Origin of the sequence: Cryobacterium sp. Hb1 (genome assembly GCF_004403585.1) — a bacterium.
Classification (GTDB): domain Bacteria; phylum Actinomycetota; class Actinomycetes; order Actinomycetales; family Microbacteriaceae; genus Cryobacterium; species Cryobacterium lyxosi.
On record NZ_SOHI01000007.1, the window covers coordinates 1 to 184,055 of the forward strand.

A 184,055-nucleotide genomic window follows, 5' to 3' on the forward strand; every position below is an offset into this window, starting at 1 on the left:
CAAATCAGCCCCGTCGACTTCGAACTGCAATACTCGTTAAAGACCGCGGAAGTTCAACTCGCCGCTTAACCCGTGTCCACTAACCGGGGGCAAGGCCAGTGGGCGCCTCAACGAAGCAGGGGGCAGCGTGGCTGACAATTTCGATCCGACGACGTCACCCGTCTACCAAGAAGGTGCCGCCATGTCTGGCATTCCGATCACGACGACGGCGCCCATTCGCGAACGAACCCACGAGGAGATTGTCCGCAGCCGACTCGGCTGGATAGTTGCAGGCGTTTGGGTAATTGCCAGTGCCGCCATACTGAACTTCATCGCGGGATTCCTTATAGGTTTCGCGGCAACGTATCGCTGACTCTTCCACTGACGCAAGCGAGGTCTCGTGGCCGACAGTACCGCTTCGAGCTTGTCTAGACGCAGCTCAGGTCGCTTTGTACCGAAGCGTCCCTCGAAGCTTCTGCACGTCACGACGACGCTGGTCGTGCTCAGCGACAGAGCGTCGACGCATGCTTGCGGGTCATCTAGAAGGGCACCATCGACGCGGTTCGCTGCGGTTGTGCTAGTGCTAGAGACCTGTTCCTGATCGGAATGGCTATTGTGCTCGGCGCCGCGGTAGCGACTGCGCTAACGTTCGTCACCCTGCTCGGGAGCATCGCCATGTGTGGCGCAGAGATGGGGTAAACTTGGTCCTCTGGTACACCAGCCAAGGAACGGCGGACATCGACTGGTCAGGTTCGCCGCTGATTCTCGCCTCGTAAGTAGGCGTGAGGGTGGCGGTCGGAATTCACGGGCTGTTGAGGTTCTAGTGGGTATCGGTGGCGATAATCGCTGTGGGGCCTAGGCGGTCTGTACGCACTGCAGCGACCAGCCGGAGATCGCAACAGGTGCCGTGCTCCGCAGAACGGCCCTGATACTCGTCGTTTCGGTCGGTGTCGCCTCTCAGCTCGCTAGACCCCTGCGAGACATGAACACCTGAACCGCTGCGCAGAGGAAGGTCCATTCCCTCGGGTCAGCGGACGCCTCAGGCCCAATACCAACATACAAAGCTGAAATGCTCTCGCTGAGCAGGCCCTCCGCCAACTATGGTTATCCCCGATGGAGTCATCGCGACCTGTTTCATCGGGACTTTAAGGAGCACTTGTGAACAGTTGGGAATCGCCGGAAGAAGTGCTTTTCCGGGCAGAGTCTAATCCGGAACTACAACGAATTCGCGAGGATATCGTCCGTCGCGCCAACCGTGGAGTAGTTGACTCCGTAGTGGGTGTGGATTCGAGCATTGCGTCGCTGCAGCACAGTCATGATGCTCACTTCGCTGCACTCTCGGTGCTCTTTAGCGGCGGCTTCGATGCAATGATCTCGATTACCTCGCAGGCCGCGCTGTCCAATATGTCGATTCAGAGGGCGCTCGAAAACCCTCGAACCGCCGCTGCCGCTGAGAACTTCCGACGAGGAATCCGCGCCGCCGGTCGGGGCTGGCTCGAAGACGCAATCCATGACTTGAAAGCGAGCATCGCGGAAGACCGGTACTTCGCACCGGCCCATATGCACCTCGCATTTGTGTACCTAAAGCTCGACGATCGCCCAATGGCGCTTGCGTCGTTACAAGACGCTGCGCGATACGGGGAGCTAGATTTCCCTGCGGAGGCTGCGGGCAGCGTCCTGCTTGCAGCACGTATCCAGATTGAATCTGGCGACCTCGATGGAGCCGAAAAGACGCTTGGATCCATTCCGAAATTGGAGCCACACCTGCCCGAAGCTGCGTTTTTGCGGATCGAGATGAAAAGGGCCGCTCCGCTACTCTCATCTGCTTTGAATGCTGCGCCTGGTCTGGCTGTTTTCCTACCGGTTGACATTCCCTTGAGCTATGTTTCCTCCATTCGGATGGCCGCTACCGCACCAGACGGGCCGCCGGCGCGAGCGCAAAAAATCACATCGTTACTAAAACAGGCAGAGGAAATCTTCGTCTATCGTGGTCAGCCCGGGCCTTATTCCTCGGACGAATTTGACGATAACCACGCTGCTATCCCGATCGATGCCAATAGCTCGTACGTCGAGCAGCTACGACAATCGGCCTTGATTTTTGACGTGTTTGGCGCAGTAGCGAAAAAGACAATTCAGCGGCTCGCCGCCATCTCGCTCGAAGCGGACTCCCAACTCAGCTCGTTGCTGTCAGAGAAGCAAGAAGTTCTAAAGGGCCTCACGTCGCTGGACACTTTTGTGTGGGACGACCCCAAGGTGCGGGAACTCAAAGCGTCCTTCGCAAGGCTGACCAAAGCCATCGACGAAGCAAGTCACGACAAGAACTCTCCCGAGATCGCAACGCTCATCGCCGAGCTGCGAGAGGCGCGTTCCGCAGCCCCGGCGCGCGTTATGCCGTGGAGCACAAATGGAAATCTATGACCTTGAATCTACCGGTCCGCCCTGATGGATGGACCGCAGGCGATGAGTGGACCGCAGGCTGAATCTTGCGCCGTCCTGTCGCAACTTCCTCGTCGGTGAGACACACCTAACACCGAGCGGGCTGCCGTTGATGTTGCGTGTGCAGCGGCACAGAATGGCGAGGAGACTACTCGGCGCGGTCTTGGAACAGAGGTGGAAGCTCAGGTGGTCGGTTGATGGTGAGCTGCGCTATCAGCGGCTGAGGGCATCGGCGATCTCGTACTGTAATGGTCGAGGAAGGCCGTCCATGTAGAGCGTCCCGTCTACCAAACCGACGACGTTACCCCTATATTCGTTGCCAGGCCTCACCGTGGCTGACACGGACACCGGGGTTACATATCTGACGAAATCGACAGCGTTGTGCTGTCGACGCCCTCGTACGACTGCTCGGTCGTAGCCTCGTTGAAGGGGAGGAATGAGACTGGTCTGAATCTGAGTCGAGCCGGTGTAGAAGAGACCGTCCTCACCAAGGAGTGCCGGTCCAACAGACCACAGTCGCCGGCCGATATTGCGAACTCTCCAGTGTTCCATGAACCCCATGTCAACGATTGCTTCAACGTACTGTGGACGGTTTTGGGTGCGGCAAATTTCCGCGACCTCAGCTCCGAGTTCGTTGAGTAAGCGCTGCACATCGTGAATGCGCGCGCCGATTTCATTGGCTGTCTCACGCTCGGCGTTTTCTCTTCGAGCTCGAGCGGCAGCTGACTGGCGCATATCTTCTTCAAGGCTCATGGCGACAACGTAGCAGCGACGTTCTAGTCTTGTACATGGGGCCGTCGATGGTTCGGTCGGCGATTTGTCCGGCCGTCAAAGCCCAACCTCGACCGTGGCGTCCCTCAGCGGTGGCGATGCAGTTCGTAGCCGGTGGGTACACCCGGAACATTGTAAGAACGCTCGGCTGCTACGCGCCCTGAAATTACGTCCATACCTTCTCGATAATCCCGGCAGGACCGCGGAACCCACGGACACGAGCCCTAGAAGGCTAAATGCAACTATTCCGAGCGGCAGGCCGGTCGGACGGGCTTGCTCTCCTCCGTTCCGATGGTGTCCTCGGCCTTCTTGAGTCGAGGCGGTCAACCATCGTCAACAACGGTCCGCTCCCCCTCCCTCGAACACAATGAGCTTGGATTCCAGCAGTCGAGCATGGGGGCGACTATGCCGCTAGACCCATTGACCCCGCTTCAACTTGAGCGGCTTGTTGAAAGGTATATCCAACCACGGGTTGTCATAGCCGACGAACGGAACGGAACCCCAGTTGATTATTAGCGTGCGTCCATCAACCGTTTGATTCTCAGTAGTTGTCTCTTTGGAAATGTAGCTAGACAATTTCATCCACGGAACCTTCCCGTGTAAACCCCAGGATTCGAGTTCGATGTCGCTCAGCCCGACCACCACACTCTCCTTGCCTCCTGCTGTTGAGAGATGGGCTATGAAGGACGTCGGTACTGCAGCAGTCATGACTTCTCCTTGTTTATCAGTAGATTTTGCCCCGAGTATAGCGATTTTACGGAGAAAATGAGTCCCCCCAGTTCTGTCTGGGCATCCAGGTCACCGCGCCCACCGGTACTGTCGAATTGGTCCCTGCTCGCGAGTAGCGCTTCACGATTGCGACAGCTCGTAACGACTCCCAGAGGTTTGCAACTATGGCGTTCGAAGATGCAGTCGCGGATGCGGACAGGCAGACTAAAGAAAAGCGGCTGAGCGACTTGCGCTCCGCCAGCGCAGTGCGGAGCTCCGCACAGAGGCCGAGAAATACGCTGCATTATGCCGCTCCCACCTTCAGGGGTGGACTGCAGAATAAATTGAAATTCTTCGCTCCCGATCAATCGAACCGACTCAACTGCACTAAGCGTTTGTTGCGGATAGCCTCATCACTGGACGCCACTGCGGTAAATCAAACTGTCCTTTCGGGAATGGGAGATTCGCGAGCGGATGATCGTCGCCAATGAGAATGTACCCCGCTACTTCGACGTGACGACAGCACAGCTGCACGACAACGACTTGGTGCCGAGGCGACCACGGCGACACGAATCGTGGTGCCTATGCCTTGCCTGGGCTGGTGAAAGCAGGCCAGCGCCGTTGAATCCGCCCCACCTCACCAAAGAGGACTTCGCGGCCGCGATCCGAAAGCACTTGACCCGGGATCGGTAGCTACCAGCTTGCCGCATCGGCGCGCGATACGCGAAGGGCGGCCCTCGAAGCTGGCGATCGAGGAGCCCCACGGGCGCTCTTGGCGCCGGTTACGGCCTCGGAAGGGAGAGAATCGCCTCAGCGATGTTTCTCGAGATTGTGTTTTCACCGCTTACTGTAGTTGCACCTTCGTACAGCGCGATCATCGCGGCTAGCATTTGGCTGTTTTCGGTAGTGAACGAGAGACCCCCGCTGGCCGAGGGCAATACCGGTAACGCAACAACCTTGCCGGCGGTGGTTATGAGCGTTCTAACCCAGCGTGAGTCTTCATCGTTCCACTCGACTAACCAACCGACCACGCTTCCAGACCGTAGAACGCTCTTGGTCGGCCTCCCACGGGAACACCAGGTTTGTCTCGAAGTTTCTTCCGGTCCGACCTGCTCCCATGGCACGGTCGTAAGTTTCGCTCGCGAGGCCAGGCGGGAGTAAGCCAACGCCATGGACGCCGTTGCATCTGGCGTCGCCCAGTCCGGAAGAACTCCGCCGGCGGCAGTCAACGTAATTAGCTGCCCGAAGGGAAGGTGTGGGTCTCTGCCAAAACCAAACTTGCCGTGCCACAGTCCACTTGCTGCCACTTTAGCGGCGGCAAGCTCCGGGGTTGATAGACCCCGAGCTTTCATACTGGCGACAACCTCTTCCGCACGGTTCTCCATTGCTTTCCATGCGCATGGCTCGCAAACCTGCGGACGTCCGATGGGATCTGTCAGTCGGTCGAGCATGAGTGTTATCGCATACGGGTATACGAGCAGGTGCGTGCGGCAGAGCCGAGCGGCGCACCGGGTGCATCGACCAGCGGACTGCGTCCCGCAGTGGCAATATTCGTCGGCCATCGCCATAATGTAGCGGCAGTCTCCTCTTACCAGGCGAATCTGCTGACGGGTGGACGAAGAGCGGAGACTTTGTGATCCATGGCGTGAATCTCTACTAGAACGCTACGGCGCGCGTCGGTAGACACTTTTGCAAGACAGCGGAACTAGTACGGCGGCTTAGTCCTTGTTCTGGTTTCAGGCGCCTAAAGAAGGACTGAAGCGCTGCGTCCCTGGGCAGCCACGGTGACAAGCTTGAAATTGTTTGGAGGGCATGGTGGGCACCTCAAGTCGGTTTGTCGTGAGCTCATGCGCAGCTGGCCATACCTGCCCCATTCAGGGGTGGGAGAAGTCTTGCGCAGTGAGTAAGCTGCGGCTGCACCGACTACCCCGAATCCCGAGCAGAGGCGGCATCTTGGACAGCTTGGGCACTCGAGGGCGTACACACAAGAGACACAGCATCAGGTCGGTGATTGCTGCTGTCGTCATCATCGCTACCGTGACGGGTCTGACAGCCTGCGACACGGCGGATGAACCAGCTGGGCGGCAGCCAACCGGCGGGGCCACGAACACGCCGGACGAACCAGCAGCCCGGCATTCGATCACAGCGACGGTCCAAGGAGCCACTGCGGAGGTAACCGCCGGCAACCTTGACTCCGTCGCTCTCCCCGGACTGCGGGACGTCGCCCTTATCGGTGCGGTCGTGGGAGTGCCGGTCAGGATCGAGCTAGACGCCGAGATCCCCGAACACGGGGTGAAACTTCAGCGTACGTACTTGACCCCCGTGCCTGACGATGCGGCTGCCACTTTCATCTTCTTCAACGAGGAGTTCGGCGCTTGGGAAGCAGTCGCGTCGGAACTATCCCCGGATCGGCGTACCCTGACCGCAACTGTTCATCACCTGTCGCTATGGGACGATATCGTGGCCGGCGGCCAACAGTCGCTGCAGATCTTCACCGCAGCAGCCGCGGCCGCAGGGCACAAGGTGTCGGATGCCAGCACCATATTTGGGAAGGCTCTGAAAGTGGTGAACGCGAATATCAAGACGGCGTTCACCAACGGCTCTGAAGCGCTCTACTACGGCATCGGGAAGGTATTCGACACTCGGGTGGACGACCCTGTGTGTGACGACGCCACCCCATCATGGGTCACCTCTACCGAGATGATCGGGTACAACGCAAACAACCCGATCCTGTTCTGTGTCGGCCGTGACAGGAAAAATCCGGACCTGCTCGTCGTGAAAGCCCGAGTCAACCGCGGGTTCGGGTACACGGTCAGCACGGCAACGGAACCATCCTGGATGTACAACTCGACCGGCAACCAAGGTGCATGGGACGCCACCCTTGATCTGGTCGGCGACACGGACCAAGTGATTCGTGAGGGTGTCGAAAAGCTTTACAGTTCCGGCGACCTCGTGGGCGCCGGGCAAGAGGTCAGCTACGGCTTCGCCCAGGGTCCCACATCAGAAGTTCCCGCCGGGACACCCCTCGTCACCCTCTCTCCACCAAATATCCCCGTCTTCGTTAGGTCCTCTATCGAGCAGGCATTGGTTAGCTGGGGAACCGAGAAGGCGAAAGGCGGGCTCGCTGCGACCATCGTTGTCGCTGCTTGCTTCGACGAGATCAATGCGGCCGAGGACGGTTACGGCGGTGTCAAGGTAGCACTCACCTGCCTGTCCAAAGCCGACACCCCCATCGCCAAGCAGCTCGCGCTCAGCATGTTGAAGCTCGGAGGTGAGCCCAAAGCTGCCGGCTTGGCCGCAGGTCAGCTCATCGCCCGGGCCAGCCTCGGCCTGGCGGTAATCGCGCCAGCAACAAACGTCTTGAATTACGTCGCGGAGCTCGGAGTGCCAGCCTCCGCGCGCACCGTAACCGTATTCACTAGAACGTCGCAAACGGAGGACATTTCGTCATGGGTTATCGGCTACGGAACTCTGGGGCCTCTCTCTGGGGGGATGACCATGGCTGAGATGGCTGTGGTCATGGACGTGCCCATGAACGGAAACCAGTGGGGTTTGGGCATGGACGATTTCAGCGGGTATTGCGCTCTGGGTTCGCTCGCTGCGACCGGCCCTGCCGCCCACATCGGTTTTCTTGCCGAGTCAGGAGGCTCCTACGGGCCCGTTGACCGATTCTTCATATCCGGATCGGACGACAACCTAACCGCCCTTCCACGCACTCTGGGCGGGACCGGTGTTGGCTCCACGGAAACTGATGTTCGAAACGAGTTCGGGTCTGTCGTCAAAGAGGACCAGAACATCTACGTCGAAGGAGGAAAAATTCTCAGCGTGCTTGACGACAACGCCGGCATCGTCTTCGTCACCGACGAAACTGGAAGTGTCACGGCTGTAATCACTGGCAATACACCGCAGATCTTTTACCCCGAAGGATGCGCCTAAACCAAGCGCATCGGGTCCCGCCGATAGTAGGGATAAGTGCGATTATCGGGGGTAAAAAACCACCCCCCTTGAAGTGAGATGAGGCTGAGCCGAAAATGGGTCGGGGCGACACGTTGCGTGGCAACTCGTACTTCTGTTCGGACTGGCCGGACTGGCCGGCTACCAGGAGCCAGCCCTCGTGGCAAGGCTCACGTCGGCCTGGCCGCTCCCGGCGGGCCACTCGGCAAGCCACTGCGACCGGCCACCTTGTTAGGCGTTCAGCGCGACGCTCAGCCGTGCGAGTCCCTCGCCAGCGCTACGTTCTCGAAGCTCATTTTCACGCCATCGCGGCCTGGATGCGTCGGTCAAGATCATCCAGCTCGGCCAGCGCCTCGGACGCAGCCCACACGCGGTTCTTTTTACGCCCGGTGATTTCCTGGATGTACCCGGCTCGGGTGAGCTGGTCGATGGCCCGGTATGCTTGGGAAGCCACAGATCCAGACCGTGCCTCGATCTCGGCTGCACTCATCACTGGGTAGTCATAGAACGCCTGGATCAGTGCAGCGGCCGCAGATCCGGCGCGAGGGCGCAGCTCTGCTACCCAAGCATCGGGCATTGCCTTCAGGCGCGCAATGGTGCCGCGCGAGCACTCGGCGGCAGCACGCGCTGAGCGCGCGAACAAGCTAATTAGCGGCCCGGGATCGCCCAGGCGGTACGCGCCGAGCGCTGCGAAATAGTCGTCGCGGCGGGCGAGGAGACCACTGGCCAGAGGCACAACGGCGTTACGGGTGACACCACGGCGACGCAGCACAGCGGATACCAGCGCACGTCCGATGCGACCGTTGCCGTCGGTGAAGGCGTGGATCGACTCGAACTGGGCGTGGCCGATCGCGGCCTGCACCATCACTGGAACGTCGTCGCGGTTGAGGTACGCCACCAGGTCCGTCATCAGCTCAGCGACTCGCGCAGGCGCCGGTGGCACGTGAAGAGCATCTCGGGGTGAGTAGTCGCTTCCGCCGATCCAGTTCTGCATGTCCCGTAGACGTCCTGCGTAGCTCGCTTCGTCGGGATCGTCCAGCATTAGCGCGCGGTGCGCGCTCTCGATGTGCTCCAGCTCAAAACGGCCGTGCTGCTCGACGGTGGTGATGAGTTCGTGCAGCGCAGCCGAGGCGGCGACCATGCTCATCGCCGAGGCATTGCCGCGGTTGCCTGCAACAGCTTGGGCGTAGTCCAGCGCCGAGGCAGAGATGTGCTCGATCTTCGAGGAAGCCACAGATTCCGAACGCACCATGAAACGGCTCAGCGCCGCTGAATGGCCTTCCGCGTCGGTGTCAGCCTGCGCGACGGCGAGAAGGGCTTTCTCGGTTTCCAGTAACACTGCCAGGGGCGGCATGTAGTCGAGCGTCTGGATCAGTGGCGGGATTGTCGCGTCGACCGAACTCAGCATCCGGTCTTCACGCGTGCCACTGCGTACCTGCTGACGCCAAGGCAGAGTCTCAACCTCGTGTGGAGGCCAGGCGGTGTTGGTGATTTCAGCGCTCATAACCACAACTTTACCGCGCCTAGATGGTGCTTGTCATTGCTAAACACGAATTCATGTCTGAACAGTGGTGGTTAGCCCCGTCAGCGCCTAAACGTAGTCAATCAGGGCCTGCGCCGGCTGATGGGGCCGGAGAGCGCGTTGGATTGCCACGGAAGTGTCGCCTGCCAAAGCGGCTTGCTCGGGGCGACAAGTTATTTGGACAACGACGGCGACACTTTATTCGGCAGCCCGCTCAAACGGTGGAGCACCGGCGACACCTTCCTCGGCGGTTCACAGCGCCTACTCGAGGCGATTGCCCTCTTCAATCACGCTTTAGCGTCCGTTTACGATTGGGAAAATGTCTTTTCTTGGCAGCGGTGTCGGGAGTTGCTGACAGGCTGAGCAAGACAGTCGTATCCGAGAGCGAGGTCACCGACCCCCTCAAACAAAGATGGAAGGAGCAATCATGAAAACTTGCTCATCATGCAGTGGGACTTACGCGGCTGACGATTCGGTAGCTAGTCGCCACCATAACGAGAGCATCACCGATTGCGGCGGTTGCAATCGGTGCGATGGAAAGCCAGGCTGCTACATGTGCGGCGGCTCTTTTTGCAGGTGCGGGGATCACTGATTTCCGCTGTCACGGATGGAGGCATGGGGTGAGCGCTGCGGACCTCTCGGTCACAACGCGCACCCCAGCCGCACGACCGCGCGCTGGGGTGCCATACGTGGTATTTTCAGGCACCCGCGCGCATAATGAGTACAGGAAACAGGAGGCACACCATGACGATCAACGAGATTCAGCAACGTCAGAGCGACAGCCGACCCAGCCCGAAAGCTCAGGCCGTAGCCGCGCGTGTTCGCGTAAATGCAGACCGCCGGGCCGGCGTGGCGACGCCGCAGTGGATCGTCAAGCTGTCTCAGACACCTGCCGCTAAGTAGTTTCTGTCTACCGACAAGCTAGAGCAGGTTGAACCGGACTACGGGAACGAGTTCGTGCCGCGGCCTTTCAGTCTCATGCCAGACGAGCTGGGTGAGCTCCCCGTTACTTTGTCGAAGGAGCCCACGCCGGTGCTGGCCTGGGTTCGATACCCGGCGGTTGCTGTCCGTATTACTGGCGTGGTTGTCGCCTGGACACAGCGCGCTGTGTATATCGAGTGGGACGATCGCGGGACTCATCGGGCGTGGGTGTGGGCGTCTGCTGTTGAGCGCTCGATTATCGGTACGAATAGTAGGAGTAGTACTACTCCTACTACTCCCAGTGGCCCCGCTCGTTCTGAGGCACCTCGAGAAAACGCGGTGACGGTCCTCGGCACGGAGACACTGGTGCAGCTCGTCAACGACGAGTTGGCCCTTATCGGCGCCGAGTTCGCGTCGGCCATGGCTAAACCAACGGGCCCGTTCAGCTCGGTCGTGTTCGGCATCATCGACGGCCATCACGTGCAGCTGCACTTCCTTACCGAGCCCGCGACCGACATGTCCAGTGTGCTTCTGGCGAGCAAGGCGGCAGAAGTTCTACCTGATCGAAGCGCAGCCCCTACATTCGAGGAAGCGATTCAGGAGTACCCGTGGGCCGAGGCGGTCGATGCACTCGAGCTGGACTAGTCGGTGCGGGTGCTGAGAGCGTGCGTTGTGTGGGATTTTCGTTGTCTGAGCGTGTTCTCTGCGATGTAGCAAATCGCTGCATTGTTGAGATGTCGTCGAAGGCCAGTCCCACAGTGGGCGCCGGCTCGAACATTAGATGTGGCACAGCGAAGATAGGGTCGCTGTCGAAGTCAAACGAACTGCGACCAATAGCGATTTCTTCGTCATCAGTCCAGATCCACGGCTGCCGGGTCTTTTCGACACGTGCGCGTAACGCGGTGCGCTCCTATTCGGCACTCATAGCTGTTCGGCGTGGTCATTACGCCTCATCGCTGATGAGCACACGCAGAGTTACTCAGTCCGCGTGGTGAGTGCGTCGTATCCGATGCGCGCGGCCGCCTGATCTATCGACCAGGTCTGCACGGCGAGCGTTCGTGTGTCGAGCACCCCAACAGCACCTTCGTCCCACTCGGCGCTCAATATCTCGCTGCGGAGCCAGATGGGAGCGCCAGTTTTTCCGGGGCGGGTGAACATCTCGTTAGCTGTGTGTCTGAAGTGATAATGCCCAGACAGCACGAGCCCACCGTCAGACAGCACAGCTGTTGCACGTGCTGTAAACACGTCGCTCGCGGCCTCGGCGTACGCAAGATCGTTGGCATTCCAGAGGTTTCGGCTACTGGCCAGCCTGTTCTTCAGGGCCGGTCCACGTAGCGCGTCGTGAGCAAGAAGAATGTTCACGCGTGGAGCCAGATCATCTACGAGATCCTGGGGTTCCTCTTCGGTAGGGAGCTCGTCAGGCCACCAAGATCGTCTCGGTCGTCTGGAGCTGCGGTCGACGGATCCGGCGCCGGAGAGAAATCCGACGGATTTCTTCCCTGCACGGAGTCTTCCAGCACGAGGCAAGATGACTACTCGCCCGATGGTACGAGATTTGTCTGCTGCGGGCTCAACGGTATTGACCATCGTGTAATTTTCGTGGTTTCCCAGGATGACGACGAGATCTTTATCCATGGCCCGAAGCACCTTGTTGAGAGTAGAAAGCCCTGCGCGTTCGTGGGCAGATCCATCCCAGAGCATTCCGAAATCTCCGAGCTGAACGAGGCTCGCTGCGCCCCGGGCTTCTAATTGAAATATCGCCTCTATGAGAAACGGCAGATTGCCGTGAACGTCCCCAATGAGACCGACTTCTTCTCCGAGGTCGATGTTGAGAGTGTTCATGTCTTGGTCCCTGTTTCGAGTTTTTGTGGGGGCGTGAGTGATATTTCACACACAGTATCTAGAACGGATGCACAAGCCCCTGCTCAACGAACAGATCCGGCTGCGCGAGGTGCAGCTGTGTGAAGAGTGCGCTCGAGGCGTCGTTGGGACATTCGACATCCCAGACGCGACCGGGAAAGGTCGCGGCGAGTGCAAGACACACCGCTGTGCCGAGGCCCGTGCGCTGCTGGGCAGGCTCGACGGAGATGTGGGTGACGAGGCCCTTCAGGGGCATCTCGGGAAAAGCAGCCAACTTGAAGCGGACCATCGTGTCGCAATCAAGCGGGTTCTCGCTGGGCACTGGGGCGTTTGGTTCTGGCTCTGCGGGTGCAGCCGGCTCTGCGGGCAGCAGGAAATATGTCGTGCTGTACGCCTAGATAATTTCAACGTGAACGGTGAAGTCACGGGCGGCGACGGTTATGTGGCGTGGGCCGGTCATGGATGGTTCCTCTCTGTGCTGCTGGTGGGCGTTGCCGATGAGCGTTGCCGATGGGCAGTCGTCAGTGACGGGTGTGGTTCAGTAATGCAGCAGTCTTCCCAGTCACTGGTTAGGCGCGGCTACTCCACGATAAATGTCACCCAGTCTCCAGGGATCCACCCTTTCCTATCGGCACGCACGTCGACGGTATCGAGCATGAGATCCAGAGCGCTCCCATATCCGACACCACACGTTGGCCCAGGTATGCCGGGCAGCGCACCAGTGATGCCCCATGACATGGCACCACCGTTGTTTTTGGGCGGGCAGGGGTAATACGCCACGAGTACTACGGGCTTCCCAAACCTGGCTTCCAGGTCCGCGAATCCGCTATCGAAGAACCCGGCTGTGTCGCCGCCAGACAGCGCAAGTGAGTTGTACTCCGCGGCCAGAACGTTGAGCACGTCCTGGCCCGCCTGGTATTCCTCGATACTCAGGCCGGAATCGCGCTGGGCAGTTTCGGTAGCAGAGAGTTCTGGAACAGCAGCCTTTTCAGACTCAACGCTGCTCGCGCTTGTGCTTGACGGAAAGGTCGGCACCATATCGTTCACGGCGGCATCGATCTGGGCGCAGCCCGAGATTGTGATCGCCGTAATGGCGACCATGATGCATAACCCGATCTTGCGCTGTGACGTGTTCATAGTTGTTCCCCCATTAAATATTTTGTTGTTAGACATAGGCAAGCTCGAGTTTCACAGAGTAAAAGCTGCGCTCAACGTGCTCGGTACCCAAGCGCTTATTCAGTTCACGTCAGGCCAGTCACCGGTCAAGTACCCATTGCAGCCCCGCCAACGCATCTAGCCCCGCACGCGCACGGGGAACGCGGCTAGATGATGGGAGCTGTTACCAGCCGGTGTCGCACGTCCAGTGGATGCCCCAGCCGTAACCGGGAACCTCATACGTTTCATAGCTGTAGTTGTCGACAGGTGGCATGAGCGTGCTGCCGTAGGTGACTTCTTGGCCGCCGCCGATCCCCTTGCACACGCTTCCTCCGGGCTTCACCTGGAGAGGGCGCCACGGCTGGTCACCGGTGAGGGAGCTGCCTCCACCGTTGCCCGTAGACGTTTGGACATCAGGCGCAGTTGATCCGCCGCCCGAGCTGCTTCCGCCGCCGGCGCCCTTGCCTGAGCTGCCGCCGCCGCCGCCGGAGCTGCGGGGTGCGGCTGCTCGTGCTGCTGCGTCGGCTGCCGCCTGTGCTGCTGCCGCTGCTTCGGCGGCACGCTCTGCTTCGACGGCGACGTGTGAGGCGCTGGTCGCTGCGGCTGCGGTGGCATAGGTACTGAGAACAGCGAGTGCGTCAGCGTCGCTGTTCTCAGTACCCGCAGAAGTGACTGCGGCTATAGCGGCCGCGAGAGCATCGCGTTCTGGTGCGCCAGCAGAGGGGGTGCCGTCGAGCCGTGCCTGTCCTGCGACAGCGACGGACTCCGTGAGGGCTGGGAACGTGTCGGTCACATCTGCCACAGCGGCCTCGAGATCACCGGAGAGGGCAGTGACGCTCTTCAGCTCAGTGCCGGACGCGCTGGTCAGCGTCTCGACCGCAACCGTGGACTCGACGATGCTGGCTGTGCTGGCTGACTTCTTGACAGCCGGTGACTTCGGGACAGTGACCGTTTCGATGACAGCACCCGTTGCCAGGTCGAGGCCCTGGGTCGTAGCGATGCTGGTAGCTGCGACCAGCAGCTCAGCGCGCGCTGCTTCGAGGTCGGCACGCGCGTCACCGTCGACCAGGCCATCCGTGCCGGCGACAAGGGCAACAACCTGGGCGTCGAGCAGAGATGCTTCAGCAAGATCACTCGTCAGGTCGGTGTCGGCCTGCGCGTCGAGCTCCCAAGCTGCCTGGAGCGTGACTGTTGCTTCTTTGTGATCAGCGAGAGCACTGGTGTGCGCTGCTTCCTGGACGGCCGCTACAGCAGCGAAGGTGCCAAACGTGCCGCCTGTTGCGAGCACGACAGCCAGAGCGCTGGCGAGGAAGATCTTGCGAGGCTTGCTGATGGTGCGCAGCCGGGCGACGAGGCGGCTGCGTTTCGGCTGTGTCTGATCTGGGATCTCATCAGAGGTATCTGTGTGCATGGTGTGTTCCTTCTCGATTCAGCGATTCAGCGATTCTGGGATTCAGCTCAGCGATCGCTGGGGAGAAGTGGGTGGTGGGTACGGGGATGAGCTCGCAGGATGCGGGATTATTTGACCCTGCGGCTGGCCAACCTTGTGCTCTGCACACAACGCGGCCGCCTCTGAGTCAGCTCGTGGATTTCGAACGGACAACTGCACCTACTGGGCGGATTACCCGACCACGATGATGACGTAATAGTTACTCTTACCGGCCGCCCACGCGGTTGCACTGGCCACTGCGGCCACGGCGGATTCAAACCCACCATCCGACGACGGTGCCGGAGAGCCGATGACCCATCCCCGAGTTCCATCATGGTCTACTGCCCCGTACGAAATGGGGATTATTTTCTTGCCTGTTCTTGCTTCTTGAATGTCGATTTCTGCGTAGATACTGTCGCTAAATCTTGCTCCATCGCCCATACCGCTAAAGGGCGGAATCTGGGTTAGCTTGTCTGTGACTTCTGCCAATACAACGTCGGGCAACGGCTGATCCCGAGCTAGGAACAGCTCTAGTCCGTCGATAGTTATATACGACGGTCCTAGCTGATCTGTCTCCCAGGCGCTGAGCTTCCCGTCACCGTCGAGGTCTCCGGCGATTGGTTCGGTGGTTGCTGCTGGACTCGCAGTGATCTCGTGGTCAGAATCTTCGGGAGCAGCATCGGACGTCGAAGAGGTAAGTCCGGGCAGCAAAGAATTTGCTGAAGTCTCAGACGCGCAACCGGCGAGTCCCCCGGTCAGCAGGAGCGCTACGACCGCGCCCACGATCGTGTGTTTGGTGGTGGTGTGCATGGTGGTGCCCTTCTCGATTCAGCGATTCCGCCCCAAGCGAAGATCCGAGTGTTAGGTCAGAGTAGCGGCTGCGGTGTTGTGGGTGTTTGGGGGTCGTGACTAACCAGGTCGGCCCAGCGTGCGTAGAACGAGTTACTCTGCTCCCGTGAACCGACAGCGCCCTGCCCAGACGTTCGTGCTTGCGTGCTGAAGATGGCCTATCGACCATGGACAAGCTTGTGTGAACCGCGACAATAGATATGGCGACTCATCGAAGGCTCAGAAGTCAGAATCCAATCGGATTGGAGAACCGAGTGTCCAGCGCATCAATCGAGGAGATCGAATTCGCACTCATCAGCTGGGGTTTAGATGCGGCTACTTACATTGACTCTCACCGCGGGAACATCAGTGTGCGCAACTTTGCGGCAGGTTGGGAAGTGACCAAAAAGACGAAGGACACGGCCACTATTGAGTACATCCCGTTCCGAGCGGGCATCGAGTGGCGCGAAAATCTCGGTGTCGCGCGCGAACTTGGTAAACTCGTCAGCTGGTCCGCCGCCCAGTTGGCACTCAGCGACCTGCTACGCGCCCACGGTCCCTCGCCCGTTTGGGTCGAAGAGTTGCCAACCGAGATGACCATCGCACTCGTGCTTCTTTTGCCGTTTGTTGGCGGTTTTGATGGGACCCGACCCACGGTATCCGTCGATCGCGAGCGACTTCCTTCGCGGGTGACAGAGTGCGTGACCCTGCTGAGTTCCGCTGAGCGGTATTCAACTCGATGGGTTATCCCCCTGGCACCTGAAATTGACAGCCCCATTGAGTTGGAAGCGAACGTGTTCCTAACGACGCAGTCGCCCGAGGATCTCGTTTGGTCCCTCAACCTCGACATTCTGAGACCACCAAACCACGCCGGATTCACTGTCGCACCTTCTCAGTACCGCTATGCGGTTCTAGAAGTTCTGCACGGGGATAATCCGGAAGGCGAATTGACGGAGCGCTACGGGCGGCTGCTTGACAGTGCACTCGCGCTAACTATGGCACAGCCTGTGTTACCGGCTGGGTATTTCTCCGCGTTACGGCTGCCGCCTCCGCCCACGGGTTCCCTGAGTGAGTCCCGTCATGTGGCTCTATCGCCCTCCAGCCAGCAATGGTCCCGAACCTTAATTGACGAATTCACAAGAGCATGGCACGCGGTCCAGAATGCGCCGAATCCGATCAAACTCGCTCTCCGACGACTCGCGCGGACGGTAGAGAGGAGCGTACCCGAAGACACAACCATTGACCTAATGATCGCGGCCGAGGCTCTGTACCTATCCAAAGATGAGGGTGAGTTGTCATATCGACTTTCCTTGCGTGCCGCACTGTGGCTCGACGCCTCTTCACCAGAAGAGTGCCTGAAGACGATGAAGCTGTTCCAGTCGGCCTATTCGATGAGGAGCAAGGTCGCTCACGGGAACACTCTGAAGCCAGACGACGAGATACAGCTCCGAGAAACTAACGATCAAGTGCTGCGTGTGCTTAAAGTGGCTTGCTGGAAAGCCCTCGAGGCGTCGGCCCAGGGTAAGTGGCCGCCAAAGTGGGATGAATTAGTCTTCCAGAAAGATGCTTCGGCCGACCGGCCGAGTTGTCTATAGCGCGGTGCAGCTGAATTGGCGATTTCAATTCAACGCGCGACCGGCCTGCAGACGCACTGCAGATTTAGCGGACCGGCTCGATCGCCGGATCGTGTGCCCCACAAGTGACCATATCTATGCAGCGCTGATTAGACGATAAGCTGCCCCGAGGAAGCTTTGGGGTGGAAAGTATGACTGACGTTGCTCAGCCAGGGGGGCCTCGTGCTCACATTGTTCGAGAAGCACATGCACGCGCCGTGGAACTCGGAATCATCGAAATTATCGTGGCGCTGCAGGCTCGGCTCGGGCAGGCCCTTCTCGGAGCTATCGTGATGAAGAGTCCGCGAACCATTAAACGATGGGCCAATAAGACCGTGCGCGTGCCGCAGACGATCGAGCAGCTACTCCGAGACACGTTTCAAATCATGGAGCTGCTTTCATCGGCGGGATCACCGGAGGTTGCTCGAGGATGGCTGATGGGGATGAATCCACAGTTAGATGACCAGGCCCCCGCGTTCGTTCTAGCTAATGGCCACGCACGGGATGTCATGGTCGCAGCACGCGATTTCGTAAACGCTGGATAGGCACTAAGCCAGGCGCACCCGCCAAGCCAACTCTGGCACGAGTCGACCATTGGAATGCTGCTCAATTCCGATATGAGCGAGAGCGTCGCCATGCAGGCAGGCAGGCCGACGCGACGCATCCGATCGCCGTGTCTCGGTGAGGGCTATCGCCTGACCGGGATAGGCACCCCACTAAGGAGCGTGGGCTCGTGCGAGGTCCTGCCCTCTGCGCCCGCCGCACCGAGCCGAGTGAGAACGAGAGGCACATAAGGCTGACGTTCGTGCCTGTGTCCCACTAAAGCGCCGGACTTGCACTTCCACTATCGCCGATCTGGCCCGCACATCAAGTGATAGCCCCGTGCAACGAACATGGCGGCCAGAGGACGGGCGCAATCACGGCACAGTGCGACACCCGGGCGAATGGGATCGACCAAAAGCGGCATAGGAGCAACATACGAACGGTGCTCAGAACGACGCACACTTTCCGTGAGGTTTCCTGATGCGGACCGCACGGATGCTGCTAGCGCTGCATTTTCCCTGACCGCCCTTGAATGCGCATCGGAGGCACGTTGAGCCTTCGGCGTTCCCTTACTCGCGGTTGTGTAGCGCACCCGGCCCCCGCCTATTGAGTAACGCTTCTTCTTGACCTTCACGCAGAGCAGATACCCCTTAGCCACGAGTTCATCCATCCACTCACGAATTATGGCTTTAATCTCGGACTCGTGTAGACCTTGAGCTGCCAAATGCGTAGCGCATTCGCCAGATGACAGCCCAGAGAGAATGGGCCGACCCTCGATGAATTGCGCAAACAATGTCGCTTGCCACTGCTGCCGCGGGAACGGGAGCCCCGGCTCTCCTGTCGTGACTACGTCCAGGATGCCTGGCCAGTGACCATCGAACTCGTCGAGGATCCGCGCCCGGAGATCCGAGGTGAACCACGCCGGCTCAAGCAGGAGCGCCTGGGCGTCCATGGCCGCCCGACGAGATAGCACTCGATCCACGGCCGCCTGCTTGTCCGCAGCGATGACCGCATCCGCAGCCATCATGACTCGCCGCGCCGCAGCACGGGATGCTTCCTCTTCGGCTTGAGAGAGTCTCTGTGCGGCGTGTAGTTCCAGCCTTTGCGCTTCCATCTCGGCCCGATTCTTCTCCAACAGCTGAAGCCGATCGCTGGTCACGCCCGCTAGGCATAACTTCAGGCGCGACAGATCCTCGACGTTGAACTGACCCGGTGTGCCTGTGGCGGGTATCTCAAACTGACGCTCGTCTAGAACGACCTGCTCGACGGCGGTGCCGATCTGCGCGGTCACAGGATTGAACCAGAGCAGAGGCAGACCGGCATCGATGACCGCGGTATGAGTCGGGTTGATGATCACGAGGTTGTCACTCGCAAGACGATCAGCCGCTCTGCCGACCACGGTGCGTGCGTGAACCTGTCGCAGCTGTGCACCTCGCAGCTGTGCACCGTGGTGACCGAACAGCCACACATCGACGATGCCCATGGACCGATACGAGTCGTGGCGCTCCTGCCACTGGGCCGGAGTAAGCGCTGAGTATTGAATCTCAAAGGCCATGCGGCTTCCGTCCGACGCTGTGATCATCACGTCAGCTCGGCGATCGCCGGCGATCTCTTCCTTCTGCACCGTGAAGCTTGGATACAGCCCACGCAACCAAACAGCGATGCGCTCGCACGCCTGCATATGGAACAGACTCTCGGACGCATGGCTGCCGACGTCGTCACCGCCGCCGTAGTGTTTGAAGCCATCTCGACCCCGGCTCCGGCTGACTGTGGTGATCGCCGGACTAGGGCAATCGCGAACAGGGCAACAAAGTTCCTCCTTCGCCCAGGCCCGCAACTCTTTCGCTTCACCATCAGGGAGCAGAAAGAGGTCGTCAGCAACAAGACGGCGCCCGTAGACGAGACGCGTCTCACCGTTCTGGAAATCCGCAAGAACGCCTGATATGTGGGCCATACGTGCAGGCTACCGAAGTGCACCGACATCACAACTGCGCTGCCAGCAAAAAAATGCTGGCCGGAAACTGACCAGCGGCTATTCAGGGATTGGTCACATAGCGCCTACGCCAAAGAGCCTCGGAACAGCGCGACGCCGAATTGACCACTGTTTAGTCAGGAACTGATCCATCCCTGTTCACTCCACGCCCACAGATTCTGCAGCTCGGTCTCTCGCCAGGGGACTGGCTAGCAAATGGCTAGAATATGGTCGGCAGCTGGTCACTTCGCGCGCCCAGATGCATTTCCGGGTCGACGCCCGTCAGGGGTAGCAACGTCAACAAAATCGCGGAAACGCCAGAGACGACCCGCACGGCCGCTGCCAAGCAAGCGGGCGTCAACCGAGCGGCTCGTGCGCCGCCAGGTACAAACGCTTCCCCGAGCTGGCGCCCGATGTTTCAGGCCAGACAACTCGAACGACAGTGTGCTCGCCCAGACGAATACGAACAGCTGCCAGCTCTAGGTCTGTCCTGACTGGCTAGCTAGACCGATACGCGCCCCTGGTGCAGCATCTGCTGCGTCGGGGGCGCTTCTTTTTCTCCCGTGTGCAGTAGTTCGCGTGATCTCACAGGAACACACGTTCAGACACATACGAAACGCCCGCCCAGATGGGCGGGCGTTTCATTCTTTCAGGCTGAGAGAGGCTAAACCTGAAGCCGCTGAATCTCGACGCGCACATCGTCCAAAAGCTCGGCCATCGTGGTGGCGGGCTCTCGGAAACTGGCGCGAATCTCATTGAGAAGATAGCGCCCGCACGCCCGTCCAAGCGTGAGGTCCTTGCCGCCCATGTACACCGTCGTCTTCTCGACCTCGAGCTGATCTTCTTCACTGAGACAAGTCCGGTACCAATACATCTGACCGGTGCGAGCAACGCGCCGGGCAAACGACGGGTCTATCTCCTTGGGGGTGTCTCCCCACCACTCAGTCATATGGGCTTCGTACGCCACAGCGCGAGCCGCATCAGCGATCGCTTCACGGCGTGGGTTCTTGTGATGAAGCTCGAGGGCGTTCTTGGCGTCGTAGGTCTGACCCCACGAAACACCGGTGGCGATTGACCGCTTCCGTAACAGCTCAGCACGTGCGGCCGATATGTTCGCCAAGACCCCATCAGAAATGGGCACGGTGTTCCAGAATTGCAAATAAGCCGCCGCGTCGGGGTATTCCTCCGGCGGAAAAAGAAACGTTCCCTCAGCAAATGAATCAAAAGTCATGCGCACCCCGAACTGTCGTGCTCGTAGGTGTTTCCCGGAGCGTTGGCTTAAGTTAATCACGAATATCGTGCCTGTGGCGCAGCATTAGCTGCATCGAGGGTGATTCTTTTTCTATTGCCTATCTCACAGAAGCTCGTGCAGCGCTTCGCTTATAGCACTCGCTTCGATATTGCACTGAACAATGCTCTAATTAGCCACAGATTCAGCGCCCCCTAAACGGGTCGCTGAGCGTGACCAAGAAATACCACCTACTATCCAAGAACAGAATGCACCGCTTCGCGCTGCTGCTCTTATGCCGAGCGCACTCTGTTCGATCAGCCATAAGAAACCGAGAATCTGCCTTACAATCAGCGCAGTGCCGCGCCAAACTAATCGCGGAGCGACTACTATGGGGCTTATAGCGATGGATTTATGCGAGACGCAGAATAAGGTGAAGAAATGACGGACGACATGGTCTATCCGCGAGATGCGAGCTGGCACAGTCGGCCCGGCCATTCTGCCTACGCTCTGCATCGACCCAGCTCAGTAGACGTTGCATTGGCTGCATGCTCGTCGCACATCGTGCTCAACGATGACATCCCCGTCCGTCGCTCGGATGCTGGGACCGCTTTGTGTAAGCGGCCGGCCTGTGCGCGAGAACTCACCCAGGTCTCCACGGACTAATCACCTGCTGGTGACCGCGGCGCCGAGCTCTGATGGTCTCTGACCACCACGCGCTCACAAATACACCACAGAGTCCCGGCTGTAACCAGCCGGATCACGCAGGAATGATCACGATGTGACAGTGGGCGGGAGCAAGGTGCGTAATTACGCGATCGGGATCCTTATGCAAACCACCCGAGGACGCTTACCAGCGTCCCCCGTCGCCTCGGCTTTCGTCTCTTCGTGCCTCCGTTCCTCTGCCGGGCGCTCCCCCCGCTGGAACGCACCTCGGGTGGTTTGCTCAGCGCAGATACACCTATCGGTGAGCAGGACCCCCAGCCACAGAGATCGCCAAAACTGACGGGCCGCGCCTCGCCCCCTTCGAAGAGACTTCTTGAACGATGTGAGCTTCTTCTTCTCAGTCCGAAGGAAACAGGCACAGAAAAACACGAGCCGGCATAAAACACGGCGTCAACGTGCCGACCAGCAACTGACCAGCAACTGGTCAGTTGCTGGTCGCTACGCGCTCACGCTGAAGAGCGCTGAATAAGCGCGCCGCCGCCCCGGCCGCTATGTGGTCAAAGACTGGCCAGGCTATGGCCCGTGCGCGCCCATTGTGTTTCCAAGTCGACGGTACCAGACAGACCGTGGCCAGCAACAGACCAGAATGTGGTCAGAAGCTGGTCAGTACTTGCCCGCAGCAGCTCATTCCGGTCGTCACCGGGCTGGATTTCTCGAACTGGAGCTCGTGCGTGACCTCATGGCCCGATAGTGACCATATATCGGGCCATAAGCGGTCAAGCCCCGGTCACTACGCGCCCAAAGCACAACTGGCCAAGCCAGAAGCAGGGCGATAAGTGGTCATGAGCTGGTCATTATGTGGCCAGAGAAAACCCACAGATGAGCCACAAATTCCCGGCTGTTGCCCGCCGGATCACGCAGGAGTTATCACGAAGCAACAGTGGGCGGGAGCAAGGCGCGTACTTAAGCGATCGGGGCCCTCGGGCAGTATCGCTTACGCTACTTCTTGGTCCGTCGCTGGCCGGCTGCCGTCTCTGCGTTCCAGCATGCATGTGCTTTCAGCCCGGCCTACTCCGACCAAGAAAACGCTACATCGATACGGCCTGGCAGTGAATATCAGGACCCCCAGGCACAGAGATCGCCAAAACTGACGGGCCGCGCCTCGCCCCCTTCGAAGAGACTTCTTGAACGACGACGGTCTTTCCCCAGGTGACCGTCGGAATGAGCCGGTGTAGATACACGTGCTGAATCAGGTCAGGATGCAGCTCAGCAGTCAGCAGGAGCTGAGTGGGCTGAACTGATGAGCTGCAAGCCGTCCCGGGGCTACGCCCCGTCGGCATGGACGCGCAATCCAGATTCGACGCATGCGCCGATTCTGGAGCCTCTGAAGGTCCGAGAGGGCATAAGCGGATGACTGGAATTCCTAAGTTCAGTCAGTTTTGCAAAAGCGGCAAAACTGCCTGAACTTACCAATCCCACTGGGCAGAGAACCGGGCCAGCGACTGTGCTGGCAGCAAGGGTTGGCGAAGTGACAGCGCCTTCCGGAGCGGATCCTGGACTGGCTCTGAAACGGTGTTGAAGCTGTATTGGGACAGCGTTGAAGCTGGCTCTGAAACAGCCCTGTGGCCGCTGCGGGAGCAGCTCTCTTTTTACTCAGCGCAGCAGGCACAGGTGGCAAGCCTGCGCTGAATCTGGTGACGAGGTCTGGTGACTGGTGTTGTTGCTGAGGTCGTTGCTGAGAAGCAGCAGCAGCTCCTCTACGAGGCCAGTAGCGAGCACAAGAGAAGCAGCAACAGGGTGCCCGAGACGAGCTCGGATACGGGCGTAAGAAGCCACACGAGAGGCGACCGTCTCCGCTGCGCTGCGTCGATCCCCTGCGCCGGTAATGAGGCAAAGGTAGCCGCGTGCCCGCGGCCACGGCAGGGTGAAACGCGCATGGTGACAAAGGGTGAAACGCGCTCTGCATCGCTACGCTCAATGGCTGTCACCCTGGTGCCAAGGCCCCAGAAAAGCCGGTGACAGCCAAACCCCGCCTTTCCAACGCAACATGATGTCACTGTCTCCATCCCCTAGTGCTGTCTCCTACGTCGACGGGGATGGAGACAGAGGGTGTGGAACCATCATGTTTCGCTGATATACGTGCAGATATGACCACGATTCTCCGCTGAAGCTCCGAATGCGTGAGGAGAAGGGAAAGAGCATAAGGTCAAATAGCACCACGCTTCGTTTTCCATTCCGCTACGCTCCATGAAAATCTCGCATGGTGGTCGGCACAGCCGACAGTTACTGCGCCCTCCGCTTCGCTCCGGTCTTGCCCGATTTCGCTACGCTCATCGGGTCCTTATCTGCGTCGCTGCGCTCCTTGCCCTCCCAACCCCCACAGGGGATTGGCGGGTGCCTGCTGCCGACACCGATCCTCCGCTGCACTCCCCCTCGGATGCCGGCGAGATCCACGGTTTCTAACCGTGACGAGAAGCGGAAAAGCTGCTTCCTCGGCCACAAGTAGATGCAGACTCTACGCGAGTGGACTCGCAGGACCCGGAGTTGGAAGCGGGCGCAGCACTAGGCTCCGCCCTAAGTGCACCGCGAGGCCAAGCCGCCCTACCCATGCACTCGCCGAAAACGTCACCACCGTCGACGCGTCGCAGGAATGCGAATAGCACCTCGCGATCGAACCGCGTAGCGCGAGACGGCACCCATCTCCTCCTGTGCGCCGCCAAGGTCTATACCGACCGGGTTTCAGCAAATCGAGAAAATCCTGATCGGTACTAGGGCGACAGCAAGACCAGGCGATGAAACCTAAGGAGGATCAGAGATATAGGGTGAATTCACAATGCCACGATCAACCTTGACTTCGGTTGTCAGTTGTCATGAAGAAATGCTCACACGCGGCCACGGCTAAGCCCGTATATGGCCAACAGAAGGTGGCCGTCTGCGGGCAGGTGCTTCACTTCTGCCCAGCCGTCGACTGTTCCGCCCAAACGCACGTCGGACAGTGCCGGACAGGCGAAAAGGCCGGCTCTTTCAGCCGGCCCGCTTTACTACCGAGGGGCCATGCTCCGAATCGTAAGGCGGCATTCAGAGGTGCGTCAGCAGTGCCATAGTGTGTCCTGGCCTGGCTGTGATGAGCTTGTTTAGTTCGGTCCACACCCGTGAGGTCAACGCCGTCTCCGCTGTCTCATCGCTGGTAGATCTCCGTGATTTGGCTGGCCACCAGCGGGCAGCCCTCATGGCCATACAAAGCAAACAAGCTGACGTCCTGTTGGCCGCGTGTGGGCACTTTTTCGTGGCCGTCGACATTCGGTGCTGGTGCGTTGTGGCCTCGCGTTCGCATGAACATAGCTGCGGAAGCGTGTCGTGGTCCGACCCTGGTGCGTCGCCCTCAACGAGCTCTTCACCGCGTTGAGCGGCGAAGATTACGACAATGGACGCCCACGATTTCGGCGACCGCGTCGACGAAATCATTTCCGAAACCGTCGGCAGCAAAGATTTTTTCAGACGCCAATCTCAGGGGCCGCACGCTGAGAGCGGAAATGATTCGAGCACGACGTAGTCTCCTCTGGCACGAACCAGGCGTCCGCGATGAATGGCTCAACCTTGTGCTTGAGCAAGTCCCACGCCGCCCGCGGCGTCGCTTGTTCAAGGGCCTGATGCGGTCGGCGTTTGTTGTAGTGCTCCCGGAATCGCTGGACCCGGCCACGGAGATGCTCCAGTGGCCGGCCGGTCGGCGTCGAGGAAACGGATCAGCGTCTGGTGAGAGCGCTCGTTCTTGCCCTGGGTGGTCGGCTTGCCCGGCAGCCCACTGATCGGCCTGGTCCCTTTCGAAGCCAGAAAGATCTCCACGGACCCGATCGTGCCGGCCCGCAACTGATTGAACGCCAGCGAGTAATCCGAGAGCACTTCCCGGGGTGCCCCGCATGCGGCAATAGCCCGTTCGAGCACGTCCTTGGCGTCCGTGCTGTTCTCATGACATGAATACGCGTCGGAGCCCACGTCGTAACGGCTGGCATCGTCGAGCAGTTGATACACCGTGACGGTCTGCTCGCCGGCCAGGCGGTACTCGAACGCGTCCATTTGCCACAGCGACATCACCGTCGCGCGCACGAACGGGATATAGGACGACTTCGGCCGCTTTTTCGGTGACGCGTCCACCTGCCCCACGCTGGCCAGAAGACGCGCAATCGTCGCCACCGACGGGACCTTCCCTCCGGGGAACCCGTCGTCCAGGGCCGCTTCGTAGTAGATCGAACGCAGGCCATAGTCCCAGCCATCAGCCTTGAGCTGTTTGCGGATCTTCACCACTTCATTCACGACCACCTGCCCATAGCGTCGGGCCGGGACGTTCGGGGCGCGGGATCGGGGGTGCAGCGCAGCAGCCGCTTCGTGGACAGCTCGATCACGGATCTTGTAGAAAGCGCTCCGAGAAATCTTCAGGGAACGGCAGAACGTGATAATCGATAGCGCGTGAGGCTGGGTCGGGTCGTAGTTCATGATCGCGGCACGAGTCTGGGGTGAAAGAGAATTCGACATCCTTGACTATCCCCGTCATACGTGTCTCCGATGCTGTGAGACAGGGTGTCCACGATGTCATGAGATCGTGTGTCCACGATGCACTGAGACAGGACACACGAAGCCATGAGACCCAACGTCCGCGAAATGATGGAAGTTAGTGTCCACGATGTCACGAGATAACACACCAACTCGCCGGACCGGCGCTACCATCAAGCGCTACTCGCCGAGCGCTTTCCCTCTTGGCCCGCTCGCGCTCATTGCAATCAAAGTCCAAGGTGCCAGGGTGCACGGGTTCGCTGCGATTCTCCGAGCGGGCGCCAGAGCATGGGTGGCGCGTCGGTTGCACGCCTGGCGGGTTCGCTGAGTCCAATGCCATAGGACCTCGCAGCACCTGGGCTCCGGACACCGAAGGGGCAAGAGAGTGGAAAAGGCTTCCGATCTCGGCCGGCGGGCAGAAGATGCGGATGGCGGTGCGCCTTGCTGGTAACAAGACGCGCCCGACAGCGCTCGTGTCGATGGACACCAGACCTGGTCAGGTCACGCCACCTGCTTCATGCGCACCAGCGGGACCTGAAGCTGCTTGCCGCCCACGATGACAATGTGCTCCGACTTCTCGGGGGCCTCGACGATCTCCCATTCGGTGCCAGGGGGGAAGATGACTTGCGCATTTGCGATTTTGATTACTTCGATGTCGTAGACGCTCTGGAACAAGTTCCGACTCCGGGCCGAGGCCTTCGGAATACACAGGCCCCGGTCTGCCTCCAGCTCGAACAGCACCTGAAGAGTCGCCGACGATCCTTGCTGGGCACGACCGAAGCGCAGCGCTTCCTTCGGGTTTGTGCAGGCGAAGCCGAATCCGAGATCTCGGAGCACCGGGTCCCATGGTGTGCCGTGATGCAGGTACGCGCTCAGTCCAGCCACGTCAGGGTCGAACTGGTTCGGACTGACGAACAGGCCGAGCCCTCGGTACAGCCGAATCGGCTCGTCCAGGTCGAGTGCGGTGTCGAGGCGAAAGAAGAGGTCGACTGCGGCATCCACTAAGGTTTGCTGAGTCTCGTACGGGTAGCCGTCGAGCAACAAGCCGCCATCGTCATTGAGGCTCATGCCGTTGCGCAGCAGCTTGTTTGCCGGGAAGACGTCAAGGGAGGTGAGGACTCCCACGACGTCGAGTTCCTTCGGGAAGAGAGAGAAGAGCTGGCGTTCGCCATTCCGATCTACGACCATCTCCTCGTGGATCGTTGATGGCACACCAACGTGGGCAGCAATTGCTGCGGCTCGGCGCCTCTCCTTCCATTTACGTTCTTCGCGCCTGTATGCAGGCTCACGGGGGACGCTCTGCTGCTTCGTCTTCCTTTCGATGTCCGCTTGCCGTTTGTCGAGATGCGCCTGACGGCAGGCCTCGCGATCACGGGCAGTCCAATGACGCTGGCCATGGAGCCGGCAACGTCGGGGTAAGAGGCGGAGCATGGCGTCCAATCATCGAGCTGAGCATCGGTGCAGAGAACACCTACTTTAGGGCCGATGCGAGGATCCCCTGACGACGCAAAAATCCACACCATAATGTCCGTTATGGTGTGGGTCAGAGGCTAGTCCACCAACGTCAGCGGCCTCGCCACCGGCCGGGTTGAATCGGGTCAATACCATTTCCGCACCGATCTTCCACGGACCAGGTGACGATAGGTTGGTGGCCATGAGCACCGAAAACAGCGACGGAGATTACTGGGCATCTGCCAGTCTGACCGATGTGCCCGAGATCGCCGCTCTCGCAAGGGTTGAACTGCCCTCGATGACCGCATTACATGCGGAGGCAGGGTGGACGAAATTCAACCGGTTCGGTCGCGGTGAGCAGGTGCGGGGCAATTGCACACTCGTGCTTCGTGACGGTGGCCCCAATGGGCCGCTGATCGGATTCATTTGGGCAGATGACGCGATGTACACCGACCATGGAATAGCGGAGCCGTGGTGGTGCATCAATGCACTGGCGATCGCTCCACAGTTCCGGGGTGAAGGCCGAGGGACTGCCTTGGTTTCCGAAGTCGCAGCAGTCGGGGCACTTGCCGGCGTCGCACTCCTGTACGGCCAGAGCGTTCCAAACTCGGTTTCCTTCTGGAACAGGCTGGGCTGTGTTCTTGCCGACGACGGAGAGAGCATTGGCACTCACAGCCCTGCGCGGCGCGTCACGGGCGAAAAAGTGATGCTCACGTTCGAGCCTGGACCAGGTGACCGCTTCTTTGTGAAGTACCTCACCAGCGCCCCAGGGTCTGTGCGGTCCGGGCTACTTCCTGCTTCTAGGCTGAAGTCGCTGTAAGAGCTTCGCCTACTCTGCTCGATCTTTCTGCATTCTGGTCGATTCGGGATCCTGATCTATGGTCCCGGACACTAGACATGCTGACGGCCTGCACCTGCAACCGGTGCGTGCCGACTCCCTTGAACAGGTTGAACCTCAGAGCGCCGGTGAGTTCACCGTTCGCCCAATCAGCCTTACTCGCCCTGAACTCGGCGACCAAACCGTAAAGGTGCCCGCTGAGCCGCGTGCCGTGCGGGCCTGGGTGCGATACCCCGCAATCGCAGCTCAGGTGCACGGCCGAGCACGCTTCAGCTGCCCGCAGGCCCATGGGCACCGAGGATCCGCCACCTCAGACGAAGTTGCGATCACGAGCATTGACGAGGCTTGGCACGCAGCCGCTCGTGGATCTGATTATCGCTCAGCTGGCACAGATCGGCGCCGAGTTCGTCTTGTCCTTGTCGCAGCCCGCCGGCCCCTTCAGCGCTATCGCGCTCGGGTCGATCGACGGCCACCACTTGCGTCTGGACTTCCTGATAGAACCGGCGACTTCCTTGTGTGCCGTACGCCTGTTTGACGCGCGCAAGAACGACAGCCCTGCCCCGCAAGTCGCCGCTCCAACCTTCGAGGAAGCGATCGAGAAGGACGCCTGGGCTGAGGCCATCGAAGCTCTCACCCTAGAAGCTCCCTGACGCTCAGCGGGCACCGCGACACGGGGTCATCGGAGCTATCAACCAGGTCCGCCACGACCGCTACCAGCTCCGTCTCGACGAGAGGCTCGCTGAGTCCGCCGAGGTCGACGTCGTCATTACGAACGGCGAACTTCGCTCACCGAAGCGGTCGGACGGCTCCTAAAGCCTCGCCGAGAACGCCCTGCCGGGTCACGCCGGTTGCGCTTTCTTTTCCGGCCAGGACTGAGCCGATCGCGCAAACTGTTGATCGATTTGCAATAAGTGTGCGCATTTATCACTAGTGTGCACTACTGTTGGGATATCAGCTGACGCCGGTTCAACCACACCACTCAAGGAGCACAACATGCCCGCGAATTACCAGATGACCAAGACCCCCATCTACGCGAAGATCGAAATCTGGCTGCGAGAAGAAGCTACGCATCGCGGCCCCGGTGCCCTCATGCCGACCGTCGCTGAAGTCTGTGACGTCTTCAACGTCAGTGGTGTCCAGACCGTCCGCAGCGGCTACGCACCTCTCATCGCAGATGGAACCGTCGAGCGCCTGAACGCGCCTCGTCGCTGGGCCGTCACCAACACCGTCGAGCAGAAAGCACGAGACGCCGTGGATCCGCGTGCCAGTCTCGCCGAGATCCAGGAGAAGGTCAGCGAGCTGCAAACCCTGCTGGACGCTCTTCGTCGCCAGCTGTAGGAGTCCCGCACACCATCGACAAAGCCCCGCCGAGCCATAGCTCAGGCGGGGCTTTGTCGTGCCCGATCAATCCTGGGTGGCGATCTCCAACGGATACGGGGCACTGATTCGTAGTTCAAATGCAACTCGGAAAGTCGCCGTCCTGCGTCACAGAAGACGATGAAGGACTCTGAGTTCATCAGCTTCGGAATTCGCGGCAACATCTTCTTCAAGTCTGAGTTGTAGTCAGCTCACGCGCGCCGCACCTGTTCGCCACGCAGCGGTGCCACTCCTCGCGGTCCGTTGCCGGCGTATGGACGATATGCCGTGCGCGGTCGCGCTGCCGCTAGACCAAGGTCACGAGGTTGCAGGACGGGCAACGCCAGTACGGCGTACCAGCGGTGCCGGCGATGTGCATAGGAATTAGGCAGTGCTCGCAGTTGGGTGGTGCTCCGAGGTCGTCCGTGGGCATAGCGGCACCGTACCCCTGCTGCGCGGGTGGCGCTCTGGGAAATGCCTGCACATTTCGTTTCGCAACAGAATTTCGTATTTCGTTTGCGTACTGCGTACTGCGTACTGCGTACTGCGTACTGCGTACTGCGTACTGATGTTGCGTTACGACCTTGAGCACCCCTGAGATCACCGACGCGCGCACCTGCGGGTTCCTCGGCTGCGAGGGGCCCATCGAGACAACGCCTGGTGCCGGGAGGCCCGCCAGCTATTGCACCGACCCCGCGCACAACCGCGCCGCCGCATGGCGCGCTCGTCGCGCGGAGGCCGACATGGCGGACCAAACAGTCGAAGAGGCCAAGCTGCCCGTCGATGCCGCACGTCAGCGTGCCAGCGCATTGCATGCTCAGGTCCCTGGGATGTTCGAGCACATGCAACAGCAGCTCGCTGCCCGAGTCGGCGAAATGCGCACGGTGGCGGATCCCGATGCAGCCGAAGCGCAGATCGAAGCCATCACCTCCGACGCTGCCGAGCAGGTCACGTCCGCCGCAGCCCGAGCCAACCGGGCCGAGGTCGCCACACGCAAGGCCGAGGCCGAGCGCGCTGAAGCAGACGCAGCAGGTGAGGAATCCGCTGCTCTGGCTGACGAACTCCGCGCCGTCATCGCTGAACTGAAGCAGCGCGCGGGAACTCTGGAGGGCGACCTCGCGGTCGCGAGTGAAACCTACGAGCGAGCCGCTGCGGAGATCGCTGTCCTGGCGGACCAGGTCGCCGCCCTGAGCGACAAGAACGTCAGTTTGAACACTCAGCTCACTGAAGCTCGAGATCTCGTCACAGAGGCCGCCGCAGCCAGGGAAGAGGCTCTGGCAACCGCGCGGAACGCGCGAGTTCACGCGGACGCCGAGTCGACACGAGCCGAGCGAGCCGAGACGGATGCAGCTCGCATCCGCGACGTGCTCGAAGGTGTTCGCATGGAGCGCGAGGCGGCGCGGACAGAAGCGCTGGTCCTCAGCGGACGCTTGGCCACCGCCATCAGCGAACGTGACGGCGCCATGGCAGAGGCCGTGCGCGAACATTCATACGCCGACCAGCGTGTCACCGACGTCCGGGACTCTCTTGAGCAGCAGCTCACCCAAGTGCGCGCAGACCTGGACTTGTCACGCGCTAGGGAACGCTAACGGCGCACCGGCACTGACGACACCTGGACCCACTAACCCGCACGGGTCCTGGGCGGATGTACTCGTTATCCTGTATCGGGTGAACAGCATGCGTGACCTATCAACAATCTCGCTCGGCGATTTGCTCGCGCTGCGCGGTGCCATCAGTGCGGAACTCAAAGCACGCGGCCACACAAGGACTGCAACCTCCACAGAGGGCGAGTTGATGGAGCGGATCGTTGCTGACGCCTACGAGGGAGTGTTGGCTCCCCCGACGAGCAAGTCGGTTGATGTTCTACTGCCGGACGAACGAACGATTCAGGTGAAGGTGCGATCGCTGCCACGTGGAGACACTCGCTTCTGGCAGTTCGCGGACTTCGAGTTTGACCTCGCGGTCGTTGTGTCAATGGACCGGGACACCGCCGAAATTCTATTCGCTCGAGAACTGACACGAGCCGAATTAGAGGCGAACGCTGTCATCGCTGCCAGCGGTGGGTATCGGCTACGGATGGGGAAGGCTCGTTCGCTCGGCATAGACGCCACAGATCGACTGAAAACGGCCTACGCGGCGCTTCGATGAGGGCACGAGGAGTGTTGAATCCAGAGAAATCTGTTTGACGCCCGCTGAGCTCAGGCAGTTTGCGTGCTGCGCCAGCAGCAGGGCTGGGCATGAGTAAGCCACCCAAGGCCGCCGCTGTCAGATTCAAAGAGAATTTCACGCAGAGCTAAGCTGAGGAATCGGTCACGATCGTCGGATTGCGACCCGAGCTTCAAAAACGGATGGGGTTTCGTCGATGTCGACTTGCAACAATTGTGGCGCACACGGAACTATCCGATCCCACCTCATCCCGCGGGCGTTCTGCGTAGAGGTCCAAGATGGTCCTACGCACGCAGCGGGGGTTACCAACGCGCACACGTTCGAGAAGACTCAATCCGGGCTCATCGATAGAACCATTCTTTGCCACAAATGTGACGGGGTTCTCGGAGACTACGAAAACTATGCCCTGAAGTTCTTTCGCAAGTTTCGTGAGGAAACGCCGCGCAAGGTCGGTGAGCTGGTCCCGGTTCCAGATGCAGATATCCCAAAACTGTTGCGTTTCTGCGCTGGCATTCTCTACAAGTATTCGCTCACTACACCCGAACACGGTCGCATTCGGCTCGGAGCTTACCAACATGCACTTCGGGAATTTTTATACAACGAGCAAAGAGGTATTCCGCTTGGCTTAGGGCTCTTCGTCTTGCGACCGATGCGGTTCGACGGCGATCAAGGGGTGTGGGCTTATCGCGCCCCCAAAGACGATCGCCAGGAGGGCCTGAACCTGTACCGCATGATGATGGGAGGGGTCATTCTTTTTGTTTATCTGGACAAGCAGATCGCGCAGCGAAAACCAGAGGCGCCCAATTTCGTCTCTGCTGATTCCAGTCTCTTCTCAATTGCCACGGTAAGCGCTTTCGACTTCGAGGAGTACACAAAACCTCAGGAGTTAGCGTTTGAGGAGGGAAAACTCTCAGATTATCTTGACGCTTTGGAAGACAAAAAACTCAAAACGAATCAGTAACCGCACGACTTTTCGGCGCGGAGTTTACAGGAATTTCGAGCTGCCAACGCGTCTTACACTCCCTTCGCAAGACTTGTCGGTTCACGGCTGTGGAACGAGATAGCACTCTCATGGAACAGTGCAGCGGGAAGCGCACCATAAAACAAGCGGAATGTTGAGTAAGCGCAGCAGTTCCGGGAACTGACAGCCGGCAATCCGGTACGCCGAGGGCGTGCCCTTTAGTGCCGACGGTCTGGGGTCACGACTTCGCTGCAAGAGCCGCAAGGTGTCGAGCCGAATCGACGAAAGTGCACTGCGAGAGGCGATAGCTTGCTTGCAAGAGCCCCTTGAAGAGCCAATCCTCCGACGTGTGGAAAGAGGAAAATGACGTGCGTTCAACATTCTCCGAAATTCAACTTCGCGAAGCGCTGTCGGCAGCGCACATGCACCCAGACGACACCGCACTACTACTTCGCTACGCCCCAGCAGCGCTAACCCACCGCTGTTGGCGCAATAGCGTGATTGAAGACTGGCACGCGGGTCCCCAGTCGCGGATTAGCGACGCCGACATGATGCGCGCGGCCGTTGCGACAACCCGCATCTTCCATCAGGCGCTCACAGACGCGTTGAGCCCCACTCTGGCCCAAACAGGGCCGTACTCAGCTGACAGCTTCGACCCCGAGGATCTGTCGCAAGCGTTTTCCGACGCGTTCGACATAGCAGGCAAGGGCCAAGCACGGTTGGTGACAAAACGAATTAGGTGATCACGCAGTGGTTTCACGGCCGACGATTGCCCGCATTGAACGTGGCGACGATGTCTCCACGGCAACGCTAGCCAAGGTGACTACCGCGCTGGGTCTGGTGATTTCTATCGAAGAGGCTTAGCGATCGTCGTCGAGAGTGCGCCGTACTGTGTCTGCCGCGCACTCGCTCGCGTGAGGGGTGGCCTATTGAAAAGCCCCTGTGTCTTTGAGCGACTTTCAGCAAGTCGGATCTGTCCTGCCTGACCGAGTGGCATAGCAGAGCGCCCCGGCTGCACCCTTTGACTTCTGTCACTTCGGGTAGGCGCCCACGCTGCCGGTGTCTGCGTTCACCCAGAAGTCGTCCAACGACCTCGGATTTCGAACCCAGTCTCGTCGGTAGGCTTCCGTAACCTCAATCTCACCGATGTGCACAAGCAACCCAGCAATCAGTTCTGCCCCTGCCCAGCGAAACTCGATGCCAAGCGTCTGATTTTCTCGGCTTCGGAAGCCTTCGGGATTACGTGCTTTCTCAATGTAGAAAGCCACCCACTGTAAGCAATCTGCCTCAAAGATGTGCATGAAGTGCAGGAGGTCGACGTCGCCCTCGGCTTCAGAAAGCTATTGCAAGTGTGATTTCAACGCAGCAGTTTTTCGGGCGAGGGCTTCCACCGTTTGCGGCTTGGAGCTCATTTCTGGAGATCCGCTGTTGCCGTCTTTCCACACGGATAAAGGAAACGGCACCCATCCATCGGGCAATGCCAGCGGAAGCTCCTTCGACGTCACCTGCTGCCGGACATCGAACGCAATTGACTCAACAAAGGCGTGCCGAATGCCGGACATCATCGTTTCGAACCGGTCTCCGGATCCTACCTTGCGAGGGGCGAGGTAGCTGAGGACAGATACTGCATCGTGGATAACGGCGGCCCGGAGAAACTTGATCAACGGTTCTCGCCGGGAGGATTCGGCGCGTTCGACAAAATAGTCAACAAGGAAGAGCGCGATCAGCGTGGTTAGCGGTAGCCCGATCGTTCCCGAGATAACGCCAGCGGTAAGCGGGTGGGCCGACATCCATTCCGGTAAGAGGTAGTCAAGGAATACCGCGCCAGCCACACCGGTCACTGAAAGTGCCATGAGACAAACGACAAGCCAAACGCCTAGTTTCTTGATACCTACCCCTTTTGAGAAAAATGAAAATCTGACAATTGTTCGGCAGCGTCTCTCTCGGCCGTGAGCACCGATCACAGCTGAAATCGGAGGCTCTACCTGAATGACTCTTAGAGAACCCGAAGACGTGAACTGATTCTCGGCGTGAGGCATTGACAATGAGACTGGTTCCGGACAAGAAGCTGTAAAAACACCTCTACCGCCCCATTGTAGGGATAGATGCGCTAAAGCTCGTCGAACTCCAGACCAGTAGCAGAAGGGCGCGATCACCGCGCTTGACTGCGTGTCATGACCCTTCCCCGCAGGCTGACCGGGTGACCGACAAACAACCGAACGAGCGAGTCATCGCCCAGCGTCTGCTCTCATTCGGCAAGCGTGTCGATCAGCAGGCTGGTCGCTGGGGCGATCAGCAGATCGCCCCTCCGCGAGCCGATTCGGTGGAGTTGAGCGCAGGTGCAGGTGCAGGTGCAGGCGCGTAACGTTCCAAGACAGACACCGCACCCCACACGTGAACCGCGACCCAATCTCACACGCAGCACCTTGACGAACATCCTTGGGCAAATGCCATCGGTAGCGCGTCCGCACTACCGCGATCTCGGTTGGGCATCCCCCCGCCAAAAAAGGTTTCCCTTGCGAGGTGAGCCGCTGAGTGCATGCGTTCGTTAACACACCGCTATCCGTGCGATTCTGCCGTCGGAGTCTTCGAAGCGACCGTTCAACAAACGGTCGTTTCTAGGAACAGTGAGTCGATTGTGGACACGTGGGCAAACCGCCGCGATCACCGTTCAATATCCCGTTCAAGAACCGTTAGGTTGGAGAGTGCTTCCTGAACAGGTTTTTTGAACGAAAGGACTCCGCATTGGCATTCGTTGGACTCGTGCGCGTGAGCACGAAGGGTCAGGAGACAGCGCGGCAGCACGACGCGCTCGATCCGATCTGCGTGAAGGTGTTCGAGGAAAAGGTCAGCGGCAAGCTCTCTGTAGCCAACCGTCCCGGCCTCACTGCGGCGCTCGACTACCTGCGGCCAGGTGACATGCTCACAGTCCAAGAAGTAGACCGGCTCGGTCGCAACCTCATGGAGGGGCTCATCGTGCTCACAGACCTGTTTGAGCGCGGAGTGTCAGTGAAAGCGTTGGAGGGGATAGCTGTCGGCGAGCACACCGAGCGTTCTCTCATTCTTGACCTCGCGCTAGCGCTTGCAGAGGACCGCCGGCGCGACATCAGCAGGAAGACCAAGAACGGCCTCGATGCCGCTCGCAAGCGCGGCAAGGTCGGCGGGCGTCCCCGAGTGATCGACGACGACAAACGCGCGGTCATCCTCGCGCGGCGAGAGAAGGGCGAGTCCATCCGCGTCATCGCGCGAGTGCTCAACGTGTCGGTCGGATCAGTACACGCCGTGCTCACCGCGGAGGCCGCGACGACTGAGGCGGTCGCATCGTGATCGCATACCCGACCGGACACGAGCCCGACCTCTGGGTTCCAAACCCTGGCCAAGGCAGCCACAGATTTGCTCTGGGCAACGTGGCCCGTGCAACGCCCAAGAGTTCCCCGCTTATAGCGATCTGCATGAACCCTTCTCACGCCCGTGAGGACCAGTCCGACAAGACGATCAACAGGCTCATTAAGGCGAGTGAAGACCACGGCTACGCGGGGTGGATCATGTTAAATCTCTATCCAGAGCGTTCCCCCAAGCCGAGCGCACTCTCCGTTTTCAACCCAGCGCTCTCAGCCGCTAATGTGATCGCCATAACTCAAGTTCTCACGCGATTTGGTGTGACCGAGGTCCTAGGCGCGTGGGGGAACCTTCCCCACGCCACGCTTCGGCAGGCGAAGCTCACGGTTCTACCGATTTTGGCCGGGCTCGGCGTGCGGGTCTTCACCCTGGACCTGCCGACGAAGGACGGAAACCCTCGACATCCGAACCCGCAGGGCAGCTACCTGCCGATGCTCGGCCCCAAGGCATACCTGACATAGGGAGTGACCGTGACTCGATGCTAGACAACCAGGAATACCGCACCTGCGCGGCATGCGGGGCCGATTGCCCGCCCGAGCCGTTCGAGACCGAAGGTGGTTTCCGGATCGCGTTCGTGTGCGCGAAGCACGGCCTACACAGCGTTGTGGACCCATTCGAAGGCGAACGTTAGTCGATGGTTGGCGCGTCGCAGTGGGTCGTGCACCCGATCCTTCACACGCACGACGTTCGCTGGCTGGCTGCCCGCTACATGGAGTCCACACCGTCGTTGACCCGCTCGGGAGTAGATGAAGTCTCCGCGCACGCTGAGGCCCGATAGGTTGTGACAATGAGTTCTTGGGGGTCGCTGTCCAGAGCAGCCGCACTGGCGGCCTGCTTGGCACTACTGCTGACCGGCTGTGGCGCGTCAGAGGCACCAGAAGCAGCAGCTCCAGTACCCACGCCGACCGTGACAGTCACCGTCACGCCGTCTCCAGGACCAACTCCGCCCCCAGACCCGATCTCGTGTGAAACCGCGTTCGCGGGCGATCTACTCGTGCAGTTTGAAAATGACGGCCTCACATTTCGCGGCGCCGAACAGATGGAAGCCGTCGACACTTTGGTTGGCGAGGATGGCCTGCGGTGCCGCTGGGGAGCACCTCAGACAGACCTCATCGCCGACTACGCGAATTGGTCACGTGACGATGCAGGGTGGGAGTCGTTGAAGTTGGATCTCTTGGCCGCTGGATACGTTGAATCTGGGCCGACGGCAGTCCGATTCCCGTCGTTGGACTACACGTCGGCATATACCTACCGCGACGGCATGGTTCACTACACCTCGCCGGCTCAGTTCATCGGGTGGGTATCTGCTCTGCAGTAGGAAGATGGCTAGGTTCAAGCCACAACCTGAACCAGCTCGGATCGTGGCCTCCGACAGACAAACTCGCTTGACCTTGTCTGCCCGAGCACGGACATGTCTGACTTCACCGGAACCCACCAGAGCTGACAGCGGGCTGGCTGCGCATCCAAGCTTTCGAACGAAATGGGCTATCAGCATCGTCTGATCATGCGCCCGCACGCCGCGCCTACCATCGAGTTCATTACTGATTAATGAAGAGCTAACTCCGCAAGAATAACGTCGTCAGCCACTGCAACCACCGACAGCGACGCGCCTCGATCGGGCTTGTTCCTCGTATAGCCTTCGAGATGCGATACTCATCACAGATCGCAAAGATTTGTCTCGCCGCTTCACCGGTGCCTATTCCCCGGCGTCGAGACAAAATGAGCGCTCGATATCATTCAAAGAGGCCCTTTTAGGGCATCTTTGCAGTTCAATCGCCGTTGGCGGAAAAAATACTGGGGGAACATGATTTTCTACGCCACGCACGCAGACTCTTGGTTTGACACATGGGTGACTAATCAGGGCGGAATCTGGCAGTCCATTTCTGCGATATTCACAGTAGCCGCGGTCCTAATCGCAATCTGGGCGACTTTCCGCGTGCTCGAAGAAGAACGGAAATCTCGGCTGAAGGACGAGCTGCGGGCAGTTCGCGAGTCGCTGTCAAATCTGATCTCCACTCACGGCGCTATGGAAGGTGCGCTATACCCGTTCTGGAAGCGCGACGCGGCTGAATGGCCGGAGCGTGCGTTTCCTTACGGCGGTTCGCTTAACCCCTTCGCGGATCCGGGAGTGCAACAGGAAGGGCGGGTCAACGAGACTGCTTATCGGATCATGGGTGCGGGCCAAGTCCTCAACGCATCCATCCGTGGGGCGCGCTCTATGGGTAGTAGCGTCTGGGACCGGGCCGAGATCGATCGACTAACGCAATGGATCAACACCTACGCGAATCGAGCGTGGAAGCTCCCGTACTTCCTTCTCGTGCCCGATCGCGACGATTCAAATCCTTGGACTGGGTACCGCTTGGCCGACGAATCATCAATGCATGGCGGCTCCGGCGAGTACGTGAAACTCGTGGCACAGCAGTTCGCAAGCGGGAAGCACCCAGGACTCGCGCCGGAAGGTCCCCCGGGGGCGGAAACTGTGGCGGGCTTCTATGACTCTGCCGAGCTGATACTCATCCAAGCAGTCTCCGCTTTCCTGGATCTCGGCGATGCTGCGGCTGAAGATCGTCGCGCGCTGCGCCGGAGGCGTCCGAAGTCCTTTCTGCGCGACGATAACTCCGGAGACGATGTGCTCGCGGTCGATGTCACTGCGCATCAAGTTGAGTACCCCTCCGAAACGCTCCGTTTCAAGATTCATGGTGGGAAGAGATACGAAGCGGAAACATACGCGGAAATCCTGAATGAGATCTGGACGGGCTACTCGTCCTCCACAGATAATGAGCCGTTGGCCCTAGGCCGCCGTCAGGATGCTGCCGCGCGGCTTGCTTCCAAAACCAACCGCGACAGACTCCAGGCTCTCGTCGGGCGCGGGATCGAACCGACTGCCGAGGAACGAGAGATCCTGCTCTACTCAACGTTCTCCGTTCCGGATCAGTTCCGCGGCGACCAGCCGTTTGTATGGGCTCTCAAGGACATTCAACTCGTACTCGTGGATGACTTATATGACCCGGAGTGTTATGAGCTGGGCGCCGACGTGCCGAGTCGCCCCTCTGGACAGGTGCGATTCCTCAAGGCGCAGACGGAACGGGCGCTGCTCGAGTCGATCGGCGAATTCGTCTCGTCACGCTGATGCGAGGAGGGTGTTTGCTGGCGGCTCAACGGCAGCGAGCCCGGAGCCAAGAATAGTCTCGTGCGGTTACTAGCCAAGTGACGGACATGCCCGATCTGTTGGATCCTAGCGCTCTACGCCTAGCCGATGACGAAGTCATACGACCTTCTACTGATGCTGATTCGTGCTCCCAATGAATTTACCCGCCGGGGCGTATCCTCCTAGTGGACCCGGCGTTCGCGGTCACCGAAAACCCCCGTCGTGACATTGTGCGCAGCACAAAGCTGGGCTTAGAAGCAGCATGCAAACGAGTCGGATCCGCGGACGGCCGTCTGTCGAGGACGAGGATAGACGACTTTTGCTCACTACCCTCCATCCGGAGTCCGAGGAGTCCATCCGCAGGATCGCGACCGCCATCGTATCCTGACCGGTTCTAATCGGTCCAGTAACTCCAGCAGCGCGTACGCCCATGGGCTGTCGATAGAGCACCAATTCTTAGAGTATTCAGACCCATCCCTCAACTTTGCAGTGTCTTCGGATACCGCGGTCAGGTGGCTAAGAGAGCTGGTCTTCATAGCGGCATCAAGCGTGGGGCTGACTGCGCTCGTGTCACCGATGGCCAGTCCGGGCAGCAGGTCACCCCCGTCGCCAGCGAGGCTCGTCGCAGCCGTAGCAAACTTGGCTCGCAGCTCGTTGGCCCACTGCAACCACCACGGGGGCGCCGCAACACCATGCGCCGTTTCGGTAGTGAATAACAGGGCGACCGCGGCATCACCGGACTCAGTCATGCGCAGCGTGCCGCGCACCTGGAGGATTGACCCGATTTCTGGTTCGGTTCCTCCCCTGGCTGCTTCGGTGAACACCACGACCGGGCTCGACACGTGCGCGGTCGTGCCGCGGCTGTCGATCTGGGTCAGGGTGGCCTTGTACCGTACCCGTCCCGAGGTTCCGCTGCCGATGAAGGCTTTGGCTGCAACCGGAACCGACCAGATAGTGAGTGTCGCGGTGACCGGCGCGTGCGACCCGGCGGCATCGCGCACCTCGGGCGGCAGCCGAACCGGCGCCCACGCGGCGACGGCGGTGGCTGCGAGCGCCGCGCCGGCGCAGCAGAGCAGCACGCTGGCGCACACTGTCTGCCAGCGCCTGGATCTCGGCGCTGTCGGCCACTCGATGCGCCGCGCCATTCGGCCGATCATCAGTATGCCGATACAGCCGCCGGCTACCAGCCACAGCGTCACAGCGACGGCGCCGGCCCCGTCGGGCGCGCCGATCAGCAGGCCGGCGGTCAGCCACACGGCCAGTGCCGGCAACGCAAGCCGCAGATCGAGGCTCATACCGTGATGAAGTCTTTGAGCGCCTCGAAGGTTTTATCGCCGATCCCGGCGACGTCACGCAGCCCGTCGATGCTCGTAAACCGGCCGTTCTTCGTGCGATAGTCCAGGATGCGCTGGGCCATGGTCGGGCCGATCCGAGGCAGGGAGTCCAGGTCGGCTACGGTGGCCGTATTGAGGTTGACCTTGGGCGCTTTCGCGTTAGCTCCCCCAGTGCCGCCGACCGCCGATCCGCCGACCGCCGCGGGGAGTTCCGGTGGCACTTCGCCCTGCCGGGGTACATAGAACTGCTCGCCATCACTGAGGAGGCGCGCCAGATTCACGCCTGCAGGATCGGCCTCCGCCGTCAAACCACCGGCAGCAGCAATCGCGTCCATGACCCGATCGCCGTCAGATAGTTGAAACAGCCCGGGCCGTGCGATAGCTCCGAGAACGTGCACAAAGATGGTGACATCGGCGGCGGCCGCAATCGCCTGGCCGGGCGCGGCGCTCGCACCCGCACCTGCGTCGAACGGTTCTAATGTCGCGCTGCTGCCCGAGGCGATCGACGCTTCGGACCCGACCGTGCGCTGCCCGGCCTGCTGGCCGACGGCGGACACGATGACGGCGACAACGAGGGCGAGCAGTAGCAGCACGACGGCCGCTCCGACGCCGACCCGGAGTCGGGGACGACCCCGAGAAGCCGGAGCAAGGCGGTCGAGATCGAGCGGGGAACGATCGGGCTGCATGCTCGCACGCTAGGCCGGGCACAGCATCCGCCAGCCGCACACTGCCCTATCTGTGGATGCCTCCAGCAGGAGCAGACCTGTGGAGAAGACCCCGGCCGATCGCGCGCGATCGACCGGGACTGCTCATTCGTGCAGCGCTACGGGCGTGTGACGAACGAGACGAGCTTGGGCACGCGAACGATCACCTTGATGATCTCGCGATCACCGATCGAACGGATGACCGCAGCAGCGTCCCGCGCCATTTTTTCGAGGTCTTCGCTGGAGATTTTCGGCGAAACTTCGAGCAGGGTACGCATCTTTCCGTCGACCTGCACGACCGCCGTCACGGACTCCTGCACGAGCAGGGTCTGCTCGGCCTTGCGCCACGGCACGAGAGCGATGCACGGCTCGTAGCCGAGGTGCTGCCACATGTCTTCAGCCGCGTAGGGGGCGAAAAGGTTCAGCGCCATGGCGGTGGCCTCGGCGGCTTCACGCACTGCGGCATCCCCTGACCCGGCACCGGTGTCGATGACCTTGCGGGTGGCGTTGACGAGCTCCATCAGGCGTGCCACGACGACATTGAACTTGAACGACTCCACCAGGCCGGGCGCATCCGCGAGGAAGCGGTGGGTGACGCGGCGCAGGGTGACGTCACCGGTCTTCCACTCCACGTCGGGCGCGCTGGTTACGTCGCGTGCGACGCGCCAGGCGCGGGCGAGGAACTTGGCCGAGCCGACCGGGGACACGTCAGCCCAGTCGATGTCGTCTTCGGGCGGGCCGGCGAAGGCCATTGTGAGGCGTACGGCGTCGACACCGTGGCGTTCGACTTCCTCGGTGAAGTAGACGAGGTTGCCGCGGCTTTTGCTCATCTTGGCACCGTCGAGAATGACCATGCCCTGATTGAGCAACGCGGTAAAGGGCTCGGTGAAGCTCACGTAGCCTTCGTCGAACAGGAACTTCGTGATGAAGCGCGCATAGAGCAGGTGCAGGATGGCGTGCTCGACACCGCCGACGTACTGGTCGACGGGTGCCCATTTCTCGGCCTCCTTCGGGTCGAAGGCTTTGGTGTCATCACTCGGGTTCAAAAACCGCAGGAAGTACCAGGAGCTGTCGACGAAGGTATCCAGGGTGTCAGCGTCGCGTGTCGCCGGAGTGCCGTCGATCGGGTTCGGCACATTGACCCAGTCGGTCGCTCCGCCCAGGGGCGAAGTTCCCCTCGGCTTCAGATCGAGCCCCTCTGCGGGCGGCAGCAACACCGGCAGCTGATCTTCAGGCACCGGAATCTCGGCGCCGTCGGCGCCGTGGATGATGGGGATTGGAGCGCCCCAGTAACGCTGGCGTGAGACGAGCCAGTCGCGCAGGCGATAGTTCTTCGCGGAGCGGCCGAGCCCGTCGTTGGTCAGTTGCTCGATGATGCGCTTGATGGCGGTGATCTTGCTCAGGCCGTTGAGGAGGCCCGAATTGATCAGGCGGCCCTCGCCCGCCAGCGCGATGCCGGTGCTGAGGGGGTCGAGTTCTGGCAGCTCTTCGGTGCCGTCGAGCATGCCCTGGGTGATCACCGGGATCATGCCGGTGGCCGGAGAGTTGGTGTCGACGACGACCCGCACGGGCAGGTTGAAGGCGCGGGCGAAGTCGAGGTCGCGCTGGTCGTGGGCCGGCACGGCCATGATCGCGCCGGTGCCGTAGTCGGCGAGCACATAGTCGGCGGCCCAGACGGGCAGGCGTTCGCCGTTGACCGGATTGATCGCGTAGCGACCGAGGAACACGCCGGTTTTGGGCCGATCGGTGGCCTGACGCTCGATCTCCGTGCTGCGCTGCACCTGTAGGAGGTAGTCCTGGAACGTCTCCTGCACGTCAAGCGTGGCCTCGGCGACGAGTTCGGCGGCGAGGTCAGAATCTGGCGCCACGACCATGAAGGTGGCGCCGAAAAGCGTGTCGGGGCGGGTCGTGAACACGGTGACGCGCTCCGTGCGGCCCTCGATAGCGAAGTCGACATCCGCTCCGATGGAGCGTCCGATCCAGTTGCGCTGCATGTTGAGCACCTTGGCCGGCCAGGTGCCCTCGAGCTGGTTCAAATCATCCAGCAGGCGGTCGGCGTAGTCGGTGATCCTGAAGTACCACTGGGTGAGCTTCTTCTTCACGACGACGGCGCCGCTGCGGTCGCTCGTGCCGTCGGCCAGTACCTGTTCGTTGGCAAGCACGGTCTGGTCGATCGGGTCCCAGTTGACCCAGCTGTCTTTACGGTAGGCGAGCCCCTTCTTGTGCAGCTGCAGGAACAGCCACTGGGTCCACTTGTAATATTCGGGGTCGCTCGTGTGCAGTTCGCGGTCCCAGTCAAAGCTGGTCGCGTAGAGCTTCATGCTCTTCTTCTGCTGGGCGATGTTGTCGTAGGTCCAACCGCGCGGGTCGATGCCCCGCTTGATGGCGGCGTTCTCGGCTGGCAGTCCGAAGGAGTCCCAGCCGATTGGGTGCAGCACGTTGAAGCCCTGGTGGCGCCAGTAGCGGGCGACGACATCGCCGAGCGCGTACACCTCGGCGTGACCCATGTGCAGGTCGCCGGAGGGGTAGGGGAACATATCGAGCACGTACTTGCGCGGGCGGGTATCGCCCTCGGCGCTCGTCTTGAACGGGGCGAGTTCCTCCCAGATGGGTTGCCACTTCGCCTGGATCGCCGCGAAGTCGTACACTTCTTCGTCGCTCTCGTCGCGCGCGTCAATGCGTACGCTGTCATGCTCGTGTGCCACGTGACTCTCATTCATTGCAGGGGTTGTACATGATCGATGCGGGAGCATTCGCTCGGGCGCACGCGCGATGAAGCGCACGTGTGCAGGGTCTAGATTACTAGGGCGCGGTGATGCCGAGGCTCGCCAGCAGTGCGGCCGCCTTGATCCGGGTCTCTTCGATCTCTTCGGCGGCGATCGAGAGGGCGGTGATTCCGCCACCCGTTCCGATACTGGCTCCCTCGAAATCGAGCACGATGCTGCGGATGACGATGGCCAGGTCGGCCACGCCGCCGTGCCCGATATAGCCGAATGCCCCGGAATAGACGCCTCGCGGCCCCCGTTCGAGCGCGTCGAGAATGGTCATCGCGCTCTGCTTCGGGGCACCCGTCATGGAACCGGCCGGAAAACACGACTCGATGGCGTCGACCACCGTAATACCCGGTGACAGAAGCGCCTCAATGGTGCTGACCAGCTGGTGCACGTGCGGGTAGCTCTCCACCGCCAGCAGGCTGGAGACTGCTACGGTGCCGAGCTCGGCGATTCGTCCGAGGTCGTTGCGCATGAGATCGACGATCATCAGGTTTTCGGCGCGCTCTTTGTCGCTGCGGGCGAGTTCCACTTTCAGCCGTTCATCTTCGGCCGCCTCGATCGAGCGTGGCCGGGTGCCCTTGATCGGTTTGGTCCGGATGCGTCGATCCCGGCTCACGTGCAGAAACTGCTCTGGGCTCGCGCTCAGCAGCGCCACGTCACCAAAACGCAGCAAACCGCCGTGGTGGCTGGGGCTGCCAGCTCGCAGCCGGCCGTAGGTTTCGACCGGGTGCCACTCGCCCGGCACCCGAATCTCATTGGTCAGGCACAGTTGGTACGCGTCGCCGTTGCCGATGAAAGCCAGGCAGGTCTCGATCAGGGCGTCATAGTCGGTGGGGCTGTGACGCCACTTTGGGGCAGCGGATGCCCGCGGCGAGGGAGCGCGGGTCGGCGCGGGTGTGACGCGGTTCACCGTCTGGGTCGCCGGTAGCGCCGCGATGACCTGGTCGAACCAGTCGGCGACGGACGCTCCTGTCTCGCCTGCACTCGCTCGTGCCACGAGCGTCACCGTACGATCACCGTGGTCGAACCGGATCATGCGGTCTATTTCAAGCAGCGCGGCATCGGGGTACCGTGACTCGTGCATGGGCGTCCCAACGGTGTTCGCGCCCAGTTCGTAGCCGAGCCAGCCGACCCAACCAAGCTCAAACCCATCTTGACGCGAGGCAGCGCCTACAGGGGCGCTATCGCCGGTGAGGTCGCGACGCAGAAACTCGAAGACGGTCTCGCGTGTATTCACCGGAGGCGGGGCGTCCTGCGGATAAACGTATGTGCTGGTGACCGTTCCCTCCATCACCGAGGCCGTGACGAAACGGGACCGGGGCGACGCGGCCCCGAGGTAGCTGACGCCGGTGCGCGCCCCCGGTCCGGCATCGAGCCAGAAAGAATACCGGTCGGAAGCATAAAGCGCCGTAAAAACCGCGGCAGGGTCGAACCAACCGGCCAGGAGCTTGCTCTGCACGGTGCCGGTCACCACAACAGCCTAGCTTTTCGACGCGGTGTGGGCCGGGACGACCTTGTTGAATCGCTCGCGGCACGTAGGCTGGGCACAATGAATGACATCCTCACGTGGATTCTCGACACCGTCTCCGGCGTCGACCCGGTCATTCGAACGCTTCTGGCCGGTGTGGGCATGCTGTTGGAGACCTCGGTGCTGGTGGGGCTGGTCGCACCCGGCGACACTATTGTGATCGTTGCCAGCACTGCGGTAGCCAGCCCGGTGGAATTCGTCACCCTGGTTCTGGCCGTGATCGTGGGAGCCCTGGCCGGAGAGAGCATCGGTTTTGCCCTCGGGCACCACTTCGGCCCATTCATCAGGAGCAGCAGGCTGGGCCGGCGCATCGGCGAGCACAACTGGGCTCGCGCTGAGACCTACCTCGACCGGCGCGGAGGGTTGGCCGTTTTCATTTCCCGCTTTCTGCCGGTATTGCACTCGCTGATCCCGCTCACCGTAGGAATGAGCCGTATGCGGTACGGCACCTTCATGGCCTGGACCGTACCCGCCTGCATCATTTGGTCCCTCGCCTACGTGAGCGTCGGATCGGCTGCGGCGGACGGCTACCGCGAGCTGAGTGGGCGCCTGCACTTCGCCGGCTACCTCTTCGTCGGCGTGATCGCCCTGTTCACACTCGCGGTCTTCCTCATCAAGAAGTGGCTGCACCGCCGCGAACTGCGCCACATGGACTGATTACGGTGTGCCCTCCGGCACGGGCCGGCAGCGTTACCCTCGCGGTCACGAGTTCGTCGGGCACCGGGGTATGCGAGATGAGCAGCACTGCGCGGTGCGCATCGGCCGCGGCCGTCAGGATGTCGCGCACGAGGGCATCCGCCCCGGCACTGTCGACATTGGCGGTGGGCTCGTCGACGATCAGCACCGGAAAATCGGCGAGCAGGGCCCGCGCCAGGGCGATACGCTGCGCCTGACCGCCGGAGACCAGTGCACCACGCTCGCCCACCCGGGCGTCGAGCCCGCCGCGTGTGCGGGACCACTCGGCTAGTCCGACGCGCGCCAGCACGGCCTCGAGCTCGGCATCGGTGGCGGTATCGCGGGCGAACAGCAAATTCTGGCGGATGCTGTCGTCAAATAACCACGGGCGCTGCTCGCACAGTCCGACCATGCGTCTCACCTCGGACTGGGCGAGCAGTCGCGCCTCAACCCCGTTCAATCGATACGAACCGGTGTAGTCGAGAAAGCGCACTAGGGTTTGGGCGAGGGTGGTCTTGCCGGCGCCGCTCGGCCCGGCCAGGTGAACGCGATCGCCCGGCGCCAACCGCAGGGTGACGCCGGCCACGCCGGGTTCGTGCTGCTTTGGCCAGCGCGCACCGAGATCGGCCAGTTCCAGAACGACCGGGCCGCTGGCCCGATCGGAGGCACAAAGCGTCAGCGGGTCGACTTCATCGACGGGAATCTCCCCCGGTACCGCGGCCGGAACGATGTCGGCGACCCGGGTGGCACTCACCCGCACCTGCCGCCAGGCCGAGCCTGCGAGGGGAATCATTCCGAATACCTCGAACACGGCCATCGGTACGAGCACGGCCACGATGACGGTCGGGCCGAGCAGCACGGGGCTGAGTAGGCCACCGCCGCTGTCGAGGGCGGGGACACCAAAGTAGAGCGCCCCGAGCGTTGCCGCGCCGGCGAACAGCGCTACCACCGCCGACTGAACGCCGATCCCGACCGATCGGCGCAGGGTGGCCTGTCGGAGGCGCGCGTCGGTACGCGCCAGCTGTTCGAGGCGCGGATTGAGAGCGTCGAAGGCGGTGAGGATGTCGAGGTTTTCGATGATCTCGAGCACCTCGTCGGCGAGAGCCCCGCGCAGGGGTGCGAGTTCACGATCGGCACGTGCGGAAAGTGTGCCGGAGAAGAGGGTTCCGAGTATCCCGGCCAGCAGCAGGCAGACCAGCAGCGTGAGTCCGGCAGCCGGAACGATCAGCCAAATACCGACCACACTGAGCAGGGCGGTTGTTCCCGCTACCAGTAGCGGTTGCACGACGCGCAACGGCAGGTCCTGAAGATCGTCGACATCCCGCACGAGGCGGGTGAGCAGATCACCACGCCCGGTGCTGGCGAGCCCGGCCGGGGCGATGGGCACGATGCGTCGAAACATGCCGAGGCGCAGTTCGGCGAGCTGCCGGAAGGCGGCATCGTGGCTGGACACCCGTTCCAGATAGCGAAACACGGAGCGAAAAATAGCGAAGGCGCGAACCCCGACGACGGCCAATCCCAGAACCGCGAGGGACGGCATTTCGGCCGCGACCGTGATCAGCCAGGCGGAGCAGGCCAAGAGCGCCACCGCCATGACGGCGCTGCCGATGCCGGCCAGCAGACCGGGAACGAACCAGCGTGGGCGAGGCTGGGCGAGGCGCAACACGTCGCGGGTATGCGGGTGGAGCGTGGCCTCAGACATGAGTCAGCTCCTGCAGTTCGATCACGTTGTCGGCGGCGGCGGCGACAGCAGCGCGGTGGCTGACGACGATCACCACGCGCCCTTGGTCGGCCAGGTGTCGGAGTCCGACGAGCAGACCGGCCTCGGCGTCGGAGTCGAGCGCCGAACTCGGTTCGTCCAGGATCAGCACGTGGCAATCGGTCGCGAGGGCCCGGTAGATGGCTCGCGCTGCGGCGATACGTTGGGCCTGCCCGCCCGAGAGGCCTTCACCGTTGACCCCGAGGACCGTAGCCGGTGACACCTCGGCGGCGCCGGCCCAGCGTAGTGACTGCACGACCAGCCTGTGGTCGGGGCCGGTGGAATCAACGGATGCTGCGCCGAGCGCCACATTGTCGGCCACTGTCCCACGGAACAGGCCCGGGCGTTGGCCGGCCCAGGCCAGCCAGCCGCGCGTCGAGCCGGCCGAAACTGTCACACCATCGAGGGTGAGGGTACCGGTAAAAGGGACAAAACCGAGCAGGGCTGCGACGAGGGTCGACTTGCCGACTCCGCTCACTCCGCGCAGCACGCTGAGTTGTCCGGGGGCAAATTCCGCGTGCAGGTGGTCGATCACGAGGGTGTCGCCACGCCGAACGGAGACTCCGTTTAGCACCAGGGTGCCCGAACCGAGTTGCACCGTGTGGGCGACGGCATCCGCTTGCGAGATTTCCGGCGTCGTCTCGTCGTCGAGAATGGCGAACAATTCTTCGGCGGCGGCGAGCCCATCGGATGCGGCATGGAATTGCGCTCCGACCTGGCGCACCGGCAGAAAAACCTCTGGGGCGAGCAGCAGAACGAACAGGCCGACGCCGAGCAGCAGGGCACCGTCGATGAGCCGTAGGCCGATCGACACGGCGATGATCGCGACTGAGAGGCTAGCGGCGAGTTCGAGTACGAAACCGCTGAGGAACGAGACGCGCAGCACCTTCATGGTGCGGGTGCGGTATTCCTCGGTGATCGACCTGATTCGATCGAACTGCCGTCGTTCGCGGCCGTAAATCTTCAGGGTTCCCAGGCCCCCGACCACGTCGAGAAACCCGGTCGACAACCGCTGCAGGGCCTGCCACTGCTCCTGCTGCACCGACTGGGTGACCCGGCCGATGAGAATCATGAAAATAGGAATCAGCGGGATCACGACAATGACGATGAGCCCGCTGATGAGGTCTTGCGAGAGGATGACCGCGATCAGGATGGGGGTGGCGATCATGGTGAGCAACAGTTGGGGCAGGTACCGGGCGAAATAGTTGTCGAGCGCGTCCAGTCCGGTCGTCACGACCGTCGAGAGTCGTGCGCTCTGCCGGGATGCGACCCAGTCGGGGCCGCGCTCGGCGAGCTGGGCAATGACTTTGGCGCGCAGCTGGCTCTTGACCATAGCGGCGCCACGGTTGGCCGCAACTTCGAGCAGCCAGATGAGCGCCGAGCGCAGCACGACGACTCCGGCGAGGGCGGCGAGGGTCGGCGCGATAGTACGAAGGGGCTCCCCCGCGACGGTGAACGTGATCGCTCGGGTCAGCAGCCACGCGAACGCGATGACGACGAGCGTTTGCGCCAGGCCCAGCAGCGCGCCGACCAGAAGAAACCGACGCGCGGCGTGGGCGTAGCGAAGAAGACGAGGATCCAGGGGACGCACTGTTTTAGTGTACGGCGAGGTCGATGTGCGCCCGGCCGATGCGCTTACGGAACACCCAGTAGGTCCAGCCCTGATAGAGCAGAATGACGGGCATACCAATCAGGGCGGTCCAGCTGATCACACCGAGCGTGTACGTCGACGAGGAGGCGTTTGCGATCGTCAGGCTATTGGCCGGGTTGTTGCTGGCCGGCATGACCTCGGGAAACAACGATGAGAACAGGGTCAGCACGAGAAGACCGATCGTGCCGGCCATCAGGGCGAACGCGAGCCGTTCGGCGCCGCGCAGGTTGGCCAGGAACGATGCGATCAGCAGGGCAGCGGCCAGGGCGGCCAGCAGAGCGGATGCCACGGTGCCGTAGGCGAGCGTCGTCCAGGCTAGGAAAGTGGCCGCGGCGAAGATCGTCACGATTCCAGCTTTCGTCGCCAGCTTGCGGGCCCGCAGTCGAATGTCTCCCTCGGTTTTGAGCGACACGAACACCACCCCGTGCACGAAGAACAATAGCAGCGTCGTGATGCCGCCGAGCAGGGCATATGGGTTGAGCAGGTCGAAGAGGGTACCGATGTAGTCGTGGTTGGCATTGAGCTTCACGCCGCGCACGATGTTGGCAAACGCCACACCCCAGAGAAACGCCGGAACGGCCGAACCGACGATGATCAGGCCGTCGAACCATTTCTTCCACGATGATTCCGGGCGCTGGTGCCGATATTCGAATGACACACCACGCAGGATCAGGGCCACCAGAATGAGCAGCAGGGGCAGGTAGAAGCCGCTGAACATTGTTGCGTACCACTCCGGGAACGCCGCGAAGAGCGACGCCCCGGCCACAATGACCCAGGTTTCGTTGAGGTCCCAGACTGGACCGATGGTGTTGATGAGAACGCGGCGATCGGTGTCGTCTTTACCGAGAAAGGGCAGGGACATACCGACCCCGAAGTCGAAGCCATCGAGTACGAAGTACCCGATGAACATGAAAGCGATGATCCAAAACCAAAGAATTGTAAGATCCATTGTGTATTTTCCGTAACCCCGTTCTAGTAGACCGTGACAGCGTGCTGGTGCGCGCCGGATTCGGCGTCTTGAACCGGCGCATCGTCCGGGCCCTTCTGGACGGCCTTCAGGATGAGCTTGAACTCGACCACGGCGAGGATTCCGTAGAGCAGGGTGAAGATGATCAACGAGATCAAAATCTCCACACCGGTCACGCCGGGCGAGATACCGTCCGCGGTGCGCATGAGTCCGAACACGAGCCAGGGCTGACGACCCATCTCCGTGAAGACCCAACCGACGCTCATCGCCAGCAGCGACATTGGAAAGCTCAAGATAGCGACCTTCCACACCCAGGTGCGCTTCGGGCTGCGCCCCCCACGGGTCAGCCACAGGCCGACGACGGCGACGAGCATGTGCGCCAGGCCGAGTCCGATCATCCAGCGGAATGCCCAATAAGTGATCCAGATCATCGGGGTGTAGTCGCCAGGACCGTAGAGGGTGACGTACTGGGCCTGCAAGTTGTTGATGCCCTCGACTGTGCCGTCAAAAGTATGCGTCGACAGGAAGGAGAGCAGGTACGGAATACGCACGGAGAAGAGCTCTTGTACGCCGTCCGGAGTGCCCAGCGTGAACACTGAGAAGCTTGCGTTGGCACCGGTCGCGGTGTGATAAAGCGCCTCGGCCGCCGCCATCTTCATCGGCTGGGCCTCGACCATGGCCAGACCGAGCTGGTCACCGGCGAGCGTGGTGAGCACTCCGGCGATGACCATCATCCAGAGACCGAACTTGAGTGCTGGACGCATCGTGTCGAGGTGCTGGTTGCGATAGAGGTGCCAGGCGGCTACCGAGATGATGAGTCCGGCAGACACCATGAAGCAGGCGAAAATCGTGTGCGGGAACGCGGCGATGGCAATGGGGTTCGTGAGCAGTTCCCAGATGCTCGTGAGTTCGGCGCGCCCCTTCTCCTCGTTGATCGTGTACGCGATCGGGTTTTGCATGAACGCGTTCGCGGCAAGAATGAAATAGGCCGAGGCGATCGAGCCGACCACGGTCATCCAGATCGTGCCCAGGTGAATCTTTTTGGGCAGTTTGTCCCAGCCGAAGATCCACAATCCGATGAACGTCGCCTCGAGAAAGAACGCGACGATGCCCTCGAAGGCGAGCGGAGCACCGAAGACGTCACCGACGAAACGCGAGTAGTCCGACCAGTTCATACCGAACTGGAATTCCTGAACGATTCCGGTCACCACGCCCATGGCGACGTTGATCAGAAAGATCTTGCCGAAGAAGTGCGTGAGCTGCAGGTACTTAGCTTTATCCGTGCGCACCCACGCGGACTGGAAGATCGCGACCGTGAGCGCCATACCGATCGTGAGTGGTACGAAAATGAAGTGATACATGGTCGTGAGACCGAACTGCCACCGTGAGAGGAGTAAAGGGTCCAACCACTCGTTCATATGCCCTCCAGCATTATTGTTACCCGCGCACTTTTCTACGCTGTGTAGAAGATTACCCTTCTACGCTGTGTAGAAACCTGAGTACGACAGTGATTTTCTACGACACGTAGAAATTACAGTTCGATAGCGTAAGATGCTCTGTATGGCAAATTTGGGCGTGCTTGAGCGGCTTCTGATGGATGTCCTGTGGGACTCCCCCACACCGTTGACCGCCAACGATCTCAAGGACTCTTTGATGAGCCCGGGTCTTGCGACCGGGCCCACGAAGCCACTGGCGACCACAACCGTTCTGACGGTGTTGTCTCGACTTGAGACAAAGGGGTTCGTCACCCGCGATCGCAGTGTGCGCCCACACGCTTACACCGCTGTTATGACCCGTGCGACCCACACGGCCGGGCTCATGCATGAGGTGCTCGGGCAGGTGCCTGACCGCCAAGCGGCCCTCGTGCGGTTCATTGGAGGCGTCACCCCTCAGGAGGCAGACACACTGCGCCAGCTCCTCGGCGTTGCGACGACCGACAACGTCTAACTCTGCCAGACCTTAACTGCGATACCCGTGATCATTAGCGCCGCCCTGCTTGGCGTCATTGCCGTGACTCTCGCTTGGCCTTTTCCGTTGGTGCTGGCCCGCTCGGATTGGCCCGCGCGCTCCCCGGGCGTCGCCCTCGTGCTCTGGCAGGCCATCGCCCTGTCCGGTGGCATGTCGATGATCGGCTCACTGCTGCTCTACGGTCTTGTTCCGTTCGGTAACGCTCTGCCACAGAGCGTCATCGCCCTCGGCTACAGCCTACGGTCCGGCACTCTTCCTGCCGATACGCGTTTCACCCACGTGCTCGCGCTCGGGGCAGCTATTTTGCTCAGCACTCACCTGCTGTTGAATCTGTTCGCCACGTTCGTGCGCGCCGAGCGACAGCGACGCCGCCACTACACTCTCATCGCTCTGCTCAGCGATCCTCTGAACGGCCAACCGGGAATGCGCGTCATCGACCATCCTGCCCCGGTCGCCTATTGCCTTCCCGGTGCTGGTCATTCCGCGACGGTGCTATCTAAAGGATTGCTCCGCTTGCTCGACGCCGACCAGGTGCGTGCGGTGATCGCCCACGAACGAGCCCATCTGGTTCAGCAGCATCACCTGGTGTTACTGGCCTTCAAGAGTTGGCACAGCGCCCTACCCTGGTTTCCCATCGCCAATCGCGCCGAAAATGCCGTGGCGCTCTTGGTTGAAATGATCGCGGACGATCGCGCACGCCGCGACGTGGACGACCGAACACTTGCTACCGCTATCGCGCTCGTGGGGCTGGGGCAACAACCGGAGGTCCTCGCCACGACGTCGGATGGCGAGTCGGACGAGCCGTGGATCTCGTCGCCGGAGCGCGCGCTCGTCGCTCCGCGGGTGTACCGGCTCATAAACCAGGCTCTTCCCCTGTCCCGCCTCGCCACCATGGCCGTCTTCGTGACCGCGATCGCGCTCGCCCTCGCTCCAGCCATCGTGCTGTTGCGGGCATAGACGCACAAAACCCTCACACCGCCCAAGACGGGGTCGTTGTGAGGGTTTTGGGGGAAACGATACTGCTAGAAGAGGTTTGCTTTTTCGAGCCAGGCCGCCGCGATGGCCTCAGCGGACTTCTGGTCATTGACGCTCTCGGAGTTGAGGCTCACCAGGTCCTCAGTGCTGAGGGCAGCACTGATCTTGTTCAGTACCGACGCGGCCTTGTCGGTGACCTTTTCGGAAACCAAAGGCACGACGTTGTCCGCGAAGAAGAGATTATCTGGGTCGCTCAGCGCCACGAGCTTGTCTGACTTGATGTTGGGGCTTGCCGTATAAATGTTGGTCAACTGAATAGCGTTGTCAACAAGAGCCTTAACGGTCAGCGGGCCACCACCATCCTCAATCGGGGTGAAACCGGCGGTTTCGATGCCGTACTTCGCCTTGAGGGCGGCCGGCCCATACGGACGTGTCTCCAGCACAGAGGTGCCACCAACCATGAGCGGTTCGGTGACATTCTTCAGTGACGCAATGTCCGTTAGGTTGTATTTATCCGCGAAGGCTTGGGTTACGGTCCAGGAATTCTGGTCTGAAGCCGCCGCTTTGTCCAGCACGCGCAGGGTGGAGGGAAGCGCCGCTTGGAGCTCGGTGTAGATCGCGTCGCTCGTGCCACCGACAGCGTTCGGTTCGAGTGCCTGCAGCAGGCTACCGGTGTATTCGGGGAACACATCGACGCCGCCTGCTTCCAGCTCGGGTAGGTACACCTCACGCTGGCCTATCCGGAACGTGCGGTCGACGGTGAAACCGTTGGCCTCTAATGCCTGCGAGTAGATCTCGGCGATGATCTCGTTGGAGTAGTAGTCCTGGGAACCCACAACGAGCGTGTCGGCAGCGCTTGTGGCACCACTTCCACTGCCCAAGGGATCACCGGACGCGCACCCTGCGAGGGCTACTGCGGCCCCAACCGCGACCACACTGATGAGCGCGAGTCGGCCTTTTTTTGCTGTGAACATGCGTTTTCCTTTCATGATGGCGAATTCCATCACCGGGCCAGCTTGGTGAAACCGGCCCAGATGTCTGTGGGGCGTCCGGCCGCAACTCCGCGGGGAACAACCAATTTCTGAAGCACCGCAAAGATGCCGTCAAGCAGCAGCGCGAGCAGAATAACGAGAATGGACCCACCCAGCATCTGCGCATAATCAAGATTTTTCAACCCCGTGAACAGGAAGCGACCCAGTCCGATGTCGGCCACGTAGGCAGCGAGTGTGGCGGTGGCCACGATTTGCAGCGTGGCCGAGCGCAACCCACCCATCAAGAGGGGAAGGCTGAGCGGAAGCTCCACTTTGCGCACAATCTGCCCCTCCGACATCCCCACGGCTCTGGCGGCATCGATGGTCGCGCGATCAATCGCTTCGAAGCCGGTGTATGCCCCCGCGAGAATGGGTGGGATCGCGAGCACCGTGAGGGCCGCGTAGGGTGCGGTCAGACCGATTCCCACCGACAGAGCGACAAGCGTGAGCAACCCCAGGGTCGGAATGGAACGGAAAGCGCCTGCGGTTCCGACGGCCAAGCCACGCCCGCGTCCGGTGTGTCCAATGAAGAAGCCCAGGGGTATGGCGATGACGGACGCAAAGACAAGTGTGAGCAAAGTAAAGCCCAGGTGTTCCAATACCCGGCTGCCGATGGCATTCGATCCCACATAGTTGGTCGGATCAAACAGCCACGCGACTGCATCTGCAAAGAAGTTCATGCCACCGCCTCCTTGTCAGAGCGCATCGGCGCGCGCGCCGCCGTCGATGGCGCAGATCTCGTCCACGGCATGAGAAGGCGACCGAGAAGAACGAGAGCCCCATCCAGTGCCAGGGCGAGTCCGACCGTGGCGATAACCCCGGCAATAATTTCCGCTTGGATGCCGCGCTGAAAACCGTCAGTGAACAGACTGCCCAGGCTCTGGGCACCAATGACAGCGCCCACCGTGGCGAGACTGACCGTGCTTACTGCGACGACCCGCAACCCGGCTAGCAGGACCGGCCCCGCGAGTGGAAACTCCACCCGCCAGAATTGGGTCCACTCGGAGAAGCCCACCGCCATCGCGGACTGTCGAACGTTCCGGTCGACGGAGGCGAGACCATCGGCCACCACTCGCACCATGAGCGCCACACCGTAGAGCGTCAGGGCGATGATGAGATTGAGCGGCGAACGAACGGTCGTTCCCACGATGAAAGGAAGCACAATGAAGAGTGGGAGCGAGGGTACGGCGTACAGCAGGCCTACGCCCGAGAGAATGATGCCGCGGCCAACGCGGAAGCGGTATGCCAGCCAACCGAGGGGAACAGCTAGGAGAAAACTGAGGATGATGGGCGGAATGCTCAGCACGACGTGATCGAGAGTGCGATCCCAAATGAAGTCCAGGTTTGACCATATCCAGGTCACCGGGGATCCCCACCCTGCGCCGGGGCACCCGATCCCGCGAACGGACCGGCCTTTACTTCGGGGGCGGCCTTTTCTTCGGTCGCGGTCTTTGCTCCAGCGGCAGCACTCGGGGACGTTCCACCCGCAAGTACGCCGGCGAGCCGTCCATCGGCGTCGACAAGCACGTCGCCGTCCGAGTAGGACTCGAGGTGCAGCACGCGTTTGCCGCGGTCTGCTCCGACAAAGGCTGCCACAAAATCGTCTGCCGGATTGGCCAGGATCTCCGCCGGGGACCCCACCTGGGCGATCAGCCCGCCGGTACGCAAAATCACCACCTGGTCGCCGAGCAAGAAGGCTTCATCGATGTCGTGGGTAACGAAGACTACGGTCTTATCCAGTTCGCGTTGCAAACGAAGAAGCTCTTGCTGCAGTTCCGCGCGCACGATGGGGTCCACCGCGCCGAATGGCTCGTCCATAAGCAGGATATTCGGGTTGACGGCGAGTCCACGTGCTACACCGACGCGCTGCTGCTGGCCGCCGGAGAGCTGGCTGGGATACCGGTGGGCCAGCGAACGGTCGAGTCCCACCGTGTCGAGTAATTGGAGCGCCTCTTCGCGGGCCTTCTTCTTCGGTGTTCCCTGCAGCATTGGCACGGTCGCTACGTTGTCGATGACCCTGCGGTGCGGAAGGAGACCGGAGTTCTGCATGACGTAACCGATGCCGCGCCGCAGCTTGACCGGCGCGAGGGTACCGATATCGGCTCCGTCGATATCGATGGACCCGCTGGTCGGTTCGACCATCCGGTTGATCATACGCAGCAGTGTGGTTTTCCCCGACCCCGACGTTCCGACGAACACGGTGGTCTTGCGGGAAGGTAGCACGAGGCTGAAATCTTCAACGGCGAGCGTGCCGTCGGGAAACCGTTTGGTCACCGAGTGGAATTCAATCATCCTGGCGGCTCGCTCCTCGCATCTTGTGGGTCAACACAAACCAGATGCTAACCCAATCACTATTTAGAGCGACAGGCAAAACCCATCGCTAACAAAGTTTTATCCCTGAGCGAACAGGTGCGACTTCTGGGCGCAAAAAAGCCGGGCCCAGTGGGGCCCGGCTGTCGGCGGGTACTACGACAAAGTGGCGAGAAGATCCAGCGCCTGCGGGCTGTAGAAGCGGTCGAGGTAGTCGCGCATGACCAGGCGGCACTCGGTGATAAAGCGCTCGTCACCGAGCGGATTGCTATAAAAAGCGCGGGCGAGCAGCGCGTCGGCCATCTCAACGGCAACTCCGAGGCGAAAGATCAAATCGTCGCCGCCGGGCAGATTGAACTCGTTCACGAGAACGTCGGCGAGGCGGCGGGCGAAGAAGTCGGCGTCCGCAACGGCCTCGGCGGCGGGAGCGCCGTCGCGGTCGTCGAAGTTCACGATACGAAAGCCCGCCTCCGTGCGATACAGGCCGACAAAGGCGGTGACGACGCAGTCGACGGCGTCCCACCAGGAGGTGAGGGTGCTGGCACCGAGTTCGTCGACGACACGCTGCCGAAAGCGCGCTACGGCACGCTCATGCAGGGCGTGCAGAACAGCGACCCTGTCGGGGTAGTAGCGGTACACGGTGCCGATGGAGGCACCGGCGCGTTCGGCGACCATTGCGGTCGTGATGCGGTCGAAACCGACCTCGTCCACAACGGCGGCGGCTGCATCGAGCAAACCGGACAGACGTGCAGCACTGCGCTGCTGAATCGGCTCGGTGCGCACCTGCTGTAGTGCTGCACCGGTCCCTTCACCTAATAGGCTACCAAGCGACATTTATCCCCCTTGAAGATAAGTCACCATACTACGGGGTAAAACCCTTTTTCCACAGGCCTGATCGGGGATGCACAGCAAACATGGCAGAATGAAGGCGTGCCAGAGTTTCCAGACGCCACTCCGCGTGCGCCGAGTCCCGAGCGGATCATGCATCGTGCGGCCCGCATCGAAGACTGGCTCCACGAACATCGCGAGCATTCCGCCCGCCGCCGCGGCTACCAGCCCACCGTCATCCCGTATACCGGTTACGGCTCGACCGCCTGGGTACGCATCCTGTGCCGCGTGCTCCTGGCCAAGCCGGAAAAGCCCACGAAACGTCAAAGACGCCCCCGAGCGGATGGCCGTGACGCCGGCATTCGAGGCTGGCGGAGCTTCACGAGTGTGCCCGTCAACGATGTCACCGTCACGATTGAGATCGACGGGCGGACGCACCTAGTTCAGGCGGATCGCGGCGGGGTCGTCGATACCGTGGTTCCGGTATCACTGCCCGCCGGCTGGCACGTTGCCCGGCTGCACACCGAGTCCTCGAACGTGGTGGAAGCCCCGATCTTCATCGTGGCACCCACGGTCGGCTGCGGCATCGTCTCCGACGTCGACGACACCGTGATGGTCACCACCCTGCCCCGCCCCCTGCTGGCCGCTTGGAACACGTTTGTGCTCGACGAGCACGCCCGGGTGCCGACCCCTGGCATGGCCGTGTTCCTGGAGCGTCTGGCGTCGTTCACCCCCGGCTCCCCGGTCATCTACCTCTCGACCGGCGCCTGGAATGTGGCCCCCACCCTGTCACGTTTTCTCTCCCGTAACCTGTATCCCGCCGGGGCGCTCTTGTTGACCGACTGGGGACCAACGCACGACCGCTGGTTCCGCAGTGGCAGCGCCCACAAACGCGACAACCTCCGCCGACTCGCCGAGCAGTTTCCGCAGATGCGCTGGATTTTGATCGGCGACGACGGTCAGCACGACGAAGCCATCTACAGCGATTTTCAACGCGACTATCCGGGCAGCGTAGCGGCCGTGGCCATTCGTCAGCTCTCCCCGAGCGAAGCGGTTCTCGCCGGCGGTCGCTCGCGTGACGCCGTGCTCATCGAGGGCGGCCCTGAGGCCCCCTGGGTCTACGGCCCGGACGGCTCCAGCCTCGCCAATCAGCTCGCCGAACACGGGCTGCTCTAGCCACGCTCAAGATCTTCGACCGTACTGTGCGTCAGCGCGTCAGTATGCGGCGCTCTACCCCATGCTCATACGACGCAGTACCAGGTTCTCGACGACCTGGGCCAGGCCGTAGAGAACGAGGGACACAATGGTGATCACCACGACCGACGCCCATACCTCGGAGTTCTGCACCTTGGCAACGGCGGCGACAATCGAATTGCCCAGTCCCTGACCGGTTGTGAGCCATTCGGCCAGCAGCGCGCCGGTGATCGCCCCGGGCACCGAGATCTTCACCGCGGCGAAGAAGGACGGCAGCGAACTCGGCAGTGCCACCTTGCGCAGGGTCGTGAAGGCGCTGCCGCCGTACACGGTGATGACATCGCTGATCTGCGGCGAGGTGGAACGCAGGCCGAACGCAATGTTCACCAGCGCCGGAAACAGCACGACGATGGCCCCCATCACCACGGCGGTCGTGAGGCCGCGCCCGGTGATGAGGCTGATGATCGGCACGAGCGCCACGAGGGGCACCGACCGTAGTAGCAGGGCAATGGGCATGAGAGCATGCTCGATCCCCCGCGACAGCGTGAAGAGCACTGCAAGGAGCAGGGCGCAGGTGAGCCCGGCTACGAACCCGAGAAAGGCGTCACCGAGGGTCACCATGAGGTTGCCGAGGACGAGGGCCCGATTATCGGCGGCATCCGGTACGGTCACGAGCCAGGTCCAGACGTCGAGGGGCCCCTTGGCCAGGAACGGCGAAATGTCCAGCAACAGGAGTAGTCCCTGCCAGGCGATCAGAACCAGCACCAGGGTGATGAGCCCGGTGAGCAGACCGCGCGCCACGGTTGACAGTGCTACCCGTGCAAAGCTCATCGGCTGCTCCGTCCGGTCGTCCACGGCGTGGCTAAACGTAGGATGACGGCGAAGATCGCGTAGCCGAGCCCCGCGGCGACCCCGGCGACGAGCGCGAGGCTCCAGACCCGGTCGACGTTGGCCGTTGAACCGGCCACGAGCATAGCGATGCCCAGCCCCCGACTGACCCCGCCAAGATATTCCCCCAGGATGGCCCCGATGAAGGCGGCCGGTGCTGCGACCTGCAGCGCGGTCAGCACACTGGGCAGTCCGGCGACCAGGCGCACCTTGCGCAGCTGGGTGAACTTGCTGCCGCCATAGACGGTGATGAGGTCGAGGCTGGCGGCATCCGCTGCCTTGAGGCCGACGAGCGACCCGATGACCGTGGTGAAGAACACCGACATGGCAGCGAGAAATACTGCCGTTCCTGCCGGGTCGCCCGCGCTCGGCGCCCCGATCACGATGTACGCGATCGGGCCGATGGCTACGATCGGTATGCAATAGGTGATCACGGCGACCTGCATCGCGATCTTTTCGATGCGCGGCAGTAGGAGCACGAGCGCCGCGAGGGCCAGGGCGAGCCCCGTGCCCCAAGCGAAGCCGATGAGCGCTTCGAGCACGGTGACGCTGACGTGGGGCAGGTAGAAAGCCGGCCCGTCGCTGACGAGCTGCACGAACACATCGAGTGGGGTGGGCACTGCGCCGCCGGGCATCGACCCGACCTCGGCGAAGACGGTGACGGCTCCGATCCACCACAGGCCAATGACGAGCGCGGCTCCGATCAGGCCGGTCGCCCAGGCGGGCAGGGCGCGCAGCGAGCTGCGGATCACCGGTCGTCGCCCGCCACGACCGCATCACTGAACAGCAGGTCGGAGGCGCGGTCGTGCAGGGCGTGGAACTCGGGCGTACGCATCATCTCGGGCAGCCGAGGCCTCGGGAGGTCGACGTCGATGATTTCTTTGATCCGACCGGGGCGGGCGCTCATGACCGCCACGTGGTCGGAGAGGAAGATGGCTTCCGCGATGCCGTGGGTGACCATGAGCGTCGTGGCCGGCTTCTGGGTCCAGATGCGCAGCAGCTCCAGGTTGAGCCGCTGCCTGGTCATGTCGTCGAGGGCTCCGAAGGGTTCGTCGAGCAGCAGCACCGAGGGTTTGAGCACGAGCGACCGTGCGATGGATACGCGCTGCTTCATCCCACCGGAGAGCTGCGCCGGCTTCGCTTTCTCGAAGCCCTGCAGGCCGACGAGGGCGATCAGTTCGTCGATATAGGCGTCGTCGACGGGGAGACGAGCGACCTCGAACGGCAGGCGAATGTTGGAGCGCACGCTGCGCCAGGGCAGCAGGGCCGAATCCTGGAAGGCAATGCCGAGCTGGTGCCCCTGCCGGAGTTGTTGTGGGCTCTTGCCGTCGACCCGGGTGGTGCCGCTCGTGGGCTGTTCCAGTCCGGCTAGAATGCGCAGGATGGTTGATTTTCCGCATCCGGACGGTCCGAGTAGCGAAAGAAAGCTGCCCTTGTCGGTGTGCAGGTTGGCGTCATCCAGGGCGACGACGTCGGTGCGCCCGACAGTGAAGATCTTGTGCAGTTGGGAGATGTGCAGGCCGGTGCCCGCAGCCTCGCTCCCGGCAGTCGTGTTCGTGACCGAGTCACGAACTCCGGCATCAGTACTACTCACGTGATTCGCTCCTTGGCGATGGCAAAGCGGGGTGATTCCTCGGGTCAGGTATTTATTTTACGTTTTGAATGGGCATCCACCGTCTCGTTCCGACGGATGCCCATTGCTCCCCCCGTTGTTATTTGCTGTAAGCCACCAGGTCGGGGTTCTCGGCGTAGACCTCGTCGAGCAGGGTCAGATCGAACAACTGGCTGGCCGTGATCGTCAGGCCGGTAGCCGCGAGGGTGTCGATGCTCTGCTGCTGCAACTGGTCGCTGATCGTGAACAGGCCGTTAGTGAGGGTGTCGGCGCTCACCACGAGGTCAACGGACTGAATCTCGGCCTGCCGGGTCTCCTTCTCGATCGTGAGGTCGAAGGTCGGCCCGTAGGTCTCGAGGGTGAGCTGTGCGGCGGCCTCCGGGTCGTTGATCGCGTCGGTCCAGCCACGAATCTCGGCTACGAGCAGGGCCTTGAGCTTTTCCCGGTCGTTCTTGATCGCGTCGTCGGTGACCGTGAGCGTCTCCGCCACGAAGGGGAGGCCGAAGTCGGCCAACGGCAGGTTCACCGGGTCGAGTCCGAGCAGTTCGGCGTCGATGGATTCGTTGGTGAGGTAGGAGAACCAGCCGTCCACCTCGCCGTTGAACAGCGGCGTCGGGTCGTACTGCACTGGAAGGGTGGTCAGCGAGTTCTCGTCGATGTCGTTGATCTCGAGGAAGGCTTCCCAGAGGCTCAGGTTGCTGGCCTGCACTCCGATGGTCTTGCCTGTCAGGTCGTCGAGGCTTGCGATGTTGCCCTTATCGGCCAGGGAGAGAATGGTGAAGGGGTTCTTCTGGTACGTGGCACCAATGATCTTCAGTGGTGCACCCTCGTTGGCGATGATGGTGCCGGTCGAGATCGCGTTGCCGATGCCCATGTCGACGTTGCCCGAGATGACGGCCGCTTCGATCGAAGCCGGCCCCTCGATCATGTCGACGGAGTCGAAGCCCGCTGCGCTGAAGTATCCGTTTGCGTCGGCGAGGTACTCCCCCATGAATTCGGCGTTTTTGATCCAGCTGAACTGAATGCTCGCGTCTCCGAACGATGCCGTCGCGCCGTCCGCCCCGGCCACTTCTGGGTCACTGCCCGCGCACGCGGCCAGGGAGAGCGTCAGGGCGGCGGCGACCGCGACGCCGCGTACCACCCGGGTTGCCGATCGATGATTGATCAAGCCTCTGGACGGTGTCATTGCGGGTTTCCTTTCGAGGATGCAAGGGCGCTGTGGAGATACAGTCGCTGTGGTTGTCGGCACGCTTGTTTTCGGGCGCGGCCGAGGGGCGAAAATGGCCCGGAAAGGGCAGTGTAAGCGCGCCATGTAACAATCCCAGTTCGACTATGTTTCGAACGGATGTCGACAAAGGGAGAATATCCTCCGCTTGACCGGCTCGATGCCCGGTTAGCCGAAGCCACGGGGTTACCAGGCGGCAGGCGCCAGGATGCGGTCGAGTCCGCGGTTGATCTGGCGGGCCCAGAGGGGACCGCGGTAGAGGAACGCCGTGTAGCCCTGCACGAGGGTGGCACCGGCGGCGAGGCGTTCCGCTACCTGGGCGGCCGTGTCCACCCCGCCGACTGAGATGACGCAGAACTCGGGCGGCACGACGGCACGAATCTGCCGCAGGATGGCGAGCGACCGGGCGTGCAGCGGGGCGCCGGACAGGCCGCCGGCTCCGGCGGCGGCGATGGTGGCGGCATCCGTTCGTAAGCCCGTGCGGGAGATCGTGGTGTTCGTGGCGATGATGCCGTCGAGGCCGAGTTCGACGGCGTGGGCAGCGATGCGCGCGACCTCGGCGTCCGAGAGGTCGGGTGCGATCTTGACGAGCAACGGGGTGGTGCCGGCGGCCCTCTTGACCGCGGTCAGCAGCGGGGTGAGCTGGTCCAGTTCCTGCAGTCCGCGCAGGCCCGGGGTGTTGGGTGAACTCACGTTGACCACGAGGTAGTCGGCGAGGGCAGCGAGGGTGTGGGCGCTCTGGAGATAATCAGCCGTGGCGTCCTCAACGGCGGTGACGCGGCTCTTGCCAATGTTGATGCCGAGCACCGGACGGCCGGCCGCGGCACGCACCCGGGTGAGCCGGGCGACGGCTGCTGCGGCACCGTGGTTATTGAAGCCCATGCGGTTGATGACCGCGCGGTCGGCCACGAGGCGAAACAGGCGCGGCTTCGGGTTTCCGGGCTGGGCTACGGCGGTCAGAGTTCCGACCTCGACGTGGCCGAAGCCGAGCTGGCCGAGCCCCAGCACGGCTTCGCCATCTTTGTCGAAGCCTGCCGCGACGCCGAACGGTGACGCAAAGTGCAGGCCGAGGGTGTTCACGCTGAGGTCGGTGCGCGGGCGCGTGAAGCGGTGTACGAGATGGCCGATGCCCAGCGCCGGCAGCAGCCGAATGACGGTGAAAGCGAGGTGATGAGCGCGCTCGGGGTCCATCCGGGTGAGCACGAGCTTGAAGAACAGCGGATACATCGGGCCCTAGCGTTTGGTGGCGGCAGCTTCGACCACGGGTGTGCCGGTGGTCGACGCTGCGCTCGGCTTTTTCGAGCTTTGTGAGTGCTCGGTGCGCAGCGCGGCGATGGCGGCTTCGAAATCGTCGAGGGAGTCGAACCCCTGGTAGACGCTCGCGAATCGCAGGTAGGCGACCTCGTCGAGGTCACGCAGCGGCGGGAGAATGGCCAGGCCGATGTCGTTGGCGTCGACCTGGGAGACGCCGGTCTGGCGGATGGTCTCCTCGACCTTCTGAGCCAGCATGGCGAGGTCGGAGTCCGTGACGGGCCGACCCTGGCAAGCTTTGCGCACGCCGGAGACGATCTTCTCTCGGCTGAACGGTTCGACCACGCCGCTGCGCTTGATGATATTCAGGCTCGCCGTTTCGCTGGTGCTGAACCGGCGGCCGCATTCCGGGCACTGCCGACGGCGGCGAATCGACAGTCCGTCGTCGCTCGTGCGCGAGTCGACGACTCGGGAATCGGGGTGGCGACAGAACGGGCAGAACATGGTGCTGCCAGCCTAGTGGGCGGCCGGAAAACGGGCAGCCACGGCGTCGCCGTGTGCGGGCAGGGCTTCGGCGCCGGACAATGCCGCAATGTGATCGGCGACGGCTTCGAGAGCCTCGCGGCTGTACCGAACGACCTGCTGCGGCCGCAGGAAGGTATACGCGCCGAGTCCCGACGAGAACCGGGCTTGTCCCCCGGTCGGTAACACGTGGTTGGAACCCGCGACGTAGTCTCCGAGGCTCACCGGTGAATACGGGCCGAGAAAAATCGCGCCGGCATTCTCAATGTCGGCCAGCACCGCATCGGGGTCGCTCGTCTGAATCTCGAGGTGCTCCGGTCCGAAGGCGTTGCTGAACCCTGCGGCAACCTGCAGGTTGTCCACGAGTACGATCGCCGACTGGCGGCCGCCGAGCGCTGCGGTCACCCGTGCGCTGTGGGTTGTGGATGCTGCCAGCTCGGTAAGGCGCGCCGCCACCGTGTCGGCGAGTTCGGCCGAATCGGTCACGAGCACGGCAGCCGCGAGTTCATCGTGTTCGGCCTGGCTGACCAGGTCGGCGGCGACGAGCAACGGGTCGGCGGCGGCATCCGCTATCACGAGGATGTCGGTGGGACCGGCCTCGGAGTCGATGCCGGCCTGCCCACGAATGAGCCGCTTGGCAGCGGCGACGTAGACGTTGCCTGGGCCGGTGACGATCTGCACGGGCTCGAGGCCGATGTCAGCCACCCCGTAGGCGAGGGCACCGATGGCGCCGGCGCCGCCCATGGCGTAGATCTCGTCGACACCGAGCAGTCCGGCGACGGCGAGGATGGTCGGGTGTACCCGGCCGTCGAAGTGGCTCTGCGCCGGCGAGGCCAGGGCGATGGACCTCACGCCGGATACCTGCGCGGGCACGACGTTCATCACGACGCTCGAGGGGTAGACGGCCTTGCCGCCCGGCACGTAGAGACCGACCCGGTTCACCGGCTGCCAGCGCTGGGTGACAGTGGCCCCGGCCTCGATCGTGGTCGTCACGTGCGGGGGTACCTGCGCGGCGCTGGCCAGGCGCACGCGGCGGATTGTCTCGGTGATGGCCGTGCGAACGGCCGGGTCGAGCCCGGCGATCGCGTCCTTGATGTGGCTGGCGGGAACCCGAACCTGGTCCGGGCGCACCCGGTCGAGGCGTTCGGCCTGATCGAGCAGAGCCGCCTCGCCGCGCTCACGCACGTCGGCGATGAGGTCTGCGGCGATGTCGGCGGCGACGGCGACGCTCGTGAGGGCGCGCGGTACAGCAGCCAGGAGGGAAGCCGGGGTCGGCTCGGTCCCGCGAAGGTCAATAGTCTGGATCATCGTGTCCCAGCCTATCCGGCGCGAGCCGGAACAAGCAGCGCACGGGAATAGGCTGAGGGTGAAACAGATTGTTGGTTGTGTATGAAAAGTAATGTTGAACCCCCACTCACTCTGCCGGTCGCCCCGCCGCTAGCCGCCGATCCCCATGCGCCCGACGACCTCGCCGCGTTCAAGCATGCGTTTCGCCGTCACGCCGCCGGGGTCGCCGCGATAACGACCCTGGCCCAAGATGGCAGCCCGGTCGGCTTCACGGCTACCTCCCTCGCGTCGCTCTCCGCGGTTCCGCCGCTCGCCACGTTCAACATGGCCCGATCGGCGAGCTCGTGGGCGTCGATCGCCGCCGCCGACCGCGTGGTCATCCACATGCTCGGCGCGCATAACCGAAGCGTCGCGGAGAAACTCGCCGGGCCGCACGCCGAACGCTTCGTCGGTGAACACTGGCAGCCCGGCCCCTACGGACTTCCGGTGCTGGAGGGCGTGACCAGCTGGATGATCGGCCGCATCGTCGAACGGGTGTCGGTGCACAACAACGCCGTCGTCGTCGTGCAGATCGAGGGCGGTGGCATGGGCCCCGACGCTGAGGCCCTGCTCTACCACGAACGTACCTACCGAGTACCGGGCGCCGCCGTCTAGACCGACTCTCCGGGCGGGCAGCTCTACATGTCACAGAACCTCTCGGAGACCTGCGCGCCCGGCCACTCGGCGCGAACCATTCGCGGGTAAGAAAGGCTTAATCGAGCGCGGCTGCGACGCAGGGGCAAGTAATATTTGTCCTTCGGCTCCGGGTTCCAGCCAGCAACCAAGGGCTGAACTTCAGCGACGATGATGCGCACGGAGGGGATCGTGGCCGAGCGGGATGCCCACCAACGAGGTTGATCATCGCTTTCCTTAAAAGCGAACTGTTCGTATTGTTGTCCGATGACGACCCTCTGCACGTCCATTGTGACCTTCGACGAAGTCGAGCTCTGCGTCGAGATGTACGGAGAGCAACGTGACCCTCCCGTGCTTCTGATCGCCGGGATGTCAGCTTCTATGCTGTGGTGGCCGGGCGAGGTCTGCGAGGCGATCGCATCCTCTGGGTTCTTCGTGATCCGTTACGACCAGCGAGACACCGGCCGTTCGACGAGTTTTCCACTCGGGCGCCCCGGCTACTCGACCCACGATCTGGCGGCCGATGCCTTGCGTATCTGCGACTCGCTCGGTCTGCGTTCCGCGCACGTCGTCGGCCACTCCTTGGGATCGGGGATCGCCTCTATTCTGGCTATCGACCATCCCGACCGGTTGCGCTCCGTGACGTTGCTGGGCGCAACCACCGGGGCGCGAGACCTTCCTTCCGGAACCGGTACCTTCCCGGATCTCCCTGATGATCTCGAATCGAGAGTGGCCGCTATCGATTACCTCCTCGAGGACACTCGCGCCTGCGATGGCCTATCGCCCCGATTCGACGAGGATCGAATGCGCCAGTTCATCACCCTCGACGTAGATCGGGCCGACGATATCGCCGCCACGATCTCCAACCCTCCCGCCATGGAGTTCACACGCCCCAGACACGGCGACCTCGGCACCGTGGCTATCCCGTCCCTTGTCATGCACGGCGAAATGGACTCAATTTTTCCGGTCGCTCACGGCGAGGCCGTTGCACGTTTGATACCCGATGCCGCATTCGTGATGCTTCCCGGCGCCGGGCACACGTTACTCACCGTCGATCAAGAGGATTTTACGACCCCCCTCCTCCGCCACCTCCGTGCGGCCGAGCGCCGCCGATAGGGGCGGCCTGCCCACCTCGTCGACGCCGACTGAGGAGCCGGCGCCGTCCGCGTCCTCTCGACGCCTGAACAGCTCCGCCCCGATTTCGATCTGGATTGCGGATACTGCACATGGTCGAGCCCTGGCTAAGGGGTTAGGCTCTCAGCTTCTTCTTCGAGGCCTTACGGCGGCGCCGTTCAGCCTCGACGACCGCAGCTTCGGCCGGTGTCGGCGCGGTCCCGCCCAGGTGTGCGGGCTGCCACCACGCTCCGGTGCCCGGCACCGGGTATTCCGCCTGCACTGCGTCGACGAGAGACTGCAGGGTGTCGTGCAGCCGCAGCGTGTGCGCCGCGACGTTGCGGTCGGCCGGGCCTGCCGCATCCGGTGGAATCGGCTGGCCGAAGCGGATGCCCACCGGCACGCCGACCCGCTCCCGAAGTGTCGACCGGTGGTTCTTGGTCATCAACCGATGCCCACCCCACACGGCGACCGGGATGATCGGCACGTTCGCGGCCTGCGCCATGCGCACCGCGCCGGTTTTGAGCTCTCGCACCGTGAACGAGGCATTCACGCCGCCCTCGGGAAAAACACCGAGCAGTTCGCCGTCGTGTAGAGCGTCGACGGCCTGCGCGTACGCCTCCCGGCCGCTGTCCATGTCGACCGAGATGTGCTTCATCCCCCGCAACAGCGCACCTATTAGCGGCTGGTCGAAGGCGCCCTTCTTGGCCATAAAACGAATGTGGCGACGATTATGCCGCCAAGTGATCCACTCGACCAGGGCGAAGTCGAGGTAACCGAAGTGGGTGATCGCGAGTACCGCGCCGCCGGTGGCCGGCAGATGTTCCAGGCCGGTCACGGTCGGGCGCACCCGGAGCAGGCCGAACAGGGCGCGTCCGGCACCGATGGCGGTCGAATAGATCGGCTCTCGATTGTGCATGTATCCAGCCTAGGCTGGCACGCTGTCAGTCTTCTGCAGCGTGTGCGTCGCTCATCAGGTCAGGCAGTTCGGGCCGAGGATGCTCTTGAGCTCGCCGAACAGGTCCGCGCTCACCTTCACGCGGTGCGGCAGTTCGAACACCCGAGCTACGTCGCCCTTGACCAGTTTCAACCGTACCTCGGCATCTCCACTGTGCCGCTGGAGGATCTCGCCGAGTGCACCGACAGTGTCGGTGGTCGCGCGGGCCTCCCCTACCGTGATCGAGACCAGGCTCTGGTCTGAGCCCTGGCCGAGCTCCGGCTGGAAAACACTGAACGCGTGCAGGTTCATGCCGTCGTCGCGCAGGCTCACGCGGCCGCGCACCACGACGACCGCGTCACTGACCAGCTCGGGCGCGAATTCGAGGTAGGCCTTGCCCATGAACATCGCGGTGATTTCACCGCCGAAGTCTTCGACCTGGATCATGCCGTACTGGTTGCCCGATTTCTTGGCGATACGGTGCTGCACGCTCGTGATCAGGCCGGCCACGGTCACTGTGTCGCCGTCTTCGGTCGATTCTGACGCGATCAGGTCGGCGATGGTCGTGCTGGCGTGTTTGGCAAGAGGAATTTCCAGCCCGGCGAGCGGATGGTCAGACACGTACAGCCCCAGCATGTCCCGTTCGTAGGCGAGTTTCTCTTTCTTGCTCCACTCGGGCCGGTCAGGCACCTGCTCGGTGTCCTGCGGTTCGTCGAAGAGGCTGTCGAAGTCGAACCCGATATTGCCGTTGCTCTCCTCCCGCTTGATCTTGACGGCGGACTCCACGGCCGATTCGTGAATCTCAACCATGCCGCGCCGGGTCGCGCCGAGCGAATCAAATGCCCCGGCCTTGACCAGCGATTCGATCGTGCGCTTGTTAGCGACGGGCAGCGGCACCTTGCGAAGAAAATCGTGGAACGACTCGAAGCGGCCCTTTTCCTCGCGGGCGCTGCGGATAGCCTCGACCACGTTGAAACCGACGTTGCGCACAGCACCCAGGCCGAAACGGATGTCCGTGCCCACGGCCGCGAAGAACCCGATCGACTCGTTCACGTCGGGTGCCAACACCTGGATTCCCATGCGGCGGCACTCGTTGAGGTAGAGCGCGAGCTTGTCGCGGGAGTCGCCAACGCTCGTGAGCAGCGCCGCCATGTACTCGGCCGGGTAGACGGCTTTGAGGTACGCGGTCCAGTAAGAGAGCACCCCGTACGCAGCGGAGTGCGCCTTGTTGAAGGCGTAGTCGGAAAAGGGCAGCAGGATGTTCCAGACCGTGGTCACAGCATCCATGGAGTAGCCACGGTCCTGCATGCCCTTCGAGAAGCCCTCGAACTGCTTGTCCAGCTCAGACTTCTTCTTCTTACCCATGGCGCGGCGCAGCAGGTCGGCTTCACCGAGCGTGAAGCCGGCGAGCACCTGCGCGATGGACATAACCTGCTCCTGGTACACGATCAGGCCGTAGGTGGTGCCGATGACCTCTTTGAGGGGCTCTTCGAGCTCCTTGTGGATGGGAATGATCTCCTGCACACCGGTCTTGCGCAGCGCATAGTTGGTGTGCGAGTTGGCGCCCATGGGCCCCGGGCGATACAGGGCGATGACCGCCGAGATGTCTTCGAAGTTGTCGGGCTTCATGAGCCGCAGCAGCGCTCGCATGGGGCCGCCGTCGAGCTGGAAGACACCGAGGGTGTCTCCGCGTGCGAGCAGTTCGTAAGCGGCGGGGTCTTCAAGCCCGAGGTCTTCGAGTACGGGCCGATGGCCGCGGTTCACCGCGATGTTATCGAGGGTGTCATCGATGATGGTGAGGTTGCGCAGCCCCAGAAAGTCCATCTTGATCAGTCCGAGGGCTTCGGAAGCCGGGTAGTCGAACTGCGTGACGACCTGACCATCCGCTTCACGCTTCATGATCGGAATAATGTCGATCAGGGGGTCGCTGGACATGATCACGCCGGCGGCGTGCACGCCCCACTGGCGCTTCAGGTTCTCCAGGCCGAGGGCGGTGTCGAAGACGGTACGGGCTTCGGGGTCGCTTTCGATCACCGCACGAAAGTCCGCCGCTTCCCGGTAGCGCGGGTGGTCCTTATCGAACATGCCGGTGAGAGGCACGTCCTTGCCCATAATCGCCGGCGGCATGGCTTTGGTGAGTTTGTCGCCCATGCCGAACGGAAAGCCGAGTACGCGAGAGGCATCTTTCAGGGCCTGTTTGGCCTTGATCGTGCCATAGGTGACGATCTGGGCAACGCGTTCCTCGCCGTATTTCTCGGTGACGTACTTGATGACCTCGCCGCGACGACGCTCGTCGAAGTCGACATCGAAGTCGGGCATGGAGACGCGGTCGGGGTTCAAAAACCGTTCAAAGATGAGCCCGTGCACGAGCGGGTCGAGGTCGGTGATGCCCATCGCATAGGCGACCATCGAGCCGGCGCCGGAACCACGACCGGGGCCGACGCGGATGCCCTGCTGCTTGGACCACATGATGAAGTCGGCGACGACGAGAAAGTAACCGGGGAACCCCATCTGCACGATGATGCCGACTTCGTAGTCGGCGCGCTTCCGCACGTCTGCCGGGATGCCCTTCGGGTAGCGTTTGGCCAGCCCGATCTCGTTCTCTTTAATGAACCAGCTTTCCTCGTTCTCACCCTCCGGGCACGGAAAGCGGGGCATGTAGTTGGCTTTGGTGTTGAATTCCACCTCACAGCGCTCGGCGATGAGCAGTGTGTTGTCGCAGGCTTCGGGGTGGTCACGAAACAGGTGCCGCATTTGAGCGGCGGTTTTGAGGTAGAACTCGCTGGAGTCGAACTTGAACCGATTGGGGTCGTCGAGGGTTGATGCCGACTGCACGCAGAGCAGCGCGGCGTGGGCGGTAGCGTCGTGAGCGTGGGTGTAATGCAGGTCGTTGCTGGCCAGCAGGGGCAGGTCCAGCTCCTTGGCGAGCTTGAGCAGGTCGGTCATGGTTCGGCGCTCGATATCGATGCCGTGATCCATGATCTCGCAGAAGAAGTTCTCCTTGCCGAAGATGTCCTGAAAATCTCCGGCTGCCTTCTTGGCCTCTGCGTACTGGCCGAGCCGGAGGCGGGTCTGTACCTCCCCACCGACACAGCCGGTGGTTCCGATCAGACCTGTGGAGTACTGGCTCAGCAACTCGCGATCCATGCGCGGTTTGAAGTAGTACCCCTCGAGGCTGGCTTTCGAAGAGAGCCGGAACAGATTGTGCATTCCCGCAGTGTTCTCGGACAACAGCGTCATGTGGGTGTACGAGCCGGCGCCACCGACGTCGTCGCGGTTCTGGCCACTCGTTCCCCAACGCACCCGGGTCTTGTCACGGCGGTCGGTGCCGGGGGTGATGTACGCCTCGGTGCCGATGATCGGCTTGATACCGGCGTCGGTCGCGCTCTTCCAGAAGTCGAACGCGCCGAACACGTTACCGTGGTCGGTGATCGCCACCGCGGGCATCCCCTGCTCAACAGCGGCCTTGATCAAGGGTTTTACGCGGGCTGCACCGTCGAGCATTGAGTATTCGCTGTGCACGTGTAGGTGCACAAAATTTTCGGTGGCACTGACCGGGTTACTCACAAAGACTCCGACGAGTTGATGAAACGATTAGGGACGAGTCGGCCGGTCAGTCTCCGCGCAGCACCGAGAGAGCATGCGAGAGGTCAGCCGGGTAATCGGCGTTGTAGGTGACCCACTCGTGACTGTCCGGATGGGTGAAAGCCAGCTGTTTCGCGTGCAGCCACTGGCGCTTGAGTCCGAGTCGGGCGGTGATCGACGGATCAGCGCCGTACATGGCGTCGCCGACGCACGGATGCCGCTGGGCCGTCATGTGTACACGGATCTGGTGGGTGCGACCGGTCTCCAGGTGAACCTCGAGCAGGGAGGCCGAAGGGAAGGCTTCGAGGGTCTCGTAGTGGGTGATCGAAGACTTACCGTCAGCCCGCACCGCGAACTTCCAGTCGGACCGCGGGTGGCGGCCGATGGGCGCGTCGATGGTGCCGGCGAGCGGGTCGGGGTGGCCCTGTACGACCGCGTGGTAGATCTTGTCCACCTCGCGGTCGTGGAACGCCTTTTTGAGGGCGACATAGGCCGTCTCCGACTTGGCAACGACCATGAGCCCGCTGGTGCCGACGTCGAGGCGGTGCACGATGCCTGCCCGTTCGGCAGCGCCGGACGTCGCGATGCGATACCCCGCCGCCGCCAGCGCGCCCGGAACGGTTGGGCCGGTCCATCCGACGCTCGGGTGGGCGGCCACGCCGGCCGGCTTGTTGATGACGACGATGCTCTCATCGTCGTGCACGACCGTGAGGTCGGGAACGGCAATAGGGATGATGCGCACCGGTTGCTTGGGTTGCCAGGTGACTTCGATCCAGCTGCCCGCCCGGAGGCGATCCGATTTGCCGACGACGGCGCCGTCGAGCACGACGCCGCCCGCTTCGGACACCTCGGCGGCGAAGCCGCGCGAGAATCCGAATAGCTTGGCCAGACCGGCGTCAACGCGTACGCCTTCCAGCCCGTCTGGCAGGGGCAGCGATCGCCGCTCCGGGGCGCTGGACAGGTCGTGGGAACCGGTCATGGCCGAGCCTCGGCCCCGGGGTTCAACCGGTCACTGGCCGTCGAATCGGGATCAACTGATTCGCGGGTCGTGGAATCGGGGGTCACAGCATCCGTTTGTTTCAGTGTTGGGGTGGCGGTCTTGCTGACGGCCACGACCTTATTGCCGTCGAGGCCGATACCGCGAATGGTCAGAATCATGAAGATGACCATGCTGCTCACGATGGCCATGTCGGCGACGTTGTAGATCGCCGGCAACAACCACGGTGTCGAGATGAAATCGACGACGTGCCCAACTCCGAAGCCGGGTTCGCGCAGCAGCCGGTCGGTCAGGTTGCCCAGCACTCCGCCGAGGAGCAGCCCGAATACGAGACCCCAGGCGAATGAGCGAATGCGCCGGGCGAACCACACGATGAACACCACGACGGCGGCAGCGATGATGGAGAAGATCCAGGTGGACCCGCTCGCGAGCGAGAATGCCGCCCCCGGGTTCCGAACGAAGTGCATTTGCAGCGCATCATTCAGAACCCGGATCACGGAACCCTCGGTCATCGAAGCGACGACGAGATACTTACTGGATTGATCAAGCGCGTAAACGCCCAGCGCGACGAGGGCTAGAACGATGAGCGCTCGCGAACGCTTCTTCGTTCGGTCGCTAGGCTCCAAAGCCCTGGAAGCTGGGCTTCGGCGCGTTTCCAGCGTCAGCTGCAGAGCCGACCGAGCTCGCGTCGAGGTCGTGCAGCTGACCCTCGATGTAGTTCTTGAGCTTCAGACGGTACTCACGCTCGAACGTGCGCAGATCGTCAATTTTGCCTTCGAGCGTTGAGCGCTCCTGGTCGAGCTTCTGCAGCTGAACGCGCTGCTGGGTCTCTGCCTCGGCGATGACACGCGCCGCAGTGGCGTGGCCCTCAGCTATCAGGGCGTCGCGCTTTTCAGCGCCCTCCTTGACGTGCTCCTCGTGCAGGCGGCGAGCCAGCTGCAGCAGGTTGGTCGTGCCGGCCGTCTCGTCGATCGGCGTCGCGGCGACAGCGGCAACCGGAGCGGCGACGGGTTCGACAACAACGGGTGTGACAACAACGGGTTCGGACGACGCGACAGCGAGCGGAGCGGACTCGGCCACTGAGGCAGCGTCCCCTCCGACCTGAGCGCGCAGTTCTTCGTTTTCCTTGGTGAGGCGACGCAGTTCGACGACAACCTCGTCGAGAAAGTCATCGACCTCATCCTGGTCGTATCCCTCACGGAACTTGGTCGACTGGAACCTTTTGTTGACTACATCTTCCGGAGTTAGCGCCATGGCTTTCCACCCTCAAAACTTGTGTTAATTGTGAACATTTGACTGACTTGAGGCGATGGTGCCTCAAATGTTGGATTGACTACGGGCTTCCGACGAGCGAGTGCAGGCTCAGGGCGAACCGGTCATCCGTCAAGGATACATGCCCCACTAGGCGCGTTGTATTATTCCTGCCACGGTCATGCCGACGATGCAGCAAAGCATCGTCAACGTGAAGCCGAAATCCAGCGCGATCGGCCCAATGCGAAGCGGCGGGACCAGACGACGAAAGAAACGTACCGGCGGATCCGTCAACGTGTAGACGAATTCGACGAGCACGAGCAGGAAGCCTTGTGGACGCCAAGACCGGTTGACACCGCGCACGAGGTCAATGATGAACCGACCCCAGAGCACGAGAAAGTACATGAAGAACAGGAAGTAGAGGAGATTCCCCAGAATCGATAGACCAGTCACACTTAAGTCTAGCCTTGCGCGAAGAAGGAGCTATCCTCAGCGCCCTCTTCGGTGGTGCTGTCGCCGGAGACGACGACGTGGGACGGCGAGAGCAAAAAGACCTTGGCCGTGACGCGCTCGATCTTGCCGTAGAGGCCCTGCGACAAGCCACTGGCGAAGTCGATCAGGCGGCGAGCATCACCATCGCTCATCTGCGACAGATTGATGATGACGGGAATGCCTTCACGGAAGGATTCGGCGATGACCTGGGCGTCTTTGTAGGCACGCGGGTGAACCGTGAGAATTTCATTCATGTCAGACGCAGCCACATTCTGGGGGGTCGAAGTTTTGCGCAGCGGGGTGACCGGTGCACGACCGGCAGAGTTCTGGGCCGTGTTGGAGGGTACGGCGTTACCGTGCGGCGCGTTGTCGTGCCCGCGTGCAGGCACCGCACTCACGTGGTTGCTGGCGGCAGCACTCTGGGCGCTGGCGGGCGCCTGGTACTCCAGCTCTTCGTCTGCCAGACCCAGGTAAACCATGGTTTTCTTGAGCGGGTTGGACATGTCGACCTCCGTGTTGGTTTGCTACTTCGAGATTAACTGAGCACCGGGCGATTGCCGGTGATTGCCGTGCCAATTCTTAGGTGTGTCGCCCCTTCGAGCACGGCAGCCGCGTAGTCCTGGCTCATGCCCATAGACAACGCGGTGGCCGTGGGCACCTGCTGACGGATCTGTTCGCTGAGCTCGCGAACGTAGGCGAAAGCACGACGCGGCTCCTGCCCCAAGGGCGCGACGGCCATGAGCCCGAGCAGGCGCACGCCGGGAACGACGAGAGCGCTGTCTACCAGGGCCGACAGATGTGCGGGATCCACGCCTCCGCGCGCCGCGTCATCCGTCAAATTCACCTGGATGAAGCAGTCGATAGTCGATTCTTTTGAGGCCAGTGCGGTCACGAGAGACTCCCGATCAACCGAGTGGATAACGTTGGCGTAGGCCCGCACCTGGCGCGCCTTCTTTCCCTGCACCTGCCCGACAAAATGCCAAACGAGGTCGAGATCGGCCAGCGACGCGGCCTTGGACTGCGCCTCCTGGTGCCGGTTCTCGCCCACGTTGCGCACACCGAGGGCGTAGAGCTCTTCGATCAGTGAAATGGGATGAAACTTAGTCACGACGATCGTGGCGATGTCGGCCGGATCGCGGCCCGCTGTTCGGGCCGCATCGGCGACACCGACGCGCACGGTTTCCAGGCGGGATGCCAGATCACTCGGTGCCGACGCGTTAGCTGCCGGTTCGGAGGAAACCCCGTTCGGAAATGCCAGGCTCATAGTGTTCTGTCCGTTGCGTGTGGCCGATTCGTGTGGTGATTCGTGTGGTGATCAGGGTACATCCCGAAGCCGATGCGACCTGATCGGCTCCGGGATTGCCTATCATCGACTTATTTGAGGAAGTCGGGGATGTCCAGGTCGTCGACCTCTTCTTCAAAGGCCGGGTCGGCAACGGTCACGCCGTTACCAGCGTCAGAGCCGCCCCAGACGGACGCCGCGAGCTCGCCATCGCTGTAGCTGCCGGACTCGGTCGCCGGGACTTTCGTGGCACTGCCGGCGGATGCTGCCGCACCGGCCGTTGCTGACCCGGCACCGGCCGCAATCCCAGCGGCCACCAGGTCGGCACGCCGAACCTCGACCGCTTTGGCGCCGGGCTCGCCACCGTCGAAGCCAGCAGCGATCACGGTGACCCGTACCTCGTCGCCCAGGGTGTCATCGATGACGGCACCGAAGATGATGTTGGCTTCGGGGTGCACGGCTTCCTGCACGAGGCGGGCCGCATCGTTGATCTCGAAGATTCCCAGGTTGGATCCGCCCTGGATCGACAGGAGTACGCCGTGAGCGCCGTCGATCGAGGCTTCGAGCAGGGGCGACGCGACGGCGAGTTCAGCCGCCTTGATCGCGCGGTCGGCTCCGCGAGCCGAGCCGATGCCCATGAGGGCCGAGCCGGCGCCCTGCATGACCGACTTGACGTCGGCGAAGTCGAGGTTGATCAGCCCGGGGGTGGTGATCAGGTCGGTGATTCCCTGCACGCCAGCCAAGAGCACCTGGTCAGCGGTCGCGAAGGCTTCGAGCATGCTGATGCCGCGGTCGCTGATTTCGAGCAGGCGATCGTTGGGCACGACGATGAGGGTGTCGACCTCGTTCTTGAGCGAGGCAACACCGGTCTCGGCCTGGGCCTGGCGGCGCTTGCCCTCGAAGCCGAATGGCTTGGTGACGACACCGATGGTGAGCGCGCCGATGGACTTGGCGATACGGGCCACGACGGGGGCGCCACCGGTTCCGGTGCCACCGCCCTCTCCAGCAGTGACGAAGACCATGTCGGCCCCGGCGAGGGCTTCCTCGATCTCCTCGGCGTGATCCTCGGCGGCACGGCGACCCACCTCAGGATCAGCGCCGGCACCGAGCCCGCGGGTGAGGTCGCGACCGACGTCGAGCTTGACGTCGGCATCGCTCATGAGCAGAGCCTGGGCATCCGTATTGATGGCGATGAACTCGACACCGCGGAGGCCCAATTCGATCATGCGGTTGACGGCGTTGACACCGCCACCGCCGATACCGACAACCTTGATGACGGCTAGATAATTTTGATTGTTTGACACGTCCGGCCTCCGGGTGGAACCCTAAACCTCTAGTCGAAGTTTAAAGTTATGCTGAGTATGCAATTCCTGCTTACGAAAGTATGCGGGTGCGACGCCTCACTGGGGAGGCTCGCCCGCGTGTCGCGAAGAACGGGCAGAATCCGTTGCGATCTAGCGCAACACCGCGCTGTCGGGCGACGACACGTCGTACTCATTGACCGTGCCGGCGGGGTGGCCGATCAGCAGGGCGGCGAGCACGATGGCTTTGTACCCGGATTTTTCCGGGCTGCCCCAGACCACCCGCTCACCACCGAGCAGGCTCAGTGTGACATCGTCGGTGGTAACGGCAGTCACCGCGTCCAACTGGGTACGGATGCTTTCGGGCAGGGCCGCGAGAACCGCGGCGGCGGCCTTGAATCCGGCGCTGGTGATTCCGTCCGGCGCGTCAATGAGCGGGTAGCCTGCCATGCGCTCCGGCGTCGTTTCAATGATCACCCCGGCGGCGTCGACCAGGTCGAATCCGTTCTGACCGGCAAGCACACCCACCGGTACCCGTTCGACGATGCGCACCACGAGTGTGCCCGGTGGGCGACTCTCGGTGACGTAGCTCTGAATCAAGGCGAACTGTGACAACTCACGCTTGATCAGGTTGCTGTCGATCAGGGGCAGCGGGGTTCCGAGCTCCTCGGAAAGCGCTGTCGACACCTCCCCCGCCGGAATGCGGCTCGTCCCGACGACCTCTATCGTGCGCAGAGCCATCAGGGGTGAGTAGGCGGCGCCGATGATGAGCGTGAAGGCAAGAAGAATCGACCCGACACCGAAAATCCACGCGGTGCGTCGACGACGCGTGCGCCCCGTGAACCGCCGCACTTCGGCCCGTTCGAACCGCTTGCGGGCGCGCCGGGCCGCCCGCAACAACGACCGGGCCGCACGGGCACCCGCAGTGTCACCGGAGGGCTCCTGGACCCCACCTGCCTGCACCGAAGCCGCCGGCGCAGCCGGCGCCAGAACCGACACGGGCGCGGCTGTGATCAGCGAAGCGGACGCCCGTCCCCCAGCGAGAACGATCGGTTCCGTCGTCGTGTCGGACGCACTGAACGGTTTTGGCGAGCTTTTTGGTGCAGCGCCACCCCCCGCACGCGCAGCCTTTTGCGCTGTCGACGGGGAAGGTTTCTTCCTAGGCACCCGCGAAGGCGCTGAAGCCGCGTGAGTATCCGTAGGCGTCGGCGTAGGCGTAGGCGTAGGCGTAGGCGTAGGCGTCGGTTTCGGTTTCGATGTCGGTTTCGCCCGGGGCGAGTTCGCACGCCGTTTCGAGGCAGGAGCGGTCGGGCGAACCGGCTCGGGAGTCGGATCGCCCGACCGATCGAAGCTGGCCGGTCGCTTCACCGCCGCCTCATCCGCGTACTTTTTCGAGCGCGGCGAGCAGCTGGGGCACGATACGGTTGACGTCTCCGCAGCCGAGGGTCACGACGAAGTCACCGTCGCGGGCGATACCGGCGAGGTAGTCGGCCGCATCCTGCCAGTCGGGCACGTACGCGACGTGGGACGGGTCGCGGAACCGGTCGGAGACGAGGGCGCCGGTGACACCGGGTTCTGGATCTTCGCGGGCGCCGTAGACGCCGAGCACGATGGTCTGGTCGGCGAAGGTCTCGAGGGTCTCAGCGAATTCCCGCGCGAACAGGCGGGTGCGGCTGTACAGGTGCGGCTGGTGCACGGCGATGATGCGGCCCTCACCGACCACCGTACGGGCCGCGGCGAGAGCGGCGGCGACCTCGGTCGGGTGGTGGGCATAGTCGTCGTAGACGCTGACGCCGCCGACCGTGCCGTGCAGTTCGAACCGGCGCTGGGTACCGCCGAAGCCGGCGATCGCTTCGAGGCTGGCGGCGGGGTCGAAACCGAGGCCGACCAGCACGGCGAAGGCGCCGGCGGCATTGATGGCGTTGTGTTTGCCCGGGATGCGCAGGGTGGCGCTGTAATCCGCTCCCTTCCAGGAGACGCTGAAACCGACCGGCCCGGCAGTGGTGATGGAATGCACGCGCACTGTGGAATCGCGGTGCTCGCCGAACGTGACGACGCGGGCGGCGGCATCCGCTTTATTCAGGCCGGCCGTGATAGCCGCGGTGACCCTCACCGCGCCGATGTCATCGGAGGAGATGACGACGAGTTCGCTGGCAGCGCGGCTGAATTCGACGAAGGCGGCCTCAAAAGCTTCGAGCGAGCCGTAGTGGTCGAGGTGGTCGGGGTCGACGTTCGTAATCAGGGCGATGGCCGTGCGGTAGAGCAGAAAAGAACCGTCGGATTCGTCGGCTTCGACCACGAACAGGTCATCGGCGCCGCTCGCGGAGCTCACCCCGAGCGATTCGATCACGCCCCCGTTGACGAAGCTGGGGTCTTGGCCGAGGCCGAGTAGTCCGGTGACGATCATGCCGGTGGAGGTGGTCTTGCCGTGTGCGCCGGCGACCGATACCAGGCGGTGCTGGCGGATAAGCCAGGCCAGGGCCTGGGCGCGGTGCAGCACCGGCAGGCCGCGTTCATTTGCGAGCACGTATTCGGGGTTGTCCTGCCAGAGGGCGCCGGTGACGACGAGGGAATCGGCGGATCCGACGTTGGCGGCATCATGCCCGATGTACACGGTCGCACCGAGTTCACGCAGGGCCTGTATGTTCGATGAATCCTTCGCGTCCGACCCGGTGACCGTATAGCCCCGATCCAGAAACAGCCGAGCGATGCCACTCATGCCGGATCCGCCGATGCCCACGAAGTGCACACTTCCGAGGTTGTCGGGAATAGTCAGGTTGAGGTCTGGTTTGATCACCGTGGTGCGCTCTTCTCGATTGAAGCTGAAAAAACAGTTTGTGCGGGCACTACGTTACGCGTGCCCACCGACGTTCAGGTCGTGAGCGCCTCGTGAATCAGGTCGACCATTTGAGTCGTTCCGTCGAGCGCGCCCACGGATGCCGCCGCCCGCGCCATAGCCGCCACGTGCGCCCGGTCGCCCAACAGGGTCACCAGCTCAGCCTGAACAAAACCCGGTACGAAGTCCTTATCATCGATCAGAATGCCCCCACCGGCCGCCAGCACCGGTGCAGCGTTGAAACGCTGTTCGCCATTGCCGACCGGGTATGGCACGTATACGGCCGGAATCCCGAGCGCACACAATTCGCTCACGGTGGCAGCTCCCGCCCGGGTAACGGCGAAATCAGCCGCCGCGAGTGCGAGATCCATGCGGTCGCAGTACTCGACCAAGTGGTAGTTCGGCAGCTGTGGGTCGGTGACCTCGGCTTTCGACCCGGTAATGTGCAGTACTTGCCAGCCCGCCGCGACGAGGTCCCCCGCAGCAGCGACCAGGGTGGCGTTGAGCTTGCGGGCACCGAGTGACCCGCCGGTGACGAGCAGCACGGGGCGTTGTTGTACGAGACCGAAGAACGCAAGGGCGTCGGGCCGGGCCGCCGTCCGGTCGAGTCGTTCGATCTCCGGTCTCAGCGGCATGCCCACGAACCGGGCGTGCCGAATCGGGGTGCCGGCGAACGCGACGCCGACGTGCCGGGTCAGGCGTGCCCCCAGCTTGTTGGCCAGTCCCGGCCTGGCGTTGGCCTCGTGAATAACGATCGGCACGCCGGCACGCCGGGCCGCGAGGTATGCCGGTGTCGAAACGTAACCCCCGAAGCCGACGACCACGTCGACCCGGCGCGAACGGATCACGTCGGTCACCGTTCGCACGGCCGCATTGAACCGCGGTAGGAAACGCATGGCGGCCCGATTCGGGCGGCGCGGAAACGGCACCCGGGGAACGACGATGAGTTCATAGCCGCGGGCCGGAACCAGGCGGGATTCGAGGCCCTCAGCGGTGCCGAGAACCAGCACCGTGGCATCCGCTTCAGTGTCGCGAATGCGGTCGGCGACGGCGAGTAAGGGGTTGACGTGGCCGGCGGTTCCGCCACCCGCCAGAAGATACGTGGTCATGCCCGGTGCGCCTCGATGGAGTCGGTGTCGTGGAAATCGTTCTGTGCTTCGCTCGAGCGGTCGCCACGCGCGAAAGAGAGCACGATGCCGATCGCTACGAGGGTCGTGAGCAGGGCTGTGCCACCGGCCGAGATGAGCGGCAGCGGTACGCCCAACACGGGGAACACTCCGAGCACCACGCCGATATTGACGAAGGCCTGGCCGATGATCCAGACCATGGCGGCGGCGACGGAAACCTTGGCCTGCACGGTCGTGACCGAACGCATGATGCGGAGGAAGGCGAAGGCCAACAGAATGAACATGCCCAGCACGACGATGCAGCCGATCAGGCCGAGCTCCTCGCCGATGATGGCGAAGATATAGTCGTTGTCGGCCGCCGGCAGCCACGACCATTTGGCCTTGGAGTTGCCGAGGCCTACGCCGAGGATTCCACCGTTGGCCAGCGCCCAGGTGCCGTGCAGCGGCTGCCAGCAGCTGCTGGAGATCTCCCCGCTCAGCTGCGTACAACTCTCGTTGAGAAAGCTCGTGATGCGGGTCATGCGGTTGGGGCTCACAATGGCCAGCACGATAGCGCCACCGATACCGATCAAAAGCGGCACGGCGAGCAGCCGCAGTTTGACGCCAGCGAAGAACAGTGCGCCGAAAAGTATGCCGGCCATGATCATGGCGGTTCCGAGGTCACCGCCCATCATGACGAGCAGCACCGCCCCGCCGCCGACCCCGAACACGGGAATGAACACGTGCTTCCAGTCGTCGAGCTGGTGTTGTTTTTTCGACAGGATCATGCCGAGCCAGATGACCAGTGCCACCTTGATGCCCTCGGACGGCTGAAACTGGATACCGAAGATGTTCAGCCAGTTGGTGTTGCCTCCGGTACCGCGGCCGAGTCCGGTGGCCACCACCAGAAATTGAAAGAAACAGGTGATCAACAGCGACGGCCAGGCCACGCGCCGCCAGAACGCGAGCGGCAGCCGGCTGACGACGAGCATGAGTGGAATGCCGATCAGCGCGAACATCCCCTGACGCAGCAGCCCGCCGAAGAAACCCATGTCAGCCAGGAAGGAGTCGACCGACGACGACGACAACACCATAATGAGGCCGAAGATGACCAGAAACAGGGTGGTGCCCAGCAGTAGAAAGTAGTTGCCACCCTCAGCTTTGAACACCCGACCGAGGTTGATGCGAACTTGGGGTCCGCCCGGCGTTTCCGGCTTTGTCGGCTGGGCGGATTCCAGCGTCTGGCGCCCGGAAGCAGGCACGCTGTGGACGGCCGGGCGTGACGTGGTGCGGGATGCGGGGTTACGCGGCACCTGAACCATCCGCGTCACCTGCCTAGAAGATCGTGTACTGCCTGATTGAAAAGCCGGCCGCGTTCGACATAACTCTCGAACTGGTCCATCGACGCGGCAGCCGGTGCAAGCAGCACCGTATCCCCGGTCCTGGCGATTCCGGCAGCGAGCCGCACCGCCACGGTCATCACCTGTTCGTTCCCGTTCGATACAGTGTCGTCCGGGTCGATCTCGAACACGGTCAGGTCGGGGGCGTGTCGCGCGAATGCCTGGCGTAATGCCAGGCGATCGACGCCGATGATGATCGCGCCGCGCAGGCGACCCACGTGCTTGTGCACGAGCTGATCGATGTCGACCCCCTTGAGCAGCCCGCCGACGAGCCAGACGACCGACTCATAAGCGGCCAGGGAGGCATCGGCGGCGTGCGGATTAGTCGCCTTGGAATCGTCGACCCATTCCACGCCGTCCCCGATGGCCACGGTCTCGATGCGGTGCGCGTCGAGATGGAAGGTCTCCAGTGCCGTGTGGATGGTGGCCGGCAGCACGCCGTACGACCGGGCCAGCGCGCTCGCGGCGAGCACGTCCATGATCACGTGCGGGGCGCCGAGGCCAGCCGCGACGAGGTCGGGAACGGTGGTCAGTTCGAGGGCGCGTTCAAACCGGTCCGGAAGGAAGGCCCGGTCGCAGACGATGCCGTCGACGATGCCCAATTCGCTCGGCCCTGGCACGCCCAGGCCGAAACCGATCGCCCGGGCACCGTCTTGCACGTCGGCTTCCTGAACCATTTTCCGGGTAGCAGCATCCGCTGTGTTGTAGACGCAGGCAACCGCGGTGTTCAGGTACACCTTGGCTTTTGCCGCGCGGTATGCGGCCGCAGAACCATGCCAGTCCAGGTGGTCGTCAGCGACATTGAGGCAGAGACTTGCCCAGGGCGCCAAGGCGCCCGGACCGCTCTGCGGCAGGTGGTGTAACTGGTAGCTGGACAATTCGACGACGAGCACATCCCAGCCGGCGGGATCGCGTATGGCATCGAGCACGGGCACGCCGATGTTGCCGCAGGGGGCGACGCGGCTGCCGTGGGCGGCGAGCATGGTGGCGGTGAGCTGCACGGTGGTGGTCTTGCCGTTGGTGCCGGTGACGAGCATCCACTCGGCGGGAACGCCGACCTTGTCGCGCAGCCGCCAGGCGAGTTCGATGTCACCCCAGACTGGAACCTGGTTCTCCGCCGCCCACGTGAGCAGCGGGTGATCGGGATGGAAGCCGGGCGACACGATGATCACTTCCGGCATCTGTGCTACTAGTTCAGCAGGCACCTCCCGCAGATCAGCCTGCACAAACGGCACTCCGAGCACCGTGAGCAGGTCGAATCGTTCGTCGGGCCCGGTCGACGCCAGCACGAGCACGTCCGCGCCGAGTTCAGCGAGGGTGTCAGCGGCGGCGAAACCGGTCACGCCGAGTCCGAGTACGGCCACGCGCAGCCCGTTCCAGTCAGCGTGCCAGCTGGTGAGTTCGTCGAGTCGCTTGTTTCTAAACAGATTGACATCACCCATTAGCGCGACAACCACTCGAGGTAGAACGAGCCGACACCGGCCGCGACGAGCAGGCCGCCGATGATCCAGAATCGCACGACGACCGTGACTTCGGCCCAACCCTTGAGCTCGAAGTGGTGATGGATCGGACTCATCAGGAAGATGCGTTTACCGTGGGTGATTTTAAAGTAGGCACGCTGCACGATCACCGATCCGGCTTCCATCACGAACAGGCCGCCGATGAGGACGAGGAGCAATTCGGTGCGGCTGAGAATCGCGAGGGCGGCCAGCGCCCCGCCGAGGGCGAGCGAACCGGTATCGCCCAGAAAGATCTTGGCCGGCGAGGTATTCCACCAGAGAAAACCGATCAGGCCACCGACGATAGTCGCCGCGACGATGGCCAGGTCAAAGGAATCGGGACCGAGATAGCACTTGTATTGGTCAGCGGCGTCCGATCCTCCGAAGCAGCTCTGGTTGGACTGCCAGAAGCCGATCACCACAAAAGACCCAATGGCGAAAGTGGATGCCCCCGTAGCGAGGCCATCGAGGCCGTCAGCGACGTTGACGCCGTTCGAGGTCGCGGCCACAATCAGGCAGATCCAGAGCAGGAACACGGCGATGCCGATGAACGTGCCCAGTTTCATGAAGTCGAGGGGTAGGTCACGAATGAACGAAATGCTCGTCGAAGCGGGTGTCTGGCCGTTGCGGTCGACGAATTGCAGCGACAGAACGCCGAAAGCCCCGGCGACGATGACCTGCCCGAGAACCTTGGACCAGCCACCGAGCCCCAGGCTGCGCTGGTGGCGGGTCTTCAGAAAGTCGTCGAGAAAACCAACCAGCCCGAGGCCCACCATCATGAACAAGACGAGCAACGGTGACGGGGTGAATGGTCGTTGCTCGATCAGCATGGCCGTGAAATAGCTGATCAACACACCCAGAATGATGATGATTCCACCCATGGTGGCGGTACCGCGCTTGGCGTGGTGACTCTTGGGGCCGTCGTCTCGAATGAACTGGCCCCAGCCGAGCTTCTTGAACAATCGAATGAACAGCGGCGTCAGAAACAGCGTGAACGCTAGCGAAAACGCACCGGACAGCAGTAGAACTCTCACGAGAACAAGTCTCCCAGTCGATCACCGAGAAATCGCAGACCCGCGGAGTTGGATGACTTCACGAGCACGGTGTCCCCCGGATTCACGCTGCTGCGCACCAGTTCGAAGGCTTCGTCCGGCGTGTCGACATAGACCGACTCGCCGTCCCACGAACCCTCGTTGATCGTGCTGATGTGCATGCGGCGGGCCCGCTGGCCCACCACTATCATTTGGGAGATGTTCAGCCGCACAGCGAGTAGACCGATGCGATCGTGCTCTTCACCGGCCAGTTCGCCGAGCTCGGCCATCTCGCCGAGAACCGCGATGGTTCGGCAGCCGGGAGTACCGATCTGGGCAAGCGTCTTGAGCGCTGCGCTCATCGAGTCGGGGCTCGCGTTGTAGGCGTCATTGATGATCGTGACGTCGTCCTTACCGCCGAGCACCTCCATGCGCCAGCGTTCGGCCCGTGTGGTGCCTTGCAGCGCGGCGACGATATCGCCAAGCGACACCCCGAGCACCTCGGCGGCGGCCGCCGCAGCGAGGGCATTCATGACGTGATGCTCACCGAGCACCGGGAACACGACCGGGGCGCTCTGCCCGTCGGCAAGGTGCAGAGTGAACGTCGTCCCCGTGCGACCGGAGTGCAGGTCGCTCGCGCGCACGTCGACCTGGCCATACTCGCCGAATCGCACAATGCGCGCCGGGGTGATCGCGGCCATCTGCGCGACGCGCGGGTCGTCGGCGTTCAGCACCGCGACATCCGTTGGAAACAGGTCGGTGACCATCGCTGACTTGGCCCGCACGGTGGCGTCGAGATCGCCGAATTCACCGGCATGGGCGAGGCCGATGGTGAGCACGATGCCGACATCGGGTCGGACCAGGCGCACGAGGTTCGCGATGGCGCCCTCGCTGCTGGCGCCCATCTCGATCACCAGAAAACGGGTGTTGTCGGTGACCTCGAGCATCGTCATCGGCGCCCCGACCTGGTTGTTGAAAGAGCCCTGCGGGGCGACGGTCGTGCCGACCCGCTCGAACATGCTGCGCAGCAAGTTCTTGGTGGTGGTTTTGCCGTTGGAACCGGTGACGGCAACGATCTTGAGCTTCCCGGCGGAGCGCACCCTGGCGACAACGAAGGACGCCAGGGCGCCGAGCGCTGCAACGGCGTCGGCCACGACGATCTGAGTGACCGGAAGGTCGAGCAGCCGTTCCACGATGAGCAGCGCGGCCCCCGACGCTGCGGCGGCGGGCGCGAACAGGTGTCCGTCGGTGACCGCGCCGGGCTTGGCGATGAAGATGGAGCCGGGTTCGACCAGCCGGGAGTCGGTCTGCACCGAACCGTCAACGAGGTCAGTGGCCGAGGAGGCGCCGGTGAGGTGCAGCGCACCGTCGACGACCTGGCTGATATCGGCCAGGGAGAGGGCGATCATTTACAGCCACCCCGCGTCGCGCAGCGCCTGCCGGGAGTCATCCCGGGCCGAATACGGCAGTTTCACGCCTTGTACCTCGTGGTAGTCCTCGTGGCCTGGGCCGGCGTACAGAATGGTGTCTCCTTCGTGTGCGAGTGACAGCGCCGTGCGGAATGCCGCACGTGGGTTGGCCACCTCGTAGAACTCACCGTCTGGCACGGCTTCGCGCGCTGCTTTCAGCAAAACAGCACGGATGCTCGCGGCATCTTCAAACCGCGGATGAAAGTCGGTCACCACCACGATATCGCTGCCCTCGGCGGCGATCCGGCCCATATCGGCGCGTTTGGTGGTGTCGCGGTCGCCGTCGGCGCCGAACAGCATGATGAGTTTACCCGGCGTGAATTTGCGCAGGGCCGCGAGCGTATTGAGGAAGGCATCGGGGCTGTGCCCATAATCGATATAGACCAGCGGCCCGCGATCACCGGAGATGCGCTCCGCGCGGCCGGGGATGAACGCGACAATGCCACCGTCGCGGTTCAGGGAGTGCTGGATGGCGCCGAGGTCGAATCCGCTTTCCACGAGCATGACGATGGCCAGCGCGGCGTTGGCGGCCATGTACCAGCCGAGCAGCGGCACCCGGGTCTGCAGGCGACGGCCGCCCCGGCCCTCGAGCACGAAGTCGGTATGCGTGGCGGACTCCCCCACAACGCTCATGTGCCAGTCGGCGTCGACGTCGACCAGGTTGCTGATGGTCGTCACCGGGATGCGACATTCGTCAGCGAGGCGCCGCCCCCACTCGGTGTCGACGGTGACGACACCTCGGTGCGACCGGTCGGGCTGGAACAGCTCCAGCTTCGCCTGGAAGTAATCATCCATCGCCGGGTAGTCGTCGAGGTGGTCGTGGCTGAGGTTGGTGAACGCAGCGATATCGAAGACGAGGCCGTCTACCCGGTAACGACTGAGGGCTTGCGCCGATACCTCGATGCCGACGGCGCGTACCTCGGCCTCGTTCATCCGGGCTAACAAGGCGTGCAGTTCGCTGGCCTCGGGCGTGGTCAGGGAACTCGTGACGGCTAGATCGCCGATACGGCGTTCGGCAGTCGAGGTGAGCCCGGAGACGACGCCGAGTTGGTTCAGAATGCCGAACAACAAATAGACGACGCTGGTCTTGCCGTTGGTTCCGGTGACCGCGAACAGGGTCGCCGGATTGTCATCGGTACGATAAATCCACGCCGCAACGGCGCCCAGCGCGGCGCGAGCATCCGGTGTGACCAAAACCGGCAGACCGCTGGCCGCAGCGAGCACCCCTCCGGTTTCGTCGGTCAAAATGGCCACCGCCCCGGCCTCGGCGGCAGCAGCAGCGAAGGTCGCGCCGTGCAGGTGCGCGCCAGGAACGCCGACATAGAGGTCGCCGGGTTGCACCGAGTTCGAGCTCAAGCTCACTCCGGTGACTTCGAGACCGTCGATGTCTCCACGCAGTTCTAGATCAAATTCGGCAACCAATCCCGACAACGACCGCGGAACGGGATGCTCGGGACGGAGAGCCGACGGCGCCGGTTCAGACACGCAGGGCTCGCTTTCTTACCAGGTGGAAGGGAGGTCAGGCGCAGTCACGCCTGAGGGAACCGCCCGGTACTTTTTCAACACCTGACTCATGATCTCTTGGAAGACCGGAGCCGGTGCGGCAGATGTATTCAGTTTAACAGGGTCCGCGATGCTGACCGAGACGACATACTGCGGATCGTCGGCCGGAGCGTAGCCCGACACCGATACCAGATACCCGTTGGAGTACCCACCCTGGCCATCCGGCATCTGCGCGGTTCCGGTCTTGGCGGCGACCCGATAGCCGGGAATGTTCCATTTACTCTGCACCCAACTTTTCTGGTACACCATTTCGAGCACGTCGCTGGTGTCCTGGGCTGCCTTCTCCGACAGCACCCGCGTGCCGACCTGGTCTGGCACGTTGGCCATGGTGCCGTCGGCCTGCCGGCAGCCCTCGACCAGCTGCACCGGCATGCGCACGCCGTCGTTGGCGATGGTCTGATAGATGCTCGCGACCTGCAGCGCGGTCGTCGTGAGGCCCTGCCCGAACATCGTGGCATAGCTGGTCTGGTTGTCCCACTCGTCGACCGGATGCAGGATGCCGCCATCTTCTCGGGGAAAGCCGGTCTCGGTGGGCGTGCCAACGCCGAACGCTTTCATGTAGTCGTACCGTTGCTGGTCGGTGAGTTTCTCACCGAACTTGGACATGCCGGTGTTGCTTGAGTCAATCAGCACGCCGGTGAGGGTCATGTGCTGATCCGGGTGCGCGTGACTGTCGTTGATGTTGGCACCGTTGGCCGGCAGGTACCGGTAGGGCGCGACGATCCCGGTCTCGAGGGTGGCCGCCCCGGCGTCGAGAACGGATGCCATGGTGAGCGCCTTGAAGGTCGAGCCCGGTTCGAAGGACTGGGTGAAGGCGCGGGAGCCGCGATCTTCCGGGTTCTTGGTGCCGCCGACGTTGTTCGGGTCGACCGAGGGATAGTCGGCCACGGCAAGGAGCTTGCCGGTCTTGACATCCTGCACGACCGCGGTCGCCCACGCTGCCCCGGTCTCCTGTGCCCGCGCGGCGAGGGTCTGCTGCACGAACCAGTTGAGATCGGAGTCGATGGTGGTGATGACGTCGCCGCCATCGACGGCCTCGGTACTCGTGACGCTGCTGCCGGGGATGCGCACGCCGTCGGCACCCTTCTCATAGGTTTCTGAGCCGTTGGTCGAGGCCAGGCAGGTGTCCTGTCCGGATTCGAGGCCGGCCTGCGGCACGCCCTCCCCCGACAGGTAACCGAGCATGTTGCCAGCGACGGCCCCGTTCGGGTACACCCGGCTCGGGCTGTTCTCCGAATAGGTCCAGGGAATGTGCAGTTCCTGCACGGCGCGCAGCACGTCGACATCGACTTTCTGGGCGATGTAGGCGAAATTCGCCTTGGCGTTGGCTTCGAGGGCGGCCCCAATGGTCAGCAGGATCGCGTCACCGGTTTGGCCGGTTGCTGCGCCTATTTCGGCGGCGGCCTCAGCCACCGAGATTACGACCTTCTTGCCGTCGACGGTGCGTTTGAAAGGCGTTGCGTTCACCGGGGACATGGTGATGTTGTAGCGCATGACCGTCCCCGCCAGCACGACGCCGTTGGCGTCGACGACCTCACCCCGTGAGCCATAGACGACCTGGCCAACCGAGCGGTTTCCCACGGAGTCGGCGGTGAGCGAATCAGCCTGCACCACCTGGATATCGACGAGCCGCACCAGGAACACGCCGATCACGGCGAAGAGCACGACGATGGTGAAGAAAGTGCGTCTACGGCTGGACCGGGAATTGGTCGGGTTAGTTCGGGCTCCGGTCTGTCGGGCACTGCTGTTGCGCACGCTCATCTGCCCATCATTGTCGACTCGGGGAAACTATCGGGTAGTGGGCGCCGCGAGTCCCGCCGGAACTACCGGTGCGCTCGTGATCGCCAGGGTTTCGCCCGTGCCCGTCGTGTCCTCTGGAAGCGCAGAGAGCGGGGTACTGCCAGCCAACAGGGAGTTGGGAACAAGACTGGCCGCTCCGGCCTGCGAGCCCGACGCTGAGGCGGGAGCGCCCAAAACGGCACCGTCGGACAGCCGGAGGTAGACGGGGTTGGAATTGCTGACCATACCCAGGCCCTCGGCATTGGTGGCGAGGCTCTGCGGGGAGGAGACCCGTACGAGGTCTTCACTCACACTGGCGGCCGTGCGGCCGAGCTCGGACTGGCTCGACTGCAGGCTGGAGATTTCATAGGCACCCTGGGAGATGCCGACGCTGAGCAACAGCTGGGCCACGATGATGGCTGCCATGCCGGCCACCGCGGTGAGAGCGTAGAAGATGCGCGGGCGCGTGCGGCGATTCGGAGCCGCTGAGACAAGACGAAACCCACGCCGTGCCGGCGCCTCGTAGGGTTCGCGTTCGATTGAAAGTGACACGCGTGCCAGGTTGTCGCTCATATGGCGGCCCTTCTCAATCGTTCAGCGGCGCGCAGTCGAACCGGTGTCGCGCGGGGGTTGAATGTTTTTTCTTCGTCGGAGGCCAGTTCAGCGCCACGCAGCAAAAGGGTGAAAAGTGGTTTGTGTTCGGGCAGTTCCACTGGAAGACCGGCGGGCGCTGTCGAGCCGGATGCCGCGGCGAAGGCCCGCTTGACGATGCGGTCCTCGAGCGACTGGTAGGCCATGACAACGATGCGGCCCCCGACTTGCACGCGGTCGAGTGCGGCGGGAATGGCCCGTTCCAGTACGGCCAGTTCCGAGTTGACCTCGATGCGCAGCGCCTGGAACACACGCTTGGCGGGGTGACCGAGGCGCTGGACGGCGACCGGGGTGGCCTTGGTGATGACGTCGACCAGTTGCGCTGACCGAACGAAGGGAGTCGTTTCGCGGGCTTCGACGATGGCCTTGGCGTAGCGGGCGGAGAGTTTCTCTTCGCCGTAGTCCTGGAAGATACGTTTGAGGTCGCGTTCGCTGTAATCGGCGAGGATGCTCTCAGCGGTCAGGCCAGCGGTGCCGTCCATGCGCATGTCGAGTGGGGCATCTTTTGAATAGGAGAAACCACGTTCGACGCGATCGATCTGCAAGCTGGAGACACCCAGGTCGAAGAGCACGCCAGCAACCTCACTAATGCCGAGGCCATCGAGGGCTTCGCCGATGCCGTCATAGACGGTGTGTACCAGGTGCACCCGGCCGGCGAAGGCCTTGAGGCGTTCCTCGGCGATGGCGAGCGCTTCGGTGTCGCGGTCTAGTCCAACCAGGGTCAGTTCAGGGAAACGCGCCAGGATCGCCTCGGCGTGGCCCCCCATGCCGAGTGTTGCGTCGACGAGAACGGCGCCGGGTTTTGTGAGCGCCGGGGCAAGCAGTGCAACACAGCGTTCGAGCAGTACCGGGGTGTGAATTTCGTTGCTAGCCATAATGCCGGGCTAGTCCGTGACGCCTGATTCCCCTCCATTTCGACCTGGCACGGGGGAAGTGTGTCAGGGCAAAAACGGCGGGGAGTCAGGCGCCAGGGGCTAGAAGAGTCCCGGAATCACCTCCTCCGTCGTGTTGGCGTACGAGGTTTCCTGCTCGGCGAGGTACGTGGCCCACGCTTCGCTGTCCCAAATCTCGACTCGGCTGCCAGCACCGATGACGGTCAATTCCCGGTCGAGTCCCGCATAACTGCGGAGGTTGCCGGGGATGGTGACGCGGTTTTGTTTATCCGGTGTTTCCGAGCTCGCGCCCGACAAAAACACCCGGAGGTAGTCCCGGGCCTGCTTGCTCGTGACGGGTGCCTGGCGGATTTTGTCATGCAGCGTTTCGAATTCGCGGGTGCTGAACACGTAGATGCAGTGTTCCTGTCCTCGCGTCATCACCACACCGGTGGAGAGTTCATCCCGAAACTTCGCGGGAAGAATGATGCGACCTTTTTCGTCGAGCCGGGGGGCGTAGGTGCCAAGGAACACGCGCACCCCTTTCTTCCGGCCAGATTCAGGTGTGGCTCCACTTTACTCCACCTTCAACCACCAACCTAAGTTTTTTTGAGGTCTTTTCTCAAAAATGCGCTACATGCACAGCAAATCATTGAGGAGTCGAGGTGGAGGAAAATGGAGCCGCATTATCAAGAACGCATGCAGACAGCGCGTTTTTGGGCACAAAAAAAGGGCCGATCAGATGATCGGCCCTTTCGAACTGCGAGTTCTTGAACTGTCGAAACGCGGTGGAGAGCTGGAGTCGGTTGAGATTACTGCCCGTCTTGCCGTCGGTCCCAACGATCATTCAACCGATCCATGAAGCCCTGGTTGGACTTGGCTTGGGCCGGGCGACGACCGGGTGACGACGGTCCGGGCACCGAACGAATGGCCCGGCCGGGAGTCACAGCGATGAGAACGCCGCCGAACATGATGACGAAGCCAAGGATGCCCAGCCACAGCTGCGCAATGGCGACGCCGGCGATGAGGGCGACGATGCCGGCTACGGCGAGCAGCACACCGAGCGCGATAGAACGATAGTTCGGGCGAAGCCTAGACACTCCGACGCTGGCGACAAAGTCGGCATCGTTGTGATAAAGGCTGCGCTCCATCTCTTCAAGGAGTCGCTGCTCCTGTTCCGAAAGCGGCATCTCATTCCCTCCAGTTACGGGATCGAGCGGGTGATTTGACAAATTCGCACCGGGCAAGCTCGACTAGCCTAATTCTAGCCCCGCCGGGATGGCTAGGCTACACGTGTGCCTGAAAGCAAACGCCTGGTCGACTTGGTTCAATCTCGCATCGACGCGTACCTCATGTCCCGCGAACCAATTGTGACTCTGATCAGCTCCGATTTGACTGCGCTCGTTGACTACTCACGGCAGTTTCTCAGCGGTGGAAAACGGTTCCGAGCGCAGTTTTGTTATTGGGGAGCGCAGAGCGTTTTACCGCCTGATTCCGGCCCGGAACAGGTCAGGCCAACAGCGGGCTTGACAGCCCCGGCCGGGTTGGGCGCAATCGTGTCAGCCGCCAGTGCCCTGGAAATTTTTCACGCGGCGGCGCTCGTGCACGACGACATCATCGACAATTCCGATACCCGTCGAGGTGCGCCGAGCGCCCACAAATTATTCGAACGCTTGCACGAACGTGAGGGCTGGGCCGGTGACCCCGCCTCGTATGGCCGGGCGTCGGCCATTCTGCTCGGCGACCTACTGCTGGGCTGGAGCGATGAGCTGCTCGACGAGGGGCTCGAGGAGCTCGCCGATCGGGCCTCCGCCCGGCGTGCCAGGCTCGAATTCAACTTCATGCGCACCGAGGTCACGGCCGGCCAATACCTCGACATTCTCGAGGAACGCGCCTGGCTGGCCCAGCCGGAGGCGGAACTCCTCGATCGAGCCCTGCGTGTGATCGTCTACAAGTCGGCGAAGTACAGCGTTCAAGCCCCGCTCGTGATCGGTGCAGCGCTAGCGGGCGCCTCGACCGCCCAGTTGAACTCGCTGCGTGCATTCGGCCTTCCGCTGGGCATGGCGTACCAGCTGCGCGACGACCTGCTCGGTGTGTTCGGCGACGCCGCCGTGACCGGCAAGCCAAGCGGCGACGACCTGACAGAGGGTAAGCGCACGGTGTTGATCGCACTGGCACGGGAACGCCTGACTACCACTGACCGAGCATCGCTCGATTCCCAGCTCGGTGACCCAACGCTCGATGCCACACAGATTCGTTCCCTGCAGCAGCTCATTACAGCCAGTGGCGCGGTCGACCGGGTCGAGGCGCTCATCGAATCCCAGGTAACCGAGGCGCTGGCTGCTCTGCACAGTGCGCCCATCGGTGCCCGTGCCCGGCAGAAGTTGCTGGAACTGACCGATCGGGTGACACGCCGAGCTTTTTGATCGGCAGTACGCCGGCCCGTTGAGTCGAACCCCTGTCTAAGCCAGGGCTTGGGCGACCCGACGCACTTCGGCCTTGCGGCCGGCCCGGAGGGCTTCGATCGGCGGCACCCCCAGGCTGTCATCGACCTCGAGTAACCAGGTCATGGCCTGCATGTCCGTGAATCCGTCGTCGGCCAGAACGAACAGCGTGCCGCGAAGTTCGGGTACGGGAGCGCCGTCTCGCAGGAACAAGGACGGAACCGACACGACGTTGTCGCGCCGGATGGCCAGGAGGTATTTGTCGTCGATCAGGTGCCGCACGCGGCTCTGGCTCATTCCGAGCAGGTTGACTAGGGCAGGAATAGTAAGCCACTCGGGCTCTGAAGACACATCACTCACTCGTGTAGCTTCCCATGATTTGGGGCCGCGGCAAAACTTCGCGGCACTATTCAGTCGTGAACCGCCATCTCCGGTCGCCTGATCAATTGACTCCCTCTCATAATTGTGAAAACCTCGCTGTGGGGAATGCTGCATTCGACCCAATGCTGTACTTGCTGTCTGGATCACGCGCGTGCGCACAATGAACGGAGCACCATGTCGACCAAGGTGAACACGAATACGGTGGATGCCGCGGCATCCGCCGCTCGAAATGCAACCGTTGACGACGCAGGCAGCGTCGCCGTCTCCGGTCGCAGCTTCGTCGGTATCGACGCCGCGGCAAAGCGGCGTTCGAAGAAGCCCAGTGACCTGCGTTCCCTCTCGGCAGCGATGACCGTGCCAATCGTGCTGGTCAGTACCCTCGCGATCAGCCTCAACCTGGCCGCTCCAGCCCACGCACAGGCCTTGGCGAAGAAGCCGCTCAAGTCCAAGCTCGCCGAGACCAGCCCCGTAGGAATGGTGGCCGCGGTTGCCGCCGCCGTCCAGGTTGCCCCTGACCGGTACTCGGTCGTGGATGGCGACACCGTGAGCGGCATCGCCGCCCGGTTCAGCCTGTCGACGGCGGTCGTGCTGGCACTAAACGGTCTCGATTCCCGGGCCCTGATCTTTCCGGGCCAGGTTTTGACCCTGGCCTCGGCGGCTTCGCCGGCCACCGTCGTGGCCGCGCCGGCAGCATCCGCTTCGTACTCGGTGCAAAGCGGCGACACCATCAGCGGCATCGCTGCCGCCCATTCGCTGAAGACCGCCGACATTCTCAGCGCCAACGGACTGAACGGGCGCAGCGTCATCTACCCCGGACAAGTCATCCTCCTCGCGGCGTCTGTAGCGCTGGAGTCGGCGGCCTATGTCGTGCCGGTCACCGAGATCGTCGCAGCAGCCACTCATACCATCGCCACCGGCGAAACCATCACCGCAGTGGCTAACGCGGCCGGGGTGAGCGTGCAGGCGGTGCTCGGCGCTAATGGCTTGGGCTGGTCGAGCATCATCTATCCGGGACAGGTCTTGACGCTGCCGGTCACGCCGGCACCGGCATCCGTTTCAGCAGCTGCACTAATTCCCGTGGCGACGGCGGGTCTGGTGACTCCGATGTCAGAGGAAATGCGGCAGAACGCCCAGACGATCGTGGCCGTTGGGCGGGGAGCCGGTGTGAGCGATGCCGGTCTCGTCGTCGCGCTGGCCGCGGCCGCCCAGGAATCCGGGCTGCGGAATGTGGACTACGGCGATCGGGATTCCCTCGGCCTGTTCCAACAACGCCCGAGTGTCGGCTGGGGTACGCCGGAGCAGGTGATGGATCCCGTGCGGGCCAGCCTCGCCTTTTTCGGCGGCGCAAGCAACCCGAACCCGGACGTGACCCGCGGCCTGCTCGATATCGCGGGTTGGGAGTCGATGACTGTGACCCAAGCTGCCCAGGCCGTGCAAATATCGGCCTACCCGGACTATTACGCCAAGTGGGAAACGTCAGCGCAGGCATGGCTGTCCCAAATCGGCTAGCTTGGCAGTTGACCCTGTGGCCCCCGACTTGGCTGGCGCCTTTCTGCGCGCCGCGCGCCTTGGCCGCCGCCGATTTCCGTAGAATCTAGGAGTGAGCGTTCCTGCGACCGACCCGATGATAGGCCGTCTTATTGACGGCCGGTATCAAGTGCGCTCGCGTATCGCGCGCGGCGGCATGGCTACGGTCTACCTGGCCACCGATCTGCGCCTCGAACGCCGGGTCGCGATCAAGATCATGCATGGCCATCTCGCCGACGACAGCGCGTTCAAGGTCCGCTTCATTCAGGAGGCCAGGTCGGCCGCCCGGCTCGCCCACCCCAACGTCGTGAACGTCTTCGACCAGGGTCAGGACGCGGACATGGCCTATCTCGTGATGGAGTATCTTCCCGGAATCACCCTTCGGGACCTGCTGAAAGATTACGGTCGCCTCACCCCCGAGCAGACGCTCGATATTCTCGAAGCCGTGCTCAGCGGGCTGGCCGCCGCCCACAAGGCGGGTATCGTGCACCGCGATGTCAAGCCCGAGAACGTGCTGCTCGCCGATGACGGCCGCATCAAGATCAGCGATTTCGGCCTGGCGCGCGCGGTCAACAACAACACCGCGACCGGCCAGGCCCTGCTCGGAACCATCGCCTATCTTTCTCCCGAGCTCGTCACCCGCGGTATCGCGGATGCACGCAGCGATATCTATGCCCTCGGCATCATGACCTTCGAAATGCTCACCGGTGAGCAACCCTATGTGGGCGAGGCACCGATGCAGATTGCATACCAGCACGCCAACGACACCGTGCCGATGCCGAGCAGCAAGGTCGCCTCTGTTCCCCGCGAACTCGACGAACTCGTGCTCTGGGCTACGGCGCGCGACCCAGAAGATCGTCCCCGAGATGCCAGAGTCATGCTCGATCAACTCCATGACGTGAGCGCGCTGGTGCGCGACGGTACTCAGGAATTGGCTTTGCAGTCGACCATGGTGCTGCCCGCCAGCCTGCGCACCGGCGCGAACGCGGTCGCGGATGCCGAAACGCAGGTTCTCGGCGCCAAGCTCGCTTCCACAAGACCTCCCGCCGCGACCTTGCTCGGTATTCACCCGGTCGGCACCGGTCCGGTCGGCCCGCCCGACAGCGGCGACCTGCTGACGCAGAAAGCACGCAAGCGCAAGCGCCGCGGGTTCTGGCTTTTCGCCCTCGTTATTCTCATCGCCGTTGCCCTTGGCGGTACCGGTTGGTATTTCGGTTCGGGCCCGGGGTCAGACGTGTCCGTCCCGAACTTCGTGTCGGCCTCCCCCGAGGCCGCGTCAACGCAGTTGACCGAACTCGGTCTGATCCCAAAGCTCGGCGGCGCATTCAGCGCCACGATCGCCGAGGGGCTCGTCATCGGCACCGATCCGGATACCGGCAGCCGGGTTCCGCAAGACAGCACGGTCACGATCATCGTCTCCCAGGGCCTGCAGCCCATCACGCTGCCCACCCTGGCCGGTTTGACGCAGGAGGCGGCATCCGCTGCCATCACCGATCTGAAAGCCGTGGTGGGCAGCGTCGATCCGGTCTTCAACGGCGATGTGGCCGAGGGATCGGTCATTTCGGCGAGCAAGGAATCTGATGACGCCGACCTATCGGCCGGCGGCGAGTACTTCGAAGGCCTGACCGTGAATCTCGTCGTGTCGCTCGGCTCCATTCCCAACGTCGACGGCAAGACCGTGGCCGAGGCCACCGACATTCTGGTCGGCAAGAACCTGCTCGTGGTCTCGGGTGAGCAGACGTACAGCGACACGATCGCGGAGGGCGACGTCATCGCCGCGCAGGTGCCCGATGGCACCATTCGCGCGGGCGCCACCCTCACCCTGGTCATCTCCCGCGGCCCAGAGCCGGTCACAGTACCCAATGTCGTCGGCATGTCCTGGACCGACGGCAAGAACGCCCTGACCGCGCTCGGCTTCGTACCCGACTACGCCGACGGCGCGGATGTTTTCGCTGCCATCCTCAGGGTGGCCTCGACAGATCCCGCGGCAGGTACCTCAGTAGCGAAGGGCAGCAAGATCACGCTCAAGGCGACGAACCCGTTCGGCTGATCCCGGGCCCACCTTACGGCCGTGGGCCCAGTTTATAAACTGGGCCCACGGACGGGGCACGGGCCCCGTCCAAAACGGAGCTAGCGGGCGGCGAGCTCCTCGGCCACCAGGAAGGCGAGCTCAAGGGACTGCATGTGGTTGAGGCGCGGGTCGCAGAGCGACTCGTACCGGGTCGCCAGGGCGGCCTCGTCGATGTGCTCGGAACCACCGAGGCACTCCGTGACGTCGTCGCCGGTGAGCTCGACATGGATTCCACCGGGGTGAGTTCCAACGGCACGGTGTGCTTCGAAGAAGCCCTTGACCTCGTCGACGACGTCGTCGAAACGACGCGTCTTGTAACCGGTCGGCGTGGTGACGCCGTTGCCGTGCATCGGGTCGCTGACCCATAGCGGCGTCGCTTCGCTGGCCTTGATGGCCTCGAGCAGCGGCGGCAGGGCGTCGCGCACCTTGCCGGCGCCCATGCGGGTGATGAAGGTCAGGCGGCCGGGTTCGCGGTTCGGGTCGAGCTTGTCAACGAGTCGCAACATGTCGTCCGTCGAGGTGGTCGGGCCGAGCTTGACGCCGATCGGGTTGCGTACGCGCGACAAAAAGTCCACGTGTGCGCCGTCGAGGTCGCGGGTGCGCTCGCCGATCCAAATGAAGTGGGCCGAGGTGTTGTACGGCGTTCCGGTGCGCGAATCGATGCGGGTCATCGGCCGTTCGTAGTCCATCAGCAGGCCCTCATGGCTGGTGTAGAACTCGGTGCGACGCATGGCCTCGAAGTCAGCACCGCAGGCGATCATGAACTTGATCGCGCGGTCGATCTCCTTGGCAACTTTTTCGTACTGCTGGTTGGCCGGGTTAGCGGCAAAGCCCTGATTCCAGCTGTGCACCTGGCGCAGGTCAGCAAAGCCACCCTGCGTGAACGCGCGAATGAGATTGAGGGTCGAAGCTGACGTGTGGTACGCCTTCACCAGCCGGTCGGGGTCGGCCTCGCGCGACTCGGGCGTGAACGGGTACCCGTTGACGATGTCGCCGCGGTACGCCGGAAGTGTCACGTCGCCGCGCGTCTCAAAGTCGCTCGAGCGAGGCTTGGCGAACTGTCCGGCCATGCGCCCCATCTTGATCACCGGCATCGAGGCACCATAGGTGAGCACAACGGCCATCTGCAGCACGGTTTTCACGCGATTGCGGATCTGATCGGCCGTGGCGCCGGTGAAGGTCTCGGCGCAGTCGCCGCCCTGCAGCAGAAAACCCTGCCCGCCGGCGGCCTGAGCGAGCCGGTCGCGCAGAATGTCAACCTCACCGGCGAAAACCAGCGGCGGCTGGGTCGCCAGCTCGGCGGATGCCGCCGCCACCTTGGCCGCGTCGGGCCAGGTCGGCTGCTGCTTGATCGGCAACGTGCGCCAGTGGTCGAGTCCCGTGATGACAGAGGCTTCTGCGGCAACGATGGGCTCGGTGGGGTCTACCACGGGATAGTTCCTGTTTTCTCTGCTGGGCCGTACAACGTGTACCGACCCGAAATGGATGAGGTGCTGCACCGCCACAAGCGCGGACAGCACTTCAGGCAGCTTATCGCGAAAGGCTGGCCCGCTTCTCCTTGACCGAGGAAGCGTAGACGTCGACGTACTCCTGCGTGCTCAGTCGCTGCAACTCATACATGAGCTCGTCGGTGACGCTGCGCAGTACGAACCGGTCCCCGGCCATGCCCGCGAACCGGGTGAAGTCGAGCGGTTTGCCGATCACAATGCCGATGCGACGCACCCGGGGAACGCGCGTGCCGGTCGGCATCGCCTTCTCGGTATCGATCATGGCCACCGGAATGACCGTCACGCCCGATTCCAACACCATGCGGGCCACACCGGTACGTCCACGATAGAGGCGGGCGTCGGGGCTGCGGGTGCCCTCGGGATAGATGCCGAGGATACGGCCCTCGCCGAGCACTCGCAGGCCGGTGTTCAGCGAATCCTCCGAGGCCTTACCGCCGGAGCGATCGATGGGGAGCTGCCCCGCCGCCGTGAGAAACTGCCGCGTGGCCCAGCCTTTGAGACCCGTGCCGGTGAAATAGTCGCTCTTGGCGAGAAACGCTACACGGCGCGGCACGACGAGCGGCAAAAACACCGAGTCGATGAACGACAGGTGGTTGCTGGCTAAAATCACCGGGCCGGTCCTCGGAATGTTCTCCAGGCCGATGATCCACGGGCGAAACAGCGAGAGCAACAACGGACCGATGACGATGTTCTTCATGACCCAATAGAACATTCGCACTCCTTCATCCGACCTCGAAAGCTTAGTCCGCCTGCCACAGCAAAGCGGATGCCGCGCCCGGCCCCGCCCACGGCATCCGTTCAGCGCACCGCGTGTATTCGGGCGAGGTCGGCCGCGCCGACCACACCGGCGTCATTGACGAGCTGGGCAATGGCGAACTCCGCTTCCGGATGGTAGCCACGGGCGGGGAGAAAATCGAGGTAGGCCGCGCGAATCGGCTCGAGCAACAGGTCGCCAGCCGCGGCTACTCCCCCGCCGAACACGAACACCTGCGGATCGAGCACGGCGCCGAGGCTTGCGCAGGCTTGCCCGAGGGCACCGCCCAACTGACGCAGGGCCGCGAGAGCACCGCCGTCGCCGTCCTGAATCAGCCGCCCCACCTCTTTACCGGTGAGTTTGCCGCGTCGCGCACGGGCACCGGCCAGGCCCAGGCCGATACCGCCGGCATCGGCGAATTCGTTGGCGATCCGCAGCAGCGCCCGACCTGAGCCGTACTGCTCCAGGCAGCCATGGGCTCCGCAGCCACAGGGAAGCCCGTCCGGAACGACCCGGAGGTGACCCAGTTCGGCGCCCGCGCCGAAGCCTCCGCGGAACAGGGCGTTGCCCGTCACGATCGCGCCGCCCACGCCTGTACCGACGGTCAGGGTGACCATGTCGGTGTACGCGCGACCGGCCCCGAAGCGAAACTCCGCCCAGCCGGCCGCGTTGGCATCGTTTTCGATAATGATGGGCAGGTCGAGTCGAGCCTCGAGCTTGTCGCGGAACGGCTCATTGCGCCAGTTGATATTCGGTGCGTAGTACACGGTCGACTGGGCGGAGTCGATGAAACCGGCGGCAGCGACCCCGGCAGCAACAACGTCTTCGCCCTCGGACAGCGCCAGCACCATCGCCACGACGGCATCTTCGATCTCATCCGGGTTGCCCGGCGTGGTCGGCTGCCGGTCAGACCGGATGATGGTGCCCGCCTCGTCGACCAGCGCTCCGGCAATTTTGGTGCCACCGATATCGATACCTATGGCGCGCACGGGCCACCTTTCTTTCTCGGCCTGAGAAAAGCTGCGTCCGTGGGCCGGACCGCCACGCAGGACACCGTCTAGAGTGTACTAAACCAGTTTGCCGCTGGACGAAACACCCGCTCACCGAAGGATTCTCTCGCGACTGCGCAGTGGGCACGTTCAGCCGGTACCAAAGGAGTTGCCGTGAAACAGTTTGATATGCCCGCCGTCGTTCCCGCCGATCCTGGCGCCAACATCACCGATCTTCTGATGGATCGTCTTACCGCGACTCCCGACCTGGCACTGTTTTCACTGCCACGTGGCGGCCAATGGCAACCCGTCACCACTCGGGAGTTTCATGCGCAGGTCGTGGCGCTGGCCAAAGGCTTCGTTGCCGCCGGCATTGAGCCCGGCGACAAGATCGGGCTCATCTGCAAGACCCGCTACGAGTGGACCCTGATCGACTTCGCGGTCTGGTTCGCCGGAGCAATTCTGGTGCCCGTCTACGAGACCAGTTCACCCAAACAGGTGCAGTGGAACCTGAGCGACTCCGGCGCCATGGCGGTCATCGTCGAAACCGCCGATCACTTCGCCCGCTTCGATGAGGTGCATCCGGAGCTGCCCGACATCCGCTCGGTCTGGCAGATCGATCTGGGCGACCTCGACAAGCTCGTCGCCGGGGGCGTCGTTGTGACGGATGCGGAAATCGAACGCCGCCGTAATCTCGCCGTGGGCGATGATATGGCGACCCTCATCTACACTTCTGGTTCGACCGGCAAGCCCAAGGGCTGCGTGCTCACCCACGCGAACTTTCTCGAGACCAGCCGCAATGCCGCGGTCGCGCTCAAGGAGGTACTGGTTCACCCCGAAGGCGCCTCGACCCTCTTGTTCATCACCACCGCCCACGTCTTCGCGCGTTTCATCTCGGTCTTGTGCGTGCACGCGGGGGTGCGGGTCGGCCACCAGGGCGACACCAAGACGCTCCTGGCCGCGCTGGGCAGCTTTCAACCGACCTTTTTGCTTGCGGTACCTCGGGTCTTCGAAAAGGTCTACAACTCGGCCCAGCAAAAGGCTATCGCCGGCGGCAAGGGCAAAATCTTCGATGCTGCCGCGCATGTGGCGGTCGAGCATTCCCGGCTGGTGCAGGCGGGAACATCGATTCCGCTCGGGATGAAGATCAAATTCGCGCTGTTCGACAAGCTGGTTTACAGCAAATTGCGTGCCGCCATGGGCGGCAAGGTCGTCTGGGCGGTCTCCGGCTCCGCCCCGCTCGGCGCCCACCTCGGCCATTTCTTCAAGAGCCTCGGCATCGTCATTCTGGAGGGCTACGGCCTGACCGAAACCACTGCCCCCGCCAATGTGGGCCTGGCTACGCGGGCCAAGATCGGCACCGTCGGACCCCCACTGCCCGGCGTCTCAGTGCGCGTCATGGACGACGGCGAGATCGAGGTCAAGGGCGTCAACGTTTTCAAGGAGTACTGGAATAACCCACAGGCCACCGCAGACACTTTTAACGACGGCTGGTTGAAGACCGGCGACATCGGCGACTTTGATTCCGACGGCTATCTCACCATCACCGGGCGTAAGAAAGAGATCATCGTCACAGCCGGTGGCAAGAACGTGGCACCGGCCGCCCTCGAAGACCCCATTCGCGCGAATCCGCTCATCAGCCAGGTCATCGTTGTGGGCGACCAAAAGCCGTTCATCGGCGCGCTCATCACCCTCGACCCCGACATGCTGCCGGTCTGGCTCAACAACAACCACGAGGATGCCGGCATGTCGCTCGCGCAGGCATCCGTCAACAAAGCCGTGCTCGCCGAAGTCCAGCGCGCAGTCGACCATGCCAACGAGGGTGTGTCGCGGGCGGAGTCGATTCGCAAATTCACGGTGCTCGCTCTTGAGCTCACCGAGGACAGCGGGCACCTGACGCCGAAAATGAGCATCAAGCGCAACATTATTCTGCGTGATTTCGCCGGCGAGATCGACGCCATGTATTCGGGGGCGCCGGTGACCGAGGGCATCTCGCTGCGCGAGTAGCGTGGCCGCTGGGCTCCGCCCGCACGCTCATTTCACAGGCACTCGAGACTTCGCTCGGTCCGCCTGTGGTTGCGGGGCTAAAACCAGGTGGACTCCCGGATTTCCTTCATCGCGGCCTTGCGGTTGGTTTTGTCGAGGCGGTCGATGTAGAGAAAGCCGTCGAGGTGATCGGTTTCGTGTTGGAGGGCTTGCGCCATGATGCCGGTGCCGGAGAGTTCGACCGGATTGTTGTCGAGGTCGATGCCGGTGACTCGAGCGAACGGGTAGCGCTTGGTGGGGTACCAGAGGCCGGGAACGGAGAGGCAGCCCTCGTCGACGAGTTCGGGTTCGCCGGAGAGTTCGACGACCGTGGGGTTGAGAATGTAGCCGATGACACCGTCGACGTTGTAGCTGAAGGCGCGCAGGTTGGTTCCGATCTGCGACGCTGCAACGCCGGCCCGACCGGGCAGTCGCACGCTGTCGATCAAGTCCTGTACGAGACCGCGTACCCGGTCGTCGATCCTGTTGATGGGATCGGAGACGGTCTTCAGCACCGGATCTCCGAAGAGACGGATCTGGCGTTCGGGCACGGGGAAACTCCTCGGTAGGGCGGCTGGTGAACGGCGAGTGAGTCGGCGGCCGACTAAAGGTTGCGGTCGGCGGGGAGGCCCTCAACGACGAGCTCGGCGAGGGTGCGTGCGGCCAGCCGAGTGATCGGCTTCAGGTCCTTGTACGACACGACGCTGCCGGCGGCGAGTTGCGGGTCGTAGGGAATCCGCACGATTTCGCGCACGCGGGAGCGAAAGTGCGCCTCGATTTCTTCAAGCCGAACCAGATTGGTGCCCTGGGTGGCCGTGTTGATCGCGACGATCGCGTTACGCACCAGCTCGCCGTATCCGTTTGCTTCGAGCCAGGTGAGCGTCTCGGAGGCCAAACGTGCCTCGTCGACGCTGCCGCCGGAGACGATCACGATGGAGTCGGCGCGCTGCAGCGTAGCCCGCATGACCGAATGCACGATGCCGGTGCCGCAGTCGGTGAGCGCGATCGAGTAGTACCGGGCGGCCAGATCGGCGACGACGTTGTAGTCGTTCTCATCGAATGCTTCCGAGAGCAACGGGTCGGTGTCGGAGGCGAGAATGTCGAGGCGGGTTTCGTCGCGCGACACCAGGGTGGAGAAGTCGGTGAAGTTGCCGATCGACGCCGCTTTGGTCACGACGTCCCGAACGGTCGAGCGGGTCTGCTTGCTGACGCGTTCGGACAGCGTGCCGCGGTCGGGGTTGGCGTCGATGGCAATAATGCGGTCGTCGCGGGCGTCGGCCAGGGCCATGCCGAGCAGGGTCGTGACGGTGGTCTTGCCCACGCCACCCTTGCGGGTGAGGATCGGCACGAACCGCGTACCGCCGTCAAACTGGCGACGAATGCGCTCATCCATTTCTTTATACGCCCGCACCTTGGCGGAGTCACCGAGGTTGACCAGGTGCAGCGTCAGCGCGTAGACAAATTCAGGCCAGACGCCCTGCGGCGCTTTGCGGGTCTTGCGGTTGACCGCGAGCAGGCGATCCGACGTGAGCATGGACGCGGACTCGGGGGCTGAGCTGTTTTCGGTGCGGATGCGGTCGCGCCGGACAGAGGAGGCAGCATCCGCTCGTGAAAGTGATTCGATGGCAAAACTGGCGCCGGCTGCTCGGGTCGGCGCTGGCGTTGAGATTTCGACGGTGTGCGTGGACGGGGCCGACACGATGCGCGTTGTCTCGATTCCGTTGCCCGCTACAAAAGACGGCCGATCGGCTGCAACCACCGAGCGGCGGGGCCCGAACGTCACCTCGATCGGAACGCTCAGGCTCTCGGGCAATGACGCGGCGAGGTTGTCGATCGTGTGCGGCGGTAGCTCACTGTGGTAGTCGTCACCCTGCGTGTCGAAATTATCGCGCTCGTCACGGGTTCGCTTTGCGGCAGATACCGGGCGGGCGGGCGCGCTCTGGTCGTCAGTACGTTTGTCTGGCACGGTACATCCTCAACTGGTCGATATCGGCGTTAATCTTAGCGTGGACGCACTGTCACGAGCAGATCGCCCGCATCGACCTGCTGGGTGAGCGGGATAGCGACGCGTTCGATGGTCCCGGCGATGGGCGAGGTGATCGCCGCTTCCATCTTCATGGCTTCGATCGAAGCGACGCTTTGGCCAGCTTCGACGTGCGTGCCCTCCTCGACCTGCAGGGTGACCACGCCGGAGAAGGGTGCGGCGATCTGGCCGGGCTGGTTGGCATCAGCTTTCTCGGCGGCCTTGGTCTGCACGGTGATGCTGGTGTCACGCACGAACACCGGGCGCAGCTGGCCGTTGAGAATGGTCATAACGGTGCGCATGCCCTTGTCGTCGGCTTCACCGATCGCTTCAAGGCCCACGTAGAGCCGCACACCCTTGGCGATTTCAACGGCGTGTTCCTGGCCCTGCTGAAGGCCGTAGAGGTAGTCGACGGTATCGACAACCGAGAGGTCGCCGTAGCTCTCCCTGACTTGTTTGAACTGGCGGGTCGGCGCGGGGAACAACAACTCGTTGAGCATCGCGCGACGTTCGAGGCTCGAGGCGCCGAGCGCGGCGCGCTCCCCCGCGGTGATCTCGGTGACGCCGACGCGCACCTCACGTCCCGCGAGTACCTTGGAACGAAACGGCTCGGGCCAGCCGCCGGGCAGGTTCCCGAGCTCGCCCGCCATGAAGCCGATGACCGAATCGGGGACATCGTAGTTGCCCGGGTTTTGTTCGAAATCGGCCGGATCGGCCTTCACCGCGGCCAGGTACAGGGCCAAGTCACCGACCACCTTCGACGAGGGAGTGACCTTGGGCACCCGGCCGAGGATGCCGTTCGCGGCGGTATACATGTCTTCGATGAGTTCGAAGTGGTCGGCGAGCCCGAGCGCGACGGCCTGGGTGCGCAGGTTCGACAGCTGGCCGCCTGGAATCTCATGCGAGTACACCCGGCCGGTCGGTGCCGACAGGCCCGATTCGAACGGAGCGTAGAGGGTGCGTACGGCTTCCCAGTAGGGCTCGAGGTCAGTTGTGGCCCGGAGCGAAATACCCGTGTCGCGTTCGGTGTGGGCGAGAGCGGCTACGAGGGAGGATGCAGACGGCTGGCTGGTCGTGCCGGCCATGGGAGCGGATGCCACATCGACAGCGTCGGCGCCGGCCCGGGCTGCGGCCAGCAGCGTCGCGAGCTGGCCACCCGGAGTGTCGTGGGTGTGCACGTGCACGGGCAGGTCGAAGCGTTCCCGGAACGCCGCCACGAGCTTCTCAGCGGCGCTCGGCCGGAGCAACCCGGCCATGTCCTTGATGCCGATCACGTGGGCGCCGCTTTCGACGATCTGATCGGCCAGGCGCAGGTAGTAGTCAAGGGTGTACAGCTTTTCGGCCGGGTCGAGCAAATCGCCGGTGTAACAGACGGCCACCTCGGCCAGCGCGGTGCCGGTAGCAAGCACGGCGTCGATAGCCGGCCGCATCTGCGACACGTCGTTCAGGGCATCGAAGATGCGAAAGATGTCCACACCCGTGGCGGTCGCCTCGCGCACAAACGCGTCGGTGACCTCGGTCGGGTACGGGGTGTAGCCCACAGTGTTGCGGCCGCGCAGCAGCATCTGCAGGTTGATGTTCGGCAGGGCCTCGCGCAGGCTCGCAAGGCGTTCCCAGGGGTCTTCACCAAGAAAACGCAGCGCCACGTCGTAGGTTGCCCCGCCCCACGCTTCGACCGAGAGCAGCTGCGGCGTCAGCCGGGCGACATAGGGCGCCACGGCCACGAGGTCTTTGGTGCGTACCCGTGTCGCCAGCAGCGACTGGTGGGCATCCCGGAAGGTGGTGTCGGTCACGGCCAGCGCGGTCTGGGCGCGCAAGGAGGCGGCGAACCGGGTCGGTCCGAGCAGTTGCAGCTTCTGTCGGGAACCGTCGGGGGCTGGCTGGGTAATGTCGAGCTGTGGCAGCTTGTCACGCGGGTGCGCCGTGGCCGGCGGCGCGCCGTGGGGCTGGTTGACGGTGACCTCGGCCAGCCAGTTGAGAATCTTGGTGCCACGGTCCTTGGACTCCCGACCGCGCAGCAGCTCCGGGCGCTCGTCGATGAACGAGGTACTGAGGTCGCCAGCTGCGAAGTCCGCATCGTCGAGCACGGCCTGCAGGAACGAAATATTGGTGGAGACGCCGCGGATTCGGAACTCGGCCAGCGCGCGCTTGGACCGCACGACGGCGGCCGCATAGTCGCGGCCTCGGCACGTGAGTTTGGCGAGCATCGAGTCGAAGTGCGGGCTGATCTGCGCGCCCGTGTTGATGGTTCCACCATCCAGGCGGATGCCGGCGCCGCCGGGTGAACGATACGTGGTGATTTTACCGGTGTCGGGGCGGAACCCGGCCGCGGGGTCTTCAGTTGTGATGCGGCACTGCAGGGCCGCGCCGCGCAGGCGGATCTCCCCCTGGGTCAGACCGATCTGTTCGAGGGTCTCCCCCGCCGCGATGCGCATCTGCGCCTGTACGAGGTCGACATCGGTGACCTCTTCAGTCACGGTGTGTTCCACTTGGATGCGCGGGTTCATTTCGATGAAGACGTGCTGCCCGGCGCGTTCCCCAACGGTGTCGAGCAGAAACTCGACGGTCCCGGCGTTGACGTAGCCGATCGACCGGGCGAACTTGATGGCGTCAGCGTAGAGCTGAACCCGAATTTCATCGCTCAGGTTCGGCGCCGGAGCGATTTCAATCACTTTCTGGTGCCGACGCTGCACCGAACAGTCGCGCTCGAACAGGTGCACGGTCTCGCCGGAAGCGTCCGCCAGAATCTGCACCTCGATGTGCCGGGGCCGCAGCACCGCAGCCTCCAGGAACATCGTCGGGTCGCCAAAGGCACTGGTGGCCTCACGCATGGCCTCTTCAAGCGCTCCCCGCAACTCGCTTTTCTTCGCAACCCGGCGCATGCCCCGCCCGCCACCGCCGGCGACGGCCTTGGCAAAAATGGGAAAGCCGATCTCATCGGCTTGGCTGATCAAGAGTTCGACATCGGTCGACGGCTGCGTCGACTTCAATACCGGTACACCGGCCGCGATGGCGTGTTCCTTTGCGGTGACCTTATTGCCGGCCATTTCGAGTACGTCAGCGCCCGGGCCGATGAACGTGATGCCGGCAGCGGCGGCTGCATCGGCGAGTTCCGGGTTCTCCGACAGAAAACCGTAGCCGGGGTAGATGGCGTCGGCGCCACATTCCTTGGCAACGCGGATGATTTCACTCACGTCGAGATAGGCCCGAACCGGATGCCCCACCTCACCAATCTGGTAGGCCTCATCCGCCTTCAGGCGGTGCAATGAATTGCGATCCTCGAACGGAAACACCGCCACGGTCTTTGCTCCGAGCTCGTAAGCCGCGCGCATGGCACGGATCGCGATCTCGCCGCGGTTGGCAACAAGGATTTTTTCAAACATGCAAGCCTTTCGAGGGCGTACTCAGCGCACAGCTAACGGTTAGGTTCTCTAACACTAGTGAAGGTAACGTTGCTACTCATGCACGTACTCAGCGTAAGTTCCCTCAAGGGTGGTGTCGGCAAGACCACTGTGACCCTTGGTCTGGCTTCTGCTGCCTTCGCCCGTGGCGTGCGAACACTCGTCGTGGACCTCGATCCGCAATCCGATGTGTCCACCGGCATGGATATCCAGGTCGCCGGTCACCTGAATGTTGCCGATGTCCTCGGTTCGCCCAAAGAAAAGACGGTTCGCGCGGCGATCGCCCCGAGCGGATGGACCCGCAACCGCCCAGGCACCATCGACGTCATGATCGGCAGCCCGTCGGCGATCAATTTTGACGGGCCACACCCGAGCATTCGCGATATTTGGAAACTCGAAGAAGCGCTCTCAACGATCGAGAAAGACTATGAGCTCGTGCTCATCGACTGTGCTCCCTCCCTGAACGCCCTCACGCGCACCGCCTGGGCCGCGAGCGACCGTGTCGCCGTCGTCACCGAGCCCGGCCTGTTCTCGGTCGCTGCTGCCGACCGTGCGCTGCGTGCGATCGAAGAAATTCGTCGTGGCCTGAGCCCCCGTCTTCAGCCGCTCGGTATCATCGTGAACCGGGCCCGTTCGGCTTCGCTCGAACACCAGTTCCGCATCAAAGAATTGCGCGACATGTTCGGGCCACTCGTGCTGAGCCCGCAGCTGCCGGAGCGCACGTCCCTACAGCAGGCGCAGGGCGCCGCAAAGCCCCTGCACATCTGGCCAGGGGACAGTGCACTCGAAATGGCCGGCTACTTCGACCAGCTGCTCGACCGGGTGCTGCGTACAGCGCGCATCGGTGAGTACGCCGAGGCTCCAGCGGTCTGACAGGTTTCTTCTTCGGCTCTGCGGGGCCGGTGAATCGGGTTTTGGCCTGTGCGGATTTTTGGGGCGATTCGACGTGGATATATTTTCTTCGCGTCCCATGACGATTGCACGCGGCCTGGCCCAATAGCGTTTCTCAACGGTGCAGAGGAACCGTTGCCTGAAGGAGCACACGCGGCGTGATCAACGCGGGGTGCCGAGCGCTGAGCTGGGGAGCGAATGACAGGTTGCAGTCGCGCTCCGTGCTGCGCTCAAGCGAGGGCGGTGGCGCTAGGAGATTTTGCGGGTGCTCCGTCGGGCGGCGAGCTCGTCGGCGGAGTCAACGGCCTGCACGTCGAGTTCGACCAGGCTTGTCTCTACCTCGCGGAGCACCTTGCCCACGGCAATGCCGAAGACACCTTGGCCGCGGCTGACGAGGTCGATGACCTCGTCATTGGAGGTGCACAGGTAGACACTCGCGCCGTCGCTCATCAGCGTGGTCTGCGCGAGGTCGCTGACGCCCGATTCGCGCAGCTGGTTGACCGCCGTGCGAATCTGCTGAAGCGAGATGCCCGTGTCGAGCAGCCGCTTGACGAGCTTGAGTACGAGAATGTCACGGAAGCCGTAGAGGCGCTGTGAGCCGGAACCAGCCGCTCCGCGCACTGTGGGCTCAACCAGGCCCGTGCGGGCCCAGTAGTCGAGCTGACGGTAGCTAATGCCGGCCGCGCGCGCAGCGACAGCACCGCGGTAGCCGCAGTTCTCATCAAGCTCGGGCATGCCATCGGTGAACAGCAGTCCTAACGAGTAACGCGAAGCGTCAGCGTCAGGCTTGAGCTCACTCATAGGGGTTGCCTTTCGGGGGTTACGTGGTGCCGTGACTATAGCTGCAGTGAAGCAAGCCGGGATCACTGTGGTGCTGAATTGACTGTGGTGCTGAATTGACTGTGGTGCTGAATTGACTGTGGTGCTGATTTGAACTCATGCGGTACAGCTGGTGATGCGAAATAAATCTGCTGTGCCTCGCTCTACCTACGGTACCGAGGCGAAGACCGTGCGCGCTGACATTCGCGTAATCGTTTTGGCGTGTCGATCGAGTGCAAGCAGACGCGCAGACGAGCGAGTGCACCATACCGGCGGCAGTCCAGCTGTGCGCCTGCGCCAGTCTACGACCTACTGGGTCAGTCGGCCCAGTGCTGACCGAATCAAGCTGCCGCGAATAATCTCGAGCTGCCCGGCGATCTCGACGGCCATTTCAGCCGCCTTCGCCCGGCTGGAGGCGTCTTTGCGGCGGGAGAGCGGTACAAGCGCGCTTTCGATGAGGCCGAGTTCGCGTTCAGCAGCCCCGCGAAAGCCCCGAAGATGCCGTGGCTCGATGCCACTGCGTTGCAGTTCGACGAGGGCGCGCAGCACGTGCAGCACGCCGTCGCCGTAATGTTCGGCGGGCAGAATGATTGATGCGGATACGGCGTCATGGAGCAAAGTGGCGGAGGCTCCGGCCTCGCGCAGCAAGTCGTCGCGGGTCAAACGTCGCAGCGTGCCCAGCATTGACGGCCCGGGAGTGGTTCCGCCCGGCAGCACTGGCGCCAGTCCGGCATCCAGATCAGCAAGATAGGAACGGATGACTTTCAACGGCAGGTAATGATCGCGCTGCATCGACAGGATCAGTCTCAGGCGATCGACGTCGCTCGCGCAAAATTTACGATAACCGGATTCCGTGCGAGCCGGCGCGACGAGGCCCTGTTCCTCGAGGAAGCGCAGTTTCGACGGGGTGAGATCGGTGAATTCCGGAGTGAGTCGGGCGAGCACCTGGCCGATACTCAGCAGCGTCGCTGATCCCGCAGCTTGCCCGTGAGCTGCCGACGAAGACACAGACACGGACCGAGCCTGGGCAGAGTTTGCCGCCACTACTCGCTCGTCGCGCGAACGAGGTCGAGGCGCGAAGCGTAGAAGGTGAGGCGAAACTTACCAACCTGCACCTCGGCACCGTCGGTCAGAGCAGCCGTTTCGATCCGTTCCCCGTCGAAGTAGGTGCCGTTGAGCGAGCCGAGGTCTTTCACCGTGAACGATGTGCCGTTGCGCAAAAACTCGGCGTGTCGACGCGACACCGTGACGTCGTCGAGAAAAATATCAGCATTGGGGTGGCGCCCAACGCTCGTGAGGTCGGCGTCGAGCAGAAAGCGGGCGCCGGCATTGGGCCCGCGGCGCACGACCATGAGCGCCGACCCCGAAGGCAAAGCCGCGATGGACTCCTGCTCTTCCACGGTCACGTTGGAATCGATGAACGCGATCTGGGTGGCGAACTCTTGGTTGAAGTTCATGGTTGTGTCGGTGCTGAGCATGTCGTGAACCGTCGTCGATTCGCCGGTCGTCTCGTCCCGGGTCGCGCCAGAAGTGGAGGATGCTGGGGTGGACTGCGCCTTGCTGGGCATTGCTTCGCCTGTCGTCGGGTTTTCGGGCTGATCTGCGGGCACGGGCTCGTTCTGTTCCTTGGAATTATTTTTTCCGGATAGCTCGACCATCATGCACCTCCTATCAATCCAGCGTATCGGAAGATACACCCGCGGCGACCCTCGGCAATCGAATCACCCGCATCGTTTCACCGGCGTAGACGATGCCAGCCCACCAGTACAGAAAAGCGCCCCACAGGCCAAACGCCCACCCCACCGGCTGCGACCACCACTCCAGTTGAGGAAAGGCCTGCCCGAGCATGATCATCGGCAGTGCGTAGAACAAGCAGAAGGTAGCAACCTTGCCGAGGTGGTGAACTGGAAGCGGGCCAAACCCAAAATTAGCGAGGATGATCCCCAAAGCCAGCAGAAAGATGTCGCGACCAACTACGACCAGCACAATCCACCACGGAACCAGATCACGCCAGGCAAGCCCGATCAAAGCGGCAAAGATATAGAGGCGATCGGCGGCCGGATCCAACAGCTGCCCGAGACGAGTGATCTGGTTCCAGCGCCGCGCGAGAAAACCGTCAAGCCAGTCGGTGACACTGGAGATGCTGAGCACGACCAAGGCCCAGGCATCTTCTCCCTGGGCGAGGAGCACGAGAAAAACCGGCACCAGCACCAGCCGCAGAAAGCTCAGCACGTTGGGTAAGGTCAGCACCCGGTCGCTCACCATCTCGTTCGCTGCCCCGTCACGGTTCGAGTCTATCGAATGGGCTAGATTCAGCCGAGCCGCCCCCGCAGTGCGGGCCAGCTGTCGGCAAAACCAGGATGGAGGGTGAGGAGGTCAACGGTATCGGCCGATACCCAGCGCAGGGCGATGCTCTCCTGATCGCTGATGACAGGTACAAATTCCTCAGTCGCCTCCACAACAACGGTGGTGTACGACCAGAAGCCCAGGTCAAGCAGAGACGTGAATTTAACCTCCATCAAATGGGCTGGCACGCCGGCTTCCTCCCTGGCTTCGCGCAGGGCGGCGTTGACCGCGGTCTCGTTTTCGTGGCGGGCACCACCGGGCAGCCCCCAGGTGTCGCCGAAATGGCTCCACAGCGCGCGATGCTGCAGCAACACACCCAAGCGGGGGTGGTGCACGAGTAGTCCCGCGGCACCGAACCGGCCCCAGAATTTGCGGCCGTCGGGAGCGTGCACCCACGCATCACCGCTGTCCCGGTTGGGGCTGGGTGGGGGGATCGCAGCCCCGTGCATGCTGCTTGCATCGACACCCGAACTGTCAGTCATGCTCCAAGCATGCCCCACACACGCCCGAGATGCATGCGAAACATCGTCCGGTGTCCTAGATCGACATGATCGCGTGCACCGGCGCAGTGCCGAGCCGTTCACGGCCGTGCAGGTCGGTGAGCTCGAGCACGACGCCGACTCCGGTGAGGGTATAGCCGGCCCGCTCGATGAGGCGGCTCGTGGCTGCAATGGTGCCGCCGGTGGCGAGCACATCGTCCAGGATGAGTACGCGGGTACCGGCCGAAAGCTGCCCGACTTCGAGTTCGAGCCGAGCCGAGCCGTACTCCAGGTCGTATTCTTCGATCAAGACAGTGCCGGGCAATTTGCCGCCTTTGCGCACGGCCAGCACTGCCGCATTGGCCGCATAGCCGACGGCGGCCGCCAGGAGAAAGCCGCGTGCTTCGATGCCGGCCACAGCGTCGAACTGCCCGCGGTGCTGATCGGCGAGGTCATCGATAATCGCGCGGAAAGCGACGGCATCGGCAAAAACCGGGTTGAGGTCTCGGAACAGTATGTTCGGCTGTGGAAAGTCAGGATAGGAGGCCAGCAGAGCCTCGACGTGGGCGGCGGCCAATGACGGCGAAGCGTCGGGTGCAGAGAGATGAGTCACTGATTCATCTTAAGCGGCACTGGTGCCCGTGGCAGAACGACCGTCAGGACTCGGCAGACTGCTCGACGGTGGTCGCTTCAGAATGTGGCATGACGGCGATGGCGCTCATTGCTTCGAGAAAATGCACTACGGCTGCCTGCTGGTCGGCCGTGAGATCGAGCGCGACCTTCATCAGCTGCTTGTGGGTGCCCGACAGCGCGCGTCGGATCTGGATGTGCGATGCCTGCGTGGCGTACAGCCGTTGGGCACGACCGTCGTCTGGATTCACCTCGCGGCGAATGTGGCCGGAGGCCGTGAGCCTGGAGAGGAGTTTCGCCGTGGCGGCAGAGGAGATATTCAAGAATTCGCTCAAATGCTTCGGGCTGGCAACCTGGTTCTGGCGTTCGCAGGCGATGAGATGACGAATGGCCATCAGGTCGGTTTCGTTGATGCGCATGTCATTCTGAGCGCGACGACGCATCGCTGCGTCAGCAACTCGAAACCGGCGCACGGCACGTAAAACATCCATTGCCGAAGAAACTCCAGCATTCTTGGGGTCGTACCAGTACATCTCTGGTTCTAGAGGGATACTCTCTTTGTGGAACATGTACTCATGGTAACGTGGGAACTCGCTAGCCTGGTTAGTTATTCCAATCATGGCCAGTTGAACCGAGAAGGGGAACCAACGTGGAGGCCGCAAACGCTCTTGATGAACACGTAATCCTCCTCGATGAGGAGGGGCGTCACATCGGCACCGCGCCGAAGTACAGCGTGCACGGATTTGACACCGCGCTTCACCTGGCGTTCTCCTGCTACGTCCTCAACCCGCTCGGCGAGGTGCTGGTCACCCGCCGCGCGCTGACGAAGAAGGCGTGGCCGGGCGTGTGGACCAACTCGGTCTGTGGGCACCCGCTGCCCGCTGAGCCACCGACGCACGCTGTCACCCGCCGGGCCGACTATGAACTCGGGCTCGAGCTCGACAATATCGACCTCGCCCTCCCCCTGTTCCGGTACCGTGCCACCGACAGTAGCGGCATAGTCGAAAACGAAATCTGCCCGGTCTACCTCGCCACAACCCTGCAGGAGCCAACGCCGAACCCTGACGAGGTCGCCGAGTACGCCTGGACCCGACCAGCGGACCTGTACCGTGCGGTTACGGATGCCCCCTGGGCGTTCAGTCCGTGGATGGTGCTCCAAATGCAGCAGCTGGACAATTTTCGTGCTTGACACCGTTGCGGCGGGCGTCGAGACCGAACTAGCCCGTTTTTTCGCAGCGGCACGACTGCGTGCGAGTGACTACGGCGAACACTATGTTGCCCTGTGGGATTCTCTGGAGCAGGCCAGTAGCGGTGGCAAACGAGTACGGCCCGCCCTGGTGCTCGCGGCCTATGCCGGTTTCGGTGGGCGCGATCAGACCCTCGTGTCACCGGTCGCGGTGAGCTTTGAACTGCTGCACACGGCGTTCCTGATTCATGACGACGTGATCGACCACGACCTGGCCCGGCGCGGAGTCGCCAACATCGCCGGACGCTTCACTGACCGCGCCCTGGCGCACGGAGCCTCCGCTGATCAGGCCGGTGTCTGGGCGGCCGCTGCGGCCATTCTCGCTGGCGACCTCGCGCTGAGTGAAGCACATCGCGCGCTGGCCAAACTGCCGCTCGACGTGCCCACCAGGCTGCGACTGGTTGACCTGCTCGACCGAGCGGTCTTCGTCTCGGCCGCCGGGGAGTTGGCCGACGTCACCAACAGCTCGGCGGGGCATCCGCTCACCATGGCCGAGGTCATCGCCACGCTGGAGAACAAGACCGCGGTGTACTCCTTCGAAGCACCATTACAGGCGGGGGCCGTGCTGGCCGGCGCGTCGGCCGAGGCGATTCGCCTGCTCGGGCACTACGGACGCCTCGTCGGGGTGGCGTTTCAGCTCACCGACGATCTGCTCGGGGTGTTCGGCGACCCCGTCAAGACCGGTAAGAGTGTCACCGCCGACCTGCGCGAAGGCAAACAGACCGCACTGATCGCCCACGCCGGGGGTACCGAAAGCTGGTCGCTGATCGCGCCCTATCTCGGCAAAGTCGATCTCAGCGAGGAGGAGGCCGAACGGGCGCGGGAGCACCTGCGTGCGTGCGGTGCGAAAGCTGCAGCTGAGGGGCTTGCCTATGACCATTCCCGCCTGGCGGTCGAAACGCTCAGCCCAGCAGTCATTCCGGCAAACCTGCGCGCGACCCTGATCGAGCTGGCCGAGGCCGCCGTGAATCGGGCCCGCTAGTGAGCCAGCGCATGAGTCACCAGCCAGCCGTGCCCACGCGAACGCGCTCAGACACGAATCTGAACAAGTACGCGCAAACGGCGCAGGCCAGCTCGACGACGGTGATCGGACATTACTCCACGTCGTTCGGACTCGCCGCTCGGCTGCTGACGGCCCAGGTGCGCACGCCGGTACGCACAATTTACGCCCTGGTCCGCATTGCCGACGAGATCGTCGACGGAGCTGCCGCCGAGGCCGGCGTCTCGGTTGCTGAACAGCGGCAGCTGCTCGACGAGCTCGAGCTAGAGACCGAGCGCGCGATCGTGCGCGGCTACAGCACCAATCTCGTGGTGCACGCTTTCGCGGCGACGGCCCGGCAGTGCGGCATCGACTCCACCCTGATCGCGCCCTTCTTCGCATCGATGCGCCGCGATCTTGATCCGACCCCGTTTAGCGCGGAAGGAGTCGCCGAGTACATTTACGGCTCCGCGGAAGTGATCGGACTCATGTGCCTGCGCTGTTTCGTGTACTGGTCCCCCCGTACGGCCACCGAACTTGCCGTGCTTGAAGATGGCGCACGCCACCTCGGCGCTGCCTTTCAGAAGATCAACTTTCTGCGCGACCTGTCGTGTGATCGAGAGACGCTCGGCCGCAACTACTTTCCGGGGATTGATCCGTTGAACCTCAACGACGAGCAGAAGACCGTGATCCTCGACGACATCGACGCCGATTTGGCCATTGCCAGCGCCGTTCTGCCGTTGCTGCCGCCCGGTTGCCGGCGGGCCGTGGCCGCGGCGCAGGGGTTGTTCACTCGGTTGTCCAGACGGTTGCGGTCGACCCCGGCCGATCAGTTATTGCGCTCCCGCGTGCGGGTGCCAGATGGAGAGAAACTCATGATCGCACTGACTTCGAGCATCGGCCCCGGCGCGTGGAAGCGATGACACGCACCATTGTGATCGGCGGCGGTATCGCCGGTCTGGCCAGCGCCGCCCTGCTGGCCCGCGAAGGCCACGACGTCACGCTGCTGGAATCCCGGGCAGAACTCGGTGGGCGGGCTGGACTGTGGGAGGCCGAGGGATTCCGCTTCGACACCGGCCCGTCGTGGTACCTGATGCCCGAGGTTTTCGAGCACTTCTACCGCCTGTTCGGCACGAGCGCGGCGGAGCAGCTCGATCTCGTGAAACTGGATCCCGGCTACCGGGTGCTCTTTGAGGGCGATGCCCAACCGGTTGATATTCGCAGCGACCGCGCCGCGAACATCCGCTTGTTCGAGTCGGTGCAACCGGGGGCCGGCCAGGCGCTCGATCGCTATCTCGACTCGGCCACCGAAACGTACGACATGGCCGTGAAACGATTTCTGTATTCGAGCTTCGAGTCGTTCCAACCGTTTCTGGTACCCGACGTGCTGCGGCGCCTGGTGCGATTGGGTCGACTGCTGCTGCAGCCACTCGACAAGTTCATCGCCGGGTATGTGCGGGATCCGCGACTGCGTCAGATTCTCGGGTACCCGGCCGTTTTCCTGGGGTCAGCACCGAACCTGACACCGTCGATGTACCACTTGATGAGCCATCTGGACCTCGCCGACGGGGTGCTCTACCCGCAGGGCGGCTTCAGCACGCTGATCGAGAGCATCGCCGCAATCGCCCGCGCCGAAGGCGTTCGAATTATCACCGAAGCGCGAGTGAGCGCCATTCGGGTCAGTGCCGACAAGACAGTGCACGGGGTCAGCTACATCGATGGCTCCGGACAACCGCACGACCTCGACGCCGACATCGTGGTGTCGTCCGCTGACCTGCACCATACCGAGACCGAACTGGTTCCCGCCGAGCTACAGACCTATCCGGAGCGTTGGTGGGACAAACGTATGTCGGGTCCCGGTGCCGTGCTGGTCATGCTCGGCGTGAGCGGCGCACTCCCCCAGCTGCAGCACCACTCCCTGTTTTTCACGACCGACTGGGGAACGAACTTCGGGCAGATCTTCGGCGAGAAGACCTCCGTACCGTGCCCGGCGTCGCTGTACGTGTGCATGCCGAGCGCGACCGACCCTTCGGTCGCACCTGCCGGCGACAGCAACCTGTTCATGCTGGTGCCCGTACCGGCCGATGTGACGCTCGGTGCTGGAGGCATCAACGGCGCCGGTTCAGCCACGATCGAGCTCATAGCGGATGCCGCCATCGCGCAGGTCGCCCAGTGGGCCGGCATACCCGACCTCGCCGAACGCGTCACGGTGCGACGCACGGTCGGCCCGGCCGACTTCGCCGACGACCTGAACAGCTGGAAGGGCGGCGCCCTGGGTCCAGCGCACACCCTGCGTCAAAGTGCTTTCCTGCGCGGAACGAACATGTCCAAGAAGATTGCCGGTCTGTACTACGCCGGCGGCACCACCATCCCCGGTATCGGCCTGCCGATGTGCCTGATCAGCGCGGAAATCTTACTGAAGCGAATTCGACATGACACGACGACGGAACCGCTCGCCGAACCGCTGCCGGCGCGCCGCTTTGGCCCCGATGCGGCCCCAGCGGAGTCCGCACACAGGCGGTCGTGAGCGTTCTGTACCTGCTGGTACTGCTCGTTTCGCTCGGAGGCATGACAGTCCTGGATTGGCGCTTCCGCCTCTTCTTCTGGTGCTCGCCCCTCCGGGCCGCCCTCGTGCTCGGCATCGGAGTGCTGTTCTTTCTGCTCTGGGACCTCGCTGGTATTGGCCTCGGCATCTTCTACCGGGGTGAGACCACGCTGATGACCGGCGTGCAGCTGGCGCCGGAACTGCCGCTCGAAGAATTCTTCTTTCTGACCTTTCTCTGCTACCTCACCATGAATCTCGTGCAGGCTGCCCGACTCGTACTGGCGCGGCGGGCAGCGTAATGACGTATCTGTTGTTGAATGCGGTCTTTCTCGTCGTTGCGACGCTGGTGGCCGTCGTGGCAGTGAAGCGCCGGCTCATCTCGGTCCGTTTCGTCTCAGCCGTGGCCGGCGCGCTCACGCTCACCCTGCTGCTGACGGCCGTGTTCGATAACCTGATGATTGGGGCTGGGCTGTTCAGCTACGACCCGGAGCGTATATCGGGCGTGTTGATCGGTCTCGCCCCGATCGAGGATTTTGCCTACCCACTGGCCGCGGCGATTCTGCTTCCGGCCCTGTGGGTGATTTCGGGCGGTACCAGGTTAGGACGAACGGATGACTGAGCAGGTCGGCATGGCACGAGGGAAGACCCGGCAGGTCGTGCTGTCGTCGCGGCCGCTCAGCTGGGTCAACACGGCGTTCCCGTTCGCCGCCGCGTACGTGGTGACCACCGGGCGCATCGACGCGATGCTGATCGTGGGCACGCTGTTCTTTCTTATTCCCTACAACCTGCTCATGTACGGCATCAACGATGTCTTCGACTACGAGTCGGATTTGCGCAATCCGCGAAAGGGCGGGGCCGAAGGCGCATTGCTGCACCCTGCGCTGCACCGAACGGTCATTGCTGCGGGGGTCGTTTCGTCGGTGATTGTGGGCGGGGCGATGGTCGTGTTGGCTGGGGCGGCGCATCCGCTCTCCTGGGTTGTGATCACCGTGAGCCTGTTCGCCGTCGTGGCCTACTCGGTGCGCGGGCTGCGGTTCAAGGAACGGCCCGTTCTGGACTCGATCACCTCCAGCACCCACTTTGTCAGCCCCGCCGTGTACGGGCTCGCGGTGGCCGGCGCCACCGTCAACTTCGGCCTGATCGCCCTGCTCGCGGCGTTCTTTCTATGGGGAATGGCCAGCCACGCCTTCGGCGCGGTGCAGGACATCGAGCCCGACCGCCAGGCCGGGATTGCGTCGATCGCCACCGCGCTCGGCGCCTCGCCGACCGTGCGGCTCGCGATCACGTTCTGGACCCTGGCCGGCCTGTTCATGCTCGTTACACCCTGGCCGGGGCCGCTCGCGGCGGTGCTATCCGCTCCCTACATTCTGGCAGTACTCCCGTTCTGGTCGGTCAGTGACGAAAAGTCCGAGCGTGCGAACCGGGGCTGGAAACGTTTTCTCTGGCTCAATTTCTTCACCGGTTTTCTCTCAACGCTGCTGCTGATCATCTGGACGCGGCAGGGCACCTGAGCGTTTGATTCGACCTCTTTCTATTACAGTGATCAGATGGAGTTAACGTCTGCCCGCGTCGACAGTTGGAGTTGGGGAGTGCGCCTGTACAAAACCCGCTCGATGGCCACGACCGCCTGCCGCGCCGGACATGTGCGGGTGAACGGCGACAAGGCCAAGGCCGCCCAGGCCCTGCATATCGGCGATGAGGTGCGTGTGCGCTTCGATGGCTTCGACCGGGTATTGATCGTGTCACGCCTCGTGGTGAAACGGGTAGGAGCCGTTGTGGCCGCCGAATGCTACGTGGATAAGACTCCCCCGCGACCGCCACGCGAAGAGGTAGCTCTGGTCCCTATGCGCGACCGCGGCGCCGGGCGGCCGACCAAACGTGAACGCCGGGAGATTGATGAGCTGCGCGGGCACGTCAACGAGTGACGGATGCTGTAACAGCGGTCGCTGAGACGGTTTCAGGCCTCAGCAGGCGGGTTCGGCAGCGGAGGTGTCGCGGGCTCCGGCTGGGGCTGGCTTGACGGGGCTGACTGCAACGCGGAGAGAACTTCGAGCGACCTCTTGATTCGATCTTCCGCTGCAGTATCGATCTGCGTCGCCGCGAGGTTGGCCGCACTGACCGCGCGCACGACCTCGTCGCGCTGAATCTTCACTCCCCGTGGTGCGTCGATTCCGATGCGCACGCTGTCGCCGCGGGCGTCGAGCACGGTGATGACGATATCGTCACCGATGAGGATTTTTTCCCCCGGTTTGCGTGTCAGAACGAGCATCTTTCCAGCCTACCGTTCGCGCTCGCCCGGTCGGGATAGCGGCGTCGCCACGCGACGTCCCGTCGGCGCTGCGGCCACTCGTCCGTCCATCCACTCCACCGGCAGGCCCAGGTCGTCGACAGTGGCCGGTGAGGTCGTGAATTGCCGGCCGAGCGCAGCGACCGCGTGCACCTGAATGCTGCTGGTCACCATGTTGACCCAGCGGATGGTGTCCTCTGTCTTTCGACTCGCGTCAACGACCACCCAGACCTGGTCCGCACCGATCTCGGTCAGCGCTGCCGCTCGCGCAAGCGCGTCAGAGGCGGGTTCGAGCCCGTACGCGATGAACGTGCTATGGCCGATTTCTACGCCCTGCGCTCTGGCCAACATGGCGCCGCGCCGGTCGTCGACCCGCTCAGTGCCGTCCTGCCGCAGCGTCCCTGAGGTGCGAAGGTCGCCCGCACCGGCCACGCGCAGCATCAGGAGTGCAATCGTAAGGGGGTCGTCCTCGAGCCCGACAATCAAGACCAGATCCCCCGGCCTCGTCAGCGGCGCCGGTGCCGGCGGGCGAGCGAGTGTCGGCGCTGGTAGGAAAACCGGGGTAACAACGGGTGCCGAAGCGAGTGCCGGATTCGGAGCTGCTGGTGCTCCCGTGACCGGCTCAGGTTTCGAACCCGCAACAGCACCGCGGCCGGTGGCGAAGGTGAGTTCGTCCATGAGCCTCGCGAACCCCTCAGACGCCGTCGATAGCTGCGGTGACGCCTGCGTGGGGTGCAGCCTTGATTCAGCCTCGTCGGCGTCGTCGAGCAGCGCCGCTATGCCCAGCCGGGCTGAAATATCGAGGCCGGTGTGCGCCGATCGCTTGCGCTCTGCGGGTTCCATCACCTCGACCGTGATTTCATAGTGCTGCCGCGCGAAGAATCCGTGGATGCCGCCGACGGTGACCCGTTCCGCGGCGATGATGGTGACATTGGCACCGTGCTCGGCGATGGCACGCTCCTTCAGCTCCCGCAGCGTCGGACCCTCAAGCAGAAATCGTTTCGGCTCCACGCACCACACCCACAGTCTCAATGGTCACGTTCGCCGATGTTACTTCCTGGTACGACAATACCGGCAGGCCACCGGTCTGCGTCGAAATGAGGCGACGGATAGCCGGTCGAAGCGCCGGTGCACACACCAGCACCGCGGTCTGACCGCTCGCCTCGACCTTGGCCACCGAGGTGCGTACCGAGGCGAGTACGTTCTCCAGCCGCGTCGGATCCATCAGAATCTGCGTTCCCTGATCAGAGGGGCGCAGCCCCTCGAGCATGGATTGCTCGAGCGTGGGGTCGATCATGATCACACGCAGCAGCGTGCCATCGAGGTATTGAGCTGTCAGTGCCGGACCGAGGGCCTGGCGAGCGGCCTCGACCAGGCCCTCGGCATCGTTGGAAGCCTTAGCACGCAAGGAAAGTGCCTCGTAGATGCGCGGCAGGTCGTTGATCGGGATCTGCTCGACCAGCAGCCCCTGCAGCACCCGCTGAACCTCGGCGAGGGAGAGCAATCCGGGAATGAGATCGTCGACGGCAGAAGGATTGACCTGTTTGACGCCATCCGTCAATACCCGCACATCTTCCCGGGTGAGCAGCCGGGCGGCATTGGTGGTGATGATCGAGGAGAGGTGGGTGACCACGACCGAGACCCGATCGATCACGGTGGCTCCGGTCATTTCGGCGCTGTGCCGCATTTCGCTCGGCACCCACTTTCCGGCCAGTCCGAACACCGGTTCGATCGTGACCTGTCCTGGCAGGGTATCGAGCGCGTCGCCGAGGGCCAGCACCTTGCCGGCGGGGGCTAGGCCACGCCCGTATTCGACACCGGCAATGCGGATGACGTAGGTCGCTGGTGGCAGATCGACGCTGTCGCGGGTGCGCACCGGCGGCACGACCACGCCGAGATCCATTGCGATTTTGCGACGGAGACCGCGTACCCGGGCCAGCAGATCGTCAGAGGCACCGGAGACGAGGTCGACGAGGTCGGGCGAGAGCATGATCTCCAGCGCATGCACGCGCATCTGCTCGATCAGATCTTCGGTCGTGTCGGTCTTGGGAGCGCTCCTCTCCGCGGCAGTGGTGGCCGCGATACTCGCCTGTTTGGTGACCTCGCCGGCCTTGATGCGTTGCGCGATCAGCATCAGCGCCATCCCGACGATGAGGAAAGGCAGCACCGGCATTCCCGGAATGAGCCCCATCAGCACAGCGGCCGCGCCGGCGATGGTCAGCGCATTGCGCGACTGCATCAGTTGAGCGGATGCCGTCGAACCGATATCGGTTTCCGCGTTCGAGCGCGTCACGATCATGCCGGTGGAGACGGCCATGAGCAGTGCCGGAATCTGGGTGACGAGACCGTCGCCGATTGTCAGCAGCGCGTAGGTGTTGACCGCCTCTCCGATCTCCAGGCCCCGCTGCAGCATGCCGATGGCGATGCCGCCGACCAGGTTGATGATGATGATGATCAGGCCGGCGATCGCGTCACCCTTGACGAACTTGGACGCACCGTCCATGGCGCCATAGAAGTCTGCTTCGGCCGATACCTCGGCGCGACGGTCCTTGGCTTCGGCGTCGGTGATCAAGCCGGCGTTGAGGTCGGCGTCGATGGCCATCTGCTTGCCAGGCATGGCGTCGAGGGTGAATCGGGCCCCGACTTCGGCCACACGCTCGGCGCCCTTGGTGACGACGACGAACTGGATGACGACGAGGATCATGAAGATGACCGCGCCGATGATGATCGAGCCGCCAACGGCGACATGTCCGAAAGCTTCGATAACCTGGCCGGCATAACCTTCGCCGAGTACCAGTCGCGTGGAGGCCACATTGAGGCCGAGGCGAAACAAGGTCGCGACCAGAAGCAGCGATGGGAAAACAGAGAAGTCGAGCGGTTTCTTCACGAACATCGTGGTGAGCAGGGTGACCAGACCCAGCATGATGTTCAGAATGATCAAAACGTCGAGCAGGCCGGCTGGAATGGGCACGACCAACAGCAGGATGATGCCGACCACGCCGACTGGAACGGCGAGCTTGATGAGATTGCGATTCACGAACGGCCTCCGGCAGTCTGCAGTGTTGATGTGGGTGTTGATGATGGCGCGGTCGCCAGCGCGCTCATGGTGTGGGTTCCCGCCGTACTGCCCCGTTTCTGCAGGGCCATGACGAAGGCGAGCACCCTGGCAACGGCGTTATAGAGTTCCGTGGGAATCTCGTCGCCGATCTCGCACGCCGCGTGCAGCGCCCGGGCGAGCGGGACATCCTGCACAATGGGCACCTGGTCGGTCTCGGCCTGCACGCGGATACGGGCGGCCACGTGCCCGACTCCCTTGGCCACCACGCGCGGCGCGGATTTGCCCGGCTCGTATTTGAGCGCCACGGCCACGTGCGTGGGGTTGACCAGCACGACGTTGGCATCGGCGACCGAAGCGATCATGCGATTGCGACTCATCATCAGCTGGCGGGAGCGGCGCTGCGATTTAATCAGCGGGTCACCCTCTGCGGCCTTGTTCTCGTCTGTGACCTCCTTCTTCGTCATCATGGTTTTCTTGCGGTTACGTTTCATGATGACGAAGATGTCGGCGACGGCGAGCACCAGGCCGGCCGCAACGGCTGCCTGCAGCAGTGCGGCCGTGCCGCTGCTGGCGGCACTGAGCAACTCCGAGACCGGGAGCCCCCCCGCAGTGAGCAACACGGGCATCAGTCCCTGAATCACCCACCACAGTACGATCCCGACGGCGGCCGTCTTGGCGAGCACCTTGACGCCCTCCCACAGTGCCTGGGTGCCGAATACGCGTTTCATACCGGTGACGAGGTTGAACTGTTCGTACTTTCCGGTAAATTTTTTAAAGTGGATGCCGCCCTGCAACGCAGCACCGCCCAGCACGACTACGAGCACCACGACAAAAAACGGAGTCAGAATATCGGCGAGCGACGCCAACCCGTTGGCGAGGGCTTCGACCGCCACGCTCGGGTCGGGACTTTTGGCGAGGGTACCAATGAGATACATCTGGTCGGTACCCGCAACGCTGGCCGCTGCGATAGTGGGTGGCAGCATGAGGCCGGCGGCGCCAACGCCGAGCCAGGCGGTGACATCCTGCGATTTGGACAGCTCACCCTTTTCGCGCACCCTCTTCATGCGTTTCTGGGTGGCCGGCTCAGTCTTTTCACCGGAATCAGTTTCAGACACTCACCTCACCCCCATAAGAGCATCGAGGGCTTGCCCGGTGAGTGAGGACACGATGCGCGGCAGGGCCATGAAGACCGTTCCGGCGAGGATCAGGGTGATCAGAATCTTCAGTGGAAAACCGAGGGCGAACGCGTTGAGCGCGGGGGCGACCCGGGTGAGGAGGCCGAGGCCGGCATCCGCTAGAAACAGTACGACGAGCAGGGGGCCGGCGATCTGCACGGCAGCGAGGAACATCTGGGCCGTACCGGCGATAATGGCCTGCGCCGGCGCGGCGAGGTTCAGGCCAGAGCCGAGCGGGATGGCGGTGTAGCTGCGAAACAGGCCGCCGAGCACGAGCTGGTAGGCGCCGGAGGCGAACATCAGCGCAAGGGCGGTCATGTGAAACAGGCGGGTGAACTGGGCACCGTTGATCATGGACTGGGGGTCGAAGCCCTGCGCCATCTGGAATCCGCTGAACATGTCGATGAGACCACCGGCCGACTGCACGGCGGCAAAGACCAGATAAACCAAAAAGCCCAGGGTGGCACCGACCAGAATTTCCAGAATCAGGGCGCCGACGAAGCCGGCGGTGTCCTGGGAGACGTAGTCGGCGGTGACCCGCGGCGACACGGCCAGGGCCAGTCCGATGGCGAGCATGGCTTTGATGCGTGCGGGGAATGCGCGATAGGAGAACGGCGGCGCGATGACCAAAAAAGCGACTATACGCACACCCGCGAGCATGACCGCTTCGATCCAGGCGAAATTGAGGGTGAACTCCACGTCAGCCTCCGCCGAGCAGGGAGGGAATCTTTTCGAACATCTGGTTGGTGAATGTGATCGACTCGGCGATCATCCAGTGGCCGCAAATAAGCAGGACCAGTGCTACGGCCACGGCCTTCGGCACGAAAGACAGCGTGACTTCCTGAATCTGCGTGATCGACTGCAGCAGCGAGATGGCGAAACCGACTACGAGGGCGGTGATGAGTACGGGGGCCGAGAGTTTGGCCGCGAGGATGAGGGCCTGCAAGCCGATGTCGAGCACGGCGTTGGTGTTCATGCGGCCATCTGGTAACTGCCGATGAGGCTCGTGATGATGAGCCCCCAGCCGTCGACGAGCACGAACAGAAGGATCTTGAACGGCAGCGAGATCATGACCGGCGGCAGCATCATCATGCCCATCGACATCAGCGCCGCGGAGACGACGATGTCGATCACCAGGAATGGGATGAAGATGACAAACCCGATGATGAACGCGGCACGCAATTCCGAGATCATGAACGCGGGAATGAGTGTCAGCAGGGTGACGTCATCGGGACTGTCCGGGTTCGGTTGATCGGCAGCCCGGGTCATCAGCGCCAGGTCTTCGCCGCGCGTGTTAGCGAGCATGAATTGACGCAGGGGCTCCGAACCCAGATTCAGCGCGTCGGTGAAGTTCAGTGAACCGTCGAGGTACGGCTGCAATGCGATGTTGTTGATGTCGGTCAGCACGGGCGCCATGATGAACAGGGACAGGAAAAGGGCTAGTCCGGCGAGTACCTGGTTCGGCGGGATCGACGGAAGCGCGAGGGCGTTGCGGGTCATAGCGAGTACCACGAAGATCTTGGTAAAACTCGTCATCATCAACAGCAGTGCCGGTGCGACCGATAGCAGGGTAATGCCTAGCAGGGTGACGATCGCCGATGAGGGCGCGCCGTTAGGACCATTGATATCGACGGTGAGCCCGCCGCCACCGGGGTCAGTCGGGTCGGTCGGGTCGGTCGGAGGCGTCGGGTCGATCGGCATGGCATGGCCGGCCGTCGCTCCGAGCCAGAGCAGCGCCGTTGTGGTCATCACGATGAGGATGATGAACAGGCCCATGCGCGCGAAAAAGGCCCGGGAGCCGATTCGAGATGGGGCGGTATTCACCGTCCCTGCCGAAGTAGTGCGGCGGTTTGGCGCCACGTCGACGGCGACAGGATCGATCCGGCCAGCGGAGCGGAGGAGGCGGGCGGCGATACGCGAGCGGCATCATCCGCTTCAGCTGCGGCCAGGGAACGGGCGAACGCCGTCGCTGGCGCTGATTGCGACCCGCCCAGCACCGAAATGGCGGCGTCGAGAGTCGATACTGTTGCGGGCACAAGGTGCTTCTCGTGCAGAACGGTCACGGCCTGCTCGGTGACGCCGAGAACGAGGCGCGTTCCGTCGACCTCGACGACGACAACGGAGGCCTTCTGCCCAATGGGCTGACGTCCAACGACGGTCACCGGGTTGGCGACACCCAACGCGCGCGCTCCGCGCGACAGGCGTCGCTGCAGGTACCAGAGCAGTGCGAGAACCACGCCCAGTGACAGGGCGACACGCACCGCAACAATAAGGGTGTCCACTTACGACAGGCCATCCGCTACATCGAGAATCTGGGTGATGCGCACGGCGTAGTCCTGGTCGACGACGACGATTTCGCCGTGGGCAATCAGGCGACCATTGAGCAGAATATCGGCCGGCGCTCCCGCGGAGCGATCCAGCTCGATAACGGCGCCCGGTGTGAGCGATAAGACGTCACGCACGGACATGCGGGTACGCCCGATTTCAACCGTCAACGACATTTCAACGTTGCTGATACGCCCGAGGTTGCCCAGGGGTGTGCGCTCTGGCGCCGATCCTGGCCCGCCAACAACTCCGTTCTGGCGAACGCGAATGGCAAACCAACCGGTCACTACCCCGCCCGCGCTCAGTTCGAAAACCTCGGTCTCTGTGGCGGCGAACAGTGCTGAGGCGTCTTCGACCCGGGAATCGCCGAGCACGCCGATTCCGAGCACCGCCGACGCGCTCTCCAGGGCCGGACGGAGAACGTCCTGGCTGGAAACGAGCTGTGAGTTCGCCCCGGCAGCGGCGTCGAGTGACGCGGGGTCGGTGAGCACAACGGCCAGGTCAGCGGATGTCGTACCCACGAACGAGGCCACCACGGCCGAACCGACGCGCGATGTCAATTCGGCGCTGACGACGTGTGGCAATGCCTGCAGCGGTACCGTCGTGGGCAACACGCGAATGAGAGCGTCGACGGCGACTTCGGGAATAGATCGGGTAGAAATCATTGGGCTGTTTCCTCGGTATCAGTGACGATGCAGGCCAGCCGTGAACCGTTGGCTCCGACTGCCGCGCGGGCCAGCGACTGGCCGTCAACGGTCAGATTGAGCGGACGATGCTGGGGATGCGGAATGTGTAGAACATCGCCGACCGCCAGCGACAGAATGCGACTGGGCAGTACGTGGGCGGTCTCGAGTCGAAGCGATACATCAACCGGTACGGCCGCGATCTGTGCCTGCAGGAATTCGGCGGCGTTCGACGTGGTGCTCGTGGGGTTCGCTTCGCCGAGTTGCGGCATCAGGGCCATGGCGGGGATCGCTACCGTTGCCGTGGCCGTGACCTTTTCCACTCGAATTGCGAACGTCGCGACCACCATGAGGTCGCCGGTTGCCGCCGCTTGCGCGAACTGGGAGTTGTATTGAATGGCCTCGACCCCCATTTCGTCGACGATCAACGACCCAAAGGAATAACGCAGGTCTTCGAGGCTTTCCGAAATGAGCTTGCGAATCAGGGCCAGCTCGATCTGGGTGAAGTTGCGTTCAGCGAGCACTGGGATGCTGCTGTTGCCGCCGAGCATATGGTTCACCCAGGTGAGGGCCGACGTGGTCGGAAACTGAATGACCGCGCGGGCTTCCAGGCCCGCAACCGTGCACAGCACCATGGCGGTTTTCGGCGGTAGTGAACCCGCGTACTCGTCGTAGGTGGCCATGAGCACTTGCTCGCAGGTCACCATGCAGAGCACACGCACGCGGGCGGTCAGCTGGGTGCCCCACTGCCGCGCAAAAGTCTCAAAGGCCAGTTCTAAAACACGGGAGTGTTCACGTGCCAGGGTGGTGGGCCGCCGAAAGTCGTACAGCTCAACGCTTCTTGCCGCTTTAGCGAGCGCACTGCTGCTGACCTGATCCTGGACTGTCACGTTGGGACTATCGACCGGCCTGGCCGAAAGGTAAGAAATCTCAGCTAGCCGAAGCGCCGCATCGGTTTATGGTCAGTTCTCGGCGGCCACGCCGGGAATGAGTGCCCGCACGCTGTCCGGCTGTTCTGAGAGCAACACGATATCGACCCGGCGGTTCTGTGCCATGTCAGCGACTGTCGAACCGGTGTTCGCCGGCTGGGCCGATCCAAAGGCGACGGCGGATATCAACCCTCCGGTGATGCCGCCCTGCTCCACAAGGCGACGCAACACCTGGGTAGCCCGGCTTGCCGACAATTCCCAGTCGCTGGCGAAGGTGGCGGATTGGCCGTGTTTATCAGCGTGCCCTTCAACCGAAATTTTCTGCGCGGTGGCTACGAAGGCCGGTGCTGCGGCATCGAGCACCGTGATCGCGGCCGCCGTGAGTTGAGCGCTGTCCGGTGCGAAGAATGTTTCACTCCCCACCAGCCCCAGGGTCAGGCCACGGTCGGTGATGTGAAATTCCACGAGGTCGGCTACCCCGGCTTTTGTCAGGTTAGCGGTGACGGCAATCTCGAGCTGATCAAGCTTCATGACCTCCTGCGTGGCGGCTTCGGCGTTTGCCAGTGCCTGGGCCGTCGCCTCGGCCGGATCGAGAGCATCGGCGGAGTGAGTGACTTCCGTGGGTGATTCGCCCTTGTTGTCGACAAGGTCAGCCGGAACAACGACTCCCTCAGCGGTGTCGACCATACCCGCATCCACCGCTCCGAACCCGGTGGCCAGGGAGTTGGCCAGCTGCTCGTACTTGTCTTGGTCGACGGTCGACATGGCAAATAACACGATGAACATACACATCAACACGGTGACCATGTCCATGTAGGAGGCCATCCACCGTTCGTCGGGGTGGACGTCCTCCTCTTCAACCATTTTGCGGCGCTTGGCCCGCACACTCATGCTGCTTCGGGAAGGTCTTTATCCTTACCCTTACCCCTGGTCTTCGTCTTGGTCTTGGCGGCTACCCCAGCAGCATCCGCAGCGCCCTCTTTGCCCTTGGCGCCGACTTTCGGCAGCAGCTCAGCGGGCACCATGGCGCGCAGGCGTTCTCCGAGGAGGCGTGGCTGACTGCCGGCCTGCACGGCCAGGGCGCCTTCCATGACGAGAGTCATGCGGTCGGCCTCGAGGTCGGCCAGGCGGCGCAGGCGCGAGCCGAGCGGCAGCCAGATGAAGTTGGCCGAGAGCAGGCCCCACAGAGTTGCGACGAAGGCGGCCGCGATCATCGGTCCCAGTGTCGCGGGCGTGTCCAGGTTTTCGAGAACGTGGGTCAACGATACGACCGTACCGATGATGCCAACCGTTGGGGCGTACCCGCCGAGACCGGTGAAGAATTTGGCGGCGTTCCGATTCGATCGAGCCGCTGTCGCGATCTCGTCCTCGAGGAGCATCCTCAGTTCATCTCCGTCGGTACCGTCGGCGATGTTTTGCAGGGCGCCGCGCAGAAACGGGTCCTTGATCTCGTCGGCCGCCTGATCGAGTGCGAGCAGGCCGGAACTGCGGGCGGTTTCGGCCAGTCCGACGACCTGGTCGATTACGGACTGCGGCGGCGTGGTCTTGCCGAGGAACGCTCCGGGTAGTGCCTTGAAGGCAGATGTGAAGTCCTTGATCGTGCCGCCAGCAAGGCCGACCGCGATAGTCGCACCGAAGACCAAAACCATGGGCGCTGGCAGCAGGATGGACATGACGGAAGAATGTTCGAGGGTGATCATGGCAACGAGGGCACCGAAGGCGAGCACCAGGCCGATCAGAGTTGCGGGATCCACTAGATCTTCCTGGGGCCTCGTGGCAGGTCCCCGACGCTCGGGTCGTAGGCGAGCGCGATGACGTGGGCACGGTAGCGGGCGATTTTCTCGATTACGTCTTCCATGGATTCGGTGACGATGAAGTTGGCGCCATCGACCATGACCAGGGTGGTGTCCGGGTTCGCGTGGATGCGTTCGATCAGGTCCGGGTTAATCGCAAAGTGACTGTCATTCAGCCGCGTAAGTACGATCATGTGCTCATCCTGTCTCGAACGACTCGAGGGAGGCGTCATTGTGTACCATCGGCTGCCACGCGGCTCATGTTAGCTAGCGCGGCAGGCCAGTTCGTCGGCCGCTTGCGTGCACAAACGCCTCTGGCCCCGACAGGTGCGGGGCCAGAGGCGTTGCATGAGACGATTACCGCTTCAGGTTGGTGAGCTCCTGCAAGACCTCGTCTGAGGTGGTGATGATTCGGGCGTTGGCCTGAAAGCCGCGCTGGGCGACGATCAGGTTGGTGAATTCCTGCGACAAATCGACGTTGGACATTTCGAGCGCTCCACTGGTGAGAGAGCCGAGACCAGCCGCGCCCGGGGTGCCCAGTTCGGCGCCGCCAGAATTGAAGGTCGCGCGGTACGCGGAGGAGCCAGCCTTCTCGAGCCCGCCGGGGTTGACGAAAGTGGCCAGGGCTATACGACCGATGGCCTGCTGTTCGCCATTGCTGAACAGGCCGATGAGCGTGCCGTCGGCCCCGAGCGTGTAGCTGTTGAGCGTGCCGGCCGCGCTGCCATCGTCGGTGTTGCCGGCGACGGTGGGGAGACCGGCGAAGCCCTTCAGAGCGCTCAGGTCCATAGCGATCTCGTCAACCGTCAGGTTATTCAAGCTGGTGAAATTACCCGTGGCCTTGCCTTGCGCGTCGACCTCAGCGGTGAGCTGCAGCGGTGTTGGCGTCGTGCCCCCTGCCGCGGGTGTTTGGCCGACGGTCCAGCCGTCAACGCCGGGCGCGCCGGTACGGGTGAACGTCAGTGACACCGTTCGGGAATTGCCGAGGTCATCGTAGACATCGACGGTGCGCACAAGGGACTCTTCAGGCAGGGAATCTGCTGGCAGGTTTCCGGTGAAGGTCGCGCTTTGTGACCTCACCGCGGGAACAATCGCGCCGACGGGTAGCGTGATGTTGCTGACCGCTCCGCCAGCGTTGACGACGCCGTTGACGGCGCCCCAACCCTGTACGATCGCGCCGTCGGGTGAGACCAGTCGGCCGGCCGAGTCGAAATTGAAAGAACCGGCGCGGGTGTAGAGGCTTTCACCGCCGAGAGACGTGATGAAGAAGCCATCGCCGGAAATCATAAGGTCGGTAGTCTTGCCGGTGGATTGCGCGGAGCCCTGGGCGAAGTTCGTGGAGATTCCGGCGACCTGCACACCGAGGCCGACCTGGGCTGGGTTGGTACCACCGGTGGTGGCCGTGGCGCCACCGGCGGCCTCGGTCAGCTGCGACAGGGTGTCCTGGAACTGAGTGGCAGACGCCTTGAACGCCGTCGTGTTGACGTTGGCGATGTTGTTGCCGGTCACGTCGAGCATGGTCTGGTGTGAACGAAGGCCAGAGATACCGGAGTAGAGAGAACGAAGCATGAGATATAAGCCTTTCGTGAAAGAAGGAGTACGTGGTGAAGTTGGTGAAGTGGCAAGATCGCTGGGCTTGGGGCCAGCGGTCAGGCCGCGGTGGTCGACTCCGCGGGGTCTTTAGCGACGGCGGCGTCGTCGGTGTCCGTGGGGCGGGTCACGCCGGAGATGACGTCGAGGGCCACCGGTTCACCGTTGACGGTGACCGTGGGAACGGGGCCGGCGAACGATACCGACGAAGCGAGCCCCGTGATTTCGACGCCGTCGGCGTCGGTATAGGTGACCGTCTCCCCCACCAGGGCGGTCGCCGAGGTGCGCATCTGTAGGGAGAAGCCCTCCTCGCTCGCGGTGGCCATTTCGGTGAGCTTTTCCATCATGGCGAGCTGGGTAGTCTGGGCGATCATCGCGTTGGTATCCATCGGGGAGCTGGGATCCTGGTTTTGCAACTGCTTCACCAGAAGCGACATGAACACCTCCGAGTCCATGGACTGTTTGGGGGTGCGCGTCGTGGTTGTAGACGAGTACATTCCGGTCGGAGCGGCGGCAGTGGCCGCCAGTGCGTCGATAGTCACGGTTTTCTCCTTCTAAGCCAGTACGTCAATGGTGTGGGTAGATCCGAATTGAGGTGGTCGTTGCTCGCGCGGAGTATCCGGTGCTCGGCCATCTGGGCTACGAGCGTCGCTATTGCGTGCGTCAGCCTCGGAGCGCGGCTGACGGGTGGCGCTCGGATCGCCGGCCTGGCTGTCGGACGACAGGTTGAGCTGGGCGCTCAGCCCGGAACCGGCGAGGTCACGACGTAGGTCGGGCAAAATCACGCGCAGGGCGTCCCGGGCCAGGTCTGTAGGAGCGAACAGCTCCACTCGAATACCCTCCCCCGTAACATGCGCCCGCACGGTGACCGGTCCCAGATTGTCGGGGGACACGCTGATGGTCAGCACGTGCTCGCCGGGAGCCGCGGTGGCGAGCGAGAACAGTGGCTTCATGATCTGGGCGGTGAGCGGCATGGCGTTGACCGAAGCGGGCGCGGCCACCACAGCAGTTGTGGGGGTCGACACCACGGCCGGCAACCCGATGGGCCCAGCAGTGGGCAGGGCGGATGCCGCGGGCGCCGATGATGCCGAGTGCGCGACGGCGTCGGTGTCGGTGTCCGCAACGGCGTCGGCGCCTCGCCCGGTCAGCCGTACGGAGTCGGGCACCGCGAAGCCAGACGCCCCCGCGATGGTCACCGCGGTGTTCAGCGTGGCAGTGTTTCTCACCGCACCGGCCTCCACCGCACCGGCCTGCACCCCATCAACCAATGCCGGGCCACCTGCCGCAGTTGCCGGGACGTCTACCGCAGTTACCGGGACGTTTACCGCAGTTGCCGGGACACGTGACGCAGTTACCACTCCGGAGATTGCTGAGGCGGGCGGCGGAGTCGTCGACGCTGTCACAGACGCTGTGACATCAGCCGTGACTTCAGCCGTGGCGAACGCCGTGGGTAGGGCATCAGCCGCGGCTGCTGCCGGGACGGTGGCGCTGCTCGAGGCCGCCGCCGCTTGAGCCGCAGCGGTCGGAGCTGCGACGACGACGGAGGCGAACGTCGTGGCGGTCGGGTCTGCTGCGCCCGCATCGCCGGCGGGTAGCACAACAGCGATAGTTCTTGCTGCAGGGTCGGGGGTACGAAGTGCGGGGATCGTTGCTACGGCGGCCGAAGCAATCGAGGCCGCTGAACCCGCCGTGACACCGTACGTTCCTGCCGTTGCGGCCACTGCCGCAACGGCCGCCGTGAGAGGTACCGCCGCATCGAGTGCGTTCCAGTTAGCACCTGAAGCGGAGGTTACCGGATGGCCAGTGCCGTCGGCGACCACTGCGGCCGTGTTGTCCCACGCAAAAGCCGCCGGGAACGACACGGGGAACGACACGGGGACCACCGCAATGGTGGCATCCGCTGCGACGGAATCGGAGTGCGCTGCGGTCGACGTCGAACCGGCTGTGGAAACCGCAGCCTGATCCTCCGTAGGCTCCGTAGACTCCGTAGGCTCCGTAGGCTCCGTAGGCTCCGGCGACACCGGCGACACCGGCGACACCGGCGCCGATGAAGCGCCAGGGCGCCCCGCAAGGGCGTCATCCATGATCGCCCCGAAGGAGTCGGCGCCCGGCGAAACCGACTTCGTCTCGCGTGGGGCGGCGGGCGCGGGCGGCGCTGCGGCTGGGCGAGAGTGACCGAGAGTGAGACTCATAGTGCGCTTCCCGTAACTGTTGAGTTCTGCTGGGCGAAAGCGGCAAAAGCGGCGTTGAGCCTGTCGGCAGAGCCGGCGCCCGTGACAGCGGTGTCGGTCGGAATGATCCGGCGGATGGTGGTGATGTCGGCATCCGTCATATATGCCTCGCGCAGGCAAACGGTACGGCCCGGATACGGCGCATGAATGACCTTGTTATCGCCGGCGTAGATAAGAATGTGATCGCCACCGCCAGTGACGATGAGGTCGCCAGGCTGGGCTTCGGCGAGGGAAGCGACCTCGGTTCCCATCTTCATCTGCCCCGACACGAGTCGCGGCAGTTCTATTCCGATATCGGCATAGACGGTCTGCACGAGTCCGGAGCAGTCCATTCCGCTGGAATCTTCACCACCGAACACGTAGGGCACCCCAAGGTATTTCTCCGCGGAGGCGACCACGTCGGTGCCGGTTGCGCCCATGCCCGATCCGGTCGCGTTGGTTGCGGTCGTGCCGGCGGTGCCGAGTGCCGCCGCGAGAGTCGCGGCAAAGCTCCCAGCCGAGGCGGACGCCGCAGCGGTCGTCGCCGCTGTGGCCGTTAGCGCTGTAGCCGTTGTCGTTACCCGGTCTGCAGGCACACCGGAGAGCTGCTGCAGAGTGGCCTGGATCTGGCTGATCCGCCCCATGGCCGCGATCATCGTCATGGTGTCTCCTCCTCGTTCCTTGTGGCGGTATCGCTCGTGCCGGTATGTGAGCGATGCCAGCGTGCCCCGGCAATTTCGTCGAGCACGGTCTGCTCCGCGTGCAGGTCTTGCGCCAGCAGGGCGGCAGCGTGCCGCTCGTGCAGTTTTTCGAGCGCGACCGACTCGGCCCTGGCCGCGTTGAACGTTTTCTGGGACGAATCCAGGCTCTCTTGGTGGTTGCGGCCAACGGCTTCAAGCTCGGCAAGCATGCTGCGCGACGACGACCGCGCCGCGGCCATGGCGTTGAGAGCAGCGATGGTCTGCGGGGAATTGCCGAGGGCGCCGAGCGCGGTGCGGGCGCGCCCATGGCGGGCCTCGATCGCCGCCACCCGGGCGTTCGCTTCGGCCAGGTCGAGGGCAGCCTGGTCCTGCTGCAGCTTGCGCAACCGCAGCAGTCCGGCAAGAGGAAAGAGGCGGCTCATGCGACAGCCCCGAACGCACGGGTCAGTCGGGTGAGCTGGGCCCAGGCCTGCTCGCTGGGAGTCTGGTCGTTCATCCGCTGCTGTAGAAAAGCTTTGATGGCCGAGTCATTCTCAACGGCCGCATCGACCAGCGGATTGGTGCCGGCCCGATATGCTCCGACGTCGAGCAGGTCCTGCGCGCCCTGACGGGCCGCCATCACCGTGCGCAGGGCCGTCGCGATCGCGTTTCGTTCCGGACTGTTCACCCGCGAGGCCACGCGAGAAATGGAGGCGAGCACATCGACCGACGGAAAATGGCCGGTGACGGCAAGCTTACGGTCGAGCACGACGTGACCGTCGAGAATAGACCGCGCCGCATCCGCGATCGGTTCGTTGTGGTCATCACCGTCGACGAGCACGGTGTAAATTCCAGTGATCGAGCCGGTTTCACCGGTTCCGGCGCGTTCGAGGAGTCGGGCCAGCACCGAGAACGTCGACGGCGGATAGCCACGGGTAGCCGGCGGTTCGCCAACTGAGAGGCCGATTTCGCGCTGGGCCATGGCGACGCGGGTGAGCGAGTCCATCATGAGCATGACGTCGGCGCCCTGATCGCGAAACGATTCGGCGATGCGGGTCGCGGTGAACGCGGCGCGCAACCGCATCATTGCGGGTTCGTCCGAGGTGGAGACCACGACGATGGAACGGGCCAGGCCTTCCGGGCCCAGATCGTCTTCGAGAAACTCCCGAACCTCACGCCCGCGCTCCCCCACCAGCGCGATGACCGATACCTGAGCATCCGTTCCGCGGGCGATCATCGACAGCAGCGAGGACTTTCCCACGCCGGAACCGGCGAACAATCCGAGGCGCTGGCCACGCCCGACCGTCGTGAGCGTGTCGAGAACGCGCACGCCCAGGTGCAGCGGGGTCATGATGCGTGCCCGGTGCATGGCCGACGGGCTGTCATGTTCGAGCAAGACGGCACCGTCGGAATCGAGCGGCCCCTTGCCGTCGATCGGGCGGCCGAGACCGTCGATGACGCGCCCGAACAGGCCGCGACCGGTAGGCACGAGCAGGGACGAACCGGCTGATCGCACCCGGGCCCCCGCCTGCAACCCGGTGATACGGCCAAGAGGCATACACCGAATGCTGGTCTGGGTCGTGGCGACGACCTCGGCATCGATTCCTCCGTGGCCTGGACGGGCGTCGAGAGTGACAATGTCGCCGATTGCCGAGCGCAGGCCACGCACCTCTACGCCGAGCCCGACGATGGACGACACGATACCGACCCGCTCCGGGCGGCCGGCTTCGATCGCTTGTGCGAGCTGTGCGGTGCGTGGGCGCCAGGCTGTGATCATGCTTCGGCCTCGGCAAGGGCGGCCTTCGCGCGGGCGAACGCCGTGCTGATGCGTGCGTCGAGAAACCCGTCACTGAATTCCGTAATGGCGTCTCCGCGCTCGAGCTCGGAATCGGCGACGAAGCGGATGCTCTCCAGCGCCCGCGTCTGCGCGTGCAGCACGACAAGGTCCTCCGGGTGCATGCGAATGCTGTGGACCTCGCTGCGATCGAGTTGGTCGGGCTGGTACAGAGCGCGTTCCAAAGCCCGGCGAGCCGACGGCTCGGTATGGCTGAGTTCGCAGCCCAGAATGGCTTCGGCCAGTTCGAGCGACGTGTTGACGAGGGTGGATTCCGCCTGCTGAATAAGTGGGATGCTGCGTTCGTCGAGGGCGCGGGCGGCGGCGGCGAGCAAACGCACCGCGTGGTCGATCTGCGTTTCACCGTAGCGTTCATTTTCGGCGTGTTCGGCGTTGATCTCTTCGGCGCGGCGCGCGACATCCCCTGCGGCCAGACGCAGCCCTTCGGTATAGCCGGCGGCGTGGCCTTCTGCGCGCGACTGCTCGGCGGCACGGTTCTGTTCTTCGTCGTGCAGACGCGGAAAGGCTATACGGCCGAACCCGGTGTCAGTTGACATATTCGTCCTCGGCACCGCGCTGCACCGTGATATTTCCCTGCGCTTCCATATCGCGAATAGCGCGCACGATTTCGGCGCGGGCGTCTTCGACCTGGCGCATGCGCACCGGACCGAGGCTCTTGGTCTCGTCGTCGAGCACATCGCGGTTGCGCTCGGAGAGGTTCGCCCGAATGACCTCGATGACGGCGTCGGTGCTGCCCTTCATCGCCAGGGCCAGCACATTCGTGTCGATTCCGCGCAGTACCTGCTGCACGTCCCGGCTTTCGAGCTTGACGATGTCGGCGAAGGTGAGCATGCGTGAACGAATCTCTTCGGCGAGGGCGGGGTCGCGTTCTTCGAGACTTTCCAGAAGCGCCCGCTCGGTAGCGGCATCCGCTCGATTGATGATGTCAACGAGCGGCTGGATACCGCCGATGACTTCTGCGCTGGCGCGCGCCACGATCTTGCCGGTGCGCAGTTTGAGTGTGTCTGTGACGATGCGGATGGCCTCGGGGGTAGCACTGGACATCGTGGCGATGCATTGCGCTACGTCGGTGCGCAAACTGGCTTCCATGCCGGCCAGAACAGCCGATGCCTGATCGCGCCTCAAGTGCGCCAGAACGAGAGCGACGGTCTGGGGCATTTCGCCATCGAGCAGGGTGAGTACGTCGCCGGGCTCTGATGGGTCTAGAAACTCGAAAGCCTTGCCGGCCATTGAGGTGGCGACCCGATTCATGACACCGGCCGCGCGCTCAGCGCCGAAGGAAGCCTCGAGCAGGCCGATCGCGAAGTCGTGCCCGCCCCGGGACAGACGGCGGCCCTTGAGGCTAATTTCGTGAAACTCGTTCAGCGTGGCTTCGGCCAGTGCCGGATCGACGTTGCGCAGTTGAACAATCTCGCCCGCGATGACCTCGGCTTCGATATCGCTGAACTCTTTCATGACCTCGGTCGCGCGCTGACGGTCCATGTTCATGAGCACGACGGCGACCTTCTGGGTGCCGCTCAATACCGTGAGTACATCGCTCATGCTGGCTGCCGATCGTCCATGAGTCCGCGCAGGAACTCCGCGGTGCTGCGCGGGTCGCTCTGGGCGAGCGCGTCGATTTCTGCACGACGGATGTCGGTGTCGCTGGGCACGAACGCCACGGTCGGGAGGATCTTGGTCGGGGTGTCATTGCCCTGGTCAAGGAACAGGGTTGCCGGTGACGCGGTGACCGACAGCGGTTTCGGCGCTTCACCGAGCGAGTCCTGCACTTGGGCAAGGTCACCGATCTCGACCGATTCCCGGCTCTGGCGCCGTGATCGACGCGCGTACAGAATCAGGCTGACAACGAGCGTGATGACAATGCCGGCGGTGATCACGGACACCCGCAGAATATCGGCGAACCGTTCGGCGGCCGCGGCATCCGCTGCTGCTTGGAGCGCCGCTGCTGCCGCTGCGGCACCGGCGGTGTCAAAGGCCATGACCTCCACGGTGACAGCGTCACCGCGAATGGCGTCGATTCCAGCTGCGGAGGTGACGAGGGAGGTGATGTCGACCACGTTGAGATTGGCGGCGGCATCCGCGTCGACGGCCACGGAGACCGTCTGCCGGGTGATTGCCCCGGCCGGGATAGTACGGCTCTCGGTCACTTTATTGACCGCGTTATTGCGGGTGGTCGATTCGCTTGAGAACGTGCCGTCGGTGGCACCATCGGCCGCGACGGCCGCCTCTGCACCGAGCACACCGGCGGCGTTGCCCCCGGTTCCCGTATAGGTTTCCGTGTCAACGGATTCGTTGAGGGCCGGAGTCTCGATCGGGGCGGTGAACGACTCTTCCACCCGTTCGGCCGATTCATAGCTCATGTCGGCAGCAACGACGACGGTGGAGTTGCCGGCACCGACGACCTTGTCGAGCATGGCCTGCACGGCGTTACCGACACGAGATTCATAGTCAGAGGCCTGTTGCTCCGCTCCCCCCGTGGCGCCGATTCCAACGGCGGAGAGAACGGCGCCGGTCGAGTCGACGACAGCTACGTCGGCTGCGCCCATGCCGTCGATTGAGGCGCTCGTCAGGTGGACTATCGCCTGCACCTGGTCGTTGGAGAGTGAAACGCCGTTTTCAGTTTCAACGAAAACGGATGCCGTCGGGTCGTTCTTCTCCGACACGAACACACTGTCTTCGGGGATCGCCAGCCGTACCGAAGCAATTTGAACGCCATCGAGCGCACCGATGGTCTTGGCAAGCTCGCCCTCGAGTGCACGCTTATACGTTACCGACTGCTGAAATTCACTCGACGTGACACCCATGGTGTCGAGCAGGGAATATCCCCCGGTGCTCGACGTGGGCAGGCCGGCCGAAGCCGCCTTGATGCGTTCGTCGTAGACGTTCGCTTCGGGCACCAGAATGGTGGCGCCGCCATTTGCCAGTTCGTACTCCACACCGTCAGCCCTCAGCTGTTCGACGATGCTATTGGCGTCTTCGCCGCTGAGACCGGAGAACAGGGGCGTGAAAGCCGGCTTGGTCACCCACATGCTGAGCGCGGCGATGCCGAGTACGAGTACCGCGACGCCAATGATGGCGACTGTGCGCTGGGCGATGGTGAACTCGCGAATGGCGTTTCCGAAGCGCTTGAACACGCTGGTGACCTGCCGGGGCATCAGGCCTGCATCCTCATGATCTCGTTGAACGCGTCGACACCTTTGTTACGCACGGCGGCGACGAGTTCCATGGTCACCTGCGCGCGAGTAGATGCAATCGTGGCGGTGTGGATGTCATTGAGGTCACCGGTCACGGCCTGAATGGCGAGGGCGTTCGACGTTCCTTGCAGCTGCTGCAGGTTGTCGACGGCGCCCGAGAGCGCGGTGCCGAAGCCGGAGCCATCAGTGCGCTGCGTGGCGGTCGTGGCAGAAGTGCCCATGACGCCGGAGAGCGACGTTGCGGCGGTGGTTGCGTTGATAGCGCTGAGCGGCATCAGCCACGTCCGATCTGTAGTGCGGCTTCGTAAGCAGTCTTGGCCCGGTCGACGACGGCGGCGTTGGCCTGGTAGCCACGTTGGGCCATGATGAGGTTGCCCATCTGCTTCGCCAGGTCGATTTCGGGGTACCGCACGTAACCGTCGGCATCGGCCAAAGGATGCTCCGGCTCGTAGACGAGGGTTCCCTCAGCGCCGCCAAATGCGGCACTCACGCTGGCTCCGACGTTGCCGGCTCCTTCCTGCGCCACGATGTAGCGTTCCTGGAAGGCGGCGTCGTTGGTTGCCGTGGCGGTATTGGCGTTGGCGAGGTTGTCGGCGATGGCGTCGAGCCATTTGCGGTGCAGGGTCATTCCGCTTCCGGCGATACCGATGGCGTCGACCATCAGGCGGTCTTCATCGCGGCGCGCATTGATGTGGCCGGCCCCTCGACTGCCCGAGCCGCGAACTGGTAGCGCAGCAACGCATCGATGTTGGCGAGGGTCTCGGTGTCGAGGTTGACGTTGTTGCCGTTCAGCAGGGTCGGATCGAGTGAGCGCTCGGTTGTGGCCGCCGCCAGGCCACTGCCATCGGCGACTGACTGGGCCAGGGCGTTCTCGAAGGAGACGACCTTGGCGTGATAGTTGGGCGTATTGATATTCGCGATGTTGTTCGCGATCGTGCGCTGGCGCAGGGCCAACCCGTCCAATGCGCTGGTGAGCGCTAGAGAGGTCACGGAATCAAGCATGCGTACCCGCTTCGTCGACGAAAGACACGACGGCCGATCCGTGGCCTGATGGTGAGCACTCCGTGCTCACCACTTGCTATCGGTCAGCCCGACAGAACCGTAAGCAGTTCGGGAGAACATTCTCTGGGATTGTTGCGCTACGGGTGATGGCGGTTGTTCAACCGGCAACATCCAGATACACGGATGCCCGCGCGTCGCGATCCGAAGGCACCAACCGTACGGCCGTGAGGTGTTTGAGTGTGAGACTTCGCGCTTGTTCGAGTTCGATGATGAGTTTTTGCTGGTTGGTGAGCAAATCACTGGCTCGAACGGCGAAGTCCGCAGGCAGGGTGCCGAGGCCGACCGGTGGTGTCCAGGTCGTCAGTGCCGCCGCGAGTTCCCCCTCCGCGCTGGTTGACCCTGACGTGGTTCGCGCCGCCATGGTTCGCGCCGCTGCGTCAAGCGAGAGTTCAAGCGCGTCAAGGGCGGCCGCCCATGCGACGCGAGCCGCGGCATCCGTTGTGGCGGTCTCAGCCAATGCCGAGCTCACCGCTTCGGCCTGCGGCTGGCGCCGGCGTGGCCGGCAGCAGCTCAGCCGCTTCGTGCCAGGTCTGCCGCAGCGGCTCGAGCAGCACGATGCACTCGTGCGTGCGGGCGGGGTTGCGGCTGGTGTTCGCGCTGACCATAGCGGTGGAGACATAGGTATAGAGCGAGAAGAGTCCCTCGCCGCCGTCCCACGCCTCGACGATGAGCGACGTGCTCAGCTCCGACACGATTGCCTGGGCGTGCAGCAGATTGTCTGACGCTGTCTGCCAGTCCTGACGCTGCTGGGCCGCTTCGGCGCGGTTCAAATCGAGCAGCAGACGGTCGTAGAGCATCGTGAGCAGCCGAACCGGGGTGGCTGAGAGCACCGCGTCGCGGTTGTAGCGCGAACGCTGGGCATTGGATCCTGCACTCATGGTCATCGTCATCATTTCGAGGTGGAGCTGGTCAGGGCGCTGACCTGGGCGGTGAGCCAGGCCGATTGAGCGTTCATGTTGCTGAGCTGTACTTCCATCGCAGCATAGGTGCGTTCCAGGGTGGACCGGCGAGATGCCAGTCGAAGGTCCCAGCTGTCGATCTGGGTGCCGAGGCTCTTCACCAGAGACTCCTGCCCGGTGATCTTCGACGTGATCATGCCGTCGTACTTGTCGGAAGCACTCGTGGCAGCAGTGGCGACGCGACTGGAGATCTCGCTGAGCACCAGCTTGACGAACTCGGGGTCGTTCTTCATCGCCGTGGCGAACTTGTCGGCATCGAATTGCAGGGTGCCGGTTTTGGTGATGCTGATGCCGATTTCACTCGGTGAGCGGCCGTCGACCGGAGACGACGCCGCGTTCAGAATGAGCTGCTTGACATCGCGCACGGTGCTGTCGCCGCTGAACACGCCGCCCGAGACGATAGCTTTTCCGGTGCTGTCGGTGCTGTTCACAACGGCAGACTTCGTCGAGATGAGCGCGAAGACACCGTTGAGTGAATCGACGAGACCCTTGGCGAGCGAGCTGACCGCCGCATCATCACGACTCACCCTCACCGTGACCGGGTCCACCGACACGGCCGACACCGTGACCGCAACGCCCGGCAGCAGGTCGGCGAAGGTGTTGGTGGATGACGTCATCGCCTGCTCGGCGGCGGTGCCCTTCCACAGGGTGACTGAGGCGTCTTGGGCGGTGCGGATCAGCGCGGCGCCAGGTGCCGTGAGCATGTTGCTCGAGGTGCCATCGGCCACCATGGCGGAGGTTCCGGCATGCAGCGCGAAGGCGCCGCTCCGGCCGGTCTCGTCGGCAACCAGCTGAAGGCGGTACTGCGTCACGCCCGCGGCGTCGGTGCCGGAGGCGATCTTCGTGGCGGTGATGCCGGCCTCAGCCGCATTGATGGCCGCGACGACGTCGTCGAGCTTGGTACTGGCGGCGGTGATTGCTGTTTCGGTACCGTCGCTGGCGACCAGGGTGTAGTCGACGGTCGATGCTTCGGTCATCGCGGCGGTGACGCCCGACTGGGCCTGCGCGAGCTGGTCGACGACAATGTCGAGCGAGCCGGTAGCGGCGTTGCTCGACGCGGAGGTCGTCACCGTCGCGGAGCTGCTCGTGGCAGCGTAGATATTGAGGGAGTCGGTGGTGGCGCTCTTGTTGGCGAGCATGGCGAGCGAGGCGATTGAGGTGTTCAACCCCTGGAGCGCGGTTACCAGGGTGTTCGAGCTGGAAACCCTGGCCTTCAGCTGATTCTGCGGGCCGGCCTCGAGGGTCATCAGCGAGTTGATGAGCGCGGTGGTGTCCAGGCCGCTGATCAGGCCGTCGACTGCGAGAGACATTGCGTGACCTTCTCTGGGTTTAGTGCTCTGGTGCATTCTGACAGAGCAGATGCCCGTGCTTGTGTGAAAAAAGCCTGGGGCTGCCGAGGCGCGTATCCAAAACGCGCCTCGGCCACCACCAAGCTCAGATCAGGATCGATCTGGTCGTGCGATTGAGCGGGTGTTACTGGAGAAGCTGCAGAACGCCCGAGTTGCTCTGGTTCGCCTGCGCGAGCATGGCGGTACCGGCCTGCGACAGGATGTTCGCCCGGGTGTACTTGACCATTTCCTCGGCCATGTCAGTGTCCCGAATACGCGAACCAGCAGCGGTGAGGTTCTCCTTGGAGACGGCCAGGTTCTTGATGACGCTCTCGAACCGGTTCTGCGAAGCACCGAGGTCTGCACGGGCGCTCGAGACACTTGTCAGCTGCTTGTCCAATACGCCGATTGCAGCGGCGGCTCCGTCTGCAGTCGAGAAGTCCAAGGCAACATCCGCAACGGCGCCCGTGGAAGAGGAATCCGTCACATCGGCAGCGACCGTGCCGGAAACCACAATCTTGTTGTCTGTCGTATTAGTCAGCGCCGTGTTGTTCGACAAGATGTTGTACTTGCCCGCCGCTGTACCAGCGGTCACCGTGAATTCGCTTCCCACACCGGCCTGCAGCTTCTTCAGTACACTTGCGTCAGAATCGGTAGCCAGCAGATCGATCGTCTTGGTTTCTCCACCGGTCTGAGCGATACTTACTGTCGTTGCAGTGGCTGACTTAACTTGAACATCAAGGTTCTGAACTGCTCCTTCCAGCGCAACTCCATCGGCGTCCAACCCCTTGAGTGCGTTGACCACAGTGTTGACGTTCGCAGTACTAAGTTTGACTGCGATCTGACTACTCGCGTCGCCGTTCGCGCCGACCTGGAAGCTGAGGTCAGCACCACCTGCGAGGAGCTTGGTGCCGTTGAAGTTGGTCGAATCGCTGATACGAACCAGTTCCTCGCGGAGCGCATCTACCTCGGTAGTGATCGCCTGGCGTGAGTCCGCGTTGTTCGAGTCGTTACCGGCCTGAACGGCGAGGTCACGAACTCGCTGCAGAATGGACTGCACCTCGTTGAGCGAACCTTCAGCGGTCTGGATGACGCTGACGGCGTCCTGAGCGTTGCGGGCGGCGACGGTGAGGCCACCGACCTGCGACTTCAGGCCTTCCGAGATTGCGAGGCCGGCTGCGTCATCCGCTGCACGGTTGATGCGAAGACCGCTGGAAAGCTTTTCCAGGGACTTGGACAGGTCGTTCTGTGTTGTTGCGAGGTTGCGGTACGCGTTGTTCGCCGCAATGTTTGTGTTTACCTGCATGGCCATGATGAATCCTCCGTGATTGGGTCGAATACACCGGCCCATCCATGGGCCAGCACTGTGAGCTATCGGCCAGTTTCGGAGGCGGGTTAGAAAACCGCAGGGACTGTTTTGTCAGCACCGTGCGTGGTGCTCACTGGTGAGCGTGCTTGATTGGCGCCACCGCGGGCGCCGCCGTGCAGCGATAGGAAAGAGTCAGGATGCAGCGCGGGCGGTGTCGAGACGTTGGGGTTCCTGCGCGGTGCGGGTCATTCCCACGCTTGCCAGGCCAGCGAGGCGGGCCAGGTAGGCGCTGCGGCGGGCCGGCGCGATGCGGGACTCCGGCTTGAACTCTGCCACGGTCTCGTCGGAGTAGTGCGTGACCAGCCCGTCGCGCAGCAGGCGAATCGCTTCGGCGCGCGTTTGCGACACGGCAGAGTGGGTGGTGCCGAGCTCAGCCGCGATGTCCTTGACCGAGCGATCATCGAAATAGACCTGCTCGACGATGGCACGCATCTTGTCGGGCAGGGCGCCGACCGCTGCACGCAGGTAGACCAGGCGTTCGGTGGAGAGCAGTGATTCTTCTGGCATGGCCGTATCAGCCACGAGAAACTCGGCGGTTGTGTCGTCGAGAGCTGAGAGGGTGCGGGCCGCATCAGCCAAGCCCGCCGCTGCGGTATCGCGGTCGACGCCAAGAGCGTCAGCGATCTCGTTCACATGGGGGGTGCGCCCCAGCGCTGCCGAGAGCGTGTCCTGCACGGCAAGGGTTTCTTTGATGCGACGGCGAGCCGAGCGGGTCGCCCAGTCACTCGAGCGCATGTCGTCGGCGAAAGCGCCGATAATGCGGCGGCGAGCGAAGGCACCGAAGGGAACTCCGAGAGCGGGATCGAAGGCGTCCGCGGATGTGATCAGTGCCAGGGCGCCGGCCGACGCGAGGTCATCGCGGGACAGGTGACGAGCCTTGGCCCAGACCTCCGATACGAGATAGCCGACAAGCGGCAGGTTCTCAACGACAAGCGCATTACGGTCTTTCCGATTCACAGCGGCCCCCGAAACATGTCACGTGTCTCCAGCGTGGGGGGATGACCTGATCACCCCAACGCGAGGCACATCGGCCTCAGGGTCAAAGGTACCCCAGTTATGGGCAAATGGGGACCATTCAATGCCCATTTATGGCATAGTTTCGTCCTCTTTTTAGAGGACACGCTCGCTATTCTCACCTTGAATTCCCTAACCGGCGTGACAGGGTGGCCGATAGTGGTCACGAATGAACTGGACGGCACGCATCGGTGTGACGCTGGCCTAGGCCAAAAATGATGGGTGGAGTAGTCATGGGCGCCAATGAACTGTCTGCGCTGCTGTGGCGCGAACGCGAGCTGTTGGAGCTTCTCATCTTCAAACTCCAAGAGGAGCAGTTGTTGCTCCAGGGCGGCAAATCGCGCTGGCTGCAGTACGCCACACGGGAAGTCGAACAGGTTTTGATGTTGGTACGGGAGGCAGGCCTCGGCCGCACGGTCGAAGTCGCTGCGCTGGCCACCCAGTGGGGCACTTCCGAGGACGCCACCCTGAGTGAACTCGCTGCACACTCCCCGGCCGGCCCGTGGGGCGAAATCTTCGCCTCTCACCTGAAGGCCATGGGCGATCTCACCCTGCAGATCAGGGAACTGCGGGACACGAACGAACGATTTATTCGTGCGGCGGTTCGCTCCACTCAGGAGACCCTGAGCACGTTGAACGTCAACACCCGTACCTACGATGCGAGTGGCGCAACCGCCGCTCCCGAAACCGTCGCTCGTATCTTCGACCGCAACCTGTGAGGCACCTCATGACCTATCAGCGACACGACTGGACCACCCGGTGAGCACGTTCGGCGGTTTGAACACCGCGTACACCGGCCTCGTCGCAGCGCGGCAAGGCCTCAACGTGGTCGGGCAGAACATCGCCAACGCCAATACAGATGGTTACACCCGGCAGCGCGTGTCAACCTCTGCACTTGGCGCCACGGCCTCGACCGGCGTCTTTTCGCAGGGCGCCCGGGTCGGCGAAGGGGTAGCCATGGTCGGGATCGAACGCCTCGCCAGCACCCAACTCGACTCGCGGGTGCGAGCGACTGCCGCAACCGCCGGCTACACGGCAGTACGTGCGAATGCGTTCGCCTCGGTCGAAGACTCGCTGAATGAACCCGGCGAGAATGGCATCTCCGCCAAGCTCGACGAATTCTGGGCCGGCTGGCAGACAGTCTCCAATGGCACGGACACGGCCGCCCCTGCCGCGCTGCTGCTCGGAACCGCCGGCGAGCTGGTCACGCAGATCTCGGAGGGCTATCGGGCCGTCTCGACCGAGTGGACATCGGTGCGCACCGACCTAAACAATATGGTCTCCGAACTCAACGGCGCGGCCACTCAGGTCGCCGCGCTCAACGTGCAGATTCGCCAGAGCCTCGCCACGGGCGGTACGGCCAATGAACTGCTCGACCAGCGCAACTCCCTCACCACCACGATCGCCGCCCTCACCGGAGCCACCGTCACCGAGCAGGCTGACGGCACCGTGAACGTGCTCGTCGGCGGTAACGCGCTCGTCTCTGGGGAAACGGCTCATCAGCTGGACGTCACTGGTGCACGGGTCATGCAGGACAACGTGTCCGTGCAGCTTGAGTGGAGAGGCAGCGCTCGCACACCGGTCTCAATAGACGGCGGCGAAATCGCCGGCGCGCTGTCATTGCTGGGCCCGGCCAGTCAAGACACTCTGGCCACGGGTGGTGCTTTGGCCGAAGCCGCAGATGCCTATAATTCGTTCGCCGAGGACCTCGCCAAAAAGGTCAACGATATTTACGAGACCGGCTTCACACAAGCGCATAATGACGGCCAGGTCTTCTTCGCCGTCGCGTCGGGGGCACCCACCGCGCAGGCTCTCAGTATTGTGCCGAAGGCATCCGCTGATATGGCCGTTCGCGCATCAAGGGACTCTGGCGCGTATGACAGCACGATAGCGGATGCAATCGCCCAGCTGGGCGCCGGATTCGCCCCGGATGGCAACGTCATCGTCTCACCGAGCACGGTCTGGTCGGACTTCGTGACGAAGACCGGCGTGCTCACGCAGAGCGAGCTGCAGTCGGCAGCGCTGGCCAGCTCGACGTCGTCGGGGGCCGCCAACCAACAACTCGCCAACTCCTCGGTCGACCTCGACGAAGAGAACGTGAACCTGCTCATGTTCCAGCACGCGTACCAGGGGGCGGCTCGCATGATGACGGCCGTCGACGAAATGCTCGACACCCTGATCAACCGCACCGGATTGGTGGGGAGGTAGATCATGATCGATCGGGTGACCAACCAGACCCAGATGCGCGCGGCCCAGCGCAATCTGCAAGAGAACCTGAGCCAGCTGGCGCGCTTGCAGGAACAAGCCAGCACGCTGAAGACCATCAATCGTTCCTCGGACGACCCGACCGCCGCCGCAGCCGCGATGTCGGTGCGAGCCGAGATACGCGCGGTGGACCAGTACAGTGCCAACGCTGACAACGGCAACAACTGGCTGACCACGATCGACTCGGCCCTGTCGTCGGCCACCGACATTATGAACCGCGTGCGCGACCTCACGGTGCAGGGCGCGAACTCCGGAGCGCTCACGGCTGCCGCGAAGGAGGCGATCGCCGTGGAGTTGGAGGGTCTCAAGACCGACCTCGCGACCCAGGCCAACACGACGTTTCTCGGCCGTAGCGTCTTCGCCGGTAATTCGGATGATGCCACGGCGTTTACCACCGTGGGCACCCCGGCACGCACCGTCTACACTGGCGGCGAGGGCAGCGTCGACCGACGCATCAGCGCTACCAGCACCGTGCGGGTCGACGCCGACGGCGGAGCGATCTTCGACGCACCGACCAGCACGGGCTCCGGCTCGGTGTTCGATCTGATCGACAACATCGTGACAGATTTGCGTGCCCCGACGGCCGTTGATGTGGGCGCACACCTTACGACTATTGATGAACGGATGGCAGTCATGGTTGGTCAGCACACAGAAATCGGTGCCCGTCAGGTGCAAATTGAACGCGCCCAGTCCACCCTGCTCGAAAAAGCCGGCACACTGGATGCCCAGCGCTCCGGCATTGAAGACGCCGACCTCGGCCAAGTCATCCTCGACTTGAAACTACAGGAAATGACCTATCAGGCTGCGCTCGCTGTCACTGCCCGTGTACTCCAACCGACACTGATGGACTTTCTCGCATGAGTAGTACTCTCACCAGTCCGACTCTGAGCTTTGTGTCTCCCCCACCCGGGTTGGCTCCGCTCACCGACTTTGTGCTCGACGAGATCGACGGAGCCGCTGGTCTGTATTCCCTGCAGGCATTCGCTCAGCCGACCACGCGCCTGTTCGTGCTGGACGCCGCCATCTTTCTGCCGAGCTACACCCCGGCAATCTCCAGCGAGCAGTCCATGGCCCTGTCGCTGACGACGCCCGACGACGCTCTCGTGCTCGTAGTCATCAACCCCGGCGAGAGCACCACGACGGTGAACCTGATGGCTCCCATCGTGGTCAACGCCCACACCGGTGCCTGCGCCCAGGTCATCCTCGATGACCAGGACTGGCCCTTGAACGCCGAGCTCGGCGCTGGCAAAAACTAGTTTTTGCGCCGGTCCAGCCTGAGCAGACGATCTGACCCGGGATGGCAAGATCGCAAACATCGCATTTATCTACGAACTTCAAGCCGATAAACTCCGATAAAACCTGAGTCAGTCTCGTTTTCGTGTTCGATCTCTGAGATACTTGTTGTATGGCGATCACCGACGATCCACCTCCAAATTCGGAGCCTCCACGTGCAAACCGTACAGCTGCTCAAGGCACCGATAAAGCCGCTCACGAGCGTGCCGACGTTACTGTCCCTCGCACGAGCAGTGCGGAGTCCGCCGCCGACACATCCGCCGCCGACGAGTCCGCCGCCGACGCTCTAATCGCTGGGCCCGCTACGGCTGACGCACTGGCCGCGGAGAATGCTGCGGCTGACGCTCGCTCGGCGGACAATGCCGCCGCCCGGGCGGAGTGGGTGGCTGAGATGGCGGCTGCGGGGATTGTGCCCGGCAAGCCCCCGCCCACGCGGAGGTCGGCCGGGCGCAAGACGGTGTCGGGGGTGCAGGCGTTGCATTATGTGGTCGCGGCATCCCTGCAGGATTGGAAGTCGCGCCCCGCCGATACGGAGCAGGTGCGGCTGCTCGATGCAGTCCGGGAGTGTGACCGCGCTATCAACCGTGCCTATGCCGCGCGGGCGGCCGCGATTGACGGCCTCGCCCAGTGGGTGACCAGTACGGCCGTGACCGGGCGGCCGGTGCCCCGCGTGATGCTGACTCAGGAAGCACAAGCTGCCGGGGACCAAGGCCGGCCGTTGCAGCGCTGGTCAGAGAAACAAGCCGCCGAGGAAGGCCTCGTCGCCGAACTGAGCTGTCTTCTGCGCGTGCACGAGAACACGGCCCGCAACCTGCTCTGTACCAGCAGAAAGTTGCAGCACAACCTGCCCGCCACCCGTGCCGAGCTTGAAGCGGGGCTGATCAGCTACCGGCACGTGGAGGTCATCGTCGACAACGCCCTGTCGCTGCCTGACGATGCCTGGGTTACGTTCGAAACCGAGGTGCTGGCCGGGATCGAGAACCTCACGGTCGGGCAGTTGAAGAAGCGGGCGATCACCGTGCGGGAACTTTCCCATCCTGAATCCATCGTCACCCGCCACAAGAAAGCGCTCAGCCAGCGCTGCTTCTTTGTCATGCCCGCCCGCGACGGCATGGCCTGCCTCGAACTCACCCTCAGCCAGGAAGACGCCGCCGCTATTAGTGATCGCGTCGACACCCTCGCGCGCAGCCTGCACAACGCCGCCCAGCAAGATCCCGTCGACACCCGTACCCTCGGCCAGCAACGCCTCGACGTCGCCGTCGACCTGCTCCTTACCGGGGTGACCGAAACCGGTCTGGGCGCCGGGGTGCAGGGGCTGGTGAACGTGACCGTGCCGGTGCTGACGCTGATGGGCCTCAGTGATGAGCCCGGCACCCTCGACGGGTTCGGCCCCATCGACGCCAAAACCGTTCGCCGCGTCGCCGCCACGGCGAAAAGCTTCACCCGCATCCTGATTCACCCCGAGACCAGCGCGGTTCTCAGCGTCGGTAAAACCCGCTACAAAGTACCCGCCGACCTGAAGAAATGGCTCGAGATCCGCGACGGAACCTGCCGGTTTCCCGGCTGCACCCGCCAGGCCCGTCACAGTGAAATCGACCACACCCACGACTGGCAATACAACGGCGAAACCCGTTGGGACAACCTCGCCCACCTCTGCAAACGCGGCCACCGACTGAAGACAGAGTCCGGCTGGACCGCACGGCAAACCGCTGACGGCGTCCTGCACTGGACCTGCCCCGCCGGCAAGCATTACGCCACCCACCCTGCCACCCGACTCGGCCCGCACTCAGCGTCGCGCGAACGCGACCCCGCCGGCGATACCGCGCCGCGACCCGTCGACGTCTGGGCCGAACTCGCCAACCCTCACCCAGACAGCAACAGCACCCCGTTTTAACCGTTCGCCCAACCCTTCTCGCCTGCTGCTGCGGCTACCCGTCTGCGGCTAGCGCGACTCGGCGTCGATCAGGGCAGCCTCGAAGGCGACCCAGGGCAGCATGGCGCACTTGACCCGGGCCGGGTAGCGCGACACTCCCCCGAACGCGGCGGCATCCCCGAGAACTTGCTCGTCGGGCTCAATCTTGCCGCGGGAGCGCAGCATCTCGCGAAAGTTGTCGAGCAGGGCGCGTGCCTCGGTCGTGCTGAGGCCACGCAGGGTGTCGGTGAGAATCGAAGCGGATGCCTGCGAGATCGAGCAGCCCTCACCGGTCCAGACCAGGTCGGTGACCGTCTCGGCGTCGATCGAGACGCGTAGGGTGACTTCGTCACCGCAGGTGGTGTTGATCTGGTGCGATTCGGCCACCCGCAGGCCGCTCGCCGTGCCGATCGCTATGGCGTCCGCCAGCGGCGTGAGATCGACCGCCCCGTGGCGGGCCTTCGCGTGCTCGAGAATGATGGTCTGGTAGAGCTGCTGCAGGTCACTCATGGCTTGACACCGAAGAAGGGAGCGACTTCGGCGAGGGTGGCCAGAAACAGGTCGACCTCGTCGGTGGTGTTGTAGAGGTAGGTGCTTGCCCGGGTGGATGCGGTCACACCGAGCCGGCGGTGCAGCGGCTGGGCGCAGTGGTGGCCCACCCGCACGGCGATGCCGGCATCGTCAAGAAACTGGCCGACATCGTGGGCGTGCACTCCGGCGACATCGACGGCGGCGAGCCCGAGCCGTTCCACGCCGAGCCCGGGGCCGAGCAGGCGTACGCCGGAGATCTCGGCGACCCCGGCGACCAGGCGCTGGCCCAGCTGGGCTTCCCAGGCAGCGACCCGATCCATGCCGGTTTCGCTCAGGTAGTCGACGGCCGCCGCCAGCGCGATCGCCTGCGAGATGCGCTGCGTACCGGCTTCGAAGCGCTGCGGCGGCGCGAGAAACTCGGCAGTGTGCATGTCCACGGTAGTGATCATCGATCCGCCGGTCAGAAACGGCGGCATGTCGGCGAGCAGCTCGGCCCGGCCATAGAGCGCGCCGATGCCGGTGGGGCCGAGCATCTTGTGGCCGGAGAAGACGGCGAAGTCCACATCGAGCGCCTTCACATCGACCGGCAGGTGCGGCACGGTCTGGCAGGCGTCGAGTACGACCAGTGCCCCGACTTTACGCGCCAGCGCCACGAGATCGGCAACCGGGTTGATGGTTCCGGTGACGTTCGAGCCATGGGTGAAGGCGAGGAGCTTCGTGTGTTGACCGACGATATCCGCTGCGGCCAGCAGATCGAGGCTGCCGTCATCGAGCACGGGAATGAAACGCAGGGTGGCCCCGGTGCGCTGCGCCAGTTGCTGCCAGGGAATGAGATTGGCGTGGTGTTCCATCTCGGTGACCACGATCTCGTCGCCGGCGCCCAGGCTGAACCGGCGCGCGGCCGGGCCGCCGAGGCCGAGCGAGGCGTTGGAGAAGCTGTAGGCGAGTAAGTTGATGGCCTCGGTGGCGTTGGAGGTCCAGACGATCTCATCGGTCTCTGCGCCGACGAAGGCAGCTACTTTGTCGCGGGCGGCTTCGAACCCCTCCGTCGCCTCGACGGCGAGCGTGTGAGCGCCGCGGTGCACTGCGGCGTTTCGCTGCTCGTAGTATTCCTGCTCGGCCTCCATCACGCTGATCGGGTTCTGCGAGGTCGCTCCCGAGTCGAGATAGACGAGCGGATGCCCATTCACCGTCTGGTGCAGCACCGGAAAGTCGTTGCGAATGCGTTCAACGTCAATGTTGGTCAGCGGAGCCAATTTTGGGTGCTGGGCGGCATGGGCTGGGGAAATGGCGGACGATGGGGCAAAAGACGTCATAGCCCAAGGATATTCCCTCGCCCCGAACGTGGGCACCGCAAAGCGGAGTATGACACAGCGGTGGAAAACCCGGCGGTAGCGTGTGAGGCTTGAGGGATGACCAAGACTGCCGAAAACACCGAGCTGCGCGAGGAGGTATCACTCGACCGGCCGTGGGTGACCCTGGTCTGGGACGACCCGGTCAACCTCATGTCGTATGTCGCCTACGTTTTTCGCAGCTATTTCGGTGTCACTCCCAAGCAAGCCGAACGACTCATGCTGCAGGTGCACAACACCGGCCGGGCCGTCGTAGCTACCGGCAATCGCGAATCCATGGAACGCCACGTCGAGGCCATGCACGGTTATGGTCTCTGGGCGACACTCGCGAAGGCCGACGAATGAGCGTGCCCCGGCGCTTCACGCCGCAGCAGGACGGCATGTTGCTCGGCCGCTTCGAACCGATCGAAGCAGACCTTCTTCGCCTGGCCACAACCCAGCTTCTCGAAATGCTCGACTCCGGCACCACCGACCCGCAGCTCGCCGCGAGCGACGGAGTCTTCGGCCGGCTGCTGCCCGACGCCTACCGAGACGACGACGAAGCGGCGGCCGAGTTTCGCCGCTTTACGGCGACCGGCCTGCTCGAACGCAAAGCCCAGAATGCCCAGATCGTGCTGGACTCATTGGGTGCCAGCGAACCGGATACCGCCACGCCCGACAGCGGCGATCGCCAACCGGTCGTGGTCAGTATCGACCCCGACGCCGTGCAGGCCTGGCTGCGCAGCCTCACCGACCTGCGCCTGACCCTCGCCGATCGATTGCAGATCTCCCCCGACGGAGTCGTGCACCTCGCCACCGAGGACACTCCGTTTCTGCGCGAACTCTATGAATGGCTGGGCATGCTGCAGGAAGAACTGGTCTACGCGATCGACGTCTGACCGTCCAACGTGACCGCGCTATCGACCTGCTCGGCCAGCAGGGCTCGGGCAGCGAGCCCGATCACTGCGCTGTAGGTGGGGTAGGCGAATCGCACGTTTGCCAGCGTGGCCAAGTCGATCCCGGCGGCCATTGCCGTCGTGACGGACTGGATGACCTCGACGGCGTTCTCGCCGACCGCGTGGGCGCCGAGAATGAGCTCATGCCGGCGGTCAGCGATGAGCTTGAGGAATCCCCGTTGCCGATCGTCGATCACCGCCCGATCCAGCAGCGAATAGGGCACCACCGTGACGACGCACAGCTCGTCGCGACTCCGGGCGTCAACCTCGGTCAGGCCGACGCCGGCGTAGTCCGGATCGGTGAACCCGCCCGCAGGAAGCAGATGGTGCGGGGTTCGTCGGTTGGTATCCAGCACGGCGTTCTCGGCTGCGGCCTCTCCTTCGAATTGTGCGGCCTGCACGAGCATGTCTTGGCCGTTGGCATCACCCACGGCGAAAATGTGCGGTATCGAACTTCGAAAATAAGCATCGACGGGAATGGACGAACTCGTCGTGACCACACCGGCATTTTCCAGTCCGAGGTCACCGATATCTGCCGGCCAGCCAGTTGCCATGATCACAGCGTCGAAGCTGCCCGCACTTTCGAGCCCGTTCTCACGCCAGGTGAGGGTGATCGAGCCGTCAGGGGCGCGTTGAAGTCCGTCAATACCGTCAATTCCCAGTCGGACAATGACACCTTGTTCGACGAAAGCCTGGGCGACAGCCTGCGAAACGGACTCGTCAGACGTAGCGAGCACGCGGCCGGCAACATCGAGCAGGGTCACCGCCGAGCCGAAGGAGCGAAACACAGTGACCAGTTGGGCTCCGGTGTTTCCCCCACCGATCACGGCCAGGCGAGCGGGAACACTTGGGAGGTCGAGCACGTGCTCTGGTACCGTTGCCAGCTCGGCTCCGGCAACCGGCAGCCGCCGGGAGTGACCACCGACGCACACCAGCACGGCACCGGCCGTCACTCGGCGCCCAGACTCCAGTCTGAGCGTGGAGGCATCCAGAAACCTGGCGCGCCCCTCAAGAATGAGTTCCACACCGGCGTCAGCGAATCGTGTTGCCTCATTTTTCATCACACGCACCCGGTCGACTGTTTGCCGAACGCGGGCGACGGTCGCTGGCCAGTCCAGGGGGCGCTCAGACACGGAAATCCCGTACGCGTTGGCGGTGCGAATCTCTCGCATGAGCCGAGCCGTTTTCGCCAGCACACGGGTGGGTACGCATCCGGTGTTCACGCACGTGCCGCCCAGGCGGTCAGATTCGCAGACGGCCACGGATGCGCCCAGCTCCGCCGCACGCAGGGCTGCAGCCGTTCCAGCCGGGCCGGCACCGATCACGACCACATCGAAATGATCAGGAACGAGCCCGCTCACATCAGCATCCCGGTGTTCGAACGGCATCGTGTGTTCGGGGGTTGGGGCAGCGGTCATCTCGGTCTCCCACCGTCGTAATCGACAAAATACTGACAGTGTCGGCTGGGAATCAACCTGCGCCAAAGTACCGAAACGCCCCTGTTGGGAGGGAGCTCTCTTCTCTGCTAATCCCGAGCCTCCACAGGTAGTCTGGTCGCAACCCGGTGGGGCATCTGTTACCGCGTTTGGTTCGCCCCTGGGTCACAAACCCTGTGCCAGCTCCGCGCGCGGACGCGCCACCGCCAATCACGTTGGCTTCACGACATGCGACGGAAGACACATGGACCTCAGCACCCTGACCCACATCACGGCAGCACGGCAGCGCAGCGACCTGATCGCGCTCGGGCCGACCGTCGTACCGCTAGCCGGCGGATCCGAGCTGTTCGCCGACCCGCGCGCCCACCTCACGGCACTCGTCGATTTGCTGACCCTGGGGTGGCCGGCGCTCACGATCACCGAGGATGGTCTCGAGATTGCCGCCACATGCACCTTCGCCGAGCTTTCCCGGCTGCCGATGCGGGCGGGCTGGGCGGCGCATCCGCTGTTCTACCAGTGCTGCACGGCCCTGTTCGCTTCCTTCAAGGTGTGGAACGTCGCGACGGTCGGCGGCAACCTGGCCACCTCACTACCGGCCGGCCCCATGATCACCCTCGCGGTCGCCCTCGACGCCGAACTGCTGGTCTGGCGGGCTGACGGAAGCGACGACATCGTGCCGGCCCGTTCGTTCGTGACCGGCAACATGACCAATGCGCTCGCCGACGGCGATGTATTGCGCTCCATTCACGTGCCGCTCGCCTCGCTGCAGGCGCAAACGGCGTACCGCAAGATTGCCCTGTCGCCGCTCGGGCGCTCGGGCGCAGTGCTCGCCGGCCGGCTCGATGTGCTCGGTGCTTTCGTGCTCACGGTGACAGCGGCGACGCTGCGCCCGGTGCAGCTGCGCTACCCGGCGCTACCCGCCGCCCACGTTCTCGCCCGTGATATCACCGCGATCGACTGCTGGTTCACGGATGCCCACGGCGCCGCCGACTGGCGGCGCGCGATGGGTCTGCTGCTCGGCGAAGAGATTCGCGTCGAACTCGAACTGGCCGGAGGCCGCCAATGACGCTGGAACAGGCGAAAATCGAGGATGTCGGCGCCATGACCTTTGAGGTCAATGGCACCCGGGTCGAGGCGACGCCGCCTCCCGGACAGTGCCTGCGCACGCTCCTGCGCGAGCACGAACACTTCGAGGTGAAGACGGGCTGTGATACCGGCGACTGCGGTGCCTGCACGGTGCAGGTCGACGGCACGCCCGTGCACTCCTGCATCTACCCCGCGTACCGAGCCGCGGGAAAGCAGATCTCGACGGCCGCCGGCCTCGGCCAGCCGGGCACCCTCTCGCCCCTGCAACAACGTTTCGTCGACTCCGCCGGCTTCCAGTGCGGCTTCTGCACCCCGGGCATGATCGTCACCGCCACCGCCATCGAAGCGGATCCCGGTCTGAGCGTCGACGACCTGCCCCGTCTCTTGAAGGGCAATCTCTGCCGGTGCACCGGCTACCGCTCGATTTCCGATTCGATCGTCGGCGAGCACACCCCGCTGGAAGGGTCCTGCCACGCCGCGCCGGGGCACGAGCAGACCGAGACGTCGAGCCTCGGGCCGGTGCGGGCGACCGGGCGCGTCGGGGCTGCGCGGGCCGTGGGCCTGGTCGGCACCTCCCCCGGCGCGATCGCCGGGGAGCGCGTGGTGAGCGGCCTGGAGCCGTACACCCTCGACGTGGCCGTCCCCGGCCTGCTGCACCTGGCCGTGCTGGGGAGTCCGCACGCCCACGCACGCATCCGATTTCTGAATGTGGCCAAAGCTGCCGCGCTACCAGGCGTGCACCGTGTGCTCACCCATGCCGATTCCCCCACCACCCTGTTTTCGACAGCGCGGCACGAGAGCAGGTTCGACGACCCCGACGACACCCGGGTCTTCGACCAGACCCTGCGCTTTCTTGGTCAGCGGGTGGCGGCAGTCGTGGCCGATTCGGTGGCGATCGCCGAGGCGGCTTGTCGGTTGATCGACATTGAGTACGACCTCCAAGACGCCGTGTTCGATCCGAAGCTGGCCCGACTACCGGGCGCTCCCCTCGTGCACGGCGACAAAGATCCGGTCGTCTCGCGCCTGGCAGATCCCGGCCGCAACCTCGTCGCTGAGCTGCATGGCGAATACGGCTCCGTCGAGGCCGGTCTGGCCGAGGCCACAACCGTCGTCTCGGGCAGCTGGCAGACCCAGCGCATCGCGCACACCCACCTCGAGACCCACGCCACGATCGGCTGGCTCGACCACGGCCGACTGGTCTTGCGCACGAGCTCGCAGGTTCCGTTTTTGGTGCAGAAGGAGATCTGCCGCCTCTTCAACCTCGACCCGGCCGGGGTGCGCGTCTTCACCGCGCGAGTCGGCGGCGGCTTCGGCGGCAAGCAGGAGCTACTCACGGAAGACCTCGTCACCCTCGCTGTGCTCGCAACCGGCCGCCCGGTGCAGTACGCATTCACCCGCACCGACGAGTTCACCATCGCCCCGGTGCGACATCCGATGACGATCGACGTCACTCTCGGAGCAGGGCGAGACGGCCGTCTCACCGCGTTGAAGCTGGCAGTGCTCGCCGATACGGGCGCCTACGGCAACCACGCACCCGGCGTGATTTTTCACGGTACGAGCGAATCCGTCGCGCTCTACAACGTGCCCAACAAGAGAGTGGATGCCCAGAGCGTCTACACGAATAATCCTCCATCGGGTGCCTTCCGCGGCTACGGTCTCGGCCAGATCACCTTCGCAATCGAATGCGCCCTCGACGAGCTGGCCCGCGAACTTGCTGTGGACCCATTCGAACTGCGGCGGCTCAACTCGGTGCAACCCGGAGATCCGCTCGTCGTCACCCACGAAGAAGGCCCCGACCTCGTTTTCGGCAGCTATGGCCTCGACCAGTGTCTCGACCTCGCTGAAGCGGCCCTGAAGCGCGGCAATCGGGTCGTTCCACCGGCCGGGTCACAGTGGCGGTTCGGTACCGGCATGGCATCGTCGATGATCGCCACGACACCGCCGCGCGGCCACCGTTCCCAGGCATCCGTTCAGCTGATGCCCGGTGGCCGTTACCTGGTGCGGGTCGGCACGACCGAATTCGGCAACGGCACCACGACCGTGCACGCGCAGATCGCCGCGACGGCGCTGTGCACGACGATCGACCGAATCGATCTGGTGCACTCCGATACTGACGCCGCCGGGTACGACTCGGGTGCGTTCGGCTCGGCCGGTGTCGTTGTTGCAGGCAAGGCCGTCCTGGCCGCGGCGTCGGCGCTGGCCGAATCGCTCGGCGAGGCCGCGGCGTCATGCAACGGGGTTGACTCAGCGGTGGCCTGGCAGCTGGAGCGCGACGGGCTTCGACCCGTGGGAGCAGGCTCCGGGCTTCTCTCGCTTGACGACCTGGCGCTCTGGGCCGCGGCCAACGACGTGGACCTGACCGCCACGCGGCGAGAACACGGTGCGCTGCGGTCCCTGGCCTTCAACGTGCACGCGTTTCGGGTGGCGGTGAACACCGACACCGGTGAGGTGCGCATTCTGCAGTCGATCCAGGCCGCGGATGCCGGCTTCGTCATGAATCCCGAGCAGTGTCGCGGACAGATCGAGGGCGGGGTGGCTCAGGCGCTCGGCACTGCCCTGTTCGAGGAGGTTGTCCTCGATGGCGCCGGGGCCGTGACGACTCGGGTGCTGCGTAATTACCACGTGCCCCAGCTCGCGGATCTGCCGGTTACGGAGGTCTATTTTGCGCAGAGCCACGACGTGCTCGGGCCCTACGGTGCCAAATCGATGAGCGAATCGACCTACAACCCGGTCGCGCCGGCGCTGGCCAATGCGGTTCGCGACGCCATCGGCATCCGCCCGACCGAGCTGCCGATGTCGCGCGACCGCATCTGGCGACTGTTGCACGGCTGAGCAGACGCCGCGCGTCGGCCGGCAGCGTCGGCCGGCAGCGTCGGCCGGCAGCGTCGGCCGGTAGCGTCGGCCGGTAGCGTCGGTGTGGAGAGTGTCGCCGAAACGGACGCAATTGTCCGCTGTATCCCGTGAATGAGGATATTCTACGTAGATATGTACGAATCAGCGGGTCACGAAGTCTTCTGCGGTCATATCTTTCACATTGCTGGCGCTCCGACGGTCGTTGAGGCTCGCCAACACCTCGTCTCGATTCCCGACGGAGCCCTCGTCACGGATGAAGATGGGAGCATTGTCTGGGTCGGCTCGTGTGCCCAGCTGCCGGCGGCGTTCGCCCAGTTGCCGGTGACCCGGACCGGGTTCATCCTGCCGGGTTTCGTCGACACCCATATCCATTTTCCGCAGACTTACATCACGGATGCCTATGGCGGCGGCCAGCTGCTCGAATGGCTCGATGAGTGCGTGTTCCCGGCCGAGTCACGGCTGGAAGACCCGGGGTTTGCGCGCCAGGTGGCGCGCGATTTCACGCGGCGGCGGGTATCCGTCGGCACGACGAGCGCCCTCGTGTTCGGGTCGGCGTTTGCACCCGCGCAGGACGCCCTGTTTGAACAAACGCAAGCGGCCGGCCTGCGGCTGGTGAGCGGACGCGGCATCCAGACCGTGGGCACCGACTCCGCTCGCGCGCTCGTCACAAGCGAGCAGGCGGCGATCGAGCTCAGCATGGCCGAGATAGACCGCTGGCACGCTGTTGATACCGGTGACGCCCGCACCGCGCTGCTGCAGGTCGCGATCGTGCCGCGATTCAGCCTGTCGGTGACGCCGACGACCTTGGCCGGGCTCGGTGAGCTCTACGACTCGGTGCGCGGCCGCGGGGTGTACTTTCACAGCCATCTCAACGAGAACGATCGGCCAGGCTCCGGGGAGATCGACGCCGTGCGCTCGGTGTTCGGCACGAAGACCTACCTCGACACGTATGACGGCTACTTCCTGCCGGGCTCGCTTCACGGCGGCTCCAGCCTGCTCGGCCCCCGCAGCATTCTCGCCCACGCCGTGCACTGCCAGGACAGTGAGCTGGCCCGTCTGGCCGACACCGGCACGTCGATCGCGCACTGCCCCACCTCGCAGGCGTTCCTCGGGTCGGGCACCATGCCATGGCGACGCACTACCCAATTCGGAGTGAACGTCGCGATCGGAACGGATGTCGGCGGCGGCGACGAATGGCTCGTTTCACGGGTGCTCAACGACTGCTACAAATCACACCTGTCCGAGCCGGGAGATGCCGGCGTGGCACTCGATCCGGCCGCGCTGTTGTTCACCGGCACCCTCGCCGGGGCGCGCGCCCTCGACATGGAGGAGCGGTTCGGCAACTTCGACCTCGGCAAGGATGCGGACTTCCTGCTGATCGACCCGGGCTGCTGGGAACCCCTCGCGCTCGTCCTGGAGAACGCTGTGCGCGCCGACGACGCCGCGCTGGCGGCCGAACAGACCCTGTTCGCACTGCTGCTGGCCCTACGCGAGCCCGCGATCACCGGCGTCTACGTACGGGGTCGCCGCGTGAGCGTGGATTAGACCGGGCTTGGTTTCGCAGGCCGCCACAAAAACTCTACGATGACAGTCATGTTTCTTCCGCCGTTGCCCAGCCGCGTGGCTGGGCTGGTGCTTGCCGCCGGTGCCGGTTCGCGCTACGGCATGCCCAAGGCGCTCGTGCGCGACGGCGCCGGGCGCTCCTGGCTGCAACGCGCCGTCGACGTACTGGCCGAGGCTGGATGCTCCCCCATTATCGTCGTGCTCGGCGCCTCCGGGGCCGAGGCGGCGTCCCTGATCGATGCTGGCGACGATGACCCCTCCAGCGCGCCAGCTTGGGGCAGGGACCCGCCACCGGCATCCGTTCGCATCGTGCAGGCCGCCGACTGGGCCGAAGGGCTCTCCGCGTCCCTGCGCGCCGGCCTGCGCTGCGCCATCGAACACCCCGACCTCATGGCCATCGCGGTCATTCCGGTGGACGTGCCCGATCTGAACGCTGCCACGGTCGAGCGAATGGTTGGCACGAATTTTGGCACCACGGCTGCACCGGGCGCGACCGTTCTCTCGGCCAGCACACTGCGTCAGGCCCGGTTTTCCGGCCGACCGGGGCATCCCGTTGTGATCGGCCGGGAGCACTGGACGCCCCTCCTTGAGACCCTCGTTGGTGACACCGGTGCCCGCCCGTACCTGCGCGCGCACCCGGTCGAACACATCGAATGCGGTGACCTGGGAACGGGTGTCGACGTCGACCGGCCGAACTGACCGGTTCCTCGCCTAACTCCGGGCGGGCACCCGCGTGAGCGCTGCGTAGGCTCGCTCGGCCCCGGATTGCCGGGTCAACGACAGCGCGAGCGCGTCGAGGCGGGCGCGCGGGTCAGCGCTAAGGCGCAGCATCCGCTCGCAGGCGGCCCGGAGGTCGAGAACCGTAGCGGTATTGGGCGGCAACGAGATGCCGAAGCCCGCGTCATCGAGAGCGGCCGCGCCGGCGAACTGGTCGGTCGAGAACGGCAGCACAACGAGCGGAACTCCGGCCGTCATCGCCTCGGTGACCGAATTGTTGCCGCCGTGGGTGACGGCGAGCACGGCCTGTTGCAGCAGGCGCACCTGCGGCAGGAACGCGCGCACCAGCCAGGCGGCGGGCAAGGCCCCCAACTCGGTGGGGTCGGTCGCCCCGGCGGCGATGGCGACCCGCACCGGAAGGCCGTCGAGGGCGGCGACGACGCGAGCGAGCACGTCACCACGCACCGAGAGGAAACTTCCGAAACTGACGTAGACAACGGGCAGCGAATCGGCGGCCAGCCAGGCCTCGACCTCGGGGTCGACGGGCTCGGAGCGCACGGCAGACCCGAGGAACACGTGGGGCGGCAGCTGCCTCGTTCGCGCCGGCGTGTGCAATTCGGCCGGGTAATTGAGCAATAACATGTCGCCCGATTCCTGAAAGGCGTCCCGGCTTGGCTCGGCGTGCGGGTCGAGCTCGTGCAGGGCGGTGTTCCATTGGGCCGTGAAGGTGTCGCGCACGGTCGCGCACTGCCCATGGAGCAGGGCCAGTTCCGAGGCTGCGGGCGAGAACACGGCGGGCCAGGCCGGCGGGTAACCGTAGACTTCGGCGGCTACGGGCAGTGCAGACGGATGCCCCAGTACGACATCCGCGTGCGCGACGCCGGCACTGAGCAAGCCCAGCCGTGCGCTGAAGGCCAGGTGGTCGACGATGACCTGGTCTGGCTGCACCCGGGCGACGATGCGCTGCACCTCGCGAGCGATGACGACCGGGTTGTAGAGCAGATCGCTGCTGCGTGCCTCGGCCTGAAATCGCAACGTGTCGACCATCCCTCGGCGGGTCGCGTCGAAAAATCCCCGCAGGGCGTCGTCTTCGCCGGCGGGCTGCTGCTCGGCCCGGATCGTGCCGGGGTTGGAGCCGCGGCCCAGTTGGAGATGCTCCCGTTCGAACCCGAACGCGGTCACGATGTCGGCCGTGGCCGGCCCGCTCGCGACCACGACGCGTTCGCCGGCCTGCGCCCAGGCAACGCCGAGCGTTGCGAGTGGGTATAGGTGCGAGGCGTAGTCCGGGCTGATGATCAGCAGGGTCACGAAACGCTCAGTTCCCAGGCGACCGGCTCGGTCGCCACGGCGACGCCGCGGTAGACCTCACCGAGTGCCGACGCCATCGCTTCGATCGTGAACTTGTTCGCGACCATGCTGCGGGCGCGTGCCGCATTGGCGCCACCCTGTGCGCCGCCAGCGAGGTCCAAAGCCGTCGCAATGGAGCGAGCGAGAGCGACGCCGTCACCGGTTTCGACGAGAATGCCCGTCACTCCGTGCTCGATGTAAGTGGCCGGTCCGCCTCCATTCGGCGCGACCACCGTGAGTCCGGTGGCCATCGCCTCGAGCAGAGCGATTCCGAATTCCTCTTTCATACTCGCGCAGACGTACACCCCGAACGGTGCCGCCAGGCCCGGGCGGCCGTAACGCACGGCGGCCAGCCACCGAGCGACGGTGTCATTGGGGCGATGACCGGCCAGCAGCAGGCCCCGGCCAGCCAGATCGGCCAGGTCGCCGCCGGGCAAAATGTGGGTCATGCGCTGCAACTCGATGCCTTCATCACACGACGGATGCTCCAGGTCGCCTCCCACAATCAGCAGATTGCAGCGAGCTCGCAGTTCGGCGTCAGCATTCCACGCCTCGACCAAGCTGGCCATACCCTTCACGCGGTGCAGCCGACCGACGCTGATCAGCAATGGCAGGCCTCGCCGAGCGGTCGGAAGCGTCCCGAGCAGGTTGTCGAGCTGGGTGAAAGCCACCGCCGCCGGTTCCGCCGCTGCTCGGGTATGCGCATCGGCAGAAACGAGCAGACTTCCGCCGGTCAGTCCGAGAGACCCGAGCGCATCCGTGCGGGAGCGGTCGATCACCGCGAGATCGATTCCCTCGGGAATGACCGAGTGCCGTTCCGGGTGCGCGTCAATGTCGATTCCCGTCAGACGTTCCATATCTTGTTGCAGTCGCGGTCGCGGAAACAGCACGGTGTGAGCGGCATCCGCCGCGAGCCGCTGCACGAGGCGAGCGCGAAACCAGAAGTGCTCGACGGCATCGACGTTGCCGAAGTTGGCCCGGGTGAGCGCGCCACTCGCGTCGAGGGAGTCGATCACGCCGTGCGGGTCTGGCGCGACGGTGAAGACGACCGGAATGTCCAGGTCCCGCGCCACCGTTGCAGCGGCGAGGCTGCCGACGTCGGCCATGCGCAGGTGAAGCGCATCGACCGCACCAGCCGAGCGGAGGATGCGCCGAATGCCGCGCTGCGCGGCAACCCGCCGAGGCCACGCATCGATCGAGGGTACCGCGCCGCCAACGAATGGAATCGCCGCGAATGAGTGCCCGCGCCGGGTCTTCCCGATATTGGCCAGGCCGCTCAGCGCCGACTCGTGCGTGCCACGCGACATGGTGATGACCCGTTCTACCGATTCCGTTTCTTTCGCGCGGCCAGTGGTGAAACGGCTGCCGACGAAAGGCGCACGAAGAGCGGATGCGGCGGCGCTCTGCGTTTCGCCGCCCGGCCGGCCGGTGGGCCGGGCAACGAGGGCGTCACCGAGCCGGACCAGCAGGGTCGCGATGCCGCCGTTGTCGCCGACGCCCACCGTGGAGAGTTCACCGTCGATGTCGGCGTGGAGGAACAGCTGGGCGATCGTGGTGCCTCGGTTCCATTTCGGCCGCGGCGCACTCGTCGCCGTGAGATCAAACAGTGCCAGCCGGGCTACAGCTGCGAGTTCGATCTCGTCGCCGGACGCGGCGTTGTCTTGCGCGAGAACGTTGAGCAACCCGAGCACGGCTTCGCTCGGGGATCGATCGCCGAGGCCGGCAATTGCGGCGGTACGAGCATCCAGGCTCTCGGCGCTGTCGGTGGCCACCCGACGCAGCAGCCGTTCGGGAACGCGGCCGGGAATCAGGCCGATGGTCTCGATGAGGCGGGCGCGGGCATCCGTTTCAAAGATGCCGAGCAGCGAACCCTCCAGCAGCAGGGCCACTTGGTCCGCAGCCGAAGAACCCCACTGTTCCAGGGTGCGCTGAGCGAGCATACCGGAAAAGCCACCCTGCCGAACCAGGGTGACCAGGCCGGCGATCGCGTCGTAGCGCGGCAGCCGGGCGCCAAAGGCCCAGGCGGCATGCTCGCGCAGAAATGCGGAGTCGTGGTAGAGGAGGGCCACCAGCACCTCATCAGCGGAGTCGTCGAAGACCTGGGCGAGGGCGTGAACGGCGGCGATAGCGGTGAGCTGGTCGCTCAAATCGGTCGCGGCCTGGGCGAGCAGTCGCACAGCGCGGGCGCCCCCATCGCGGCTGGCAGCCACGGTGAGGTCGTCGGCGCGTCGAATTCCCTCGAGCAGCGTTGCGGCGGATCGTTGATCGTCGAGTGCGGTGTGGGTAGCCATCGGCTGCTCCTTGTCGTGAAACTCCGCGGATCAATCGTGGCGATTGGGGGTTGCCACGAGTGAACATGGTGAATTTCGGTACTTCCGGTTCAAAAAACATCGAGGATCCCGAACACGAAGGCGCACGAATCAGGTATAGCTAGCTAGGCTAGCAACTTCCCCACTCGCCATCATTGCATGAATGAGAGCAGCAGGGCTGACAGAGTGCCCCAATCGGCGTCGAGCGCTCGATACGCAAAAAAGAGCCACGCCCCAGTGACTGGGGCGTGGCTCTATGTGTTTACGTCTGCAAATGTCGGGTTTATCCGAACAGCGCTGTTACCTTCGCGAGTGTCTGAGAAATGCCGAAGGCCAGCGGGATTCCCACCAGCGCCCAGGCCAGGATGACTTTTAGGACCTTCATGCGTGCGCCTTCTTTGCTTGTGCACCGACGAGCGGCTTTTCGGGTTCGTGAAAGTCGGTGTGGACCGGTCGCACGAACAGGTTCGCCACAAAACCGACAACGAGCAGCCCGACCATGGTGAGCAGGGCCGGCTGATAGGCCGCTGCCGTCAACGCACCCGGAGCTCCCTGAGCATCCAGGAACGAGTTCACGATGAGCGGACCGGCAATACCGGCCGCCGACCAGGCCGTCAGCAGCCGGCCATGGATGGCCCCCACCTGAAAGGTTCCGAACAGGTCCCGCAGGTAGGCCGGAGCGGTAGCGAAACCGCCACCGTAAAACGAAATGATGATGAAGGCCAGAACAACGTAGAGCGCTGTCGTGCTTGACCCGACGAGGGCCAGCAGCACGTACAACACCGTGCCAACGCCGAGGTAGACCATGTAGATGTTCTTGCGTCCGGTCTTGTCCGACGTAGCCGACCAGGCGAATCGTCCGCCCATGTTGGCGAGCGACAACAGGCCCACAAAACCTCCGGCAACGGCCGCCGAGACCAACGAGTTGCCGTCGCTCTGCCGGAAGAAGTCCTGGATCATCGGTGCGGCCTGCTCGAGAATGCCGATACCGGCCGTGACGTTGCAGAACAAGACGACCCAAAGTAGCCAGAATTGACGCGTTCGAATGGCGTTCTTGGCTGAAACATGGTTGCTCGTGACGAGGGCCTTGACCCGTACCTTGGACGCATCGAATCCGGCCGGTACCCAATCAGCAGCTGGAACCTTGATCGTGAAAGCGCCGAACATCATGTAGGCGAGATAGATCACCGCGAGGGTGAGAAAAAGCTTGCCCACGGAATCGCCGCTCGCCACCCAGTTCGCTGCCCCGGAGTTGGGGTCATAGAAGCCGAGTAGCGCCGTCGACACCGGGCTGGCGATGAGGGCGCCGCCTCCAAAGCCCATGATGGCCATGCCGGTGGCGAGGCCCGGGCGGTCCGGGAACCACTTGATGAGCGTCGAAACGGGCGATATGTAGCCGATGCCGAGCCCGATGCCGCCGATGAAGCCGTAGCCGACGTAGACCAGCCACAGCTGGTTCGAAAAGATTCCGAGCGAACCGATGAGGAATCCGCCCGACCAGAACAGAGCCGCGACGAACATGGCCTTGCGCGGCCCGTTGGTGTCGACCCAGGTACCCATGATGGCCGCCGACAGGCCGAGCATCACGATGGCGATCGAGAAGATCACCCCGACCTGCACCAGGCTGGCGTCGAAGTGCGCCACGAGTGCCGTCTTGTACACACTCGTGGCGTAGGCCTGACCGATACACAGGTGTACGGCCAGTGCAGCGGGCGGAATCAGCCAACGGTTGAATCCTGGTGGGGCGATGGTGCGGTCTCGGTCGAGCCAGCTCATGGAGGTATCCTTGCTGCCGGTATGGCGATAGCGACTCTGCTGTGCGTTTCGGCTGTCCACGATGGCCGTGGACGTACTCCGCAAACGGATAGATTGAATAGTCTGCGGAGTAAATCCTAGACGATTCACCGTGCAAATTTCGTCCCCAAATTCATACCCATTTCATATTTCGGGGGAATTCCCCTTTGCGGCAAGGCAGGATAGGTATATGACACGTTCAGCTCCCATCGAAGACATCAACGAAGATAATCTCGTTGTCACCGCCCCCAAGACCCACGCGGCGGGTGTCGGAGCCGTAGTGGTGGCGCTCGATCGAGGTATCGCCCAGGCTGGTGTCATGCGCACCGCGCGGTCACTGCTGCGCCTGAATCAGCGCGACGGCACCGACTGCCCCGGATGCGCGTGGCCGGAATCTCAGGGACATCGCAAGACCGCGGAGTTCTGCGAAAACGGCGCGAAGGCCGTTGCTGAAGAGAGCACGCTGCGCACGGTGACGCCCGAGTTCTGGGCAGAGCATTCCATCGCCGAGCTGGCTACGAAAACCGAGTATTGGCTCGGAAACCAGGGCCGCATCACACACCCCGTCGTCATTCGCCCGGGCGACACGCACTACTCGCAGATCTCCTGGGATGATGCATTCGAGCTCATCGGTGAGCAGATTCGCGCCACCGTGCCCGACCGCACCGTCTTCTACACGTCCGGCCGCACCGCCAACGAGTCAGCATTCATGTACCAATTGTTCGCACGGTCCATCGGCACCAATAACCTGCCGGACTGCTCCAATATGTGCCACGAGTCGTCGGGCTCAGCGCTGAACCCCACGATCGGCATCGGCAAGGGTACGGTCTCGCTCGAAGACATCCACCGGGCTGAACTCATTTTGGTGGTCGGCCAGAACCCGGGTACCAACCACCCGCGCATGCTGTCGGCTTTGGCCGAATGCAAGGACAACGGCGGCAAGATTGTGGCCGTCAATCCGCTGCCCGAAGCCGGACTCTTCAACTTCATGGACCCGCAGACCCCGAAGGGCGTCGTCGGCAAGGGCACCAACCTGGCCGATGAATTTCTGCAGATCAAGGTCGGGGGCGATCTGGCCCTGTTCCAGGCGCTCGGCCACCTGCTGCTCGAAGAAGAAGCGCGCGTGCCGGGGTCGGTCATCGACCATGAGTTCGTTGCCGCGAACACCGACGGAATCGAGGCCTATCGAGCAGCCCGATCGGTGATCGACTGGGCCGAGACGAAGAAGGCCACCGGCCTGGACCGTGCCGCAATCGAGACCGTGGCGCAGCTGCTCATCGCGAGCAAAGCCACCATCATCTGCTGGGCGCTCGGACTGACCCAGCAGCCACACTCGGTGAACACCCTCAAGGAAATCATCAACCTGCTGCTCCTGCAGGGCAACTTCGGCAAGCCTGGCGCCGGCGCGTGCCCGGTGCGCGGCCACTCCAACGTGCAGGGCGACCGCACCATGGGTGTGTGGGAGAAGCCGAAGGAGCCCATGCTCGCCGCCCTCGACGCCGAGTTCGGCATCGTGTCCCCGCGGGAACACGGCCTCGACTCCGTCGATACGGTGGATGCCTTCGTGCACGACCGCGTCGACGTGTTCGTCTCCATGGGCGGCAACTTCGCCCTGGCCTGCTCCGACACCGACCTGCTGGAGAAGGCCATGCAGCGCGTCGGTCTCACCGTGCACGTCTCCACCAAGCCCAATCGCTCGCACGTCATGCACGGTTTGACCTCGCTCATTCTTCCGACCCTCGGTCGTACGGATACCGATGACAAGCATCCGTCTGGCCGTCAGGTGCTCTCGGTGGAAGACTCGATGTCGGTCGTTCGCACCACCCAGGGACGCCTCGAGCCGGTGTCGGAACACCTGCTCGCCGAACCGGTGATCATCGCCCGCATGGCCCACGCCACGCTCGGCGACGACCACGCGGTCGATTGGAAGGCGATGGCGGATGACTACGACATCGTTCGTGACCACATCTCCCGCGTCGTGCCCGGCTTCGCCGATTTCAACGTTCGGCTCAAGACCAAGAACGGCTTCGTGCTGCCCAACCCCCCGCGCGATACACGCAGCTTTGCCACCGACATTGGTCTGGCCCGATTCACGGTGAGCCCGATCGAGTATTTGTCGGCGCCAGAGGGCCACTTGATCTTGCAGACCATCCGCAGCCACGACCAGTACAACACCACGTTCTACGGGCTCGACGACCGCTACCGCGGCATCAAGAACGGTCGTCGCGTCATCCTCATCCACGAAGACGACGTCACCGAGCTGGGCTTCGCCGACCGCGATATGGTCGACGTGATCAGCACCTTCCAGGGCGTTGAGCGCCGAGCCGACACGTTCCGCCTCGTGGTCTATCCGACACCGCGCGGCTGCGCGGCAGCGTACTTCCCGGAGGCGAACGCGCTCATGCACCGCGAGCTCGTGGCCCGTGAATCGAACACCCCCGGTTACAAGGCCATGACCGTGCGCTTCGTTCCAGCCGGCGCCGCCGCCTAGCTGTACCCGGCGGCCTGATCATCACGCTGTGCGTCGATGATCCGGTCGCCGCCACCGCCTAGCCGGGGCCGGGCGGCCCGATCATCACGCTGTGCGTCGATGATCCGGTCGCCGCCGCCTAGCCCGCCGGGTCAGGCGGCCTGCTCGTCACGCTGTGCGTCGATGATCCGGTCGCCGCCGGCGTAGACGACCATGGAGTTGCCGCGGAGAAAACCGACCAGGGTCATGCCGACCTCGGCGGCGAACTCCGCGGCGAGTGACGACGGCGCCGAGACTGCCGCGAGCACCGGAATGCCCGCCATCAGGGCTTTCTGGGTGAGTTCGAAGCTCGCCCTGCTCGACACCATGAGAACCGTGCCGGTCAGCGGCAGCCTGTTCTCCTTGACTGCCCAGCCGATGACCTTGTCGACGGCGTTGTGCCGGCCGACATCTTCGCGCAGCACCAGGAGTTCGCCGGTGGCGGCATCGAACAGTCCGGCAGCGTGGATGCCGCCGGTCTTCTCGAACACGTTCTGCCCGGCGCGCAGCTTGTCAGGAAAAGTCGTGAGCGATTCGGCAGTCACGTGCACCGCGTCATCCGCTATCTCGAAGACTGATTTGGTGCGCACGGCATCGATGCTCTCCTTGCCGCACAGGCCACAGGAGCTGTTGGTGATGAGGGAGCGCTCCAGGCTGGGTGCCGGTGGCGCGACACCGGCACCCAGGGTGACGTCGAGCACGTTATAGGTGTTGACTCCGTCGATCGCCCCGGCGCAGTAGCGGGCCGAATTGAAATCGTCCCCCTGTGTGATGACGCCCTCCGAGACCAGAAACCCAGCCGCAAGGTCGATATCGTTGCCCGGGGTGCGCATCGTGACGGCGAGGCGGCGGCCGTTCACTCGAATTTCCAGGGGTTCTTCAACCGCCAACAGGTCCTCGCCAGCCAGAGGCTGGGCACCGACGGTGATTCGGGTAATTTTGCGTCGCGCGGTAATTCTGCTCATTCTTAAAGTCTCCCACGCTGGTGCTGTAACCGCACTCCAGCGCTGTTGATTAACCGCCGATGTAGGACATTTCGATTTTCTTGGCACCGGATGCTCGTAACTCACTGGTCTTCGCGCTCCGCAGCTGCGAATAGCGGTCAGTGCGCTCCCGCCAGAGGTGTGCCATGACGGTGGACAGTTCGGCGTCGGAGCAGCCGCCGCGCATGAGTGCCCGCAGATCGTGGCCCTCGGTGGCAAACAGACAGGTGAACAGTTTGCCGTCGGTGGAGACGCGGGCGCGGGAGCAGGACTGGCAGAACGACTGGGTCACGCTCGAGATGACGCCGATCTCGCCGCCGCCGTCCTGGTAGCGCCAGCGCCTTGAGGTTTCGCCGCTATAGTTCGGGGCGATTTCTTCGAGCGGCAGCTCGGCATGGATGCGCGCGATGACGTCCTTCGACGGCACGACCGCGCCCATCTCCCAGCCGTTGCTGGTGCCGACGTCCATGAATTCGATAAACCGTAAAATGTAGGGGGTGTCCTTGAAGTGGCGGGCCATGGCCACAATGTCCTGATCGTTCTTGCCGCGCTGCACCACCATGTTGACCTTGATCGGGCCGAGCCCGACCGCTTCGGCCACGTCGATGCCGTGCAGTACCTTCGCAACGGGAAATTTCACGTCGTTCATGGTGCGAAAAGTGGTGTCGTCGAGCGAGTCGAGCGACACGGTGACTCGTTTCAGTCCGGCGTCCTTGAGCGCCTGCGCCTTGACAGCGAGCGCCGACCCGTTCGTGGTGAGCGCGATGTCAATCTCACGGCCGTCGGGAGTGCGCAGCTCGGCTAGCTGGGAGATGAGATCTTCGAGCCCCTTGCGCAGCAGCGGCTCTCCGCCGGTCAGTCGGATCTTCTCAACGCCGTGGGCGACGGCTATGCGCGCGAGCCGGGTCAGCTCCTCAAAGCTGAGGAGTTCGTCGTGCTCCATGAACGCGAAGTCGCGACCAAAAATCTCTTTGGGCATGCAGTACACACAGCGAAAGTTACAGCGGTCGGTCACGCTCAGGCGCAGGTCATGCAACGGCCGGTTCATCCGGTCGGTCACGGTCCCTGTGGGCGTTTCGAGGTTCAACGGAATGTCCGCGCGTTCTCGATAGAAGCGCGGAGCTGATTGTGCAAAGTCGGCGCCGGTCATACTTCCAGCCTAACCCCGCGCCCCGCACGGGGATGCCCAGAACACCGGTTCTGAGCGGATGCTGATCAATTCCGATACAGGGATGGCCCGCCCGGGAGAATCCCCGGGCGGGCCATCCGCTTACCTGCTACTAGCCCTTGACGTAGCCATTGGGGTTTAGCACGTACTTCGTCGCCGCGCCGGCGTCGAATTCGGCATAGCCACGCGGAGCATCTTCGAGGCTGATCGCCTGGGCATTGACGGCTTTGGCGATGTGTACCTTGTCGTACAGGATCGCCATCATCAGCTGGCGGTTGTACTTCATCACCGGGCACTGGCCGGTGGTGAACGACAGCGATTTGGCCCAGCCGAGTCCCAAACGAATCGACAGCGAGCCCACCTGGGCGGCCTTTTCCTTGGCCCCCGGGTCACCCGTGACGTAGAGGCCCGGAATGCCGAGGGCACCGCCGGCCGCTGTAACCGTCATGAGTGAGTTGAGCACGGTGGCCGGAGCCTCGTGGTCGGCGTCCTTACCGTGGCCACGCGCTTCAAAGCCCACCGCGTCGACGCCGGCGTCAACCTCTGGCACACCGAGGATCTGTTCGATCTGCTCTCCCGGCTCGCCTTTGCTGAGATCGATGGTCTCGCAGCCGAAGCTGCGGGCCTGCGCGAGGCGCTCTGCGTTCATGTCACCGACGATGACGACGGCCGCGCCCAGCAGCTGCGCCGAGACGGCGGCCGCGAGGCCCACCGGGCCGGCACCGGCCACGTAGACGGTCGATCCGATTCCGGCACCGGCAGTATAGGCCCCGTGGAATCCGGTCGGGAAGATGTCGGACAGCATGGTGAGGTCCATGATCTTCTCGAGTGCCTGGTCCCGATCGGGAAACTTCAGCAGGTTCCAGTCGGCGTAGGGAACCAGAACGTACTCGGCCTGGCCTCCCACCCAACCGCCCATGTCGACGTAGCCGTATGCACTACCCGGACGGTCCGGGTTGACGTTGAGGCAGATGCCGGTCTTGCGTTCCTTGCAGTTGCGACAGCGACCACAGCTGATGTTGAACGGTACCGACACGATGTCGCCGACCTTGATGAATTCGACGTCGGGGCCGGTTTCGACCACTTCACCGGTGATTTCGTGACCCAGCACCAGGTTCGCCGGTGCGGTCGTGCGGCCACGCACCATGTGCTGATCGGAGCCGCAAATATTGGTGGTCACTGTTCTGAGAATGACGCCGTGCGGCACCTTCCGGCCGATGTTGGCCGGGTTGACCCCCGGTCCATCTTTGAGTTCGAACGTGGGGTAGTCGATGTCAATGACCTCGACGACTCCAGCACTTTTGTAGGCAACTGCTCTGTTCCCCGTCATGAATTACCTTCCTCGTTTTTCTTCGCGGAGCAGGCCAGACGACCTTCTCCACACTGGGTGAGCGCTGCCATTTCTGACAGCAGCCCCTTTACTTCACCACGAATCTCAGAAATTACAATCAGCAAACTCCCAGTTCGTGACCCCCGTTCTGGCTACAGGAACGGCCAGCACGGGGAACGACTCAGGGCTTCCAGACCTGCACGACGGATGGCCGCGGCCCGGCCCACGCGCCAGCCGGAGCGGTCGCCCCCAGCGCAACATAGTCCGGGAATCGGCTGGACTGGGCGGCCCAGCTGCCGTCCTCCCCTGGATGCTGCACGGCGACATAAACCATCGACTGCTCCGAGCGGATGACCGGTCCGCAGGTCTCCGCCTGCCGCGGCACCGCGAGGAACTGTTGCACCCGCCCGCGCTCGGGTCCGACGAGCGGAACCTTGAACAGTCCGTCGCAGAATCCGATCGTGCTCGGTGCGCCGTCGGTGGAGATCCACAGGTTGCCTTCGGTGTCGAAGGCCACGTTGTCTGGGCATGATATCGGCGACACCTTGTCGCTCGGGAAACCGGCGAAGTAGGTGCTCGTGTTGGTCTTCGGGTCGCCGCAGACCAGCAGCAGGTTCCAGTCGAAGGTCACCGAGGTGGCATCGGATCCGGTTTCAGTGATCTCCACGATGTGACCGTCGCGGTTGATCGCCCGCGGGTTGGCCTCGGTGGCACCCTCCTTGCCGAGCCGGCCGCGATCGCTGTTGTTGGTGCAGGCGACATAGATCTTGCCGGTCACCGGGCTCGGCTCGACGTCTTCGCAGCGGTCCATTTTGGTGGCGCCGACGGCATCCGCGACCAGGCGGGTGTTCACGAGCGCATCATCCGTGGTGAAGCCGGGAACCTGGCAGACGCCGTCGATGACGAGCGCCACCCACTGGCCGGTGCCGTCGAATTGCCCGTCGGCGGGCAGCTGGCCGGTGCCGGTGATCTCGGCGGCTGGCGAGTTGCCCGCAAACCGGGCCACGTATAGGGATCCCCTGGTGAGCAGGGACTTGTTGTGGGTGCGCGCCTTCGGGCTCTTCTTCTTGTCGAAGCGGTCATGAGAGACGAACTTGTAGAGGTAGTCGAAGCGTTCGTCGTCGCCCATGTAGGCGGCGACATGGCCGGTCTTTCCAACGATCACGTTGGCGCCCTCGTGCTTGAACCGGCCGAGTGCAGTGTGCTTGACCGGGGGCTCGTTCGGTGCTTCCGGGTCGATCTCCACGATCCAGCCGAATCGGTTGGGCTCGTTCTCGTTTCCGGCGACGGTGGCATCAAAGCGGTCGTCGATCTGCTCCCAGAGCCGACCGGTGGGGCGGTTGGCCAGGCCGTAGCGGGCATCAGCTGTGCTGGTGCCGTTCGTGCGGAAGTATCCGTTGAAATTCTCCTCGCCGGAGAGCACTGTGCCCCAGGGGGTGGTGCCACCGGCGCAGTTGCCGAGGGTGCCGAGCACGGTGCGGCCGGTGGGGTCGCCCTTCGTCTTCAGCAGATCACTGCCGGCGGCCGGACCGGTGACGGTGAACGGCGTACTCGCGGTGATGCGCCGGTTGAGGCGGTCACCCACCCGGTAGGTCCAGGGCTGCCCGGCGCGCTTTCGTTCGAGGGCGACCACGGACATGCCGTGGGCCATCATGGCAATACGACGCTGCTCATCTGCCTCGGCCGGTGTCGTGGCGGGGGCGAACATGATGTTCTCGTTGGTGTATTCGTGGTTGGTGACGAGGATGCCGTCCCGCCCTTTGCGCCCCGGACCCTCGAGGATGTCGAGGTAGTCGTTGTTGTAGCCGAACTGGAGCGCCTGCGAGGCGGCCGTCTGGTGTTCTGGGTCAAACCGATCAGTGGCGGCGAACAACGGATCTCCCCAGCGGATGATGGGGTTCCAGGAATAGCCGGCGGGCACCGAGAAGGCGTCGACTGCGGCCGGAACGGGCGCGATCGGTGTGAATGCGAGGCCACGGCTGACCGGACCGCCGGATGCCGCCAGCGCGGGTACCGACTGGCCCGACCCGAGTACGATCGCCGCAGCACCGACGCCCACACCCACGAGCAGGGAACGGCGGCTCAGTGCAGCGCCGACGATGTCACGAAAGTAGTCGTTCTTGCTCTCGTTGGGTACCGGGTGGAAGCAGGCGTCAGCGCACTTGAGGTGGCAGGTGACTGCGCTGCGCTTGCCGAGCGTGTGCCCCTCCATGGGCAGCAGCGGCAGCAACGGCCGATCACGATCGGTCGTGTGCTGACGGGGGCCGGTGGATTCACGATTCAACATGCGAGCGCTCCTCATGGTTAGGGTGAGCCCCGAGCTGGGGGCGAGTCTACCCTCCCGCCGCGCGGTGTCTCAAGGGTTAACCGAACATGAACGCTCGGTGTCGCCGGGCAAACAAATCTACGGTCACACAGGCCTACGGTCACACAGGCCTACGGTCACACAGGCCTACGGTCACACAGGCCTACAGAACGATGAGGCCGATCACCCAAACGGCGGCAAAACCGGCGACACCCTGAATTGCCGTGGCCGGGGTGAGCGTGCGGTACGCGGTCGCTACTGGAATGCGGCTGAGCTGCGACACCACCCAGAAGAAGCTGTCGTTGGCGTGCGATACCACCATGGCGCCGGCGCCGATCGCGAGCACTGAAAGCACCTTGCCCAAGTCAGAATCAAGGCCGAGTGCCGGCAGCAGGGGCAACAGCAACACCGAGGTGGTCACCATCGCTACCGTAGATGAGCCCTGAGCAGTCTTGAGCGCGGCCGAGATCAGGAACGGCACAGCGAGCCCGAGCCCGAGGGTCGACAGGGAGCTGCCGAGGAAGTCGGTGAGGTCGGAGGCGGCGAGAACGGCTCCGAAGGCAGCACCGGAGGCCGTGATCAGCAGGATGGGTGCCGAGATGCGAATGCCCTCTGTGACGCGTTCGCCGAACATGTCGAGCTTGCCTTTGCCCCGCAGTAGAAACAGAGAGGCGAGCAAGCCGACGGCCAGGGCGATGACGGGCGTGCCGAGAAAGACGACGGCTATGTACAGGCCGGACTCGCCGAACGGTAGACCGGGAAGCTTGGCGATCGAGGCGATGCAGATCAGCAGGATCGGCGCGAGAATCGGCAAAAAGGCCATGAACGCGTTGGGCAGTTTGCCATAGGACGCGCGAATCTTGTCGTAGTCCTGCTCATCTTCTTCGCCGGCCACTTCCGGCATGAGCTCGATGTTCTTTTTCAGGAACCGGTTCGCCCAGAGCAGCCCGGCCACCGCAGAAACCGCAGCGGCGATCAGGCCGAATCCGATGATCAGTCCGAGCTGGTCGATGACGTTGAGATTGCCGGCGGCGGCGAGCGGTCCGGGGGTCGGCGGCACGAACACGTGGGTGGCGTACAGGCCGGTCATCAGCGCGATCGTCATCGCCACCAGCGACACCTTGGCGCGGGCGGCGAGCGATTTCTTGAGCGAATTTAGAATGACGAAGCCGGAGTCACAGAACACCGGGATCGACACGATGAAGCCGATGACGCTCATGGTGAGGGTCGGGAACCGGGTGCCCAGCACTCGAATGAGGGCTTCGGCCATGGCGATGGCGGCGCCGGTGCGCTCGAGGATCACCCCGATGATGGTGCCGAACAGAATGATCAGACCGATGTTGCCCAGAGTGGCGCCGAAGGCCGTCGTGATGGTCGGGGCGATCGTGTCGACCGGCAACCCGAATGCGAAACCACCGACTAAGGCGGCGGCGAGCAAGGCGAGAAAGGGATTGATCTTCAGCTTCGCGGTGGCGAAGACGATGGCGGCGACGAGAGTCACCAGGATGGCAATGCTCAACATTGAGACGATCTTTCTATTTCTGGGTGGAGCGGCAACTAGTGGGACTGAAGAAAGAGGGCGACGGCCTGCGCCGTCGTGTCGCGCACACGTTCGGCCGCGTGGTGCTGCAGGTCGTCGAGGGTCGCCGGTCCCCCGGCGATCGAGAAGGCGGCGGTGACCCCGGATGCTGCGGTGTCGGCCGCAGGCAATGACACCCGTCCCGCGATGACGACGACCGGGCATCCTGCCGGGGCCAGACGAGCGACAGCCACGGCTACCTTGCCGCCGAGGGATTGGGAGTCGAAGCTGCCTTCACCGGTGAGCACGAGGTCGGCGTTGGCGATTTTGTCGGCGAGGCCGACGGCATCCGCTACCAGGGTGGAGCCGGGAACCAGCTCGGCGCGAAGCAACGGCACCAGAGTGGCCGGCATACCGCCGGCCGCTCCCGCACCGGGCCGGTCGGTCATGTCCTCGCCGGTTTCGTCCAGAACGATGGCGGCGAGGTGGGCCAGACCGGCGTCGAGCTCGGCAATGTCACTCGGCGCGGCACCCTTTTGCGGGCCGAACACCGCGGCGGCGCCGGTCGGGCCGCAGAGCGGATTGTTCACGTCGACGGCGACACGCCAGCGCACGGCGCGGGCGTGCGGGTGTAGTCCGGCGAGGTCGATCGACTCGATCTGCGCCAGGCCGGCCCCGCCGGGAGCGACGATTTCGCCGGCCGCATCGAGGAAGCGTGCGCCGAGCGCGGCGAGCAAGCCGGTTCCACCGTCGGTGCTGGCCGAGCCGCCGATGCAGAGCAGAATCTCCTCGACATTTTGGTCGAGCAATTCCCAGGCGAGCAGACCGACGCCGAAGGTGTCGGCGCGCTGGGGCTGGGGTGCGGTATCCGCTACCAGCGGCAAACCATTGGACTCGGCTGCCTCGATCAGGCCGACCCGGCCATTAGCTGACCGGGCATAGCGGGCCAGTCGGCTGCGGCCCAGCGCATCGACGGTGGGCATGGTGCGGGGTTCGACGCCCCAGACAGCGGCGATGGCATCGAGGGTCCCCTCACCGCCGTCCGCCATCGGACAGAGCGTGATCCGGGCCTGCGGTTGACCGAGGGCGATGGCGGCGTCGCGGGCCCCATCGGCCATGGCGGCGGTGGCGGCGGAGGCGCTGAGGCTTCCCTTGAACGAATCCGGCGCGATGACTATTGTGAGCGGCTTCAATGCCGGGCGACCGTTCATTGGTTCAGGCTAGGTCACAATCGCGCACATATTCAGGTGGAGTGAACCCATATTTTTCGCTGAGTTTCGAGACGATTACTGTGCACCGTACACATAGAGGGCGTCCTCGGCCGCCAGTGCGACCCGCATCGAGACGGCGGAACTGAAATGCCGCATGTTGAGGGTCGTGAGCACTTCGATGCGGTCGAGTCGCTGCACGACGGTATTGCGGTGCACGCCGAGCGCTCGCGCAGCGCCGGCGATCGACAGTTCGTTGCCGAGAAATACCCGGGCGGTTTCGCGCAAGGTGGCACTGAGCGGGGCGAGTACCGACGCGGCGAGGTCGTCGATCATGGCGTCGGGCAGGCCGGCGATCGCAAGTTCGAGCCCCAGTGAGTCGAGCCGAATCTCGGGGCTGGCCCGCGTGGTGAATGGGACGAGCAGTCCGGGCCGGGCCAGCAGCGTGCCGAGGCGCTCCGCGTCACCGGTGAGTTGCGGCATCGTCGCGCCGACCCGCCCGGTCAGAAACCACAGGGGCTGCGCGCGGGACTGTTGCAGGCGTTGCCGGAGCAGGGACAGGCCGATCGCCGTCGACGATCCGCTCAGCACCCAGACGGCACCGTTGATATCGGCGGCCACCACCCCGGAGAGCTCGCGCAGCTGGCGCAGCAGCGACACCGACGAGTTCGCGCCGGGCGCGGTGTTGAAGACTCCGGTCAGGTTCCACGGCGGCTGCAGGGGTACGTCGATGCCCCGCAATCCCGATATCAGGCGGCTTTCGGTGAGTTTGCCCAGCGACAAAGTCGAGAGGATGTCCCGGGTCGCCGATTCTCGCCACGACGCGTTGTCGCGCAGTCGTTCCTGGGTGAGCAGCATGTGAACGGTCAGCACGAGCACCTGCGCGACCGGCAGAACCTCTGCGGGGGTTCCGGTGACCCCCACGACCGCGACGACGTAGCCGTCGAGGATCAGCGGAATGTTCACGCCCGGCCGGGTGCCTTGGTGTTCGTCACCGGGGGCGATGTGTACCGCTTCGCCGCGGAACGCCGCCTCCCGGGCTCCATCATGCCGGGTGCCGATGCGGGAGGCGTCCATCGAGCCAATGATCATGCCGGTCGCATCCATGATGTTCACGTTGTGCACCAGGCTCGGCGCAAGTTGTTCGACCAGACGCTGGGCGAGCTCCCTGGTGATCTGCGCTGTGCTGGGTGAGCTGCCGTTCGGTGTTACTTCGATCATCTGGCCATCGTAGATCGCGAGCGTCAGCTGGGCCGCCGGCAATCGCCCATGGCGCATGTCGGTGGGGTGACATACACTTTTATCTAGAAGAAATATTCGATAGTGATTGTTTTCAACGAGATTTTGTTCGAACTCATTGTGGGTTTTTTTAACCATCGCTCATCAGGTTTTTACCATTATCACCCGTCACGAGCCTAGGGAGCCTACCTTGCCCCAAATTATTGATGCACCGGTCGACGTTGAGTTGTCCCCCGACGGCGACCCGCGCGCATTCATCTGGAATCGGTTCGAACACACCGTCATCGGACAACCGCAGGCGGTGTTCAAACGTACCCGGTGGTGGGAAGACGAGGGGACCCCTACCCGCATCGACACCGAGCTGTGGCGGCTCGACGCCTGTCGCGGCGGCGAAGAGCAGCACCGCTACGACCTGCGCCGCGGCATTGACGGGTCTTGGACCCTAGCATTGGACTGGGGATGAGCAACGCACCGGCGACGAGCTTCGCGCACCTACACGTCGCGAGCGCCTACTCGACCCATTACGGGGTTACGCTTCCCGAAGCCCTGGCCGAACAGGCAGCCGCGCAGGGCGCGAATTTTCTGGCCGTCACCGACCGTGACGGACTCTACGGCGCCGTCAAACACGTGCGAGCCTGCGTAGCAGTGGGTATCCGCCCCGGGCTCGGCGCCGAACTCGCCGTGCACGACGAGGAGTATCGCCCGCTCGGTCGAGTGGTCGTGCTCGCCCACGGCCACACCAACGGTCGCGGGTACGCCGCGCTCTGCCGGGCGGTCAGCTCCGCCCACGACGGTGGTGCCGGTCAACGCTCCGCGCTCACGCCCGGCAGTACCGGACCGAGCATTTCGCGCGATCGCCTGGCCGACCTGGCCGGCCTCGCCTCGCTCACCGTGCTGCTCGGCCCCGACTCCGACGTCGGTCTCGCCATCGCCCGCCGCGACAATGCGGATGCCGCGGCGCGGCTCACCCACTGGCAATGGGCCCTGCCCGCCCAGGCCGTCGTACTCGAAATCGTCTGTCACCTGGCCGAAAGCGGCACCGTCGGCAGCGTGACGCCGGCCACGCGCATGCTCGCCCTCGCCGAGAACGCCGGGCTCCCCGCCGTGCTCAGCAATGCCGTGCGATACGGCACGCCCGGCGAGGCAGTCACCGCCGATCTCGCCGATGCCGCACGCTTTCTGCTGCCGCTTGCCGAACTCGAAACTCCCCAAACCAACGGCCAGGCCTGGCTCAAACCGGCCAAAGCGATGCGCCAGGTGGCCCGCATGGTCGTCGATGCCGGCCTGCACGATGACGGGGCGCTCGAACGGCTACTGCGTGACACCGAGCAGGTCGCCGACCGGTGCAGCCTCGACCCGGTTCTCGATATCGGGCTGGGGCGCCCGCGCATGCCGGAGGCGCGCATCATCGGCGTCACCGGCGACCCGGTCACCGAACTCTGGCGGCGCGCCACAAGCGGCATCGCCGACCTGTACTCGGCGAGTGGCTCCCGCGCGGTCGAAGCGGCCCACGCCCAGCTCGCCCACGAGATGAAAACGGTCGAACACTTAGGCTTTGCCAGCTACTTTCTGACCGTGTCACGGGTGGCCGACATTATTCGCGGGATGGGTATCCGCATTCAGGCGCGCGGCTCGGGGGTCGGCTCGGTGCTCAACTACGCGCTGCGCACCTCCTCGGTCGAACCCATCGGCAACGGGCTGCTCTGGGAGCGTTTTCTCTCCCCCGAACGCCAGACGCTGCCCGATATCGACATCGACGTCGAGTCGGCCAGGCGCCACGACATCTACCGTGAAGTGTTTCGTGCCTTCGGCAGCGACCGGGTCTCGCTCATGTCGATGACCAACGCCTACCGCGGCCGTGGCGCCGTGCGCGACGCCGGTCTCGCCCTCGGCCTGCCCGATGCCCAGATCAACGTGATCGCCAAGCAGATGTGGCGATTCAACGCCCGCGACTTTCGCCGCGCCCTCGAAGAGAAGCCCGAACTCGAAGCCCTCGCCGCCGAGGTGCGTGAGTCGCAACAGCTCGACCTGCTCGTCGACCTCACCGCCAAACTCGACCGGCTCCCCCGACACATCTCGGTGCACCCCTGCGGCGTGATCCTCTCCGACGCGAGCTTGCTCGACCGCACCCCGGTGCAGGCGAGCGGCATGGGCCTGCCGATGTCGCAGTACGACAAACACGACATGGACCCGATGGGGCTGATCAAACTCGACATTCTCGGCGTGCGCATGCAGTCAGCGATGGCGCATGCCGTTGAAGAGCATCACCGACTCACCGGCGAGAGTATCGACCTTGACCGGGTGCCACTCGACGACCCGAAAACCTTCGAGCTCATTCGGTCCACGCGCACGCTCGGTATTTTTCAGATCGAATCGCCAGGTCAGATGGAGCTGGTCGGCAAGCTGCAACCGGAGGTGTTCAACGACCTCACTGTTGAGATCTCGCTGTTTCGGCCCGGCCCGATGAAAAACAACATGCCGCTGAAATATCTGCAGGCCCGACACGGCGAGGTCGACCCCGACTACATTCACCCCCGGTTCGAGCCGATTTTGCGCGAAACCAACGGCGTTGTCATCTTTCACGAGCAGGTGATGCGGCTGTTCGACGAGCTCACCGGCTGCGGCCTGGGCAAAGCGGATGTCTTTCGCCGGCACCTGGGTAAACCCGAGCGACTCCCCGAGATCGAAGAGTACGTGCGCGAACGGGCGCTTGCGCGCGGGTTCAGCGTTGCCGTCATCGACCAGGTCTGGACGGTGTTGGCCGGGTTTGGCAGCTTCGGCTTCGCCAAAGCGCACGGCGCAGCCTTCGCCTTGCCCACCTACCAGTCTGCCTGGCTGAAAACCCATCACCCGGCCGCTTTCCTGGCCGGGCTACTCACCCACGATCCCGGCATGTGGCCCAAAGACCTCATCGTCGCCGAGGCCCGGGTGCTCGGGGTGCCGGTACTCCCCCTCGACGTGCAGTCGAGTGCGCTGGACTACCGGGTGGAGGATCTCGCCGACGGAAGCCAGGGCATCCGTCTGGCGCTGCCCGAACTGGTCGGTAGCACGGAGACGGAGCGGGAGCGCATTGCGCAGCACCAGCCGTTTAGCTCACTGCAGGACTTTCGTGACCGGGTGCACCCTAGGCGGCGCACCTTCGAAGCACTCGCCCGAGTGGGCGCCCTCGACACGTTCATCGGCTACGACCGGGCCCGGCGGCACGAACTGCTCGCGCACATTCAATCGCTGCGCGGCACCGCCGTGGTCATTCGCGCCGACCAGCTAGCGTTCGAGGTGGAGCTGCCGGTGCCGCAGTACTCGGGTGATCGCGCCGGCGCCATCACCTCACTCGAACTGCGCGGCCGCACCCAGACCGATCTAGAGCTGCAGGACCTGAACCTGGCCGTCGGATCACACCAGATGAAACGCTTTCACGCCCTGTTCAGGGAGTTGGGGGTGACCCCGGCGAGCGAGCTCGGTAACCTGCCCGGCGGCACCGAGGTTCTGCTTGCCGGGGTTCGGCGGGCCACGAACACGCCTCCGATGCGCGGCGGCCGCCGCGTGGTGTTCATCAGCCTCGACGATGGCACCGGCCCGGTCTCCAACGTCGTGTTCTTTCACGACGCGCAGGAGCGGGTCGGCGGGCACGTGTTCCAGACCAATTACATGCTGGTGCGCGGTCGCACCCGGCGCTCCGGTGCGCGCGGCGTCTCGGTGACCGGGGAGAATTTGTGGGACCTGTTCGATGTGGCCCGCCAGGTGAAGGAGCGGCACGCCGTTGAACGGGTGGCTGCCGAGGAAGCGGCCAGCGCAGCGGCCTACGCGGCCGAACTCGCCGCGCAGCCGGCGGCTGAGCTGTCATCGCGCCCCGGCGGCACCCTGCACCATCTCAATGCGGCGCAGAGCGCGTGAGGCGGCGCCAACGGCACACCCACTACTGGGCGGTGCTAACGGGCACACCACTCTTGAGCGGCGCTACTGGTCCGGCGTGATGGGAGCGGCACCCGGCGGCGCAGGCGCTGCTGGCGGAGCTGCCGGTGGCGCTGCCGGCGGCGCAGGCGCGACCGGCGGCGCTGCC

165 protein-coding genes and 1 pseudogene are annotated in these 184,055 nt (G+C 63.5%); 52 read left to right on the forward strand and 114 right to left on the reverse strand.

The features are described from left to right. Positions 1–127 precede the first annotated feature (127 nt). Both E3T38_RS01120 and E3T38_RS01125 read left to right on the forward strand, forming a co-directional pair. Entirely contained in the window at positions 128–352 is a 225-nt protein-coding gene (locus E3T38_RS01120) for a hypothetical protein (RefSeq protein WP_134545620.1), read from the forward strand. A gap of 785 nt (positions 353–1,137) precedes the next feature. Next, entirely contained in the window at positions 1,138–2,397 is a 1,260-nt protein-coding gene (locus E3T38_RS01125; protein WP_134545621.1) for a hypothetical protein, read from the forward strand. A 231-nt stretch (positions 2,398–2,628) separates the two neighbouring features. Here E3T38_RS01125 and E3T38_RS01130 read toward each other — a convergent pair whose 3' ends face one another. Both E3T38_RS01130 and E3T38_RS01135 read right to left on the reverse strand, forming a co-directional pair. After that, the gene (locus E3T38_RS01130) at positions 2,629–3,168 is read right to left on the reverse strand and encodes a hypothetical protein (protein WP_134545622.1); all 540 of its coding nucleotides are present in this window, start codon (positions 3,166–3,168) and stop codon (positions 2,629–2,631) included. Between the two features lie 429 nt (positions 3,169–3,597). Beyond that, on the reverse strand, positions 3,598–3,894 hold the full coding sequence (locus tag E3T38_RS01135) for a hypothetical protein (protein ID WP_134545623.1): 297 nt from the start codon (positions 3,892–3,894) through the stop codon (positions 3,598–3,600). Between the two features lie 2,007 nt (positions 3,895–5,901). On the opposite strand from E3T38_RS01135, the gene E3T38_RS01140 reads away from it, so the two are divergent. Beyond that, entirely contained in the window at positions 5,902–7,830 is a 1,929-nt protein-coding gene (locus E3T38_RS01140; RefSeq protein WP_134545624.1) for a hypothetical protein, read from the forward strand. 316 nt (positions 7,831–8,146) lie between these two features. On the opposite strand, the gene E3T38_RS01145 is transcribed toward E3T38_RS01140, so the two are convergent. Continuing rightward, positions 8,147–9,352, reverse strand: coding sequence for a Fic family protein (locus E3T38_RS01145; protein WP_241984237.1), 1,206 nt, complete (start codon positions 9,350–9,352; stop codon positions 8,147–8,149). A 1,278-nt stretch (positions 9,353–10,630) separates the two neighbouring features. On the opposite strand from E3T38_RS01145, the gene E3T38_RS01150 reads away from it, so the two are divergent. Further along, positions 10,631–10,936, forward strand: a complete 306-nt coding sequence (locus E3T38_RS01150) for a hypothetical protein (protein ID WP_134545625.1) — start codon at positions 10,631–10,633, stop codon at positions 10,934–10,936. 330 nt (positions 10,937–11,266) lie between these two features. On the opposite strand, the gene E3T38_RS01155 is transcribed toward E3T38_RS01150, so the two are convergent. The 5 genes from E3T38_RS01155 to E3T38_RS01175 form a co-directional block, all read right to left on the reverse strand. Then, positions 11,267–12,133, reverse strand: a complete 867-nt coding sequence (locus tag E3T38_RS01155; protein ID WP_134545626.1) for a metallophosphoesterase family protein — start codon at positions 12,131–12,133, stop codon at positions 11,267–11,269. A 58-nt stretch (positions 12,134–12,191) separates the two neighbouring features. Next, entirely contained in the window at positions 12,192–12,440 is a 249-nt protein-coding gene (locus E3T38_RS01160; RefSeq protein ID WP_134545627.1) for a hypothetical protein, read from the reverse strand. A 290-nt stretch (positions 12,441–12,730) separates the two neighbouring features. Then, positions 12,731–13,288 (reverse strand): hypothetical protein, encoded by a 558-nt coding sequence (locus E3T38_RS01165; RefSeq protein WP_134545628.1) that lies wholly within the window; start codon positions 13,286–13,288, stop codon positions 12,731–12,733. Positions 13,289–13,490: 202 nt separating this feature from the next. Then, positions 13,491–14,717: a hypothetical protein gene (locus E3T38_RS01170; RefSeq protein WP_134545629.1), complete on the reverse strand. Its 1,227-nt coding sequence runs from the start codon at positions 14,715–14,717 to the stop codon at positions 13,491–13,493. Positions 14,718–14,927: 210 nt separating this feature from the next. Further along, entirely contained in the window at positions 14,928–15,545 is a 618-nt protein-coding gene (locus E3T38_RS01175; RefSeq protein WP_134545630.1) for a hypothetical protein, read from the reverse strand. 293 nt (positions 15,546–15,838) lie between these two features. Here E3T38_RS01175 and E3T38_RS01180 point away from each other — a divergent pair, with 293 nt between their 5' ends. Beyond that, positions 15,839–17,158, forward strand: coding sequence for a HEPN domain-containing protein (locus tag E3T38_RS01180; RefSeq protein ID WP_134545631.1), 1,320 nt, complete (start codon positions 15,839–15,841; stop codon positions 17,156–17,158). Between the two features lie 236 nt (positions 17,159–17,394). Further along, positions 17,395–17,721 (forward strand): XRE family transcriptional regulator, encoded by a 327-nt coding sequence (locus E3T38_RS01185; protein WP_134545632.1) that lies wholly within the window; start codon positions 17,395–17,397, stop codon positions 17,719–17,721. A gap of 299 nt (positions 17,722–18,020) precedes the next feature. On the opposite strand, the gene E3T38_RS01190 is transcribed toward E3T38_RS01185, so the two are convergent. Beyond that, positions 18,021–19,370 (reverse strand): hypothetical protein, encoded by a 1,350-nt coding sequence (locus tag E3T38_RS01190; protein WP_370448969.1) that lies wholly within the window; start codon positions 19,368–19,370, stop codon positions 18,021–18,023. Between E3T38_RS01190 and E3T38_RS16980 the strand changes: the two genes are divergently transcribed. Beyond that, positions 19,257–19,661: a hypothetical protein gene (locus E3T38_RS16980; RefSeq protein ID WP_241984239.1), complete on the forward strand. Its 405-nt coding sequence runs from the start codon at positions 19,257–19,259 to the stop codon at positions 19,659–19,661. The genes E3T38_RS01190 and E3T38_RS16980 overlap by 114 nt on opposite strands. A gap of 694 nt (positions 19,662–20,355) precedes the next feature. Here the strand turns inward: E3T38_RS16980 and E3T38_RS01195 are convergent. The 3 genes and pseudogenes from E3T38_RS01195 to E3T38_RS01210 form a co-directional block, all read right to left on the reverse strand. Continuing rightward, on the reverse strand, positions 20,356–20,922 hold the full coding sequence (locus E3T38_RS01195; protein ID WP_134545634.1) for a hypothetical protein: 567 nt from the start codon (positions 20,920–20,922) through the stop codon (positions 20,356–20,358). A 4,262-nt stretch (positions 20,923–25,184) separates the two neighbouring features. Next, positions 25,185–26,115, reverse strand: a pseudogene (locus E3T38_RS01205) (integrase core domain-containing protein); the annotation flags it as partial. Positions 26,116–26,634: 519 nt separating this feature from the next. Then, positions 26,635–27,573, reverse strand: a complete 939-nt coding sequence (locus tag E3T38_RS01210; protein ID WP_134545636.1) for a hypothetical protein — start codon at positions 27,571–27,573, stop codon at positions 26,635–26,637. A gap of 214 nt (positions 27,574–27,787) precedes the next feature. Here E3T38_RS01210 and E3T38_RS01215 point away from each other — a divergent pair, with 214 nt between their 5' ends. The 3 genes from E3T38_RS01215 to E3T38_RS01225 all read left to right on the forward strand — a co-directional run bounded on the left by E3T38_RS01215 (position 27,788) and on the right by E3T38_RS01225 (position 29,761). After that, positions 27,788–28,405: a GNAT family N-acetyltransferase gene (locus E3T38_RS01215; RefSeq protein WP_134545637.1), complete on the forward strand. Its 618-nt coding sequence runs from the start codon at positions 27,788–27,790 to the stop codon at positions 28,403–28,405. A gap of 380 nt (positions 28,406–28,785) precedes the next feature. Beyond that, positions 28,786–29,073, forward strand: a complete 288-nt coding sequence (locus tag E3T38_RS01220) for a hypothetical protein (RefSeq protein ID WP_134545638.1) — start codon at positions 28,786–28,788, stop codon at positions 29,071–29,073. Between the two features lie 343 nt (positions 29,074–29,416). Next, positions 29,417–29,761 (forward strand): hypothetical protein, encoded by a 345-nt coding sequence (locus E3T38_RS01225; protein WP_134545639.1) that lies wholly within the window; start codon positions 29,417–29,419, stop codon positions 29,759–29,761. A 41-nt stretch (positions 29,762–29,802) separates the two neighbouring features. Here E3T38_RS01225 and E3T38_RS17390 read toward each other — a convergent pair whose 3' ends face one another. Further along, positions 29,803–29,964, reverse strand: coding sequence for a type ISP restriction/modification enzyme (locus E3T38_RS17390; protein ID WP_370448970.1), 162 nt, complete (start codon positions 29,962–29,964; stop codon positions 29,803–29,805). A gap of 558 nt (positions 29,965–30,522) precedes the next feature. Between E3T38_RS17390 and E3T38_RS01230 the strand changes: the two genes are divergently transcribed. From E3T38_RS01230 to E3T38_RS17325, 5 genes are all read left to right on the forward strand, one after another. Then, positions 30,523–31,368, forward strand: coding sequence for a hypothetical protein (locus tag E3T38_RS01230; RefSeq protein WP_134545640.1), 846 nt, complete (start codon positions 30,523–30,525; stop codon positions 31,366–31,368). 88 nt (positions 31,369–31,456) lie between these two features. After that, on the forward strand, positions 31,457–31,927 hold the full coding sequence (locus tag E3T38_RS01235; RefSeq protein WP_134545641.1) for a hypothetical protein: 471 nt from the start codon (positions 31,457–31,459) through the stop codon (positions 31,925–31,927). Between the two features lie 214 nt (positions 31,928–32,141). Beyond that, positions 32,142–32,906, forward strand: coding sequence for a hypothetical protein (locus tag E3T38_RS01240; protein WP_134545642.1), 765 nt, complete (start codon positions 32,142–32,144; stop codon positions 32,904–32,906). A 326-nt stretch (positions 32,907–33,232) separates the two neighbouring features. Further along, a complete protein-coding gene (locus E3T38_RS01245) occupies positions 33,233–33,649 on the forward strand; it encodes a hypothetical protein (RefSeq protein ID WP_134545643.1) in 417 nt (138 codons plus the stop codon). A 7-nt stretch (positions 33,650–33,656) separates the two neighbouring features. Beyond that, positions 33,657–33,770, forward strand: a complete 114-nt coding sequence (locus E3T38_RS17325) for a hypothetical protein (RefSeq protein ID WP_304560376.1) — start codon at positions 33,657–33,659, stop codon at positions 33,768–33,770. A 167-nt stretch (positions 33,771–33,937) separates the two neighbouring features. On the opposite strand, the gene E3T38_RS16555 is transcribed toward E3T38_RS17325, so the two are convergent. Both E3T38_RS16555 and E3T38_RS01250 read right to left on the reverse strand, forming a co-directional pair. Beyond that, the gene (locus tag E3T38_RS16555; protein WP_166805374.1) at positions 33,938–34,207 is read right to left on the reverse strand and encodes a hypothetical protein; all 270 of its coding nucleotides are present in this window, start codon (positions 34,205–34,207) and stop codon (positions 33,938–33,940) included. 39 nt (positions 34,208–34,246) lie between these two features. Next, on the reverse strand, positions 34,247–34,759 hold the full coding sequence (locus tag E3T38_RS01250) for a hypothetical protein (RefSeq protein WP_134545644.1): 513 nt from the start codon (positions 34,757–34,759) through the stop codon (positions 34,247–34,249). 892 nt (positions 34,760–35,651) lie between these two features. Here E3T38_RS01250 and E3T38_RS01255 point away from each other — a divergent pair. The 4 genes from E3T38_RS01255 to E3T38_RS01270 all read left to right on the forward strand — a co-directional run bounded on the left by E3T38_RS01255 (position 35,652) and on the right by E3T38_RS01270 (position 39,435). Beyond that, on the forward strand, positions 35,652–36,233 hold the full coding sequence (locus E3T38_RS01255; RefSeq protein WP_134545645.1) for a recombinase family protein: 582 nt from the start codon (positions 35,652–35,654) through the stop codon (positions 36,231–36,233). 80 nt (positions 36,234–36,313) lie between these two features. Further along, positions 36,314–36,766 carry a DUF1643 domain-containing protein gene (locus E3T38_RS01260; protein ID WP_241984248.1) on the forward strand — a complete coding sequence of 151 codons (453 nt, stop codon included), beginning with the start codon at positions 36,314–36,316 and terminating at the stop codon, positions 36,764–36,766. Positions 36,767–37,092: 326 nt separating this feature from the next. Next, complete coding sequence (locus E3T38_RS01265) at positions 37,093–37,623, forward strand: hypothetical protein (RefSeq protein WP_134545647.1); 531 nt, start codon at positions 37,093–37,095, stop codon at positions 37,621–37,623. Positions 37,624–38,241: 618 nt separating this feature from the next. Beyond that, entirely contained in the window at positions 38,242–39,435 is a 1,194-nt protein-coding gene (locus tag E3T38_RS01270; protein WP_134545648.1) for a hypothetical protein, read from the forward strand. Positions 39,436–39,779: 344 nt separating this feature from the next. On the opposite strand, the gene E3T38_RS01275 is transcribed toward E3T38_RS01270, so the two are convergent. From E3T38_RS01275 to E3T38_RS01290, 4 genes are all read right to left on the reverse strand, one after another. Beyond that, positions 39,780–40,748, reverse strand: coding sequence for a DUF4131 domain-containing protein (locus E3T38_RS01275; RefSeq protein ID WP_134545649.1), 969 nt, complete (start codon positions 40,746–40,748; stop codon positions 39,780–39,782). Further along, on the reverse strand, positions 40,745–41,473 hold the full coding sequence (locus E3T38_RS01280; protein ID WP_134545650.1) for a helix-hairpin-helix domain-containing protein: 729 nt from the start codon (positions 41,471–41,473) through the stop codon (positions 40,745–40,747). Before E3T38_RS01280 ends, E3T38_RS01275 begins: the two co-directional genes overlap by 4 nt. A 137-nt stretch (positions 41,474–41,610) precedes the next feature. Further along, complete coding sequence (gene leuS / locus E3T38_RS01285; RefSeq protein WP_134545651.1) at positions 41,611–44,211, reverse strand: leucine--tRNA ligase; 2,601 nt, start codon at positions 44,209–44,211, stop codon at positions 41,611–41,613. 82 nt (positions 44,212–44,293) lie between these two features. Further along, positions 44,294–45,736, reverse strand: coding sequence for an anthranilate synthase component I family protein (locus tag E3T38_RS01290; protein WP_134545652.1), 1,443 nt, complete (start codon positions 45,734–45,736; stop codon positions 44,294–44,296). A 78-nt stretch (positions 45,737–45,814) separates the two neighbouring features. Between E3T38_RS01290 and E3T38_RS01295 the strand changes: the two genes are divergently transcribed. Further along, positions 45,815–46,450 (forward strand): DedA family protein, encoded by a 636-nt coding sequence (locus E3T38_RS01295; protein WP_104196224.1) that lies wholly within the window; start codon positions 45,815–45,817, stop codon positions 46,448–46,450. Here the strand turns inward: E3T38_RS01295 and cydC are convergent. The 4 genes from cydC to E3T38_RS01315 are packed head-to-tail and all read right to left on the reverse strand — an operon-like array spanning position 46,407 to position 52,263. Then, on the reverse strand, positions 46,407–48,170 hold the full coding sequence (gene cydC, locus E3T38_RS01300; protein WP_134545653.1) for a thiol reductant ABC exporter subunit CydC: 1,764 nt from the start codon (positions 48,168–48,170) through the stop codon (positions 46,407–46,409). The genes E3T38_RS01295 and cydC overlap by 44 nt on opposite strands. Beyond that, a complete protein-coding gene (gene cydD, locus E3T38_RS01305) occupies positions 48,163–49,818 on the reverse strand; it encodes a thiol reductant ABC exporter subunit CydD (protein ID WP_134545654.1) in 1,656 nt (551 codons plus the stop codon). The genes cydC and cydD overlap by 8 nt, the downstream gene beginning before the upstream one ends. A 4-nt stretch (positions 49,819–49,822) precedes the next feature. After that, the gene (cydB, locus tag E3T38_RS01310) at positions 49,823–50,827 is read right to left on the reverse strand and encodes a cytochrome d ubiquinol oxidase subunit II (protein WP_134545655.1); all 1,005 of its coding nucleotides are present in this window, start codon (positions 50,825–50,827) and stop codon (positions 49,823–49,825) included. Between the two features lie 23 nt (positions 50,828–50,850). Then, entirely contained in the window at positions 50,851–52,263 is a 1,413-nt protein-coding gene (locus E3T38_RS01315; protein ID WP_104196220.1) for a cytochrome ubiquinol oxidase subunit I, read from the reverse strand. A gap of 142 nt (positions 52,264–52,405) precedes the next feature. Here E3T38_RS01315 and E3T38_RS01320 point away from each other — a divergent pair, with 142 nt between their 5' ends. Further along, positions 52,406–52,792 (forward strand): BlaI/MecI/CopY family transcriptional regulator, encoded by a 387-nt coding sequence (locus E3T38_RS01320; protein ID WP_104196219.1) that lies wholly within the window; start codon positions 52,406–52,408, stop codon positions 52,790–52,792. Positions 52,793–52,819: 27 nt separating this feature from the next. After that, on the forward strand, positions 52,820–53,770 hold the full coding sequence (locus E3T38_RS01325; protein ID WP_233200586.1) for a M56 family metallopeptidase: 951 nt from the start codon (positions 52,820–52,822) through the stop codon (positions 53,768–53,770). Between the two features lie 65 nt (positions 53,771–53,835). Here the strand turns inward: E3T38_RS01325 and E3T38_RS01330 are convergent, their stop codons facing one another. The 5 genes from E3T38_RS01330 to E3T38_RS01350 all read right to left on the reverse strand — a co-directional run bounded on the left by E3T38_RS01330 (position 53,836) and on the right by E3T38_RS01350 (position 57,963). Next, a complete protein-coding gene (locus tag E3T38_RS01330) occupies positions 53,836–54,762 on the reverse strand; it encodes an ABC transporter substrate-binding protein (protein WP_104196281.1) in 927 nt (308 codons plus the stop codon). Between the two features lie 29 nt (positions 54,763–54,791). After that, positions 54,792–55,499, reverse strand: a complete 708-nt coding sequence (locus E3T38_RS01335; protein ID WP_134545656.1) for an ABC transporter permease — start codon at positions 55,497–55,499, stop codon at positions 54,792–54,794. Next, positions 55,496–56,182, reverse strand: a complete 687-nt coding sequence (locus E3T38_RS01340; RefSeq protein WP_134545657.1) for an ABC transporter permease — start codon at positions 56,180–56,182, stop codon at positions 55,496–55,498. Before E3T38_RS01340 ends, E3T38_RS01335 begins: the two co-directional genes overlap by 4 nt. After that, entirely contained in the window at positions 56,179–57,111 is a 933-nt protein-coding gene (locus E3T38_RS01345) for an ABC transporter ATP-binding protein (protein WP_134545658.1), read from the reverse strand. Before E3T38_RS01345 ends, E3T38_RS01340 begins: the two co-directional genes overlap by 4 nt. 174 nt (positions 57,112–57,285) lie before the next feature. Then, on the reverse strand, positions 57,286–57,963 hold the full coding sequence (locus E3T38_RS01350; RefSeq protein ID WP_134545659.1) for a TetR/AcrR family transcriptional regulator: 678 nt from the start codon (positions 57,961–57,963) through the stop codon (positions 57,286–57,288). Between the two features lie 147 nt (positions 57,964–58,110). Here E3T38_RS01350 and E3T38_RS01355 point away from each other — a divergent pair, with 147 nt between their 5' ends. Then, positions 58,111–59,133 carry an App1 family protein gene (locus tag E3T38_RS01355; RefSeq protein ID WP_104196280.1) on the forward strand — a complete coding sequence of 341 codons (1,023 nt, stop codon included), beginning with the start codon at positions 58,111–58,113 and terminating at the stop codon, positions 59,131–59,133. Positions 59,134–59,187: 54 nt separating this feature from the next. Here the strand turns inward: E3T38_RS01355 and E3T38_RS01360 are convergent, their stop codons facing one another. The 7 genes from E3T38_RS01360 to hisD form a co-directional block, all read right to left on the reverse strand. After that, positions 59,188–59,982, reverse strand: coding sequence for an ABC transporter permease (locus E3T38_RS01360; RefSeq protein WP_134545660.1), 795 nt, complete (start codon positions 59,980–59,982; stop codon positions 59,188–59,190). After that, on the reverse strand, positions 59,979–60,791 hold the full coding sequence (locus E3T38_RS01365) for an ABC transporter permease (protein ID WP_241984240.1): 813 nt from the start codon (positions 60,789–60,791) through the stop codon (positions 59,979–59,981). The genes E3T38_RS01360 and E3T38_RS01365 overlap by 4 nt, the downstream gene beginning before the upstream one ends. Beyond that, positions 60,788–61,633, reverse strand: coding sequence for an ABC transporter ATP-binding protein (locus E3T38_RS01370; protein WP_134545661.1), 846 nt, complete (start codon positions 61,631–61,633; stop codon positions 60,788–60,790). The genes E3T38_RS01365 and E3T38_RS01370 overlap by 4 nt, the downstream gene beginning before the upstream one ends. Before the next feature lie 118 nt (positions 61,634–61,751). Beyond that, positions 61,752–62,837, reverse strand: a complete 1,086-nt coding sequence (locus E3T38_RS01375; protein WP_134545662.1) for an ABC transporter substrate-binding protein — start codon at positions 62,835–62,837, stop codon at positions 61,752–61,754. 225 nt (positions 62,838–63,062) lie between these two features. Then, on the reverse strand, positions 63,063–64,103 hold the full coding sequence (locus E3T38_RS01380) for a quinone-dependent dihydroorotate dehydrogenase (protein ID WP_134545663.1): 1,041 nt from the start codon (positions 64,101–64,103) through the stop codon (positions 63,063–63,065). A 6-nt stretch (positions 64,104–64,109) separates the two neighbouring features. Beyond that, on the reverse strand, positions 64,110–64,631 hold the full coding sequence (gene nrdR / locus E3T38_RS01385) for a transcriptional regulator NrdR (RefSeq protein WP_134545664.1): 522 nt from the start codon (positions 64,629–64,631) through the stop codon (positions 64,110–64,112). A gap of 12 nt (positions 64,632–64,643) precedes the next feature. Then, on the reverse strand, positions 64,644–65,957 hold the full coding sequence (gene hisD / locus E3T38_RS01390) for a histidinol dehydrogenase (RefSeq protein ID WP_134545665.1): 1,314 nt from the start codon (positions 65,955–65,957) through the stop codon (positions 64,644–64,646). Positions 65,958–66,038: 81 nt separating this feature from the next. On the opposite strand from hisD, the gene E3T38_RS01395 reads away from it, so the two are divergent. Together E3T38_RS01395 and E3T38_RS01400 are read left to right on the forward strand one after the other, a co-directional pair. After that, positions 66,039–66,590: a flavin reductase family protein gene (locus E3T38_RS01395; RefSeq protein ID WP_134545666.1), complete on the forward strand. Its 552-nt coding sequence runs from the start codon at positions 66,039–66,041 to the stop codon at positions 66,588–66,590. A 285-nt stretch (positions 66,591–66,875) separates the two neighbouring features. After that, positions 66,876–67,724: an alpha/beta fold hydrolase gene (locus tag E3T38_RS01400; RefSeq protein ID WP_134545667.1), complete on the forward strand. Its 849-nt coding sequence runs from the start codon at positions 66,876–66,878 to the stop codon at positions 67,722–67,724. A 133-nt stretch (positions 67,725–67,857) separates the two neighbouring features. Here the strand turns inward: E3T38_RS01400 and E3T38_RS01405 are convergent, their stop codons facing one another. From E3T38_RS01405 to E3T38_RS01510, 22 genes are all read right to left on the reverse strand, one after another. After that, positions 67,858–68,640 carry a 1-acyl-sn-glycerol-3-phosphate acyltransferase gene (locus E3T38_RS01405; protein WP_134545668.1) on the reverse strand — a complete coding sequence of 261 codons (783 nt, stop codon included), beginning with the start codon at positions 68,638–68,640 and terminating at the stop codon, positions 67,858–67,860. 54 nt (positions 68,641–68,694) lie between these two features. Further along, complete coding sequence (dnaE, locus tag E3T38_RS01410; protein ID WP_134545748.1) at positions 68,695–72,162, reverse strand: DNA polymerase III subunit alpha; 3,468 nt, start codon at positions 72,160–72,162, stop codon at positions 68,695–68,697. A gap of 109 nt (positions 72,163–72,271) precedes the next feature. Then, positions 72,272–73,222, reverse strand: a complete 951-nt coding sequence (locus E3T38_RS01415) for an RluA family pseudouridine synthase (RefSeq protein WP_134545669.1) — start codon at positions 73,220–73,222, stop codon at positions 72,272–72,274. Next, complete coding sequence (lspA, locus tag E3T38_RS01420; RefSeq protein ID WP_134545670.1) at positions 73,219–73,866, reverse strand: signal peptidase II; 648 nt, start codon at positions 73,864–73,866, stop codon at positions 73,219–73,221. Before lspA ends, E3T38_RS01415 begins: the two co-directional genes overlap by 4 nt. Continuing rightward, the gene (locus E3T38_RS01425) at positions 73,856–74,494 is read right to left on the reverse strand and encodes a DivIVA domain-containing protein (RefSeq protein ID WP_134545671.1); all 639 of its coding nucleotides are present in this window, start codon (positions 74,492–74,494) and stop codon (positions 73,856–73,858) included. Before E3T38_RS01425 ends, lspA begins: the two co-directional genes overlap by 11 nt. A 147-nt stretch (positions 74,495–74,641) precedes the next feature. Beyond that, entirely contained in the window at positions 74,642–74,944 is a 303-nt protein-coding gene (locus E3T38_RS01430; protein ID WP_233197860.1) for a YggT family protein, read from the reverse strand. Positions 74,945–74,952: 8 nt separating this feature from the next. Continuing rightward, on the reverse strand, positions 74,953–75,486 hold the full coding sequence (locus E3T38_RS01435) for a cell division protein SepF (protein ID WP_134545672.1): 534 nt from the start codon (positions 75,484–75,486) through the stop codon (positions 74,953–74,955). Positions 75,487–75,518: 32 nt separating this feature from the next. Next, a complete protein-coding gene (locus tag E3T38_RS01440; protein ID WP_134545673.1) occupies positions 75,519–76,247 on the reverse strand; it encodes a YggS family pyridoxal phosphate-dependent enzyme in 729 nt (242 codons plus the stop codon). Between the two features lie 110 nt (positions 76,248–76,357). Continuing rightward, on the reverse strand, positions 76,358–77,569 hold the full coding sequence (gene ftsZ / locus E3T38_RS01445) for a cell division protein FtsZ (RefSeq protein WP_134545674.1): 1,212 nt from the start codon (positions 77,567–77,569) through the stop codon (positions 76,358–76,360). Positions 77,570–77,719: 150 nt separating this feature from the next. Next, the gene (locus tag E3T38_RS01450; protein ID WP_134545675.1) at positions 77,720–78,565 is read right to left on the reverse strand and encodes an FtsQ-type POTRA domain-containing protein; all 846 of its coding nucleotides are present in this window, start codon (positions 78,563–78,565) and stop codon (positions 77,720–77,722) included. A 376-nt stretch (positions 78,566–78,941) separates the two neighbouring features. Next, a complete protein-coding gene (murC, locus tag E3T38_RS01455) occupies positions 78,942–80,363 on the reverse strand; it encodes a UDP-N-acetylmuramate--L-alanine ligase (RefSeq protein ID WP_134545676.1) in 1,422 nt (473 codons plus the stop codon). Positions 80,364–80,437: 74 nt separating this feature from the next. Further along, the gene (locus E3T38_RS01460) at positions 80,438–81,511 is read right to left on the reverse strand and encodes a glycosyltransferase (protein WP_134545677.1); all 1,074 of its coding nucleotides are present in this window, start codon (positions 81,509–81,511) and stop codon (positions 80,438–80,440) included. Beyond that, positions 81,508–82,830 (reverse strand): putative lipid II flippase FtsW, encoded by a 1,323-nt coding sequence (ftsW, locus tag E3T38_RS01465; RefSeq protein WP_134545678.1) that lies wholly within the window; start codon positions 82,828–82,830, stop codon positions 81,508–81,510. Before ftsW ends, E3T38_RS01460 begins: the two co-directional genes overlap by 4 nt. Before the next feature lie 5 nt (positions 82,831–82,835). Beyond that, the gene (gene murD, locus E3T38_RS01470; protein ID WP_134545679.1) at positions 82,836–84,350 is read right to left on the reverse strand and encodes a UDP-N-acetylmuramoyl-L-alanine--D-glutamate ligase; all 1,515 of its coding nucleotides are present in this window, start codon (positions 84,348–84,350) and stop codon (positions 82,836–82,838) included. Next, a complete protein-coding gene (gene mraY, locus E3T38_RS01475; protein ID WP_104196196.1) occupies positions 84,350–85,441 on the reverse strand; it encodes a phospho-N-acetylmuramoyl-pentapeptide-transferase in 1,092 nt (363 codons plus the stop codon). Before mraY ends, murD begins: the two co-directional genes overlap by 1 nt. Then, positions 85,438–86,847: a UDP-N-acetylmuramoyl-tripeptide--D-alanyl-D-alanine ligase gene (gene murF / locus E3T38_RS01480; protein WP_134545680.1), complete on the reverse strand. Its 1,410-nt coding sequence runs from the start codon at positions 86,845–86,847 to the stop codon at positions 85,438–85,440. Before murF ends, mraY begins: the two co-directional genes overlap by 4 nt. Further along, positions 86,848–88,392, reverse strand: a complete 1,545-nt coding sequence (locus E3T38_RS01485) for a Mur ligase family protein (protein WP_134545681.1) — start codon at positions 88,390–88,392, stop codon at positions 86,848–86,850. A gap of 15 nt (positions 88,393–88,407) precedes the next feature. After that, a complete protein-coding gene (locus E3T38_RS01490; RefSeq protein WP_134545682.1) occupies positions 88,408–90,231 on the reverse strand; it encodes a penicillin-binding protein 2 in 1,824 nt (607 codons plus the stop codon). 27 nt (positions 90,232–90,258) lie between these two features. Beyond that, positions 90,259–90,822 (reverse strand): hypothetical protein, encoded by a 564-nt coding sequence (locus E3T38_RS01495; RefSeq protein ID WP_134545683.1) that lies wholly within the window; start codon positions 90,820–90,822, stop codon positions 90,259–90,261. After that, a complete protein-coding gene (gene rsmH / locus E3T38_RS01500; protein ID WP_134545684.1) occupies positions 90,819–91,775 on the reverse strand; it encodes a 16S rRNA (cytosine(1402)-N(4))-methyltransferase RsmH in 957 nt (318 codons plus the stop codon). The genes E3T38_RS01495 and rsmH overlap by 4 nt, the downstream gene beginning before the upstream one ends. 99 nt (positions 91,776–91,874) lie before the next feature. Further along, complete coding sequence (gene mraZ / locus E3T38_RS01505) at positions 91,875–92,306, reverse strand: division/cell wall cluster transcriptional repressor MraZ (RefSeq protein WP_092110083.1); 432 nt, start codon at positions 92,304–92,306, stop codon at positions 91,875–91,877. Positions 92,307–92,584: 278 nt separating this feature from the next. Continuing rightward, on the reverse strand, positions 92,585–92,962 hold the full coding sequence (locus E3T38_RS01510; RefSeq protein ID WP_104128429.1) for a DUF3040 domain-containing protein: 378 nt from the start codon (positions 92,960–92,962) through the stop codon (positions 92,585–92,587). A gap of 105 nt (positions 92,963–93,067) precedes the next feature. Between E3T38_RS01510 and E3T38_RS01515 the strand changes: the two genes are divergently transcribed. Further along, positions 93,068–94,198, forward strand: a complete 1,131-nt coding sequence (locus E3T38_RS01515; RefSeq protein ID WP_134545685.1) for a polyprenyl synthetase family protein — start codon at positions 93,068–93,070, stop codon at positions 94,196–94,198. A 36-nt stretch (positions 94,199–94,234) separates the two neighbouring features. Here E3T38_RS01515 and E3T38_RS16845 read toward each other — a convergent pair whose 3' ends face one another. Further along, positions 94,235–94,576, reverse strand: coding sequence for an Rv2175c family DNA-binding protein (locus E3T38_RS16845; RefSeq protein WP_092339754.1), 342 nt, complete (start codon positions 94,574–94,576; stop codon positions 94,235–94,237). Positions 94,577–94,771: 195 nt separating this feature from the next. Between E3T38_RS16845 and E3T38_RS01525 the strand changes: the two genes are divergently transcribed. Next, complete coding sequence (locus E3T38_RS01525; protein WP_241984241.1) at positions 94,772–96,106, forward strand: LysM domain-containing protein; 1,335 nt, start codon at positions 94,772–94,774, stop codon at positions 96,104–96,106. 91 nt (positions 96,107–96,197) lie between these two features. Continuing rightward, a complete protein-coding gene (gene pknB / locus E3T38_RS01530; protein WP_134545686.1) occupies positions 96,198–98,174 on the forward strand; it encodes a Stk1 family PASTA domain-containing Ser/Thr kinase in 1,977 nt (658 codons plus the stop codon). An 80-nt stretch (positions 98,175–98,254) separates the two neighbouring features. On the opposite strand, the gene E3T38_RS01535 is transcribed toward pknB, so the two are convergent. The 3 genes from E3T38_RS01535 to E3T38_RS01545 all read right to left on the reverse strand — a co-directional run bounded on the left by E3T38_RS01535 (position 98,255) and on the right by E3T38_RS01545 (position 101,446). After that, positions 98,255–99,625, reverse strand: a complete 1,371-nt coding sequence (locus tag E3T38_RS01535; protein ID WP_104128434.1) for a class II 3-deoxy-7-phosphoheptulonate synthase — start codon at positions 99,623–99,625, stop codon at positions 98,255–98,257. Positions 99,626–99,725: 100 nt separating this feature from the next. Continuing rightward, positions 99,726–100,415: a 1-acyl-sn-glycerol-3-phosphate acyltransferase gene (locus E3T38_RS01540; RefSeq protein WP_104196186.1), complete on the reverse strand. Its 690-nt coding sequence runs from the start codon at positions 100,413–100,415 to the stop codon at positions 99,726–99,728. An 86-nt stretch (positions 100,416–100,501) separates the two neighbouring features. Then, on the reverse strand, positions 100,502–101,446 hold the full coding sequence (locus E3T38_RS01545) for an ROK family glucokinase (RefSeq protein WP_134545687.1): 945 nt from the start codon (positions 101,444–101,446) through the stop codon (positions 100,502–100,504). Positions 101,447–101,620: 174 nt separating this feature from the next. Between E3T38_RS01545 and E3T38_RS01550 the strand changes: the two genes are divergently transcribed. Beyond that, on the forward strand, positions 101,621–103,453 hold the full coding sequence (locus E3T38_RS01550) for a long-chain fatty acid--CoA ligase (protein WP_134545688.1): 1,833 nt from the start codon (positions 101,621–101,623) through the stop codon (positions 103,451–103,453). A 77-nt stretch (positions 103,454–103,530) separates the two neighbouring features. Here E3T38_RS01550 and def read toward each other — a convergent pair whose 3' ends face one another. From def to E3T38_RS01565, 3 genes are read right to left on the reverse strand one after another with little or no spacing between them, the layout of a single operon-like run. Continuing rightward, complete coding sequence (gene def / locus E3T38_RS01555; RefSeq protein WP_104196183.1) at positions 103,531–104,022, reverse strand: peptide deformylase; 492 nt, start codon at positions 104,020–104,022, stop codon at positions 103,531–103,533. 53 nt (positions 104,023–104,075) lie between these two features. Further along, a complete protein-coding gene (locus E3T38_RS01560) occupies positions 104,076–105,437 on the reverse strand; it encodes a MinD/ParA family protein (RefSeq protein WP_241984242.1) in 1,362 nt (453 codons plus the stop codon). A gap of 35 nt (positions 105,438–105,472) precedes the next feature. After that, on the reverse strand, positions 105,473–108,877 hold the full coding sequence (locus E3T38_RS01565) for a pyruvate carboxylase (protein ID WP_134545689.1): 3,405 nt from the start codon (positions 108,875–108,877) through the stop codon (positions 105,473–105,475). A gap of 78 nt (positions 108,878–108,955) precedes the next feature. On the opposite strand from E3T38_RS01565, the gene E3T38_RS01570 reads away from it, so the two are divergent. Continuing rightward, a complete protein-coding gene (locus tag E3T38_RS01570) occupies positions 108,956–109,768 on the forward strand; it encodes a ParA family protein (RefSeq protein WP_104196181.1) in 813 nt (270 codons plus the stop codon). Between the two features lie 267 nt (positions 109,769–110,035). Here E3T38_RS01570 and E3T38_RS01575 read toward each other — a convergent pair whose 3' ends face one another. The 7 genes from E3T38_RS01575 to E3T38_RS01605 all read right to left on the reverse strand — a co-directional run bounded on the left by E3T38_RS01575 (position 110,036) and on the right by E3T38_RS01605 (position 114,629). Continuing rightward, on the reverse strand, positions 110,036–110,587 hold the full coding sequence (locus E3T38_RS01575) for a MerR family transcriptional regulator (RefSeq protein WP_134545690.1): 552 nt from the start codon (positions 110,585–110,587) through the stop codon (positions 110,036–110,038). 327 nt (positions 110,588–110,914) lie between these two features. Further along, positions 110,915–111,613, reverse strand: a complete 699-nt coding sequence (locus E3T38_RS01580) for a MerR family transcriptional regulator (RefSeq protein WP_104196275.1) — start codon at positions 111,611–111,613, stop codon at positions 110,915–110,917. 35 nt (positions 111,614–111,648) lie between these two features. Further along, complete coding sequence (locus E3T38_RS01585; RefSeq protein WP_134545751.1) at positions 111,649–112,083, reverse strand: FHA domain-containing protein; 435 nt, start codon at positions 112,081–112,083, stop codon at positions 111,649–111,651. Positions 112,084–112,276: 193 nt separating this feature from the next. Then, positions 112,277–112,855 (reverse strand): CDP-alcohol phosphatidyltransferase family protein, encoded by a 579-nt coding sequence (locus tag E3T38_RS01590; protein ID WP_241984243.1) that lies wholly within the window; start codon positions 112,853–112,855, stop codon positions 112,277–112,279. Between the two features lie 62 nt (positions 112,856–112,917). Further along, a complete protein-coding gene (locus E3T38_RS01595) occupies positions 112,918–113,433 on the reverse strand; it encodes an NUDIX domain-containing protein (protein ID WP_241984244.1) in 516 nt (171 codons plus the stop codon). Positions 113,434–113,488: 55 nt separating this feature from the next. After that, complete coding sequence (locus E3T38_RS01600; protein WP_134545692.1) at positions 113,489–114,043, reverse strand: adenine phosphoribosyltransferase; 555 nt, start codon at positions 114,041–114,043, stop codon at positions 113,489–113,491. A gap of 43 nt (positions 114,044–114,086) precedes the next feature. Continuing rightward, positions 114,087–114,629: a MarR family winged helix-turn-helix transcriptional regulator gene (locus E3T38_RS01605; RefSeq protein WP_166805376.1), complete on the reverse strand. Its 543-nt coding sequence runs from the start codon at positions 114,627–114,629 to the stop codon at positions 114,087–114,089. 80 nt (positions 114,630–114,709) lie between these two features. Between E3T38_RS01605 and idi the strand changes: the two genes are divergently transcribed. The 8 genes from idi to E3T38_RS01645 are packed head-to-tail and all read left to right on the forward strand — an operon-like array spanning position 114,710 to position 120,755. Next, positions 114,710–115,249, forward strand: a complete 540-nt coding sequence (gene idi, locus E3T38_RS01610) for an isopentenyl-diphosphate Delta-isomerase (protein WP_134545694.1) — start codon at positions 114,710–114,712, stop codon at positions 115,247–115,249. Further along, on the forward strand, positions 115,242–116,288 hold the full coding sequence (locus E3T38_RS01615; protein WP_166805377.1) for a polyprenyl synthetase family protein: 1,047 nt from the start codon (positions 115,242–115,244) through the stop codon (positions 116,286–116,288). The genes idi and E3T38_RS01615 overlap by 8 nt, the downstream gene beginning before the upstream one ends. Before the next feature lie 11 nt (positions 116,289–116,299). Beyond that, positions 116,300–117,208, forward strand: a complete 909-nt coding sequence (locus E3T38_RS01620) for a squalene/phytoene synthase family protein (protein ID WP_134545696.1) — start codon at positions 116,300–116,302, stop codon at positions 117,206–117,208. Continuing rightward, the gene (crtI, locus tag E3T38_RS01625) at positions 117,205–118,812 is read left to right on the forward strand and encodes a phytoene desaturase family protein (RefSeq protein WP_134545697.1); all 1,608 of its coding nucleotides are present in this window, start codon (positions 117,205–117,207) and stop codon (positions 118,810–118,812) included. Before E3T38_RS01620 ends, crtI begins: the two co-directional genes overlap by 4 nt. Further along, positions 118,809–119,129: a lycopene cyclase domain-containing protein gene (locus tag E3T38_RS01630; RefSeq protein WP_134545698.1), complete on the forward strand. Its 321-nt coding sequence runs from the start codon at positions 118,809–118,811 to the stop codon at positions 119,127–119,129. Before crtI ends, E3T38_RS01630 begins: the two co-directional genes overlap by 4 nt. Further along, the gene (locus E3T38_RS01635) at positions 119,129–119,449 is read left to right on the forward strand and encodes a lycopene cyclase domain-containing protein (RefSeq protein ID WP_134545699.1); all 321 of its coding nucleotides are present in this window, start codon (positions 119,129–119,131) and stop codon (positions 119,447–119,449) included. Before E3T38_RS01630 ends, E3T38_RS01635 begins: the two co-directional genes overlap by 1 nt. Then, entirely contained in the window at positions 119,442–120,341 is a 900-nt protein-coding gene (locus E3T38_RS01640) for a prenyltransferase (protein ID WP_241984245.1), read from the forward strand. The genes E3T38_RS01635 and E3T38_RS01640 overlap by 8 nt, the downstream gene beginning before the upstream one ends. A gap of 36 nt (positions 120,342–120,377) precedes the next feature. Next, positions 120,378–120,755, forward strand: coding sequence for an RNA-binding S4 domain-containing protein (locus E3T38_RS01645; RefSeq protein WP_104196171.1), 378 nt, complete (start codon positions 120,378–120,380; stop codon positions 120,753–120,755). 32 nt (positions 120,756–120,787) lie between these two features. Here E3T38_RS01645 and csrA read toward each other — a convergent pair whose 3' ends face one another. The 30 genes from csrA to E3T38_RS01795 all read right to left on the reverse strand — a co-directional run bounded on the left by csrA (position 120,788) and on the right by E3T38_RS01795 (position 146,284). Further along, positions 120,788–121,099: a carbon storage regulator CsrA gene (gene csrA, locus E3T38_RS01650; protein ID WP_134545700.1), complete on the reverse strand. Its 312-nt coding sequence runs from the start codon at positions 121,097–121,099 to the stop codon at positions 120,788–120,790. 9 nt (positions 121,100–121,108) lie between these two features. Further along, positions 121,109–122,128 (reverse strand): hypothetical protein, encoded by a 1,020-nt coding sequence (locus E3T38_RS01655; RefSeq protein WP_134545701.1) that lies wholly within the window; start codon positions 122,126–122,128, stop codon positions 121,109–121,111. After that, complete coding sequence (locus E3T38_RS01660) at positions 122,103–124,154, reverse strand: flagellar biosynthesis protein FlhA (RefSeq protein ID WP_134545702.1); 2,052 nt, start codon at positions 124,152–124,154, stop codon at positions 122,103–122,105. The genes E3T38_RS01655 and E3T38_RS01660 overlap by 26 nt, the downstream gene beginning before the upstream one ends. Continuing rightward, positions 124,151–125,290 carry a flagellar biosynthesis protein FlhB gene (locus E3T38_RS01665; protein ID WP_134545703.1) on the reverse strand — a complete coding sequence of 380 codons (1,140 nt, stop codon included), beginning with the start codon at positions 125,288–125,290 and terminating at the stop codon, positions 124,151–124,153. Before E3T38_RS01665 ends, E3T38_RS01660 begins: the two co-directional genes overlap by 4 nt. Beyond that, positions 125,291–126,049, reverse strand: a complete 759-nt coding sequence (locus tag E3T38_RS01670) for a flagellar biosynthetic protein FliR (RefSeq protein WP_134545704.1) — start codon at positions 126,047–126,049, stop codon at positions 125,291–125,293. It lies immediately after the preceding gene. A 1-nt stretch (position 126,050) separates the two neighbouring features. Then, positions 126,051–126,326, reverse strand: coding sequence for a flagellar biosynthesis protein FliQ (gene fliQ / locus E3T38_RS01675; protein ID WP_104128455.1), 276 nt, complete (start codon positions 126,324–126,326; stop codon positions 126,051–126,053). Further along, on the reverse strand, positions 126,323–127,099 hold the full coding sequence (gene fliP, locus E3T38_RS01680; protein WP_370448971.1) for a flagellar type III secretion system pore protein FliP: 777 nt from the start codon (positions 127,097–127,099) through the stop codon (positions 126,323–126,325). Before fliP ends, fliQ begins: the two co-directional genes overlap by 4 nt. Before the next feature lie 71 nt (positions 127,100–127,170). After that, on the reverse strand, positions 127,171–127,632 hold the full coding sequence (gene fliO, locus E3T38_RS01685; RefSeq protein WP_134545705.1) for a flagellar biosynthetic protein FliO: 462 nt from the start codon (positions 127,630–127,632) through the stop codon (positions 127,171–127,173). Then, the gene (gene fliN, locus E3T38_RS01690) at positions 127,633–128,340 is read right to left on the reverse strand and encodes a flagellar motor switch protein FliN (RefSeq protein ID WP_134545706.1); all 708 of its coding nucleotides are present in this window, start codon (positions 128,338–128,340) and stop codon (positions 127,633–127,635) included. Continuing rightward, complete coding sequence (locus tag E3T38_RS01695) at positions 128,337–129,248, reverse strand: flagellar motor switch protein FliM (RefSeq protein ID WP_174775201.1); 912 nt, start codon at positions 129,246–129,248, stop codon at positions 128,337–128,339. Before E3T38_RS01695 ends, fliN begins: the two co-directional genes overlap by 4 nt. Before the next feature lie 72 nt (positions 129,249–129,320). Beyond that, the gene (locus tag E3T38_RS01700) at positions 129,321–130,178 is read right to left on the reverse strand and encodes a flagellar motor protein MotB (protein ID WP_174775202.1); all 858 of its coding nucleotides are present in this window, start codon (positions 130,176–130,178) and stop codon (positions 129,321–129,323) included. Then, positions 130,175–131,041, reverse strand: coding sequence for a motility protein A (locus tag E3T38_RS01705; RefSeq protein ID WP_134545707.1), 867 nt, complete (start codon positions 131,039–131,041; stop codon positions 130,175–130,177). Before E3T38_RS01705 ends, E3T38_RS01700 begins: the two co-directional genes overlap by 4 nt. Next, positions 131,041–131,274, reverse strand: a complete 234-nt coding sequence (locus E3T38_RS01710) for a flagellar FlbD family protein (RefSeq protein WP_134545708.1) — start codon at positions 131,272–131,274, stop codon at positions 131,041–131,043. The genes E3T38_RS01705 and E3T38_RS01710 overlap by 1 nt, the downstream gene beginning before the upstream one ends. A 163-nt stretch (positions 131,275–131,437) precedes the next feature. Continuing rightward, entirely contained in the window at positions 131,438–132,649 is a 1,212-nt protein-coding gene (locus E3T38_RS01715) for a flagellar hook protein FlgE (protein ID WP_134545709.1), read from the reverse strand. 80 nt (positions 132,650–132,729) lie between these two features. Continuing rightward, complete coding sequence (locus tag E3T38_RS01720) at positions 132,730–133,212, reverse strand: flagellar hook assembly protein FlgD (RefSeq protein WP_134545710.1); 483 nt, start codon at positions 133,210–133,212, stop codon at positions 132,730–132,732. 12 nt (positions 133,213–133,224) lie between these two features. Then, entirely contained in the window at positions 133,225–134,862 is a 1,638-nt protein-coding gene (locus E3T38_RS01725) for a flagellar hook-length control protein FliK (protein ID WP_166805378.1), read from the reverse strand. Then, entirely contained in the window at positions 134,859–135,542 is a 684-nt protein-coding gene (locus E3T38_RS01730; RefSeq protein WP_134545712.1) for a C40 family peptidase, read from the reverse strand. Before E3T38_RS01730 ends, E3T38_RS01725 begins: the two co-directional genes overlap by 4 nt. Continuing rightward, complete coding sequence (locus tag E3T38_RS01735) at positions 135,539–136,003, reverse strand: flagellar export protein FliJ (RefSeq protein WP_134545713.1); 465 nt, start codon at positions 136,001–136,003, stop codon at positions 135,539–135,541. Before E3T38_RS01735 ends, E3T38_RS01730 begins: the two co-directional genes overlap by 4 nt. Continuing rightward, positions 136,000–137,337: a FliI/YscN family ATPase gene (locus tag E3T38_RS01740; RefSeq protein WP_134545714.1), complete on the reverse strand. Its 1,338-nt coding sequence runs from the start codon at positions 137,335–137,337 to the stop codon at positions 136,000–136,002. Before E3T38_RS01740 ends, E3T38_RS01735 begins: the two co-directional genes overlap by 4 nt. Then, on the reverse strand, positions 137,334–137,951 hold the full coding sequence (locus E3T38_RS01745; RefSeq protein WP_134545715.1) for a FliH/SctL family protein: 618 nt from the start codon (positions 137,949–137,951) through the stop codon (positions 137,334–137,336). The genes E3T38_RS01740 and E3T38_RS01745 overlap by 4 nt, the downstream gene beginning before the upstream one ends. Further along, positions 137,941–138,957, reverse strand: coding sequence for a flagellar motor switch protein FliG (fliG, locus tag E3T38_RS01750; protein WP_104195810.1), 1,017 nt, complete (start codon positions 138,955–138,957; stop codon positions 137,941–137,943). The genes E3T38_RS01745 and fliG overlap by 11 nt, the downstream gene beginning before the upstream one ends. Further along, positions 138,954–140,570 (reverse strand): flagellar basal-body MS-ring/collar protein FliF, encoded by a 1,617-nt coding sequence (gene fliF / locus E3T38_RS01755; RefSeq protein ID WP_134545716.1) that lies wholly within the window; start codon positions 140,568–140,570, stop codon positions 138,954–138,956. Before fliF ends, fliG begins: the two co-directional genes overlap by 4 nt. After that, complete coding sequence (gene fliE / locus E3T38_RS01760) at positions 140,570–140,884, reverse strand: flagellar hook-basal body complex protein FliE (RefSeq protein ID WP_134545717.1); 315 nt, start codon at positions 140,882–140,884, stop codon at positions 140,570–140,572. The genes fliF and fliE overlap by 1 nt, the downstream gene beginning before the upstream one ends. Then, positions 140,884–141,273, reverse strand: coding sequence for a flagellar basal body rod protein FlgC (locus E3T38_RS01765; RefSeq protein ID WP_134545718.1), 390 nt, complete (start codon positions 141,271–141,273; stop codon positions 140,884–140,886). Before E3T38_RS01765 ends, fliE begins: the two co-directional genes overlap by 1 nt. Beyond that, entirely contained in the window at positions 141,270–141,611 is a 342-nt protein-coding gene (locus E3T38_RS01770; protein WP_134545719.1) for a flagellar basal body protein, read from the reverse strand. Before E3T38_RS01770 ends, E3T38_RS01765 begins: the two co-directional genes overlap by 4 nt. 157 nt (positions 141,612–141,768) lie before the next feature. After that, positions 141,769–142,128, reverse strand: a complete 360-nt coding sequence (locus E3T38_RS01775) for a hypothetical protein (protein ID WP_166805379.1) — start codon at positions 142,126–142,128, stop codon at positions 141,769–141,771. Further along, positions 142,121–142,549 (reverse strand): flagellar export chaperone FliS, encoded by a 429-nt coding sequence (gene fliS / locus E3T38_RS01780; protein ID WP_166805380.1) that lies wholly within the window; start codon positions 142,547–142,549, stop codon positions 142,121–142,123. Before fliS ends, E3T38_RS01775 begins: the two co-directional genes overlap by 8 nt. Positions 142,550–142,560: 11 nt before the next feature. After that, positions 142,561–143,940, reverse strand: coding sequence for a flagellar filament capping protein FliD (gene fliD / locus E3T38_RS01785; RefSeq protein ID WP_134545722.1), 1,380 nt, complete (start codon positions 143,938–143,940; stop codon positions 142,561–142,563). A 163-nt stretch (positions 143,941–144,103) separates the two neighbouring features. Beyond that, complete coding sequence (locus tag E3T38_RS01790; RefSeq protein ID WP_134545723.1) at positions 144,104–145,270, reverse strand: flagellin; 1,167 nt, start codon at positions 145,268–145,270, stop codon at positions 144,104–144,106. 189 nt (positions 145,271–145,459) lie between these two features. Continuing rightward, positions 145,460–146,284 (reverse strand): sigma-70 family RNA polymerase sigma factor, encoded by an 825-nt coding sequence (locus E3T38_RS01795; RefSeq protein WP_134545724.1) that lies wholly within the window; start codon positions 146,282–146,284, stop codon positions 145,460–145,462. Between the two features lie 290 nt (positions 146,285–146,574). Between E3T38_RS01795 and E3T38_RS01800 the strand changes: the two genes are divergently transcribed. The 5 genes from E3T38_RS01800 to E3T38_RS01820 all read left to right on the forward strand — a co-directional run bounded on the left by E3T38_RS01800 (position 146,575) and on the right by E3T38_RS01820 (position 151,793). Next, complete coding sequence (locus E3T38_RS01800; protein ID WP_134545725.1) at positions 146,575–147,060, forward strand: flagellar protein FlgN; 486 nt, start codon at positions 146,575–146,577, stop codon at positions 147,058–147,060. A 40-nt stretch (positions 147,061–147,100) separates the two neighbouring features. After that, complete coding sequence (gene flgK, locus E3T38_RS01805; RefSeq protein WP_134545726.1) at positions 147,101–148,549, forward strand: flagellar hook-associated protein FlgK; 1,449 nt, start codon at positions 147,101–147,103, stop codon at positions 148,547–148,549. A 3-nt stretch (positions 148,550–148,552) separates the two neighbouring features. After that, entirely contained in the window at positions 148,553–149,467 is a 915-nt protein-coding gene (gene flgL, locus E3T38_RS01810; protein WP_134545727.1) for a flagellar hook-associated protein FlgL, read from the forward strand. Then, positions 149,464–149,862 carry a flagellar assembly protein FliW gene (locus E3T38_RS01815; protein ID WP_134545728.1) on the forward strand — a complete coding sequence of 133 codons (399 nt, stop codon included), beginning with the start codon at positions 149,464–149,466 and terminating at the stop codon, positions 149,860–149,862. Before flgL ends, E3T38_RS01815 begins: the two co-directional genes overlap by 4 nt. Positions 149,863–150,011: 149 nt before the next feature. Further along, entirely contained in the window at positions 150,012–151,793 is a 1,782-nt protein-coding gene (locus E3T38_RS01820; protein ID WP_134545729.1) for an HNH endonuclease signature motif containing protein, read from the forward strand. A 48-nt stretch (positions 151,794–151,841) separates the two neighbouring features. Here E3T38_RS01820 and sufU read toward each other — a convergent pair whose 3' ends face one another. Further along, positions 151,842–152,321 carry a Fe-S cluster assembly sulfur transfer protein SufU gene (gene sufU, locus E3T38_RS01825; protein WP_134545730.1) on the reverse strand — a complete coding sequence of 160 codons (480 nt, stop codon included), beginning with the start codon at positions 152,319–152,321 and terminating at the stop codon, positions 151,842–151,844. Beyond that, entirely contained in the window at positions 152,318–153,658 is a 1,341-nt protein-coding gene (locus tag E3T38_RS01830; protein ID WP_134545731.1) for a SufS family cysteine desulfurase, read from the reverse strand. Before E3T38_RS01830 ends, sufU begins: the two co-directional genes overlap by 4 nt. Before the next feature lie 96 nt (positions 153,659–153,754). On the opposite strand from E3T38_RS01830, the gene clpS reads away from it, so the two are divergent. Together clpS and E3T38_RS01840 are read left to right on the forward strand one after the other, a co-directional pair. After that, positions 153,755–154,039 carry an ATP-dependent Clp protease adapter ClpS gene (clpS, locus tag E3T38_RS01835; protein WP_104195795.1) on the forward strand — a complete coding sequence of 95 codons (285 nt, stop codon included), beginning with the start codon at positions 153,755–153,757 and terminating at the stop codon, positions 154,037–154,039. Further along, positions 154,036–154,572 (forward strand): DUF2017 domain-containing protein, encoded by a 537-nt coding sequence (locus E3T38_RS01840; protein ID WP_134545732.1) that lies wholly within the window; start codon positions 154,036–154,038, stop codon positions 154,570–154,572. The genes clpS and E3T38_RS01840 overlap by 4 nt, the downstream gene beginning before the upstream one ends. Here E3T38_RS01840 and E3T38_RS01845 read toward each other — a convergent pair. Then, positions 154,554–156,047, reverse strand: coding sequence for an NAD(P)/FAD-dependent oxidoreductase (locus tag E3T38_RS01845; protein WP_241984246.1), 1,494 nt, complete (start codon positions 156,045–156,047; stop codon positions 154,554–154,556). The genes E3T38_RS01840 and E3T38_RS01845 overlap by 19 nt on opposite strands. 262 nt (positions 156,048–156,309) lie before the next feature. Here E3T38_RS01845 and E3T38_RS01850 point away from each other — a divergent pair, with 262 nt between their 5' ends. The 4 genes from E3T38_RS01850 (at position 156,310) to E3T38_RS01865 (ending at position 162,266) form a co-directional block, all read left to right on the forward strand. Next, the gene (locus tag E3T38_RS01850; protein ID WP_134545733.1) at positions 156,310–157,131 is read left to right on the forward strand and encodes an FAD binding domain-containing protein; all 822 of its coding nucleotides are present in this window, start codon (positions 156,310–156,312) and stop codon (positions 157,129–157,131) included. Between the two features lie 35 nt (positions 157,132–157,166). After that, on the forward strand, positions 157,167–159,983 hold the full coding sequence (locus E3T38_RS01855) for a molybdopterin-dependent oxidoreductase (protein ID WP_134545758.1): 2,817 nt from the start codon (positions 157,167–157,169) through the stop codon (positions 159,981–159,983). A gap of 153 nt (positions 159,984–160,136) precedes the next feature. Beyond that, entirely contained in the window at positions 160,137–161,549 is a 1,413-nt protein-coding gene (locus E3T38_RS01860; RefSeq protein ID WP_134545734.1) for an amidohydrolase family protein, read from the forward strand. A 39-nt stretch (positions 161,550–161,588) separates the two neighbouring features. Continuing rightward, on the forward strand, positions 161,589–162,266 hold the full coding sequence (locus tag E3T38_RS01865) for an NTP transferase domain-containing protein (RefSeq protein WP_241984247.1): 678 nt from the start codon (positions 161,589–161,591) through the stop codon (positions 162,264–162,266). A gap of 12 nt (positions 162,267–162,278) precedes the next feature. Here E3T38_RS01865 and E3T38_RS01870 read toward each other — a convergent pair whose 3' ends face one another. From E3T38_RS01870 to E3T38_RS01880, 3 genes are all read right to left on the reverse strand, one after another. Then, positions 162,279–163,592: a nucleotide disphospho-sugar-binding domain-containing protein gene (locus tag E3T38_RS01870; protein ID WP_134545735.1), complete on the reverse strand. Its 1,314-nt coding sequence runs from the start codon at positions 163,590–163,592 to the stop codon at positions 162,279–162,281. Then, positions 163,589–165,922, reverse strand: a complete 2,334-nt coding sequence (locus E3T38_RS01875; protein ID WP_134545736.1) for a glycosyltransferase — start codon at positions 165,920–165,922, stop codon at positions 163,589–163,591. Before E3T38_RS01875 ends, E3T38_RS01870 begins: the two co-directional genes overlap by 4 nt. Positions 165,923–166,321: 399 nt before the next feature. Beyond that, on the reverse strand, positions 166,322–167,716 hold the full coding sequence (locus E3T38_RS01880) for an OFA family MFS transporter (RefSeq protein WP_104128491.1): 1,395 nt from the start codon (positions 167,714–167,716) through the stop codon (positions 166,322–166,324). A gap of 208 nt (positions 167,717–167,924) precedes the next feature. On the opposite strand from E3T38_RS01880, the gene E3T38_RS01885 reads away from it, so the two are divergent. Further along, entirely contained in the window at positions 167,925–170,225 is a 2,301-nt protein-coding gene (locus E3T38_RS01885) for an FdhF/YdeP family oxidoreductase (RefSeq protein WP_134545737.1), read from the forward strand. Positions 170,226–170,356: 131 nt separating this feature from the next. Here E3T38_RS01885 and fdhD read toward each other — a convergent pair whose 3' ends face one another. The 7 genes from fdhD to E3T38_RS01920 form a co-directional block, all read right to left on the reverse strand. Beyond that, positions 170,357–171,208, reverse strand: a complete 852-nt coding sequence (gene fdhD, locus E3T38_RS01890) for a formate dehydrogenase accessory sulfurtransferase FdhD (RefSeq protein WP_134545738.1) — start codon at positions 171,206–171,208, stop codon at positions 170,357–170,359. Between the two features lie 49 nt (positions 171,209–171,257). Beyond that, a complete protein-coding gene (moaA, locus tag E3T38_RS01895) occupies positions 171,258–172,274 on the reverse strand; it encodes a GTP 3',8-cyclase MoaA (protein WP_233200530.1) in 1,017 nt (338 codons plus the stop codon). 232 nt (positions 172,275–172,506) lie between these two features. Continuing rightward, positions 172,507–173,724 (reverse strand): formaldehyde dehydrogenase, glutathione-independent, encoded by a 1,218-nt coding sequence (fdhA, locus tag E3T38_RS01900; protein ID WP_104195786.1) that lies wholly within the window; start codon positions 173,722–173,724, stop codon positions 172,507–172,509. A gap of 181 nt (positions 173,725–173,905) precedes the next feature. Continuing rightward, entirely contained in the window at positions 173,906–175,936 is a 2,031-nt protein-coding gene (locus E3T38_RS01905; RefSeq protein WP_370448972.1) for a PhoX family phosphatase, read from the reverse strand. Positions 175,937–176,192: 256 nt separating this feature from the next. Then, on the reverse strand, positions 176,193–177,551 hold the full coding sequence (locus E3T38_RS01910; RefSeq protein ID WP_134545740.1) for a GntP family permease: 1,359 nt from the start codon (positions 177,549–177,551) through the stop codon (positions 176,193–176,195). A gap of 35 nt (positions 177,552–177,586) precedes the next feature. Beyond that, positions 177,587–178,759: a glycerate kinase gene (locus E3T38_RS01915; protein WP_134545741.1), complete on the reverse strand. Its 1,173-nt coding sequence runs from the start codon at positions 178,757–178,759 to the stop codon at positions 177,587–177,589. Between the two features lie 75 nt (positions 178,760–178,834). Further along, entirely contained in the window at positions 178,835–179,977 is a 1,143-nt protein-coding gene (locus E3T38_RS01920) for a sugar diacid recognition domain-containing protein (RefSeq protein WP_166805381.1), read from the reverse strand. 208 nt (positions 179,978–180,185) lie between these two features. On the opposite strand from E3T38_RS01920, the gene E3T38_RS01925 reads away from it, so the two are divergent. Then, positions 180,186–180,458 carry a hypothetical protein gene (locus tag E3T38_RS01925; protein WP_134545743.1) on the forward strand — a complete coding sequence of 91 codons (273 nt, stop codon included), beginning with the start codon at positions 180,186–180,188 and terminating at the stop codon, positions 180,456–180,458. Continuing rightward, positions 180,455–183,889 carry a DNA polymerase III subunit alpha gene (dnaE, locus tag E3T38_RS01930; RefSeq protein ID WP_134545744.1) on the forward strand — a complete coding sequence of 1,145 codons (3,435 nt, stop codon included), beginning with the start codon at positions 180,455–180,457 and terminating at the stop codon, positions 183,887–183,889. Before E3T38_RS01925 ends, dnaE (E3T38_RS01930) begins: the two co-directional genes overlap by 4 nt. Positions 183,890–184,055 lie beyond the last annotated feature (166 nt).

Coding starts and splice junctions, on each gene's coding strand:
- E3T38_RS01130 (WP_134545622.1), bottom strand. CDS start 3,168: ATGAGCCTTGAAGAAGATATGCGCCAGTCAGCTGCCGCTCGAGCTCGA.
- E3T38_RS01135 (WP_134545623.1), bottom strand. CDS start 3,894: ATGACTGCTGCAGTACCGACGTCCTTCATAGCCCATCTCTCAACAGCA.
- E3T38_RS01145 (WP_241984237.1), bottom strand. CDS start 9,352: ATGAGCGCTGAAATCACCAACACCGCCTGGCCTCCACACGAGGTTGAG.
- E3T38_RS01155 (WP_134545626.1), bottom strand. CDS start 12,133: ATGAACACTCTCAACATCGACCTCGGAGAAGAAGTCGGTCTCATTGGG.
- E3T38_RS01160 (WP_134545627.1), bottom strand. CDS start 12,440: ATGGTCCGCTTCAAGTTGGCTGCTTTTCCCGAGATGCCCCTGAAGGGC.
- E3T38_RS01165 (WP_134545628.1), bottom strand. CDS start 13,288: ATGAACACGTCACAGCGCAAGATCGGGTTATGCATCATGGTCGCCATT.
- E3T38_RS01170 (WP_134545629.1), bottom strand. CDS start 14,717: ATGCACACAGATACCTCTGATGAGATCCCAGATCAGACACAGCCGAAA.
- E3T38_RS01175 (WP_134545630.1), bottom strand. CDS start 15,545: ATGCACACCACCACCAAACACACGATCGTGGGCGCGGTCGTAGCGCTC.
- E3T38_RS01195 (WP_134545634.1), bottom strand. CDS start 20,922: ATGACTTTTGATTCATTTGCTGAGGGAACGTTTCTTTTTCCGCCGGAG.
- E3T38_RS01215 (WP_134545637.1), top strand. CDS start 27,788: ATGAGCACCGAAAACAGCGACGGAGATTACTGGGCATCTGCCAGTCTG.
- E3T38_RS01225 (WP_134545639.1), top strand. CDS start 29,417: ATGCCCGCGAATTACCAGATGACCAAGACCCCCATCTACGCGAAGATC.
- E3T38_RS17390 (WP_370448970.1), bottom strand. CDS start 29,964: ATGTTGCCGCGAATTCCGAAGCTGATGAACTCAGAGTCCTTCATCGTC.
- E3T38_RS01230 (WP_134545640.1), top strand. CDS start 30,523: ATGGCGGACCAAACAGTCGAAGAGGCCAAGCTGCCCGTCGATGCCGCA.
- E3T38_RS01235 (WP_134545641.1), top strand. CDS start 31,457: ATGCGTGACCTATCAACAATCTCGCTCGGCGATTTGCTCGCGCTGCGC.
- E3T38_RS01240 (WP_134545642.1), top strand. CDS start 32,142: ATGTCGACTTGCAACAATTGTGGCGCACACGGAACTATCCGATCCCAC.
- E3T38_RS16555 (WP_166805374.1), bottom strand. CDS start 34,207: ATGCACATCTTTGAGGCAGATTGCTTACAGTGGGTGGCTTTCTACATT.
- E3T38_RS01250 (WP_134545644.1), bottom strand. CDS start 34,759: ATGGCACTTTCAGTGACCGGTGTGGCTGGCGCGGTATTCCTTGACTAC.
- E3T38_RS01265 (WP_134545647.1), top strand. CDS start 37,093: ATGAGTTCTTGGGGGTCGCTGTCCAGAGCAGCCGCACTGGCGGCCTGC.
- E3T38_RS01275 (WP_134545649.1), bottom strand. CDS start 40,748: ATGAGCCTCGATCTGCGGCTTGCGTTGCCGGCACTGGCCGTGTGGCTG.
- E3T38_RS01280 (WP_134545650.1), bottom strand. CDS start 41,473: ATGCAGCCCGATCGTTCCCCGCTCGATCTCGACCGCCTTGCTCCGGCT.
- leuS (WP_134545651.1), bottom strand. CDS start 44,211: ATGAATGAGAGTCACGTGGCACACGAGCATGACAGCGTACGCATTGAC.
- E3T38_RS01295 (WP_104196224.1), top strand. CDS start 45,815: ATGAATGACATCCTCACGTGGATTCTCGACACCGTCTCCGGCGTCGAC.
- cydC (WP_134545653.1), bottom strand. CDS start 48,170: ATGTCTGAGGCCACGCTCCACCCGCATACCCGCGACGTGTTGCGCCTC.
- cydB (WP_134545655.1), bottom strand. CDS start 50,827: ATGGATCTTACAATTCTTTGGTTTTGGATCATCGCTTTCATGTTCATC.
- E3T38_RS01315 (WP_104196220.1), bottom strand. CDS start 52,263: ATGAACGAGTGGTTGGACCCTTTACTCCTCTCACGGTGGCAGTTCGGT.
- E3T38_RS01320 (WP_104196219.1), top strand. CDS start 52,406: ATGGCAAATTTGGGCGTGCTTGAGCGGCTTCTGATGGATGTCCTGTGG.
- E3T38_RS01330 (WP_104196281.1), bottom strand. CDS start 54,762: ATGTTCACAGCAAAAAAAGGCCGACTCGCGCTCATCAGTGTGGTCGCG.
- E3T38_RS01335 (WP_134545656.1), bottom strand. CDS start 55,499: ATGAACTTCTTTGCAGATGCAGTCGCGTGGCTGTTTGATCCGACCAAC.
- E3T38_RS01345 (WP_134545658.1), bottom strand. CDS start 57,111: ATGATTGAATTCCACTCGGTGACCAAACGGTTTCCCGACGGCACGCTC.
- E3T38_RS01350 (WP_134545659.1), bottom strand. CDS start 57,963: ATGTCGCTTGGTAGCCTATTAGGTGAAGGGACCGGTGCAGCACTACAG.
- E3T38_RS01355 (WP_104196280.1), top strand. CDS start 58,111: ATGCATCGTGCGGCCCGCATCGAAGACTGGCTCCACGAACATCGCGAG.
- E3T38_RS01360 (WP_134545660.1), bottom strand. CDS start 59,982: ATGAGCTTTGCACGGGTAGCACTGTCAACCGTGGCGCGCGGTCTGCTC.
- E3T38_RS01375 (WP_134545662.1), bottom strand. CDS start 62,837: ATGACACCGTCCAGAGGCTTGATCAATCATCGATCGGCAACCCGGGTG.
- E3T38_RS01380 (WP_134545663.1), bottom strand. CDS start 64,103: ATGTATCCGCTGTTCTTCAAGCTCGTGCTCACCCGGATGGACCCCGAG.
- nrdR (WP_134545664.1), bottom strand. CDS start 64,631: ATGTTCTGCCCGTTCTGTCGCCACCCCGATTCCCGAGTCGTCGACTCG.
- hisD (WP_134545665.1), bottom strand. CDS start 65,957: ATGATCCAGACTATTGACCTTCGCGGGACCGAGCCGACCCCGGCTTCC.
- E3T38_RS01395 (WP_134545666.1), top strand. CDS start 66,039: ATGAAAAGTAATGTTGAACCCCCACTCACTCTGCCGGTCGCCCCGCCG.
- E3T38_RS01400 (WP_134545667.1), top strand. CDS start 66,876: ATGACGACCCTCTGCACGTCCATTGTGACCTTCGACGAAGTCGAGCTC.
- E3T38_RS01405 (WP_134545668.1), bottom strand. CDS start 68,640: ATGCACAATCGAGAGCCGATCTATTCGACCGCCATCGGTGCCGGACGC.
- dnaE (WP_134545748.1), bottom strand. CDS start 72,162: ATGCTCGACGGTGCAGCCCGCGTAAAACCCTTGATCAAGGCCGCTGTT.
- E3T38_RS01415 (WP_134545669.1), bottom strand. CDS start 73,222: ATGACCGGTTCCCACGACCTGTCCAGCGCCCCGGAGCGGCGATCGCTG.
- E3T38_RS01425 (WP_134545671.1), bottom strand. CDS start 74,494: ATGGCGCTAACTCCGGAAGATGTAGTCAACAAAAGGTTCCAGTCGACC.
- E3T38_RS01435 (WP_134545672.1), bottom strand. CDS start 75,486: ATGTCCAACCCGCTCAAGAAAACCATGGTTTACCTGGGTCTGGCAGAC.
- E3T38_RS01440 (WP_134545673.1), bottom strand. CDS start 76,247: ATGAGCCTGGCATTTCCGAACGGGGTTTCCTCCGAACCGGCAGCTAAC.
- E3T38_RS01460 (WP_134545677.1), bottom strand. CDS start 81,511: ATGACCACGTATCTTCTGGCGGGTGGCGGAACCGCCGGCCACGTCAAC.
- ftsW (WP_134545678.1), bottom strand. CDS start 82,830: ATGGTTCAGGTGCCGCGTAACCCCGCATCCCGCACCACGTCACGCCCG.
- murD (WP_134545679.1), bottom strand. CDS start 84,350: ATGGGTGATGTCAATCTGTTTAGAAACAAGCGACTCGACGAACTCACC.
- murF (WP_134545680.1), bottom strand. CDS start 86,847: ATGATCGCCCTCTCCCTGGCCGATATCAGCCAGGTCGTCGACGGTGCG.
- E3T38_RS01490 (WP_134545682.1), bottom strand. CDS start 90,231: ATGAGCGTGCGCAACAGCAGTGCCCGACAGACCGGAGCCCGAACTAAC.
- E3T38_RS01495 (WP_134545683.1), bottom strand. CDS start 90,822: ATGAGCGACAACCTGGCACGCGTGTCACTTTCAATCGAACGCGAACCC.
- rsmH (WP_134545684.1), bottom strand. CDS start 91,775: ATGGCTAGCAACGAAATTCACACCCCGGTACTGCTCGAACGCTGTGTT.
- E3T38_RS01510 (WP_104128429.1), bottom strand. CDS start 92,962: ATGCCGCTTTCGGAACAGGAGCAGCGACTCCTTGAAGAGATGGAGCGC.
- E3T38_RS01525 (WP_241984241.1), top strand. CDS start 94,772: ATGTCGACCAAGGTGAACACGAATACGGTGGATGCCGCGGCATCCGCC.
- E3T38_RS01540 (WP_104196186.1), bottom strand. CDS start 100,415: ATGTTCTATTGGGTCATGAAGAACATCGTCATCGGTCCGTTGTTGCTC.
- E3T38_RS01565 (WP_134545689.1), bottom strand. CDS start 108,877: ATGTTTGAAAAAATCCTTGTTGCCAACCGCGGCGAGATCGCGATCCGT.
- E3T38_RS01570 (WP_104196181.1), top strand. CDS start 108,956: ATGCACGTACTCAGCGTAAGTTCCCTCAAGGGTGGTGTCGGCAAGACC.
- E3T38_RS01575 (WP_134545690.1), bottom strand. CDS start 110,587: ATGAGTGAGCTCAAGCCTGACGCTGACGCTTCGCGTTACTCGTTAGGA.
- E3T38_RS01585 (WP_134545751.1), bottom strand. CDS start 112,083: ATGCTCAGCACCGACACAACCATGAACTTCAACCAAGAGTTCGCCACC.
- E3T38_RS01595 (WP_241984244.1), bottom strand. CDS start 113,433: ATGACTGACAGTTCGGGTGTCGATGCAAGCAGCATGCACGGGGCTGCG.
- E3T38_RS01605 (WP_166805376.1), bottom strand. CDS start 114,629: ATGTTCCACAAAGAGAGTATCCCTCTAGAACCAGAGATGTACTGGTAC.
- E3T38_RS01620 (WP_134545696.1), top strand. CDS start 116,300: ATGAGTCACCAGCCAGCCGTGCCCACGCGAACGCGCTCAGACACGAAT.
- crtI (WP_134545697.1), top strand. CDS start 117,205: ATGACACGCACCATTGTGATCGGCGGCGGTATCGCCGGTCTGGCCAGC.
- E3T38_RS01635 (WP_134545699.1), top strand. CDS start 119,129: ATGACGTATCTGTTGTTGAATGCGGTCTTTCTCGTCGTTGCGACGCTG.
- E3T38_RS01640 (WP_241984245.1), top strand. CDS start 119,442: ATGACTGAGCAGGTCGGCATGGCACGAGGGAAGACCCGGCAGGTCGTG.
- E3T38_RS01645 (WP_104196171.1), top strand. CDS start 120,378: ATGGAGTTAACGTCTGCCCGCGTCGACAGTTGGAGTTGGGGAGTGCGC.
- csrA (WP_134545700.1), bottom strand. CDS start 121,099: ATGCTCGTTCTGACACGCAAACCGGGGGAAAAAATCCTCATCGGTGAC.
- fliQ (WP_104128455.1), bottom strand. CDS start 126,326: ATGAACACCAACGCCGTGCTCGACATCGGCTTGCAGGCCCTCATCCTC.
- fliP (WP_370448971.1), bottom strand. CDS start 127,099: ATGACCACAACGGCGCTGCTCTGGCTCGGAGCGACGGCCGGCCATGCC.
- fliN (WP_134545706.1), bottom strand. CDS start 128,340: ATGATTTCTACCCGATCTATTCCCGAAGTCGCCGTCGACGCTCTCATT.
- E3T38_RS01700 (WP_174775202.1), bottom strand. CDS start 130,178: ATGAGTGTGCGGGCCAAGCGCCGCAAAATGGTTGAAGAGGAGGACGTC.
- E3T38_RS01710 (WP_134545708.1), bottom strand. CDS start 131,274: ATGATCGTACTTACGCGGCTGAATGACAGTCACTTTGCGATTAACCCG.
- E3T38_RS01715 (WP_134545709.1), bottom strand. CDS start 132,649: ATGCTTCGTTCTCTCTACTCCGGTATCTCTGGCCTTCGTTCACACCAG.
- E3T38_RS01725 (WP_166805378.1), bottom strand. CDS start 134,862: ATGAGTCTCACTCTCGGTCACTCTCGCCCAGCCGCAGCGCCGCCCGCG.
- E3T38_RS01730 (WP_134545712.1), bottom strand. CDS start 135,542: ATGACGATGATCGCGGCCATGGGGCGGATCAGCCAGATCCAGGCCACT.
- E3T38_RS01735 (WP_134545713.1), bottom strand. CDS start 136,003: ATGAGCCGCCTCTTTCCTCTTGCCGGACTGCTGCGGTTGCGCAAGCTG.
- E3T38_RS01740 (WP_134545714.1), bottom strand. CDS start 137,337: ATGATCACAGCCTGGCGCCCACGCACCGCACAGCTCGCACAAGCGATC.
- E3T38_RS01745 (WP_134545715.1), bottom strand. CDS start 137,951: ATGTCAACTGACACCGGGTTCGGCCGTATAGCCTTTCCGCGTCTGCAC.
- fliG (WP_104195810.1), bottom strand. CDS start 138,957: ATGAGCGATGTACTCACGGTATTGAGCGGCACCCAGAAGGTCGCCGTC.
- fliF (WP_134545716.1), bottom strand. CDS start 140,570: ATGCCCCGGCAGGTCACCAGCGTGTTCAAGCGCTTCGGAAACGCCATT.
- fliE (WP_134545717.1), bottom strand. CDS start 140,884: ATGCCGCTCAGCGCTATCAACGCAACCACCGCCGCAACGTCGCTCTCC.
- E3T38_RS01770 (WP_134545719.1), bottom strand. CDS start 141,611: ATGCTTGATTCCGTGACCTCTCTAGCGCTCACCAGCGCATTGGACGGG.
- fliS (WP_166805380.1), bottom strand. CDS start 142,549: ATGAGTGCAGGATCCAATGCCCAGCGTTCGCGCTACAACCGCGACGCG.
- fliD (WP_134545722.1), bottom strand. CDS start 143,940: ATGTCTCTCGCAGTCGACGGCCTGATCAGCGGCCTGGACACCACCGCG.
- E3T38_RS01790 (WP_134545723.1), bottom strand. CDS start 145,270: ATGGCCATGCAGGTAAACACAAACATTGCGGCGAACAACGCGTACCGC.
- E3T38_RS01800 (WP_134545725.1), top strand. CDS start 146,575: ATGGGCGCCAATGAACTGTCTGCGCTGCTGTGGCGCGAACGCGAGCTG.
- flgL (WP_134545727.1), top strand. CDS start 148,553: ATGATCGATCGGGTGACCAACCAGACCCAGATGCGCGCGGCCCAGCGC.
- E3T38_RS01815 (WP_134545728.1), top strand. CDS start 149,464: ATGAGTAGTACTCTCACCAGTCCGACTCTGAGCTTTGTGTCTCCCCCA.
- E3T38_RS01820 (WP_134545729.1), top strand. CDS start 150,012: ATGGCGATCACCGACGATCCACCTCCAAATTCGGAGCCTCCACGTGCA.
- sufU (WP_134545730.1), bottom strand. CDS start 152,321: ATGAGTGACCTGCAGCAGCTCTACCAGACCATCATTCTCGAGCACGCG.
- E3T38_RS01830 (WP_134545731.1), bottom strand. CDS start 153,658: ATGACGTCTTTTGCCCCATCGTCCGCCATTTCCCCAGCCCATGCCGCC.
- clpS (WP_104195795.1), top strand. CDS start 153,755: ATGACCAAGACTGCCGAAAACACCGAGCTGCGCGAGGAGGTATCACTC.
- E3T38_RS01840 (WP_134545732.1), top strand. CDS start 154,036: ATGAGCGTGCCCCGGCGCTTCACGCCGCAGCAGGACGGCATGTTGCTC.
- E3T38_RS01845 (WP_241984246.1), bottom strand. CDS start 156,047: ATGACCGCTGCCCCAACCCCCGAACACACGATGCCGTTCGAACACCGG.
- E3T38_RS01850 (WP_134545733.1), top strand. CDS start 156,310: ATGGACCTCAGCACCCTGACCCACATCACGGCAGCACGGCAGCGCAGC.
- E3T38_RS01855 (WP_134545758.1), top strand. CDS start 157,167: ATGACCTTTGAGGTCAATGGCACCCGGGTCGAGGCGACGCCGCCTCCC.
- E3T38_RS01860 (WP_134545734.1), top strand. CDS start 160,137: ATGTACGAATCAGCGGGTCACGAAGTCTTCTGCGGTCATATCTTTCAC.
- E3T38_RS01865 (WP_241984247.1), top strand. CDS start 161,589: ATGACAGTCATGTTTCTTCCGCCGTTGCCCAGCCGCGTGGCTGGGCTG.
- E3T38_RS01875 (WP_134545736.1), bottom strand. CDS start 165,922: ATGGCTACCCACACCGCACTCGACGATCAACGATCCGCCGCAACGCTG.
- E3T38_RS01880 (WP_104128491.1), bottom strand. CDS start 167,716: ATGAGCTGGCTCGACCGAGACCGCACCATCGCCCCACCAGGATTCAAC.
- E3T38_RS01885 (WP_134545737.1), top strand. CDS start 167,925: ATGACACGTTCAGCTCCCATCGAAGACATCAACGAAGATAATCTCGTT.
- fdhD (WP_134545738.1), bottom strand. CDS start 171,208: ATGAGCAGAATTACCGCGCGACGCAAAATTACCCGAATCACCGTCGGT.
- moaA (WP_233200530.1), bottom strand. CDS start 172,274: ATGAACCGGCCGTTGCATGACCTGCGCCTGAGCGTGACCGACCGCTGT.
- fdhA (WP_104195786.1), bottom strand. CDS start 173,724: ATGACGGGGAACAGAGCAGTTGCCTACAAAAGTGCTGGAGTCGTCGAG.
- E3T38_RS01905 (WP_370448972.1), bottom strand. CDS start 175,936: ATGGAGGGGCACACGCTCGGCAAGCGCAGCGCAGTCACCTGCCACCTC.
- E3T38_RS01910 (WP_134545740.1), bottom strand. CDS start 177,551: ATGTTGAGCATTGCCATCCTGGTGACTCTCGTCGCCGCCATCGTCTTC.
- E3T38_RS01915 (WP_134545741.1), bottom strand. CDS start 178,759: ATGAACGGTCGCCCGGCATTGAAGCCGCTCACAATAGTCATCGCGCCG.
- E3T38_RS01920 (WP_166805381.1), bottom strand. CDS start 179,977: ATGATCGAAGTAACACCGAACGGCAGCTCACCCAGCACAGCGCAGATC.
- dnaE (WP_134545744.1), top strand. CDS start 180,455: ATGAGCAACGCACCGGCGACGAGCTTCGCGCACCTACACGTCGCGAGC.